The following is a 230,686-nucleotide window of genomic DNA, read 5'->3' on the forward strand; positions in this document are numbered from 1 at the left end:
GTCGGCGGTGAATTACCCTGCAGAGTTGATCGGTTTCCTAATCCTTCCCGGTTTCCTGATGGTGTACTTGGGCGTCACCACTCCCGGCGGCGCGCTGTCCCTGATGGGAGAGCTTGGATGCTTCGCTTTGCTCGCCGCGTTGCTGGTGTTGGCATCCGCCGCAGTAGGTTTCTTCGCCCCCTATCACCTGGAGAGCGCGGTGCAATTTGCAGCCAAGGCAATCGCTGCCGCGCTGTCCGTAGCGACAGTCCTGCTGGTTCGCAAAGGGCTATCTATATAACTATTTATAATCACTTGCATTTTTATCTTACTCGTCGTTTTTATTTGGGGAGCGTTACCTTCCCCTGAATCCAACCGCGGGTGAATATTTTCATCTGATGTGACTTTGCCTGATATCCAATAAAGCGAAAAACGGGATTGTTTTTGTGCGGCGCAACATGTTGCCCGCAGGTATCTACCGGAAGCCTTGCACACACAATGAAAGTCGTAAAACCTTTGCGTCTGAGCACGCTTCATCGCCCCTACCGTTGGCAGGGGGAAAATTATCTGGGCGTTTCCGTTTTGGCGTTAGCCGACATGGGGGCGTCCCCACGTCTGCGCCCCGAGCCTGAACTATGGCAACTCGCCAGCGAAGAGCTGACCTTGAGCGGCGGCGTGCTCGATCTCGCCTTTCCTAAAGCCTGTGCAGAATTTCTTGCCACCGGCTACGCCTATACCCATCATCAAGCTGATAAAACCGCTTGTGCGGTTAAAATCCAGTTGGATACGCTGGAGAAAACGCTGGTGGTCTTCGGCGATCGTCACTGGATCAATGATCGCCCCTCATCCCCACTCCCCTTTGATGAAATGCGTCTGGATTGGAGCCGCGCTTTCGGCGGCCCGCAATGGGTTGAAAACCCGCACGGCCTTGGCGCTAACCCAGAAACACTTCCACGGGGTTCTCGCTGTCCCCTCCCCAATATCGAACCGCTGCACAATCGACTGAGCTCGCCGCGCCAGACTGCGCTCCCCGTCAGCTTTGACGCGTTGGACATCAATTGGCCACGCCGTTTCAGCCGCATCGGCAAAAAATACGACGCCAACTGGCTGCAAAATGAGTTCCCAGGGCTGGCCAGCGATACTGATTGGCGCCTGTTTAATATGGCGGATCACGATCAGCAATGGCCGCAGCGTGATGCACTTCCGAGCGGCGCCACCTATCGTATTTGGAACATGCATCCGCAGATCCCCTGCCAACAAGGACAGCTACCAACGTGGATAGCCCGCTGCTTTATCAATCGGCTGCGACACGGCGAACCCGAGATCGAAGAAATCGCCATGCGGCACACGACAGTCTGGTTCTTTCCGCATCGCCAACAGATGTTGTTGATTTATCACGGCAGCGTACGTATTGACGAAGACGACGCCGCTGACGTTCTGCACCTTATGCCGGCGTTAGAACTGTCCGGTGCCGCTCGCTCAGCCAATCATTATCGCAAGGTATTGCGCCAACGCAGCGATACCGAGAAAGGCGGTTTATTCGCCTTTCGCGAAAAAGAGCTGGTGCCTGAATCGGCCATCGGCCCCTGGTTGGATACGAAGCAAACGACAGAAGAAAGCCCGGCGGTGCGCAACCTCACTCGTTATCAGCAACACCTGCAACAACACTATCGCGATCGCCGACTCTCGGAAGGTCAGGACATCGATGAAGCACTTCCCCCGACGGAACGCCCCGCATTGGATGAGTTGCCCGACTATGTCGAGCGTCTTGAACAGGAGGCTGAGCAAAGACAACAGGCTCTGTATGACGAACTGCGGGCCCAGGGGGTTGATCCGCAAAGCGTCGTCGAGGCGCCGCCGTCAAGCAGCGGGCATGAAAATTTCCAGCAGATGCGGGATATGCTCTACCAACATAGCGATCCCGCCGATCGTCGCCGCCTGGAAGAACAGGAACAAGCGCTGTATCAGGCCTACCTGATGACCGCACAATCACAAGGCCCTGCGCTGCGGCTGAGTGGCGACTTAGCGACGATCATACGTAACCGCGCGATGGCCACCCAACGCGGCGATAAAAACTTTAGCGGTATCGATCTGACCGGCGCCGATCTTTCCGGTTTGGATCTCACCGGTGCAGACTTCAGCCGTTGTCTGCTGGAAAACGCCAATTTCAGCGGTTGCCGTCTCGACCATGCTAATTTTGAACAAGCGATGTTGGCGCGTGCAGACTTCACCGGCGCCCGCCTGCAAGGGGCTAACCTGAATCACGCCTCCCTGGCGTTGGCTCACTGTGAGAACGCTGACTTTTCTCATGCAACCCTGGTGGAAACCAATATTCAGGAAACGCTGTTCAAAAACTGCAATTTCACGGGAAGCAGACTGGAGCAGTTGGCGGGATACCGCACTTTTATGACGCAATGCAATTTCTCCCAGGCCACGCTCTGCGTCATCACGATGATGGCTTTGACATTGAGCCAGCTGAAATTTCATCAAGCCAAGCTGGAGAAAGTGACGTTCATTCGCTGCCAACTCGAAGGGTTCGACTTCAGTCATGCTCGGCTTGATACCTGTTCGTTGGTCGAAACCCGTGCGGAAGGCTGCTCATTTCAGGGGGCCAGACTGCAAACATGCTCTTTTGTCGCACAGAGCGCGATGCCCAGAGCGAACTTCAGCGAAGCGACGCTCAAGCAATGCAATTTGCGTCAGTTACCGCTGCATCAGGCCTGTTTTCGTCTTGCACGGATTGATAACAGCGACTTCTCCGAGGCCCAGCTCACTGCCGCCAACCTGCAGAAAGCGAACGGCAATGGCAGCTTGTTCATCCGCTGCGACTTCAGCAACGCCGATCTGACTAACGCCAGTTTTGTCAGTGCAGTGATGCAAAAAAGCCTGTTCAGCGGCGCCGATTTACGCGGCGCTAATTTGTTCCGCGCCGACCTGTCGCAATCGCGGATTGACGGCTCAACAAAAATTGATGGTGCTTATACCCGACAAACAAAAACGCTGCCTCGCACCGTTCAGGAGAAATTATGACGCTTGAAGCAGAAAGCGTTCGGCAGCAAATAGAGCGCGGTGAACCTCTGCAGGAATGTGACATCAGCCATTTGGATCTGCGCGGTTGGGACCTGTCCGGCGTAATTTTTTCACGAGTCAATCTGCAAGGTATAGATTTCAGCGGATGCAATCTGCAGGAGACCACCTTCAGTGAATGCTGTCTGGATCGGTGCTGTTTCGCCCGGCAAACCTTGCATCAGACCACCTTCAATCAGTGCGCCCTGGCGGGGGCCGACTTCACAGAGTGCCGGCTGGAACAAAGCATTTTCAATGAATGTCGGCTTAACGATGCCAGTTTCAAGCAGGCCGTGCTCGACCAAACGCAATTTATGCGCTGCCCACTCGAATGCGGTGATTTTGGCGCGTCAATCCAGGATCGCGTGACCTTTTACGAAACGGCATTACAGCAGGTTAACCTGGCTCAAAGTCAGTTGTCACTTGTCACCTTCTTTCGTCTTGACCTTCGTAGTACTGATTTAAAAGGCTGTTCGTTCGACCGCGTCACGTTTTTCGAATGCGACCACCGGGGCAAAAGTTACGCCGGGCAGCGCCTGATCGCCTGCCAGTTTACCGATAACCAATTGGACGACGTCGACTTCAGCCAGGCGACGCTGCGCCAAAGCAACTTCAAGGGCGCTTCGCTGCGGCGCGCCAACCTGACGGGCGTGCAGGCGCAGCAGTCGCTGTGGCTGGAGGCCAACCTGACTCAGGCGCAGTGCCGCAGCGGGCAGTTCGATCAGGCGATTTTCAGCGAAGCGACGCTGGACGCCGCCAACTTCAACCAGGCGCGTCTGTATCAGGGCGTGTTCCAGCACAGCCGCGCGGCGCGCTGTGATTTCAGCGACAGCGACCTGACCTACGCCGATTTTTGTTATGCCGACATCGGCGCCGCCGATTTCCGGCGTGCGCGCTTCATGCGCACCCGCATGCACCGCGCCCACCAGCAGCAAACGCGCTGGGGCGACCGCAGCGGCATTCTCGAGCGCGACGAAGAGCTGTACGCCGCCGAAATCTGGAGCGCACAGCGCCAAAGCCGCATTTGAACGTATTGACCACTTCACGAGGGGATCACCATGAGCGTTGTCAACACTACTCGCGCCGTCAACATCGCGCCGCCCCAACAGGCCGCCGGCCAGGTCGTCAACCTGTTGCCGGACGGCAGCCTGGTGGTGGAATGTGAAGGCCGCGGCTGGCATTGCCGCCGTGCGGCCAGCTGCCTGCTGACGCCGGCCCTCGGCGATAGCGTGCTGGTCGCCGGTTGCGGCCACCAGCTGTGGGCGATCGCCGTCCTCGAGCGCGCGGAACCGCAAAACGCGGCGCGGCTGAGCGTCGAAGGCGATCTGCACATTGAAACGCTGCACGGCTCGCTGTCGCTGCACGGCGCGCAGGCGCTGAACCTGAGCGGCGACGCCATGACCCTGCAAGCGAACAGCGGCGACTGCCACGTCGACAAGATGAAATACAGCGGCGAAGAGCTCTCGGCTTTCGTCAGCATCAGCCGCCTGGTCGGCAAACGCTGCGAGTCACTGTGGCATTCGGTCAGCCAGATCAGCCACTCGCTGTTTCGCAAAGTGCGCCAGACCGAGCACGTGCGCGCCGGGCAGCTGGATTATCAGGCGGAAGATTACGCCCGCATTCATGCTCGCAACACGCTGATTACCTCGAAAGACATCACCAAGCTGGATTCGGAACAGATCCACGTCGGATAACCTTGCGGAGGCCTTTTATGTTTGCCAACAGCCAAATGATCGGCGTGGACCTGGCGTTTCCCGACGTCTGTCTGACGCCAAGCCCGGCGCCGGTGCCCATTCCCTACCCGGATATCGCCCTGGCGCCGACCGCCATCCCGAACGCGTTCAACATTCTGTTCGTCGGCACCCCGGCGCACAACATGGCGACGGTGACGCCACTGACCAACGGCGACAACCCCGGCGTGGCCACCGGCGTCGCTTCCGGCACGGTGATGGGGCCGTCCCGCCACCTGACCGGCGCCTTTACCGTGCTGCTCAAAGGCACCCCGGCCACCCGGCTGACCAGTCTCAGCCTGCAGAACTCCACCAACGCGCTCGGCATGCGCATCGTGCCGAGCCAATTAAAAGTGTTGCTGCTTGCGCCCTGATGACGGCGCTTTATTACACAGCCATTCAATCAAGAAAAAGAGGACATTGTGAAAACACGGATTACCCTGACGTTGTTGACCGCCCTGACGCTTGCCGGTTGCTCCACCCCACCGCCACCGCCGCCGGCGCTCAATAACGACGCCATCGTCAGCAGTGAAGTCAACGGCGTCACGCTAAAGCACCGCGCCGCGGTGAGCGCGCCGAAACAGTTCAAACCGATCGGTGAGGAGTACCGCAGCCTGTACGCCGCCAGCATCATGAGCAGCCCGAATTATACCGGCACCGCCGTCGGCAGCCTGGACAATGCCGCCGCGTTCTACGCGCTGGGCGAAGTGGAAAACAACTGGCTGGCGATCTCCGCCATCCGTGGCGGCGATCTGGTGGGGTATATCCAGGCCAACGCCGGCGTGCCGGAAGCGCGCTACAAAGCGACGCTGCGCAAAGATCTGCCGCGCCGCGCGCGCGCCGCCAAGCAGGACTGCGTTAAAGTCGGCGGCGACAGCAAGGCGTGCAAAAACGCCGGCTCAGCCACCTGGATCCTCCAGTAGTCAGCACGCCTGCGGGCGACGAGATTCCCATGACGACGACCCCTATCGCTTCCCGCTGGTGCGGGATGCTGTTTCTGCTGCTGGGCGCGCTGGCGCTCGGCGGCTGCATGTCTTCCGCGAAAAGCGTGCCGGCGCGTTACAGCCTGGTCTTCGACGCTGACCGCCAGGTCAACGCCGCCGCCGGCGCGCAACCGGCGCCGATCAAAATTCGCGTGCTGCTGCTGCGCTCGGATGCGGAATTCATGGAAGCCGACTTTTTCAGTCTGCAAAACGACGCCAAAAGCGTGCTCGGCAACAGCCTGCTGGACAGCGATCAGTTCTTCCTGACGCCGGGCCAGACCGGCAAAAAGCTCGGTGGGCAAAGCACATTGGACGCACGTTACATCGGCGTGATCGCCGAATATCAAAATCTGGACGGCAAGACCTGGCGCATTTCACTGCCGCTGCCGGAACCCACCGAAACCAATTTCTACAAGGTATGGCAATTCTCGCCGGATGAGCTGGAAGCGCATATCGTCGCGGGCGTGAGTGGCCTGCGCCCCGTAAAAAAGGTCGACTGACCTACCGCTGCGCTGAAGCGAAGTAACTATAGGTGTGATGATGAAAGATGCTCATAAGGTTGTCTGGACTGAGGGGATGTTTTTGCGCCCTCACCATTTCCAGCAGGCGGAAAACTATCTCGAAGGCTATATGCGCAACTGGGGCCAGGCCCACAGCGGCTGTTTCTGGGGATTTCTCACCCTGGATCTGGACCAAACGCTGCTGCGCCAGGGCAAGATCGCGCTCAACGCCGCCAGCGGCATCATGCCCGACGGCACGCCGTTTCGCTTCTCCGGCGCCCAGCAGGCGCCCGCGCCGCTGGCCATCGCCGACAACAAGACCGGTGAAAACGTGGTGCTGGCTCTGCCGACCTATCGCGCGGGGCGTGAAGACGTGATCTTTCAGGAAAGCCCGGAAGCGCTGGCGCGCTATCTGGCTTACGAGACCGAAGTCGACGATCTCAACGCCGTCTCGGTGGGCAGCGCGGCCTTGCAATTCGGTCGCCTGCGCCTGCGGCTGATGCTGGAGAGCGAGCTGAACGCCGAATGGACGGCGCTCGGCGTCACCCGCGTGCTGGAAAAGCGCGGCGACAACAGCCTGCGTCTCGATACGGCGCAAATCCCGCCGATGCTGAACTGCCAGGGCAACCCGGTACTGAAGACCTTCATCAACGATCTGCAGGGTCTGCTGCAACAGCGCAGCCAGCAGATGAGTCAACGCCTGCTGCAACCGGGCCGCGGCGGCAGTTCCGAAATGGTCGATTTCATGCTGCTGCAGCTGATCAACCGCCATCTCGGTCAGGTGAGCCATGCCTACCACCTCGACCATCTGCACCCGGAGCGCCTGTTCGCCGATTGGCTGCAGTTCGCCACCGAACTCGCCAGCTTCTCGGCGCAGCGCACCCCGGAAGGCCGCCTGCCGGTGTATGACCACGACAATCTGGCGCTGTGCTTCGGCAAGCTGATGCTGTTGCTGCGTCAGGGCCTGTCGGTGGTGCTGGAGGACAACGCCATTCAGCTGACGCTGGTCGAGCGCTCCCACGGTCTGAACGTCGCCACCGTGCAAGACGCCAAAATGATGCGCGACTTCGGCTTCGTGCTGGCGGTGCGCGCCGACGTGGCCGCCGAGGTGTTGCTGACCCACTTCCCGGCGCAGATGAAGATCGCCCCGGTCACGCGCATCCGCGATCTGGTGCAGCTGCAGCTGCCGGGCATCGGTCTGCGCACCATGCCCGTCGCGCCGCGCCAGATCCCTTATCACGCCGGCTACACCTATTTCGAGCTGGAAAAAGGCGGCGACCTTTGGAAACAGATGGAAAAATCCAGCGCCTTCGCCCTGCACCTGGCCGGCGAATTTCCGGGGCTGGACATGGAATTTTGGGCGATTCGCAGCCATACGGACCGGTAACCTATGACTCAGGAAAATAGCATGGCGCCGGCGGCCAACCCGCTGGTGGACGCCGCCAACCCGCTGCTGAACGCCATTTCGCAGATCCGCCAATCGGCCACGCACGCCAACCCGGCGCAGCTGCGCCAACAGCTGATCGACGAAATGCGCCGCTTCGAGATCCGCGGCCAACGCGCCAACCTGCCGTACGAAGTGATCATCGGCGCGCGTTATTGTCTGTGCACCGCGCTGGATGAAGCGGCGGCGCTGACCCCGTGGGGCAGCAACAGCGTGTGGTCCGGCAGCGGGCTGCTGGTGACCTTCCATAACGAAACCTGGGGCGGCGAGAAGTTCTTCCAGCTGCTGGCCAAGCTGTCGCAGAGCCCGCGCGAGCACATCAATCTGCTGGAGCTGATCAATTATTGCCTGCTGCTGGGCTTTGAAGGCCGCTACCGGGTGATGGAAAACGGCCGCTCGCAGTTGGAAACCATGAAGCAGCGCCTGCTGCAGCTGATTCGGTCGGTGCGCGGCGGCTACGCCCCGCCCCTGTCGCCTCATGCGTTGGATCTGCCGGTACAACAGAAACTGTGGCGTCCGCTGGTGCCGCTGTGGGCCTGCGTGGCGCTGACCGGCTTCCTGGCTTCGCTGCTGTTTATCGCCCTCAACTGGCGGCTGGGCGACAACACCAGCCCGGTGCTGGCAGCGATTTACCAAACCAACCTGCCGCAGGTGGCGATCGGTAATCCGGCGCCGGCCGCGCCGCCGACGCTGAGCCTGAAAAGTTTCCTGCGCAAGGAGATCGCCGAAGGATTGGTGGTGGTGCGCGACGAAGCGCAGCAAAGCGTGGTGATCCTCAAAGGCGACGGGCTGTTCGACTCCGCCGCCACCACGGTGCGCGCCAACTATATTCCGGTCATCGACCGCATCGCCGCCGCCATGAACGGCGTCAGCGGCAAAATCCTGGTCACCGGCTACAGCGACAACGTGCCGATCCGCAGCGCCCGCTTCGCCTCCAACTGGGAGCTGTCGCTGGCGCGCGCCGAAGCGGTCAGCGCCCGCTTGCAAAAACACCTCGCCAACCCGCAGCGGGTCAAGGCCGAGGGCCGCGGCGAGAGCAACCCCGTCGCGCCGAACGATAACAAAGTGAACCGCGCGTTGAACCGCCGGGTAGAAATTACGCTGTTGGTCGCCCCGGAAAACACCCAGGCGGAAATCAACGGCTTGCCGCAAGGAACCGGAAAGTAATGCTCAGTACGTTATTCTCCATCATCACCAGCCGCCTGCTGTGGGGCTTTGTCGGCATCACCGCGCTGGCGTTCATCATCTGGACGATCGGCCCGCTGGTCGCCATCGGTGACTATCGCCCGCTGGAGCCGGAACTCAACCGCCAGATCGCCATCGGCACTATCTACCTGATTTGGTTCCTGTGCCGCCTGATCCCGCGCCTCTACAGCGCCTGGTTCAACAGCCGTCTGCTGAGCAATCTGCGCGCCGCCGAAGCGGTGCCGGCGGAAGACGGCAAGCCCGCGATCAAACCAGACGATCCGCTGGCCCAGCGTTTCGACGAAGCTGCGCAGCTGTTGAAAAAGGCGCGCTTCGCCCCGGGCCAGGGCGACGGCAAACATCGCTGGATGACCCGCTTCAGCCGCCAATATCTGTATCAGCTGCCGTGGTATGTGATCATCGGCGCGCCCGGCGCCGGTAAAACCACCGCGCTGGTCAACTCCGGCCTGCATTTTCCGCTGGCGGATCGCTTCGGCAAGTCCGCGCTGCGCGGCGTGGGCGGCACCCGCAACTGCGACTGGTGGTTTACCAACGACGCGGTGCTGCTCGACACCGCCGGCCGCTACACCACCCAGGAAAGCCAGCGCGAAGAAGACGCCGGCGAATGGCAAAGCTTCGTCGCGCTGCTGAAAAAATATCGCACCCGCCAGCCGATCAACGGCGTGATGGTCACCATCAGCGTCGCCGATCTGCTGAGCGACAGCGCGGAAGCGCGCGCCGCGCAGGCCAGCGCGCTGCGAAAACGCCTGATAGAACTGCACGAACAGCTGGGCATTCACTTCCCGGTCTATGTGCTGGTGACCAAAACCGACCTGCTCAACGGCTTTATGGCCTATTTCGGCAACTTCGACAAAGCGCAGCGCGACCAGATCTGGGGATTCACCTTCCCTTACGAGCGCTCGCGGCAGCCGGACTTCAACCTGAACGCCGCCTTCGAACAACAATACGCCCTGCTGCAACAACGGCTGGATGCGGCGCTGCCGGATACGCTGCTGATGGAGCACGACGCGCGCCAACGCGCCGAAAGCTACCTGTTCCCGCAGGAGTTCGCCGCGCTGCGCCCGCTGCTCGGCCAATATCTGGAACAGGTGTTCGCCACCTCCAGTTTTGAAACCCGCTTTACCCCGCGCGGCATCTACTTCACCAGCGGCACTCAGGAAGGTCTGCCGTTTGACCGAGTGATGGGCGAACTGAACCGCTACCTGCAGCTGCCGCCGGCCAACTCAGGGGCGCAGGTCAACGCGGCCTGGGACAGCGTGGGCCAGGAAACGCCGATCCCGGCAGCCAAAGGCCAGAGCTTCTTCCTGAAAGAGACGCTGGAATCGGTGGTCTTCCAGGAGTCCGGGCTGGCGGGCAGCAACCGCTGGTGGGAATACCGCAACCGCGCCCTGCACTGGGCGGGGTACATCGCGCTGGCGGTGATCCTGGCGGTGCTGGCGATGTTGTGGTTCACCAGCTACGGCAACAACAAGGCCTATCTGGCGGAAGTGGCCGCCAAGGTGCCCGGCGTCGAGCGCCAGGGGCAAAGCCTGACCCAGTTGGGCAACGGCGATATGTTCTCGCTGCTGCCGTTCCTCAACAGCCTGCTGCATCTGCCGGACAGCCAGAACTTTTCGCTGGACGATCCGCCGTTCACCTATCGCATGGGATTGTTCCGCGGCGATCAGGTCGGCGACGCCGGCAATGCCCTGTACCAAAAAGCGCTGAAAGAACTGCTGCTGCCGCAGGTGGCGCAACAGATCGCCGCCACGCTGCGCAACGATAACCACGGCGACGCGGACTTCAGCTATGAAGCGCTGAAGGCCTACCAGATGCTGTATCTGCCGAAGCAGTACGACGGCAAATTCCTGCGCGCCTGGGTGATGCTCAACCTGCAGCGCAACCTGCCGCAGGGCAGCACCCAAAAACAGCTGCAGCAGATCGAATGGCACCTGAGCCAACTGCTGGATACGCAGATCCAGGCCTCGCCTTACGCCAAAGACGAGCCGTTGGTGGCGCAGGCGCAGGCCGCGCTCAATCGGGCGCCGCTGTCGCAACGCGTCTACGGCCGCCTTAAGCGTCTGCTGCTGAAACAGACCGACATCAAGCCGGTCAGCCTGGTCGATTTGGCCGGTCCGCAGACCGAACTGGCGTTCAGCCGCAAAAGCGGCAAACCGGTGACCGACGGCGTGCCGGGCCTGTTCACCTCACAGGGGTATTGGAAAGCGTTCAACGACAACATCGATCCGGTGACCGATACCCTGCGCAAGGAAGACGTCTGGGTGTTGAACAGCCAGACGCCGGAGCAGAAAAGCGCCGATCTGACCAAGACCATCCGTCAGCTGTACATGCAGGACTTTATCAGCGCCTGGGATGAGCTGCTGGGCGATATCCAACTGGCCAACATCGGCAACCTGACCCAGCGCATCAGCAGCGCGCGCCTGCTGTCCGGCAATCCGTCGCCGATGCGCAATCTGCTGGTTAACGTCAGCAAAAACGTCACCCTGCGCGACGAGAAAAGCGACGCCGATTCCCGCTCGCTGCTGGCCAAAACCGAAGACAAGCTGAATCAAAACGCCAACCGCACGCTGGAGGCGCTGTTCACCAACCGGCCGGCCAACGCCGACGGCGACGTGTCTGCCCAACCGGAACAGCTGGTGATGGCGCACTTCGCGCCGCTGCTTGAGCTGGCGCAAAGCCAGGGCGAAGGCAATAAGGCGATCCCTTTCGACAGCGTGCTGAAACAGGTCGATGAGCTGTACAGCTACCTGACGGCGGTGCAAGGCGCGGCCAACAGCGGCATGTCGGCGCCGCCGAGCGACATCATCCCGCGCCTGCAGGCCGAATCCGGCCGCTTGCCGGTGCCGTTCAAACAGATGCTGCTGTCGCTGGCGATCGGCGCCAGCAGCGACACCCAGCGCAAAGAGATGGAGAACGTGAAAAAGCGCATCAGCTTCGAGGTCGGCAGCTTCTGCCGCCAGGCGATCGCCGGGCGTTATCCGTTGGTGGCCCGGGCGCGCCAGGAAGTGACGCCGGACGATTTGGCGCGCATGTTCGCGCCGAACAGCGGGCTGATGGACAGCTTCTTCCGCGACAACCTGCAGGGCAAGGTCGATACCACCCGCGCCAACTGGCGTTTCACGCCCGGCGTGGACGGCAAGACGCTGCCCGGCGGCGAAGGCATCCTGCGGTCGTTCCAGCAGGCGCAGCGCATCCGCGACGCCTTTTTCGCCAACGGCACGGCGACGCCCTCTTACCGCGTGACCGTGCGGCCGGTGCGGATGGATAACGACATCCTCAACCTGACGCTGGATATCGACGGGCAGCTGTTCAAATACAGCCACGGCCCGCAGGTGCCGCTGGTGGTCAGCTGGCCGGGCACCCGCAATACCAACCAGGTGCATCTGCAGCTGGCGCTGGCCAACGGCACCACCGCCAGTCTGGTGACCAGCGGGCCGTGGGCGCTGAACCGCCTGGTGGATATGGCGCAGTCTTCGGGCACCGGCGGCCTCGGCCGTCAGGCGACGTTCAATCTCGACGGCCACCGCGTCACGCTGGAGTTCACGCCCAACAGCATTCGCAATCCGTTCCAACTGCCGGCCTTCTCGTGCCCGTAGCCCCGAAAGGACATGACCATGAGCACTGATTCAAGCGCCCCGACGAGCATCGGCTGGTACGGCAAACTTCCTTCCGCCGGTGACTTCCTGCAACGCCGTTTGCCTGACCCGGTGGTCAACAACTGGGCCCACTGGTTCCATAACGGGCTGGTGAATTTGCAGCGCGATGCGCAGGGGCCAAACGATCACCCGTTCAGCAACGCGCCGGTGTGGAACTTCGTGATCCCCGCCACGCTCGGCAGCCAGTACGTGCAGATGGGCTGCCTGTTGCCGGCGCGCGACCGCGTCGGGCGGCGTTACCCCATCTGCGCGCTGCGCTTGTTCAGCCAACAGGATTGGCGCCCGCAACAGCTGAACATGGCGGCGAGCTGGTACCAACAGCTCGGCCATACCCTGCTGAACGGCGTGCGCAACGGCTTCTCCGCCGAACAGATCGACCGCACGCTGCAGGCGATCCCGGCGTTGCCCAGCCCGCCGGCGGAAGCGGACTCCGAGATCTTGTCGATTATCGGTTTCCAGCATCCGGACGTACCGGGCCTCGGCTGGCAGCAGGCCGCCGACTGTTTCGATCCGGCGCAGTACACCAGCTTTTGGTGGACCAATCAGGCCGACGGGCACCCGCTCTACACCCACGTGCACAGCGGCAACCTCACCGTGCAGCTGTTTTCATTGCTGTTCGAACCCAACGGCTGGGCGCGCCCAGGCCGCGGCGGCCAGTACCCGCAAATGTTTGATTAACATCGCTCGTTGAAGGAAATCTTATGGCTATCGACACCGATACCCTGCTGGCCCCGGTTGACGCGGACACGCCCTGCGGCGACAACCTGGAATACGACGCCGACTTTCTGGCCATGGCGCGCGCCGCCACCGGCAAAGCCGAACAGCAATTCGGCAGCACCATCATTCCGGAAGAGGCGCCGGATTGGGTGCAGGTCGAGCGTCTCGCAAGCTCGCTGCTGGCGCGCACCAAAGACCTGCGCGTCATGCTGTATCTCACCCGCGCCTGGACCCAGCTGCGCGGATTGCCGGGCTATGCCGACGGGCTGACGCTGATCCACCAGGCGATACTCCGCTACTGGGATGCCCTGCAGCCGCCGCTGGAGTTCGACGGTGAGGCCGACCCGCTGTTTCGCATCAACGCGCTGGCCGACCTTGGCGACAAGGCCGCGCTGGCCGCCAGCGTGCGCGCCGCACCGCTGCTGAAAAGCGCCGCCGGTGAAATCTCGCTGCGCGATGCCGGCGCCCTGCTCGACGGCAGCAAGCAAGAGTGCCCCAACTTTCCCGGCGGCCGCGCACGGCTGCAGGATGAGCTGGCGCAACAGGATCGCCCCGAAGGCGCGCTGGTGATGCATATCGCCAACACCCTGGCCGCCATTCGCAGCGAAGTCACCCGCCATCTGGGTGAAAGCGCGCTGCCGGAAATGAGCGCGCTGACCAAGGTCTTTTCGCTGGTGGCGCTTGCTGGCCAGAGCGAGGCCCCGACCGCCACCGAAGCGGACACCACACAGGAAACCGCCGCTGAGCAGCCACCGGCCGCCGTGCAGAGCACCTCTGCCTCACTCAACTGGCGCAGCGCGCAGATCCAGTCGCGCGATGACGCCCAGCTGATGCTGGACAAGGTGAAAAACTATTTTCGTCTTCATGAGCCAAGCCACCCGGCGCCGCTGATGATCGATCGGGTACAGCGACTGATTACGCTGGACTTTATGCAAATCGTCCGCGATTTGGCGCCCGATGGGCTTAACCAACTGGAGACCATTCTCGGTCGCCCCGACAACGAGGAGAACAGCTAGCCGCCGACTTTTGTTCTCTTGACGACACCCGATACCGTCTGCCCCTGCGCAGACCCGAATCAGAACCTGACTCTCCCAGCCGGACGAGGCGCGTTCCCAATCGCCATTAGATGGAGTAAATCATGTCAAACTCGAAATCCCGCAGCGGGCAGAAATTCATCGCCCGCAACCGCGCGCCGCGCGTACAGATTGAATACGATGTCGAAATTTATGGCGCAGAGCGCAAAATCCAGCTGCCGTTCGTGATGGGCGTGATGGCGGATCTGGTGGGGAAAGCGGTCGATCCGCAAGCCAGCGTTGAGGAGCGCAAGTTCATGGAAATCGACGTCGACAACTTCGACGAGCGCATGAAATCGCTGAAGCCGCGCGTCGCTTATCAGGTTGACAATACCCTGACCGGCGAAGGCAAGCTGAACATCGATCTGACCTTCGAAAGCATGGAAGACTTCTCCCCCGCCGCTATCGCCCGCAAGGTCGACGCACTGGACAATCTGCTGGACGCCCGCACCCAGCTTTCCAACCTGCTGTCCTACATGGACGGTAAAAACGGCGCCGAGGAGCTGATCTCCAAGATCCTGCAAAACCCGGCGCTGCTGAAATCCCTGACCGACGCGCCGAAGCCGGCGGTTAACGATGACAACAACGAGCGTGAGGATTAATCGATGAGCAACTCGCCTCAGCAACAAAATGCGTTGCAAACCACCGAGACTTTTTCCAGCGATGAGTTCAGCGCGCTGTTGAACAAAGAGTTCCGGCCGAAGACCGATCAGGCCAAAGACGCGGTCGAGAACGCGGTGAAAACTCTGGCGCAGCAGGCGCTGGAAAATACCGTCACCGTTTCTTCCGACGCCTACCGCACCATCCAGGCGCTGATCGCGGAAATCGACGAAAAGCTGTCGCAGCAGATCAACCAGATCATTCACCACGACGATTTCCAGAAGCTGGAAGGCGCGTGGCACGGCCTGCACTACCTGGTCAACAACTCTGAAACCGACGAGATGCTGAAGATCCGTTTCATGAGCATTTCCAAGCAGGAGCTGGGCCGCACGCTGAAGCGTTATAAAGGCGTGGGCTGGGATCAGAGCCCGATCTTCAAGAAAATCTACGAAGAAGAGTATGGCCAGTTCGGCGGCGAGCCCTTCGGCTGCCTGGTGGGCGACTACTACTTCGATCACAGCCCGCAGGACGTGGAGCTGCTGGGTGAAATGGCCAAGATCGGCGCCGCCTCACACTGCCCGTTCATCGCCGGCACCGCGCCAAGCGTGATGCAAATGGAGTCCTGGCAGGAGCTCTCCAACCCGCGCGATCTGACCAAGATTTTCCAGAACACCGAATACGCCGCCTGGCGCAGCCTGCGCGAATCGGAAGACGCGCGCTACCTGGGCCTGGTGATGCCGCGCTTCCTGGCGCGCCTGCCGTATGGCATCCGCACCAATCCGGTGGACGAGTTTGACTTCGAAGAAGATACCGACGGCGCGACCCACGGCAACTACACCTGGACCAACGCCGCCTACGCCATGGCCGCCAACATCAACCGTTCGTTCAAAGAGTTCGGTTGGTGCACCGCCATTCGCGGGGTGGAATCCGGCGGCGCGGTGGAGAACCTGCCGTGCCATACCTTCCCGAGCGACGACGGCGGCGTGGACATGAAGTGCCCGACCGAGATCGCCATCAGCGATCGTCGCGAAGCCGAGCTGGCCAAAAACGGCTTTATGCCGCTGGTGCACCGCAAAAACTCCGACTTCGCCGCCTTTATCGGCGCGCAGTCGCTGCAGAAGCCGGCGGAATACTACGACGCCGACGCCTCCGCCAACGCCCAGCTTTCCGCGCGCCTGCCATACCTGTTCGCCTGCTGCCGCTTCGCGCACTATCTGAAGTGCATCGTGCGCGACAAAATTGGCTCCTTCCGCGAGCGCGACGATATGGAGCGCTGGCTGAATGACTGGATCATGAACTACGTGGACGGCGATCCGGCCAACTCATCGCAGGAAACCAAGTCGCGCAAACCGCTGGCCGCGGCGGAAGTGCAGGTGGAAGAGATCGAAGACAACCCGGGCTACTACAGCGCCAAGTTCTTCCTGCGCCCGCACTACCAGCTGGAAGGCCTGACCGTCTCCCTGCGCCTGGTGTCGAAGCTGCCTTCGCTGAAGCAAAACGACGCGTCCTGATGGGCTGGAGTCAGGCCGCGATCGCGCGGCCTGGCTGATGTATCAACCTCATCGTCAGCCTATCGCAGAAAACCCGGATCGCATGTGGAACCAAGATAACGCGAAATAATTAAGCATTGAGCCATTATCATTTTAATAATGGCTCGGTAACCCGTACCGATAGTTTTCGGTATTTAAGAAGGTGCATGGCACAAGGATATAAATTGGTAATGCATTACCACACTTGCAATTCCTGCTGCTATTACCTGAGTTTTTCAACGTAACGTTAATACTACTGTTAACCCTTAATAAAGAGTGAAGAAACTATGGCTATTGATATGTTCCTGAAAGTTGAAGGTGCCAGCGGCGAATCCAAAGATTCGAATCACAAAGGCTGGACCGACATTACTTCTTTCTCCTGGGGCGCTTCTCAACCGGGCAATATGGGCGTTGGCGGCGGCGGTGGCGCCGGTAAAGTGTGCTTCAACGATCTGCACGTCAACGCGCTGATCGACAAGTCAACCCCGGCCTTGCTGAAACACTGCTCAAGCGGCAAACACCTGACCAAGATTGAGCTGTCGGTTTGCAAGGCGGGCGGCACCCAGGTTGAATACGCAAAAATCACCCTGGAAGACGTGCTGGTTACCGCCGTGCAGTACACCGGTGCAGGCGGCGAAGACACCGTGGGCGTCACCTACTCCTTCCAGGCGGCGAAAGTGAAACAGCAGTACTGGGAGCAGAGCGACAAAGGCGGCAAAGGCGCCGAAAGCAGCGCAGGTTGGAACATCAAGGAAAACCGCGAAGCTTAATCTGCATGCCCCCCCGGTTACGGCCGGGGGGATTAATATAGGGAAATAACAATGAATAATAATCGCCCCATTTTTTCAGCCGCATGGGCTGCAAGCACTAAAATATATAACGCGCAATATTCAGCTCAAAATGTTGCCAAGATTATCGGCGGGCGTGTCGCCATGAATATTGCGCCCAATGGAAAGTGGGAAAACACCTGCGCTGTGCGTATGAGCTACATCTTGAATAAATCTGGCTTCCCCATTCCTTATGTAAAAGATCAGACCGTATCAGGCGCCGATCGTCAATGGTATTTTTTTAGAGTTAAAGATCTTATCGCTTATCTGACAAAGATCTGGGGCAAACCCGACCTTCGAGTCAAATTCCCTCCTCCAGGTGGTGGTGAATTAGCCGGAAAGAAAGGGATCATACTGTTTGAAATTGCAGGTTGGAGCGATGCTGGAGGACATGCTACGCTTTGGAATGGGAACGGCGATTGTTATGATCATTGTTATTTCAATGAACCAGAAGCTCGCTATACAACAAATTACGCTAACTTTTGGGTATTGAGATGAAAAAAATCCTTATCTCTTTTCTTTGTATATATGCTACTTGTGCTATAGCACAGAAAAACCAAGAAGAACCCATTGAAAAGTGGCCACCGCAAGCGGCGTACCGAAACTATTTGCAAAACTACAAGGATATTGCTCTGACCTATTGCATTTCCGTCGCTTATAAGACATCACCAGAGGCTAGCAAAGATGCAATTGCCTCATCGAATGGAATCGATGCTTGGTCATACTATGCAATTCGTGATGAAGAATCCCCTATCATCAAGCTGACAAAGCAGTATTTGCAAAAGAATTACAATGCTAAGGATGGGAAAAGTCGCTTAGACTTAATGAAGTGCATGGATATGTACCATAGTGAAGAGCTTGATAAACTTGCGAAAGATTATGTACAGCGCCCTAATGATAATTGGGTGAAAGACAATCCGGACAGAGTAAATGAAAATTCTCCTCGGAAATAATCAGTGAAAAAAATCTCACTGACTGTGGCCATCGCCGCAACGTTGAACGTCAATGCAGCGACAGAAATTGACTATTCCCCTGCCGAGTACCTCAAAAACTACGCGCTCAGCGTTTGCATCGCCGAGGGGTACTCAGCAAAAGAAGTCAAAAACGATGCCGCCGCCGCCGCTCGGGGTTACATGGAGTTCGGCGATTATTCTCTGGAGGCGCATACCGCCGTCAGGGCGCTGGCAAAAGAATTTCTGGCAAAGCCCTATGACAGTATGTCAGGGGAGCCGATGACGATGGCAAAGTGCATCGATCTTGTACATAGCCAAGCGTTGCAAGCCATCATCAAGAAGTACCAAGGGAAAGACGACAACTGATAATAAATACGCATCCTTACATATAATAAATGTTAGTTTAGAAAAATAGGAAAGGAATCCTGATGCAATACAAAACAAAAGCAGATCTGGATAGATCTGTCGATGAACTCAAAAAACTATCAAGAACGTTTTCACGACAGTATCTATACACCAACGAATCAAGAGCTAATTTCTCACTGGAAATAGACAAACTTATTCAGTTTGCACAAAGGGATATCAGTATACACTGCACATCCTACTCTGGGGCAATCAGTATAATTGAAGAGGAAATCAACAACCTCAAACAACAAGAATTCAACATTAATACAGGTAAAGCCAAGCTCTTTGTCGCAATAAAAAAAGAAAAAAGAGAAAGATTTTCAAACCTGGTGATGAAACAAGTTGGTTTTGTCAGCGGCGGCTCTCAGATATTTGCCGGAATCGGAACCTGTGCACTTTCTGCAGGCATCGCCTGCGGGGGCGTTGGCGTACCGTTAATGGCTCAAGGAGCAAATAATGTTTACGAAAGTGGCTATTATTTACTTTTCAGAAAAGATAAGGTTGGCAGTATAAGAGAGGCATACCACTACGCGGCTAACTATCTAGGTTATAATAAAAATGAAGCTGACATCGTTTATAGTTCCGTTGACATATCACTATCCGGGTACGGTATATTTAGCAAGTCATTAAGACCTGACTCTTGGCGGTTGTTTAAACACATAAATAGCGATTATATTATTGGATGGAAAAAGCTTGGCACGGTTCCATTAGGCGCAGAGGTTTTTTCCAATGCCATAACTGGCTATGGAATTTACAAATTAATCGATGAGGAAACAAAACAGTGATCGATGACGTCACGCTTTCCACCTACTCTTACTCATTTGTGTTTTTATACTTTTTCCTGTCAGTCTTAGTATTTGTCGGGCTTTATCACCTAAAACAAAAAACCAACAATAGAAAATCCTATTCCCTTTTTGTGATAGCTACCACAGTAAATTTATTTGCAAGCATCATCCAAGGTTTAGTATTTAACTATGGTTCTGAGATACTGGATCCAATTCTCAATATAAAATTTCAAGACTATGATGAGGTGTGGTACGCCAGTATTATATTCGCCCTTACTTACCTGTCTCAATTACCAACTAACCTCTATTACAAAAGAAAGACTAAGAATAATGCGAATAATAGCAAAGACATCACCTGACATATACAGCCTCACGTTATTACATTGAAGTTTTCGACCATATAATGCGTTAGCCAAAGAATTTAGTCACTCACATTCAAAGCTCTCTCTTAGGAAAGAAATCAAGTCAAACTCATCCAGTTATCGAGTTTCACTGTCTGGCCATAAGATCTAATCAGCAGGAATGCCTTATGCGATTTTCCATTGTAAAAAATAAAAGCGGCCAGGTTCCGCCGCAGAGCAGTTGCGATTTTCTGCCGCCGGGCGGCACCATCGGCCGCAGCGTGGACAACAACCTGGTGCTGCCGGACGAAGAGCGCGCCATTTCCCGTCTGCAGGCGATCGTGCACATTTCCTCTGACGGCGAATGCCGCATCACCAATCGCGGCAACGTCACCCGCGTGCTGCTGAACGATATTCCGCTGGAGCGTGGCCGCCAGGTTGAACTGCAGGATGGCGACGTGCTCGGCATCGACGATTACCAGATTGAAGTCAGCGCGCTGCAACAGCACGCCGCGCCGCAGGCTCAACCGGTGGCCAAGGCCGTTGCCGCTGCTGCGGCCCCTGCAGCCGCCGCCAAAGAAAAATCCGCCGCGCCGATCCCCAACGAAATCTGGGACAGCCTGGTGGAAGAATTTACGCCGAATGCGCCGGCCGCCGTCACCCCGCCGCCGGTAGCCAATCCAGACAGCCATCCGCTGCTGGACACCCCCACTCGCGAGCTGAATCCGGCCGATCCGCTGGCGCAGCTGGCGGGCGATGTCGATCTGCGCCAATTGCAACAACAGCAAACCGATCCGGCCGCCTTGTTCAACACCGACTCCACTTTTGAGCGTGAGCATATCCTGGCCGACACCACCCCCAGCGCGCTGCTGGCGGAGCAGGCTGCGCCACCGCGCCCGGCTCCCCCCGTCCAGAATGCGCAGCAACCGGAACAAGAGCTGGATCCGCTGGCGCTGTTCGGCGGTTCATCCGCGCCCGCTTCGCCAGAGACGTTAAACAGCAACGACCCGCTGGGGCTGTTGATGGGCGGCGCCGTGCCGCTGGCTCAGCCGGAGGAACCGGCACAACCGCCGTCCCCACCACCGGCGCCGATCGCCGCACCACCGCAAGCGCCGCGCCCACAGCCGACGCCGACGCCCGTGCAGAGGCCCGAGCCGCAACCCCAACCCGCGCCACAGTTCAGCCAGCAGGAACCGCCTGCGCAACCTCCGCGCCCGCGCCAGGGCAACCGCTTGGGCATCGATCCGGTCGCCTACCAGTCCGCCCAGCGGCAGCACGCCGCCGCGCCGAATGGCGACACCTTGGAGGGGCCGCTGCTGACGGCGCTGTTGCAAGGCATCGGTCTCGACGATCTGCAGCCGCAGCCGCATTTCGACGAACAACAGATCCGCCAGGCCGGCCGCCTGCTGAGCCTGTTCTCGCAAGGCACCGTCGCCCTGCTCTCATCCCGCTCGATCCTCAAGCGCGGCGTGAAGGCCGAGATGACCATGATCCTCGACGAGGCCAACAACCCGTTCAAACTGCTGCCTTCGGGGAAAACGGTGCTGATGCAGATGTTCGGCAGCCAGATGCCGGGCTTTATGCCGCCGGAACAGGCGGTGCGCGATGCGCTGATCGACCTGCAGGCACACCAGCTGGGGATGATCGCCGGCATTCGCGCCATCATCGCCGCCATGCTGCAGTCCTTCAACCCGGAGCGCCTCGAAGAGGAAGCGCGCAAGGAAGGCGTGGCGCCGCGTCTGTCGCTGCCCGCCAACCGCAAGGCCGCGCTGTGGGACTACTTTGTGAAGAACTATCAGCAAACCTCCGGCGAGATCGAGGACGATTTCCACACCCTGTTCGGCGAAGCCTTCCTGCACGCCTATGACGTTGAAGTGAATCAATACAAAGACTCACAGACCAAACCGGACGCGTAATGAATATCACCATAGCCTCTACCTCCAATCAGGGCGGCCGCGCCTCCAACCAGGATCAGACCGGCGAGGTGCTCGGCAACCGCGCCGCCTGCTTCGTGGTGTGCGACGGCATCGCCGGTTTTCCGGGCGGCGATATCGCCGCCAAACTGGCGCGCGACACCATTTTGCAAAACTTCGACGGCGAAAAGCACCTGAACGCCCAGAGCATTCGTCAGCACATTACGCGCGCCAATGCCGCCATCCACCAGCAGCAGCGGCAGTCGGACGAATACAGCAAGATGGGCACCACGCTGGTCAGTCTGTTTATCGATCGCGATTACCAGCTGGCCTACTGGGCGCACGCCGGCGACAGCCGCCTGTACCTGTTCCGCCGCGGCTACCTGCATGCCGTCACCACCGACCACAGCCTGATCCAACAGATGCAGGACGCCGGTTATCAGACCAACGGCATCAACAGCAACCTGCTGTATTTCGCGCTGGGGCTCAACGAAGAGCGCGACGCCACCTACAGCGATGTGCTGCAGCTGGAAGACGGCGACGTTTTCCTGCTGTGCACCGACGGCTTCTGGCACAGCTTCAGCCAGGCCGAACTGGAACAGTCGCTGCACATGGTCAACTCCCCCAGCGAGTGGATCGCCCTGATGCAGCAGGCATGGAAGAAAAACAATAACAGCGATAACTACAGCGCTATCGCCGTCTGGATTGGCTCACCGCAGGAAACCACCCTGCTGCATTCGCTGGCGGATGCGGAACGGTTTCTCATCCGCGACTGAGTCGGCGCACATTCACAGCAAGGTTCACTATGAAATACTGGATGCCGGGGCTCGTCGCCCTGATGGCGGTACCGACCGCGCAGGCGATGAACTATCGCCTGGTTTACTCCCCCAGCCAGAAGCTGGAAGTGTTTATCGATGACGTCAAGAACAGCAATCCGGAAAGCTGGTGCGGCAAAAGCATCCCGCTGCGCATCGTCTCAGCGCAAGGCAAAGATCCGGCCGTGTTGAACGACTTTCTGCCCCGCGTCGGCAATCTGCTGGAAAAGCAGTGCCCAAAAGCCGGTCATCTGCCCTGGACGCTGACCGACAAGCGCGGTGAGAAGCTGGCGACCGGCGAAGCCGCCAAAGCGCGCGGCTGGAAACCGGTGGTCAAACAAGAGACCGCCGAGCAGCCGCAAACCCCGCCGCCGCCGACCATTCCTGCGGCGGTGGCCGTCACCTCTGCGCAGGCGGACACCGCGCCGCCACAGCGTTTTAGCCTGCCGCAGGGCTGCCACTTCCGCACCTTCTGGGGTGACGAAGCCACCGGCGGCGCGCTGTTCATTCCCGCCGGCGACGCGCTGCGCTGCGGCGAGGACGGCTGGCTGCAAGGCAGCGGCGCGGTCACGCTGCAACACGGCGGGCAAACCCTCTCGCCGACGCTGTGGTTCCTGCAAGGTTACCCGCTGGCGAAGATCAACGGCGGCGATCGCGCGCTGACCGTCGTCAGCGCCAACGCCCAACGGCTCATTTTGGGCGGCAACCCGCAGGCGCCGGGCAGCTTCCTGCTGCTGACCTTCGAACCGCAGTTGCATGCCTGGGCGTTCAACGGTGAAGCGATCGTTGAAATGCCGCGTGTCGACGCCGCCGACGAGACCAAGATCACACAGCGCGTGCAGCAGGCGCAAACCGCCTGGCAGCCGCTGCTGAGCGCCTCCGCCCCGCTGACCTTCAAGCTGGTGGAACAGTTGGCCGCAGACCGGGTCGATCCCGCCAGCGGCAGCTACCTGTCGGTTAACGGCGCCACTCACTGATTATAAGGAAAGCCTGTGAAATCATTAGCAAGCATGCTGCAAGGCCAGTCGATCGCCGCGGCCATCACCGCCGTCGAGAACGATATCAAGGCAAAACCGGCGGATGCCGACCTGCGCGCCGCGCTGGTGCAACTGCTGTGTCTGAGCGGCAACTGGACGCGCGCCAACGCGCAGTTGAAATCCTGGCAGGCGCTGAAACCGATCGCCCAACCAACCACCTTGCTGCTGATGCAGTCGGTCAACGCCGAGCTGCAACGCCAGGCGGTATTCGCCGGCACGGCCGAGCCGACGCTGCTGCGGCAGGCGCATCCCTGGCTGAAACTGATGGTGCAGGCGCTGCATCAGGATGCGCAAGGGGCGGCCGAGCAGGCCCAGACGCTGCGCGATGAGGCGCTGGAGGCCGCCCCGGCCGGCGCCGGGCGGTTAATGTTGGCCGAAGGCGACCAAGAGCGGCAGCTGAGTTTCGACTGGCTGACCGACGGTGACGGCCGCCTCGGGCCGGTGTGCGAGCTGGCGCTCAACGGCGTTTACTACTGGGTGCCGTTTGCCGACATCGCCGCGATCCAGTTCCAGGCGCCACAGAGCGCCATCGATCTGGTGTGGAGCCATGCGCTGGTGCGCCTGACCGACGGCCGCGAACAGGTATGCCAACTGCCCGCCCGTTACCCGCTGCCCGAAGGCAGCGACGACGCGCTGCTGCTCGGCAAACGCACCGAATGGCAACCGCTCGGCGACGGCGCCCACTATGCGGGGCTGGGCCTGAAGACCTGGCTCAGCGAAAGCGACGAATTCCCGCTGCACAGCCTGCGGCAGTTGAGCTTCGACGCGAGCGCCTGACCATGAACGACAAGCGCCCACCCCACTATGACGGCGGCGATCTGCGCCGCCAGGGCTATCGCTCTCGTCAGGACAGCGAACGCCTGACTTCACGCGACAAAATGCAGCCGGTGCTGCTCGACATGCTGACCGACGACGAACCGCAGAAAAAGCAGGAGGCGCAGGTGCGCAACCTGGTGTCGCACAGCGAGCTGCGCCGCCGGGTATTGCGCGATTTGCAGTGGCTGTTCAACTGCGTCAACAGCGAATCCAATCTGGATCTCGGCGATTTTCCGCAGGTGCGGCGTTCCACCCTGAATTACGGCATCGCCTCGCTGGCGGGCAAGCGCATGTCGGACATCGAATGGCTGGACATTCAGCGCGCGCTGACCGATTCCATCCTCCATTTCGAGCCGCGCATTCTGCCCGACGGGTTGCAGGTGCGCTGCATTTCGGACACCGGCTCGCTGGAGCTGCACAACGTGCTGTCGATCGAAATCAAGGGCCGCCTGTGGTGCGTGCCCTATCCGCTGGAGTTTCTGTTCCGTACCGACGTGGATCTGGAAAACGGCCACTTCGATCTGAAAGACATAGGGTAAGGCGATGGACAGTAAACTGTTAGATTATTACAACCGCGAGCTGGCCTATCTGCGTGAGATGGGCGCCGAGTTCGCCGAACAGTACCCGAAGGTCGCGGGCCGTCTCGGCATGCGCGGCATCGACGTGGCGGACCCTTATATCGAGCGTCTGATGGAGGGCTTCGCCTTCCTCACCTCGCGCGTGCAGCTGAAAATGGACGCCGAGTTCCCGCGCTTTTCTCAGCGCTTGCTGGAGATCATCTACCCCAACTACCTGTCGCCGACGCCGTCGATGGCGATCGCCGAGCTGCAGCCGGACAGCAGTAAAGGCGATATCAGCAACGGCTTCGTGGTGCCGCGCGGCACCATGATGGACAGCCAGACGCTGAAGAAAAGCGGCATCACCTGCAGTTACACCACGGCGCATGACGTCACGCTGCAGCCGGTGCGCATCGCCGGCGTCGAGCTGGGCGGCATTCCGGCCGATATTCCGCTGGCCTCGCTGGGGCTGCAGCACAGCGGCTGCGTCAGCGCGCTGCGCATTCGGCTCGAGTGCTACGAAAGCGTGACGCTCAACAACCTGCAGCTGGACCAATTGATGTTTTACCTGGCCGGGCCGGACATGCAGGCGCAACAGCTGCTGGAGTTGCTGATGCAGCACAGCGTCGGGCTTGTCTGCCAAACGGTGGAGGCTCAGCCGCAGCGGCGGGCGCTGGCGTTGGATGGGCTGCGACAGGAAGGCTTCGCCGCCGATCAGGCGCTGCTGCCCAACGATCTGCGCAACTTCGAAGGCTACCGGCTGCTGCAAGAATATTTCGCCTTCCCGGCGCGCTTCCAGTTCTTCAGCGTCAACGGCCTGCGCCCGCTGTTGCAAAGCGTGCGCGAAGGGAGAAAGGCGCTGCGCCAGTTCGAAATCGTGGTGCTGCTCGATAGGCACGACGCCGCGCTGGAACGGGTGGTCGACGTTGCCCATTTGGCGCTGCACTGCACGCCGGTGATCAACCTGTTTCCGAAAGTGGCCGAACGCATCGCGATCAACGAAAAGAACCACGAATACCATCTGGTGGTCGACAATATCCGGCCGCTGGATTACGAAGTGTTTTCGGTGCAGCGGCTCGGCGGCAGCGCCAGCGAAAAACGCTACGAGCAAGAGTTTCGGCCGTTTTACAGCACCCTGAGCGCGGACGATGGCAACTATGGCGCCTACTTTTCGCTGCGGCGCGAACAGCGCACCCTGTCGGAACACGCCCGCCGCTACGGCACCCGCACCGGCTATGCCGGTTCGGAAGTGTTCGTATCGCTGGTGGACGAACGGCAGTCGCCGTGGCACAGCGATCTGAAATACCTCACCGCCGACGTGCTGTGCACCAGCCGCGACCTGCCGTTGATGCTGTTGCAGCAGGATCAGGGCAATTTCGTGATGCCCGATTCAATCCCGATCAAGCAGGTCTCGCTGCGCAAAGGCCCTACGCCGCCGCGTCCGGCGCTGGCCGAAGGGATGATCACCTGGCGGTTGATCAGTCAGCTGCAGCTGAATTACCTCAGCATGATGGACGGCGATCCGGAACAGGGCGCCGCCAGCCTGCGCCAGCTGCTGGGGCTGTACGGCAACCTGAGCGAGCCGGCGATCGCTAAACAGATCCAGGGCGTGCGCCACTGCAACCTGCGGCCGGTCTATCGGCGAGTGCCTGAACCCGGCCCCATCGTGTTCGCGCGCGGCATCGCCATCGATCTGACGGTCGATGAGCAGGCGTTCTCCGGCAACAGTCCTTACCTGCTCGGCAGCGTGCTGGAGCGCCTGTTCTCGCGCCTGGTGGCGATGAACACCTTCACCGAGATGACGCTCTCCAGCCAGCAGCGCGGCGAGATCGCCCACTGGCAGGCGCGCATGGGCAAAAGGACGCTGATATGAGCGCGGAGATGATCGCCACCGAACTGGCGCCGCCGCAGATCAACGCGCTGTATCGCCTGCCGGACGACTTCTGGCCGCGGCTGCGCAGCGCGCCTTACAAGCACGATCTGTTTCAACTGCTGCGGCGCATCGACGCCCAGGGCGGCCAGCCTTACCTGCTGGGGCGCGCGCCGCTGCCGCGCCACGAGATGCTGCGCCTGGGCCAGGAACCTTCGCTGTCGTTCGCGCCCTCCACGCTGGCGCAGGTGACGCCGCGCGCCAACAGCCCGCTGCACGACGTATCGATCTTCAGCTTCGGCCTGTTCGGCCCCAACGGACCGCTGCCGCTGCACCTGACCGAATACGTGCGCGAACGGGTGTACCACCACCAGGACACCACCCTGCTGGCGTTCACCAATCTGTTCCATCACCGGCTGACGCTGCTGTTTTACCGCGCCTGGGCCGACGCGCAGCCGACGGTATCGCTGGATCGCCCGGACAACCGGCGCTTCGACGAGTACCTGTCGAGCCTGATCGGCCTCGGCCAGCCGGCGCAGCAAGAGCGCGACAGCATCAACGCCCACGCTAAACATTTTATGGCCGGTCATCTGATTCGCCACAGCCGCGATCCGGAAGGCCTGAGCAAAATTTTGCAGCAGTATTTCAAGGTGCCGGTGCGCATCGTCGAAAACGTGCCGCACTGGCTGCGGGTGGAGCCGCGCGAGCAGGCGCGGCTCAAGGCCGGGCGCGGCGCGCCGCGGCTCGGCGAATCGGCCTTTCTCGGCATCGCGGTGCGGGATATCCAGCACAAGTTCCGCATCGAGCTGGGGCCGATGCCGCAGCAGGACTATGACCGCTTTCTGCCGGGCGCCGAGCTGTGCCGGCAACTGCGCGACTGGGTGCGCCAATACCTGGGCATCGAGTTCGTCTGGGAAGTGCGCCTGATCCTGGCGAAGGAACAGGCGCACGGCATCCAGCTCGGCGGCGCGCAGCGATTGGGCCTGAGCAGTTGGCTGGCCGACCATCGGCGACAGCGCGATCTCGACGATCTGATCTTCAGCCCTGAACCGCTGGAAAACCCGTTCTGACCCTATTTCGGCCGACGCCCTGCGGCGCCAGGCCACTCTGAGACCTGAGGAAAACCATGTCTGAAATCAGCCGCTCGGTATTATTCGGCAAACTGGATAGCCTGTTATTCACCTCTCTGGAAAGTGCGACGGCGTTTTGCAAGCTGCGCGGTAACCCCTACGTCGAATTGGCGCACTGGCTGCATCAGCTGATGCAATCGCCGGACGGCGATCTGCAGCAGATCGTTCGCCACTTCGCGCTGGACGAGGCGCAACTGGCGCGCGACATCGTCGAGGCGCTCGATCGCCTGCCGCGCGGCGCCAGCGCCATTTCCGATCTGTCCGAGCACATCGACAGCGCGGTAGAACGCGCCTGGGTCTATGGCTCATTGAAGTTCGGCGCAGCGCGCATCCGTGGCGGCCACCTGCTGCTCGGCATTCTGAAAACCTACAGCCTGCGCCACCTGCTGAAGGCCATTTCCCCGCAGTTCGAGCGCATCAACGCCGATCTGCTGATGGAACAGTTCGCCGCCATTGCCGCTCACTCGGCGGAAAACGCCCAGGACGCGGCGGCGCAAAGCGGCGCCGAGCCCCTGCCCGGCGCGTCGCGCAGCGGTGAAAGCGTGCTGGCGCAGTATGCCCAGGATCTGACCGCCAGAGCGCGCAACGGCGAGATCGACCCGGTGGCCGGCCGCGATGAAGAGATCCGACAAATCGTCGATATTCTGATGCGCCGTCGCCAGAACAACCCGCTGCTGACCGGCGAGGCCGGCGTCGGCAAAACCGCCGTGGTGGAAGGCCTGGCGCTGCGCATCGTGGCCGGCGACGTGCCGCCGCAGCTGCGCGACGTGAAGCTGTGCCTGCTGGACATCGGCATGCTGCAGGCCGGTGCCGGCGTCAAGGGCGAGTTTGAAAAACGGCTGCAGGCGGTGATCGACGAAGTGCAATCCAGCCCGACGCCGATCATCCTGTTTATCGACGAAATTCACACCCTGATCGGCGCCGGCGGCGCCCAGGGCACCGGCGACGCCGCCAACCTGCTGAAACCGGCATTGGCGCGCGGCCAACTGCGCACCATCGGCGCCACCACCTGGTCGGAATACAAGAAATACATCGAGAAGGATCCCGCGCTCACCCGCCGTTTCCAGGTGGTGCAGGTGCACGAACCGAGCGAAGACAAAGCGCTGCTGATGCTGCGCAGCACCGTCAGCCCGCTGGAGCAACACCACCGCGTGCTGCTGCTGGATGAAGCGGTGGACGCCGCGGTGCGGCTGTCCCATCGCTATATTCCGGCCCGCCAGTTGCCGGACAAGGCAGTGGCGCTGCTGGATACCGCCTGCGCGCGCGTGGCGGTCAGCCAACATGCCGAGCCCGCCCAGGTCGAAGACTGCCGCCACCGCATCGATGCGCTGCAGATAGAGTTGGATATCGCCCGCCGCGAGGCCAAGGTCGGCATCGGCGATCCCCTGCGCCCGCAGGAGATTGAAGCCCAATTGACCGCGCTGCGCCAGGAACTCGAACAGTTGACCGAGCGTTGGCAGCAGGAGCTGGCGCTGATCCAGCAGATCATCACGCTGCGCGCCCAACTGCACGCCCAAGAAGAGGCGAGCACCGACGAAGAGACGCAAACGCGCCCTGATGCCGACGCGCTGCGCGCCCAATTGGGCGAACTGCAGCAGCAGCTGAGCGCGCTGCAGGGCGAAGCGCCGCTGATCTTCGCCGCCGTCGACGCCAACATCGTGGCGGCGGTGGTGGCCGACTGGACCGGCATCCCGCTGGGCCGCATGGTGAAAAACGAGATTGAAGCGGTGCTGCAGCTCTCCGACACCCTGAATCAGCGCGTCATCGGCCAACGCCATGCGCTGGATCTGATCGCCCGCCGGGTGCGCACCTCACGAGCGCGGCTGGACGATCCGAACAAACCGGTCGGGGTATTCCTGCTGGCCGGGCCCTCCGGCGTCGGCAAAACCGAAACCGCGCTGGCGCTGGCGGAAACCCTGTACGGCGGCGAGCAGAACGTCATCACCATCAACATGAGCGAATTCCAGGAGTCGCACACCGTTTCGACGCTGAAAGGCGCGCCGCCCGGCTATGTCGGCTACGGCGAGGGCGGCGTGTTGACCGAGGCGGTTCGCCGCCGTCCTTACAGCGTGGTGCTGTTGGACGAGATCGAAAAGGCGCACCCGGACGTACATGAAATCTTCTTCCAGGTGTTCGACAAGGGCTGGATGGAGGACGGCGAAGGCCGTCATATCGATTTCCGCAACACCATCATCATCCTGACCTCCAACGTCGGCACCGATCTGATCGCCGGGTTGTGCAGCGATCCGGAGCTGCTGCCGGAGCCGGAGGCGCTGAGCGGCGCGCTGCGCCAACCGCTGCTGTCGGTGTTCCCGGCCGCCTTGCTCGGCCGCCTGCTGGTGGTGCCGTATTACCCGCTGACCGACGCCACGCTGGGCAACATCGTGCGCCTGCAATTGGGCCGCATTCAGCGTCGCCTGGCGGAGAATCACGACATCGTCTGCACCTTCGACGACGCGGTCATCGAGCAGATCGTCAGCCGCTGCACCGAGGTGGAGTCCGGCGGCCGCATGGTCGACGCCATCCTGACCAACACCCTGCTGCCGCAGATCAGCCACACCCTGCTGACCGGCAGCGCCAACGACCAGCGCTATCGCCAGCTGCATATCGCGCTGCAGAACAACGAATTCATTTGTCAATTTCAGGCATAACGCCGCGGCCGCCGAGAGGGCGGCCCTTTGAACACAGAGAGTCATCACTATGTCGGGAACCGGGATAACCAAACCGAATTCGAACAGCCTGCCGAGCGGCTATCGATTCAATGAATTCGAGATCCAGGAAGCGATCGGCGAAGGCGGCTTCGGCATCGTCTACCGCGCCTACGATCACCAACTGGAACGCACCATCGCCATCAAGGAGTACATGCCAACCTCGCTGGCGAAACGCAACGACGATCTCAGCATCGGGCTGCGCGGCGAACGCTTCGGCAAAACTTTCCAGGCCGGGCTGAACAGCTTTATCCAGGAGGCGCGTCTGCTGGCGCGCTTCTCGCATCCCGGTCTGCTGCACGTGTTGCGCTTCTGGGAGGAGAACGGCACCGCCTATATGGGCACCCAGTTTTACAGCGGCACCACGTTGAAAAACCTGCAGGCGCAGCAGCCGGAGAAAATCGACGAGGCGTGGATCCGTCGGCTGCTGCCGCCGCTGTTCAGCGCCATCAACACCATCCATCAGGAAGGCTATCTGCACCGCGACATTTCGCTGGATAACATCCAGATCCAGGAGAGCCAGCTGCCGGTGCTGCTGGACTTCGGGTCGGCACGCAAAGAGATCGGCAACCTGTCGGACGAAACGGAGATCATGCTCAAACCGGGCTTCGCGCCGATCGAGCAGTACACCGAGAACAGCGACGGCGAACAAGGGCCGTGGACCGATATCTACGCGCTCGGCGCCGTGCTGCACACGCTGATCGTCGGTTCGCCGCCGCCGGTCAGCGTGGTGCGCAGCATCGAAGACAGCTACCAGCCGCTGACCGAGCGCCGCCCCGCCGGCTACTCGCCGGAGCTGCTGCGCACCGTCGATCGCGCGCTGGCGCTGAAGCCGGAAGACCGCCCGCAGACCATCGACGAAATGGCCGAGCTGTTGCATCTGCCGATCGCCGATGAAAACGAAATCATCAGCACCCCGGCCGCCGCGCCGGAGAACTTGCTGGTCGCCGCCAACCCGGCCGCCGCTGCGGCTGCCGCCGGCGCCGTTACCGCGCGCGGCACCCAATTCTCGCGCCCGATGATGGCCGGCGCCGGCGTCGCCGCGCTGCTGGTGATCGGCGCGATCGCCTGGCTGAGCGGCGGCAAGGACGATGCCCAGGCCGTCGCTCAAAACAGCGAGACGTCACCGGCGCAGAAAACCCTGACGCAGCAGCCGAGCGCGCCGCAAACCGCGCAGCCTGCGGCGGCGGAACCTGAAAAAGCGGCGCCGCCGGCGCAACCGGTGGCGTTGGTGTACTTCAAACTGCAACCGGGTGAGCAGGTCAGCCTCGACGGCAAGCCGCAGCAGGTGACGCCGGGCGAAAACGGCTTCGCCAGCCTGAACCTGGCGCCGGGCCGCTATCAGCTGGAGATCCGTCACAACGATCGGCTCCGCCGCCAGCAGCTCAGCATCGACACCGCCGGCACCTGGCTGGTCAACCCGGCCACCGCCGGCTAATCCCGTTCTGAAACTCCGCCTCGGCGGGGTTTCCCCTATTTCATGAGACTGACGAGCAACTGTCCCCCTCATTGGCCGCGCGGCAAGGCCGCTGCAACGCCGGAGTATGCAGGGCATGACGTCAATCACAGAGGACGTTCTCATGTTGGATCGCATTATTGCGCACACGCCGCTGGGCCAGGAGCAACTGCTGTTTCGCTCGCTGGACGGTATCGAAGCGCTTTCCACTCCTTTCGACTTCTCTATTGAATTGCTGAGCACCGACGCGCGCCTCGATCGTAAAGCGCTGCTCGGCCAACCGCTGACGCTGGAAATTCCGACCCAGGGCTTTCTCAGCGCCCCGCGTTACCTGAACGGTAAGATCACCGCCATCGCCGTCAGCAGCGAAGAGATCGGCGGCACGCGCTACGCGGTGTACAACCTGCACGTGCAGCCGGATCTGTGGCCGATGACCAAAGACCGCAATTTCCGCATCTTCCAGGAACAGACGGTGCCGCAGATCGTCAAGACCCTGCTGGCGGAGCACAACGTGCAGCTGGAAGATCAGCTGACCGGCGACTATCGCCTGTGGGGCTACTGCGTGCAGTACAACGAAAGCAGCTTCAACTTCATCAGCCGCCTGATGGAGCTGGAGGGCATCTATTACTATTTCAAACACGAAATGGGCAAACACACGCTGGTGCTCGGGGACGCCCCCCACCATCACCAGCCCTATCCCGGCTATGAGATGATCCCCTACCACCTGACGCCGTCGGGCGGCAGCACCAGCGAGGAAGGCATCAGCCAGTGGACGTTGTCCGATCGCGTCACGCCGGGCATCTACAGCCTGGACGACTACGATTTCCGCAAACCGAACGCCTGGCTGTTCCAGGCGCGGCAAAACCCGGTCTCGCCGACGCCGGGGCAAATCGACGTTTACGACTGGCCGGGCCGCTATACCGAGCATCAGCAGGGGGAGTTCTACGCCCGCGTGCGCCAGGAAGCCTGGCAGGCCGAGCATCAACAGATCCGAGGCACCGCCACCGCCATGGGCATCGCCCCCGGCAGTACCTTCACGCTGTATAACGCCCCGCATGCCGACGACAATCGCGAATATCTGACGCTGCAGGCCAGCTACCATCTGAAAGAGAATCGCTACGCCAGCGGCGACGATCAGAGCAGCGAACACCGTATCGACTTCATCGTCCTGCCGGCGGACGTGCCCTGGCACCCGCCGCAGCAGGCCACCTGGCCGAAAACCCACGGACCGCAGACCGCCCGGGTGGTCGGCCCGGCCGGCGAATCGATTTGGACCGACAAATACGGCCGTATCAAGGTGAAGTTCCACTGGGATCGCTTCGGGCCGAAAGACGACGGCAGCTCCTGCTGGGTGCGCGTCTCCAGCGCCTGGGCCGGCCAAGGCTACGGCGGCGTGCAGATCCCGCGCGTGAACGACGAAGTGGTGGTGGACTTTATCAACGGCGATCCGGATCGGCCGATCGTCACCGGGCGCGTCTATAACGAAGCCAGCATGCCGCCGTGGGCGCTGCCGGCCGCCGCCACCCAGATGGGCTTTATGAGCCGCACCAAGGACGGCACCGCCGACAACGCCAACGCCCTGCGTTTCGAAGACAAGGCCGGCGCCGAACAGGTGTGGATCCAGGCGGAGCGCAACATGGACACCCAGGTGAAAAACGATGAAAGCCACACCATCGCTAACGACCACACGCATCTGGTGGGCGGTAACCAGATCAAACGGGTGGTGCTTAATCAGGCGACCGGCGTCAAAGGTGAATCCTCCGCGCTGACCGGCAAAACGCGCAGCGACGCCGTGGTCAATGCCTTTACCCTCGGCTCCGGCGAATCGCTGCGGCTCGAGTGCGGCGAAAGCGTGATCGAACTGCTGGCGGACGGCCAAATCAACATCACCGGCACCAGTTTCAATATCACGGTAAAAGAGGATGGCGCGATCAACACCGGCGGCCAGCTGGATCTCAACCAGCCTGGCGGCGCCGCGCGCACCGCCGCACCGGGCGGTGGCCATCAGGCGGCAATCCAGAGCGCCGTCGATCAGCTGTTCCCGAACGAGGAGGCGAGTGGTACGCCGGGAAAGCCGGTTAACGCCGCCCCTCGGGCGGCGGCAGCGGCGCCCCTCGGGCGGCGGCAGCGGCGCCAGCATCTATCACGCAAAATGCTCAATCGACAACAAAACCCGGCAGAATTGATAATCGGGTTGTTGAATCGGTCATGGCCTCTGAAGGGAGTGCTGGAGAACAAGGTGGGCGCCGTGAGTTATACGGATTCAGAAAAGGAAATGGCAATGCTTATGACAAAATCCTTGCTGCTCGTAACCAATACGGCCAAGGCAGCGCTGAAGAGTTTGAGGAAGTATCCAAAGCAATGAGCGCATCAGCGAAGTCTGCAGGTGCACTGAACTTTTCTGATCCAGGAAAACAAGGGGCAATAACTTCATTGGCACATATGCGTGGCTCATCTGGCGCACAAGCGATCCTGAACTCCATGGAGTCCGGACGAATAGTTAAGGCTGATACCTTAACGTCGGAGGCAATAGCCAAAATTGAAAGTATGTCGGCGGAAAGCTTTCAGGATAATTTACTTAAAGCTCGGGTAGAATACGATAGAGCAATATATGGAGATACCATCACGACGCAGGGTGGTAAACAGTACAACTGGTGGGCACGTTATGGTAATGGCCTTCAAAAGCGGTATGCCCGGGAAGCAGAAGAATTTTTAAAATTATCAAACGAGTGATTTATGTTCAAAAAAATCTTATTACCTACATTGTTTGCTGCTTCTTTGCTTTGCTCCATTGAATCCACATCAGCGATAGACCTGTTACAATATAACAAAACCAACACAGTAAGCGGGCTGGTCAACGATAAAGCGGTCACTGACAATCTTAAAAGCATACTGGGTCAAGACTATGAAAAGTACATCAACAACTTTGATGTGTTCGGTGAACCTCATTCAACCCCAGGTGGTGGGTTATTTGTTGAAGGGTGGCTAAAAGATCTTTATCTGGAAAATGCCTCTGCTCTGGTCATCAATCCCGATGGGAAAATTTATGCCGCCTGGGTTGTACCTGATTCTGATATCATAAATTACAAATCATCTGATAAAGATTCCCCTATTAATAATGATATTCTGCATTGGGCTGCACGCTTCAAAGACATGCATTTTTCCTCAGACAGCAAAAGAAATAAGGTGAGGACTGAGGAAGAATACTTTGACACACAGTCATTCTCTATCAAGCTCATGACTGTTTGCATCAGTAAAGGAAACTGTAATGATGCTACTTATTATGGAGAGCGTAAAAAAGATGGTGCTGCTGTAACTTTGCAGGGAAAAGTGACACGTGCTGATTGCAATACAGCCCCATGCCCAATAATCAGTTATGAGTTTAAAAATGCATCGACGACCTACATGCTCAGTAAAATTGATAACACACTGACAGTTATAAAGAATGGTAAGATATTAATGAATCAAAAAGGAACTTGGGGGAAATAGCCACCACAACCGCCACCGAGTGATTCCAAGGCACTTGATTCCAAGGCGCTAAAGTGAGACTTGGCCTATCTACCTACACCGTATAGATATCAAACGGCCTATACCTCAGTGCGAGTGACACTCCCTCCTCTTGTCACCGCTCCTAAACCGAACAGGAATGACAATCACAGGCTGAATCTGTACCGCCCATCGATTCAGCCTTCTTTATCATTTCCCCTTCACCACTTCTTCACCGTCTGGTAAATCTCGAGGTCGAAATAGCCGTCGGCCTCGCAGTCGTTGAGATAGTGTTCATAGCTCACCCCCTCAACCGGCTGGTAGCCGCTGGCCGGCAGCAGCTTCTGGTAGAACTCGCCCCACACCCGCTCGAAGTCGCCATCGCTGATGCGCACGTGGTAGACCGCGTACTGCCCGGCGGGCAGCGTCTGCACGGTCATACCCGCGCTGCCCGTCGGCAGCGCGAAATCGTCCGCCACGCTCATCACCACGTCGGCGCGCAGCTTTTCCGGCGCCACTTCCGCCGGATCGTCCCAGTACAACACCAGCCATTTGCCGAACGGCACGTCGTGACGCTGCCGCCATGCCAGCAGTTGCTGCGAACCCTGCGGGATGGTCTGCGGATACGGCCCCACCACTCTTACCCCCACCACCTTCTCCGCCGCTTTATCGATAATCCTCACGCTCATCGCCCTTATCCTCTCTCTTTATCTCAGGCGCCGATTTCGGTACGCACGTCCAGCAGTTCGGGGAAAAAGGTCAGGTCCAACGCCTTTTTCAGGAAGCTGACGCCGCTGGAACCGCCGGTGCCCGACTTAAAGCCGATGATCCGCTCCACCGTTTTCATATGGCGGAAACGCCACAGATGGAAACTCTCTTCGATATCCACCAGCTTCTCCGCCATTTCATACGCTTCCCAATAGGTCTGCGGGTTGTCGTAGATCACTTTGAACGCCGGCAGCAGATCCGGGTTGCGCTGATAGGGCTGCGTCCAGTCGCGCTTGAGGCACTCCTGCGGGATCGGCAAACCGTGGCGCGCCAGGTACAGCAAGTATTCGTCGTACAGGCTCGGCGCTTCGAGGATCGCCTTCAGCGCCGCGTGTTTTTCCGCATCGCTGCTGAACACCGCCAGCATGGCGGCGTTCTTGTTGCCGAGCAGAAACTCGATCGACCGGTATTGATGCGACTGGAAGCCCGAGGAACTGCCCAACACATCGCGAAACTCAACGTATTCCGACGGCGTCAGCGTTTCCAGCACCGCCCACTGTTCGAACAGCAGCCGCTGGATCTGTTTGACGCGCGCGAGAATTTTAAAACAGTGGCTGAGTTTGTCCTGCTGCACCAGCCGCAGCGCCGCCTGCAGCTCATGCAGCATCAGCTTCATCCACAGTTCGGAGGTTTGGTGCTGTATCACGAACAGCATTTCATCATGATGCGGCGGATTGGAGAGCGGGTGCTGGCAGTCCAGCAGTTGGTCCAGGCACAGGTAGTCGCCATAGCTCATGCGTTTGGAAAAATCGGTGACAATCGCGCTTTCTAATTCCCGTTTGTTCATCTGTGATCTCCGTTGCGCCCAGCGCCCCATCGGCCTGGAACGTGCCGCAAAGAGAAAACAATAGTACAGAACCCGCCGCCCCGAAGGGCGATAAACGAGAGATGCTTCGCAGATCTCACTCATCCGCGTCACCCCATGGCCGCCGCCCTTTGCTGTTTAGTAAACAACCAGCCCTGCGCCTGACGACTCTCACAAATGCGCGATCCCGTGCGGGTTTCGCCCCGGTTGCGGCTTGCCTGCGCCCGCCTTCCCTTATAGATTGCAGGCTAACGGCAGGCAGCAAGGGATCGGCAAATGGCAAATATTCGTGATGTCGCGCGGTTGGCCGGCGTGTCCATCAGCAGCGTGTCGAACCTGCTGAATAATCGCAGCCACCAGATGAGTGCACAGACCCGTCAGCGCATCGAACAGGCGATGGACACCCTGGGCTATCGTCCGGCGCGCACCGCAGTGAACCTCGCGCCACAGGCGAAGATCATCGGCCTGCTGCTGCCGTCGATCGTTAACCCGAGTTTTTCGGCGCTGGCGCACGCCGTCGACAGCGCGGCGCGCGCTCACCGCTACCGCGTCTTGCTCGGCAACGCCTACCGGCAGGAACAGGAGGAAGCCGCGTTTATCGACGATATGTTTCTGCATGGCGTGCGCGGCATCATCGTGGCGGCGAGCGACATCCGCCAGACCCATTTTGTCCGGGCGGCCGAGCGGGGCATGAAGATCGTCAGCTATGACAGCCCGTTCGCCGAGCCGATGGCCGCCGACAGCCGGTTGTTCGACAGCGTGTCGATGGACAATCTCGCCGCCGGGCGTCTGGCCGCGCAGCACCTGCTCGAACGCGGCTGCCGACATATCGTGTTCGCCACCGAAGCGGCGCTGACCGTGGGGCGCAGCCACAAGATCGACGGTTTTCTGAGTGCGCTGGGGCACAACTTGAGCGAACGCCAACGGGTGATCGAAGGCAAAGCCACCAGCGCCTACGGCGACACGGAGATGTTCGAATTGGGGCTGACGCTGGCATCCCGCATCCTCGCGCTGACGCCGCGCCCGGACGGCATCGTGGCGATTAACGATGCGCTGGGCATCGGGCTGATGGTGGGGCTGCGCGCCGCCGGCGTCCAGGTGCCAGCAGAGATTTCGGTGGTCGGCATCGACAATATCGCGCTTGCCGGCCTGGCCGAACCGGGGTTGACGTCGATCGGCCCGCCGCTGGCCGAGATGGCGCAGCTGATGGTCGAACGCCTGATCGGCCGCATCAACAATGATTCACAACCGCCCGGCGAGTTTCTCTTCCCGCCGACGGTCATCAGCCGGCGTTCCGTCAAAACCGCCGGTTAATACGGTAAAAACGGCTTACCCAGGCGATGCGCAGATAGCATCGTCCGGCTCGCCGCAGCCAAAATCAGAAAAAACAGCGTCGTCGCAATAAATAAACGGCGCGACGCTTTATGCACGCAACGTCGTTATTCAGCACGCCGCTCATGACTTTGGGCTGGGCCGCTATTATTCCGATTAACCACATGGGAAAAACCATGATGAAAAAAACAATGCCAAAGGATATTGAACGCAGCGCCATCAGGAAATTGACGCTGCATATTGTCCCCCTCATGATCTTGTTGTATTTCCTGGCCTTTCTCGACCGCAACAATATGGCCTACGCCGCCAAAGCGTTGGAAGATAATCTGGGATTGACCGCCTCGGCTTTCGGCTTCGCTTCCGGAATTTTCTTTATCGGCTATTTCCTGTTTGAAATACCCAGCAACGCCGGCACCATTAAATTCGGCCCGCGCATCTGGTTCGCCAGAATATTAATTTCCTGGGGCATCTTCGCGACCCTGCTCGGTTTTGTGCGCACGCCGCTGGAGCTGTATATTTGCCGTTTTATGCTGGGCGTGTGCGAGGCCGGTTTCTTTCCCTCGGTGGTGTATTACTTCACGGTCTTCTTCCCGGAAAAATACCGCACCAAAATTCTCGGCATGTTCATCATCGTCCAGCCGCTGTCCAACGCGGTCGGCTCGCCGATTTCCGGCTTTATTCTCAATATTCAGCATGACTGGTTCGGCTTCGCCCCCTGGCAGCTGCTGTTCATCCTCGAAGGGCTGCCGCCGATCGTCATCGGCCTGCTGATCCCCTTCCTGATCAAGAATTCGCCCAAGGACGTCGGTTATCTGAACGTGGAGGAAAAAGCCTGGCTGATGAGCAACGCCGGCCGCTCCAAATCCGGCTCAAAAATCACGCTGGGCGACTTCCTCAAGGGCATTAAAAACAGAAAGTACCTGCTCTACGCGCTGCTCAACTTCGGCATGGTATGCGGCATTTACGGCTTCGGCACCTGGCTGCCGTCGATCATCAGCGCCATTTCCGGCAGCGATATCTTTCGCGTCAGCCTGCTGGCGCTCATTCCCTACGGCCTGGCCGCGCTGCTGGTGTATCCGTGGAGCCTGTGGGCCAGCAAAACCAAAAAGCTCGGCGTGTTCGCCGGCCTCAGCATGGTGCTTGCCGCCATCGGCCTGATGGGCGCGGTGACGTTTTTTAAATACGACCCGTTCGTCGCGCTGTCGTTCCTGTGCATTGCCGCCATCGGCATCTACACCGCCGTGCCGCCGTTCTTATCCATGCCCGCCAATATCTCCACCGGCGCGGCCGCGGCCGCCGGGCTGGCGGTAGTGAGCTGCATCGGCAATATCGGCGGTTTCGTCGCCCCCTATGCGGTGGGCGTGCTGAACGATCTGACCGGCAGCAGCGCGCCGGGGCTGTTTTTCCTGGCCTCGTGCCTGCTGGCGACCGGTTTGATCTGCATTTTCTACTGCGCCAAACAGCGTGAAGGCGTCATCAATTCTTAACGAACCAATAAGGAGTCAATCATGGGCGATCTTGCGGGCAAAAAGGTCTTTATCACCGGGGCGGAACAGGGCATCGGCCGCGCCACCGCAGAGCGGCTGATCAAGGCCGGGTGCGACATCTATTTTCACTACCACAGCGACGAAAGCGGCCCCAAGGCGCTGGTGGCGCTGGCCCATTCACTCGGACAAAAGGCCGCCTACGGCTACGCCGATCTCATCGACACCGACGAAACGCTGCGCTGCGTCTCGGCCGGCGCCGAGTTTCTCGGCGGCATCGATATTCTGATCAATAACGTCGGCGGCATCGTCGGGCGCAAATGGCTGGGCGAGATCGATCGCGCCTTCTGGCAAACCGTGATCGACGTAAACATGACCACCATGCTGAACGTGACCCAGAGCGCGCTGCCGCACCTGAAGGCGGCGCCGAACGGCGCCAGCATCATCAACCTGGCCTCGCTGGCAGGCCGCGCCGGCGGGCACGCCGGCTCGCTGGTCTATTCCGCCACCAAGGGCGCGGTGCTCACCTGGACGCGCTCGCTGGCGGCGGAGCTGGGCGAGCACGGCATCCGGGTGAACGCGGTGGCGCCCGGCCTGATCCTCGGCACCCGCTTTCATAATCGCCATACCACCCAGGCATCGGCGGAGGAAACCGTTCGCGCCATCCCGCTGGGCCGCGCAGGCACGCCGGACGACGTGGCCCGCGCCATCGCTTTCCTGGCGGCGGAATACGACGGCTTCATCTCCGGCGCCACTCTCGACATCAACGGCGGCATCTTCCGCATGTAGTTCAGCTGCGGGCGGCACGGCCGCCCCCTATTCAGGAATCGCTTTATGATCAAATCCGCCATCACTCACCCGCCGCTGCTCGCCGCGCTGGCGCAATGCGGGCATAAAACCCAGGTGCTGATCGCCGACGGCAATTACGCCTGCGTGACGCTCGCGCCGAAAGACGCCACCGTGGTCTATCTGAACCTGGCGCCCGGCACGCTCGCCGCCCCGCCAATCCTGGAAAAACTGCTGGCCTGCATCAACGTGGAAAGCGCGGCGCTGATGGCCTGCCCGCCGGACTTCACCAACACTATCGAAGCCGAATACCGGCAACTGCTGCCAGAACATTGCCCGATCGAGCACCTGCCGCGCGAGGCGTTTTACGCCGCGGTCAAATCGGATCGGACGCTGCTGGTGATCGCCTCCGGCGAACGGCGCCGCTTCGCCAATCTGCTGCTGACGGTGGCGCCGGTGGTGTGAAAGAGGTAGGGGGTGTGAGGGATAAAATGAGGGGGCCAGCCCCCTCATGCCGTTACAGGTCAGCGACCCACTTCTCCAGTTCCCCCGCACGTTCCGCATCGATATAGCTGGTGGCCCAGCCAAACAGGTAAGCGAAGGCGAAAATGCCCACCGTCGACGACACCAGCGTCGGCGCGAAAAACGCGGCGATAGCGGAGAGCGTATACCCTGCGCCGATCGACAACCCGAGCGCTTCGAGCTGGTTGCGGAACGCTTTCCAGTTGCCGGTTGAGAAACCTTCAATCGCGGCGTTTACCAGATCCGCGCCCTTGATCGCCCAGTCCACCCCGGTGAAGACCTTGCCCAATACCCGCGCATTGCGGGCATACTGTTCCGCATCGATCATTTTCAGCCAGGCGACAATCGCCGCTTTGTCCTGCGCCTTGAGCTTTTTGTTCAAGCCCTTCGTCAATTGCTCGTAGGTTTTCTCCGCATCTTGCACGTTGCGGATATATTTTCCTTGAATTCCCGCCTCCAAATCCTTGGCGAGTTTGGCGTATTTCGCGCCGATCTTTTCCGCGATATCTTTATTGATACCTGCGGCCAGGCTGACGCCATCCTTGATGGCTTTTAATTCCGCATTTTGATATTCGACGAATTCCTTAACGATCGTTTTTACCGAGCCGGGTGATTTTACCGGCTTGCCGTTGGCATATTTCACCTCCATGGCATTCAGGTTATCCCCTCTCACCACGGCGATAAACGCGGGCCGGTTCTTATTGGCCTTATAGTAGAGGCTGTAGGTCGCCACTCCGTCTTGCTTTTCCACCTTCAAATGATGAAAACCGTAGTAACTCCCGGTGGTGCGGGTCGTCGAGAATTCGCCGGTTTTGCCGTTGCCATGCCAGCCGCTGACGGGCCGATCGCGATGCGAGTCTGTCACGAAACTGCCTAACGAAGAGGCGCCGATCTGCCCGGCATTCAGGCCATTGTTGCCGCCTTTGCCAGGGGGTGAGGATTTGCGCGCATGGCCGGTTTCGATATCCCCGATCGCCACTGTCACCCCCTTGGCGTTGACCCCCATCACCAGCCCCCCCAGGCCAATGTGCTTCGCCTGCTCGGCCGTCAAACCGGTGGCGGAAAGGCTCAGCGTGCCGGATGAGCTGACGCTTTCAATATGCAATTTCGCATCCGGGTTAATTCTGCGCGCCGCCTTAATCACCGCCTCCAGCTTCATGCGCAGCGCCGGATCGTTTTGGATCGCCGCTATCTGTTGCTGTTCCGGGCTGTTGCCAACGCCGGCGCCGCCGCGATCGCGATCGCCGGAATGGCCTTTATCGCCGCCCCCCGGCTCAGGGCCCGTACCGCGTTCAGAACTCCAGTTAGTCCCATCTCCTTTACCACCATAATTAAATCCAGGCATATGCTTTCATCCTTATTCCGTTTTATTTTTAAGATGCCGATATTCTCGTTTAACGCGGATTGACACGCGCATTATCCCTATCGGCAAACCGTTTTTAGCTGCCCGTCATTTATAAAAAACCGCAGAAATAAGGACAACGGATGGCGGCTGTCTGGTCGGTGAAACAAATAGGATCGCGTCTGCATAACCTGAATATATCGCCGCGGGTCACGCCTGGATGGCTGCGACCTGTTCAGAAGTCATTGGCACACGCCATGAATTGCAATTACAATCATCGCAATTGCAACTTAAAGGGAATGCTCCGCATGTCGCTTCAACGTATAACAATGCCTGCCGCCTCCGCCAGGACCAGAACCCTGGCCGAAGCTTGTATCCGCAAGATGGCCTCCGTCAGCCAGAACGCCGGCGCGGCGCTTCCCTCTTCCACCGCCTGGACGGCGGAAGCCTTGAGCGAACTAAACGCCAGTGGCAACATCTGGCTCATCGACGGCAGAAGGCGCGCCGAACCGCCGAGCTCCCGCTACGCCACCGCCTGGCCGCTCTGGTTTGGCCATCAATCAGAACGTTATGAGAAACCGTTGTTTTACGTCGTCAACACCCCTTCGGTGGACATGCTCCGCGGGCTTGAGCCGGAAACCAATCGCAAGGGGATTTTCATCAGCGATGCGGATACCGGCAGTACCGACTTGCCGAAAGGCGTGCAGGCCTGGTTCCCGCTCCAGCTCACCGCCATGCCGGACTGGCTGCCTTTCGATCCGGCCAATGCCCGGGAAACCGGCGCGATACTCCATCACGCCCTGCACGCGCTCTATCTGGAGGGAACGAGAAAGATGGTGTATCTCGCGACCAACGCAGACAATGACGCCCCCGCTTCCGGTGAGCCGTTTGTCGCAGAGCAGGCGTTCAAGGGGATGTATCGTGTCGCGACGGCGGCGGACTCGCCGTTGCAGGTTCGCCTGTGCGGCGCAGGCAGAGCGCTCGCCCGCGTTCAGCAGGCGGCTGAGGTGTTGAAAAATTGGGGCATCGCGGCCGAAATCTGGAGCTGCCCCAGCTACACGCGGTTGGCGCAGGATGCCGAACTCGCCGACATGCAGCGCCAGGACAGCGGCGGCGAATGCCATCTGAAAACGTGTCTGGGCGCCGGGAATGCCCCCGTCGTCGCCGTCACCGACTATTCGCATCTGCTCGCCAATCAGCTCAAGCGGTTCATTCCCGCACGCTTTGCCGCGGTGGGTTCGGATTCTCGCACCCGGGGCGAAATTCACTATCCACAGGCGGAATGGATTGCGCTATGCGCCCTCAAACTGCTGGCCGACGAGCAGAAAATTCCCTCGACGCTGATCGCCGATGCGCTGCGCGTTCTGCACATCACGCCCGATGCCTGATCACGCTCTGGCCAGCTGCATCGCGTTGTCCAACGCGTCGGAGAAGCGTGCGATCTCTTCTTCGCTGAACTGATTGAGAAAGTGGGTTTTGACCACCGCGCGGTAGATCTCCCACATTTTTTTCCGCAGGGCCTTGCCTTCCTCGGTGATGGTGGCGAAGGAGGCCCGACGGTCGTCATCCGAACGAAAACGCGTGACCAGCCGCTCTTTTTCCAGGCGATCCATCAGGCGGGTCAGGTTATAACGCTCAATCACCAACACGTCCGCCAGTTCATGCATGCGGCGCGTGCCGTTTTCCCCGCTTTCCAATCCCCATAACACGTCATACCAGGCGTACGCCGGCAGCCCCGCCTCCGACAATTGCGTTTCAATCTTTTTGATGATTGCCCGGTGCGCGCGCACGAAGGAGAACCACAGGTCGGGTTGTTTATCTGTCATGTCAGTTTTCTCGTCAAAAGCGGTGAGTTGCAATTGCAATTGTAAAGGGATAGAGTGGCTTTCGCCATTATTGCATTTGCAACTCTTGCATATGCAATTCAATAAATTCCTGTATCGCTCAGCGCCTTATCAGGTAAGTACATTTGGAGCTTTTATGAACCAACCCGCGGTAAAAGCAGATCTTGACCCACAAGAGACGGCTGAATGGCTTGAGGCATTTGAAGGCGTCGCCGACATCGACGGCCGTGAACGCGCGCATTTTTTGTTGGAAAGAATGGCCGAAGCCGATCAGCGAAAACACGGCGATTTCTTCAGCATGGTCACCACGCCGTACGTGAATACGATCCCGGTCTATAAGCAGCCGACGTATCCCGGCGATCTGGCCGCGGAAGCGCGCATCAATGCGTTTATTCGCTGGAACGCCATGGCGATGGTGCTGCGCGCCGGCAAACATTCCAACGTCGGCGGACACATCGCCACCTACCAGTCGGCCGCGGTGCTTTACGACGTGGGATTCACGCACTTTTTCCGCGGACGCACCGATGAGTTTGCCGGTGACATGGTGTATATCCAGGGTCACTCCGCCCCCGGCATTTACGGCCGCGCCTATCTCGAAGGCCGCATCGACGAGGAGCAGCTCGACAACTTTCGCCGCGAATCCGTGCGCCGCGGCCTTTCTTCCTATCCGCACCCCAGGCTGATGCCGGATTTCTGGCAATATCCCACCGTTTCGATGGGGCTGGGGCCGCTGACCGCCGCCTATCAGGCACGCTATATGCGCTATCTGGAATACCGCGGGTTGAAACCGCATCAGGGGAGAAAGGTGTGGGCGTTTCTCGGCGACGGCGAGATGGATCAACCGGAATCGCTGGCGGCAATTGCGCTGGGCGGGCGAGAAAAGCTCGATAACCTGATCTTCGTCGTGAACTGCAATCTGCAGCGGCTGGATGGTCCCGTGCGCGGCAACGGCAAGATCATTCAGGAACTGGAAGGCACCTTCAAAGCCGCCGGCTGGCAGGTGATCAAGGTGATCTGGGGCAGTGGCTGGGACAAACTCCTGCAAAAAGATCGCTCCGGGCTGCTGATGCAGCGCATGATGGAGTGCGTCGACGGCGATTACCAGACCTTCAAGTCGCAAAGCGGCGCCTATGTGCGGGAGCATTTCTTCGGCAAGTACCCGGAGTTGCTCGCGCTGGTCGCCGATCTGAGCGACGATGAGATCTGGGCGCTGCACCGCGGCGGCCACGATCCGCAAAAGGTGTACGCCGCCTACCATCAGGCGATGCATACCCCGGGCAGGCCGACGGTGGTATTGGCCAAAACGGTCAAAGGGTTCGGCATGGGAGAAGCCGGTGAAGGGCAGAACATCAACCATCAGCTGAAAAAAATGAGCCAGGATGCGGTGAAAGCCTTCCGCGATCGTTTGGGGTTGACGCTCCCCGATGCGCAGCTGGAAGCGATCCCTTATCTGAAGCCCGAGCCCGACAGCGCGGCGGCGAAGTACATCACCGCGACGCGCACCGCGCTGGGCGGCTACATCCCCGCCCGCTTCGGCCAATCCACCCCGCTGGCGATACCGGCGTTATCGCGCTTCGACAGTCTCCTTAAGGGCAGCGGCGAGCGCAACATGTCAACCACCATGGCCTTCGTCAATATCCTCGGCGCGCTGCTCAAAGACCCCAACATCGGCAAACTGATCGTGCCCATCGTGCCGGACGAGTCGCGCACGTTCGGCATGGAAGGCCTGTTCCGCCAGATTGGCATCCATTCCTGGCTCGGCCAGCTGTATACCCCGCAAGATGCCGGGCAGCTCAGCTACTATAAAGAGGCCAAAGACGGCCAGATTTTGCAGGAAGGCATCAACGAATCCGGCGCGATATCGACCTGGATCGCCGCCGGCACCGCCTACAGCAACCACGATGTCGCGACGATCCCGTTCTATATCTTCTACTCCATGTTCGGGCTGCAGCGGGTGGGCGATCTCGCCTGGGCGGCGGCCGACGCGCGCACCAAGGGTTTCCTGCTCGGCGCCACCTCCGGCAGAACCACCCTGATGGGCGAAGGCTTGCAGCATGACGACGGCCACAGCCACGTGCTGTCTTCCGTGATCCCCAGCTGCGTCTCCTACGATCCGACCTATGCCTATGAACTCGCAGTGATCGTTCAGAGCGGCATGCGCAGGATGTTCGTTGAGCAAGAGGATATTTACTACTACATCACCTTGCTCAATGAGGGATACCCGCAGCCGCCGATGCCGGCGGGCGTAGAGGACGGGATTATCCAGGGGGCGTATTTGCTCAAACAGAGCGCAGCGACAACCCAAGAGAGCCCGCGCGCTCAGCTGGTCGCCAGCGGCGCCATCATGCGCGAGGCGCTGGCGGCGGCGGAGCTGTTGGCCGTGGACTTTGGCGTCGCCAGCGATATCTGGAGCGCCACCAGCCTGAGCGAGCTGCGCCGCAACGGCATGGCGGCCGAACGCTGGAACCTGCTGCATCCGGAAGATCCGCCGAAAGTCCCTTATATCCAAAGCCTGCTGGCGGCGCATCCCGGCCCGGTGGTGGTAGCGACGGACTATATGAAGATCGTCGGCGATCAGATCAAACCGTTCTTGCCCGACCGCACCTTTATCGCCTTGGGCACCGACGGTTTTGGCCGCTCGGACACCCGCGAGGCGCTGCGTGAGTTCTTCGAGGTCAACCGCCATTTCATCGCGCTCGCCGCCCTGAAGCTGCTGGCTGACGAAGGCCGTATCGCCCGCAGCGAGGTCAACCGCGCCATGGCGCTGTACGGCATCGCCCCCGATAAGCCGGATCCGGCTGCGGTGAAGTAACACTCAGCCTACCCACGCCGCCGGTTGTCACCCGCGGCGTTTTTCTTCCTTCGATTCGGCAGCGCGCGGCGCCCGCTCCCCCAGCCGCACCAGCGGGATATCCGCCAGCCGGGTGGTGTAAGCCGGCGACAGCATGTCGCGCTTCATTTGCCACGGTTTGACGATCCCCTGCCCGGCGAACCATACGCGCCCGCGCCCTTCCTGATTCAAGCGATCGAGGGTCGCCATCAGGCGCTCGCTGTTGCGGCGCGGCGGGCAGTCGTCGAACAGGTCGATCTGTGCCATGGCGGCGGCGCTGAAATCCCCCAGCATCACGCCGCCCTTCAGATAACGCCGCCCCTCCTGCCAAATGCTCTCCAGCGCGCGCACCGCCATGGCGATGATGTCGCGGCTGTCGTTGCTCGGCGTTTGCAGCCGGGCGGTGCCCATATTGCTGTAATAGCCTTCGCCCGCCGAATGCGGGCTGGTTTTGATAAACACCGACACGTTGCGGCAATAGCGCTTTTCCTGTCGCAGCTTTTCGGCGGCGCGTTCGGCATAGCTGCAGATCGCCTCGCGCATGTGCGGGTAGTGCGTCAACCGCTGGCCGAACGAGCGGGAACAGATGATCTGCTCTTTCGCCGCCGCCTCATCTTCCCATTGCAGGCATGACTCGCCGCGCAGCTCACGTATCGTGCGCTCCAGCACCACGCTGAAGGTTTTACGCGCCAGTCGGGTATCGCAGTCCGCCAGCTGCAGCGCGGTGTGAATGCCCATCGCCTGCAGCTGGCGCGTCAGGCGGCGGCCCACGCCCCACACTTCTTCCACCGGAAGCAACGCCAGCAGTTTGCGCTGGCGCGCCGGATCGGATAAATCCACCACGCCGCCGGTGCCGCGCCATTTCTTGGCCGCGAAGTTGGCCAGCTTGGCCAGCGTTTTGCTCGGCGCAATGCCAACCCCGACCGTCAAATGCAGCTCGCGCCGGATGCGATCGCGCACCCGCTGGCCGAACGGTTCCAGCGCCTCGCAGCGCGCCACGCCGTCCAGCCGCAGAAAGGCTTCGTCCAGTGAATAGATCTCCACCGCCGGCGCCATCTCCTCCAGCGTGTCCATCACCCGGCGGGACATATCGGCGTACAGCGCGTAGTTGGAGGAGAACACCGCGACGTTGCGACGGCGCATCTCCTCTTTGATCTTGAAATAAGGCGCGCCCATCGGCACGCCCAGCGCCTTCGCCTCGGCGCTGCGGGCGATCACGCAGCCGTCGTTGTTGGACAACACAATCACCGGCAGCCCCCGCAGGTCGGGCCGGAAAATGGTCTCGCAGGAAGCGTAGAAGCTGTTGACGTCTACCAGGGCGAACATGGCTACTGACCCGTCATCGCCAGAGGACAGGCCGGCGTTATCGTCAGTGGGTTGTTATTCATAGCGGCACCAAATTACTGTTCATACATACAGTATTTGTATTTTTCTGGCGACGATCAAGCAGAAACAACCCCATCGCTGCTATCCGTTTGATGTACTTTGGCTTTTAACTCAGCCTCCGTTTACCCGGGGCCGAATTTTGCATTAACGGCGTACTTCTCGCAGATCGAAACGAATCGGAATGGTCACGCTGAATTCCAGCTGCCCCGCTGCGATCTCATTGCCGGGCGCGGGCAGTGGAGAAGCGCGCTGCGGTAGCTGAAGCGCCTCCCGATCCAGCGAAGCAACGCCGCTCGATCGCAATAGCTTCACACCCAGCACGTTTCCCTGCCGATCCAGCGTCACGGCAACCTGAACCACACCTTGGCGCTGTTGGCGTACCGCCAGGGCAGGATAGCGTTTGAAACGGCTCAAATGCGCCAACAGCAGGCCGCTCCAGACCGAGGCATCCTGACTCGGTTGCGATGCGACGCTGGTTTGCGGCGCGGCAACACGCTTTCCGTCCATAGACGGAGGCGCGCTGGTGCTTGATGCTCTTGAGCTTGCAGACGCGATTTTTTCCTGTTCCTCTTGCCTTGGGCTCGGCGGTTCCGTCTTCGGTTTGATGGGGTCGTTCCGTTGCCCTTTGGCCTTGCTCTGCCGCTCCGTTGCACGCGGCGCATGAATCAGCGGAGGCATCGCCGCCTCCGGTTCCCGATTTTCCTGCCGTTGCGCCACCGCCTGCACCTGGCGCACGCCGGTTGGCATCGGCTCCGTGTTGGGTGTCGATTCAGCCTGCTCGGCGACCATCATCAACACCATCGGTTGCGCCGCAGGCAGCAACGGTGGCATCAGGTGATAACCGAGCCCAAACAACAACGCACCATGCAGACCCAACGCCAACACATTGGCGGTAGCCCAGCGCCATCGCCCGCCTGTAGGGGGTAAAGAGAAATCGCCAGATAATACGTTGTGATTGAACATAGGGAACGGTACTCAGGTTAAGCGTAAAACAGACCAACGTACGCAGCGGTCAACGGCAGTCGGGGTATGTCAGAAAGGTCGTTTAGGCACGCGGCACCGGGCAGGTAACGAGAAAGAACAGGTCAATAGAAAAGGAAATTCCCTAATGGCAGAGTAAAAAACTTTAGGATACGGTGATGAAGTATTTTGACAGCATATTTACCCTAACCGGCAACGCGCCGGGCAGTGCCGCGATGACGCGCTCGGGGTCAGCCAGCGGGAACGCACCGGAGAGCCGCAGGCCGGCGACCTCCGGCCGGCAGCGAATAACGCCCTGACGATAACGCCCCAGCTCCATCAGGAAGTCGTCCAGCCGCATGTTGTCGGCCAGCAGCATGCCTTGCCGCCAACCGGGCTCTTGCGTCACGCGATACGGTTCGCCAATGCCTTGCCGGCTTAATCTGCCGCCCTGACCGGCGTTGAGCACCGCGTTCCGATGCGCTGGCGACAGGATCGTGACCCGGCCAAGATAAACGGCGATATCACTGTAAGTTTCCCACAGGCGAATGCTGAAGCGAGCAGCCTGCACCATGATCTCGCCCTGCGGCAACCTCACCGTCAACGCACCGCTTTCCGGCGGCAGATTCACCATCATTTCGCCTTCCAGCAATGTGGCCTGCTGACGGCTGACGTTGACCGCCGTTTGCGTGTTCAGCATCAACTGTGCGCCATCCGCCAACGCGACGGTTTGCTGCTCCCCCACCGCCGTACGGTAATCCGCCAGCCAGGGGCGCCATGGCAGCGCGCCCGAACCGACACCAACCGTCCCCACCACGCCGATGGCCGCCAGGCTTCTCAACAACCGGCGACGTTGCGGGTTCGGCAACTGCGACAGACTACGCTGCGCCGCCGCCCCGTTAAGCAGATAAAAACGGGATGAAAACGCGGCGATATGCCGCCAGGCGCGTTCATTTTCCGATTTCGCCTGATACCAACGTCGCCAGTTTTCCCTATCCGCGTCGCTTGCCTCTTCCGACATCAGCTGCGTTAACCACGCGGCGGCCTCTCGCGCGCTCTGCCGATCGATATCCGATTTCACCATGGGTTCCGCACCTGCCGTTACGCCGCCAATGCAAAGAAACAGTGCAAATTAGCGCGCTGCAGATATTGTTTCACCGAGCTGGTCGACACCCGTAAACGTTCAGCGATGTCGCAATAACGCATGCCCTGCAGGTGCGCCAACAGGAAAGCCTCGCGGACGTGCGCCGGCAATCCGTCCAACGCCTGATCCAACTGTTCGAGCATTTCGAGGGTTTGTTGACGAACTTCCGGCGAGGGCGCCTCGATCGCCGGCAACTCGCTCAAGGCCTGCAGATAGCTCTCTTCGATTGTTTTACGCCGGTAATAATTCGCCACCAGCCGGCGCGCCACGGTCGCCAGGAAGGGGCGTGGTTGCCGAATGGCAAGCAACTGCGGGCTCAGTAAAATACTGATGAACGTATCCTGCGCCAGGTCTTCGGCGTGATGCGCACACCCAACCTTCTGTCTCAGCCAATGGCATAACCAACTGTGATGCTCAAGATAAAGCTGTTGAGCAAACCCGTTGGCTGCCGCGGCCTCTTTCCTCGCCATTCGGTGACACCAATTGATAATGAGATTGAAAATGATAATTATTATTATTTTAAAATTGTAACTTCTGTGTCAAGCGATTGCTGATGATTTATAAACGGCGAAAAAGTAGGGAAATACGGGGGAGAAAACGTGAAAAGGGGCCTAAATGGCCCCCGCAGACAGGATCGTCAAAAACGCTGACTGACGCTGAACTTGATGTTGCGCCCTACGCCGGACACCGATTCGCCCAGGTAAGGGTAATAATCGCGGTTGAACAGGTTGTCCACCGCCACGCGGGCTTCGAAGCCCTGCAAGCCGCTGGGCTGCCACGAGGCGAACAGGCCGTGCAATGCATAACCCGACGTTTTCGGCAGGGCCCAGACAACGGCTATTGGATCGCCGTCGGCCGGTGAACGATCCTGTTTACGCACGAAATCGCCGGTCCAGCCGAAGGCCATGTCCCACCGCGGCACTTTCATGCCCAGCATCGCGTGTGCCGTAACGGGTGGAATTTCGGCAATCCAGGTTTCGTTGCCCCACGGATCGCGCGGTGAAGCGTCGCGTTTGCCGCGAATCGAGGAGAACGACAGGCTCCCGAACAGGCTTTCGCTGTCATAAAACGATTCGAGCTCCACGCCCTCAATGGTATAGCCCGGCAAGTTGCGATAGTTCGACAACGGTTGCCCACATTGGCCCCCGTGCCGTGCGGCGTCGCACACTACGCCGCGACGATAGAAAATCTCGTCCTTGCCGCGATTGCGGAACAGCGTAGTACGGATCTGCAGGCTGTCCCGCGCCATCAACACATCGTTGAAGTCCAGCACCGCGCCGAGACGAACGCCCGTCATGCGTTCCACCTGCAGGCCGCGGCTGGTACCGGGCACGCTGGAAGCGGCGTATTGCACTTCGTACTGTTCGTCGATCACCGGGGCGCGCCAGGTGCGGCTGACGTCGGCAAACAGGGACAGATTCGACGTCGCTTTCCACATCACGCCCAAATGCGGCGACCAACCGGTATAGGTCACGCTGCTGTAATCATGACCCACGAGCGGATCGCTGTCGTTATAGCGCGGCGCCCGGTTCGGTTGCCCGGTATTGGTCACATGATCGTAACGCACGCCCGGCGTCACGGTCAGGCTGCCGAAGCTGACCGCATCCTGAAGATAAACGCTGCGGGTTTCCTGTTCGCCCGCCGGCATATAATACGGCTGGAAATAGCCGTAGTTGTAACTGGCGTTTTTTACCTGCGAGGGGTAATACATCAGAGTATCGCGCTGATGTTTATGCCAACGCGCGCCGATCAACAGCCTGTGCTCCAGCGGCCCGCTGGCGAAACGGCTTTCATTGCTAACGTCAAATTGCCGATCGGTATAATTCACCCAGCTTTCATTGCCTAGCGTACCGAGATAGCTGAACTTTGAAGCGGAATCCGGCCGCTTGTCATGCTGCTCTGTCTTCGAATAGGCATAAGACAGCGTCAGATTCAGCAACGGCTGCGCTTCCGGCGCCAGATTCCATTTCACCGAGTAATTGGTGTCTGTCTGGTCGCGATACACCAGAATGCGACGCCACGCTTCTTCCCGGCCATATTTATCGATATCTGCCTGGCTGGGCGCGGCGATATCGTCCCGCTTGGCGGCAAAAGGCTGCCAGCCATCGGAGTCCGAACGCATCGCCGACAGCGTCAGGGTTTGCGCCTCGCTCAGATAAATATTGGTTTTTAACAGGTAGGAAGCCTGATCGTTGGCGGAATAGGCAAAGCGCGTGCCGTCCGGTCGCTTCAGATTGCCGCCGTCACGCTTGCTCATGTAGAGCAAACCGTCGGCGGATCCTTCCGGCGTACGGCCGTACAACGCGCCGCTGTAAATGCCCTGGCGATCGTTGGTGTGGTAGCTGTACTTCAGCAAGCCGCCAAAATCTTCGCCCGGCAACAGCATGTCCCCGGCATCTTTGGTCTCCAGCATAATGGTCCCGCCAAAGCCGCCATTGCCGTTCAACAGATTGTGCGGCCCCTTATCGACCTCAACCTTTTTCAGCAGTTCGGGTTCGATAAATACCGAGCCCTGCCGATATTTCTCAAATCCCTTCGGCGCGCCGTCCAGCACGACCTTCACATCTTCCATATCCCCCATGCCCCAGATATTCAGGCTTTGGCCGCCCGGGCGCGGCGAGCCCGCCATCCCTACGCCGGGCAAGCGATCAAGCAAACTGGCGATATTGTCTGCCTGCACGCGTTCGATGTCTTCTTTATCCAACACCGAACGGCCGGCGGCGACGCTGTCAGACAAACCGCCGACCACCGACAGTTCCGGTATCGTCAACGGCTGAACCGGCCCGGCGTCAACCAACCGATACCCCTGTGCGGTTTGCTGAGCGCGCAATCCGCTGCCCGCCAACAGCTTATTGAACGCGTCGGTGAGGCGATAATGTCCCTGCAGGCCCGCGGTGTTTTTTCCACGCGTCTGTTCGGGCGTGAAAATGACTATCACGCCGGCCTTCGCGGCCGCCGTCCGCAAGGCGGGCGCCAGGTCGCCAGCGGGAATAGCGAAGGAAAAGAGAGCGGACTGCTCGACCGCCGCCGGTGGCACCGACGTACCGGGCGCCGCCATCGCGGAGGTGAGCATGCCCGATAATGCGCACCCTACCCCGATAGCGACCCGCTTCCCGGCGGTACGTTTGGCTGATGTGAACGTACGCCCTGCGCCGTTCTTGTTTTTTATGGCCATGAAGGATTCCCCTGAGTGTAATGAACTGGAAACTCAGTAGAGAGGTCACGCCAATAAAAAGATCGGGCAGAAAAAAGTGAAAAAAAATGCCGAAGTCACCGCGCCGCGTAGACGATAAAGGTCACCACGCCGAAGATCTCCAGCTGCGCTTCGTCGTCGAACACGATCGGCGCGTAGGCGGGATTCATCGGCAACAGCCGCACGTCGGGGTGGCGCTGCAGCTTTTTGACGGTGAATTCACCGTCCACCGCAGCGATCACGATATTGCCATGCTCCGGCGTCAGGGCGCTGTCGACAATCAGCAGATCGCCGTCCCGAATATTGCCGTCGATCATCGATTCGCCGCTGGCGCGCACGAAATAGGTGGCGTTGGGGTGCCGCACCAGCAGCTTGCCGATGTCCAGCCGGCCTTCGACATAGTCCTGCGCCGGGGAAGGAAAGCCGCAGGCCACGCGATCGGCAAACAGCGGTAACGTTAGGGGTTCACCTGGTGAAAAAGAATACAACCTTGAATTGCTCAGCATAATCATAACCAAACTGTATATTTATACAGTTAAGCATAAACAAAACGCGAACGCGTGCAACCCCCAATCCCCTGCGGATCGCGCTTTCCCGCGTAATATAATAATTTTCTGAGCGATTTTTCCTGCAGCTTTTGGCGTTCTTCACGTGTGTTTGCACACATGATATCCACCAAAACTGTAGATAATGCGGCACTCAGACCGTTGGCGTATCGATGGGCAGGATGAGTGAGGGATTGTCATTGCGAACGGCGCCGACGGCGGGCGATACCGGTTGCCAGACGAAATCCTCTGCCTGCAGGCTGTACACGTCAGCCTGCATTTGACCAGAGGGCGGGACTAAGCGGGTGTCGAGCCAGTCGCGCGCGGCCGTCGGTCTCTGCTGCGTACAGCGCCGCAAAGAACAGCGGCAGGCCTTGCCTCAGCAAGAGCCCACGGGAGGAACGGCGGACGGCCTTACAAAATGACGCCAATAAAATTGCGACTGGCAATGGCATCAATGGGACGGCCAGAGACGAAAGTCAGTACGTTATGCCAGGAGCTTGGGATAACCCGACAAACGCTGTACCGCCACATTTCCCCTGATGGTCCACTGCGAGCTGACGGTATAAAGCTGCTCAACCGGGGATAATTTTAGCGGACGGAAAAATCTGGGGTTCCGGCGTAGAATCCCGAATAAGGAATAATCCTTAATTCATTTCAGGATTATTAATTCCATCTAAAACCTCTCGGCAATATTCTTTTTTATAGGCTTCATCATTACTTAATGACTTAACCAAAAAATCAGCATTTTTCCAACCATTATCCCAATGCGTATCGAATCCTGACTGTTCATACTTTAATGTTCTAGTTAATGAGTCTTTTATTTGTTTTTTATATTTATCAATTTTCTCATTGGTTGCCCCACAAACATCATGTGCAACACGAGCATTTGAGCCAGAAAAACCTATTGCTGAAATTGCCATCGCTTCATTTGATTTGTCGAAATCATTCGCATATGCCACAGCATTAGATAAAGCGAATATGACAAGAGCAGGTATGATTTTTTTGTATGAAATCATCTTTCACCTCTAACTCATTGATTGTTCATGGGGTCAGTTGGGATGTCGAAAATTATTGTACATTAAGGCTGCTTTTTAATCAGTCTCAACTTCTTTATAGAAGGCCTGAATGCGACAAACTTGGGAAGTACTGTAGCCTGTCGCGTCTGCTGTTTCTCGGATGCTCAGTTTCTTAATCTGTCGGTAGTACAGGACTTTCTGATGTCGTTCCTGATCTGCCTGCTTTCCCCGGTATCTACCCAACGTATGCGCCCGTTCAATTCCCGGCTTTTGCCGTTGGCGGCGACTTGATCGTTCCGTCCGCGCGCCACAGCAGCAGGCAGGGGGCGCGCAGGTTCGGCCAGCACAATCAGCATCCGTCGCTACAGCGGCGACGGCCGGCGGACGTTAACCGTTGCCACGATGTCACTCCTCTCTCTTATAGATGAGGACATGCAGGCGCAGCCGGTCGGCATCAACACGTTCATCCATTATTGTGCCCGGATAGCCCTGCAGCGCCAGACCGTACCAGAAACTCAGAATGACAGAAGCCTTACCCAACTCTAGGGTGTAACCCATCCCGCCCTGGTTCAGATTGCATTTTTTAATCGCATCTTCTGCTTCCCGGATCAGCTGCGCATAGCTGAGTGAAAAATTCAGTGCCTGATCCATCCTGCTCGCTCCATCTCACCGCTGGCGCGCACGAATAAGTGGCATTAGGATGCCGCACCAGCAGTTTGCCGATATCCAGCCGGCTCTCGACATAGTCCTGCGCCGGGGAGGGAAAACCGCAGGCCACGCGATCGGCAAACAGCGGTAACGTCAGGGGCTCGCCTGGTGAAAAAGCATACAACCTTAAAGTACTCAGCATAATCATAACCAAACTGTATATTTATACAGTAAAGAATAAACAAAACGCGAACGCGTGCAACCCCCTCCCCCCCGACGGATCGCGCTTTGCCGCGTAATATAATAATTTTCTGAGCGATTTTTTTTTACGCCTGCTAACGGTTTCACGCTGCCTTGCACACACGTTATCCACTAAAACTGTGGATAACCTGCAGGGCGTGATTCCCTACGCGAGCGGGATCAGAATCCTGTATAATGTCCACACCTGCTCAATAAGCATTCATCCCCGTCGGCGCCTCGTCACCGACGGTCACGAGAACGTTATGAACAAGCACCTGCTCCTCGCAGAAACCGACGACATCGAACAGGCCTGCCTGTCTCGCCATGCGGTCTGGCAGCGCACCGATCTGGCTCAGGCGCAGCAGGATTGGCTGGCGGAAGAAGTGCCGGTCGCCCTGGTGTACAACGGCATTTCCCACGTGGTGATGATGGCGACGCCAAAAGATCTGGCGGCCTTCGCCATCGGTTTTTCGCTGTCCGAAGGTATCATCACCTCCCCCGACGATATCTACGACATCCGTCAACAACCGGCCTGTAACGGCATTGAAGTGCATGTAGAGCTCTCGAGCCGCCGCTTTATGCAGCTGAAAGAGAAGCGCCGCAGCCTGGCCGGCCGCACCGGCTGCGGCGTCTGCGGGGTCGAGCAGCTGCAGGAGGTTGCTCAGCCCATCGCACCGCTGCCCTTCACCCAACGTTTCGATTTGGCCCAGCTCGACCGGGCGTTGGCTCAACTGCAGGAAGTGCAAACGGTGGGAAAACTGACCGGCAGCACCCATGCGGCGGCCTGGATCCAGCCGGACGGCGCGCTCAGCGGCGGATGTGAAGACGTCGGCCGCCATGTGGCGCTCGACAAACTGCTGGGTTACCGCAGCCAACAGGCCTGGTCGCAAGGGGCGGCGCTGGTCTCGAGCCGCGCCAGCTATGAAATGGTGCAAAAGTCCGCCATGTGCGGCGTCGAGATCCTGTTCGCCGTCTCCGCCGCCACCCGTCTGGCGGTGGAAGTGGCCGAGCGCAGCAACCTGACGCTGGTGGGCTTCAGCAAACCGGGGCGCGCCACCGTCTATACGCACCCGCAACGGCTCTGGCAATCGACAACGGCGGCATAGCGCCGCCGGATAAGAATCGACTATTCTCAATAGCAGGACACCAGGAAGCACCCACGTTATGATAATTCGCCCGCACCAGAACTGGTTTTTTCGCCTGTTCGCCTGGCACGGTTCCGTGCTGTCAAAAATTACCTTTCGCCTGTCGCTGAACGTGCTGATGTCGATAGTGGCGGTGATCAGCTACCAATGGTACGAACAGCTCGGCGTGCATTTGACCATCGCGCCGTTCAGCCTGTTGGGCATCGCCATCGCCATTTTTCTCGGCTTTCGCAATAACGCCGGCTACAGCCGCTTTGTCGAAGCGCGCAACCTGTGGGGCTCGCTGCTGATTACCGAACGCACCCTGCTGCGCCAGATCAAAAGCCTGCTGCCGGACGAACCGGCGGTGCAGCAAAAGGTCGCCAAGCTGCTGATCGCCTTTAGCTGGAGCCTGAAGCATCAGCTGCGCGGCACCGACCCCACCGCCGATCTGTACCACAATCTCACCGGCAACGAGCTGGCCGAGGTGATCGCCAGCCCGATGCCGACCAACCGCATCCTGCTGATGCTGGGCCAGGAAATCGGCAAATTGCGCCATCAGGGCCTACTGAGCGACATCACCTTCGGGCTGATCGACGATAAGCTGAGCGAACTGTCTCATACCCTCGGCGGCTGCGAACGGCTCGCCAGCACCCCGGTGCCATTCGCCTATACCCTGATCCTGCAGCGCACCGTTTACCTGTTCTGCAGCCTGTTGCCTTTTGCCCTGGTGACCGATCTGCATTACATGACACCGTTTGTTTCGGTGTTCATTTCCTATACCTTCTTATCCTGGGACTCACTGGCCGAAGAGCTGGAGGATCCGTTCGGCGTGTCGGCCAACCATCTGCCGTTAAACGCCATTTGCAACACCATCGAGCGCAACCTGCTGGAAATGAACGACCAAAGCCCGCTGCCACCGCCGATGAAACCCGACGAGCACTTTAATTTGATCTGATCTATTTCACCCGAACACACTGGAGCCGAATGCAATGAATGCAAATAACACCCCGCCGCAAGCCGTATTCACGCCGGTCACGCGCCATGCCATTTTCATCGTCGCCACCCTGTCGCCCGTTCCTGCCCATCTGGCGGCGGTGCGCGCCTGGTGCGGCGATATCGCCGCCGTGGTGCGTTCGGTCGGCAAACGCGCGCCGGCGGGCAATCTCACCTGCGTCTGCGGCTTCGGCTCCGAGGCCTGGGATACGCTGTTCGGCGCGCCGCGCCCTCGCCAGCTGCATCCGTTCAGCCCGATCGGTAGCGGGGAGCGCGTTGCGGTCGCCACGCCTGGCGACATCCTGCTGCACATCCGCGCCGATGAAATGGATCTGTGTTTTGAACTGGCCTCTCAGTTGACCGCCAAGCTCGGCGACGCCGTGACGGTGATCGAGGAGGTGCACGGCTTCCGTTATTTCGATCAGCGCGCCATGATCGGCTTCGTCGACGGTACGGAGAACCCGGAGGGGCACGAAGCCTTCGACTACACGGTGATCGGCGACGAAGACGCGGCGTTCAGCGGCGGCAGTTATGTGCTGGTGCAGAAATACCTGCACGATATGCAGGGCTGGAATTCGCTCAGCGTGGAAACGCAGGAGAAGATCATCGGCCGCCATAAACAGTCCAACATCGAGCTGGATGAAGCGGTCAAACCGTCGTCGTCGCACAGTTCGTTGACCACCATCACCGACGAGCAAGGCAACGAGGTGAAAATTCTGCGCGACAACATGCCGTTCGGCCGCCCCGGCCTGCGCGAGTTCGGCACCTACTTTATCGGCTATGCGCGCTCCCCGCAGCCGATCGAGCAGATGCTGGAAAACATGTTTATCGGCCGCCCGGCCGGCAACTACGATCGGCTGCTCGATTTTAGCCACGCGGTGACCGGCACCCTGTTCTTCGTGCCTTCCGCCCCGCTGCTGGAAGCGCTGGCCGATCGCAGCGGCGCCGAACTGCACTGATTGGATGAAATGCGGGGCCGCAGCGATTAGCCGTTGGTTATCCTGTGGCCCTGCGCATCAATCACCGGCTCCCCGTCCTCTTTGCTGAAGGCGCCGCGCTGCGGATCCGGCAGAATCTCCAACACCACCTCCGACGGACGGCACAAACGCGTGCCGAGCGGGGTCACCACAATGGGGCGGTTGATCAGGATCGGCTGTTGCAGCATGAAATCGATCAGTTGATCATCGCGCCAGCCGGCTTCGTCCAGCTTCAGCTCGGCGTAAGGCTCGATGTTTTTGCGCAGCAACGCGCGCGGCGTCATGCCCATTTCGTCCAGCAACGCAATCAATCGTTCGCGGCTTGGCGGCGTTTCCAGATACAAAACCACCTCTGGCTCAACGCCGCTGTTGCGGATCAACGCCAACGTATTGCGCGACGTGCCGCAGGCCGGGTTATGGTAAATCTTGATGTCGCTCATGACGGTTTCTCCGGTCAGGGCAAAACGGACAAACGCAATGCCAGCGCGGCCAGGGTGACAAACAAAATCGGTAACGTCATCACCAGCCCCACGCGGAAATAATAGCCCCAGGTAATGACGATGTTCTTTTGTGCCAACACATGCAGCCACAGTAACGTCGCCAGGCTGCCAATCGGGGTAATTTTGGGGCCGAGATCGCTGCCGATAACGTTAGCGTAAATCATCGCCTGTTTGATGACGCCTTCCGCACTGCTGCCGTCGATAGACAACGCCCCCACCAATACCGTCGGCATGTTATTCATGATGGAAGAGAGAAATGCGCTCAGGAAACCGGTGCCAAACGTCGCCGCCCACAGCCCCTGCCGTGCCAACGCGTCCAGCACACCGGAAAGCCAATCGGTCAAACCGGCGTTGCGCAACCCGTAGATCACCAGATACATGCCCAGTGAGAAAATGACGATCTGCCAGGGCGCCCCGCGCAACACTTTACCGGTATCGATCGCTCGCCCGCGTTTCGCCACCGCCAGCAAAACCAGGGCGCCGCAAGCGGCGACCAAACTGACGGGCACGCCGAGCGGCTCCAGGGCGAAAAAACCCATCAACAACAGCGCCAATACGGCCCAGCCGGTCCGAAACGTCGTGCGATCGCGAATCGCTTCCCGTGGCACCGGTAAACGCGTCAATGCGTAGCGCTGCGGAATATCCTTGCGGAAGAACAGATGCAACATCACCAGCGTCGCCGCGACGGCGGCAAGGTTGACCGGCACCATCACCGCCGCATACTCCGTAAAACCCAGCCGGAAGAAATCCGCTGAAACGATATTTACCAGGTTGGACACCACCAGCGGCAGGCTGGCAGTATCGGCGATAAAGCCCGCCGCCATGACGAAAGCCAGCACGGCAGCAGGACGAAAACCGAGCGCCGACAGCATGGCGATCACGATCGGCGTCAGAATCAACGCGGCGCCGTCGTTCGCGAACAACGCTGCCACTACAGCCCCTAGCAGCAACATGTAGGTAAACAGCCATCGACCTTTGCCGTTGCCCCAACGTGCGACATGCAAGGCGGTCCAGGTGAAGAAGCCGCTTTCATCCAGCAGCAGGCTAATGATGATGACGGCGATGAAGGTCGCGGTCGCATTCCAGACTATCTGCCACACCACGGGAATATCACCGACGTGCACCACGCCGCTCACTAATGCCAATCCCGCCCCGATCGACGCACTCCAACCGATGCCCAGCCCTTTCGGTTGCCAAATCACCAAAATCAACGTCAGAATAAAGATTGTCCCCGCCACTATCATCGCCGCCTCGCTGCTTCTTCAAGTTTACATATATGTTTTTTCGGATATGTTAAGGCAAATTTTTTATCGTTACGGGCAACCTTTCGCCGCGCGTTGCGCCAATTCCATCATCTGTTCTGATCGGCACTGATAAGCCTGCTCAATAATAGCCGCCGCCCAGGCCGGCATATGCGGCGACAGGCGATAATGTATCCACTTGCCATCGCGCCGATCGAGCAACAGCCCGCTTTCACGCAGCATCGCCAGATGTCTTGATATTTTTGGCTGCGGCAGCGCCAGTGCGCCCGACAGCTCGCACACGCACAGCTCGCCGGCGTGGCGCAGCACCAGCACCAGCGTCAGACGCGTCTCATCCGACAAGTTTTTAAACAGCTTCAGCGGCGTCAATGACGTCATGTCGCACTCCCGTTAACCTTTATCTGCTCCACAAATCGCTCGTGAAAATATCACCTTCATATTCGAAAAAGCAAATATAAAACGCAAGGCGTTATCCCCAGCCCAACAACTTATACTTATCTTACGCTGTTTTTATGGGAAGGAGGTGCCATGCCGCTCACATTCAAACCGTCGGAAAGACTCTCCATCGGCACCGAAATAGAGCTGCAACTGGTCGATGACGAGCATTACGATCTTACGGATCGGGCTGACCGGGTGGTCAGCGCGGTCGGCGACCGCCGACGCGTCAAACATGAGCTCACCAAGTCGATGGTGGAACTGAACAGCTCGGTGCACCACGATCTCGATGCGCTGCACGCCGAGCTGCGCGCCCTGACCGATACCGTCCAGCGCAGCGCACGGCGCCAGGGCTGTGACGTCTGCGGCGGCGGCCGCCACCTGAGCAACGACTGGCGCAAGCAGGTCATCAGCGACAACGCGCGCTACAGGCAGCTGGCCAGCCGCTTTGGCTATCTCTCCAAGCTGGCCTGCGTATTCGGCCAACACATCCACCTCGGCGTCAACGACGGAGACGAGGCGATGTACCTGTGCCATGCGCTGACGCCCTATTTTCCGCAGCTGATCGCGCTCAGCGCTTCGTCACCGCTGTACCAGGGCGTCGATACGCGCTTTGCCAGCTCCCGTTTCAGCGCACAGAATTCTTTCCCCAATTACGGCTGCCTGGAACACATCTACAGCTGGCACGAATTCAACGCCTACTATGACCGGCTGCATGCCGCCGGCGTCATCGACAGCGTCAAGGATATTTACTGGGATGCGCGGCCGAAACCGGAGCTGGGCACGGTAGAGATCCGCATCTGCGATACGCCGCTGCGCCTCGCGCACGCCACGCTGCTGGTCGGCTACTGCCGTCTGCTGGCCGATTTTCTGTTGCAACACCGCACGCCGATCGCGCCGGAGTACGATGCCTTCACCAACTACAACAAGATCAACGCCTATCGCAGCGGTTTCGCCGCCGAATACGTCGATCCCGCCACGCTGCGCCGCTGCAGCCTGACCGCACATATCCTGCACACCCTCGACTCGCTGAGCGTCTTCGCCGAGCGGCAGGAGGATCGGGCCGTGCTGCAGGCGGTCGAGCGCCATGTGCGCCGGGGCATCAGCGATTCGGAGCATATCCGCCAGATGTTGCACAACGGCCTGCCGCAAACCCAGGTCATCAAACGCCTGTGCGATGAGCTGTTGCAACCGGCAAGTTAAGTTTCGGCTATCGATTCCATACGCCAAAGCGGCTGTTCATTATGTGCTCTTTCGCTACAATCGTGAGCACTGACATTCACCGTATCGAGGACACTATGTACAATTTCTCCCGCTATCAGGCAAAAGAACTGGCGCTGGCTTACATGAGCGGCAAAAAGCACGATCTGTCGCCGCAGGAGTTTTTGCAGCAGCTGAAAAGCAGCGAAAGATCGTTTGAGCACCTGCTGAAACACGGCAGTGAAATGCCGCGTGACGTGCTGGTCAAAAGCTTCTGAACGGCCGGTCGCCGGCCTCTTTCCGTCTACGCCGCCGGTGGCGGGCCTGACAGGTCCGCGCATTCCCGGCCGTCTCTCTCCCTTTCTCTTCGCCCCCGACGTTTCGCCTCCACCGACCAACACCCGGAAAATTCGCCTTTAGAGACGAATTGTTGACATATTCGTATTCAGGTGCGAATTTATAGTCATCCCCCATCCACAACGGATCACGCCATGCCGACGCCAATCAGCGTAATCAGCGGCGATCTGGTCGATTCTCGCCGGTCAGACACCGTCAACTACCTCAACGGGCTGCACAGCCTGCTCGATCGGCTGCAGCGCGACGGGCGGCTGCGACAGGTGGAAATCTTTCGCGGCGATGCCTTCCAGGCGCAGGCCGCGCCGGAGGACGGGCTGTTGCTGGCGGTGTATGTTCGCACTGCGCTGCGGGCGATGGGCGCCGCGCACTGGGATGCGCGCATCGCCGTCGGGCTGGGTAGCCAACGGCCCGACGCCGCCGGTTACGGCAGCGCCTTTATCAACTCCGGCAGCGCGCTGGACGCCATGACGAAAAATTGCCGCCTGGCTCTGAAAACCGACAACGATCGGACAAACGCCATTGTCAGCGATCTGCTGCCGATGTTAGATCATGTCATTGGCCGCTTGTCGCAGACCGAAGCGCGCATCGTCCAGGCGAGAATGTTCGCCGACAGCGGCGCGGCCGTAGCCGAGCAGCTGCAAAAAGCCGCTTCCACGGTCTCCGCCACGCTCAAACGCGCGGCCTATGAGGAGATCATGCGGTTTATTCACGCCATTAACAGGATCGTCTGACTATGGATCTGACCTATGCGCCTTTACTGGCCTGGCTGTTGATCGTCCATCTGCTGGCGGATTTTCCACTGCAGCCGCTGAGTTGGGTGGAAGATAAAATCCAACATCGCGCGCGTTCGCGTTTTCTGCTGTTGCACGCGTTGCTGCATGGGGTGCTGGCCGCCTGGGTGGTGGCCGGTTTCGGCCTGCTGCACGGCGGACTGTCTTCACTGCAGGTGCTGGTCAGCCTGCTGGTTATCGCCGTCAGCCACTACCTGATCGATTTGCTGAAAGTCACCGCCATGATCCGCCTGAGCCCGGCCCGCAGCTTTCTGCTCGATCAGGGATTGCATCTGGCGATGATCGCCTTGCTGTGGCTGGGGCTGACGCCGAATGCCGGTGAACTGCTCGCGGCGTTGGGACGGCAACTGGGGAGTTGGCAAACCGGCCTGGTGCTGGTGGCCTACAGCCTGATTTATCTGCCGATGAGCCTGCTGATTGGGCAACTGCTGGCGCGCTGGACGCCGCAAATGCCGCCTTCGGCCAAGGCCGACAACGATTCGCTGCTGCGCGCGGGCAAACAGATTGGCTATCTGGAAAGAACGCTGATCCTGACCTTTGTGCTGCTGGGGCAAATTCCGGCGATCGGTTTTTTGCTGGCGGCCAAATCTATCTTCCGTTTCGGCGATCTGCGCCAAAGTGACGATAAGATGCGTACCGAGTATGTGCTGCTCGGCACGCTGTTTTCCTTCACGCTGACCATCATGCTCGGCCTGCTGGTCAACAAACTGCTGTAGCGGTGCGGGGGCGAAGAATTTCGCCCCCGAAGTGAACGCCGAGGCGGCTTAGAGCCACTCGCCGAAGCGGCGGATATAGAAACGCTTCATCAACTGTGCGACCACGCAGTAGCTGACCAGCGTAGCGGCCAACCACGGGAAGTATTCCCACGGCAGCGGCTGCAGGCCAACCAGGGCGCCGAGCGGCGAGAACGGAATGTAGATGCCGAGCGCCATCACCAACCCGGTGGTCAGCAAGACCGGCAGCGCCGCCGTGCTCTGAATGAACGGGATTTTCTGGGTGCGCAGCATATGCACCACCAGCGTTTGCGACAGCAGCCCCTCAATGAACCAGCCGGACTGGAACAGCGCCTGGTGTTCCACGCTGTTGGCGGCGAACACGTACCACATCAGCGCATACGTCGTGATATCGAAGATTGACGAGGTCGGCCCAATCCACAGCATAAAGCGCCCGATGTTTTTGGAGTCCCACTTGCGCGGTTTGCGCAGAAACTCTTTGTCCATCTTGTCCCACGGCAGCGACAGCTGAGAAATGTCGTACATCAGGTTCTGAATCAACAGGTGGATTGCCAGCATCGGCAGGAACGGGATGAAGGCGCTGGCCACCAGCACCGAGAACACGTTGCCGAAGTTGGAGCTGGCGGTCATGTTCAGGTACTTGATGATATTGCCGAAGGTCTCGCGCCCTTTGATTACCCCCTCTTCCAGCACCATCAGGTTCTTTTCCAACAGGATGATGTCCGCCGACTCCTTGGCGATATCGGTACCGGTGTCGACCGAGATGCCGACGTCGGCGTCGCGCAGCGCCGGCGCATCGTTGATGCCGTCGCCGAGGAAGCCGACGGTATGGCCGTTGGCCTGCAGTATTTTCAGCACCCGCGATTTTTGCAACGGCGTCAGCTTGGTGAAGACCGTGCGCTGCTCCACTTCGCGCGCCAGTTCTTCGTCATCCATCTGTTCAATTCGCAGCCCGGAGAGCGGCTCGCCCGGCTCCAGCCCGACGTCGCGGCAAATCTTGCAGGTGATCACCGGGTTGTCGCCGGTCAGCACCTTCACCGTCACGCCATTTTCCTGCAGCGCGGCGATCGCCTGCTGAGCGCTCTCCTTCGGCGGATCGAGGAAGGTCAGCAGCCCTTGCACCACCATATCGCGTTCGTCGGCCACGCTCAGCGCTTCGGCCGGGCGCTGCGCATCCAGCTCGCGCGTCGCCAGCACCAGCACGCGGAAACCGTCTTCGTTATATTCGCGGGCCAGCGCCTGCAACGCCGCACGGCGCGCGTCGTCCAGCACCAGCGTCTGATCGCCTTCGCGCACGTGGGTGGCGATCTCCAGCATCTCCTCCACCGCGCCCTTACAGATCAGCTGCTGGCGGCCATTCTCATCCGCCACCACGATCGACAAACGGCGGCGCACGAAATCGAACGGCAGCTCATCCACCTTGCTGAAACGCCCCAGGGCTTCAATCCCCGGTTTGCCGCGGCCAAAGCGGATCACCGCCTGATCCATCAGGTTCTTCATGCCGCTCTGATGGAAGCTGTTCAACCAGGCCAGGTGCAGCACCTCGTTATCTCTGGCGCCGTTGACGTCGATGTGGTGCTCGAGAATGATGCGGTCCTGGGTCAGCGTGCCAGTCTTGTCGGTGCAAAGCACGTCCATGGCGCCAAAGTTCTGAATGGCGTTCAAACGCTTCACCACCACCTTGCGACGCGACATGGCGATCGCCCCTTTCGCCAGGTTGGAGCTGACGATCATCGGCAGCATTTCCGGCGTCAGGCCGACCGCCACCGCCAGCGCGAACAGCGCCGCTTCGCTCCAGTCGCCTTTGGTGAAGCCGTTGATCAGCAACACCACCGGCACCATCACCAGCATGAAGCGAATCAACAGCCAGCTGACGCTGTTCACCCCGCGATCGAACGCAGTCTGCGCCCGTGTCCCGACGATCGACTTGGCCAACGAGCCGAAGTAGGTGCGCCCGCCGGTCGCCACCACCACCGCCGTAGCGGTACCGCTGGCGACGTTGGTGCCCATCAGACAGATGTTGGAGAGCTCAAGCAGCGCGTTCTCGCTGGACACTTCCCCTTCGCTCGACTTCTGCGCCACGTTGCCCATCGCATCGTATTTCTCGATAGGGATCGCCTCGCCGGTCAAAATCGCCTGGCTGATGAACAGATCGCGCGAGGCGATAAGACGCACGTCGGCCGGCACCATGTCACCGGCGGAGAGCTGGATGATATCCCCCGGCACCAGTTCGCGGATCGGCACTTCCAGCGTCAGCGGATGCGCGCTGTAGCTGCTGCGGCGCAGCACCGTGGCGGTAGTGCGCACCATCGATTTCAGCGCTTCCGCCGCTTTGTTGGTGCGGTATTCCTGCCAGAAACGCAGCAGCCCGCTCAGCGTGACCATGGTCAGGATGATAATGACGCCGGTGAGTTCAGTTTCTTCACCGCTCTGGAGCGGCAGCCAATAATCGGTAAAGAAACTGATCGCAGCCAGCACCATCAGCACGAAGATAAACGGGTTGTTGAAGGCCTTGATCAGCTGGATCAGGGCATGCGGCGCCTTGTCATGGGCGACCTGGTTGGCGCCGAACTGCTCCAGCCGCTCATCGGCGTCGTCCTGGGTCAAGCCGTTGCGGTTGCACTTCAGGTTCGCCAGCGTTTGAGCGATGCTGTTGGTGGCCTCTTGCGCAATGGCGTAGGTCACCGCGTCTTTATCACGGCGACGCGTTCTTTCATTAATCTGAGTCATAACGCTATTCTCTTATTTTAGTTCTGCGCACAGCGAAGCCCCGCCCGATAAACAGGTGACTATGCGCAGCTTGGAATTTTTTATTAGCGTGACTAAATGGCGGAATTACCCTGTCAGCCACGCTGGGATCATTTTCCTTCCGGGGTCATCGTCCATAACGCCTCCTTAATGTTCAGCGTTATTCAAGGCGTGCATGAATAAACCTGAACATATAATCAAGTTAATCAATATTTATATCATTAATCAGACCGGTAATTCGGACGCGACGCGCCAGCGAACGGCGCTCACGCTTTTTTCCAGACTGACGCGGCAGACAATACCTTCGATTTCTTTTTGCGCGGCCGGCGTAGCGGTAATTTCCGCGCACACTTCCAACTGCCCCGGGCTCGAAATATCGGCGCTGCGCAAGGATTGCAGCCGCAAGGCGACGCCGTTCAGCGCCTGCAGGATCAGGGTACGCACCAGAATTTCGTCCTGCTCGCCGCAGGTCACCTGAATGCGATAGCACAGTTCCAGATCGGTCGCCTGCTGATGCGGCTGCAGATTGATGCGCTGCGCGGCTTCGCGCAGCAGGATATTGGCGCACAGGATCACCAGCGTAGCGACCACCGCATCCCAATGCTGGCCCAGGCCGCACAGTACGCCGATCCCCGCCGAACACCACAGCGTGGCGGCGGTATTGAGGCCGCGAATATTAAGCCCTTCACGCATGATCACGCCGGCGCCGAGGAAGCCGATACCGGATACGATCTGCGCCGCCACGCGGCCGGCGCTGGCCGGATCGGTGGACATGGAGCTGAGAATAAAGACCGCCGCGCCGGTCGCCACCAGCGCATTGGTGCGCAGGCCGGCCATGCGTTGGCGCCACTGGCGTTCGGCGCCAATGACCGCGCCCAGGCACATCGCCAGCAATAAATTCAAAACGAAAGGAGTCATAGCCATGACTGTCCCCTTAATTAACCGCAGGAGATAAAATCATGTGCTGTTTAGCACACGCGAAATCGCGCTGAAAATAAATCAGCGAATCAGCGTGCTGTGCCTGGAGGGAAAAGGCTGTGGCTGCAGAATACCATAATAACGTCCAACTCAATTCACCTGAAACCGTCAGGCATCAGGAAACGTTTCTTATTCGGGTATGCACAGCTCAGAAATAACTGGAGAGGGGTGCTGCCCGCCGATAACGGCAAGCAACAAATCAGAAGAGAATTGGTCAGCTTGCCTTATTTGTTTTATTACAACTACAACTGTCCAATTGGGTTTCTCCACTGAAATTTTGGCTGAGTATAGTGACGTCGGGTAATGAAGTAAAGGCTAATTTATTAAACGAAAAATAAACTGGAATACGGCGTTTATATTTCGATGTCACAAATAGAAGATGGCGACATTGGGCGACAGTGCGCTTATCGGTAAACTGCCCTCTTTCATCTTCCAAGGACGCCCCTGATGAAACAACGGTTTTCCCCGCTCGCGCTGGCGCTGCTCATCAGTTTTCCCGCCGATGCCTTACTGCTGCAGCAAGGCGACGTGCAATTTGAACTCGACCCTGCCACGCTGCATATCGCCGCAGGCCCGGTGCCGATCAATCTGGCGCAGCCTGCGCAGCAGGTAACGGATCTTACCGCAACGCCACGACGCGCCAGCTGGCGATGGCCGCAACGCGCAATCAACGTCAGCGCCCGTCTGGAAGGCGGCGATCTGCGCCTGAGCTTCAGCAGCGATCGGCCGCAAACCCTGAACTGGTATCATATGCCGCAGGGGGAAACGCTGCTGTTGCCGATCGGCGAAGGCAGCCGCATCCCGCTGGACAACGCGGTCTGGCGTCATTACCTGACGACGGAAATGACGCCGCTGGATACCAACTGGGATCTGAAACTGCCGCTGTGGAGCCTGCAACACCAGGGTAAGGTCTACAGCTGGCTGATGTTGACGCCGTTCAGTAACCAGATAGCCTTCGCCACCGCGCAGGAAAAGCTGGCGATGCGCGCCAGCCACCAATTCAATCGCTTCAATCAACAACAGGCATTCGAGGTGCTGCTGCACGTCGGCGACGCCCCGCTGTCCGGCGCCCGCCGTTACCGCGACTATCTGCAACAAAACGGCCGGTTCAGCAGCCTGCGCGAGAAGATCAAGCAGGCGCCCGAAGGCGAAAAGCTGATCGGCGCTACCCATATCTATCTGTGGGGCGACCAATTGCTGGCGACGGAAGATGTCAAGGATTGGCCGGGATTACTGCACTACTTCGCCTCTCCCGCCGCCGAAGCGCTGCGGCAGAAGATGGACGCCGAGAGCAGAAGCTTGCTGCTGCGGCTGGCGGGAAAAACGCCGGAGGGCTGGCAACAGCAGCCCCTGATCGACGGCATCAGCCGGGCGTTGACGGCGCAGTTCGCGCTTGGCGCGACGCCGGATGACGCCAACTTTCTGCAGGCGCAACAGCGCCAGGCCGCCGCAGTGCGGGCGCTGGCGCAACGGGAGCTGGGACGCTGGTTAACCCCTGCGGACGGTTGGGGGCAAGGGTTGGCCAAACCGGTGATCGACGCGCTGCGCCAGGCCGGTTTGCCGCGCCTGTGGTTGGGCACCGATAACTGGACCGCCGCCTTCCTGCACCCGCAAGCGGTAGCCGCCGCCAAAGCGGCCGGTTATCTGATCGCCAGCTACGACTCCTACGATACCGCCATCGCGCGCGGCGTCAACGACAGCTGGCTCACCGCGCAGTTGCCGACGACGCTGCGGGAATCCTGCGCCATCGTGCGCGCAGACGGCAGCAGGAAACCCGGCTTCGGTAAACAGGGTTATTACCTCAATCCAGGCTGTGTCCTGCCCTATTCTCAACAGCGCATGCGCGAACTGGTGCAATTGGCCGGGTTGAACAGCCTGTTTCTCGATGTGGACGGCACCGGCATGGTGTCCGACGACTATCAGCCCGACCACCCAACCGGCGCGGCGCAGATGGCCGAAGCCCGCAACGCCCGGCTCGCCTGGTTCAGCGCCACCCTTAAGTTACCGCTGGGCTCAGAGGATGGTAACGCAGTGACCGCGCGCAGCCTGATGTTCGCCCACGGCATGGAAACCTGGGGATTCGGCTGGGGAGATAAACAGATGAATCAGGATAAATCCTCGCCCTATTATCTCGGCGCTTGGTGGCCCAACGCCCAACCGGCGTTTTTCTTCCGCCCCGCCAAAGTGAAACAGCCCTACCGTACCGTCGAATTCGATCCGCGTTACCGCCTGCCGCTGTACCAGGCCGTTTTCCACGATGCTATCGTCAGCAGCCACCACTGGAATTACGACAATCTGAAATTCAGCGACGTTCAGACCACCCGCAGCCTGCTCAGCCAGCTGTACAACACCGCGCCGATGTTCCACCTGAGCCGCACCACTCTGGCGGCGCGCTTACCGGCGATAAAACGCGCCGATGCCGCCTTCCGGCCGCTGCATCAGGCCTTGTGGGATAAAGCGTTAACCGACTTCCGCTGGCTCGATCGGGACGGCTGGGTGCAACAGACGACGTTCAGCGACGGATCGACCCTGACCGCCAATTTCAGCGCGCAACCTTTCGGCGGCGTGGCGCCCCACAGCGTACGCGCCAAACTGGCCGACGGCCGCACTCTCGACGTCGCACCTTAGCAAGGCCGCCGACAGTGGGCTACGCTAGGCTATATTTCCGTTTACCCACAAGGAGCGGCCGATGACTCCCCTGATCCACACTCTGCTCGACGAGATTTGGCAAAGCCTCGGGCAATGCCCTGCCCCCGCCGATCGCCTCACCGTAAGCGGCACCGGCGCATTGCCTTCGGCTTTTCCCGTGACCGAATTGGCCACCGCCGCCTGGAGCGCTGCAGGTTTAGCCTGCGCCGAGCTGCTGCGGCGCGAGGGCGCCGCCGCGCAGCAGGTTTGGGTCGATCAACGCCTGGCCTCGCTTTGGTTCGGCTGGACGCTACGCCCGCTGGGTTGGACGCTGCCCGCCGCCTGGGACGCTCTGGCCGGCGACTACGCCACGGCGGACGGCTGGATACGCCTGCATACCAATGCGCCACACCATCGGCGAGCGGTGGAACAGGTGCTGGGCCCGGCATCGAAGAAAGGCGCGCTGGCGGAACGTGTGCTGGCCTGGAAAAAAAGCGAGCTGGAGGAAGCAGTGATCGCGGCCGGCGGCTGCGCAGCCCAAATGCGTTCGGCGGCCGCGTGGCGACAACATATTCAGGGTAAAAGCGTGGCGCTCGAACCGCTGATCCACACCGCATTGCAGCCGGAAGCGCCATCGCCCGGCTGGACGCTGCCCGTCGCCCGGCCGCTGCACGGCGTGCGGGTGCTGGACCTGACGCGCATTCTCGCCGGGCCGATCGCCACGCGTTTTCTCGCCGGCTTGGGCGCCGACGTGCTGCGTATCGACCCTTACGGGTGGGATGAGCCCGGGGTCGAACACGAAGTGATGTTGGGCAAGCGCAGCGCGCGCCTCAATCTGACCAATGCGCGCGATCGCCATACGTTTGAGCACCTGCTGAGAAACGCCGACGTGATCGTGCACGGCTACCGCGCCGGCGCGCTGGAGAAACTGGGCTATGGCGCGGAGGAAAGGCACGCGCTGGCGCCGGGCCTGATCGACGTCTGCCTGAATGCCTACGGCTGGAGCGGGCCGTGGCGCACCCGGCGCGGTTTCGACAGTCTGGTGCAGATGAGCTGCGGGCTGGCGGAGGCGGGCATGGTTTGGCGCAGCGCCAGTTTGCCTGTGCCGCTGCCGGTACAGGCGCTGGATCACGCCACCGGCTATTTGATGGCGGCGGCGGTGCTGACCGGTATGACGCAGCGCCTGTACCGCGGCACCGGCTATCGCGCGCGCTTGTCGCTGGCGCGGACGGCGCAGCTGCTGCTGGCGCATCCCTACCCGACGCATTATCGGCCGGAACCGCTGACACCGGCCGGAAGCGCCGACGAGAACCCTGAAACGGAACTGACTTACTGGGGGGCCGCGCAACGCCTGCGCGCGCCGTTGAGTCTGCAGGGCACGGCGCTGCAATGGGCGCTGCCGGCGACCACGCTCAGCACCTCGCAACCGGAATGGCTACGCCGCTAAATCGCCGCCAACTGCTGCTGAAGCCACTGCAGCAAGCGGGTGACCGCCGGCGTCAACCCGGCGGTCTGCGGCCATGCCAGATAAACGTCATCATCGCTCAGGCGACAGGGCGCGGCCAAGGCCACCAGCCTCCCCGCGTCGAGGGCATCCTGCACCAGCAGCTTTTTCGCCAACGCGATGCCAAACCCTTGCTCCGCCGCGCGAATCAATAATCCGGCATCGTTGAACAACGCCTGTTGCCGCCCGCATAACGGGCGCCCCTGCGCGTTGAACCAGTCGCGCCAGGGACTGACGTCGTGTTCGAGCAACGGAATATCGCCACCGTTCTCGAAAGCCGCCCCCCATTCTCGCGCCATATCCGGCGAAGCGACAGGCAACACGTCCCCCGAGGCGATGCGCTGCGCCTGCAGCCCCGCCCATTGACCGCTGCCGATGCGGATCGCCGCATCGAACCCCCGCTGCGACAGATCCTGCAGCGCCAGCGACGCATCGATATCCAGCGCAATATCGGCACAGGCCTCATGAAAAGCCGACAGACGCGGCAGCAGCCAGTAATGGGCAAAAGACGGCAACACGCTGATGCGCAGCGTCTGGCTTGCCGCCGCTCGCCGGGCGCGGGCGACGCCCTGCTGCAGCGCCTGGAGCGCCGGCTCTACCGCCGCCAGCAACTCTCGCCCGGCGGCATTCAGGCGCACGCCGCGCCCGCGCCGTTCAAACAGCGGATAGCCGACCGCCTGCTCCAGCAGCTGAATTTGCTGGCTGACCGCGCCGTGCGTCAAATGCACCTGTTGCGCCGCAGCGCGCAAATTTTCCAACCTGGCGGCGATCGCAAAGGTCGGCAAGACATGCAAGGGAATGCGTTCACTCATCATTGGTTAACCAGGCTATCCAAAAAGGTTATTTTTCATCGATTTTGACCGGCAGGCAAATGTTCTATGTTTACCCCATCATCCCTGACGCTTTCGGAGCCGCCATGCACCCACGTTTACAACAGGACCTCGCACAGTTTCCGCAGATCCTCGATCGCACCCGCCAACTGGCGGAAGATTTCCTGGCTGGGCTGCAGCAACGCTCGGTCTGCCCACCGCTCGAGCATCAGCAGCTGCAACCGGGCGACGATCGGCTCGACGAAAACGGCGAAGGCGCCCTGGCGGCGCTGGAGCGCTTTTGGCAACGTTATCAGGCCGGCATTTCCGCCAGCGCCGGCCCGCGTTATTTCGGCTTCGTCACCGGCGGCGGCACCCCGGCGGCGGTCGCAGCGGACTGGCTGGTTAGCGTGACAGACCAAAATAGCCTGCTCAGCCATGATACCATCGCAGCCACGATCGAGCTGGCGGCCGTGACGCAATTGAAATCCCTGCTGGGCCTGCCGGAAACGTTCAGCGGCAGCCTGGTCAGCGGCGCGACCATGGCCAATTTCACCGGGCTGGCCATTGGTCGGCAGTGGCTGGGGCAACAGCGCGGCGTGGATATCGCCCAACAAGGCCTGGCGGCGTTGGGCCCGATCCGGGTTCTGGGAGCCAATCCGCATTCCAGCAGCGTGAAGGCGCTCAGCATGCTCGGTATCGGCCGCGAGGCATTGACGATCGTCGCCAGCCTGCCGGAGTCTGAAGCCATGGATATGGCGGCGCTGGAGCGGCAGCTGGCCGCTAGCGCAGGCCAGCCAACGTTGGTACTGGCCAGTGCCGGCACGGTCAATACCGTCGCTTTCGACGATCTGCCGCAACTGCTGGCGCTGCGAGAGCGTTATCCATTTTGGCTGCATGTCGATGCGGCATTCGGCGGCGTGGCGGCCTGCTCGCCGCTCTACGCCCCAAGGCTCGAGGGCTGGCAGCATGCCGATTCCATCACCGTCGATGCGCACAAATGGCTGAACGTGCCTTATGACAGCGCGATCCAATTTACCCGCCATCTGGATCTGCAGATGCAGGTATTTCAGAACCATTCGGCCTACCTGGAAGCACCGACGCTGCGACCAGACAACTATCTGCATCTGACGCCGGAAAATTCGCGCCGCTTCCGCGCCCTGCCGCTTTGGCTGACGCTGAAAGCCTATGGCCGCAGCGGCATACGAGATATCGTCGAGCGCAATGTCGAACTGGCGCAGGCGCTGGGAGCGGCGTTAGCGGCCGAGGACGGTTTTCATCTGTTGGCGCCCGTGAATATGAACGTGGTGTGCTTTGCCCTCAGTCATCCACAGGGCGACAGCGAAGCGGCGCGCGATCGCTTTCTCGAACGCCTTAGCCGGCATGGGGTGGCGCGTTGCACCCCTACGCGTTATAACGGCCAGCCGGGGATCCGCGCCGCGCTGGTCAACTGGATGACGGAGGAACAGGACATTCGCCTGACGCTGGACTCGCTGCGCCATTGCCTGGCGGAGACGGCCTAAACGCCTGGCGCGTCACCCGGGCTGGAAGGCCTGCAAACGCCGTTCTTGCCGCCCGTCGTCGCCGATGTTATCCGGTGACAGCCAGGCGGCAAACGCCGAGCGCAGCGCCGGCCATTCTCCATCGATGATCGACAGCCAGTCGGTGTCGCGCGTGCGTCCTTTGACGACGACCGCCTGACGGAACGTGCCCTCATAGCGAAAACCAAAACGCTCGGCGGCCTGACGCGAAGGCAGATTGAGGCTATCGCATTTCCATTCGCAGCGCCGGTAACCCAGATCGTCAAACAAATGGCGCAGCATCAGGAAAATGGCCTCGCTGCCGAGCGCACTGCGCTTCATCAGCGGGGACCAGTTGATGGTGCCCAGTTCAGCCGCACCGTTGGCGGGATCGATGCGCAAAAAAGCGCAGGTTCCTACCGCGCGCCCGTTCGCCTGATCGATCACCACCATCGTGCGCCTGTCGGCGCTGGACGCCAGGGCCTGCAGGTAATGCTGAAAATCCTCGCGTGTCTGCGGCCGCGCCCAAAACAGATAGGTCCAGTCGCGGTCGTCCTCGGCGGTTTGATAAGCCTGATAAAGCTCGTCGCCCCAGCGTTCGAGGTTCAGCGGTTCCAGGCGGCAAAACCGCCCTGACAGTAACGCTTGCCCGGGCATGCCTGCCGGCTGCCAATGAGGGAGGGCATCGCCTATCGGCTGCCCATATTGATTTTGTCTCACCGCGACATCCTGTTTTTGAAAGGTGCAAGAGCAAATTAAAACCGGCGCGGGTCAGAAACAACTCCGACCTGCCGCCGCCCCTGCCGACCGGCTGGCAAGACGATAGTTTAGAAAAATCACTCAATCACCGATAAACATTCACACAAATGATTTCATATGAAATAAATATCCACATAACCTATTGTAAAATGGTGATTTATGGCAACAATTAAGCTACACATTCCAGCAATAATGTTAACTTTTGTTTGTTGTTATGATAAAAACAGAAGCGCTTATCATTAGCGAAAGGTGCCAAGACAATCATAACGCAATGATTTTTATGATTAAAAATAGAAGAGCCTAGAAGCGAGTGCTTTTTGAGCACTTAAAAAGCACGCTAAAAGACTTCAAAAAAAAGACACATGAATTTTTTTTAAGACTTTTCCTAGCAAACTAAAATTTTGTTTCGTGACATGATGAACAGATTATCAGCAGACAATGCCGGCAGGCGCGGGCGCCAAGCGCGAATCAGGCCCATCATGCCGACGCCGGGCGAGTAGCGGATCGCTCTGACTTAAGCCAAACTTATAGATTCATGCGATTAATAAGTTTAGTATGAAAATATCATTGAGTGCCGTCGTGTTTATTGATAGAACACTCGCTACACTGAATTATTGTTCCATTTTGCCTTTCGGCTTTTTAGGCTTTTTCTCATATTACCGCAGTAAAACGGATTTAAGTGGGGGTGCGATATGCCAACGATTATCATGGATTCATGTAGCTATACCAGATTGGGGTTAACCGACTATCTGACTTCGCATGGCGTGAAGAAGCGCCATATTAATGCCATCGAGGACATTGACAGCCTGCATGAAAAATGCAGTAAGTTGAATCCTAGCCTGGTGTTTATTAACGAGGACTGCTTCATCCATGAAGCAAACGCCACGGAGCGAATAAAACGGGTGATTTCACTGCACCCGGATACGTTATTCTTCATCTTCATGGCTATTACCAATGTACATTTCGACGATTATTTATATGTTCGCAAGAACGTCATCATATCGTCAAAATCCATCAAACCAGAGACTATGAATCAGCTACTTAGTCATTATCTCGAGAAAAAATCCCTACGGGTGGAGAAATCTTCTCTGGATCAAACGCCGGTGACGCTGAGCCAAACTGAATCGAACATGTTACGCATGTGGATGTCCGGGCAAGGCACCATCCAGATATCAGACCAGATGCAAATAAAGGCCAAAACGGTCTCTTCCCACAAGGGAAACATCAAGCGGAAAATAAAAACGCACAACAAGCAGATCATTTACCACGTTGTCCGTTTGACCGACACATTGACTAGTGGAATATTCGTCAATAGCCGCTGAACCGTAGAGAACGCCCCCACTTTGTTTACCCATCGTTAATTTCCGGTGATAACGTAATCCGGTTCTCAAACGCTGGGATAACCAAAAGAATACCTGCTGCGTTATCCCCCGCTGGCGCAACGGGTATTTTTATGTCGTCGATAAAAAAATTCTTACCGTATTGAAATAATCTCAAAATAGACAGTTTCGTTAGCAAATTAATGAGATTGTTCGAAGTTACTGCCCGGGCGCGCCGCAAGGCTCCACAAAAGTGCCGTCACGGCTGTCGATTTCATTAAAAAACCACACGCCCGCCGGGTAGTCCTCAAGAGACACCAGATACATGGTACCTTCGTTGAAGACCTCTACGGCCAGAATGACGCCTTCGCGCCGTGGGCCACCATCTGTTTTTACCGTCACTCGATCGTTAACCTGCATACCCTTCCCCATTCTTTGCGATTGGCATCAGTGTATTACAAAACCCCGGGTGAAGGACACCGCCCCAGCCCTGCCGGTCTCTGCTATCAGCGTAGCAGCCGCCTGGATTTTCACTTTCTTAACGGTTTGACCGCAGAATCTTAAGCCGTCCTCGCGTAACCTGTCTTCAGGCGTTTCCCCCCCAGAGAAGCGCTTGCAAATGAAGAAGTAACAAGGAACTTTTGCCCGCAGACTTGCGGGCTTTTTTTTATGCGCCGTCAAATTGCAGGCATAAAAAAACCCGCCTCGGCGGGTTTTATTCAATCAGCGGTAGACGCCAATTAGATAGCGGTAACGTTAGCCGCAGATGGACCTTTCGCACCGTTCTCGATAGAGAACTGTACGTTCTGGCCTTCAGCCAGGGTCTTGAAGCCTTGATCCTGGATAGCAGAGAAGTGTACGAATACGTCTTTGCTGCCGTCTGCTGGGGTGATGAAACCAAAACCTTTAGCTTCGTTGAACCACTTCACTTGACCTTTGATCATGTTGGACATGTCTAATTTCCTTCAATAATAATGTTAGCCGCCATGGGCGAGATAGCCGGTCATCAGTTACTTATGGAGGCACTGGAAAGGAAATTCGTCAGAGAAGGGCTATCCGGGATAACGCTTTAAATTTGAACTACTTTACTCAAAATGTCGTGCATAAATAGGTCTGTACCACAGGCCGACATCATTAACTCACGAGCGAGCGGCAATAGCAACCTTTTTCGCCGTGCAGGGGCGTTAATCTCGGCTAAACGCACAGGATTTGACCCCGTCTGCCTACGGGATCGCCAGCTGAATCCCCATTACGCCGCAGTCAAATGATAGTAATTCTCGTTTTACTGTTTTATAGTTGCCCGGCGTAATCATCCAGGGAGACCCACCATGCCGAGATGGCTCACATTACCGGCCGCCAGCGCCGCCGCCCTGCTGGCCTTTGCCGCTTACAGCGCCCCGCTTGGCGCGCTGGAGCTGAATTATCAAGCCCCCGATCCCAGCGTCGCCCCCGCGCCCAAGCCGCCGGCGTCGCCTGGGCCCGCGCCCAAGGCCGAGAAACCGCCGATCACCTGGGCAGAGGCGCGAGATAAAAACGGTTTTCGCGTCGACATCGAGTGCGATCATCCGGGCTGCAGCAAGCCGCGCACCAAACCTTATCCCGCGTATGACGGCCCGGTGAAGAAAACCGATCGCCGCCGCCAATCCGATCCTTATTCCACCAACCAGGATCCCGATTACAACATTCAGTTAGGCTATGAGTGGTAATGACGCTTTCGGAGAATACCTATACCTCACGCAATCACGGCCGCTTAGAATGGCGTCAGTTCACCACTCCTCCTGGTGTTGAACATGACAAGCTGTGTTGCAAATCTTTATGCGCCTCCCTATAGGCGCTTTTTTTTTGCCCTTCTCGCATCTCGCCTTTCCGATTACAGATTGGTCTCATTGCCCTGCAAAGTGATGAATGTCACAAATACGCCTCCTTGCCATTCTTATTCGGAGGTGATGTTCATGGCCACAGGATCTCTTGCCCTCCTGGCCGTCTTGGCCGGCATTGCGGGCTATGCGCTCTATAAACACTTCAAATCTCAGAAGAAAAGCGCATTCGTTCGCCCGCACGATCGGTAACCGACAACGCATTTTCACCGCAAAGGCGCGGCACGCCGCACGCCGCGCCTGCGGTTACCGTCATCCTTTCATCACAAAACTGTCACAATATGGCCATATGATGATTAGCGATTATCCGTTCTGGCTTAACACCAAGGATTTCGCCCATGACCATAATTAAAGCTGCAAACCACCAGGAAGCAGAAAAGCTCATCCGCGCCGGCACAGCCAAGAAAATCGAACTGGCTTACGACATCGGCAGCGACGATTTCTTCCAGCTTGCCAGCCTGTGGTGCGATAAAGGCGCCAAGATCTCCAAAGGAAAAGAACACTTTATCGTTTCATTGAAAGGGTTCCGCATCCCCCCTAACGATTGATGCCCAGCCGCCCATCGCGGCGGCGTCTCCTCCTCTTCCTCGCAAAACCGCTCTATTCGACCACGCGTACCTCATTCGATTTCGCTAAGCTAACAGCAGACTTTATTGTGGACGCGCCACCTGATAACCGCGTCCGCCACGATGAGGAGAGTAACCATGTCAACGAATGCACCGCTGCCCGACACGATGAAAGCGATTGAGATCAGCCAACCCGGCGCCCCCGAGGTTCTGGTCGTCGCCGAACGTCCGGTGCCGGTTCCGCAAGCGGGCCAACTTCTGGTGAAAATCGCCGCCGCCGGCGTTAACCGCCCCGACGTGCTGCAACGTCAGGGGAACTATGCGCCACCGCCCGGCGCCTCGGATATTCCCGGCCTCGAAATTGCCGGCGAAGTGGTGGCCATCGGTGAAGGCGTGACCCGCTTCGCGATCGGCGATCGGGTTTGCGCCCTCATCGCCGGCGGTGGCTACGCGCAATACTGCGCCGTGCATGAAAGTAATGCGCTGCCGGTTCCGGCGGGCCTGAGCCTGACCGAGGCCGCCGCGCTGCCGGAAACCTTCTTTACCGTCTGGGTCAACGTGTTCCAGCGCGGTCACCTCAAAGCCGGCGAGACCGTGTTGATCCACGGCGGCACCTCGGGTATCGGCACGGTCGCCACCATGCTGGCGAAAGCCTTCTGCGCCCAGGTGATCACCACCGTCGGTTCAGAAGAGAAGCGTCAGGCGAGCCTGGCGCTGGGCGCCGACGTGGCGATTAATTACCGCAAAGAAGACTTTGTCGCCCGCACCAAAGACGCCACTAACGGCAAAGGCGCCGACGTGATCGTCGATCTGATCGCCGGCGACTATGTGGCCAAGAACTATCAGGCCGCAGCGATGGAAGGCCGTATCGTGCAAATCGGCACGCAAAACGGCGTGGTAAAAGAGCTCAACCTGATGCCGCTGCTCTTGAAACGCTTGACCCATACCGGTTCGACGCTGCGTTCGCGCAGCGTCGCGGACAAAGCGCAGATTGCCGCCGAGCTGCACGAGAAAGTTTGGCCGCTGCTGGAGCGCGGCGTGCTGAAACCGCAAATCTTTAAAACCTTCCCGCTTGAAGAGGCGGCCGCTGCGCATGCGCTGATGGAATCCAGCGAGCACATCGGCAAAATCATGCTGACGTTCTGAGACCTTTCCCCGCAGCGGGGCTGCGGGGACATTTATGCCGCATTCAGGGAATGATGCGGCGACGACGGAATGCATCGAACAGCGAGAAAAACATGGCTTCGGTTTCGACAAACTGATGGAAACCGAAACGCCGCGCCTTGCTGCCGTCCGCGAACATGTCGTAGTCCCAGGAAAAGACGAAATCGGCGAAACGCCAGCCGGCCACCGCCCGGTAATCGGGCTCGGTCAAGGAGTGCCGTTGCGCCAGCTCACGCCACAGCGGCGCTTTGTCCACCATCATGTTTTCCAGCGTCATCGGCAACGGCGGCGCACATTCCAGCCCGAAGTACGCGGCGATTTTCGGCCACATTTCGCTCCAGCGAAACAGATCGCCGTTGTTGATGTTAAACGCCTGATTGGCTGCCGCAGGTTCGGTCGCCGCCCAGAGCGTGGCGCGCGCCAGCAGTCCGGCGTCGGTCATTTCCAACAGGCTGTGGTAAGCGCCCGGCTTCCCGGGAAAGCGCAGCGGCAGCCCGAGCGCTTTACTGATCGAGGCGTAAACCGCGATGCTTAACGCCAGATTCATCGGGTTGCCGAGCGAGAAGCCCCCCACGACGCTCGGGCGAATGGCGCTCCAACGCCAGCGCTTGCCTGTTTGGCGCTGCTCCAGATACTGCTGCTGCGCCGCGTTAAACTCCGGCGGCATATGCCCGGTATCGCTTTCACGCGCCGGCGTTTTAAACGGCCCCAAATGCGCGCCATAAACTTTATAGCCCTGCATCAGGCTGATATGTTCCAACGCCGGCGCAATCGGCTCCAGCCCTTCGACAACGTGTTGCAACATTTGCAGGTTCGGCGCCACCAGCCCCGCCCAATCCGGAGCATCTTGATAGGCGGCATAGAAAACGTGGCTAATCGCGCTCAGCGGCCGCAGCGCGTCCCGCGTCGCCGCCGCATCCAGCAGGTCAACCTGCAGGTGGCGCACCCCAGGCGCCGATTCGCCGCCCCGGCGCGAGACGCCCACCACTTGCCAACCTTGGTCAATCAGCTCCTCAATCAATCGGCGCCCAATCACGCCATTGGCGCCGATCACCAGCGCCTGTCGCTTTGCGTTCATTTTGTCACCCCTCGGATTATCGATACCCTGAGTGTTATTGATTAGCGATGCTTGCGGTAGATGAGGGTTTCCACTAACACTAATAAGAAATATCTATAGGCAAAATCGACATGGATAAGCTGAACGCAATGAAAACCTTTATGCGGGTGGCGGAGCTGGGCAGCCTGTCTGCCGCCGCGCGCGATCTGCGTTTGACGCAGCCGGCGGTCAGTCAGCAAATCGCCGGTCTGGAACAGCAGTTGGGGGCGCAGCTGCTGTTTCGCAGCACGCGGGCGGTCACCCTGACGGAGGCCGGCAATGATTACTATCAGCGTCTCAAACCGATTATGGCGGCGGTCGACGAAGCGGAAGAGGCGTTGCACGGCCAGCACCACCAGCTGCAGGGCAATTTGCGCCTGCATGCGCCGACCGGATTCGGGCAACGGCATATCACCCCTTTGGCCATCGCGTTCCAAAAGCGTCATCCGGATCTCACCATCGAGCTGCTGCTGGACGATCGCCGCGCCGACGTCATCGGCGAAGGCATCGACGTGGCGCTGCGCTTCGGCGAATTGCATGCGCCCGGCATGGTGGCGAAACGGTTGGGTGAGCTGCAACGCCTGCTGGTCGCGTCGCCGGCCTATCTGGCCAGGCATGGCGCCCCTCGTTCGCCGGCGGATCTGGTGAAACATGCGCACATTCGCTACAGCGGCCTAAACGACGGCGATACGCTCACCCTGCTCGGCCCCCACGGCGCCGAGATGGTCGCGCTGCGGCCCACGTTTCGCGCCAACAATACCTTATCGCTGCTGGCGGCCATCGAGGCCGGGGCCGGCATCGGTGGCGCTCAGCGGCCGCTGATCGGCGAACAGCTGGCGACGGGGGCGCTGGTTCCCGTCTTGCCGGAATACCGCTACCCGCCCATGGCGCTGCATGCGGTCTATCCCGCTTTACGTTTTATTCCGCAGAAAGTGCGCGCCTGGGTGGCGCATTTGCAACAGGCGTTGACGGCGATCGAGGGAATTAGCGGAGTGAATGCCCCCGGCCAGACGCCGGGAGCATAATCATTATTTGAACAGTTTGCCGACCATGTCGCCCAGTTCATTGCTGTCTTGCTGCACTTCACCGTTTGGCGAAGCGGCATCCGCTACCGTCGGCAAGAACTGTGCAATGGTGCTGGACGCCTGGGCCGGATCGACGCCCAGCTTTTCAGCCAGTTGATTGATCGCATCGCTGCCCAACGCCTGCTGCACATGATCGCCGGTAATCGGCTGGTTTTCGCCGTTACCGAGCCAGGAACCGACGATATCGCCGAACTGCCCCTGGCGGAACTTGTCTAAAATGGCCTGCAGGCCGCCTTGTTGCTCGACCCACTGCATAATGGCGATGTAGTCGATGCCTTTGCCGTTGGCGCCGCCGCCCAGAATGTTACCCAATACGCTATCGAACAGACCCATGATATTCCCCTTTCAGCCGCTGCGGCCCGTGCCGCACAGCCGGATTGATTTCACGAAAAAGGGCCGCCGCGGCGACCCTGTTGAGCAACGGCTGCTTAGCCTTTGATCTTCCTGTAGACAAAAAGCACCACCAGGGCACCGATGACCGCCACCACGAAGCTGCCCAGGTTAAAACCGTCAACGCGTCCCATACCGAAGAAGGTGCTGATATAGCCGCCGACGACGGCGCCCACGATCCCCAGTATAACGGTAACAATAAAGCCGCCGCCGTCTTTGCCCGGCATAATCCATTTAGCCAGGATACCGGCGATTAAACCAAAAATGATCCAGGAAATGATGCCCATTTTTACTCTCCCTATTGCCTTTTGCCTAACAGAAATCCTATTACCAGGCCCACGACGGCGCCGGCGCCTACCCCTGCCCAAGGGTTATCCTTGATGCAGGCACATGATTGCTCGAGCGCTGCCTTTACGCCGCTGCGCACTTCGCAGGCGGTGGTTTTAACGTAGTCGCTCGGTTGCTCAACACCGCTTAGATCGTCATTTTCATATGACATGTCAAATCCTTACAGACCCGCCCTCTGAGAACTTCGTCACCTGTTTCACGTCCGGCACCGCCCGTTCCGCGATCTTGCTCTGGACACTCTGCCCACAGCCGTTCAAGACGGGGCGTACGGCGACAAACGCACAACATCACACTATGACTATAGTAAAAAATCAGCGGTTTACCCATTTCCGTCCGTCTGAATTTCACCGCGTCAAAAGCGATCGCATTTCATCCCATTGTCATCTGGACAGGCTAAACTTTAAACACAGCCTCCTGGAGGAAACGCCGATGTTCAATGCCCCTTTTGTCCTGATTCTCGCGCTGCTGTATGCGCTGGCGGCCGTTTGGGACGGTTCCGCCGCGTTGCTGTTTCTCTAAGGTTACATAGTGGTTGTCACTTTTGCGATGCGCTGAATTGTGTCCTTATTTTTCAATGTCGCCAGCCGGTTGAAATAGCGGTGAATATCCGCCCTTCCCTCGGTAAAAATCTCATTTCGTTCCGTTTCCCGTCTGCGCTTAAATAAAGCGTAAAAAAAAGCATGAATGGAAAACCCGGTCTCACAAAAAATGCTCTATCATTTCGCACATAACAATTTGGGTTAAGGTCCCATTGCGAAATTAAAGGAAGAACAGAAAAAATGATTTCAAACCAACGCTTTGAGCGCGAATTCTTGCGCCCTCGTTATTGGTTGCTGTGGATAGGGCTGGGAATACTCTATCTATTGGTATTATTGCCCTACCCGCTCATTTATCGGCTTGGACACGGCCTTGGCAGAATCGCCATGCCCCTGATGAAACGCCGGGTAAAAATAGCGCGCCGTAATTTAGAACTCTGTTTCCCTGAGATGCCCGCCGCCGAAAGAGAGGCGCTGATTGTCAAAAATTTTGAGTCCGTCGGCATGGGCCTGTTCGAAGTCGGCATGGCCTGGTTCTGGCCTGACTGGCGCATCGCCCGTTGGTTTAAGGTGAGCGGCATGGAAAACATGCAGCTGGCGCGTCAGGACGGGAAAGGCGTGCTGCTGATCGGCCTGCATTTCCTCACTCTGGAGCTGGGCGCGCGCATCTTCGGCATGCAAAACCCCGGCATCGGCGTACACCGCCCGCACAATAACAAGCTGATGGAATGGGTGCAGACCTGGGGCCGGCTGCGCTCGAATAAATTCATGATCGATCGTAAAGATATCAAAGGCATGATCCGCAACCTGAAGCAGGGTGAAATCCTGTGGTACGCGCCGGACCACGATTACGGCCCGCAAAGCAGCGTGTTCGCGCCGTTCTTCGCCGTGGAAAACGCCGCCACGACGACCGGCACCTATATCCTGGCGCGTATGGGGCGGCCGTCGATCGTGCCATTCGTGCCGCGCCGTCTGCCGAATGCGCGCGGCTACGAGCTGATCGTGCAGCCGCCGCTGACGGACTTCCCGCTGGACGATGAAACGCGCGCGGCGGCCATGATGAACCGCGTGGTGGAAGAACAGGTGCTGCTGGCGCCCGATCAATACATGTGGTTGCACCGCCGCTTTAAAACCCGCCCACCCGGCGAACCTTCGCTGTATTAACCGCCTTCGTGCCTTCGCCCGCCCTGCCGGCGGCGAAGGCGCTCACCTAGCACGAGCATTCTACGTCAGGGGGACTACACTAATAAGTCACCGACGGCAATTATTGCCGCCAGCAATCATTTCTTCCCGCCCGAGGGCCGGTCGTTGCCTGTCGGGCCACAACCGAGGTCAATGTCATGCTGGTACAACCCTATTTGTTCTTCAGCGGTAACTGTGAGCAAGCGATTAACTTCTATGTACAGCAGTTGAATGCCAAAATTGAAATGGTCATGCGTTTTAAAGACATGCCCGAAGAAGCCCGCCAAGGCGGGCCGCAGGATGTCAATCCTGAAGCGATCATGCATGCGCGTCTGCTGATTGGCGACGGCGTGCTGATGGCCTCCGACGGCTGTCCGCAGGATGACAGCGGCGGCGCTTCCCACAAAGGCTTCTCGCTGTCGCTGAACCCCAGCGACGCGGAACAAGGACGCAAACTGTTCGATAATCTGGCGCAGGGCGGCCAGGTGACGATGCCTTATCAAGCCACCTTCTGGGCCAAAGGCTTCGGCATGCTGACCGATAAATTCGGCGTCAACTGGATGATCAACGTCGAATAACCCCGCATGGCGCCGCTAGCTGTAGCGGTGCCAGTCATACGCCGCTTTGGCGAACAGCGCGAACAACACCGTCAACAGCGCCAGCCCCAACCGCCAGTAAGGCGACCGTCGTCGCCGCCAGGCGAAGAACATCATCACCGCCAGCGCCCCCAGCGTGAGGGGGTAATACACCGCCAGCGTCAGTAAAGCGATAATGATGTAATCCGACATGGCTCTTTTACTCCTTCGCGTTCACACCGCCGCAAATGCGGGGTGCGAGGCGCCTTTCTCCCTATCGCCACGTTAAGGGCTAGAGGTCTGGCGCATTTATGCATAAAATATAAGATTGCTCTTAACTCAAATTGAATAGTAATCAAACAACAAGGGTGACATGACTCAGCAGCAACCCATACAGGATGCCGTGCCGCCGCGCAGCGTTAAAAGCTCCCCATTATTATTTCAGGCCGGCGTGTTTGTCATCATCGTTGCCGCCACGCTGATCCTCTTTAACAGCTGGCAAATCTGGAACGCGCACCAGCGCGATCTGCGCAGCGCCGAGCATGAATCCGCCAACCTCGCCCGTTCGCTGGCGCAACATGCCGACGATACCTTCATGCAGGTAGACGGCAATCTGCTCGATCTGACCGAACGTCTCCAGAACGACGGACTGGGGCCCTCGCAATTGACCCGGCTGCAACGGGTGATGCAAACCCAGGTCGGCAACCTGCCGCAGCTGCACGGGATGTTTATCTACGATGCGAGCGGCCGCTGGCTGGCGACCTCCTCGGGCAAATTCATCAAGAACGCCAACAACGCCGATCGCGATTACTTCAAATATCACCAAAACCGCGATGGCGGCGGTCTGTACATCGGCGAGGTGATCCGCAGCCGCACCACCGGCGATCTGATCATCCCCGTTTCGCGGCGCTTCAACAACCCGGACGGCAGCTTTGGCGGCGTGGTACTGGCGACGCTGTACGTCGATTATTTTCGCCAGTTTTACGACAGTTTCGCCCTCAACACCGACGCCTCGCTAAATCTGCTGCTGGCGGACGGCACCATCCTCTACCGCCGCCCTTACTCGGCGGCCTCGATCGGTAAAAATATCGCCAAGGGCGTGTTGTTCAGCGAAATATTGCCGCATTCGGAATTCGGCAACGCCACCATCACCTCGCTGTACGACAAAGTGGAGCGCATCTACGGCTATTCGCGGGTCAACCGCTTTCCGCTGGTGATCGCCGCCGGGCTGTCGAAACGCGACGCGCTGGCGGACTGGCGCACCGACGCCGGCCTGTTCGCCGCCGGCGGCCTCTCTCTGCTGATGATCCTGCTGGCGATGGGCGCGGTGCTGCTGCGGCAAATCAAGCACAGCATGCAAACCGAAGCCGAGCTGATGCGCACCCGCGATCAGCTGACCAGCATCAACCAGATGCTGGAAGAACTGGCGCTGCTGGACAGCCTGACCGGCCTGGCCAACCGCCGCCAGTTTGACATTGCGCTGAAGAACGAGCTGGCGCGCGCCTCGCGCAACTACCGCAGCGTGGCGCTGCTGATGCTGGATATCGACTACTTCAAGCAGTACAACGACAGCTACGGCCACGTCGCCGGCGACCAGTGCCTGCAGCAGATCGGCCAGACGCTGAAAGGGTTGGCGTGCCGCAGCAACGATATTCTGGCGCGCTACGGCGGTGAAGAGATGGGGATTATCCTGCCGGATACCGACGTGCAGGGCGCGCTGATTTTCGCCGAACGCGTCATCCAGGCGGTGCGCGATCTGAAGATCCCGCATCAGGGTAACCCGCACGGCATCGTCACCATCAGCATCGGCATCTGCGCCAAAGTGCCGCATATGTATAACGATACGCCGATCAGCTTTATCAATGAGGCGGACAGCGCGCTGTATCAGGCCAAGAAAAAAGGCAAAAACTGCATTTACGGCGCTTAATCACTCATCGGGCCACCAAAATTGGGCGGCCCGATTTATTCCCACGACAAAAATGAAATAATTTCCCGCCGAAGCATTATTTCCCCAATTTGCCCCGCTCTCGGAATGAAATAACGCCAATAAATAAGCAGCATATTTATTTTCATTACAATTCAATAAGATAAAAAATGCGCTATTCCGCGGACAATTCGTGCCATTTTTGATTATTCGTGCCTACGCCGAGCCTCGTTTAGCCTCCGTTTACTTTTCATTGGCATTGCCGGTGATACCCTTAGCAGGACTATTCTATATATCAGAAAGCCATCGCACGCTTCGGCGCACTGCGCCCTGCTGATACATCCATAATAGAACCCATAAATTTCACGTTGCATTTGGGCGACCGACGCAAAGACTTTTGGCGTCGCTCCAGCCAGCCACGGCGCAAGCCAGTGCAGCCAACCACGCGGCAACCTGAAAGGCGGGAATAAAGCGATATAGATTTGCGAGGAGATCTCATGCCTACTGGCGATATTATGCGTGAACAGGCCGTCCTGACGCTGCCGTTGCGACAATGGGCGGCAGCGGAAGCATCCAGCGCGGTCAGCGAACTGGAACAGGGCAAGGTGCTGTTTCTGCCCGAACTGGCCTTCACCCTGTCTGAGCAGGAAATGCCGCTGCTGGATCCGGCGCTGGTCGATCCGAAGCGCAAAAACATCAGCTATCAACCGCTGTCCGGCAAGCTGACCGGCGTCGCCGTCGCAGAGCGCCGGCAGCAGGTTCAGCAACTGCTGGAACGTTATTACCAATCTTGCCGCCAGCTGATCGCCGGGCTGTTGCCCGAGTATCAGGAGGCGCTGCACCATCCGACCGGCAGCCTGCGTTTGCATCCGGTTTCGGCCTGGCGCGCAAGCAGCTCCTGGCGCAAAGACGACAGCCGGCTGCACGTCGACGCTTTCCCGTCGCGCCCGAACTACGGCGAACGCATTCTGCGCATTTTCACCAACATCAATCCGCACGGTGAACATCGCCAATGGCGCGTCGGCGAACCGTTCCCTGAGCTGGCGCAACGCTTTATGCCGCGTCTGGCGCGCTACTCCGCCTTCAGCAGCTGGCTGCAGCACCGGGTACGCATCACCAAAACCCGCCGCAGCCATTATGACCACCTGATGCTGCAGTTGCATGACGCCATGAAGGCCGACGGCGATTATCAACAACAGGGGCCGCAGCTGGCGCTGGCGTTTCCGCCGGGCAGCAGCTGGATTTGCTTCTCGGATCAAACGCCGCACGCCGCGATGGGCGGCCAGTTTATGCTGGAACAGACCTTCTTGCTGCCGGTGAACAAGATGCAGGATCCGCAGCGCTCGCCGCTGAAAGTGCTGGAACAGCTGCGCGGTCAGCCGCTGCTCTGAATAGATTGCCGCCGCCGGCAGCTCCGGCGGCGGCAAGCGCGCATCACGCCTCGAAGTCCCCCTGTTGGCGCGCCACCAACGTCAGGATGCTGTACAGCGCCACCGGTTGCTGTTCCTGATTCAATACTTGCACATCCCACACCACCACGCCGTGCGGCCGATCTTCGGCGGTTTTCTGCGGCTTGCGGATCTTCTTCTTGCAGGTCAACCGCACCTGAATGGTGTCGCCGATCTTCACCGGTTCGATAAAGCGCAGATTCTCCATGCCGTAGTTGGCGATCACCGGCCCGACGGCGGCATCGACAAACAGCCCGGCCGCGGCGGACACCACAAAGTAACCGTGCGCCACCCGCTCGCCGAACAGCGAATCGGCGGCGCCGATCTTGTCCATATGCGCGTAGAAATGATCGCCGCTCAGGCAGGCGAAGTTGACGATATCCGCTTCGGTCACGGTGCGGCGCGCGGTCAACAGGCTGTCGCCCAGCTGCAGCTGCTCGAAGTATTTCCGGAACGGATGTACCGGGTGCTCGGCGACCGGCGCGCCGCGCACCCATTCACCGCCGATGGCCGCCAGCATTGCCGGGCTGCCCTGGATCGCCGTGCGCTGCATATAGTGCTTCACCGCGCGCAGTCCACCCAGCTCTTCCCCGCCGCCGGCGCGCCCCGGGCCGCCGTGCACCAACATCGGCAGCGGCGACCCGTGGCCGGTGGACTCCGCCGCCGCCTGTTCATCCAAAATTAACATGCGGCCATGGGCGCACGCCGCCGCGCGAATGAAGCGCTTGGCCAATGCCGGATCGGCGGTCACCAGCGAGCCCGCCAGGCTGCCCTGCCCCAGCAACGCCAGCGCGATCGCCTGCTCGGTATCCGCATACGGCATCAGCGTCGCCACCGGGCCGAAGGCCTCAGTGCCGTGCACCGCCTGATGGGTGAACGGATCGGCGCAATACAGCAGGGTCGGCGGATAAAACGCCCCGCCGCGCGCGCCGTCGCCCAGGATTTCCAGCTTATCCAGCGCCGCGCCGCACAGCGGCTCGCAGCCGTTGCGCAGCAGAAACTCCACCTTGCTTTGCACATCATCACGCTGCTCGTGGCTGACCAACGCCCCCATGCGCACCTGCTCCAGCTGCGGGTCGCCCACCGTCACCCCAGCCAGGCGCTGCAACAAGGCCTGACGCACCGCAACCACCTGCGCCGCCGGCACGATGATGCGGCGGATCGCCGTGCATTTCTGCCCCGCCTTGGCGGTCATTTCACGGCACACCTCTTTGATAAACAGCGCAAACTCCGGCATCTCCGGCGTTACGTCTTCCGCCAGCACGCAGCAGTTGAGCGAATCCGCCTCCATGGTGAAGGCGATCGACTTCTCCAACAGCCGCGGGTGCGCGCGCAGCCGCTGCCCGGTCTGCGCCGAACCGGTGAACGTCACCGCATCCTGATAATCCAGGTGCGCAAACATGTCGCCGACGCCACCGCATACCAACTGCAGCGCCCCTTCCGGCACCAGCCCGCTGTCGACGATCAGCCTGACCATCGCCTGCGTCAGCTGCGCGGTGGCGGTGGCCGGCTTGATGATGGCCGGCATGCCCGCCAGCCAGGTCGGCGCCAGTTTTTCCAGCATGCCCCAGCAAGGGAAGTTGAAGGCGTTGATATGCAGCGCCACGCCGGGGCGCGAGGTCAATACGTGGCGGGCGGCGAACTGCGCCTGCTTCGACAGCGGGATCAGCTCATCTTCCGGCCACAGCGTATCGTCCGGCAGATCGCGGCCGGCCATGCCGGCATAGGCGAACAGCGTGGCGATGCCGCCTTCGATATCGACCCAGCCGTCGCTGCGCGTCGCCCCGGTTTGATAGGAAATCTGATACAGCGCCTCTTTATGCGCCAGCAAGTGTTTCGCCACCGCTTTCAGCATCTGGGCGCGCTGCTGGAACGTCATGTGCGCCAGCGCCGGGCCGCCGTGGCTGCGGGCATAGCTCAAGCTGGCCGCTAACGGCAGGCCGTCGGAGCAAACCTGGTACAGCGCTTCGCCGGTTACGGCGTGACGGATCTCGCGCGCCTCTCCCTGCCCGTACACCCAGGCGCCAGAAAGATAACTGTGTAACTGCTGCATGTGCCCTCCGGAATTCATAAATTTTCACAATACAGCTTAATTACGTATCACATAAATGCCAGTTTACGCCAAACTCAATTTTAACAAAAAGAGAACAAGAAGCGCGTTCAAGCCGCTTTCCCTGTCGTTAACACAGCGTTATTGATTTTATTTATCAAATTAAATCAATAATATAAACAATTCACTTGTGAGTGCGCTCGCAAAACCACATGAATCTCGTTTGATCTTTTTGTTATCAGTTTGTAGCCTTATGGTTAGTTAAAGTGATTCACATTTTTATATTCAATGTGAAAAATACGAATCACCAAGAGGCGAACATGACAACTGAAGCACAGTATCAGCAGCATTTCGACGCCAAGATCGCGACGGATATCGCTATCGAAGCCAAAGACTGGATGCCGGACGCTTACCGTCAGAACCTGATTCGGCAGATCGGCCAACACGCCCATTCGGAAGTCATCGGCATGCTGCCGGAAGCCAACTGGTTGACGCGCGCCCCCACGCTGCGCCGCAAAGCGGTGCTGCTGGCCAAAGTGCAGGATGAGGCCGGCCACGGCCTGTACCTCTACAGCGCCGCCGAAACCCTCGGCTGTTCGCGCCAGGACATCTACCAAAAGATGCTCGACGGCAAAATGAAGTACTCCTCGATCTTCAATTACCCCACGCTCAACTGGGCGGATATCGGCGTGATCGGCTGGCTGGTCGACGGCGCCGCCATCGTCAACCAGGTGGCGCTGTGCCGCGCGTCCTACGGCCCCTATGCGCGGGCGATGGTGAAGATCTGCAAAGAGGAGAGCTTCCACCAGCGCCAGGGCTACGAGGCGGTGATGGCGATGGCCAACGGCAGCGACACGCAGCGCGCCATGTTGCAGGACGCCATCGATCGTTTCTGGTGGCCGGTGCTGATGATGTTCGGCCCGAGCGACGCCGACTCCCCTCACAGCGCCCAGAGCATGGCGTGGAAAATCAAACGCCACAGCAACGATGAGCTGCGGCAAAAGTTCGTCGACAACACCGTGCCGCAGCTTGAGGCGCTGGGCATGACGGCGCCGGACCCGAGTCTTACCTGGGACGAGGCCGCCGGCCACTATCGCTTCGGCGAGATCGACTGGAGCGAACTGCATGAAGTGATCAAAGGACGCGGCCAATGCAACCACGAACGCCTGCAGGCCAAACGCCGCGCCTGGGAAGACGGCGCCTGGGTACGCGACGGCGCCATGGCCCACGCCGCGAAAAACGCCGCTTCCGCCGCATAGCCAACATAAGGAACCGAGATCATGAGCCACGTTGAATGGCCGCTGTATGAAGTGTTTATCCGCAGCAAACAAGGGTTGGCGCATCGCCACGTCGGCAGCCTGCACGCCGCAGACGACCAAATGGCGCTGGAAAACGCCCGCGACGCCTACACGCGCCGTAATGAAGGCTGCTCGATTTGGGTGGTGCAATCCCGCCATCTGATCGCCTCGCAGCCGGAAGATCGCGGCGCCTTCTTCGATCCTTCCGAAGACAAGATCTACCGTCATCCGACGTTTTACACCATTCCCGACGGCATCAAGAACATGTAGAGGCGACCATGACGGTTAACGATCCGCGCATCAGCTATTTGCTTCGCCAGGGCGACACGCCTCTGATCCTCGCCCAGCGCCTGTGCGCCTGGTGCGGCCACGCGCCCGAGCTGGAGATCGATCTGGCGTTGGCCAACATCGGGCTCGATCTGCTCGGCCAGGCGCGCCACTTCCTGGGCTACGCCGCCGAACTGGCCGGGCCGCCCTGCAGCGAAGACAGCCTGGCCTTCGGGCGCGACGAACGCCAGTTTCATAACCTGCTGCTGGCGGAACAGCCGAACGGCGGTTTCAACGACACGTTGGTGCGCCAGTTCCTGCTCGACGTCTACCACGTGCAGCTGCACCAGGCGTTGAGCCGCAGCGGCGATGCGCAGATCGCCGCCATCGCTGCCAAGTCGTTGAAGGAGGCCGATTACCACCTGCGCTTCAGCCGCGGCTGGATGATCCGCCTCGGCGACGGCAACGACGTCAGCCACCGCAAGATCCAGCAGTCGCTGGATAACCTGTGGCGCTTCACCGCTGAGCTGTTCCACGCCGACGCGCTGGAGCTTGAGCTGGCGGAACAGGGCATCGCCGTCGATCCGCGCGAGCTGCAGGCTCCCTGGCAAGCGCAGGTGGAAGAGACACTGCGTCAGGCGACATTGACGCTGCCCGCCGAGCAGGCGTTCCGGCACGGCGGCAAACAAGGCCGACACAGTGAACACCTCGGCCCGCTGCTGGCGGAGATGCAGTTCCTGCAACGCGCCTATCCAAACGGCCAATGGTAGGAGGCCGCGATGAACGTCACTCGTTTGCAACCCGCCGAAATCCCGCAGATTTGGCACTGTCTGCAACAGATCAGCGATCCCGAGCTGCCGGTGCTGTCGATCACCGATTTGGGCATGGTGCGCGACGTGGCGCGCGACGGCAACGGCTGGCGCGTGACCTTCACCCCCACCTACTCCGGCTGCCCGGCCACCGAATTTTTGCTCAACGCCATTGAGCAGCGGCTGACGGCCGCCGGCTTCAGCCCGGTGCAGGTGGACATTCGCCTCAGCCCGGCCTGGACCACCGACTGGATGAACGCCGACGCCCGCGAACGGCTGCGGCAATACGGCGTAGCGCCGCCGCAGGGCCACACCTGCGATCGGCCGCACGCCCACGGTCCGGTAGCCTGCCCGCGCTGCGGCAGCACCCACAGCGAGAAGATCAGCGAGTTCGGCTCCACCGCCTGTAAAGCGCTGTACCGCTGCTGCGACTGCCGGGAACCGTTCGATTATTTCAAATGCATATAGGAGCGCTGACACCATGACGGTCTTTCATCGCCTGAACGTCGCCGCCATCGAGCGCGAAACGCCGGACGCCGTAGCCATCACCCTGCGGGTGCCCGAAGAGCTGCAAAACCAATACCGCTACACCCCCGGCCAGCACCTGACGCTCAAGGCGCGGGTCAACGGCGAAGAGCTGCGGCGTTGCTATTCCATCTGCAGTTCACCGCAGGAAGGCCTGCTGCAGATCGGCGTAAAAGCGATTGATCAGGGCCGTTTCTCCGGCTTCGTCAACCGCATGCTGAAAGTCGGCGATGCGCTGGAAGTGATGGTGCCGCAGGGGCGCTTCGGCTATCAGCCGCAGGCGGAGCGCCGCGGCAATTACCTGGCGATCGCCGCCGGCTCCGGCATCACGCCGATGCTGTCGATCATCAAAGCGACGCTGCAGCTCGAACCGGGCAGCAGTTTTACCCTGATCTACGGCAACCGCAACAGCCGTTCGATGATGTTCAAAGAAGCGCTGTCGGATCTGAAAAACCGCTACCCGCAGCGTTTTCAGCCGCTGTACCTGTTCAGCCAGGAGAGCCTCGACAGCCCGCTGCTCAGCGGCCGCATCGATCGTGAACGCCTGACGGCGATCGGCGGCGCGCTGCTGGATTTCCGCGACTATGACCACGCCTTCATCTGCGGGCCGGAATCGATGATGGACGACGCGCAGACCGTGCTGGAACAGGCCGGCGTTCCGGCCAACCACATCCACAGCGAACGTTTCAACACCAGCGGCCTGGTCGCCCGCCCGCGCCACAGCGGCGATCGCAACGCCGCCAGGGTGACAATCCTGCTCGACGGCCGCCGGTTGGATATCGAGCTCGGCGAACAGGACGACAGCATTCTCGACGCTGCGCTGCGCCAGGGCGCCGACCTGCCCTACGCCTGCAAAGGCGGCGTATGCGCCACCTGCAAATGCCGTCTGAAGGCCGGCCAGGTCGAGATGGGCGTCAACTACAGCCTGGAGCCGGATCAGTTGGCGGCGGGCTATGTATTGAGCTGCCAGTCGTGGCCGAAAGGCGACGGCGTGGTATTGGACTTCGACGTCTAGGAGCCGCGATGGATACCCCCTTTATTTTGCGCCAGCAGCAGCACCGCGTGGTCACGCTGACGCTGCACCGCCCGGAGGCGCGCAACGCCCTGAGCACCCCTTGCCTGGAGCAGCTGGTGTTTCTGCTGGAGCAGGCCGATGCCGACAGCGGCGTGGGCGCCGTGGTGATCGCCGGCGCGGCGCGTTTCTTCGCCGCCGGGGCCGATCTGCATGAGCTGCAACGGCAGGATCTGCCGGCCGCGCTGGCGGATCGCCGTCCGCAGCTGTGGCAGCGACTGGCGCAGTTCAGCAAGCCGCTGCTGGCGGCGGTGAACGGCTATGCCCTGGGCGCCGGCTGCGAGTTGGCGCTGGCCTGCGACATCGTTATCGGCGGCGAAAGCGCCCGCTTCGGCCTGCCGGAGATCACCCTCGGCCTGATGCCGGGGGCCGGAGGCACCCAGCGCCTGATCCGCTGCGTCGGCAAGTCGCGCGCCAGCCAGATGGTGCTGACCGGCGAAGCCATCGACGCCCGCACCGCGCTGCAGGCTGGCCTTATCAGCGAAGTGTGCGTCGATGCCCTGACGCTGGAGCGCACGCAGCAGATTGCCGATCGCATCAGCCGTCAGGCGCCACTGGCGCTGCGCGCCGCCAAGCAGGCGCTGAAACAGTCCGAGGAAACCGGCCTTAGCCAGGGGCTGGCGATGGAGCGTCAGCAGTTCGTCACCCTGGCCGCCACCGACGATCGCCGCGAAGGCATCGCCGCCTTTTTCGAAAAACGTACGCCAAACTATCAGGGGCGCTGATTTATGGATAACGCATTGATTCTCAGTCATCTCGACGCCGGCGTGTTGACGCTGACCCTCAACCGGCCGGATCGGCTCAACAGCTTTAACGACGAGATGCATCGCCAACTGAGCGAAGCGCTGACGCAAGCCGAACGCGACGACAACGTGCGCTGCCTGCTGATCGCCGGCGCCGGCCGCGGTTTCTGTGCCGGGCAGGATCTCAACGATCGCAACGTCAGCGCCGATCAACAGGCGCCGGACCTCGGCCTGTCGGTCGAACGTTTCTACAACCCCCTGATCCGTCGCCTGACCGCCCTGCCCAAACCGGTGGTGTGCGCGGTCAACGGCGTGGCGGCCGGCGCCGGCGCCGCGCTGGCTCTGGCGTGCGACATCGTCATCGCCGCCGACAACGCCGGCTTTATTCAGTCGTTCTGCCGCCTGGGGCTGGTGCCGGATTCCGGCGGCAGCTGGTTCCTGCCGCGGCTGGCCGGCCACGCCCGCGCGATGGGCATGGCCATGCTGGGCGACAAAATCAGCGCCCAACAGGCGCTGGAGTGGGGCATGATCTGGCAGGTGGTGCCGGCGGATGAATTGGCCGACCGCACGCAAACGCTGGCGCGCCATCTGGCCACCCAGCCGACTTACGGTCTGGGGCTAATCAAGAAAGCCATCTACAGTTCGGCCACCAACAGCCTCGATCAACAGCTCGATCTGGAACGCGATCTGCAGCGATTGGGCGGCCGCAGCGACGACTATCGCGAAGGCGTCAGCGCATTCTTCGCCAAACGCACGCCAAATTTCAGCGGGAAATAGCCATGAACGCGCCCCTTCTTAATGGCCAGGTGGCGGTGATCGGCGCCGGCACCATGGGCATCGGCATCGCCCAGGTGGCCGCCGCCGCCGGCCACCCGGTACGGCTGTTCGATATCGCGCCCGCCGCCGCCCAGCGCGCGATCGACGAACTCGCTCGCCGCCTGCGGCAGCGGGTCGACGGCGGCAAGGCCGACGCAAACGCCACCGAGGCGCTGCTGGCGCGCCTCGAACGCGCCGACTCGCTCGAGCAACTGGCCGACTGCGCGCTGGTGATTGAAGCGGTGGCGGAAAATCTGGCGATCAAGCAGAGCCTGTTCCGCGATCTGGAAGCGGTCTGCTCGCCCACGGCGCTGTTCGCCAGCAATACCTCCTCGCTGTCAATCACCGCCATCGCCGGCGCCTTGCAACACCCGGCGCGCATGGCCGGGCTGCACTTCTTCAACCCGGCGCCGCTGATGAAGCTGGTGGAGATCGTCAGCGGTCTGGAAACCGGGGCCGAGACCCTCGCCGCGCTGCAGGCCCTGGCGCAGCGCTGGGGTAAGCAGAGCGTCGTGTGCCGCTCGACGCCGGGATTCATCGTCAACCGCGTGGCGCGGCCATTCTACGCCGAAACCCTGCGCGCGCTGGAGGAACGGGTGGCCGACGCCGCCACCCTGGATGCAGTCATGCGCGACGCCGGCGGCTTCGCCATGGGCCCGCTGCAGTTGACCGATCTGATCGGCCAGGACGTCAATTACGCCGTGACCGACTCGGTGTATCAGGCCTTCTACCAGGATCCGCGCTTCACCCCCTCACTGGTGCAGCAGGAGCTGGTGGCCGCCGGACATCTCGGCCGCAAATCCGGCCACGGCTTCTACCGCTACGACGCGCAACGCCCCGTCGCAGAGATGATCGCCTTTGCGCCGCCGGCGCAGGCCGCGCCGCCGCAACGCGTCACGCTGCACGGCGACTGGTCTTCGCTGGCCGATTTGGCGCAGCTGTTGATCGAAAATGCGGGGGCGATCAAACAACCTGGCCAGACCAGCCCGTACCTCACGATCGACGACGTTACACTGATGTTAACCAATGGTAAAACCGCCGGCCAACTGGCCGACGAACGTGGAACGCCCGTGGTGCTGTTCGATCTCTGTGCCGACTATGCGCATGCCTCCGCCATCGCCATCAGCTGCGCGGCGCAAAACGGCGCGCAACACAATGCCAACGCGATTCGCCTGCTGCAGTCCCTCGGCAAGCAGGTCATTCAACTGCCGGATTATCCCGGCCTGCTGACGATGCGCACTCTGGCCATGCTGGCCAACGAAGCGCTCGACGTGGTGAACAAAGGCGTCGCCGGCGCCGAGGATACCGATCTGGCGATGCTGCGCGGTGTCAACTATCCGCGCGGCCCGCTGGCCTGGGGCGCCGCACTCGGCTGGCGCCACATCCTGACGACGCTGGAAAACCTGCAACGCTATTACGGCGAAGCGCGCTATCGCCCGATGCCGCTGCTGCGCCGCTACGCTTCCCCCGCCTCTTTCTCAGGAGCCGAACAATGAACGCCAATACGCCGCGCGCGCTGGCTCAGCGCTGCGCCGAACAGATGTTCCAGCAAGATACCTGCGCTCAGGCGATGGGGATGCACATCGATGCCGTCGACGTAGGGTACGCGCAGGTCAGCATGACCGTCGGCCCGCAGATGCTCAATGGCCACCAGACTTGCCATGGCGGCCAGCTGTTCAGCCTGGCGGATACCGCCTTCGCCTACGCCTGTAACAGCCAGGGGCTGGCGGCGGTGGCTTCCGGCTGCAGCATCGACTTCGTCCGCCCGGCGCTGGCCGGCGATCGCCTCACCGCCAGCGCGCAGATGCGCCATCAGGGCAAAGCCACCGGGCTGTATGACGTCGAAATCGTCAATCAACAGGGCAAAACCGTCGCCTGGTTTCGCGGCCGCGCGCACCGCCTCGGCCACAGCATTTTAGGAGATCGGGCATGAATCAGGCATTTATCTGCGACGGCGTGCGCACCCCGATCGGCCGCTATGGCGGCGCGCTGGCCCAGGTGAGGGCCGACGATCTCGCCGCCCTGCCGCTGCGCGTGCTGCTGGAGCGCCATCCCCAGGTGGACTGGGCACAGCTGGACGACGTGATCCTCGGCTGCGCCAACCAGGCCGGGGAAGACAACCGCAACCTGGCGCGCATGGCGCTGCTGCTGGCCGGGCTACCGGTCGGCGTTTCCGGCACCACGGTGAACCGCCTGTGCGGTTCGGGCCTGGACGCGCTGGCGATGGCGGCGCGCAGCATCAAAGCCGGCGACGCCGGGCTGATGCTGGCCGGCGGCGCGGAATCGATGACCCGAGCGCCGCTGGTGATGGGCAAGGCCGACAGCGCCTTCAGCCGCCAGGCGCAGCTGTACGACACCACCCTCGGCTGGCGCTTCGTCAACCCGCGCATGCAGGCCGAGTTCGGCACCGATTCGATGCCGGAGACCGCCGAAAACGTCGCGGCGCAGTTCAACATCAGCCGCGCCGATCAGGACGCCTTTGCGCTGCGCAGCCAGCAGCGCGCCGCCCGGGCGCAGGCGCTGGGATACCTGGCGCAGGAGATAGCGCCGGTCAGCCTCACCGGTAAAAAAGGCGCAGTCACCCTGTTCAGCCAGGATGAACACCCGCGCGCCGACACCACCTTCGATCAGCTGCAGGCGCTGAAAACCCCGTTCCGTCAGCCCGGCAGCGTCACCGCCGGCAACGCCTCGGGGCTGAACGACGGCGCGGCGGCGCTGATCGTCGCCTCCGAAGCGATGGCGGCACGCCAGGGCCTGACGCCGCGCGCGCGCATCCTTGCCACCGCCACCTGCGGCGTGGAGCCGCGGCTGATGGGCATCGGCCCGCTGCCGGCCACCCGCAAGGTGCTGGAGATCGCCGGGCTGAGCCTGGCGCAGATGGACGTCATCGAACTGAACGAAGCGTTCGCCGCCCAGGCGTTGGCGGTGATGCGCCAGCTTGGCCTGCCGGACGATGCCCCGCAGGTCAACCCCAACGGCGGCGCGATCGCTCTGGGGCACCCGCTGGGCATGAGCGGCGCGCGCCTGGCGCTGGCCGCCCTGTTTGAACTGGAACGGCGAGCCGGCCGCTACGCTCTGTGCACCATGTGCATCGGCGTGGGCCAAGGCATCGCCATGATCATTGAGCGTGTCTGACCCCTGAGGCTAACCATGACAATAAATCCACAGCCCCTCGAAACGATCGAATTCGCCTCGCGCGATGAGATTGAAGCGTTGCAGTTGGCGCGTTTGAAGTGGACGCTGCACCACGCCTACGACAATGTGCCGATGTACAAGCGCAAGTTCGATCAGGCGGGCGTACACCCCGACGATTTTAAGCAGCTGAGCGATCTGGCGCGCTTCCCCTACACCACCAAGCAGGATCTGCGCGACAACTACCCGTTCGACACCTTCGCGGTGCCGATGGAACAGGTGGTGCGCATCCACGCCTCCTCGGGCACCACCGGCCGCCCGACGGTGGTGGGCTACACCCAGCGCGACATCGATAACTGGGCCGATATCGTCGCCCGCTGCCTGCGCGCCGGCGGCGCCACCGCCAAAGACAAGGTGCACGTCGCCTACGGTTACGGCCTGTTTACCGGCGGCCTCGGGGCGCACTACGGCGCGGAGCGGCTCGGCGCCACGGTGATCCCGATGTCCGGCGGGCAGACGGAACGCCAGGCGCAGCTGATCCTCGATTTCAAACCCGACATCATCATGGTGACGCCGTCCTATTGCCTGACGCTGATCGATGAACTGGAACGCAAAATGGGCGGCGACGCGCGCGGCTGCTCGCTACGGCTCGGCGTGTTCGGCGCCGAACCCTGGACCGAAGCCCTGCGCCACGAAATCGAAACCCGCATGGGCATCAAGGCGCTGGATATTTACGGCCTGTCGGAGGTGATGGGGCCGGGCGTGGCGATGGAATGTCTGGAAAGCGGCGGCGGCCCCACCATTTGGGAAGACCACTTCCTGCCGGAGATCATCTGCCCGGAGACCGGTATCGCCCTGCCGGACGGCGAGCACGGCGAACTGGTGTTCACCACCCTGACCAAAGAGGCGCTGCCGGTGATCCGCTACCGCACCCGCGATCTCACCCGGCTGCTGCCGGGCGACGCGCGCCAGATGCGCCGCATGGGCAAAATCACCGGCCGCTCCGACGACATGCTGATCATCCGCGGCGTCAACGTCTTCCCGTCGCAGGTGGAAGAACAGATCATGCAGTTCGAGCAGCTGTCGCCGCACTATCAACTGCAGGTCAGCCGCAGCGGGCATCTGGACACGCTGGCGGTGCGCGTCGAGCTGAAAGAATCGGCGCTCAGCCTCAGCCATCAGCAGCGTTGCGATATCTGCCACCAGCTGCGCCACCACATCAAATCGATCGTGGGCGTCAGCACCGACGTCAGCATCGCCAACTGCGGCGATATTCCGCGCTCGGAAGGCAAGGCGCAGCGCGTGGTCGATCTGCGGCCGCGCTGAGGCGCACGGCGTCACGGATGACGCCGCCCCAAATTATGGTAATGTTGTGGCTCATCGAAGGCTAACCCATGGAAAAATATGGAACATAAACTGGATGAGTTCATTCGCCATGCCGTCGACGCCCAGCCGATCAGCGGCACGTCGCTGATCATTTCGCTGTACGGCGACGCGCTCAGCCACCGCGGCGGCGAAGTGTGGCTCGGCAGCCTGAGCGCGCTGCTGGAGGCCTTCGGTTTCGGCGATCGCTTCGTGCGCACCTCGGTGTTCCGCCTGCAGAAAGAGGGGTGGCTGGCGGTGGAGAAAATCGGCCGCCGCAGCTTCTACCGCGTGACCGAGCAGGGAATGCGCCAGTTCCGCCACGCCGAATCGAAGATCTATCTGCGCGAGCAGCCCGCCTGGGACGGCAAATGGGAGCTGTTGCTGCTGGAATGCGCCGAAAAAAACGCGCGCGCGCGGCTGAAAAAAGAGCTGGGCTGGCTCGGGTTCGGGCAGATCGCCAACAACCTGATGGCCGCCCCCACCCATGCGCAAACCGACGTGACGGCGCTGCTCGGCGAATTGAACGCCAGCGAGCAGGTGATCTACTTCCGCGCCGATTACCCCTACAACCGCTCCGAGCAAACGCTGCAGAAACTGGTGGCCGACTGCTGGTCATTGAGCGAGGTGGCGGCCGGTTATCATGAGTTTATCGTCTCTTTCCGGCCGCTGATGGCGCTGCTGCGCGAAGTCGACCCGGCGGCGCTGACGCCGCTGCGCTGTTTCCAGATTAAGCTATTATTGATTCACTTCTTCCGTCGCGTGGTGTTGAAAGATCCGCTGCTGCCGGACGCGCTGTTGCCCGCCCAGTGGGAGGGCCAGATCGCCCGCAATCTGTGCATCAATCTCTATCAGCAGGTCGATCGCGCCGCGACGGACTACGTCAGCGCGCTGGCGGAGACCACCATCGGCGCCCTGCCCGCGCCGGCCGCCGGCTACTATCGGCGCTTCGGCGGCCTGCCGCGCGACCCTACATGTTAAGGAACTCACGCTATGCCTGTGTATCAGATTGACGGCCTGACGCCGGTCGTTGACCCCAGCAGTTACGTGCACCCGACGGCGGTGCTGATCGGCGACGTGATCGTCGGCAAACACGTGTATATCGGCCCGAACGCCAGCCTGCGCGGCGATTTTGGCCGCCTGGTGATCTGCGACGGCGCCAACATTCAGGACAACTGCGTGATGCACGGCTTCCCGCAGCAGGACACGGTGGTGGAAGAAGACGGCCATATCGGCCACGGCGCCATCCTGCACGGCTGCCGCATTCGCCGCAACGCGATGGTGGGCATGAACGCGGTGGTGATGGACGGTGCGGAGATCGGCGAGAACACCATCGTCGGCGCGATGGCGTTCGTCAAAGCCGCGGCGGTGATCGAAGCCAACAAGCTGGTGGTCGGCAGCCCGGCGCGCGTGCTGCGCGATCTGACCGAACAGGAGCTGGCCTGGAAGATCGCCGGCACCCGCGAGTATCAGGATTTGGTGCAGCGCTGCAAATCCTCGCTGCACGAAGTGGCGCCGCTGACCGAAATCGAGCCGGGCCGCCGTCGCCTGAGCTTCGGCGACCACCTGATCCCGAAAAGCCAGCTTTAGTCTCAGGGGCTGAGATGCGCCTCAGCCCCTCCCCTTATTACTCCACTTCCGGCGCCTTGAGTGGCGACGGCGCAACCGCGCGGCGGCTCTGGAAGTGATAAGCCGCCACCAGCAGCAAGGTGAACGGAATACCGAACCACAGCGTCATGCGGAAGAATTCGGTAAACGCCGTCGAGATCATCAACGCTGCCATCAGCCCGGCGCCGAGCAAGGTGGTATAGGGAAAGCCCCACATGCGAAATTTCAGGTGGGTCTGCCGATGCCGGCGGCGGAAGAACAGGTGGGTGACGAAAATCATCAGCCAGGTAAAGCAGGCGCCATACACCGAGATAGACATCATGGCGGCGAACGAGGTTTCCGGCGCCACCAGGCTCAGCACGATAGACACCACGATACCGATGCACGACATCGCCAGCGCATTGACCGGAATACCGCGCCGGCTGACGCGCCCCAACGCCGCCGGCGCCTGCCCGGCGCGCGACAGCGAGAACATCATGCGAGTGGTGATATACAGCTGGCTGTTCATTGCCGACAGCGCCGCTACCAGCACGATAAAGTTGAAAATACCGGCGGCGGCGGGCAGATGGATCACGTTCATCGCCATCAGGAACGGGCTTTCGCCGGTGCCGGACTGGCGCCAGGGCACGATGGCCAGCATCAGGGCGATCGACAGCATGTAGAAGATGAACAGCCGCACGATGGTGCCCTTGAACGCCGCCTTCACCGCAATCACCGGATTCTTCGCCTCGCCGGCGGCCACCGCGATCATTTCAATGCTCAGGTAGCTGAAGATGGACACGATCACCGCGAACCACATGCCCTTGACGCCAAACGGCATAAAGCCGCCGGCGGTCAGGTTGCGCAGGCCGTAGGCCGGGTTGCCCGAGAACGCCAGAATGCCGATGCCGATCAGAATAAACGCCACGATCGCCGTCACTTTGACGGTGGACAGCGCGTATTCCACCTGGCCGAACGATTTCACGCCGATCACGTTAACAACGATCACCGCCGCCGAGAACAGCAGCACCCACGGCCAGGTCGGCGTCGCCGGGAACCAGAACTGCATGTACATGCCGATGGCGGTGACTTCGGTGCCCACCGCCAGCACCACGCAAGACCAGTAAGAGTAACGCACCAGAAAACCGAACAGCGGGCCGAGATAGAATTCGGCGTAGTCGCCGAACGAGCCGGGCGTCGGGTGTTCGGAGGTCATTTCCGCCAGGCTACCCATCAGCAGCAGCGCAATGACGCCACCGATCAGGTAGCTCAGCAATACCGACGGCCCCGCCATCTGAATGGCGTAGGCGCTGCCGAGAAACAGCCCGGTGCCGATGGCGCCGCCGATCGCCAGCATCGACATCTGCCCGGCGGTAAGATGCTTGTTCAACCCGCCCTGGCGGCGGGCGATATGCTCAAAATCATTCATCTGTGGCATGGCTGTGCTCCCGGGCGGAGTTAGGCGGTGCGGGTGACGTCGAGGATCGCGGCGGTCACGTAGTCAATGTTGCCGGGGTTAAGCCCTGGCAGGCACATGCGGCCGGGCGAGACCAGATAGATGGCATAGCGCTGCCGCAGGGTCTGCAGCTGCGCTTCGTTCAGGCCGGTATAGCTGAACATGCCGCGCTGATCGCGTATGCGCCGGTGATCCAGCGAAGAGCCGCCCTGCGCCAGCCCGGCGGCCAGCTGTTCACGCATTTGCTTGATGCGCGAGCGCATTTCCGCCAGCTCATTGCGCCAAAGCTCGCCAAGTTCGGCGTCGCCGAGCAGGGTTTCCACGATCTGGCTGCCGTGCGTCGGCGGGCAGGAGTAGCTGCGGCGGATCAGCGTTTTTAACGCCCCTTTGACGTTGGCGGCATTTTCCGCGTCGGCGCAGCGCACCGACAGCGCGCCCAGACGCTGGCCGTACAGCGCGACGTTTTTGGAAAACGAATTGCAGACCAAAAACGGCAGATCGGTTTTCAGCGCTTCGCGCAATGCAAAGCAGTCTTCCTCCAGCCCGTCGCCGAAGCCCTGATAGGCGATGTCGAACAGCGGCAGCAGGCTGCGTCGTTGCAGCACGGCGAGCGTGGCGCACCACTGCTCCGCCGTCAGATCGGTGCCGGTTGGGTTGTGGCAACAAGGGTGCAGCAAGACCACGCTGCCCGGCGGCAGGCTGTCCAGCGCGTCGAGCATGGCGGCGAAACGCAGGCCGCCCGCCGCTTCATCAAAGTAGGGATAGGTATTCACCCGCAGCCCGGCGCCTTCGAAAATCGCCCAATGATTGGCCCAGGTAGGATCGGACACCCAGATTTCACCGCGCGCCAGAAAGTGGCGCAAAAAATCCGCCGCCAGCTTCAACGCGCCGGAGCCGCCGACGGTCTGCACCGTGGCGATCTCGGCCGCCTGTTGCTCACCGAACAGCAGCGCCTGCACCTGGCGGGCGAACTGCGGCGAACCTTCGATCGGCGGATAACCGTGCGGGCGGCGCAGCGCCAGCAACCGCTGCTCGGCCGCCTCAACCGCCTGCATCAGCGGAATATTTCCCTGCCGATCGTAATACAGCCCAATGCCTAAATTCACTTTTTTCGGATTGGGATCCTGCAAATAGGCTTCCATCAGCGACATAATAGGATCGGCGGCGGAAGGTGCAATCTGTTTAAACATGACGCATCCTTAACTCGTTATTGAATTAATATGAAGACAGGCTTAAGGAGAAATTAAATCAGGCGATGGCGCTGACGGTAATTTCTATTTTCATTCCGGGCACCACCAATTTCTCGACGATAACCGTGGAGCGATTGGGATAAGGATAATTAAAGTATTTCCGGTAAATATCATCGAGCCATTTAACGTCGTTAACGTCGGTAAGATACACGATCACCTGCAGCACCTTATCGCTGTGGCTGCCCGCCGCCTTCAGCGTCTGCGCCAGGTTATCGAAGGTCAGCGCAATCTGTCGCTCCGGCGCGCCGGTGTCGATGCTGCCGTCCGCCCGCACCGGGCCGTGGGCGGTAAACAGCATGCCGCCGCCCCGGGTGGCCCAGGAAAAAGGCTGGCCGATATCCGGCAGCCCGGTCTCTACAATCTCGCGCATGTCAGTGGTTCCCGTGGTGGTCAAGTTTGCGAAGCAGCGCGCCGTCGGCGGCGAACAACGCATCCAGGATGGTGAAATGGTTGGCGCCTGGCACCGCGACCAGTTCAGCCGGCAGCCCGCGTTGGCGCAGCGCCGCATGATAGTGTTGCGACTGACCTCTCAGTTCCGGCAGCTCCAATGCGCCGTAATACAGCGTAAGCGGCTTGCCGCGCGTCGGCAGGCGGCGCGCCGGGCTGAGCGTTTCAATTTGCCGCGTGGTCAACTGCAGCGCCCGATTGACATAGCTTTGTTGCAGCGGCGCCAGCTCGAACAGGCCGCTGATGGGAAAGACGGCATCCACCAACGCATGCTGCTGCCAGAGCGCCGCCAGCTGCCCGCCGGCGGAATGGCCGCACAGATAAACCGGATGGGCGTAGTGCGGCGGCAGGCGGCGCTGAATGGCATCCAGCGCCATTCCGATCTGTCGGCATATTTCGTCGAGATCCACCGCCGGCGCGAGCGCATATTCCACCAACACCACGTCAAAACCCAACGCCAGCGGCCCGGCGGCGATAAAGGCGAAATCCGCCTTATCGCAAAATTGCCAATAGCCGCCGTGAATAAAAATTAACGTCCCCTGATGCTGCCTTGCAGAATAGAGCCAATCAAATGTTTCGCGTTCGTCGTTGCCATAAGCAATATTATTTTCATGGCGCGTCTGTTTATAAACAGCCGCGCTGCGGGTTTGAAATGAAGTCAAAATAGCCGCTTCATTATCCACCGTGGCGCCGTTGTCATAACTCCCCGCAAGTGGTTTCATATATTAAACTTCGTTTATTATTTAAGATGTGAATTAACTATTAGCACCGACAAAATTATTGTCAAGACGGGCGCATCAGCAATGCGCGCCCGGTAAAATAAAACCTGATGAATAATGAAAAAGTTTAACCCATGAAACTTTTTGCGTTTATTTCCCCCGCCCGTCCGGCTGAATTTGCGGCAAGGCGCTGAGCCGTTCAAATGCATAATCCCAAAAGGCGCGCACCTTCAGCGGCATGTGCTGCGCCTGCTGCGCCACCAGCTGTACCGGCATCGGCAACGGTTCATGATCCGTCAACAGCCGCACCAGCGTGCCGGCGGCCAAATCGTCCGCCACCTGATACGAGAGCAACCGGGCGACGCCCTTGCCGGCGCGCACCGCCAGCAGTTGCGCTTCCACGTCGTTGAGCAACAGCCGGGGCGTCAATCGCACGCGCTCGCCGTTTTCCTGCGGGCCGAAGCGCCATTCGCGCAGCGACGGCCGCTGGGTGCCGACGATGGTGGCGTGCTCCGCCAGCTGCGCCGGCGATCGCGGTTCACCGCAGCGCGCCAGGTAATCCGGGCTGGCGACCGTCACCCGGCTGACCTGCCCCAGGCGCCGCGCCACGCGGGAAGAGTCCTGCAGATGACCGATGCGCACCGCGATATCCAACCCTTCGTCAATCAGATCGAGATTGCGATCGTTCAATACCATTTCGATCTGCATCTGCGGGTAATCATCGAGAAAAGCCATCACCACCGGCGCCACGTACCGGCGGCCGAACTGCACCGGCGAGGTAACGCGCAGCAAGCCGCTCAGCTGCGCTTCGGCGGTATCCTGCACCACCGCCTGATAATCCTGCAGCAGCCGTTGCGCGCGCTCCAACAGCCGCGCACCCGCCTCGGTGGGCGCCAGCCGCCGGGTCGTGCGCTCCACCAATCGGGTGCCGAAACGCTGTTCCAGCGCGGCGATGGCCCGGGTGATCGCCGGCGCCGAACGCCGCAGTTTGCGCCCGGCCGCCGCCAAGCTGCCTTGCTGCACCACCGCCACGAAAATCGCCAACTCGTCTAACCGATCCATAGATTCTTCCGAAAAGTGAAATTATCAATTTCCACATTGCCGGATTTCGCTCGTTCAACGCAAGAGTATGCTGACAAAAAGCACTGAGGAGAAACGCCATGTCCACCATCACACTCTACGGCACCCCGCTTTCCGGCCACGTTCATCGCGTGGCGTTGCTGCTGCGCATGCTGGCGCTGCCCTATGCATGGGTCGAAGCCTCGGCGGACGTACGGCAGAGCGCAGCCTTCCGCCGGCTCAACCCGTTCGGCCAGATCCCGGTCTTGCAGGATGGCGATCTGACGCTGGCCGACAGCAACGCCATTCTGGTCTATCTGGTGAAGCGCTATGCGCCGGACAGCCACTGGCTGCCGGAACAGCCGGCCGCGGCGGCGCGAGTGCAGGCCTGGCTTTCCAAAGCCGCCGGTGAAGTCCGCTACGGCCCGGCGGCCTGCCGACTGATCGCCCAATTCGCCGTGCCGGAGGACTATCAGGCGGCGCGGGCGGTCAGCGATCGTTTCCTGCCGCAGATGGAACAGCACCTGAGCGAGCGGGACTACCTGGCCACCGAACACCCCACCATCGCCGATCTGGCCTGCCACAGCTACGTGGCAGTCGCGGCCGAAGGCGGCATTTCGCTGTCGCCTTACCCTGCGATACGTCGCTGGGCGGTGCGCATCGCTGCACTGCCCGGCTTCTTTGCCATGCCGGCCCTGCCGGAACCGGCGGGGAGCTGACGCCATGATCCCGCAACTGTTCCATCCCGATGAGCTGCGCGCGCAGACGCTGGCCGGGTTTGGCGGCGTAGGCGGCGGCATCTACCCCGCGATGCCGGATCAGCACCGCGCGTTTTTCGCCGCGCTGCCCTACCTGTTTGTCGCCACGCTGGATGAACAAGGCTGGCCCATCGCCACCCTGTTCACCGGCCCGCCCGGATTTTTACGCACGCCGGACGACACGCATTTACGCATCAGCGCGTCGCGCCGCAGCGACGATCCCGCCCAGGCGCTGTTGCTGCCCGGCAAGCCGGTCGGCGCGCTGGGGCTGGATTTCAGCAACCGGCGGCGCAACCGCGCCAACGGCGCCATCGGCCGCACCGACAAAAACCGGGTGGAAATCCTCGTTCAGCAAAGCTTCGGCAACTGCCCGCAGTACATTCAGCGCCGCGAACTCTACCCGGTGGACAGCCGGCCGCAGCCGGTTGAGCATTTGGCCGTGCTGGATGCGGCGGCGCAGGCGCTGATCCGCGCCGCGGACACCTGCTTCGTCGCCAGCTGCGCGCACCTGGCACTGCCGCAGGGCGGCGTGGATATTTCCCATCGCGGCGGCCGCCCCGGCTTTATCCATCTGGAAGGCGACACGCTGTGGATGCCGGACTTTCGCGGCAACCGCTACATGAACACGTTGGGCAATCTGCTCGCCGAACCGCGGGCGGCGCTGCTGTTCATCGATTTCGATCGCGGCGACGTGCTGCATCTGCAGGGGGAAACGCAAATCCTCTGGCAGGCGGAAGGGGATCCCGGCGTCGAAGGGGCGGAACGCTATTGGCGATTTGACGTGCGCCGCGCCTGGCGTTTTGCGGCGGCGCTGCCGTGGCGAGGGCGCAATCTGGAGTATTCGCCGGCGACGCTGGCGACCGGGGTGTGGCGCCGCTGAGCTGAAATGAAAAGCCCCGCGGCGGCGGGGCTGGATCGGAAATTACAGGCTGTGTTCGGCCGCCGATGCGGCCTGATAAAGCTGACGAAAATAATTCAACCGCGCAAAGAACAGGCGGCTTTGCTGCTCCGACATATTGCCGGCCACCTGCCCGACGTCAATCTGCCGCCCTTGCCATTCCATCAGGGCGATGCTCGACGCCAAAAAATCCATTTCGCTGCCGTAGGCCGCGAGATGTCTGTCTACTGATTTCATCATTCGCACACTCCTTTTAATCACATCGAAAAGGGTCATATGCCTGCTCTTTCAGTATCGACCCGACGGCGGATATTTTTTGTACAGAAGATGCGCAGTGAGAAAACGGCCATCTTGTCGTCGCGTTGGCAAACGGCGGCGGCAAAGTTTGCTAGGGTAAAGGGGAGCCGTATGGAATAGACCACTCCGTTGAACTCAGCAAAGGAAGAGACTCATGAGCATCAGTATCCGCGCCACCCTCAAGGATCCCACGCTGTTCCGCGAGGCCAATTACATCGACGGGCAATGGTTGCCGGCCCAGGAAGGCCGCACGATCGCCATTCATAACCCTGCCAACGGCGAGCGGATCGGCCACGTGCCGGCCTTCGGCGCCGAAGAAACCGCTCGCGCCATCGCCGCCGCCAAAAAAGCGCTGCCCGCCTGGCGCGCGCTGACCGCCAAAGAGCGCGCCGGCAAGCTGCGGCGGCTGTTTGAGCTGATGATGGAAAATCAGGAAGATCTGGCGCGCATCATGACGGCGGAACAGGGCAAACCGCTGGCCGAAAGCCGCGGTGAAATCGCCTATGCCGCCTCCTTTATCGAATGGTTCGCCGAGGAAGGCAAGCGGGTGTATGGCGACACCATTCCACAGCCGCAGGCCGGTCGCCGCATCATCGTGCAAAAAGAGCCGATCGGCGTGTTCGCCGCCATCACCCCGTGGAACTTCCCGGCGGCGATGATCACCCGTAAAGCCGGCCCCGGCTGGGCCGCCGGCTGCACCGGGGTGATCCGCCCCGCCAGTCAGACGCCGTTCTCGGCGCTGGCGATCGCCGTGCTGGCGGAGCGCGCCGGGTTGCCCGCCGGGGTGTGCAACGTGATAACAGGCCCCAGCAAAGGCATCGGCGGCGAACTCACCGCCAACCCGGATGTGCGTAAACTCTCCTTCACCGGCAGCACCGAAGTGGGGGCACAGCTGCTGGCCCAGTGTGCGCCCACCATCAAGAAAACCAGCATGGAGCTGGGCGGCAACGCGCCGTTTATCGTGTTTGACGACGCCGATCTGGACGCCGCCGTGGCCGGCGCGGTCGCTTCGAAATACCGCAACGCCGGCCAGACCTGCGTCTGCACCAACCGTTTTCTGGTGCAAGACGGCGTATACGATGCCTTCGCCGCCAAACTGAAAGCCGCCGTCGCCAAGCTGAAAGTCGGCAACGGCCTGGATGACGGCGTCACCATCGGCCCGTTGATTAACCCGGACGCGGTGGAGAAAGTGCGCGAGCACATCGCCGACGCCGTCGAGCACGGCGCCTCGGTGCTGCTGGGCGGCAAGCCTGACGCGCTGGGCGGCAATTTCTTCAGCCCGACCATCCTGACCGACGTGCCGCGCACGGCGAAAATCTTCCGCGAGGAGACGTTCGGCCCGGTGGCGCCCCTGATCCGCTTCAGCCAGGAAGCCGACGCCGTCGAACTGGCTAACGACACGCCGTTCGGCCTGGCCGCTTACTTCTACAGCCGCGACATCGGCCGGGTGATGCGCGTGGCCGAAGCGCTGGAGTACGGCATTGTCGGCATCAACGAAGGGCTGATCTCCACCGAAGTGGCGCCGTTCGGCGGCATGAAACACTCCGGTTTGGGCCGTGAAGGCTCAAAATACGGCATCGAAGACTATCTCGAAATCAAATACCTGTGCCTCGGCGGTTTGGATGCCTGATGTGAGGGGCACCCGCGCCTGCGGGGGCCCTGTCTGGCGGTTTTGGGCAGCCTTTGCTACCTTTAGGCCTCTTTTCAGCGGTTAAAAGGAATTGCCTCTATGCAGCCCTTCACGGTACACCTGCCCGGTTTTTACGTCGCCGGCCAGACAATCAGAACCACCAATCAGGACGAAACCCAGCCCGAGACGGCTAAAATCCCGGCGCTGTGGTCAGACTTTTTCGCCACCTCGCCCGCCATGCCGGTTTACGGGGTCTACTCCAACTACGCCTCCGATGCCAGCGGGCCGTTTGATGTCACCGCCGGCAGTGAGGCACAGAGCGGTTTGCACATCCAACCTGGCCGCTATCTGGTGTTCCAGGCCCGAGGCACCATGCCGGCGGCGGTCATCGAAGGCTGGCAAGCCATCTGGGGCTACTTCGAGCAACACCCGGAAATCGAACGTCGCTTCCTGACCGACTTCGAAGCCTATACCGGCCCCGACGCGGTCGATATCCATATCGGCTGCCGCTAACGCGACAGTGAGGTCAACAATGATGACGCTCTCCCCCGCCATTCCGATTTTGCGTATCTTTTCAGTCGACAAGGCCAAAGAGTTTTATCTGGATTTTCTCGGTTTCACGCTGGCGTGGGAGCACCGTTTCAGCGAAGACCTGCCGCTGTACATGCAGGTGACCCGTGCCGGATTGACGCTGCACCTGAGCGAACACTACGGCGACAGCACGCCCGGTGCCGCCATTTTCATCCCGGTGCACGATATCGACGCGTTGCACCGGGAGCTCACGGCCAAAAACTACCGCTATGCCCGGCCGGGGTTGGAGGTTGTCGACTGGGGCAAAGAGCTGAACCTGACCGATCCGTTCGGCAACCGCCTGCGGTTTTGCGAACAGAGCCCCTCGGCCTGATCGGCGTTATGGCCGATATTCCGCCTCGCTGACCGGCTCAAGCCAGGTCACCGGGCTGCCGTCCACCGCTTCGGCGATGGCGATATGGGTCATGGCGGTGTCCGGTGTCGCACCGTGCCAGTGTTTGACGCCTGCCGGGATCCAGACGATATCGCCGGGATGCATCTCCTGCGTCTTCTCGCCCCACATCTGGATCCACCCGCGCCCCTGAGTGACGATCAGCATCTGGCCGAGCGGATGCGTATGCCATGCCGTGCGGGCGCCGGGTTCGAAGGTGACGGTCGCGCCGCCCACCCTGGCCGGCGCGTCACCGGCGAAGGGGGCATCGATGCGTACCTGCCCGGTAAAGTAATCCGCCGAACCGCGCTGTGATGGGATAGAACCGCTGCGTTGTATTTTCATCTGTCGTGTCCTCCACGTCGGCTTTCCAACCTACGCTGATAGTTATGAGTCAGTGATGCCAAGATAGCGCCGTGTTTTTCCGGTGACTAGCGGGTAAAATGCGCAAGGAGCTATGAGCTCAATTCATAAATCTACGCGCGACAGCGCCCCAACCTTGCTCTCCGGTGCCGGTATGTTGAAAGAAAACTTTAACGATCTGATCGCTTTCCTGATGGTCGCCAGGGAACGCAGCTTCACCAAAGCGGCGGCGCAGCTTGGCGTTTCCCAATCGGCACTCAGCCACGCTATTCGCGGCCTGGAAGAACGCCTGGCGCTGCGTTTGCTCACGCGCACCACTCGCAGCGTCGCCCCCACCGAGGCCGGTGAGCGGCTGCTCAACAGCATTGGCCCGCGCTTGGCGGAGATTGAAAGCGAGCTGAACGCGCTGGGTGAAATGCGCGATCGGCCCGCCGGCAACATCCGCATCACCGCCGGCGAACACGCGGTGGATGCGTTACTGTGGCCGGTGCTGCGCACTTTTCTCGTCGATTACCCGGATATCAACGTGGAAATCACCGTCGACAATAGCCTGACCGACATCGTCGCCGGGCGATTCGACGCCGGAATCCGCCTGGGGGAACAGGTGGCGAAGGACATGGTCGCGGTGCGCATCGGGCCGGACATGCGCATGGTGCCCGTCGCCTCCCCTGACTATTTCGCCCGTTACGGCCTCCCCGCTACGCCGCAAGCGCTGCAAAACCATCGCTGCATCAACATGCGCCTGCCCACCCTCGGCGGGCTGTACGCCTGGGAATTTGCCCGCGATGGCCGGGAGATTAAAGTGCGGGTGGAGGGGCAGCTGACCTTCAACAGCCTGCGCCAGCGAATCGACGCCGCGCAGCTCGGCCTCGGCATCGCCTTTGTGCCGGAAGATACCGTCGCCGAGCCGCTGGCCGACGGTCGGTTGCTGATGGCGCTGGACGACTGGTGCCCGCCGTTTCCCGGTTATTACCTCTATTATCCAAGCCGCAGGCAACACACTACCGCCTTTGCGCTGCTGATTGAGGCGCTGCGACGCGGGGCTTAACGCCCGACGTTCTTCTGCAGATGCGCCGGGTAACGATCGCCGATCACGTCGATAGCGGAGAGCGCACGCTCGATCTCGCCCAGCTCGTCCGCCGCCAACACCACCGACGCCGCCGCAAGGTTTTCTTCCAGCCGGTGACGCTTGGTGGTTCCCGGGATCGGCACGATCCACGGCTGCTGGGCCAGCAGCCAGGCCAGGGCGATCTGCGCCGGCGTCACGCCTTTGCGCTGCGCTATCTGCCCCAGCACGCTCACCAGCGCCTGATTGGCCCGGCGCGCTTCGGCGCTGAAGCGCGGCACCACGTTGCGAAAATCGCCGCTGTCAAAGGTGGTGTCCTCGGTAATGGCGCCGGTGAGAAAGCCCTTGCCGAGCGGGCTGAACGGCACCAGACCGATGCCCAGCTCTGCCAGCGTCGGCAAGATTTCATGCTCCGGCTCGCGCCACCACAGCGAATATTCGCTTTGCAGCGCCGTGACCGGCTGCACCGCGTGAGCTCGCCGAATGGTTTGCGCACCGGCTTCCGACAGGCCGAAATACTTCACTTTCCCTTCGCGAATCAGTTGCTGCACCGTACCGGCCACCTCCTCGATAGGCACCTCAGGATCGACACGGTGCTGATACAGCAAATCGATCGTCTCTATCCGCAGGCGCTTCAACGAACCTTCCACCGCCTGGCGAATATGCTCCGGGCGGCTGTTCAACACCTGCTGCCCCGCCGGCTGCGGCAGATCGAAACCGAACTTGGTGGCGATGACGACCCGATCGCGCACCGGCGCCAGCGCTTCGCCCAACAATTCCTCGTTCGTGAACGGACCATAAATCTCGGCGGTATCGAAGAACGTCACGCCCTCATCAACCGCGGCACGGATCAGATCGGCCGCCTGCCGTTTGTCGGTGGCCGGGCCGTAGCCAAAGCTCAGTCCCATACAGCCCAACCCCAACGCCGAGACTTCCAGCCCTTCGCGCCCCAACTTGCGTGTTTGCATCTTCACTCCCCCACTGATTGATACCGGCCCCGCCTGACGCGGAGCCGTTCCGGTGTGATGACTGTAAAACGCGACTGCCGCCATGACTATGGGGCGAAATACGCTTGAGCTTATGAGCCAGGCTCATGAATCAGATCCCTTCGTTGAGCGCTTGCCCGATCTCCGCCTCACACAGCAAGATGTTATGGTGATGGCAAGCCAACGGGATGACCTGCAGCCGCTCGCAGACGGCGCCAAGCCCATTATCGTCCACCGCCAGCAGCGGCGCCGTTATCGCCTCCGGCAACTGCGGATTACCCTCCGTCGCCTTGAACAACGTCACCTTCGTGGTTTGCAGCCTGCGGCTCAGCCTTCCCTCAGACAGCCGCCGCTCCGCCTGCCCGGCGGCCATGGCGCGTGTCGCCGCCTCGCCCTCGATGCCCAGCGCAGGCAGCAGTTGCTCCAGCGGCAGCTCCGCCGTGGTCTGCCGGTAGAAGCTGTCCAGCAGATACAGCTGCACGTTACGGCAGCCGCGCGCCTCCAGGCGAGCGGCGATCTCCAGCGCGATGATGCCCCCCAGCGACCACCCGAGAATGCGCACCGGCCCGGCGTCTTGCAGCAGGCCGACGGCAATCATGTCGTTCAGATATCGTTCGGCCAGCTCGCCGAGCGAGTCGATGGTCGGTTGATGGTAAAGATTGTAGTTATCGACGCCATAGCAATTGAGTCGCCCTTGCAACGGCTGAGCGAAAGCATGAAACGCCTCCGCGCCCACCAGCGCCGGGTGGATCATCCACACCGCGGGCACGCCGTCTGTCCGGCGGTTAAGCGGCATGACCAAACGGCGCTCGCTTGCGGCCAGCAGATTTTTCAGGGTGCGGCTTTGCAACAGCTGCACCACCGGCACCGGCGCGGCCATCAGCGCCCCCATGCCGACGCACAGGGAGATCGCCTTGATCGAAGTGCCGCCCAGCAGGAAGAAATCGTCCGTCATGCCGACCTGCTCGCACTGCAGCGCCTCCTGCCACAATGCGCACAACTGCTGCTCCAGCGCGTTCGCGGGAGCGACATAGGCCTGCGGCTCATTCGCCGTCGGCGCCGGCAACGCCTTGCGATCCAGCTTGCCGCTGGAGTTGTACGGCAACGCTTCCAGCCGCACCAGCGCCGCAGGCAGCATGTATAGCGGCAATTGCCCGCTCATAAAGGCCAGCAGCGCCGGCTCCTCCAGCGGCGCCTCACTGACGTAATACAGCGCCAGACGCTGCCGATGCGCCTCTGACAGCACCACGGCGCAGCAGGATTTGATCGCGCCGAACGCCAGCGCACATTGCTCGACCTCCCCCAGCTCGACGCGGTAGCCATTGATTTTCACCTGAAAATCCATACGGCCGAGGAACTCCAGATTGCCGTCCGGCAAATAGCGCCCGGCATCGCCGGTGCGATAAAGCCGCTCCCCCAGTTCCGGATGGTAGATGAATTTTTCCTCGGTCAGCGACGGATTGCGGTAATAGCCGCGCGCCACGCCGGCCCCACCGATGTACTGCTCCCCCGGTAAGCAGGGCGGCAACACGCGCAGATGGCGATCCAGCACATAGAAACGCTGATGGGCCATCGCCCGGCCATAAGGCACGCTGGGCGCCAGGATCGGCGTTTCCGGAATGTCGTACAAAATCGACCAAATGGAGCTTTCGGTCGCGCCCCCGGCGCTGACTACCCGGCACCCTGGCCGCCATTGGCGAATGCGCGCCGGCAGTGAACGCGAGATCACCTCACCCACCAGCACCACGTTGCGCAGATGCGGCCACTGCGCCTGCGACGCGGCGGACTCCAGCTGCTCCACCAGCAGCGTCATCACCGAAGGCGCGGAATTCCAGAAGGTCACCCCCTGAGTCATCAACAACCGATGCCACGCCTCCGGCTGATAGCGTTCGGTTTCGGACGGCATCACGATGGCGCCGCCCACCGACAGCAGGCCGAAAATATCGAACACCGAAATGTCGAAGCTCAGCGCGCTGAGCGCCAACCCGCGATCGTCCGCGCCGAGTTCCAGCTGGTGCAAGGTATCGATGATGCTGTTCACCGCGCCGCGATGTTCTATCGCCACCCCTTTCGGCGTACCGGTAGAACCGGAGGTGAAGATCACATAGGCCAGCGCGGAAGGCGCCGGCAAGACCGGCTCACCCGGCGCCGCCGGCGGTAACGCGTTGACCGCACCTTGCGGATCGATCGTCAACAGTCTGGCGTTACCGTGGGCCGCCCACGCCCGGCTGCTGAGGATAATCCGGGTCTGCGACTGCGCGACGATATCCAGGCGGCGGCGTTCCGGCCAGGCGCCGTCCAGCGGCAAATAGGCCTTGCCGGCCATCAGGATCGCCAGCACCGCAATGATTTGCGCCCGTCCTTTGTCCACCATCACCGCGATGGTGTCGGCGCGCATATCCGCATGCTCGCGCAGCTGCAACGACAGCGCCAACGCACGCCGATACAGCTCACCGTAGTTCAGCTCACCCCATTCATCGACGATCGCCACCCGCTGCGGATCGCGCTCGGCCTGACGGATAAAATCATGATGGATGGCGCGTTCGAAATCGTAGGCCGGCGGACAGGATTGACGCAAGGCGCGCTGCCGCGCCGTTTCACTCGCCGATACCAGCGCCAACTGACTGACGCGCTGCTCCCCGTGATTGACGATCTGCGTGAGGATCGTCAGATAATACTCACCCAACAGCGCCAGCGTGGCCGGTGCAAACAGGGCGGTGGCATAGTTGAAGATCGCCCTGCCGCCTTGCGGCGCCGACTGTATGCTCAGCGTCAAATCGAATTTGGCCGCCTGATAGTGTGTCAACAGATCCTGCGGCGCCAGCCAGGCCGGCGCTTCACCCGCCTCTTCCAGCGCGAACAGCGTCTGAAACAGCGGATGGCGCGACAGATCGCGCGGCACCTGCAGCAGCTCAATCAACTGATCCAACGGTAAATTCTGATGCCGCTGCGCCTGTAGCACGCCATCAAAGACCCGATGCACATAATCGTTCAGCGACGCCGCATCGTCTATTTGCGAGCGCAACGGCAGCGTATTGACGAAGAATCCGATCGCCGAGCGGGTCTCCGCCACCGGCCGGTTAGCGACCGGCGTGCCGACCAGAATGTCTTGCTGGCCGCTGAAGTAACCGAGCAGCAGATTAAAGGCCGCAAGATACAGCGCAAACGGCGTGACGCCTTGCCGCCGGGCGAACTGCGCCGCCTGCATCGTCAGGGCGTCCGGCAGCGCGATGACGTGATTGGCGCCGCGATGATCGAAGCGCGCCGGCCGCACGAAATCGAGCGGCATCTCCAGCGCCTGCCACCCATCCAGCGCTTGTCGCCAATACGCTTTCGCCTCATCCGCCAGCGCGGAGTCCAGCCAGCGCCGCTGCCAGACGGCATAGTCGCCATATTGCAACGGTAACGCCGCCAGCTCAGCCTCCCGCCCTTGCCGCTGCGCCTGATACAGCGCATCCAACTCCTGCAGCAGCACCGGCTGCGACCAGCCGTCAAACGCCAGGTGGTGCACCAGGATCAGGCTGTAAGTCACCCGCCCGCCATCAGGCTGCGCCACCTGGTAAACGCTCGCTCTGATCGGCAACTCCGCCTCCAGGGCAAACGGCCGATCGATATCCTGCCGCAGTCTGTCCGGCCAGCGCGCCGCCTCCAGCGCCACGCGCTCCAGCGAAAGCGTTTGTTCACAGGCCCGGGCGACGGCAATTTGGGACGGCTTCTGGGCAATCAGGCTGTGCAACACCTGATGCCGGGCGACGACCGCCTGCAGACTGCGCTCGTAAGCCGTCAGACAGACCTCCTCGCCGAGACGGAACAGCATCGGCACATGATAAAGATTGCCGCCGCCGTTCAGGTTCTCGATAAACCACAGCTGCAGCTGTGAGGCGGAGAGCGGATACTCGCGTTGCCGCAGCGGCGGGATCGACATCGGCGCGGCGCTCTCCCCCTGCCGCAGCAACGCACGGCACAATGAACGGATCGTCGGGAACCGGCCCAGCTCGCTCAACGTCACCTCGCTCCCCAACCGCTGACCGATCTGGTAACAGGCCTGGATCGCCAGAAGGGAATTGCCGCCCAGTGAGAAGAAATTGTCCTCCACGCCGATATCCTGCCGCTGCAACAGATCGCGCCACACCGCCAGGCAAGCGTTCTCCCGCTCGTTCTGCGCCGCGACGAACTCGCGCGCCGTCCTTTTCGGCGGCGGCAACGCCTGTCGGGCTATCTTGCCGTTTTCGGTCAGCGGCAGCTGTGCCAGCTGCATCAGCGCCTGCGGCACCATGTAAGGAGGCAGTTGGCTGCTCAAATGCTGCGCCAAATCCTGCGGGGCGATCGCCTCATCGGCAACGAAGTAAGCGGCCAGACAGGGCTGAGGGTCGGTGACGAGCACGCAACAACAGGCGATCACCCCCGGATAGGCAAGCGCGGCATGCTCTATTTCACCCAGCTCGATGCGGTAGCCGTTCAGCTTGACCTGCTGATCGAAACGCCCCAGGAACTCCACATTGCCGTCCTCGAGCCACCGGCCCGCGTCGCCGGTGCGATACACCCGCTCCTGCAGCTCCTCATGCCAGAAGAAACTCTCGGCGGTGCGTTGCGGATCGCCGTAATACCCGCGCGCCAACCCTTCACCGGCCAGATAGATCTCCCCGCGCACGCCCGGCGCCGCGGGCCGTCGTCCGGCATCCAGAATGTAGCAACGCTGGTGCGGCAACGGTTTACCGTAAGGGATGCTGACCGAGCGAATTTTCTCGCCTCGCGACACCTCATACAGCATGGTGAAGATCGCCGCCTCCGTAGCGCCGCCGGCGCTGCAGAAGCGGACGTGCGGCGCCCAGGCCAGGCAGCGTTCCGGCAGCGAGGTGGCGATCCAGTCGCCCCCCACCATCACAGCCCGCAGCGCCGGCGCAGGCCCGGCCGCCAGCCCCGCGCCGTTTACATAGTCCAGCAACAGCTCCATCAGGGCCGGTGCGCTCAACCATTGCGTCACTCGATGCGTCATCATCAGCTGATACCAGGCTTGCGGATTGACCCGATCTCGCTCGGCCGGCATCACAACCGCGCCGCCCGCGCTCAACGGGCTGAAAATATCGAAGATCGCCAGATCGAAGCTCAACGCGCTAAGCGCCAGGCTGCGATCCCGCTCGTTGAACCCGAAATACCGCCGAACGCCTTCCAGCATGTTCACCGCGCTGCGATGTTCGATCGCCACGCCCTTGGGCGTGCCGGTCGAGCCCGAAGTGAAAATGATATAGGCCAGGCTGTCAGGACCGGCCTCCACCGCCGGCAGGCGCCTCTCCGGCAGCGGCAACTGCGCCGCCAGCCCGTCGGCATTCAGTTCGACCAGGTTGATCTCGTCGCAGGCCCAGGGCGCATCGCTGAGCAACGTATTGATGCCGGCCTGCGCCATCACCTTCAGCCGCCGCTGCGGCGGCCATGTCGCCTCCATCGGCAAAAACGCCTTGCCGCACATCAGCGCCGCCAACAGGGCGATCGGCTGCCGGCGCCCCTTGTCGGCGACGACGGCGATGGCGTCGCCGGTCATCTTGCCCTGCACACGCAGTTGAGTGGCCAGCGTTAACGCCGCCTCATGCAGTTCGCCGTACGTCATTTCCCCCTGCGCGTCGATCACCGCGACGGCCTGCGGATTGCGCTGCGCATGCCGCACGAAATCCTGTTGCAGGCAACGTTCAAACGCATAGCTAAAGGCCGGCGCCGCAGGCAGCGCCGGGCTCTGCGGCTGCAGACGAATATTTTCCAGCGGCCAGTCATCGTGGCGCGCCATCTGTTGCAATAGGGCGAGATAGTAGCCGGCCAACCGATCCATCGACGCTTTGCTGAACAGCGCCGACGCGAAGTTGAAGCGCGCGCGCATCTGCTCCCCCTGCGGCGTCAGCGTGAGCGTCAGATCGAACTTGGCAGTGCGCTCATCTGCGCTCAGATCGACCACCGACAGCCAGTCCGGACGCGTCGGTGCGCCGCTCTCGCCCTCCAGCGCGAACATGACCTGGAACAGCGGATGCCGCGAAAAGTCGCGCGGCAGCGCCAGAGCGTCCACCAGCGCCTCCAGCGACAGCGTCTGATGCTGCTGCGCCCGCAGCGTCGTGGCCGCAACCTCTCGCACAAACTCGGCGACGCCCTGACGGGGGTCGATCTGCCGGCGTAAAGGCAGCGTATTGACAAAGAACCCGATCAGATTCCCCAGCTCAGGGCGATTGCGGTTCGCCAGCGGCGTACCCACCATGACATCGTTCTGACCGCTGTAGCGGGCAAGCAACAGCATGAACCCCGCCAGCATCACGGCATGCAGCGTCACGCCCTCTCGGCGCGCCAACGCCTCCAGCGCCTTCACCAGCGCCGCCGGCAGCGGCACTTCGCTGTTGTCGCCGCGTACGTCGAAGACCGCCGGCCGCAAAAAATCCACCGGCAGCGAGAGCGGCTGCCAGCCCGCCAGCTCTCGTTGCCAAAAGGCCAATTCGTCGGCCCGGCGCTGCACATTTTCCGGCGCGTGTTGCCAGCAGGCATAGTCGAGGTATTGCAGCGCCGGCTCTGTCGCTTTACGCCACGTTCCCCGATAGCGCGCGTCCAGCTCCTGCAGCAGCACCTCAAGCGACCAACCGTCAAAGACGATGTGATGGAACACCAACAGACAAACGGCCGTTTCCCCGCCCGCCGCATCGCGGTAACGATAGCGCGTGGCGCGCAGCGGCAGATCGCGCGTCAAATCCATCGGCCGGCTGCAGGCCTGCGCCAGCGCCATGTCAAACTCAGCGCTGCTCACCGTCAGCAAAGGCACCGGCAGCACGGCGTCGCTGACCCACTGGCTGGCTTCGCCCCGCTCATTCTGGCGAATCAGGCTACGCAGGATCTGGTGGCGCTCGACGATCGCCTGCAGACAGTCCGCAAAACGTTGGTCATCGATGTCCAGCGCCAGCCGCAGCAGCACCGGCGACAGATAGTGCGTGGCGTCCGCCGACAGTTGCTGAACAAACCACAATCGCGACTGCTGAAGCGACAGCGGCCCCTCCCGCAGCTCGCCGGGGAGGATGGGCGGCTCATCCGACGGCGCCTGCCGTTGAGCGGCGATATGCTCGCTCAGCGCGGCCACCGTCGGATGCTGATTCAACGTCAGCACCGAGATCTTCGCCCCCGGCAATTTATTCACTTCGTGACACAGCCTGATGGCCATAATGGAGTTGCCGCCGAGGCGGAAGAAGTTGTCGTCCATGCCGACATGGCCGCCCAGCAGCCGATTGAACAGTGTAGAAAGCTGAGTCTCCAGCGGCGTGCCCGGTTGGCGAAACGCCGTTTGCCGCTCGACCGGCAGCGGTTCCGGCAATGCCCGGTAATCGACCTTGCGGCTCACCGTCAGCGGCAGCGCCGACAGCGCCGACAGCGCCGACGGCAACATATAATGCGGCAGCTGCGCCGCCAGGCGTTGCAAGATGTCGCCGGCCTGCGGCGTCGCGCCGGGCTTCGGCACATACCAGGCCGCCAGTTGGTCCGTCGTGCCGGGGCGCAGGGTCACCACCGCCTCGGCCACCTCGGGCAGCGCGCGCAGCTGCATTTCGATCTCGCCCAACTCGATGCGATAGCCGTTGATCTTGATCTGCTGGTCGTGTCGCCCAAGATAGTCCAGGCTGCCGTCGGCCAAGCGCCGTACCCGGTCGCCGGTGCGATACAGGCGCCGGTAAGGCTCACGCAGTTCAAAAGGATTGGCGACGAATGCGGCTTCCGTCAGCGCCGGCAGGTTCAGGTATCCGCGCGCCAGGCCGGCGCCGGCCAGACACAGCTCGCCCTCCGCCCCCAGCGGCATTAGATTGTCATGCTCGTCAACCACATAACAACGCATATTGGCGATGGCGTGGCCGATATTGCGCGCGCCGTTGCGGCGATAAATATTCAGACTGGCGCTGACCGAAGCCTCGGTCGGGCCGTACAGATTGGCAACCTGCATGCCGCAGGCCAGGTAATGGTCGAGCGCCTCCTGCGCGGTCGCCTCGCCGCCGGTCGCGAGATAGCGCACCGAAGCCGGCAGGTCAGGCAAAGTGCCAAGCAGCGCCGGCGGCAGGAAACAGGCTTCGATGCCCCAGGCCGCCATTTGGCCGCACAACAGCGCCGGATCGCGCCGCTGCGCCTCGCCCGCGATGAACAGCCGGTGGCCGTTGCTCAGGGCCATGAACACTTCAAACACGTGCGCGTCAAAGGCCAGCGACGCGAACTGCAGGCAGTTGAGCGCGCCCGATTCATTGCGCAGCAAACGCTGCGTATGGCCCCTTACCATGTTGGCCGCGCCCCGGTGTTCACACAGCGTGCCTTTCGGCCGCCCGGTGGTGCCGGAGGTGTAAATCACATAGGCCAATTGCCGGGCTTCGACATGCGGCAGGCTCGCGGCATCCACATCGGCAAGCGGTTCATCCGCCGCCAGGCAAACGCCGTCCGGCGCCAGTCGCTGCGCCGCCCCTTGCAATGCGCTTTCCGTCAGGACGATGGGGCTGTTCACCTCTTGCAGAATATATTCCAGGCGCTGCGCCGGCGCCGCGGGATCCAGCGGCACATAGGCGCCGCCCGCCTTCATGATGGCCAGCATCGCCACCACCGCTTCCGCGCTGCGCTGCAGATACAGCGGGATCAGCGTCTCTGGCGGCATGGCGGCGCCGCGCAACCGGCGATATTCTTCCCTCAGCCGTATTGCCAGGCGATCGCTGCGCTGCGCCAGTTGGCGGTAGCTGAGCGAACCGTTGGCATCGGTTACGGCGATGCGTTCCGGATGACGGCGCGCCTGGCGGGCCACGCCGTCGAGCAGTGTCGCCCCTGGATCGGCCGTGTCCGGCTCGCTCTCCCAGGCGTCGCGGCAGCGTAAAACCTGCTGCGCCGTGAGCTGCGGCCACGCGGCTATCGGCGCGTCCGGTTCGGCTAGCGCACGCTGCAATAGCCCGAGATACTGATCCGCCATCTCCGCCATTTGCGTGGCGTCGAACAGATCGGGCCGATAACGCAGGCGAAACTCAAAGGCCTGCTCGGTCGGCTGATACTCCAGCAGCAGTTCCGAACCGGCCAGATCGACGTTGTAACGGTGATTGACGCCGATGCGGCAACCGTCAAGCGCCAGCGGCGCATCTTTCAGGTAAGCCTGAGTGAAATTGACGTTCAGCTCGCGCACCGGGCTGAGGTTCAGCATGTCATAAACCGGCAATTGGCTGTGCCGCAGCTTGCCCGTCGCCTTGAGCGCTTTGCTGTAGGCCAGCGTCGCGCGGTACAGCTGGTTGAACGTGGCTTGCGGGGCGAGCGTTAAGGGAAACACCGCGGTGTTGACCTGGGCGCCGAAGAACAGCGGCTCGCCGCCGTCCGGCGCGACGGGATAACCGATATGCACCGTGTCCTGCGCGGATTGCCGGGCGATCAGCAACGCCCACAGCGTTTTGAATATCAGGAATGGGTTGGCATACCTGACGCCGGACTTCAGCGCCTGCCACTCGGCGAACGGCAACGTAAAGCGCACTTCGCCGGCGCCGGGGGCTTCGGGGGCTTCACCGGGGAGATAAGGCAACGCTACGCGCGGGGCGCATTCGGCCAACCGGTCGCCCCAGAATGACGCGGAAGCGAAGTCCTGCTTCAACGCCGCGATATCCGCCTCATAGCGCCGGTACAATCGACAAATGTCCGTTTCATCCGCCTGCGGCGGCGCCACGGCAGCCCCGCGATTGTAATAGGCGGAAACGGCGTTGTAGAACTCCTGGCCGGACAGGCCGTCGATCAGGATGTGATGAACGACAATGATCAAATTATAGCGCTGCGGCGCCAGCTTAATCAGGTAGAAGCGGCACAGCGGCCCCTCCCGGAGATCGAACGGCGTATTGATTAATTTGCCGACATCGCAATCGGCATCAAGCGTTTCCAACGCAATTTTCTTCTCCGTCTTTACCCAGCGTAATTGCGGCGAGCTGTCGTCGAGGACATGGTGAAACAGAATATAGTCCCGGCACACGCCCTCGACCGCCGCGCGCAGTCGATCGACGTCCAGCGCCCCCTCAATGGTCTGATCCAGCACCAGGTTGTACTCGCAGGAGTGTGGATTGAGGACGTATTCATTCCAAAACGTGTGGGTATAGGGTGAAGCGATGATCGCGCCCATGAATCAATTCCCTTTTAATATATTCAAATAATATATGAATAGATATTTATGCATGGCATAAATACCGTGATGGTTATGCGATTGAGCTGTTAGGCGAAAACTTAAAAAACATAAGAGCGAATATTATTTTATTTTTATAAAAAATAAAGCCACAAAAAAATAAATAAACTAAAACCATTAAAAACAATGACATAAAAAATAATTTACCATTTAAAAATGACTCCTTGTTTTACATTCATAAATAAAATAACTATTGTAAATAAATTAAAATCAAGGATGGGAATATATTTAATATAAATAAATCTAATTTAAAGGCATCGCAGAAAAATCGATGAAAAAGAGAATCTTCTTAAATGAAAACACGCATCTTTCAGTTGCGCTATTCCAAAGCGTACGGTGTCGGAATATCCTATACTCGTTGCAGGATGCAGTTTCCCTCCCATTGAATGCCAGTACAGGGAGTCACAAATGGCTATTTTCGCCCACTTGCGGGCAATTTTTTCAGCATTATTGGCAGAATTATCTGATGAATAAAAAACGTCCCGTCTTGACCCCGGCAACCCTGTTATTGCTGCAGCCGGTCTGCATCGGTTCGGCCCTGGCGGCGGATCAGAAAGACAGCGATACGATGGTGGTAATGGCGCAACCCATCGGATTGACCGAGCTGGGATCGCCGGTGTCCGTCAGCGTGATCGACGGCCAGGACCTGCGCAACGCCGCACCGCAGATTAACCTGTCGGAAAACCTTGGCAGCGTGCCGGGTCTGCAGCTTCAAAACCGACAAAACTATGCGCAGGACCTGCAGCTGTCGATACGCGGATTCGGCAGCCGTTCGATGTTCGGCGTGCGCGGGGTGCGCATGTACGTCGACGGCATCCCCGCCACCATGCCTGACGGCCAGGGACAAACCTCCAACATCGACATCAACTCCGTCGAGCGCATCGAGGTGCTGCGCGGCCCCTATTCCGCGCTGTACGGCAACGCTTCGGGCGGGGTGATCAACGTTGACACCCAGACCGGCGCCCAGCCGCCAACGCTGGAGGCCGGCAGCTATTTCGGCAGCGACAACACCTGGCGCTACGGGGTGAAAGCGACCGGCGCCACCGGCGACGGCACCCAGGCCGGCGACGTCAACTACGCTATCTCCGGCACCCGCTTCACCACTCAGGGCTATCGCGATCACAGCGCCGCGCGGAAAAACCTCGGCAACGGCAAGCTCGGCGTGCGGTTGGACGACGTCAGTACCCTGACGCTGATGTTCAACAGCGTCTCCATTGACGCCGGCGATCCGGGCGGCCTGACCGAAGCGGAATGGAAGGAAAACCCGCGCCAGGCGCCGCGCGCGGATCAATACAACACCCGCAAGTCGCTCGATCAGACTCAGGCCGGCGTGCGCTATCAGCGCCAGATGAGCGAGCGCGACGAACTGACGCTGACCGCCTACCACGGCGAGCGCCACACCACGCAGTACCAATCCATTCCACGCGGGCCGCAGCTCAACCCTACCCACGCCGGCGGGGTGATCGTGCTGGAAAGAAAATATCAGGGCATTGACACTCGCTGGAAGCATGAGGATACTCTCGCCTCGTTACCGGTAACACTGATCGGCGGTCTGGATTATGAAACCATGACCGAACGCCGGCAGGGGTTTGAAAACTTTATTCTGCGAGACGGCACAGTGGACTACGGCGAGAAAGGCGACCAGCGGCGCAACGAGAAAAACCGCATCTGGAACCTGGATCCTTACCTGCAAACCTCCTGGCAACTGACGCCGCACTGGACGCTGGACGCCGGCCTGCGCTACAGCACGGTCAGCTTCGACTCGACCGACTACTACATCACGCCGCGTAACGGCGACGACAGCGGCAGCAAACGCTACCACCAGTGGCTGCCGATGGGCTCGCTCAACTATAAAATCAATCCGGCGTGGAACGTTTATCTCTCAGCCGGCCGCGGCTTTGAAACCCCGACCATCAACGAACTCTCCTATCGCCCCGACGGCCAGGCCGGCCTGAACATCGGCCTGCAGCCGTCCACCAGCGACACCGTCGAACTGGGCAGCAAACTGCGCCTCGGCAACGGCCTGGTGAGCGCCGCCCTGTTCCAGACCGATACCGACAACGAGCTGGTGGTGGCGGAAAGCAGCGGTGGGCGCACCAGCTACGCCAACGCCGGCAAAACCCGGCGGCGCGGCCTGGAACTGGCGCTGGATCAAGAGTTCGCGCTGGACTGGCGCCTGCATATGGCCTGGACGCTGCTGGACGCCACCTACCGCAGCGAGATGTGCGGCAAAGCCGTTTGTACCCCGGCCCAAACCATTCCCGCCGGCAATCGCCTGCCGGGCATCGCCCGCAACATGGGCTACGCCTCGCTGGCCTATGCCCCGCCGGAAGGCTGGCACGCCGGCGCGGAGCTGCGCTACATGAGCGACATTCAGGCCAATGACGCCAACAGCGCGCAGGCTCCCTCTTACACCGTGGCCGGCGTAAACGCCGGTTATCGCTTTACCTGGAACCGCTGGGCGCTGGACGTGTTCAGCCGGGTGGACAATGTTTTCGATCGCCGATACGTCGGTTCGGTGATCGTCAACGAAGGCAACGGCCGCTACTTCGAGCCGGCGCCGGGGCGCAACTGGGGTGGCGGCGCCACCTTGTCTTATCGCTTTGAATAAGGCAAAGCACCTTAAGGTTAAAAAACGGGATGGGTTTTACGTCACCCTAGCGGCTTCTCGCTGAAATAATAGGGAGAAACCGCGTGTTTTTTCCGATTTGGCTTAATCTCTAAATCGGGGACTTTCATTTTTGGTAAGGGTATTGCTATGCAAAATAAAGCGTCACTATCGCCGCTTATCGTCATAACGGCGCTGTTTGCCGCGCTGAGCGGGCTTTATCTGCTCGGCGGCGGCATCTGGCTGGCCAAGTTGGGCGGTTCGCTGTATTACATCATCGCCGGGCTGGTGCTGCTGGCGACTTCCTGGCTGCTGTTCCGCCGCCGCGCCACCGCGCTGCTGCTGTACGCGGTATTCCTGCTGGGCACCACGATTTGGGCCCTGTGGGAAGTGGGCCCGGACTTCTGGGCGCTGACGCCGCGCCTGGACGTCACCTTCTTCTTCGGCCTGTGGCTGGTGTTGCCGTTTATCTACCGCAAGCTGGTGGCCAACGGCAAATTCGCCTACGGCGCGCTGAGCGCGGCGCTGGCGATCACCGTCATCGCGCTGGCCTATGCCGTGTTCAACGATCCGCAAGAGATTAACGGCACCCTTGACGCCGCCCAGGTACAACCGAAAGACGCCACCGGCGCCGACTGGCCGGCCTATGGCCGCACCCAGGAAGGCACCCGTTACTCGCCGCTGAGCCAGATCAACGACAAAAACGTTGGCCAGCTGCAAGAGGTTTGGCGTTTCCAGACCGGCGATCTGAAGACCGCCAACGATCCGGGTGAGATCACCAACGAAGTCACGCCGATCAAGATCCGCGATACCCTTTACATGTGTACGCCGCACCAGAAGCTGTTCGCGCTGGATGCCGCCACCGGTAAAGAAAAATGGAAGTTTGATCCGCAGCTGAAATACAACCCAACCTTCCAGCACATCACCTGTCGCGGCGTGTCTTACCACGAAACCGCCGCAGCCGCAGGCGCCGCCGGCGACGCCGCTCCGGCGATGTGCGCACGCCGCATCATTCTGCCGGTCAACGACGGCCGTCTGTTCGCACTGGACGCCGAAACCGGCAAACCCTGCCCGGACTTCGCCAACAACGGTGAGCTGAACCTGCAGAGCAATATGCCGTATGCGACGCCGGGCCACTACGAGCCGACCTCGCCGCCGGTGATCACCGATAAAGTGATCGTCGTCGCCGGTGCCGTGACCGACAACTACTCCAACCGCGAGCCTTCCGGCGTGATCCGCGGCTTCGACGTCAACAGCGGCAAGCTGCTGTGGGCCTTCGATCCGGGCGCGAAAGATCCGAACGCCATCCCGGCGGACGAGCACCACTTCGTGCCGAACTCGCCGAACTCCTGGGCGCCTGCCGCCTATGACGCCAAGCTGGATATCGTTTACCTGCCGATGGGCGTTTCCACTCCGGACATCTGGGGCGGCGATCGCACCCCGGAAATGGAACGCTACGCCAGCGGCCTGTTGGCGCTGAACGCCTCCACCGGCAAACTGGCCTGGTTCTATCAGACGGTCCACCATGACCTGTGGGATATGGACGTGCCGGCGCAGCCGACCCTGGCGGACATTACCGACAAGAGCGGTAAAAAAGTGCCGGTCATCTATGTGCCGACCAAAACCGGCAACATCTTCGTGCTGAACCGTACCAACGGCGAACTGGTGGTGCCGGCGCCGGAGAAACCGGTACCGCAAGGCCCGGCCAAGGGCGATCGCCTGTCACCGACCCAGCCGTTCTCCGAGTTGACCTTCCGTCCTGAGAAGAAACTGACCGGCGCCGACATGTGGGGCGCGACCATCTATGATCAGCTGGTCTGCCGCGTGATGTTCCACAGCCTGCGTTATGAAGGCACCTTCACCCCGCCTTCCGAGCAAGGCACGCTGGTGTTCCCGGGTAACCTGGGCATGTTCGAATGGGGCGGCCTGGCCGTCGATACCGATCGCGAAATCGCCATCGCCAACCCGATCGCGCTGCCGTTCGTCTCCAAACTGATCCCGCGCGGCCCAGGCAACCCGATTGAGCCGCCGGAAGGCGACAAAGGCGGCAGCGGCACCGAGTCCGGCGTACAGCCGCAGTATGGCGTGCCGTTCGGCGTCACCCTGAACCCGTTCCTGTCGCCGTTCGGCCTGCCGTGCAAACAGCCGGCCTGGGGTTACATTTCCGCCGTGGATCTGAAAACCAACGACATCGTGTGGAAAAAACGCATCGGCACCGTGCGCGACAGCTCACCGTTGCCGCTGCCGTTCAAAATGGGCATGCCGATGCTGGGCGGCCCGGTGACCACCGCCGGTAACGTGTTCTTCATCGGCGCCACCGCGGACAACTACCTGCGCGCCTTCAGCGTGACCAACGGTGAAAAACTGTGGGAAGCGCGCTTGCCGGCCGGCGGCCAGGCGACGCCGATGACCTATGAGGTCAACGGCAAGCAGTACGTGCTGATCTACGCCGGCGGCCACGGCTCCTTCGGCACCAAGCTGGGCGACTACGTGGTCGCTTACGCCCTGCCCGATCAGAAGTAACCACCGCCGTTAGTACCCCGCAAAGCACGCCGCAAGGCGTGCTTTTTCTTTTCCCGCCCCGCCGGCTGCCCCCTCGCAATACCCTTAATTTTTTCACCTCCATTATTGATAATGGTTATCATTCGCAATATTATACCTCTGCGGCCCCGGCAGCGGCTGCGATCCTCTCCAGCTTAATGGGCAATACAACGATCGGCCGCCTTCGGGCGGCCCTATTCGGAGGCGCATGGTCGACCATACTCGGAAGCATCGAAAGAAGATTTTGCAAGCGGCGGTGAAAACGCGACGCGCCGGCCTGACGTTCGCGCCGGCGTCGCCAGCCACGTCGCCCTTTATCGGCCAGCACCGCCAGACGCAAGCCGTACTGATACACCTGATCGGCCATGATGACGCCCAGGAGGAACATGAATGAACCTGCAGCCCTTTACCGCCATGCTGATGTTCGCCTATGTGCTGCTGATGGTGCCGCTGCTCTACGTCATCGACAGCCGCCTGAGCGCCAGCAAACTGGTGCGCAAAGCCACGCAAAATCTCATCATCATCGCCTTGACGCTGTTGTTCTTCAGCGCGATGACGCTGCTGTATTGACCTTGCCGCGGCTGTCGGCGGCGGATCGTCACCCGGCGTCCGAGCGCCTGACCCGCGGATATTTCCACAGCCAGCGCCCGCTGACCATGCGCCAGTAGAATAAGGCGCCGCGCACCGCCCAATCGAGGAACATCCCCAACCAGACGCCCACCACGCCCATGCCCAGTTCGATGCCCAACGCGTAGCCGGCCACCACGCGGCACCCCCACATGCCGAGCATCGTCACCCACATGGCGAAGCGGGCGTCGCGCGCGCCTTTCAACCCGGCGGGCAAGACCCAGGAAGCGGCCCAGATCGGCATAAAGGCGGCGTTGAGCCAGATCAGGGTTTTCACCACCGTTTTCACATCATCCTGCGAGGTATAAAACGCGGCGAACACCCCGGCCAGCGGCGCGGTGCCCCAGGCGATGGCGGTCAGCCCAAGGGTCGACAGCCAGAAAATATGGCGCAGCTGCCGCTCCGCCTGGCCGATCTCGCCTTTGCCGAGCCGCCGGCCGACGATAATGGTCGAAGCCGATCCCAACGCGTTGCCCGGCAGGTTGATCAACGAAGCGATGGAGAAAGCGATAAAGTTGCCGGCGATCACGTTGGTGCCCATGCCGGCGACAAACATCTGCGTCAACAGCTTGCCGCCGTTAAACAGTACCGACTCGACGCTGGCGGGAATGCCGATCCCCAACACTTCCCACAGGATGCTCATCTTGAGTGGCGTGAAATAGCTTTTCAACGTGATGTGCAGCGCCGGATTAAAGCCGATCGCCAGCACGTAGAGGATGGCGATGGCGCCGATATAGCGGGAAATCGTCAGCCCCAGCCCGGCGCCGACGAACCCCAGGCCATGCCAGCCCAGCATGCCGTAAATCAGGATGCTGCTGATGATGATATTGAGGATATTCATGCCGCCATTGATAAGCAGCGGGATCTTGGTGTTGCCCGCGCCGCGCAGGGCGCCGCTGCCGATCAACGCAATCGCCGCCGCCGGGTAGCTCCACACCGTGGTTTGCAGGTAAGAGAGCGCCAGCGCTTTCACCTCCGGCGAGGCCGCGCCGGCGATCACATCAATGATAGGCTCGCCCGCCAGGTGGATGCCCGCCGCCAACAGCAGCGCCACGCCGGTCATCAGCACCAGCGACTGACGCGCCGCCGCCCGCGCCCGCCGGCGATCGCGCTTGCCGAGGCTGAAGGCCACCACCACGGTGGTGCCGAGATCCACCGCGGCAAAAAAGGCGATGATCACCATGTTGAAACTGTCCGCCAGCCCTACCCCGGCCATCGCCTCTTTACCGAGCCAGCTCACCAGAAAGGTGCTCAGCACCCCCATCAGCAGGACACAGGCGTTCTCCAGAAAGATGGGCACCGCCAGTGGCGTGATCTCGCGCCAGAACAGCACGCGGTAGCTTTTCCGTTTGGCGTACCAGCGCGTATTTTCCACGCGCTGACGCAGTGCGGCATACAGGTTCAAGATGGGCTCGATGGGTAAAAGTGAAACATCATTTCAAATGATGATCGATAAATCGTTATCCTGCAAAGAATTTTGGGGCGCCCATAACGCGCGCCCGAAAGGCATGCCGGCGCGCTACTCCATGTAATCTTCCTGATCGGCCTGCGCCGCCGCGATAAAGCGGGCGGTGCTGCGGCTGAGCGCAGCGCATTTTTCCGTCAGCAGCTGATTGTCCTGTTGCAGGGTCAGGTAACGCGCCTGGGTAAGCGCCGGCAACTGCCGATACCCTGCCGCCTGCGTGTCCCAGCCGCGGCGCTGCGCCGCGCGCATTGCGGTGCGCTGCAGCTTCACGTCGTCCGGTATCTCGCTGCGCCCGCAGTCCACGCGCAGGAAGTGTCCGCCGGCCAGCATCGAAGCGATGTGATCCAGCTGCGCCTGCAGCGGCGGCGCCGGTTTATGCGCCGTCTGCTGACAACCGGCGAGCAGCAGTAATGCCACCGCGCCGCAAAGAGACGTGCGAAACAGAGTCAACATGGGGGCTCCGGGAAAACCTGTGGGTGATGAGATGATCTTAGGTGAGCGGACGTCGGGCGGCAAGGCGAGCAGCACGCGCGGCCCGCTTAGCGTCGGCCGCTGCTGACCTTGGTGGCGCGGGCGGGGTTGCCGGCGACGAATTCCAGCGTGGGGGAATAGTAAAACGGCAGCCAGGCGTTATAGCCGCTCTCCCACTCCCATTTGACCGGGCAAGGCCACAGCATGTCTTCATGCAGGATGTAATAGATCCACCGCCCGGGCGGGCGGCGCGGTTTGCGCGTTTTCATAGCGGGTTCGACGGCCTGATGGAATGCGATAGGGTCAACTGCTGCATTTTACCGCGATTTTCGCCGTGGGGACAGCCTGCATTGCCGGCTTCGCCCCGGCGCCGGCAAGCGCCCTTTATTCACCGCCGCCTGCCGGCGCGCCGCTCTCGGCCCCCAGCACCACTACCCTGTCGGCCGAGTCGATGGTCGACTTTCTGTGGGCGACGATCACGCGCGTAATATTCAGCGAAGATATCGCCCGGTTGATCGCCGACTCATTCTCAACGTCCAGATGGCTGGTCGCTTCATCCATAAACAGCACGCTCGGGCGGCGATAGAGGGCGCGCGCGATAAACAGACGTTGCTTTTGCCCGCCGGAGATGCCGTTGCCCAACTCGCCGATCAGGGTTTCGTAGCCCATCGGCATCTGCATGATTTCATCGTGGATATTGCTGTGTATCGCGCAGGCCATGATCAGCTCTTTATTGGCATTGACCTCAAACCCGCTGATGTTTTCCGCAATGGACCCGGAGAACAGCCGGTCGTCCTGCAGCACGCAGGCGATCGCGTTACGGTAGTTATTCACCCCGACTTTATGGATATCCATCGCGTCGGCCAAAACCTGGCCGGAAGTGGGGCTGAGCAAACCGCACATCACCTTCAGCAAGGTGGTCTTGCCCGCGCCGGAGGCGCCCACGACGGCCACGCTTTCGCCGGCCGCAATGCGCATGTTCAGGTCTTTGAAGATCGGCCGCGACAGCGCGTCATATTGATACGTAAGATTTTTTACCTCAATGGCAATCCCCGTGCCCGAGGGGAAAACCTGTCGCGGCGCGGACTCCGTCTCCGCATCGGTAAAGACGATGTCGGATATCCTCTCATTGTGCAGCGACAGCATGCGCAAGCCGATCGCCAGGTCGATCAGGCTCGAGGCCCGCTGAGAGAACTGGCCGCGATAGGCATTGAACGCCATGAACATGCCGAGCGTCATGGAATTGTCGATGACCATCATGGCGCCAAGCCACAGGATCGCCACCTGATCGAGCGTCGTGATAAAGGTATTGATCCCGCCGAACATCATATTGAATCGGGTGATTTTGATATTGGTATTGGCGGCGTCGACGTTCAGATTGAGCCAATAGCTGGAGCGCGTTTCCTTGATGCCCAGCGCCTTGACGGTCGAGATGCCGTACAGCGTCTCCATGAAATGCGAGTTGGCCTTGGCCGCTTTGACGATCTGCTCCTCCGAGAATTGACGGTAGGTTCTGTAAGTCATCATCCTGATGAGGATGTAGATCAGAGTGAAGCCCGCCACGACCCAGACCAGCCAGCCGCCGTAGACCATCATCATCGCGAACAGCCCGACCGTCATGATGCCGTCGATGATCCCGCTGACGATATTATTGGTAAAGGTGGTTCTGATCGCATCCAGCGAGGAAAAGCGCGATTGGATGTCCCCCAGGTGCCGTTTTTCGAAAAAATCCAGCGGCAGCTTCATCAGGTGTTCAAACAGCGTCGTCTTCCACTGAATATCGGTCAGCGTCCCGAGCACGATGGAGATCCAGGCCCTGGCGATACTGACCACCGCGCGGAACAAGGTGAAGAAGATCAGCCCCAAACAGATGACCGTCAGCAGGCTGTAGTCATGCGCCTGAATGACATGGTCGGTCACCAGTTGCGTTCCCACCGGCAGCAGCAGGTTGACCGATTCGATGACTATCGATAACGCAAAGATCTTGAGCAGCGTCCCCGGCAGGCCCTCGATGTTTTTCATCAAATCCAGCAGGCGCAAACGGGTCTTGAGGGTCTCTTTTTGAAAGGCCCTGTCGGGCCACAGCTCCAACGCGATGCCGGTAAAATGATTCGACATCTCCTGCAGCCCGATCACTCTGCGCCCGAAGGCCGGATCGTGAATGACAAAACCGGCGCGCTGCACCTTAACCAACACCACGAAGTGATTCATATTCCAGTGCAGTATGCAGGGCGTTTTCAGCTGATTGATTTCGTCGATGTCCAAGGACAAGGCGCGCGTCTTCAGCTGGATTTGCGACGCGATTTGAGAGATCGTCCCCAGGGTCGCGCCCTGGGTGGAAATGCCGAATCGCTGCCGCAGGCTCAGCATATCCACATTAAACCCGTAATAGGAGGCGATCATGGCGAGGCACGCCAGGCCGCATTCCGATGACTCCGACTGCAAGATGCTCGGCACCCGCTTGCGCAGTGAGAATGTTAACTTCTCGTTGATCCGTTCAAAGAGATTATTGTCCTTCATCGACTCGCCCCACGACGCTGTTTTTTATGTCATACAAAGGCGCGATCGCCCACTGATAAAGCGGTTTCTTATCCAGGAAGACGATGACCCTGGCCTGCAGCCCGCTGCTGATTTCGAGATATTTGCCTTTATCGCTGAATTGCGTGTCGCTGATGGACGCCAGCACTTTGTAGTAGGCGTTCCTTTCCCGTTTATTTCCGCTGCTGTATTCCGACATTTCCTGCGGGGAGGCGGGGACCGACGAGATGGATTCTATTTTTCCCGGAAACTGACCGAATTTATCCGACGGGAAGGCTTCATAGCGAATGTTGATGCCATCGCCGATTTTCACGTAGGGCAAACTGTTATTCGGCAGCCATAAAACCAGATAATATTTGATGTTATCAATCGGTTTGATTTGCGCCAGACTGCTGCCGCTCTCGACCACCTGCCCGGCGGTCACGCTCAGCGACTCAATTTTCCCCTTGAGCGGCGCTTTGATAATGACCTGGCCGCCGGCATTGGACTCCGCCAGCTGGCGTTGTAAATCACTGCGTTGCGATTCGCTTTGCGATATCTGATTGTCGTAATCGGCGGCGCGAATCAGCAAATCGCTGCGCAACTGCGACAGTTGAATATTTTGCTGGATCTTTTGGCTGTAGAGCGCCTGATACGAGCTTTGCTGTTGCTGAAAGAGCGAGCGCTGATAATTTAACTGATCTTTGGTGATCAGGCCTTTCGTCAAATAGTGTTCGTAATTTTTCAGGCTATCCCGCATTTTATCCATCCCCTCTTTGGCGCTGAGGTTCAGTTTCTCGGTTTCTTTATAGGCGTTTTCATAGCTATTGATCTGTTTGCGCAAATTATCCAGCATGGCGGTTTTATTTTTATTCAGCTTGCTGATTATCGAATCCAGATTGCTAATCTGTTTGCTTATTTCGCTGGCCGCGATATGGCTGACATTGCCGGACGTGGTGCTTCTCGAGACATCAATCACATACAGCGGCTCGTCCTTTTCCACGACGTCACCGGCTTTATGGAATGCCTGGCTCACGTAACCGTATTGGGAGGAAAACACATTGGTGGAATGCGGGATGCTGATCACCTCGCCTTCAACATCGACCCGGCGCGTGTACTCGCAAAAATAGAGTGCGCCCGCCAGGATCAGAATAAAAGTGAAACAGGTGGCGGCAATCACATGGCTCGACGCGCCGGAAATTAACAGCGCCCTGCCGGTCCATCTTTGACGTTGATAATTGACCGCCTCCTGGCGGAAAATATTCCTGCTCTTATTATCACTCATAGGAAGAACCTGCGCTTGCCTGACCGGGAGACAGCCGCAGCGAGAACGCTGCGGCTTTGGACCGCGTATGGATTTAGCTGATGGTGCCGTTAATCAGCCCATCGAGGCCTTTTTTGGAGTATTCCAGCGTGGTGTCCCAGCCAATAACGGCTGCGGCCACGCCGCTGGCTACGCCGCCCAGGATGCCGCCGGCGACCATGCCGACGCCCTGGCCAATCGAGCCGACGCCCAGCAGGCCGCCGCCGTCGCCGCCGTGCTTACCGCCGATGACGGCGCCCGCCATACTGCCCACGGAGGCGCCCAGAGCGATGGATGAAACGGCTTCCGCGGCATTGGAGACGGCGCTGCCAATCAGCCCCGACAGTCCATTGCTCATATCCCAGGAATAAGCGCCTGACACTTCATTCATTTCGATAACAGACAGTTCTTTCATTGGTTAATCTCCATATTTAAACGGACAAACACTGCCATACATGCGTGTTGTCATTGCATTGGCATCGGCCTGCAGCGCCTGATGCCACCAATAATGTCGCGCGAACAGACGACATTATATTTTTAATAGGGGTCTCTTTAATTCTGCGTAATGGTGAATGTCATCACCGCGTCGGCCTGTCCGGGGCTAATGGCTCCCGTTTGCTTATAGCGCGCCATCAAGGGGATCCTGATCTCTTTTTCAGCCGCGGTGTGGTAATTGATCGGTCTGGAAAACGTTAATGGATTACGGTTCTCATCCAACACTTCCACGGCGACGCCCTTCGCCGCATCGGCGCCGTCGGCGATATCAATCATTCCCACGCCTGGCGAATTTCCGGCCGCCTCGAACGTGACCTGAACCGGAATATTGTCCTCCTGACATTGCAGAACCACGGAAAAATTGCGTTCGGAAGACGCCGCCGTGCTGCCGACGCCGTTAAACTCGCTGCGTTTAGGGCTGCCCAGATTTACCGTTTGATTTTTATAGTTCAAATCAACCAGGCAACTTTTCTGAATGACCTTCATGCCGGAAATACTGATATCCAAAATGGAGGTCGAATCCAGATAATATCTGGCGATAATTTTCCCGCCCATATCGCCGCCGGTTTTGATCGGGCCGGTTTTAATAAACGTCAGCCGAACATCGTTTCGATTGATCCACGGCGTCAGCAAGTTGGGCGAAATCGCCGTGTTGACGGGCACGTTCTTATTGCTCTGCCATAAGTCTGAAATCGTCACCCCCACGCCCTCGATGCCCGTTTCAAATACGCCGGGCAGCGCGCTCGGCGTCAGCGGCGACATGGAGCGATAGGCGACCGAACCGGAACAAAGAAAAGAAAACGTCGTGCCGTTAATGCTGTTCTCGGTTCGAACAGCCAACTGCTCGCCGACTTCAATGCGCGGATCCACGGCCAGCGTCAGCAACCCCATACGGGCGGTTTTCGCGTTGGTGGTACAGGTGCCGGCATAAACCGCCGTCGTGAGCGTCGCCAGCCACACCAGGGCGCCGTAACCGAATATCCTGAGAAAAACGTTCATTTTCACTCTCACTTAAAAGTCATGATGGAAATAGAGCGAGATCTATTGGCAAACGCCGTTTAGGGTTTGGAGACCCGCTGACGGCGGCTCCGCCGGCAACTGGTAACGGATGCGGCATTGGTTCTCGCCATTCCTGCCCCACTGCGCGATGAGCAGGCCCTTTTCCGCCATGCCGCTCAGATAGACCACGCCGTCGCCGCCGACCAGGAACGGCTGAGTCGCCCCCTCGGCAAGACGCAGGCTGGCGCCCAGCGGCAGAGGTGCCCCCTGCGAGTCCGTCACCTTCATCAAAATCCGTCTGCCGACGTTGGCTTTGAAATTCGCCCGGCTCACCGCGCCGCGAGTCGGCGTGACCGACTGGTTCGTCAACTCGAGATCGACATCATCCGGCAAGCTGTCGACATCGAGGCGAATCGAATTGTTGCGATAAGGCGTGGCGTAAGGAACGATCGCGTAGCCGCGCCAGTCGGTTTTCACCCCGACCTGATTGCCGACCGCCACATCGCTCGCGCCGGCCGCCTGTACCAGGGCGACGGTTTCGCCGAACGGTTGACCGAAGGTCACACCGTCTTCATGGGCGATCACCCCGCCCTTCACCCCGTAGTTGACGCGCTGTTGACTGCGATCGTAGGCATAGCCCGCCGTGAGTTCGCCGTACGTCGCGCGCCAGTCGGCGTTGGCGTTGCCGCTGTTGCCCTGGCCCTGGCTGCCATACCCTTCCTGTACGCTCCAGCTGAGGTTGCCGCCGGCCAGCGCCGTGCCGTTGAGGCCCGCCGTATGGCTGGTATTGCCTTTTTTGCTGGTGTTGAGGTTGTAGGTGGCGTAGGTGTTGCTCAGCCATTTCTCTAATGGCACGCTGATGTTGAAAGCGAAGATCTGATCGCGATCGTAAATGCGCCCGCGGTTCGAATCGCCGTAAGTAGCCTGTGAATTCCGGCTGTAGCTGTAGTTAAAACCGTAGCTGATGCCATTCCAGCTATTGTTGTAACCCGCGCTCAGCGACTGCATATTGCGCTCGGATCCCCAATAGTCTTCGGAGACCGCGCTGAGTGAAAGCGACCCCGCCCCTTCCCATAAATTCTGGTTCAGCGTGATTTCGCCGCGATTCTTGCGGCGGTCTATCGGGGCGTAACGGTTGCCGCTGCGATAGGTGTCCAGCACTTCCTGCAGCCCATAGTAGCCGCTGGTCGAATAGCGGTAGCCGGCGATGGCGAAGTTCGTCCCCGTCTCGACGATATTTTTGCTGTACCGCACGCGCCATGACTGACCATCGCTTTTCGGTTGATGCTCCTGCTTTGCCCACGCCTGGGTGACGTCGGCCGACAGGGCGCCGAACTCGCCCAGGTTCTTGCCCAGACCCAATGCCAGCGATTGATACGGCCCGGCGAATTGGCCGCCGCCATACAGGGTGAAACCGGCGGGCAAGCCATAAATCAGGCTGGCCTGCGAGAAGATCTTTTTATCTACGCTGTGATCGTAAGTGCGGTATTGCCCCGAGGTCAGCGCATATTTCAGCCGCCCTTCGCGTTGCAGCACCGGCAGGCTGGCGAAGGGAACGGTCAGGTGCTGTTCGCTGCCGTCCGCCTCCTTGATAGTCACCTCCAAATCGCCGCTGCCGCCGGTCGGGTACATGTCCGAAATTTCAAACGCGCCCGGCGCAACGTAACTCTGGTAGATGACATAGCCGTTTTGACGAATGACCACTTGCGCATTGCTGCGCGCGATGCCGCGCACCACCGGCGCATAACCGCGCAGGCTTTCCGGCAACATGTCGTCATCGGAAGCCAACTGCGCGCCGCGAAACGACACGCTGTCAAACACATCGGACGGGCTGCTGCTTTCGCCGAGCGTCAGCAAGCTTTTCAGGCGGATGATATTGCGCTGGGCGTAGGTATAGACGGAGTCCCAACGATCCTCCGACGCTCGCCCGCCGCCGGCGCTGTTGTAGCTCCAGGTGGTGTAGTTCCGCACTCGCCAGGCGCCCAGGTTGAAGCCCGGCCGCAGGTTAAGGTAATAACTGCTTGCGCTCTGGGTGAATCGATCGCGCCCCTTGCTGTTGCTGCCGGTGAAGCCATAGTTCAGCAGCATCGCCGGCAGGCCTTCATCCCATTGTTCCGGCGGAACGTATCCGCGCACCTTATTTTCCAACGCCGCCTGGGGGATACTCAGCATCAGGCGTTGGCGGTTAAATTGAAATTGCGCCGAGGCCTGCGGGATCGCGGCCAAATTCGCGCAGCGATCGGCACCGGCCAAACCGGGAAACAGCTCAACTTTCACCCCAAGCCGTTTCAGATCTTCCCGCGTCAGACAAGGCTGCAGATCGGCCTTCTCGTCGCTGCCGGCCCGCAGAGCGAACGACACCTCGCGCGTTTCCAGCAGCATGTCGTTCACCCAAATATCGACCCGATACGTGCCGGGAACCTGCTGGCCATTTTCAAAAATCGACAGATCGACGTGCTGCTGACCTGAGCGCCCGGTTTCCAGCAACGCCGGATTAAAATAGTCACGAGAGAAGGCGGGATTAGCCATGTTGCCGCATACCGCCGTTGTTGCCGTGAATAAGGCTATGCGTTTCAGCCAAGCATCCCGCTTCGCTAATATACGCTTTTGAGTTATCATTCATTAGCTCCATTATTGAAATGTTTTATCCCTCTGTCTGCCTTCCCTTACAGATTAAATACCTGACTGATGTTCTTTCCCTGTGCCGCCATAATCATTAATTAATTTCCAGCTTACCGACGTTGCGCCCGCCACGGGCAATGCAAACATTTCGCTGCTCATCGGCGCGATATACGCCACCTCTTTCATTTCCCGCCCCCCGATGCGGACATAATGAAAGTTCATATAATAAGGCGTTGGGTTGGTGAGTTTTAATTCTGAACCGACACGCTGCCATTTCAGCTGCTGCGTCACTTCTTCGGGCACCTGGCGGAGCAGCGGCGCCGGCCGATAAATCAATTTAATGCGGGTCTTGACCGCTATTTGCAGCGTATTCGATTTACCCGCCTGGGTTGTTGAAGGAATGGATTTAATATTCATCCAATACAAGCTTTCTTTATCTTTCGGTAAGTCATCGCCCACTTTCACGATGCGCAGCATATTTTCCTGGTTGCCGTCCAGCCGAAATAAAGGCGGCGTAACGATAAACGCGATTTTATCCACCCCGCTTTGTTGATTCTCCAGCCAGGACTGAATCAAATACGGTTCTTTATCCGGATTCTCCACGCTGATTGACGCTTCTTTTTTTTCGCCGTTGAATATCACCCGCGTCCCGCCAATCACCACGCCGGCGTGAACCGTAGACGCAAACAATAAAATAATGAAAGCCGCTAAGGCGCCGTAGCGATTAAAACGCATAATATTATCTCCGAGGCAATACAGCCCGCTGTGAACCAGCGGGCAAGAAAATATTATCAGTTATAATTCAGCGTAAAGGTGGCGACGCTATTAGCTTTACCGGCGGTAACATCTGCCTGCGTGGAAATATAGCGGGCGGTAAAATCGAGGTTATTTTTCACGCCGCTGCCGGAAGCCAACGGATAAGCCGTCGACGCCGTGTAAAGCGGCAGAACACTGTTAGAAATATCAGACAGTTGGATACCGACGCCGGTAGCGACATCCGTTTCCTGGGTCAGCTGCAATACGTTGCTGTCGCCGTTATCGGCCGCGCCGTCGAACTTAACGGTGGCGCTTTTTACCGTATCCGGACAATCGGTGACTTCCAGCGTGAATTTTGTCGCGCTGGACGTTGATCCCTTGCCACCCGCAAATGCCGTTCGGGCCACATCACCCAAAACAACATTTAATGGATTACTCAAGTCATTCGTGACCTTGCACGCAGCATCGACAATATTCCCGGTAAAATTAACCTGACCATCTGCTGCCAGAGCAGGTAAAGCGCTTGAACACGCTGCCGCGACAAATGCCAACATAATCACTTTTTTTTCCATCATGGGTACTTCTCCTTTTGATTAGACAGACTTCAAAATATCCCCGCCACGGAGAACCCGGACAGGGAGAATAGGAGCTCCGCTCCTTTCACAGTTAATTATGCTTAGCTTTCCCCCTTTAGCAATACATAAAATCAATGTAAAGATGAGAAAAGATAATTACCCCAAATAGAATTAGCATCATTCTTAATTTTATTTTGAAAAAACCGCCAAATCGGCGTTTCTTGATTCAATCATCTGGCCGCCAGGGAATTTATTCTCGCGCTATTCGAAGGCGCTTTCGCCAGATCCTCCTCATTTCCCCCTCAGCCGGAAAATCGGGCGACATCGCCGTAAAATGAAAGCCGGGCGATAAAACTCGCCCTGAAATAAATGACAGTTATATTACGAAAGGCATCACGACGCGGCGGCAGCGAGAGGAGCAGAATAATAGGAAAAGCATGGCGATAACGGTTTATCGAACAGGAGGGAGAATAAAGCATTCGCCGTTATTGAAACCGGCGCGGTCATGTGACAACGAGAAAATGGCGTTACGCAGAAATATTCTGTCTGACGCCGTTCACTTTTTCGAAAACAAGGCAACAATGCGCTCTGTCGCGCAGAATAACGCATTGCCGCCTTATTGTTTTTCGGCGCCGCTAATTAATCGTCATGGCGATAATCTTCCCCCAGCCCTCTGCCGGGTAGGGTTTCACACGCCAGACCATCGCCCGCGGGAACGGCGGACGGATAGTTATCGTCAGGCGTGATAAAGACCGGCGTGGTCGCGATAAACCCATCGTTGAACACCGCCTCGATAAAGGTGGCCTCCCAGCCTTGCGCCGGGGCGGCCAGACGAAACTCGCCGCGATCGGCCTCCGCTGTAGCCAACGGCTCCGGGGTAAAGCGTACGCCGCACGAATAACGAAAATCTCGGGCCGTGCGGTTGTGCGCGCTCCAACGCCGCACGGTGGCCGGCGGTTCGGAAAAACGCAGCGTGCGCACCGCAGCATCCGCGGCGCTGCCTTGCACCTCGATCGTCGGCAACGCGATATCGCGCTGGCGGCGCTTGATCATCGCCAGTATGGCGCGTTCGGCGGCCGGCCGGCTTGCCGCGCGATCCCCGTCGGCAATCGCGCGCAGCGAAGCCTCACCCGGTGAGGCGCTGAAATAGAATCGCGTGCTGTCCGGCGGATAACGTTCGTCGCCGCTGGCGATGATGACATATTTCGCCGCCGCTGGCCGCTCTCCCGCCGTCGGCGGCGGATAAGCGGTGGGATCCGCTATTTGCATCAGTTTGTCGAACGCCGGCGTCTCTATGCGCCGATCGATGCCGAGTTGGTAATAAGGATGAAACGCCAACGGCCAACGGCCGCCATACGTACGATAGGTATGCTTCAAGACCTGCCGCGCCGCGACCCCATCCGGGAACATGGCGACGACGGCATCGATGCGCTCATCCGACAATGACGCCAGCCACGCCGCGGTTGCGCCGCTCGCCGCGCCCGCCACGATGAATTTATCTATCCCCCATCGGCTCAATTCGCGCTGCGCCAGCGTCATGGTTTGCGACAAGGCCGCCGTCATGGGGATCGCCAGCGGCATCATCAAGTATTCATCCGCATCGTCCAGGAACAATCGCCAGCCTCGGGCCTGGCTGTCCTCCCCCGCACGACGCCGCCCCTCATTTTGATATTCCAGGTACGGATAAGGCAGCCGGTTGACGACAATCACGATGGTGTGACTTTCCGCCGCCAAGGCCGCCGGCGTAGCGACGGAAAACGCCGCATTTTGCTTGCCTGGCCCGCTCGCCCCTGCGGCGGCGCAAGCGCAGTCATCGCTCATCAGCACCAACGCTTTACGGGCAAGCGCCCCGTTGGGGATATAAATATCCACATCGTGCCACCATTGCGTCGGCCGGATGGCGTCTTGCGGCGACCAGGATTGCGACATCAACCGATAATGGCGTATCGACACGTCATGGCCGTTATCCACGCCCTTTAACGAATATGACAGAGGCAATATGGCCAACTGATTGTTATAACAAGGAATAACGGTGTGCAAGGCGGGATGTTCGTCCGCAAAGCAGCGGTCTTCCTCTGCCGCCATGGCCTGCCGGCCGCCGATTAAGGCCAGGCAAATCAGCGCGATGTATCCGATGCGTTTCAGCATTTTTTCCTCCCCCTTTGTCCGTGGCAAATCCCTTGTACGCCGCCTGGCGGCAGGAAACCTTCCGCGCGCCTAGAGCACCTGATGAAAGCGTATCGGATAGCCAAAGCTGTCCTTTTCGAACGCCACGTCTCTGTCGTTCTCGCCCAGCAATAGGCTGTAAACGCCGTTTTCCTCATAACGGCTCATGGCGATATACAGCACCACCTCCCGATGGTCAGCGATCGTAAACTGTTTGCGTCTGGCGTTGATTTCCAAGGTAAACGCCACCACAGGATTGTTGTTCAGAAATACCGAAGTCTGCTGCATGGAGACGATCCTGCCCTGCGCTTTCTCGGTCACCTGAAAGGGCGTGGCGTCATTGGGGGCGCGTATATCCACCTTCTTTTGGATATAGATAAAGTTAAACACCGCCAACGCCACCGCCACGAACAGATTGATGACCATGATCAAGATGATTTTATTCGCCATGAACTCTCCCTTTGCCGTTCTTCCGGCTCCCGACATGAACGAGGTAAAAGTGCCCTTGCGGGCACTTTTCATTAAGGGCCGGGCTTATGACGATTTACGGCCAAACAGCTGCGAGAAGGCGCTAATCCCGGCATCGATGACGGCGCCAATGCCCTCACCGAGTTTGGCGCCGGCGCCCGCCGCATCCGCGTGGATCCCGAATAGACCGGTACCGGCATCTACGATGGCGCCAATGCCATTGCCCAGGATTTTGCCGGCATCGGAAGCGATGCCTGCGCCGGAAACCGCCATGACTTCTGCTTCAGTCAGTTCTTTCATACTGTCTCCTTTGTATTTATCGACATGTTTAGTAATGAAAAAATGAAACCCTCACTGTTTGTTCACCTCCTTGTTATCTGCCCACGAAAGACCCTGTTGCCAATGCGTTCACCCGCGCGGCGGTGACAATGTCAGAACAGGCCGAACTCACGGCAGAGATAATCGGCGACGCCATTGCGGCTGTTGGGCAGCGCAATCGGGTTAAACGGCAGCGCGCGCTTCAATTCGCCCATGGCATTGCCCATCACCACCCCCGTTCCGGCCCAGCGCAGCATGTCCAAATCGTTCATCGCATCGCCGAAAGAGAGGCAATCGCGCATCGCTATCTGTTTGGCGCTCAGATAGTCGGCCACGCTTCTGGCCTTGGAAATATGCTTATCCATGATGTCTATCGTTTCCGCAGAGGACTTACAGATGGACAGCGTTTTTCCGAAAGCCTGACTGACCTCGTCGTAAAACCGCTCGATCAGCGCCGCTTCACCCTGCAGCAGCACTTTCAGGATCGGTTGCCGTTTCATCGCCTCCGGCTCGACATAGCGGCAAGCGACGCCCGAGGTCTTGATATAGTCGGCAAAATGCGGATTCTCTTCGGCCATCATCCATCCTTCCTGGGTGAACAACGTCACGTGGAGCGGACAGGCGAAGAGGTAATCCATCAACATCATTTGGCTGTCGCGAGGCAGGAAATAGCGTTTATCCGCCACCGGCCGCCCCTCGATATTGACCATCGCGCCATTGCAGGAGACGATCGCCGGCGAGAACCCCAAGCCATCCACAATCCCGCGCGCATCCGCATCGCAACGGCCTGTCGCGATGACGATTTCCAGCCCGCGGGCATGCAGGATATTGAGCGTTTCCACCGTCAGATCAGACAGATTCCCGGCAGGATCCAGCAAGGTTCCGTCAAGATCGCTCACGATCGCCCGGTATTTTATTTTGCCGTCGATAGCAAGCCACATATCATGCCTCCTCCGCCTGGATAATCCCGTCTTCGGCGCGGATTTCGCTGTCGGGCGGAAGGTGGGCGATCGCGAGCGCAATGGCCTGAAAACGGCGTCCTACCGCAACGATGGTCTCCTGAGCTATCTCGTGAGAATCATAAAACAGTGAAATGGCGAGCCGTTCCGCTTCGGGGAACAAGCACAGCACCGTCTGGTGGTTGCTGCCGCTGACGATATCCGTCACCCGGAACGTAAACGGCAAGCGCGGATCCTTCTGCGGTTGCGGCATGTTTTCAAACACAAACAGGCTGCCGAACGGCGAAGTGGGCACCCATTGTTCGTCGTAGCGGTTCAGTTCGGAAAAGGCGTACTTCTGCCTCAGCGTCTGGGAATCCGCGATATCGGCCAGCAACGCATAAATGGGCCGGCGGCGAATCGCCTGCAGGCGCAGCACCGGGCTGGCGACACACAGGCCAAACAGCGTCTGCACCTGCTCAATGTCCGCCGGGCGCTCGCTCATGGTCGTGCCGATCGCGATATCGTCACAGGCCAGCGCTTCGGCCAGCGCCAGCATCCAGGCCAGCTGCGTCAGTTGATTGACCGTGATCCCCTGGCGCCGGCAAAACGCGGTGAGGCTTGCCACCTGTTCCGCGGTGAATTCCGCGCCATATTGCCGCATGCGTCGCCCCTGCGGCGCGGCATCCGGCGAAGCGCTCAACGGCAAACGTTGGTTGACCGGCGCTCCGCGCAAATAGTCCGCCCAGAACGCCTGCGCTTCGGGATCGTCGCCGTGCGCGCGCACATAAGCGGCGAACGGCTCAAATCGGTTAATTTCCAGCGTCGGCGCGCCCCCTTCCAGCAAGGTGAGGTAGTCGTTGAACCAGTGTTCGAACAGAACGCCGAGGGACCAACCGTCGAACAAGATATGGTTAAAGGTCTGCACCAAATAGTGCTCATCGGCGTTCAACTTGATCAGGCGCCAGCGGATCAACGGCGGCGCATCCAGCTCAAACGAGGTTTCTCGTTCCCGGGCCAACAGCGCTTCCATCCTTTCTTCCAGCGAGGACGGCGGCGCATCGGTCCAATCCTCGATCGCGATCGGCGCCTGCAGCGTCTCGCAGATGAAGACGTTGGGCCGCCCACGGCGGGTTTGATCGCCAAACCCGGCGCGCAGCATTTCAAATCGCTGCAGCGCCAGCGACCAGGCCTGGTTCAACACCTCCGGCTGCAGCGGGCCGGCCACCTCATAAACGGCCTGATCGATCTGATACTCGCGGTTAAGCCGGTTGAAATACATCAGTTCCCGCTGCGTGACCGTAGCCTCGAAAACGGCGGCGATGCGATGACGTTGCTGCCAGTGGTCCAACTCGGCGAGGCTGACGTCGGCATGGGGGAAGTCCCCCGGGCTGGCGAGGCGAACGCCCTGGCTCGCCTCGTGGCAACAGTGTTCGACCAGCGCCGACACGCTCGCCCTATAGTGCGAACCGATCCGGGCCAGCGTCGCCTGCGGCAATAAGCCCGACATCACGATGCTCAGCCGGTCGCCGTGCACGTAGAGCACCAGATCCAGCACATTGTCGCTCGCCGGCAGCGCGCCGTTTTCCAGATCCGCCGTTTGGTCGATCAAGGCCCACAAGGCGTCGTCAGTCTGTTCGTTAAAGACGCCGAGATAGTTGAATGAAATGGCCGGCAAGCGGTGGCGCCGCAGACAGGCTATCGCTTCGTCGTCCGACGCTGAACCGTATTTCAGCGCCGAATAGCCGATGCCGTGATCCGGCATCTTTCTTAATGTGTCCTTGATGGCGCGCAGCGTGTGTTTTGGGCTCTGATGCGCGGTGATGCGCAAAGGCAGTAAGGCGGTGAACCAGCCGACGGTGTCGTCGAGCTGGATCTTATCGTCATTGATATCGCGGCCATGGTGTTCGAGCGTCAGGTAACTGTCCGCACGGCCATGCCAGGCCTGCAGCACCGGCGCCAGCGCCGCCAGCAACACCTCGCGGGTCGAGGTGCGGTAGGCCTGATGACAGGTGTCCATCAACAGCGTCGTCAACGCCGCGTCGCACTCTAAGCGGCAAAACGCCGGACTCTGCGCCCCCTCGCTGAGCGTGGCGTAATCGGGTTGCCCGGCGATCATCGCCAACCAGTAAGCGCATTGGTCATGCCGGCTCGCCGCGTAGTGCCTTAACGTCTCGCCCCACTGCCGGTAGCTGGTGCCTTTCGCCGACAGCGATTCCCCCTGATGCAATCGTCGCATGTCTCTGACAATGATGCGCCAGGACACCACGTCGATGATCAGATGATGGAATGCGCAGAACATCAACGCGTAGCCGGGCGCGCTGCTGTCGAAAATGTAGACGAAGCGGCACAGCGGCCCTTCTACCGGATCAAACCCCGATTGCCATTGATGCAGAAGTTCGGCACGGCTTTGGCGACAAAGCGCCAGGTCATAGTATCCCCATGAAGGGCCGCCGTCGGCCACCGACAGATAGCGCTGCGCGACCAGCGCGCCGGCATCGTCGGCGCTAAACCGCGCGCGCAGCATGTCATGGCGCGACGCCAGCCCGTTGACCAGATCGGCCACGCGCTCGGCGGACATCGGCGGCACCCGCACCAAAAAAGTCTGGTTGAAGAAAGCGCGATGTTGCGGCGGCTGCTCGTTGTACCAGCGCTGAATCGGCAGCAATTCGAATTCGCCCTGCAGCTCGCCCTGTTCATTGAGCGGCGCAATCGCGTCCCGTTGCTGCAAGATGCGCTTGGCCAGCGCCCGCGCATTCCGGGTTTCGAACACCGCACGCGAGTTGCTGTGATAGCCCGACTTGCTCAATTCGCTGGTGAACACGATGCTTTGGATCGAATCGCCGCCCAGACGAAAGAAGTCGTCATCCACCCCAACCCGTTCAACGCCGAGGATCTCCGCCCACAGGGCGCAAATCAACGCCTCCAGCGCATTCTGCGGCGCGGCATATCGCTCGCTTTGCGCGAATTGCGGAGCGGGCAGCGCCGTGCGATCCAGCTTGCCGTTCACCGTCAGCGGTATCTCGTCGAGCGCGACATAGCTGGACGGCACCATGTAATCCGGCAGGATCCGCTCCAGCCGGGCGCGCAAATCGGCAGGATCCAGCGGCTCGCCCCGCGCCATCAGCACATAAGCGGCAAGGCGCTTGCTATCGCGATGGACGACATCCACCACGACGCATTTCTCGACGCCCTCCAGCGCATTGATCGTATTTTCTATTTCGCTGAGTTCAATTCTGAAACCGCGGATTTTTACCTGGCAATCGTTTCTGCCGAGATACTCCAGATTGCCGTCGCGCAACTCTCGCACCCGATCGCCGCTTTTATACAAGCGTCGCCCGTTCAGCGTAATGAAACGCTCTTGCGTCTGCTGCGGCTGGTTGAGATAACCGCGCGCCAGCGCGTCTCCGCCGATATACAGCTCGCCGGCCAGCCCTGGCGGCAACGGCTGCAGCCAGCGATCCAGCACATGAAGTTCGCGCCCCGGTATGGCTCGCCCAATCGGGATGCTGCTGCGGGTTTCGTCCGCCGCGATGGCGTACATCGTGGTGAACGTGGTGCATTCCGTCGGGCCATAGCCATTGATGACCTGCTGCGGGCGGTTGGCTTGCCGCACCAGGCGCTGCATCAGCGTGGCGGTCAGCGCTTCCCCGCCCACCAGCAGACAGCGCAGCCCGGCGAACAGGTCGGGGTGACTGAGGTAAAGATGATCGAACAGGCTGCGCGTCGCCCACAGAATCGATACCTGCTGCCGACGCAGCAAGGCCTCCAACTGCGGCACATCGCCGGCGATATCCTCCGTATCGCGCACGACGACCAATTTGGCGCCGTTGAGCAATGCGCCCCACACCTCGAACGTCGCCGCGTCGAACGCCGGGCTCGAGAGGAAGAGCAACACGTCATCGGGCGTGACAGCGATGCCGGATGCGGTCGCCAACCCGCACATCGCGTGTTGCTCGAGCATCACGCCTTTCGGGATCCCCGTCGATCCCGAGGTATAGATCACCGCGCCGAGCCGGTCGGCGCCGGTGACGGCCGGCAGATTCTGCCGCTCGTGCGGCAGGCGGTTCAGATCGCCCAGCGTGAGGACGGACACGGCGTGCGGCATCATCGCCGCCAGCGCCTCGGCGGCCGACTGCAGGCTTTCCCCGGCGATGAGCACCGGCGCGCGCGTTTCTTCGAGAATATGCCGAATGCGCGCCTGAGGATAATTGCAGGAGAGCGGCACATAGGCCGCACCGGTTTTCAGCACCGCCAGCAGCGCCACCACCATTTCCAGGCTTTTCTCGCTGTACAGCGCAATCAGCGTGTCCGCCTGAGGGGCGACCCCGGTCAGCGCTTGGTAGCGGAGCGTAATTTCGCGCGCCAGGCTATTCGCCATGCCGTTCAGCTCACGGTAGCTGACATGCAGCCCCTCAAACTCCAGCGCAATCTTATCCGGATAACGCAGCGCGATCGCCTCAAACCGGGCGCTGAGGGTTTCTCTCGGCAACGCAGGGACCGCGTCGTCATCTGGCGGCATGTCGGCGGCGGGATAAAAGGCGAGGTGGCGTAAAGGCGCGTCAGGCGCGCGCATCGCCGCTTGCATCAAACGCATGAAATGTTCCGCGCAGTCGCGCATGTCATCTTCGTCAAACATGTCCTGACGAAAACGCAGCCGGAACTGCAAGGCATCGCTGTCGGCCCGATCCTCATATTCCAGGGAAAGCGACGCGCTGGCCATATCGTGGTTGGCTTCAAACAACGGCGAAGTGGCGCAATCGGCCAGCGCCAATGCCGCATCGCGCAGGTTGGTTTGGGCAAAGGAAATCGGCATCGCGCGGATCCCCAGCGCCTGCACCACCTGTTGCGTGGGCAGTTGGTTAAACCGTTGGCGCGAGTGCGGCGCCGCGGCGGTAATAAACGCCAGCGCGCGTTGATAAACGGCGGCGAAGCCTTCGCCGTCACGCAGCGCGAGGGGCATCACGCTGGTGTTGACATGCCCGCCAAGCGCAAATCTTTGCCCCTTTTTTATCGACACCGGATAGCTGATATAGACCGTTTCCTGATTGCCGCTGCGCGCCATCAAGATGCCCCACAGCACCAGCAACGCCAGAAAGTCATTCATTCGCCGTATTCCCGCGCCCTGTTTCAGCGCTTTCCATTGCGCTTTGGGCACCTGGAAACGCAGCTCGGCCGCCTCATCGTTTCGCACGGCGCCGCTTTTCTCAAAGGGCACGTCTATCGCGCCCAAATTTGCCGCTTCGGCCCGCCAGTGCGCCAGCGCTCCATCGGCGGCCAGTTGTTCCACCTCGCGCTGCAGCAGCCGGTTGATGGCGGCAATCTCGGTCGCCTCGAGGCGGGTCGATAGCCGCTGTTGACCATAGTACTGGCTCACCAATGAGAAAAACTCGTCGGAAGACGCGCCGTCGATCACCAGATGATGGCCCACCAGCGCCAGGGTATAGCGCCCCGGCCCCTCGGCGAAAAGCGCCCAACGATAAAGCGGCCCGCGGTAAATGTCGAAGGGCTGGCGAATCACTTGGGTCAGCAGCGTGCGGTCCGTGTAATGCTGCAAAGGATGGATTGCGTCATTGCGACGCCAATACAGTTCGCCATTCCGTTCATGAATATGGCTGTTCAGCAGGACATGATCTTGCACCAGCGCATTCAGCGCAGCTTGTAATCTGATGGGATCCAGCGCGCCCTCAATACGCTGCAGCACCAATACGTTGTAATTACAGCCCTCTGGATGGCGGTCATATTCATCGATAAAAACTTTTGAATAGGGTGATACAGGAATCTCTTCCATGACAAACACTCCATTTAGAATACACGTGCCCTGCTTAACGGCGATCCATGCGGCATACCCAAACCTCTTTCGGCATCAGCTCGCTTATCTTTTCTGAGTAATAACCGATCAGCATGTTGATGCGCTTTTCTGCAATGACCTCCGCCGCCTGAGCGCAAATCGACTTGTAAAAACCAATAGGGATCATCACTTTGCAACGGCTATGCAGGTGCCGACAAACGCCGATGGCCCAGGAAAAACACTCCCTGGAGGGATTGGAAATATCCAAAAGTTCGGCACACTCACTGGAACAGCCAATCACAGCGTAGAGATTGCCTTTATTAATATAATGAATTTTATGATACAGAGGATGTTTTTCAATATATTCAAATGCGCGATGATCTTTTTCTCGCCCCAGATTATTGATAAAGCTGGCCTGCCGCGCTTGGTCGCCCTCGGTAAAACGAAAGGCCATAAACTTATCAGGCTTTAAGGTTAATTCGACGAAGGGATAGATTTGCGTATTGGTCGTTAAATACTTTCTAAAAATCTTTTCATAAACCCTGATCTTCCTGTCATCGGAAAAGCAGATATCCGCCGCCACATCCGAACGCCTGGCCTGCAGGAAAAAATCTTTCAAGACGGTGGAGGATTTGACCTGACGGTGGATCCCAAGATCGCCAAGCATATTGACACTAAAGGATAATTCATTGATTTTAAAAGGATAAAAACTTGATACAAACATCCCGAGATAACGTTCTTGATCCTTGTAAAATATGCCCGTTTTTTCCATCGGCGCCCCACAATGCGGATCGAGCAAATGCTTCCAGTGCAGGAAACGCTCCCCGCCCAAATCTCTGCCATAAAGCTCTTGCAATAATTTGAAATGATTATGAGAAACCGCTTCTCTCACAAAGACAGCCATGTTTTATCTCCCTATAAAACCGATTCCATGCCGGGCGGAAATCAATAAAAGATGACCGCTCAGCGCCGCTGATAATACGGCGCCGGACCGTTCGCTTCCTTTCCCTGATTAACAAGAGTCGCTGTGCATTTTTAACCAGCGCAAGAATTCAATATTATTATCGATGTTCAGTTTTCTCATGGCCGAACGTTTATGAATGCTCACCGTTTTCGGGCTGATGCCGAGCAACATCGCCGTTTGGTTTTGTGAATAGCCCAGATGGATTAAACGGCACACTTTCCCCTCGCTAAAGGTCAACTGGGTACGACAACGCGGGCAATAGCTTGAAACCAAACTATTTTTCTTGCGATAGCAGAACATGACCTTGTCCACGATCGCCGCCACGCTGTCTTTGCGCGTAATACTTCCGGCTTCCAAATTGCAATGAATTTTAGGGAATGTCTTTTTATGCTCCAATATTGAAAAATAGAGCGGAATAGAAGAAAAGTTGCCCTGCAAAAGCTGGGTATGACAAAAATTTATGGACACCCGCTTGTCCGGCGCCCTGAATATGATGTTGGCACGTTCTTCTCCCGTGATCTTGGCCTTAATGCCATTCGTGAGAAAACCTTCTTGCAAGGCAAGACTCAACCCCAGCTTGAAGAATTGATTTTTATCCACAATAGCGATATTGACGCGCTCCATTAACAAACCTCCCTTTTGACTACGCTTGCTCACTCTCCTTACTGCAATATCATTGCTGTGATTATTTTTTGTTTTAACGTGCTTTTTAATAAAAAAGCGTTATAGGCGAAGCAAAAAAGACCTTGCCTCGCAAAAGTGCATTTTATATATAGGGTTATATAAATCATCTGCCCTGGAGAGCATACAAAAGCAAGACGCGGTAAGCTGCCGCGCTTCGCAAGGGAAATTGTTATCGTAAGATATATTTATAAGGCATCATTGCCATCAGCATCACGGTGCTAAGATTTTTCTCTGATACGTTAATTTTACTCCAAGAGCGCAATATATCCAGATAAATATCGAAAAAACACATAATATAGAACATAACATTGCGCGACATTGATTGTTAAGAGAATCCGTTTATGCATTAGGAATTTACTTATGATAAAGGCAGGATAATGCTTTTTTCGCACGAGGCGGCGGGGTCATCGCAGACCCTATTAAACAGAGTATAACCATATTCATTTTATTGTAAAAAAATTGCATAAAAAAAAGCTACACTTTATGGCAGTAAGTGATTCCCGCCCTTTCATGTAGACGGCAACAAAAAAGAAGAAGGCGAACCCATCGGCCGCCCGCGCAAGAAATGCCTGGTAGGAGTAAAGATTTTTCAGGAGTGATGCGCAGCGTAGAAAGATAACGCGGCATCGTTGACGAGCGGGATGAATTATATTTTTTTGATTCTCATCAATTTTTTAGCCTCCAGGCAGGAAACCAACCCGAGGTGATCTTTTTTTAGCTGCTTGTCGCTCCCAAGAGGAAGAATGACTTTGAACGTTTGCAACTTACCGTGATTATTATAGATATCAAAGACTATCACCGGCGGGCCATAACCCAGGATCATGCAGTCTAAAAACCGCAGAACGGCGCAGCCCAAGCGGCTCCTGGCCTCCCGGATGATTTTATCCGCAAGCTCATCATACCGGAAAGGTCTTTCCGGCGTCGTCAATACCTTCATAAGGTCTCCCTTCTGGTATATATCATTCCGATTTAAAATAATAACCTCATAAAACCGCCACCGTTCAAGGCGAGTGAGATATAAAAACCCAGGCTTCGGCAATATATAATCTAACGATGCAAAATCAATCTAACAAAAAACACAATAGTATAAAAAAACAGCGCGAGTTTTATTGAAAAAATGACCTGATTTGCAATAATGAAATTGCCTGAAGTAAAGGGCTAACTGAAAAAGGAGTTTCAATCATGAAAGAACTATCCGCAGTAGAAATTGAACAAGTTAACGGTGCTGGTTTTTTTGGTGACGTAGGCACACTGATTGGCAGTGCGGTAGGTACAGGTATTGATACCATTTCCGCGATTGCCGGTGTTAACCCGGATGCCAAAACCGTTGTCGGCACCATCGGTAAAGGTATTGGTCTGGCCGTCGATGCGCTGATTTCCAGCGGATTGCAGATCATCTCTAAACTGTAATAACAACTCATAATCATCCCTTCCTATTTTTTAATTCGCTTCATTTTAAGCACCTTCGCGGGTGCTTTTTTTTACATCAAAGAATCAAAAAATAGATAAGGTCAGAAAAACCAATATCCAAAAAAACAAGCTGGGTATCACCATGATAAAAAAACCCATGCGTTTATTGGCGTTTTTGAGCATCCAGTCATAGATCATCGCAACACTCCTTGTGAATACCAGGAGGCATTTCCGCCTCCCGGTCTTTTATCCATCGAGTTTTTGATTACAGTTTCGGCACTTTGGAAAAGAAGTCCGCCATTTCGTGCGGGAACCCTTTCGCAATCGCCGGACGAAGATCGTCCATGGAAACATTAAAATCTTTCGGCTGCTCGCTCGTTTGCATTTTTTGGTGTGCGTTCACATTCGATTGCAGACCATTAAAAATGCCCTTCATATTGCCGAACATATCATCGCAAGATTTTGTCACATTACTCATGACCGACTTGGCCGCATCCGGCCCCGACATTTGAATATTGCTGACGCCTTGCATAAACGGTTGACTCAGCGACGATTGGGAATTGGTGCCCAAATTGCCGCCGGCCTTCATGGTTTCTAAAATTTTGGCTGGATCTAACATGTTTATCACCTCTTTACGGTTGTGTTTACATCGCTTTCGGGCACGAGAATCCTCGCAACGCCCGTGACCAAAGTGGGAAATCTTTCATCGTCGAGCGCAATTCCAGTTTGAGCACGCCCACCACCGACGACATCGACATCGTCAGCTCTCGCCTGTCGCTGGCGAGCGGCACGGGATTGCTGGCGTCGAACATCCGGAACAAGGCCCAGGGCCCGTCGAAACTGGCGACCTGGATCTGGCCGGTGCCGGTGCGGAAGGTGAGTCGAACATAGCTGCCGCCTTTCGGGCCCGGCCAATCGATACGGGTAGGCTGGCTGAAGCCATGGCTGTAGTTAATCACCTGCCCATCGATATCCAGGGTCGCCTCCGTAATGGTCGGCGTCAGGGACAACGGCCTGATGAACATGGAGAAGGACAGCTTGTCGCCGGCGGTGAAGAAGGTATCGCGGATCAGGCGGGCATTTTCAAACGCGCCCAGCGTGCTGGCATTGACGATCCCCTCTGAACCCGGTTTGGCATTCCATTTCTGCGCGTTGACGTCCACATAAGGGGCCAGGTTCTCATCGAAGAACTGCTGCATCGCGCCGCTTTGGCCAAACATGCGCGAGAAGTCCTCGATGCCGACCTCCGCTCTGGCGTTGCGCGAGAACGGATAACGCCCGCTGATGCTGCTCTTGCACAAGCCGGAGGCCAGCGACGAAGCGCCTTTGCTCAGGTTCTTTTGGCTCTGCTGAATAGTCTGGCTGTCCCCGACCTGCAACAGATCCATCATCACGCTGCGCACCGGTTCCGGCTGGCGCGCCGCATCCAACTGCAGACGCTTCAGCGTGCCTCCGGCGGGCACCACCTGGCCGCCGCGCAGCGAGGTGGACAAGGTGGTCAACTGGCTGTACAGCGCTTCGAAACTGCGGCTCAGCGGATCGTTGCTGGCGTTGGTGGTCTGCAACAGCTGATAGCCCAGACGCCGCAGCAGCTCGAAGCGATCTTCCACCGCGCGTTCCGGCGTGAGACGAAAACGCGCGCGCTCGCCGGAAATCTCGCCGAGGATGTCGCGCCGCTGCTGCTCGATGCGGTTGCGCTGGCGATCGAACCAGCTTGCCGCATCGCCCTGGTTGGTGCCGGTCATGCTGGTTTCGCGCGCGGCGAAGCGCACCAGATTGGCCAGCGGGGAAGAAGGGTCGGACAGTTGACGCGCCAGGATCGCCGCATCCTCAAGCCCGTTGACCGGCCGGGCGCGCACGTCGCGCATGAAAGCATCCCATTTGTCGGCATACTCGATGAGGTATAGCTTCCTCGCCTCGTCGGCCAGCTTCTGCGCCGAGGCCAGCGAGTTCACCGCGTTTTTCCCTTCCGCGCTGTCGCGCAGCACCCAGGACTCTTCTTCGATCATGTCCTTGGCGGCGTCATCGAGCTGCGCCAGGAAAACATCGCGATAGCTGGCGCGGGTATAGAACCCCGGCACGGCGGTATCGGTGACCGTCGCCTGGCTCTTGCGGCGCAGCATCAAGGAGACGTTCGGCCCGGCGGCGTCGGCTAACGAAATATCGTTGATCGCCGCCGGCAACGGTTTCTCTTCGATGCGGCGCACCACCCGCACCTGCATCGGAATGTTCATCGCTTTCACCCGCGCCAGGCGCAGCAGATCGCCGTTCATCTTCATGACCGGCGCGTCCGGCAAAGAGAACATCTCCCGCAGATGGTAAGCGAAGATGCCTTTGTTCATGTCGGTGTAACCCTGCGGCATAAAGGTTTCCCAGCGCGCCATGAACCAGTCGACCAAGGCTTCGGCGGAGCGGTGCGAAGGTTCGCCCATCATCAGGTACACTTTCAGGGTGCCGTAGACGTCCTTGTTGGACGCCGAGACATCATTCTTGAGTTCGTCCGCGATATAGTTTTCCACCGCCGGCCAGAAGATCTGCAGCAAATGGCGTTGGTAGGTTTTTTGCGCCGCGCTGTTGATCAGCTTGTGCTCGAAATAGGGATTCGGCACCGGCGACACTTCGCCGCCCAATTGCGCGTTCATGTACCCCAGCTGCTCATAGGCGGAAATGACATCGTCGCTGACGCGGTTAGTCACCGGAATTTCGCGCACGATGCGCTTTGTCTCATCGAAGCGCGCCGCAATGTAGGAGATGTAATCGCTCTCCCACAGGTAACGCATCGCCAGCAGGTTAAACGAGACCGCCAACAGAATGAGCACCAGCACATAGCGGCCCAGGGAGCTCATGCGGCTGCCGAGCGGCCTGGCGTGCGAAGACTGCTGCATCACCCCGCGTTCTTGCCGGGCGTAATCCAGCTCCGGATGGTAAATGCGCCCGGTCGGGCGAGCTTCATAGATATCCGCCGCTTCCGCGTTGTAGATCGCCCCCTGCGGCGGCAAGGCGATGGTGCTGCCCAGCCACACCTGCTGCAGATGGCAGGCGTAGCCCACCGGCGTTTGCGGGAAGATCTGCTCTAACAGGGAATACAGCGGGTTGCCCAGCGACCCCAGCGATTCGGTGAAGAACAGCAGCTGTTGGCGGTTTTGGCCGTCCGGCGCATCGTGCAACAGTTCGAGCACGTGATGGCTGACGCGCGCCACCATCTCCCGGTAGAGGGTTTCATACTGCTCGAAGGGGGTTTCTCCCTGTTCGGCGCGGTTCAGGCTGAAGCCCATGCCTTTTTGCAACAGATCGTCGCCCAGCATGGACAGGAAGGTCTCGCCGCCGACCAGTTGATCGAGGTGGCTGATGGTGAGATAGACCGGCAGCTCGCTGCGGAACCACGAGGCCATCTCCAGCAGGCGAACGCGCAGTGCGTCGGCGACCGACTTTCTCTCCGTCAGCGAGGCGTGCAGCAACCAACGCGCATCCAGACACAGCATGATGCCGTCGATGCCCGGATGGCGGCGATGGCGGCGGATCAGTTTGAACAGAGTGTCGCGCGCCCTGGCACCCTCTTCCCCCAGGCCGTTCAACTGCAGCCATTCGCCGGAGGTGTCGACATACACCGAATTCTCCGCCAGCCACCAGTTGCAATCCTGGGTCGGCCCGACGTCCACCGTCTGCTGCAGGCCATAGTGCTCGGCCAGCAAGAAGCGTTCGCCGCTTTCGCCGATCAGCGAGGTTTTGCCGCTGCCCGGCGGCCCGATGACCAGAAACCACGGCTTTTCGCTGACGTAACGGCGCGTCAGGCGGTATTTGAAGCGCTGCCAAGGGGTGCGCTGCTTCGCCGTGCCGACGTACTGCAAAGTGCGCAAAGCGTCGTAAAAGCGCGAGGTCACGCGATCTCGCTGGGCGGTCTTGCGTTTGGCCGGGGCCGGCGCTCGCGCGTGGCGGAACACCCAGGATAAGAACGTCGCCACGAACGGCCAGAGCGCCCAGCACAGGATCAGCGCGATGATGATGCCCCTGACCCAGACCGACAGCAGCGGCCGATAGGTGCCGATGGCGATCAACGGCCCAATCCACCACACCACCGCACACAGCAGCAAGGCAATCACCAATATGAATGATCTACGTATCATATAATTTCCTTATTATCTCTACGCCGGCGGATGTCTTAGTTATCCTCGGGGACCTCGGCGGCTACCCCTGCCTGATTTAACGTTGCAGACGGTGAAGCCATCTCCCTCTCGCCGATTTTCCAAAGGATGTCCACGCGGCGGTTGCGGCGGCGCCCTTCTTCCGTCGCGTTGTCGTCCAGCGGCTCCTGATCGCCCTTGCCGACCGATGTCACGGTGCGGTTGTATTTACTGTTGGCCAAGGATTCGCGCAGCTTGTCGGCGACCGTCTGCGCGCGAGCCTCGGACAGTTTCAGGTTGGAGTTGTTGGAGGTGTTGCGATACGGTTTGTTGTCGGTATGCCCGATGACCTCCAGATCGCCCGGCCACGGCGCCAGCGCTTCCCCCAAACGCTCAATGTTGCGTTTCTTTTTAAACTCTTCCGACAGCTTCGACTGCCCGGTGGCGAACGCGCCGTCGGAGGTGAAGATCAACAGCCAGCCGCGCGGATCGGCGCGCACCTCCAGCCACCCTTCGCTGAGGATTTGCGGCAGCGGCTGCGGCAGCGTCTCCATGATGTTGATTTTGCGCGGCTGCGGCGGCGTCCAGGCCAAAATGGCGTTGCGCAGCGCGCGGGACTGATCGTGCAGATACCAGGCGGCCGAGGCGTACGCCAGCAGCGCGATGGCCAGGCCGTAGCACAGCAGCTTCAGCGGCGTGATGCGGGTCGCCTTGCGCACCACGTTGCTCGGCTCGGCATCGGCCAGCGTCTGCGTCGGGTTCTGGCTGTACAGATAGCCGTCAAGACGGTTGCGCACGTCGGCCAACAGCACCGCGCCGCGTTCCATTACGTGGTATTGCCCTTCGAAGCCCAGCGACAGGATCAGATCGTAAAACGCCAGGATCTCCTTGTTGCGCGGCGAGGCGGCCAGATAGGCCTGCAGGTGCTCGAAGCACTTTTCCCCGCCCCAGGCGTCGCGATAAAACTCCACCAGCAGGCTGAGATTCAGTTCGCCGGATTCGAGCGTGCTCATGCAGCACTCATCCACGTAGGAGCACAGCAGATAGGCCAACTTGTCCACATCGCTCGGCGCGATGTGATCCGCCAGCAGCGTCTGCTGAAATTGTTGGATCTCGCGCACGATCTGCGCGCGCACCGCGCCCGGATTCAGCTGTTTCTGATCGCGCACCCGCTCCACCTGCAGCAGGACCGGGATAGCGGCGGCGATCAGCGGGTTGTCCCAATGGCCCATCATCACGCCGGGCTTGCTCAGCGCGGCGCGGCCGAACAGCCCGCTCGAGGTCGGCGCCGCCTCGGCCGGGCGCTCGCCCGGCGCGGGCTCGCTGCTTTCCGGCGCAACGCTTTCCGCTTCATAAGGCTTGGGTTCGGGGGGCGTCGCCACCCCGGCGCTTCCCGGCCGCAGCTTGGCGGCCAGCGCCCGCGCGCCGAAGGACAGCGCGGCGATCTCCGCCGTCGTTTTGCCCACCGAACCGGACGCGGGAAGGCGCGGTGTCGCGTTGTTGCGCGTTACCGCCATCGCCTCGCGTATTTTTCTCTCGAATTCGTTCATCCCACCCTCCCTTGCCTTAATCCCCAGACGTCAAAACGCAGGTCGGGGAAATCACCCACGATGCTGAGCGCCATCGCCGAGCCGGCCATCATTTCCTTATAAATCGGGTCGGCATGATCAACCTCGAAATAGATGCTGTTCGGGTAATACGGTATGTGCCGCGGCGGCGAAGCCATCGGCAGCAAGCGAGCGCCCGGTAATTGCAGATCGATCAGCTGAATGATTTTCTCGACCGGCCCCAGTTTGACCTGCGCGGGGAAATACGAGCGCAGATGCTCGATGGACAAACCGCAGCTGACGGCGAACACCAGTTTTTCCAGGCGCAGCTGCGAGTCGTTCGGGCACAGATAAATGCTGTCGCCGCGATCGATAAACGGCAACGCCACCGCCGGCGCTTCGATCACCAGCGACAGCGCGCGGCGAATCGAGGCGAACAGCTGGAAGTAGCAGTTGTGCGGTTCATCGTGCAGATACACCAAATCGGCCCGATCCCAGAGGCGTTCGCCGCCGGGAATGATGCTGAGCCGCCCCAGCAGGCTCAGCAACGTGTCGAACAGGGTTTCAGGATGTACCTGCGGGCTGGCCAGCAGTTGGCTGATGCGCAAATTGAACTCGCTCAAGGTTTGCAGCAGCAGCAGTTCCAGCAGCTCGGAAAGCCCGCCGATCGTCATATGCACGTCCGGGCGGAAAACCGACTCCAGACGCTGGCTGATCAGCCCAAGCAATTCGGTGGTGAAAGCGGGCAGCCAGCCGATGGCGCGGAAATCCAGCATCGGCGGCAAGGCGCGCTCATCCAGCAGCACCCGACGATCGCTGGTCAGCTCGCGCACGAAACCGACCGGCAGCACGCTTTCCGCGCTGCTGACCGCGTCCTCCAGGCTTAGCCGCGTCACCAGGCTGCCCAGTTGCATCGTGCACACGCGCGGGGTCCCTTCCAGGCTGACGCCGTGGTTGCGATCCGGCACCTCGGCGTCCATGGTGCGAAAACGGCTGCTTTTTCGCGCATCCTGGATAAGATCGATCTGGGCGTTGCCGGCGATATCCATCAGCACGGACAGGCACACCACTTTCCCCTGGCAGCCTTCTCCCAGCACCAGCGGCGGCGGCAGCGGAATATCCTCAGGCATGCTGAACGCCGTGCCGTCGGGGAAAACGCCCTTGGCTTTCTTCAGCGCAAACTTGCCCTGTTCCAATAGCCCGTTGTCGATCTCCAGCGTCAGGAACCCCCAGGTGAAGGTTTCGACGCTGCGCAAGCGCGCTTCAATCAAGTGCTCGAAAAAACGTTCCTGCTGCTGGAAATGCTGCGGTTCCATCAACATGCCTTCTACCCAGGCGACGCGTTGTTTAGGTAACATGTCATTCATCCATTTTGTCGTTAGTCACTATGCTGAGTGACGTCATCCCCACCATCACCTTCATTTGCGAATCAGCCTGCGCAGGGGACTTTTGCTCGGCGAGCGGCAGCACGCCGCTGATTTGCTGAAACTCCGCCCCGACGACGACCCATCGCTCTTGCCCCGCCGGCACCTCGAAGCGATAACGCAACGTCTCCCTCGGTTGCAAAATGCTCTGGTGCCGGCTCAGCGCCCCTTCCGACGGCGCCGTCTCGCGGCAAGGGGCGCCGTCGCCAATTCCCTCGGGCATCCACCCCGAGCGATTGGTTTCTATCACGCACACCTTGACCGGCTGCGCCTCCCCGGCGGCATTCGGGTTCACGTTGTCGTTGGCGGTCACCTCGACGTCGATAAACCGCAACCGACGCCCCGCATCCGCAGCCTCATCGTGAGAAAACCAGCTGCATCCGCCGAGCATCCCCACCGCCAACAGTCCCCCTGTCGCAATCCCCCGGAGCGTTTTCACCATGCTGAACTCCTATGCATTAACGAAACATTTGGTCTGGCTCGGCGCGACCTGAGTGCAGACCATGTTGTTGTTGTTCGTCGTGCTGGAATCACCTAGCCGCGTGACCGGCATGCCGCCGGAGAAATACTTACCCGATCCCTGCACCGGCTGCGCCTGGGCCGAATGCGTCCCCGAGGCAGCGCCGATCACTCCGCCCGAATCGGCGGTGGCCACACGAGTGGTGCCGAGGTTTTGTTCATTGCCGCCGGAAATGAAAATGTTAGGCACGTTCGGTATGCCGGTGTTGTTGGGCGAGGTGTTCGGGCCCGGCGCCGGTATCATCGGGTCGCAGCCGGCAAAGCCGATCCCGCCCATGTTGGTATTGGCTGCAGTCATGGTGGTTCACCCCATATGTATCTGGCCACCGTCGATCTTCAGCACCGCCGAAGACTTCAGGGAACCAATTTCACTGTTGATGACGAGGGATTGCCGCGCATCCTGAATGATGTGCTTGGCCAGCACCTCGTCGGTTTCCTCCACCCGCCGGCTCGCGTGCTTGCTGCGCACAAACAGGCGTTGAGAGATTTGGTGCAGCGTTTCGGCGACCCAACGGCTGCTGCGCGTCAGCAGCGTGAAGTGCGGGCTGCGCAGCGTCAGCCGCTTGCCGCCCTGCAGCTCGATCTCCGGCGCCACGATGCGCAAGTTGGCGCAGCGGCTGTCCAGCGTCATGACGGCGTTCGCCTGTTGCCGCGACAGGATCTCGGTGATGACCAACTTGTCGCCGTCGGCGATGACGCAAACGCGATCGCCCGCCAGCGGCTGAACCAGACAGCTGGTGGCGACCGCCAGACAATGGGCGCGCATGCCGTCGACATACAGACCGCCGTTGGCGTCGGCCGCCAGCGTCACCACCTTGCGCCCCCCTTGTTCGGGAAGCGGAGCGCTGCGCACCAACTGCAAAGGCGTCACCCTGGCGTTGGCATAGACCTTCTGATGCTCTCTTCTGGATTTATACATATCTGCTTACTCCTGTTGGCCGTTGATACGACGGTTGCCGCGGCCCCGGTTGTTGATGCGCATACCAGGCGTCGATCGCGCTCAAGAACGGATCGGCGGTAAGCGGCACGTTTTCGGCGCGATGACGCTGCGCGCCATGCAGGCGAGCGCTCTGTTGCTGAGCGGCGGTCAACGGCTGTTCGATCAGGTTCGCTTCCCGCAGTTCGGCCTGCTCAAGATTGGCTAACGCCAGATCGCACGCCCTGAATTCCGCTTGCGGCAAGATGGCGCGCCCCCAGTTGGCGCCGCCCATCGCACATTCGCTGAACCGGGCCTTCTGCCCCTGCGCCAGGAGCAGCGTCGCGCGCTCGAAATCGCAGCGCAGCGCCTGCGCTTCAGCGAAGATCGCCGAGGTCAGATCGCTGTCAGCGAACGAACACCCCTCCAGCTCGCTGCGGTGAAAACTGGCACCCTGCAGCTGTAGCTGAGCCAAAGTGCAGCCCGACAGGCGGCAGGTGAACCAGATGCGCGCCTGCCCCGCGATCGTCTGCCAGCTGCACTTCTCCAGCTGACAACTGCCCATCACCTGACGATCCAGGGTCGACGCCTGCCACAGGCACTGCGTGAGCTGGCAGGCGTACCAGTTGGCGTCCTGTATCACGTCCTGGTGAAACATCAGGTTGGTCAGGGTGCTGGACTGCACGGCCAGATGCCCCAGGCTGCTGCGTTCAATTTCCGCGCCGTTGACCTCGCACCGGATCAAACCGCAGTCATCCAGCAGACAATCGCCGACGTAACACCCCTGCAGCGTGGTGTCGTTGCACGCCAAATTGCACAGCAGCCCCTGTTGCAGCGTCAGGTTCTCAAACCGGCATTCGTTGAAGGACAGGCGCATCAGGCTGCCGCCGACCACGTTGACCTGCTGCAGGGTGCAGCCCTCAAAGCGCACCGCCCGCAAATCACAACCTTCAAACGTGACGCGTTCGAAATGACAGTCGATGAAAAAGCAGTCGCTCAGCGTCAACCCTTTCAGCTCGCGATCGTGAAACCGGCGTTTCTTGAAGATCCGCGGCATGGGCGGCGTCTGCGCCACCGCCTGGGCGACCTCCAGTTCGATCGCCTCTCGGTCAGGCAGCGCCTGTTGAATCACGCGGCTTTCAGTTTTCATGCGCATAGTCCCCATGAATGATTCTGCGCGGCACCCAACACGCGCGCTCCAGCAGACAACCGCTGAACCGCGTGCCGGCGTCCTGCCAGGTCATCGCCAGATGCGCCGCCGCCAGATTGCACTGGTCAAATTCCGCATCGCGCAGATCGGCGTTATAAAACAGGCCTTGCTGAGCGCTGCTGTTTTGCCAACGTGAGTGCGTCAACAGGCTGTCTTTAAACCGCACGCCGGCCAGATCGCAGCCGGCGATCGCGCAGGCCGTCAGATCGGCCTCGTCAAAGTTGCATTCAGTGAAAACGCTGTACAGCAGTTGGCACCTCTCCATGCGCGCCGCTTTCAATCCCACTTTGGTGAAACAGCTATCGCTGAACACGGCGTGGGAAAAGTTCGCCTGCATGCCCGCCGTCAGGCTCTCGACGCGGCAGCGTTCGAAGCGCACGCCGCGCCAGTTGCCGCCAAGGAACGAGTTTTTGGTGAGCGTCATCTCCAGCGCAACCGCCTCTTCGGCGAGACAGCGGTTAAACACACACGCGTCCAGCTCGCCTTGCAGAAACTGCGCGCGGATCAGCGTCGCGCCATTAAACATGCCGTTGCCGATGGCCGCGTGTTCAAAGCGGCTCGCGGTGAAATCGCCCCTCTCGAAAACGCAGTTATCCAGCTTCACGTGGTCGGCGCGCAGGCCTTGCCCCTGAGGCTCCGCCAGCGTCACCCGTTCGAAGACCGCCTCTTGCCACACGCTTTCCGCCAGCAACGGCTTTTGCAGCGTGCACGAGATCATGCGGATCTGGCGCAGCGCCGCCTGCGTCAAATTGACCGCATCAAAAACGCAGTTTTCGAAGGTGCAGCCGTCGAGGGAAGCCTGCGAGAAATCGCAGCGCTCAAAGCGGCACTGCAGAAAATGCCGGCCCGACAGCGCCTCGCAGCGCAAACCGGTGAAAGTCTTCCCTTCCACGGTCGCGCTATCGGGGAAAAACGCGTCATTGCCGTCTTCAGCGGGAAGATCCGGCAAATCGGGCAACGTCACGGAAGCGGGCACCGCCGCCGCTTGTTGCTGGTGCAAGGCGATCGCCTCGCGGATGCGTTGATAGAACACGGCGGAATCGCCCAGAGAGGTGGGCGACGGATCGTAACGCAAATCGCTGGGGTGATCCGACACCGCCTGGATGACGTTCAACCCCATCTCCGCCGGCATCAGATCCGGATCGAACAGAAACTCAAAGGGCGAGGCGTCATCGTCGCTGCGCTTGCGGAATACCTGTTGGAAATAGTCGAACGAGCGCGGCGCATCGCAGCGATCCAACGCCAGCATGACGGACTCGATGGACTCGTCCAGCAGATGCGTCAACGGCGCATTGCCGGTGAAGATAAGCAAAGCGATGCCGCTGTCGGGCAGGAACCACAGCGTTTTGCGCTGCAGCTCGATTTCCTCGAGGCTGTCGCTATCGTGACGGCGGATGAACGCCCGTCCGCGCACCGCCGGCAGCTCGCCGCGAATCGCCTCGCTTTGCGCGCCGACGCCCTGCAACTCGAAGGGCACCCGATCCGGCCACGCCGCTTCCGGCAACCACTGCGCCGGCGGCGCCATCTGGAAATAACGCCGATCGATATTGGCCGGCAGCCCGGGGAATGCCGTCTCGAGATAGGCTTTGCCGGCGATCTGGCCCGCCACCTTATCGATGTGCGCCTTGCGCAGCGCAAACTCGTGCGGCACCGGCGCCGGCGCCGCCAGCGGAGAGCGCTCCTGCGCGGTCCCCTCGGCGGACAGCGTCATCAGCAGCGGCCGCAGCCCGTCATTGCAGCCGCGGCCAAACGGGTTCTCCTTGTTGTCTTTGCCGCCCCAGGCGGAGGTGTGATCCAGCGGCACGCTGAGGAAGGGTTCCACCTCCATCGCGCCGCGCCGTCCCTCGCCCTCGACCCGCCAACGGCGCTTCAGCCCGCCGATGTCGGCGCTGACATTCAGCGTTTTCACCGGCTGACCGATGCCGGCATGGCCGGCGATCAGGTATTCGGCGAACGGCTTCGGCTCGGCAACATCCAATATCGGCAGGCTGAGCGGCACGCGCTTCCATGCCTCCCAGATTTCGGCTTCGTTCACGAAGTGCTCAGGCCGGGACAGGTAGCATCCGGCCACGACGCTGATGCCGAGCCGGCTGTCTGTCCCGATCTGGTAACTTCCTTTAATCGCCACCAATTGCTGTGGCCGTATGATTCTCATTGCCGCGCCTCGTTAGTTTTTGCTTTGCATCCCGACTTTTTTCAAATCGACGCCGGTCTCGGACAGTGACGCGCCGGTATAGCTGATCGACACCCCTGTCGTGCTGGTGCTGCTGCCGGTATTGCTGACGCTGCTGCCGGTATTGCTGACGCTGCTGCCGGTGCTGCTGACGCTGCTGCCGGTGGTGCCGACGCTGCTGCCGGTGGTGCTCACGCTGCTGCCGGTGGTACTGATGCTGCAGCCGGTGGTGCTGGTCGACGATCCGGTGGTGCTGATGCTGCAGCCGGTGGTGCTGGTCGACGAGCCGGTGGTACTGACACTGACGCCGGTAAAGCTGGTGCTGCTGCCGGTCTGGCTGGTGCTGACCGTGGTGTAGCTGTTGCTTTCGCCGGTCATGCTGTTGCTGATGCTGGTGAAGGAGTTGCTTTCGCCGGTCATCGAGTTTGATACGCCGGTGCAGCTGGTGCTCTGCCCGGTGAACGAGGTGCTCAGCCCGGTGAACGAAGTGCTGACGCCGGTAAATGACGTGCTCACGCCGGTGAACGAGGTGCTCACGCCGGTAAACGAGGTGCTCACGCCGGTGGCGGTGAGGCTGACGCCGGTCATCGACGCGCTGACGCCTTTAATCGAGGCGTCAAACCCGGTAATGCTGAAGACGTAATCCTTGTAAGAGACGTGGTTGGTGAACCAGTCGGTAAAGGTGCGGCGGATGATGTCGAACTTGTCCATTCCCACCTCGGTGGCCTGGTTGCGCTCCACCGTGGTTTGCAGATCGCGTTCGGCATGCAGCATGACGCGTTCGTTGTTGCGGTTGTCATCGAAGGTCAACTGACTGGCATGCTGCGGCTTGCCGAAGCGCAGCGAACGCGACACCATGCCCGAGTAGTTGATGTATTCAGGCAACTGATAAGGCGGCGGGTTGTCGCCGTTATACACAATCCCGGTCACCATCGGACGATCGAGATCGCCGTCGACATAGGTCACCAGCACTTCCTGACCGACGCGCGGCATGGCGATCACGCCCCAGCCTTTCCCGGCCCAGGCCTGCACCACGCGGATCCAGCAAGAGCTGTCTTCCTCGGTGGTTTTGTAGCGATCCCAGTGGAAATGCACGCGGATGCGCGCAAATTTGTCGGTATGCACTTCGGAGTTGGGCGCGCCGACCACGGTGGCGCTCTGGATGCCCGGCATCTGCGGCTTTGGCGTTTCGCGCAGCGGGCGGAACGGCACGTCGTCGTTCAACGCATTGAAACGGCAGGTGACGTTGCGGCCGTCGCTGCTGCTGTCCGGGCCATCTTGCACGAACACATAGTCGCAGCGAGTCAGCTTGAAGCGGCGGTTGCGGTTGGCGTCCGGGTGCAAAATCAAGGAGAAATCCTTGCCGGCCATCAGCCCGACGGCGTTGCTCTCGCCAAACAGCAGATGGCCGTCGCTTTGCATTTCTTCAAGGCGCAGCCGCGCCAGGTTTTCACCGCGTTCGGTATCCACATAACCCGCCGCGTAGTCATACCACTCCAACGGGGTATTCTGCAGGCCGAGGCGGCTCTCTTCCACCTTGGTTTGCAGGTTCTTGCGCGGGTTCTGGAAGTCAAAGTCGCGCAGCACGATTTCATTCGGGCGCACTTTGCGGGAGCGCTGGATGCGCTGGATCCCTTCGCGGATGGCGCGGTTTTCTTCGCTGTCCGGCATGAACGGCAACACGGCGTAACCGAAATCCAGATCGTCGAAATTCTGCCGGTCGGTGATCACCAGCGTGTGTTTATCCTCGGCGTGATCGAAGTAATACCAGATGCCTTCGTCTTCAAGCAGGCGGCTGATAAACGCGAAATCCGTTTCGGAAAACTGCACGCAATATTCACGCGTCGGATAGGTGCCTTGAATATCCAGACGGTAGTCGGCAAAACCGTAGCGCGAGAAGATTTGCTCGATGATGTCGAGCACGTTCAAATCCTGGAAAATGCGGCTGTTGCGGTTCTGCATCAAAAACCACAGCCAGGTGCTCAGCTCCAGCTTATAAACGAACTTATCCTGATGCTGCCCCGAATCGGAGGCGCCGATCACGTAAGCGTAAAACGGCCGCGCGCCGAAATCCGGCCTTTCTATTTGAATGCTGATCCCTTGACCCAGCAGAGATTCATAATCAACGTCCGCCTGTTCACATTCGAATTCGAGCGTATATTGCGAGTTGCTCGACAACCCTTCTTTGGTGGTGAAGCTGAGTGGAAACGCATTTAATTCGGCTAACACCGGGTTATCAATTTCGATTAAAGGCATAACAACCTCTCTGATCCGATATCGAACCCCGCCCCGCATTTGCGGGCCGGCGGCAAATTAAAAATCAGTCGAAATAAACACTTAAACTATCGTTCTCGACCATGAGTTGGATATTCTGCAGTTCCTGTCCCGTCCGTTTGCGCTGCAGCACTTCATTGCTGATGGGCGGCAAAATCGCCTGCTGCAGCAGCGACTCGACCGCTCTGCCGCGCGAAGGATGGGCGCTGATGCGTTTGGCTATCCAGCCTGGAATGTCGCCTTCCAGCACCAGCGACACGCCCACTTCTTTGTGCAAACGCTGTTGTAAACGCGAAATCTGTTTGGTGGCGATATGGGTTATCGCTTCGGTAGAAAGCGGCACGTAGGGAATGACGTTCATGCGCGCCAACAGCGCCGCCGGGAAGAAGCGCGCCAGCACGTCATGCAGCATCGGCCGCAGCGCTTCGGTTTTCAGATCCGGCGTTTCCGCCAGCGTCGCTTCTATTTCGCCGGCGCCGATATTGCTCGTCATTAAAATGAAACACTGGCGGAAGCTGATCATGCGGCCCTCACCGTCTTCCATCACGCCCTTGTCGAAGACTTGATAAAACGCCTCGTGGATATCGGGATGCGCCTTGTCGAATTCGTCGAGCAAGACGATGGAATAAGGTTTGCGGCGCACCGCCTCCGTCAACTTGCCGCCCTTGCCGTAGCCGACATAGCCCGGCGGCGCCCCTTTCAGGGTGGAAACGGTATGCGATTCCTGAAACTCGCTCATATTGAAGACGATCAGGTTATGCGCGCCGCCGTACATCGCCTCCGCCAGCGCAAACGCGGTCTCCGTTTTGCCGACGCCGCTCGGGCCGGACAGCATGAAAACGCCCAATGGCCGATCGTGCGCCTGAATGCCGGCGCGGGAGATGCGCACCGCCTGCGCGATTTCATCGATCGCCGTCTGCTGGCCGAATATCTGGCGGCTCAGCAGTTGGTTGAGATTGAGCGCATTGTCCAGATCGCTTTGCAGCATGCGGCCGGTGGGGATGCCGGTCCAATCCGACAACACCTCCGCCACGACGCGGTCGTCCACCCACGGATACACCAACGGCAGGCCGCCGTCTTGCAAGGCTCCCAGCTCGGAGGCCAACTGCGGCAAGCGCTCCGGCGACTGCCGCTCGGCGTCGAGCAAGGTGGTGACCGCCTGTTGCTCCTGCGCCTGCCGCTGACGCAGCGCATCCAGTTCACCTTCCATGTCGCTGAGGGTCTGCTGCAATTCAGTGATGCGGGTAAGCGCCAGATCGTCGAATTTGCTTTCCTCCTGCAGGCCGTTCATTTCGGTGCGCTTCACCGCCAACCCGGCCTCGAGCGACTCGATTTTTTCAGGCAGCGCATGCTGGCTCAGCGCCACCCGCGCGCAGGCGGTGTCCAGCAAGCTGATGGCTTTGTCCGGCAGTTGCCGCGACGGCAGATGGCGCAGCGACAAATGCACCGCCGCCTGCAGCGCCGACTCACGGATCTTGACGCTGTGGTGCTGCGCAAAATGCGGGGCGATGGCGCGCATCATGTTCACCGCATTCTCTTCGTCGGGTTCAGAAACCAACACGTACTGGAAACGGCGCGTCAGCGCGGCATCCGGCTCGATGAACTGTTTGTATTCCGACCAGGTCGTCGCCGCCACCATGCGCAGCGCCCCCCTGGCCAACATCGGTTTCAACAGGTTGACGGCGTCGCCGGTGCCGGCCTGCCCGCCGGCGCCCACCAGCGTATGCGCCTCGTCGCAAAACAGGATCACCGGCACCGCCGAATGCGCGATGGCGTCGATCAGCGCTTTCAGGCGCGATTCGAATTCGCCCCTCATGCTCGCCCCGGCCTGCATGCGCCCCAGATCCAAAGACAGCAGCCGAGCGCCCTGCAGCAGCGGCGGCACCTGCCCCTGGGCTATCTTGCAGGCCAGCGCTTCCGCCACCGCCGTTTTACCGACCCCGGCTTCGCCCACCAAAATCGGGTTGTTCTGCCGGCGCCGCAGCAAGATATCGATCACCTGGCGCAGCTCCGCTTCGCGGCCAATCACCGGGTCGATTTCACCGTCGCGCGCCTGGCGGGTCAGATCGGCGCACCATTTATCGAGAATATCGACCGTCTCGGACGCCTCAGGCGCATCGCCGTGGGCGCTGTAGACCTCTTCTTCCTCTTCCTCATGCTCGACGGACTCCGCCAGAATCGCCGGATAATCGTCGAACAGCTGCGGGATCGGCAGTTTTTTGAACTCGTCGCTCAGCCGGTACAGGCTGCGCTGCAACGTGGGATCCTGCAGAATGCCGACCAGGATATGAATGGTGCGCACCCCGCCGGACGGCGTTTCGGCGAGCTGGCTCATCAGCAGCCCTCTTTCCACCACCGTTTCCAGTTGCGTCGACAGATCCACCACCGCATTCGTCCGGTTAGGCAAGGTATGAAGAATGCGATCCAACGCATCGCTGATGCGCTGACTGTTGATGGCGTAGTGCGCCAGGATCATCGGCAAGTCGCCGCGTTCCTTGTCCACCAGGACTTTCAGCCAGTGTTCCAGCTCCACGTATTCGTGCCTGAAGGTTCGGCACAGCTTGGTCGCTTCGACGAACGACTGATAGGCAAAGTGGCCCAATCGCGAAAAAAGACGTTCTCGTTGATACACCTTAAATTTCCTTATATTAAGTTGTTGATTGATAAACCAGCTGCCTAAACGTCCCTGTCTTAGGTTTCAGCCAGCTGTCTTTACTCAGCGACTTGCCGCCCAGCTGCGCCGCCATGCCCGGCTCCGTGGCAATCAGCAGGCTGACATCCAGCATCAGCTGATGGCTCGTAAAGTCATGACAGATGCTCACCAACGCCTGCAGCCGCCGGCTGCCGCGCTGATACTGCTGATACTGCGGGGCCCCCAGCGGGCCGATCTGAATATGCGCGCCGTACTGGGCATCGAAAAAGCGGCTGCCGATGCGCGTGCTACCCAACTTGCCCAGCTTTTGGCTGTCGCTTTGCTTGCCGTCGTCGATCCACTTGGCGTAGCGCGGCGTAATCGTGATGGGAACGGCGAAATAGGCCGCCAACATCTTGTTGAGCTGCCGCAGCGAGCGGCGACCGGGCAGATAAGTGCCGGGGTACGCCTCGCGCAGGCGCTGGATATGCGGGTTCACCGTCAGCGCCGTATCGACGCCCACCGTCTGGCGCAAATGGCGCAAGAACGGGTTTTTATCATCGTCATGCTCATGGCCGATCATCGCCTTCAGCTGCGCCCAGGCCCGGTAGTGCAATACGGCGAAGCGCTGGCTGACGATGCCGACGAACTGCTGGAACGCCTGGTTGCGTCTGGCGATGACTTCGGTGCGCGCGTGCTCTGTCACATGGATCGGCAGCGGGCCGTAGGGGGCGAACATGCCGAAATGCCGCGCCTGAATCAGCACTTGCTTAGGGCGCTGCACGATAGAGGCGATTTCACGCGAAGCGAACGCCATATCCGCCGGCTGGGTAATGCAGAGCCTTTCGCGGCTGCGATCGTTGGAGACGCCGAGCCGCGGCGCATCCGGCTGCGCGCGTTCGATACGCCGCAGCAGCTCGAAAAAATCCTGTCGATTGGACAGCCCGCGGATTTCGGCCTGGCCCGCGCTTTCGCTTTGCGCCCCCGGCGTCGGCGCCGGCTCCAACGAGAGCGCCGTTTCACGCATCAACGACATATCAGCCATAGTAGAGCGCCCCCCAGTCGGCGTGGGTTTCCCCATCCAGCAACAGCTTCATGCTTAACGTTTGGTTCAGGTCGCCGTATTGGCTCAACGCGTGGTGCAATATTTTGCCGAACAGATAGGCGCCGTGGTCGGCATGATGGTTGGCGCTTAAGTTGACGGCGATCTCGGCTCCGCGGATCCAGGCCAGCGGCCCCGGCCCCTGATTGCGTTCGAAATGGTGCTCCACCCAGGCGTTTTTAATGCTGGCGATGCGCTTGCGCTGGCTGGAGTCATCCTGATGGCAGAACAACGACAGCCAGTCGCGCAACAGCGCCGAACAATCCTGAACGTCGGGGCGCGCATGGCGCAAAGGATTGGAGGCCAGCATCTGGATCGCCTGCCACGCCTGGCTGATGTTCGGCACCGCGACCGGGTTGCTCGGGTAGCGGACGATCTCCACCTGGTGGATCGGCATCGCCGTTTCCAGCTGGAAATGTGGCTGCTGAAGGTGCGCCGGCACCAGATGCCGTTCGCATACCAGCGCCTCGACGCTGAGCGACGTGATGTCGTCGATGTCGATGCCGCTTTTGCCCGGCGAGATGGCGATGAAAGTATCTTCGTTGGGCAGGTGCGGATTATTGTACTTGGAGGGCGACGGCTCCCGGCGACGGTGCAGCGTATAACCGGCCGGCTCCCGCTCGCAGTCGTACTGCACGTCGGCCTGCAGTGAAGAGAAAATCACCGGGTTGCCGTCGGGCAGCATGCCTTTCACTTGTTTTACGCTGTGTATCTCATACAGCGAGGTGTTCAAACGATCGACCACCAGCTGGTGCTCCGTGCGCTCATCCGTCAGCAGCACCGGCGAGCAATGGCGGCGATACAGGTTGATGACCGGGGTCGCGAAAAGATGAAAATCCCTGGCGTTGACGCGACCGATCAGAGTGAGTGGGCGTTGCTCCAGCGCGAACAAGATCTCGAACTCGTGAACGCGTTCACATTGGCGCAGAAAATCCTGCACGCCATGCAGCTCCAGGCTGAAGAAGCGGCTTGGCGCGGCGAAGTATTCGCGCATCAGCCGGTTGCCGGGCAGTTCCCCCACCACGGTGGGCAACAAGGCTTCTTCATCGCTGACGCCGCCCAGGCGCAAGCTGTCCGGCGGCAAGACTTTGACGATTGGCCGGTCGTCGCTTTTCGCCCAAAGCACGATGCGCAAGGTGCGATTAAGCAACGCGGCCAGCAGTTGATTGGCCCGCACCGTATCTTCCGCCAGCGTCAGGTGCAGCGGCTCGAGATCCAGCTCCGAGACGGGAAGCACGCCGTGCGTCGTCAGGCATATCCTGACGTAGGCCGAGCAATCCTGCATGTGTCTGGCGGCGCCGTCAGGCAAATGGTGCGGCGGCAAAATCTCGCATTCCGCCAGTGAAATCTCAACGGGCTGTACTTTAATATGCCGCGCCGTGGTGAACGTGGCGGGTTTGTTGTTCAGCGAGATATCGTTGAGGGTCATGCGGCTCCCGCGCGGCAGGTCAACCTGGCTGTGCCACTGGGGAAAAGAGAGATCGGGCTTAATCGCGACGGTGGCGATCGCGGGAACCGGCGTATACCACAGCGGCGCCAGGCGTGAGAGCATTTGCAGGGCAAATTCCGGCTGCTCATTGTTCAGCTTTTCCTGGATGCGGGTGCAAAGGAACGCGGAGCCCTCCAACAGACGCTCAACGAAAGGATCCAGCACGCCGTCGATATGCATGCCTAAATGCTGGGCGACCTGGGGATGAGAAGAGGCGAACTGACGACCGGCCTCGCGAAAATAACGCAGCTCATCATTATATAATTGGAGAAAGCGCTCACTGAACATAGTCACCCCTATTAATCAAATACGTGTACGGCGCCACAGGAATAATCAAGAGCGATGCGCAAATTAACCAGCATTTCGTCACCCGGTAATGAGCAGGTGCCATAAATATCGAATAAAATCGCCAGCACATACGATTGGCGTTCATTCACTACAGGCACCACACGAATCGTTTTCGGATCCAGACGCGGCTCAAACGAAGTAATGATTCTTTGTATATGTCTCGCCAGCGTTAACGGATCGGTATTAATCGGTATGCGTTGGCTCAGCGACGGCAGGCCATAATTCAATACCGAACTTTCGCTGTGCGCATAATCATGAAGTTTCAAATCAGCGCTGCGCGATGCGTCATTCAGTAAAAATTCGATATCACGCACCAAAACACGCCGCCAATTATCGGCGCTGGCGCTTTGATGTCTCACGCTGAGCTTATCGAATAGCATGGGCAATGACGCTTTCATTTAACACCTCGCGATAAGGCTTATGTCTGCCCGCAATCGCTGCGGGCAGACAGCCTGCAATTAGTGTTGTGACATCAATGATCAGATACGGGCATTAAGCTTGAGGTCATACCCCGTCTTAATTACCGCACCCATGGAGCCATCATTGTTTTGCTCTTTGTACTCAACTTCGATACGTGCGAAATTCAGCTTGATAACGTCGGTTGGCAGCACGGTATCGATTTCAGTACCGATGGTGGAATTCAGCGGCATATTACCCACGGTCTTGAATGAAGAAACCAGGCAGTTGCTGAAGGTCACGGCAATGAAGTCTTGCTGACCCTGGCCTGATTTACGGCAAACAAGTTTTGCCTGAGGAATATGCTCGCCGGTGGCGCACATCAGGAACAGTTTCGGCGAAGCCTTATTGCTCACCATGCGAAACTCAAAGTCTTTCATCTCGACTTTGCCTGAACCGCCGCCGCTCCCGAACCCCCAACGGCCGGCGTTTTCTTCCGCCCATTGCCAGGCTTGCAGCTGAATCCAGCCAGGGTAGGTTTGGTCGGGTGATTCACCATCAACACCCTCAATTTTCAAAAAATAGTCTACTAAAGCTTTCGTGCTCATTTTTTGTCTCCTTGACTGATAGGTCTACTTCGTTAATTGAAAAGTCTATTCAGATAAGTCGTTATATTGCCTACGCGATCATTGAAATAGCGACAATGAGAACCCATTAGCCATTAATAAATAGCAATAGCGTAAAAAACAGCGCCACTAAATTTCAATGAAATATCAATTCCCACCAACGCCATTTAATAATTAACGTCGGCAATATCCAAACCAATGACCAGCCGTAACTTATCTGCTCCCATCTTTTTTGGCTGACGGAAGTTTTGATACAAGTCGCAAGGACACGGTCATGCCTTCCAACTGGTAATGCGGGCGCAAATAGAAATGCGCGCGGTAATAACCCGGATCGTCTTCTACATCCTCAACGCGCACCTCGGCGGCGGCTAATGGACGACGCGCCTTGGTCGCCTCGGTCGATACGGAAGGATCGCCATCGACATAGTTCATCAGCCAGTCATTCAGCCACAGCTGCATATCGTCCCTGGACCGAAAAGAACCGATTTTGTCGCGCACGATGCATTTCAAATAGTGCGCGAATCGGCACGTGGCGAAAATATAAGGCAAGCGCGAAGACAGCTTGGCGTTGGCCGTCGCGTCGGGATCCTCGTATTTCGCCGGCGCGTGCATGGTGCAAGAACCGATAAAAGCGGCGAAATCGGAATGCTTGCGATAGACCAGGGGCAAGAACCCGGCGTCGGAAAGCTCTTGCTCGCGCCGATCGGAAATGGCCACTTCCGTCGGGCACGTCAGTTCATATCCGCCCTCATCGGAAGGAAACGCGTAGGCGGGCAGTTCTTCCACCGAGCCGCCGGATTCGATGCCGCGAATCTTCGAACACCAGCCGTACTCATGGAACGCGCGGTTGATGTTGACACCCATCGCATACGCCGAGTTGGCCCAGGAAAAATCATCATCCACATCCGGCCTGACAGACTCCTCGAAAGCGAACTCTTCGATCGGGTTGGTTTTCGCCCCATAAGGCAAACGCGACAGGAAACGCGGCATCGTCAACACCAGGTAACGCGAGTCGTTGCTTTCGCGCAGGCGGCGCCAGGACGCATATTCCGGCGTGGTGAAAATCTTGCCGATATCCCGCGGGTTGCCCAGTTCGTTCCACTTGCTCATCTGCAGCAGCGACGGCGACGCGGCGGAAATGAACGGACAGTGCGACGCCGCGGAAATTTTCGCCAACTCGGTCAGCAGCGTGACGCTCATCGGGCTGTGATCGAATTCAAAATCGCCGATGATGCAACCGAACGGCTCGCCGCCGAACTGACCATATTCCTGTTCGTAAATCTGTTTGAACACCGGGCTTTGATCCCAGGCGGAGCCCCGATAGCGGCGCAAATTGCGCGTCAGCTCATCCTGACTGATGTTCAACACCCGGATCTTGAGCGTTTCGCTGACGTTGGTGTTATCGACCAGATAACTCAAACCTTGCCAGGCGGACTCCAGCTTCTGGAACTCCTTGTGGTGCAAGATATTGTTCATCTGTTGCGAAAGCTGTTCGTCGATCTGGGCAATCAACGATTCAATGGTCAATACGACATCCTGGCTGACCTTGACCTTGCCTTTATTGGCATATTCGGACAGCGTGCCGATAGCCCGACGAACCGCTTCCGAAGCCTCGTTCGTTCTGGGCCGGAATGAACGCTTGAGCAAACCGTCAAGCTCATTTTCCGTTTCCTGCGTTTCAACTTCAGCGACTGCCGTAGCCTGCTGCTTAGCCGAATAGCGTCGTTGCCTCGCTCTCATTCCTCATCTCCTTTATTGCCGGAATCCTGCACATCCTGTTCCGCATCCGCGACCGTTTTACGCGCATCCGTCACCAAACGATGCAGAAAATCGGGTTTCTCCAGCAGATTCTTCACCACTTCTTCCGCGCTGGATTTACCATCCATATAGGTGATCAGCTCCGTGAGATGCTCCCGGGCTTCAAGCAGGCGTTGCATCTGCGGAACCCGTTTGGCGATGGCGCCAGGCGTGAAGTCATCCATCGATTCAAACTCCAATTCCACGTCCAGCAACGCATCGTCTTCGCTCAGGGTGTTCTCTACGTAAAATTGCAGACGAGGCTTGATGGCGCGCATGCGATCGTTGAAGTTGTCCTGATCAAAGGTCAGGAATTTCCGCTCTTCGATCGGCAGCAAAGGCTTTTTCCGATGCCCAGAGAGATCGGACATGACCCCCGTAACAAAGGGCAACTCCACTTTCTTTTGTGAACCGTAAAGCTCTACGTCATATTCAATTTGCACGCGCGGCGCGTTATTTTTACCGATAAATTTCTGAGAGCTTGAGTCCTTAGCCATTGGAAAACTCCTTTGTGATAAAAATTACTTCCCGGACAATTGATTTAACGAGGCCAGAGATTCCGGCAAAAGCTCCTCAACAATCGTCGCGAAGTCCATACCGATCATTTTTTGTGAACGTCGAATAAGAATGGGGGCCGGATGGCTGGGCTCATAGTTTTGGAAATAGTCCAAAACCTGATCCAACAGCAAGATGACATCCTGCCGGGAACGGATATATTTGCCGGGCATGGCGACAGGCGCGTCAGCATCCGGCGAGTCAATCTCCGCGTCATCCCGTTCAGCCGGCAATTCCTGCTGTTCCAGTGAAGCCAGCTGGCGGTTGAACTGTTTCAAATAGTCGCGCACCTGCCGGCAGTCCAAACGATAATCTTCGGCCTGCAGATTGGCGTAATTCTCGACGCGCTCCAGCGCATCGATTTCCAGCGCCAATTGCTCTTTCAGCGAAGGCAGATTTCTGCCGGCAAAATAACTGTCGGCTTGCCCCAGCACCTTTACCACCTCCGAAAAATGCAGGCTTTTGCCTTCCTGCTCGTCAAGCCGCATATTCAGCAGCTCGTCGGTGGTTAACGGCGTGTCGGGAAAAATCTTGCTGTTCTTGATTTCGTGCAGACAGGACGATGTGGCGAGCCACCCTAATGCAGCCGCATGAAAGCTGTCCGATGAGGGTTCCATATCCGCCTGAGGGAAAATGGTGGCGCCCTCCTCGGCATATTTGGCGTCAATATCCTTAATGCCCTGGTAGAAGGCCGAAAAACCGTCGATATGAAGATTGGCGCGCATAAACCACAGCACGACATGTAAATCGAAGCACTGTTCCAGCAACGCGGCAGACTGCTCGCGAATGGCGTGCCAATTGATATCACGCGCATTGTCTATGGCATTAAGCGGATCGGTTTGGCTGTCATATTCCGAAAGCGTGAATTCAATTTCACTGTATCGTGGATCAAATTCGACGCCATTCACTTCCGTTGAGATGACTTCATTCATGGCCTGATATCCTTTTCAATCAGCACTAGAAACATAAAGCCTAATAAAGCGGGCTTTTACGTTCGCCAGTCTTTCCCAGAGTCCTTTTAGCGTAAGTTAGTCGTCACCAAGCTCGCAAATTGTTTAGATGTATTAATATTAACAACAATAATAGATTAAAACTATCAATAGAATCGCAGTGATCGGTTTAAACTATTTTACATTTACATATTTATTTTTTCCTTTTAAAATCAATAAATTGCAAACAATAATTATGCAAGCTAAGAATAGGAAAAAAATCAAAAACTGCCCTAAAAACAACGTTTCATCCTTGGTAGGATAATTCCAGTAATACCACTGGATACAAATAATTTAATTAGCAAATGATAACCACAGTAAATAGTGAAATTTTTTCATAAAACCATGACAGCCAGTCGTTTCTTGCAAGCGGGTAGCACGCAATGATCAATAGAAAACGATGGCAGTGTGACTTTCATTTCCAGCACTCAGTACTTACACATGCGAAACCTGGTGTGAAAATAAACAATTTGGCGAGAGTTTTGATTATTAATTTTAAAGCTAAAGCACAGATTAACATTCCGCCGTGGTGCACCGAATACCTATTGGTACACAAACAGCCTGGTGGATAAAGTATCGTTCTTTTATAGTTAACTCAGGGTAATGATCAGAATAATTTAAGATTCAATTCCCCTTCATGTGTGTTCTCATACGTCTTACCGCGGCAAAAGCACCACTGCGGTAAAGGGTCTCGCAGACTAAAGTGGCATTAGAGATATCATTTACTATAACCGCGAAATAACCACGTAAGCGCTGCAATGACAGTAACCGTGTTAAGACCAGCGATCTGTTCCATATACAAGAAATGTTTCCCTAACTGATAAGACCACTAATTTGATACTAGCAAAGGCAAACCCAATATCAAGAAAAAATATTATTTTTTTAATAAAAAAATAACAAATCAATATACATAAAACAAACAATTCAATAACTTAAAACAGCGCTGAATCGATTACTTTTACGCCAGGAAAAATAGTTCATGGAAATTTACACCCACTCATAACCCCCTCAGTCAATCTCACTCATTCTCTTCGGCATTGAATTGTCATCAAAAAATAAGAAAATCTATAAAAATAAAACCCGCCACTGGGCGTGCGTCCCACAGGATCAACTTTCGCAAGGCAAAATAAGCAAGATAATTCCCAATAAAAAGGCCGTAAAAAAGCCTTAATGATTTAGCGGTTCAAAATAAAAATACAGGTAACTCTATTGGGTTATTAAAGCGAAAACGCGCACCTTTTCATTGCTGCAAAAAAACCTTATGAATCTTTACGTTGCCTGTCCTTTGACAATCATTGATGAAAACGCAAATCAGGTAGCCAACACATACAGAAAAGAGATGGGCTACGCGGCGGGCCAACCCTGCCGATGACTTTTCTCATCCCCGGTTCGGCCCGTGCGCACAGGTTATTCCGCCTAAAAATCAGGCCGCATCGCCGGCCTCGTCCGGCGATTTAACGCCAAGCCCGCCGTTTTCCTGATCCAGAACAGCTTTCGCATTCATCCGACTGATATATTGATTGAAAATCATTCCTATTCAGGAGAAAAAGCCATGGTTAAGTCACTCAATGCGGCATTCACTCGCTTTTTTGACCACCCGGACGCAGGCAAATTGGCGCTCAGGCTAACCTTCGGCGGGCTGATGCTGTTTCACGGCGTCGCGAAAGTTCAGCATGGCGTCGGCTGGATCGCCGATGCGTTACAACAACAAGGGCTGCCCGCCTTCATCGCCTATGGCGTATATATTGGGGAGATCCTGGCGCCGATGCTGATCGTTTTGGGGCTGTTCACCCGCCCCGCCGCAGGGGTTTACGCCCTCACGCTGGTGGTGGCGTTTTTGATGGTGGGCACCGGCAAGGTCTTCACCGTCACCGACGTCGGCGCCTGGGGCATTGAAAACGAACTGGTGTTCTTTATGGGTGGGGTCGCCATACTGCTGCTGGGCAGCGGGAAGTATGCCATCGCGCGCAATGAAGCTTATCGATAAACCGCGCTATCAATAAGGAGGTTTCTGGTCTGAGCCTCCTCTTTTCTGTAACGGCCATTAACGATCGGCCAGCCGGTAAACCGGTACCTTGCGCGTCGTGCCGGTCAGGGTGTCGAAAATCTCCGTTTCCGCCGTCACGATCGTCATGCCGGTTTTTCTTAGCCTGCGCACTTCGGCGGCGATGCGCTGTATGCCGAACCAGAACAGTCCGTCCAGCGCCGTGACGCGCAGCCCCTGCTCCAGCGCCAGCTTAAGCCGCTCACGCGGCGCCTTGAGCACCTTGGCGATTTCCCGGTAAGGCAGCGCGTCCACGCCCGACGCCGAGGTTCGGTGAATTCGGGTCGACAGACCGTATTGGAAGGCCTCGGGCACGTCGCTTAAATCGCTCTTCAGGCTGTAAACGCAGCCAAAGCGCTTGCCGTTGAACACCACATTTTTTTGACTGATCGACAGCTCATCGCGCAGGCCGGCAATCAGCTGCGGCGCCCGCACCAGCAATAAGCGAAACGGCAATTCGAAACTGGTCACATAGTCCACGTTGAGCAACGCAATGCGCAGGCGCTCTTCCGCGCCCGCCTGCGCCTGGCGACACTCGTTCAACACCTCGCTCCACTGGCGCGCAAGCCGCGGGGCTTCATCCAGCGGCGCGAAATGGTATTTCTCGATGTGGTAGTCGATTCTTTCGTTCATGTCCGTTGGCCCCCGCGTCAGTCATCATGCCCTCAGCAAATTACCTTACCCGCGGCCCACAATACAACACCGCATCGCGCCGCAAGACGCGGAAAAAATCGGGCGCATACGCCCCCTGCGCGCTCGCTCAAGGTGAGTCGTGCAACAGCAGCGATATCTCTTCGGCGGCCGAGCGCAACAAAGGCAGGTGGTGCTGATGCAAACGCTCTGCGGAAACCTGGCCGGCATGCACGCCGACGTTCAACGCCGCGGCGATGCGGCCGTCCGGCGTGGTGAGCGGCACCGCCAGTGAACGCAGGCCAATCTCCAGTTCCTGATCGTTGATGGCATATCCCTGCTGACGCACGCGCGCCAGCTCTTCCCGCAATGCGCTGACGCTCACCAGGGTATGGCTGGTGTAACGCAGTTGAGTCAATCGCGCCAAATAGTCGTTCAACGTCTCACTGGCGAGCCCGCTGAGCAGCACCCGCCCCATCGACGTCGTGCTGGCGGGTAAGCGACTGCCGACGTGCAAATCGATGGTCATGATCCGCGAAGTCGATGCGCGGGCGATATAAAGAATGTCATCGCCGTCCAATATGGCCATGGAACAGGACTCATTGAGCGTCTGGCTGAGTTGCCTCAACACCGGCTGCGCGGCGTTGGCCAACGGCGAAGCCCCCAGCCAGTTGTGACCCAGCGACAAGACGCGCGGGCGCAGCTCATAATTCTTGCCGTCTTCCGCGTACACAAAGCCCAGCTTACTCAGGGTGTAAAGGCAGCGGCGCACCGCCGCGCGCGGAATGCCGGTACGCTGGCTAATCTGCGACACCGACATCAGCCGCCGCTGCGGCGTAAAAGCCTGCAGGACCTCCAATCCTCGCGCCAAAGAGGCCATAAAGTCGGGATCCCCCTTCCAGGGATCGGTGCTGCTGCGCGTAATTTCCTGTTCTTTTTCCATTCTCGTTACCCCGCTGTCTGCCTGAAATATCGGTGTGCCGACGATCACAACCTGCGAATGCCCCTCAAAGAATAGCCGATAATCGCACACTTTTTCGATAATCGGTATTGTTTGCCTGAAAGGGACGATCTACTTTTCCCATTGACGATAAACACTCCCCCGGCGGGCGCCGAATGAAAGGAACAACAGATGATCGATAAAAGTGTGGCCACCCTGGAAGACGCCGTGTCCATCATTCCGGACGGCGCGAGCATCATGATTGGCGGCTTTGGCCCCGCGGGACAGCCGCTGGAACTGATCGATGCGCTGATTGAACACGGTGCCCGCGAGCTGACGGTAATCAGCAATAACGCCGGCAACGGCGACAGCGGCCTCGCGGCGCTGCTCAAGACCGGCTGTGTGCGAAAGATGATTTGTTCCTTCCCGCGCCAGGCCGATTCGTGGGTCTTTGACGACCTTTATCGCCGCGGCGCGATCGAACTGGAACTGGTGCCTCAGGGCAACCTTGCCGCCCGCATGCAGGCCGCCGGCAGCGGGTTGGGCGGCATTTTCACCCCAACCGCCTTTGGCACGCCGCTGGCGCAAGGCAAAGAAACGCGTGAAATCGACGGACGGCATTACGTATTTGAAACGCCCTTAAAGGCGGATTTTGCCTTGATAAAGGCCCATCGGGGTGACCGCTGGGGCAATCTGGTTTACCGCAAAGCAGCGCGTAATTTTGGCCCGGTGATGGCGATGGCCGCCGCCACGACGATAGCGCAGGTCGCTGAATTGGTGCCGCTTGGCGCACTGGATCCGGAAAACGTGATAACGCCGGGCATCTTCGTCCAGCGCCTGGTGGCGGTGGCGCACCCCGCGACCTTTTCCCTCTCTGCCTGAGGAGTCATAACATGCAAAAATTAACCCGTGACCAATTAGCCCAACGGGTAGCGCGCGATATTCCGGAAGGCGCCTACGTCAACCTCGGGATTGGGCTGCCGACCCGCATCGCTAACTACCTGCCCGCCGACAAAGAGGTGATTCTGCACAGCGAAAACGGCCTGCTCGGCATGGGGCCGTCACCCGCGCCGGGCGAAGAAGATCCGGAACTCATCAACGCCGGTAAAGAACTGGTGACCTTGCTGCCCGGCGGCAGTTATTTCCATCACGCCGACTCTTTTACCATGATGCGCGGCGGCCACCTCGATATCTGCGTGATGGGGGCATATCAGGTCTCGGCTGCCGGCGATCTGGCCAACTGGAGCACCGGCGCCGAAGACGCGATCCCGGCGGTGGGCGGCGCCATGGATCTGGCCATCGGCGCGCGCAAAGTCTATGTGATGATGGACTATCTGACCAAGACCGGCGAATGCAAGCTGGTGGAACAGTGCAGCTACCCGCTGACCGGATTGGCCTGCGTCAGCCGCATTTATTCGGATATGGCAATCATTGATATCACCCCGGACGGCCCACAGGTGCGGGAGCTGTGTCCGGGGCTCACCTTTGACGCGCTGCAAGCGTTAACCCCGATACGTTTACTGCAATCTGACTTGATCCCCGCTTGAGGAAATCGCCATGCAACAGGCTTTTATCTGCGATGCCGTTCGTACGCCATTCGGCCGTTACGGCGGCGCATTATCCGCGCTGCGCGCCGACGATTTGGCCGCTCTGCCCCTGAAGGCGCTGCTTGCCCGACTGCCGCAGTTGGATCCCCACGCCATTGATGACGTTATTCTGGGGTGCGCCAACCAGGCCGGTGAAGACAACCGCAACGTGGCGCGAATGGCGCTGCTGTTGGCCGGATTGCCCCACACCGTGCCGGGCACCACCCTCAATCGCCTGTGCGGTTCGGGATTGGACGCGGTAGGCATGGCGGCGCGCGCCATTAAATGCGGCGAAGCGGAGGTCATCATCGCGGGCGGCGTGGAAAGCATGTCGCGCGCGCCCTTTGTCACCGGCAAAGCGGACAGCGCCTTCAGCCGATCGCTGAAAATGGAAGATACGACGATGGGATGGCGCTTTATCAACCCGCAAATGCGCGCGCGGTTCGGTGTCGAAACCATGCCTGAAACCGCCGAAAATGTGGCTCGCGATTTCGCCGTCAGCCGCGCCGATCAAGACGCCTTTGCATTGCGCAGCCAACAGCGCACCGCCCGCGCTCAGGAGCTGGGCCTGTTTGATGAGGAACTGATCGCCGTCAGCATTCCGCAACGCAAAGGCGAGCCGCTCAGCCTGGTTCGCGACGAACATCCCCGCAGCACTTCTTTGGCCGCGCTGTCCGCCCTGAAAGGCGTCGTGCGCCCCGAGGGGAGCGTCACCGCCGGCAACGCCTCGGGCATCAACGACGGGGCCAGCGCCCTGCTCATTGCCAGCGAACGCGCGGCGGTGCAGTATGGACTCGCCCCGCTGGCGCGTGTGGTCGGCATGTCCGCCTGCGGCGTAGAGCCGCGCATCATGGGTTACGGGCCGGTTCCCGCGGTCCGCAAAGTGCTGGCGCAAACCGGTTTGAGCCTGGCGCAAATGGACGTCATCGAGTTGAATGAAGCCTTTGCCGCCCAGGCGCTGGCCGTGACGCGCGCCCTGGGACTGCCGGATGACGCGGAACGGGTCAACCCTAACGGCGGCGCTATCGCGCTGGGGCATCCCCTGGGGGCATCCGGCGGCAGGTTGGCCATGACCGCCGCTTATCAACTGCGGCGCACCGGCGGGCGTTTTGCCCTGTGCACCATGTGCGTCGGTGTCGGGCAAGGCGTCGCCTTGATTCTGGAACGGATATAACGAATGTCTCTCTATAGCGCAATGTTTATGGCTTCGCCATTAACGCCCTGCTTCAGCGACACGGCGCTGCTGCAGGGCATGCTTGATTTCGAAGCCGGCCTGGCGCAGGCCCTGGCGTCTGCAGGGATTATCGATGACGCGTCCGCGCGGATCATACGCAGCCACTGCCAGGCGGAAAAGCTCGACGCCGCCGCGCTGACGCAGTCCGCCGGATTGGCGGGCAATTTAGCCATTCCCCTCGTCAAACAATTGACGGCGTTGGTGGCGCAAACCTCACCGGAAGCGGCGCGTTTCGTTCACTGGGGGGCGACCAGTCAGGATGCGATTGACAGCGGGCTGGTGCTGCAACTGCGCAGCGCGCTCGATAAAACCGACGCGCTGCTCAATCAGCTGATTGCGGCGCTGACGGCGCAATGCCGGCGCCATAGCGCAACGTTAATGGTGGGCCGCACCTGGCTGCAACACGCTTTGCCAACGACGCTGGGGCTGAAGCTGGCCGGCACGCTGGACGCCTTGCTGCGCTATCGGGCTCGTCTGGCTGAAATGCGGCCACGCGTGCTCGCGTTGCAATTCGGCGGCGCGGCCGGCACGCTCGCCTCGCTCGGCGAACAGGGCGAACGCGTTGAGCGGGCGCTGGCGCAAGCGCTGGCCCTGCCGCGCAGCGCCACGCCGTGGCATACCCAACGCGATCGGTTGTTGGAGCTGGCGAGTTGGTATGCCGGCCTGACGGGCTCGCTCGGCAAGCTGGCGCGCGACATGTCTTTGTTGATGCAGACCGAAGTCGCTGAAATCAGCGAACCGTCGGCCCCCGGACGCGGCGGCTCCTCCACGATGCCGCATAAGCGCAATCCGGTACTTTGCGCCGCCATCCTCAGCGCGGCCAACCGTCTGCCTGCGTTGATGTCCGGATTGTATGCCGGCCTGGTGCAGGAGCACGAACGCGCGCTGGGCGGCTGGCAGGCCGAGTGGCAAAGCCTGCCGCAGCTCCTGGTGCTGAGCGGGGCGGCATTGGCGCAAAGCCTGGATCTCATTAACGGTCTGGAGGTGCATGAAGCGGCGATGAGGCGCAATCTGGCGCTGACGCAAGGGCTGATCATGGCTGAATCGGTTACCCTGGCCTTGGCCCCCACCCTCGGCCGTCAACAGGCGCACCATCATATAGAACGGTGCTGCCGGCAAGCCCTGGCCACCCAGCAACCCCTGTTAACCCTTCTGTGTGCCGATGCGGAAGTCTCTTCCCGACTCAGCCGGGAAACCCTGGAAACCTTGCTCGATCCGGCCAATGCCACCGGCAGCACGCAGCGTTTCATTCAACAAGTCCTGGCGATGGCCGAGAGGGAGCAATCATGTTGAATTATGTCCTTGAGGGGCCTGAAAACGCCCCGGTTATTCTGTTTGGCAACTCGCTGGGCACCTCATTATCAATGTGGCAGCCGCAGCGCGACGCGTTCATCGCCCACTATCGCATTCTGCGCTACGACGTTGCCGGCCACGGCGACTCTGCGCCCGATGAACAGCCCGGCTCGCTGGCGCGACTGGGCGAACAGGTGCTGTCCCTGCTGGACACTCTGGCGATTGATCGGGTGCATTTCTGCGGCATCTCCATGGGGGGGCTGACGGGGTTATGGCTGGCGCGCTTTCATGCCGATCGCTTGCTGACGCTGACGATCGCCAATAGCGCCGCGAAAATCGGGGTGACGGAGCATTGGCGAGAACGCGCCGCGCGGGTGCGCCAGTGCGGCATGTCCGCCGTCAGCGATGGCGCGGCAGCGCGCTGGTTCACCCCGGCATTTTGCCAATCCGCCCCCGTCAAGGTGCAAACCGTCGTGCAACAGCTCACCGCCTGCGATCCCGAGGGCTATGCCGCTTGCTGCGACGCGCTGGCGACCGCCGATTTACGCGCCGAGCTGGCAGGCATCCGCGTTCCGACGCTGGTTATCGCCGGACATGAGGATGCGGTAACGACCGTCGACGATGCAAAAGCCTTGGCGGCAGGCATTCCCGACGCGCAATGCGTCATCCTGCCCGCCGCCCATCTGTCCAGCATCGAAGCCTGGCGGGCATTTAACCGCGCGTTCCGGGCCTTTTTGGATGAGCAGCTCACGCAGCGGCAACGTTATCAGCAAGGCCTGACGGTGCGCAGAGCGGTGTTGGGCGATGAGCATGTCGATAATACCCTCGCGGCGCTGTCGCCGCTCAACGAGGAGTTTCAGCATTTCATCACTCGCTACGCCTGGGGGGAAATATGGACGCGTCCGGGCTTGTCGCGCCATACCCGCAGCCTGATCACCATCGCGATGCTGATCGCCTTGAATCGCGAAGCTGAGCTGAAAATGCATATCCGGGCCGCCTTCAATAACGGCGTCACGCGTGAAGAGATCAAAGAAGTTCTGATGCATGCGGCGCTTTACTGCGGCTTACCCGCCTCGAACGCCGCTTTTTATCTGGCGCAGTCCGTCTTTGCCGAACACGACGCCGGGCGGCGACCGGACGACTAGAAGACGCGGTTATACCGGCACATCCAGCACCCTTTGGCGCAGCGCAGCAATCAGGCGCTGCTGCTCAGGGGACGAGAGCGCCTCTTGCCGGGTAATGATGCCCAGCGGCTCGGCCATGCCCTGGGTAGGCAACGGCAGCGCACGCAGGTGATTGCTGAACAAGTCGTCACGCACCGCGCCGTAAGGCACCAGCCACACATAGCCATACTGTAGCGTCAGGCAGCGCGCCAGCGTGACCGACAACGTCTCGACGCACCCTTCCGGCACCGCCAGCCCGTGGCTGACAATGAGCGCCTCCGCATTCTGACGCGGCACCGTACCCCGCGGGGAGAGCACCAATGGCCAGCTCAACGCTTCCGCCAGCGAGACATCCGAATGCAACAGCGGATGATGAGGAGCAACCACCAGCCGCAGCGTTTCATGGTACAGCAGCTCGAAGTTGAGCCCCTCCATGCGGGAGGGGTCTGACATGCGCCCGATGCCTAACGTTAATTGCCCCGATCTCACCGCCATCATCAGCGCATCGTTGGCCAGCGTCGTAACCTGCATGCGCCAGCCGGGGGATTGCTGCTGCAACCCCACCACGACCGGCGCGACCAGACTCACCAGCGTGGTGGGCAGCGCGCCGATATGCAGCGGCGCCGGCAGCGCCTCGCTGTCCGAGGCAAGCGTGCGCCCCAACACATTCAGCGCATCCAAAACGCGGCTGGCATCCTGCAGGAAACGCGTTCCGGCGGCGGTCAGTTCCGCCCCCTGCCGATTGCGCGAAAAAAGGCGCTCGCCGGCCAGGCTTTCCAGTTCGTTGAGCGTTTTAGAGAGCGCGGGCTGCGTGATGCCCAATTGCTGTGCGGCGCGCACCAACGTCCCCTGTTGCGCGGTAGCGACAAAGGCGTGCAGATGACGAAGGCGGATGCGTTGGCTAAAGCGAGAAGTCATGTTCATGATTTATAGTATTAACTTGCCGCCGGCGCGGCAAGCTCATTGTCAGGGCGAACGGAGGATCAAATATCAAAAAAAACGGTTTCGTTCTCGCCCTGTAACCAGATGTCGAAATGGTACACCGTCTGATCCCCGCGCTGCCGCCTTTGCGCCAATAACGTGCTGCGCCGTTTTTCCCACTCGATGAGATTCAACACCGGATCTTCGGCATTGGCCGCCTGTTCGTCGGCAAAGTAGAGACGCGTGTTCAACCCGATGTTGATGCCGCGGGCCACTATCCACAGATTGAGATGGGGCGCCATCAACCGTCCGTCGCGCCCCGTCACGCGCCCCGGTTTAATCGTCTCGAATTGCCACAGGCCGCTGGTGAAATCCGAACAGGTTCGCCCCCAGCCGCGAAACGCCGGATCGTCGGGCTTATCCAACTGGCCGTCGGCGGGGTGCTGATATCGCCCGGCGGCATTGGCCTGCCAGACTTCGACCAGCGCGTCTCGAACCGGCGTGCCGGAGCCGTCATAGACATGCCCTTCCACCACGATGCGCTCCCCGCGCGTCTCCGGTTGCGTCAACACATGGGTAAAATTACGCTCGAAAATATCAAAGCCGGCGGCATGCGGCGCCAAACCGATGTGCACATAAGGCCCGGCGGTTTGCGAGGCCGTTTCAGACAAATACTTTTTCATCACGCGGCTCCCTGTGTACGGTTCTCAAACCACGTGGCTCGATGGCCCCGCAGCACCAGATCGAAGCGGTAAGCCAGGCTGTCCAGCGGCACGGCGGCGTGCATATCCAGCTCGGCAATCAGCGTGCGCATCGCATCGTCACTGCCTACCGACTGCAAGATGGGGCAGCGAACGAGCAACGGATCGCCTTCGAAATACATCTGCGTGATCAAGCGCTGCGCGAACGCCTCGCCGGAGAGCGAGAAGTGAATATGCGCCGGACGCCAGTCGCTGACCTGATTGCGCCAGGGATACGGGCCCGGCTTGATCGTACGAAAACAGTAATACCCGTTGTCGTCGGTCAGCATCCTGCCGCAGCCGCCAAAGTTGGGATCAATAGGCGCCAGATACTGATCTTTCTTGTGGCGATAGCGCCCTCCCGCATTGGCCTGCCATACCTCGACCAGGGCGTTGCGCACCGGCGCCCCGAAGGCATCCCGCACAAATCCATGCACGATGATCCGCTCGCCGATCGGTAAGCCGTCTTTGGCGTAATTCAGAATCAGATCGTGATCCAGCGGGCCGATATCCGTTGGCGTGAAGACGGGGGCGGTCAGTTCAGACAGCGAGTTTTGCAATGAAATTAATGCATTGCGCGGCGACCGCAGCACGCTGGTTTTATACAGCGGCGCCAGCGCCGGCGGGTGATGACTGTAATCGCGATGCACCAGTTCTCGCGCCATCCAATCACTTTTCATCCCGGTATCCTTATTATTTGAGGGTACATGTCGACAGAGTGTAGGAAGCGCAATATGTAAAAGTAAAGTGAGAAAACCGATCGCTTTATATAACAAAAAGTAATGGAATGTTCTGAATTGACGAAACATTTCATTTGGTCCATAACATGATTCAATTCCCGTCGGTGGTCCGCCTCGCTGCTGAATGGTCGCTTTCAGGTCATCCATGACCGCTTAACTGGAGGCAATGATGAAACGTTCTATCGCGACGGTCTCGGTATCGGGTTCGCTGCCGGAAAAACTGCGGGCTATCGCCGCCGCAGGCTTTGATGGCGTCGAAATTTTCGATAACGATCTGGTCTACTACCCCGGCTCACCGGCGGAAATCCGTGAGTTGTGCGCCGAACTGGGCCTGGAAATTTTACTGTTCCAACCGTTTCGGGACTTCGAAGGAGGCCCGCGCGAAACGCTGGCGCAGAACCTTTCCCGCGCGGCGCGCAAGTTCGAAGTCATGCAGCAACTGGGCTGTTCTCGCATGCTGCTCTGCAGCAATGTCTCGCCCGACAGCAGCGAAGACATGGCCACGCAAGTGAGCGATTTGCGCGCGTTGGCGGAGTTGGCCGCCGAGTATGATATTACTGTCGGTTATGAAGCGCTGGCCTGGGGACGTCACGTGAATATGTGGCGCGACGCCTGGGCGCGCGTGAAGGCCGTAGATCATCCGGCGTTGGGGATCATTCTCGATAGTTTTCATATCCTGTCGCGCGGCGATAACCTCGATGGCCTCGAGGACGTGCCGCCCGAAAAAATCGTGTTTGTCCAACTGGCGGACGCCCCGCTGTTGAAGATGGATGTGCTCGCCTGGAGTCGCCATTTCCGCTGCTTCCCCGGCCAGGGGGAGCTGAATCTGACCCAGTTCATGACCCAACTTTCCGCGCATGGCTATCGCGGCGCCTGGTCGCTGGAGATATTTAACGATGGTTTCCGCGCCTCGCCGGTGCTCCCCACGGCCCAGGACGGTTTCCGATCGTTGTTGTGGCTGGAGGAGCAAACCTATGACTGGTTGGCCAAACAGCCTCTGCTGCCCAACGCCATGGCCTCGCTCATGGAACGTTCCTTATTCCATTCGCAGCCGCATCCGCCCTTGCTGGCGCTGGAGTTTATCGAATTTGCCGTCTCGCACAACGACGGGCTGGCGATGGGCCAATGGCTGACGCAGCTGGGATTGGTTCACGCCGGCGAGCACCGCTCCAAAAGCGTCGCCCTCTATCGCAACGGCAAAGTGAATGTCATTCTGAATGCCCAGCCGGAAAGCCAAGCCAGCGGCTATTATCACCTGCACGGCATTTCCCTGTGCGCCGTGGCGTGGCGGGTGCGCGGCGTAGCGCGTTTACTGCAACGGGCGCAAGACTACGGGTACGCCATCTGGCAAGGCGAAACCGGCCCCAACGAGCGGCAAATCCCCGCGCTGTGCGCACCGGACGGCAGCCTGATTTATCTGGTGGAAGCGGACGAAGATCCCAAGAACGATATTTATCACGCCGATTTTCATCTGACGCATCGCAGCGCGCCGCCGCCCGCGCTGCAGAGCATCGATCACCTGGCGATTGCGCTGGCGGATGAATCGAGCGGCAACTGGATCATGTTCCTGCGCAGCGTGCCGGGTTTTGTGCAGGACAACGAGTGGGAATTGCCCGATCCGCTGGGTTTGGTTCGCAGCCGCGTCCTGCGCAGCCCCAACGACGCCATCCGGCTGCCGCTGAATATGTCGGTGAGCCGGGAAACGCAAATCGCCCAGGCGTTAACCGCCTATCAGGGCGCAGGCTTGCAGCACGTCGCCTTTGGCTGCGAGGATCTGTTCAGCATGGTGAAAGCGGCGCAGGCGCGCGGATTAAAAACGCTGCGTATTCCCGATAACTACTATCACGATCTCAGAGCGCGTTTCGATCTCGACCCCGCTTTCCTCTCACAGCTGCAAGCGGGCAATGTGCTCTACGATCGAGACGATCAGGGCGGAGAATTGCTGCATGTCTACACCGTTCCCTATGAAAAAGGCCGCTTCTTCTTCGAACTTCTGGAGCGCCGAGGCGGCTACCGCGGCTTTGGGGCCGCCAACGCCCCGGTTCGGCTCACCGCCATGCGTTAATCGCGCGGGCCATCAAGGCCCGCCTGTTCTTCCATCTTACTGAAAAGGTTAATGATCGCGCTCACACTCTCAGTGGCCTCCGGCGCCGCCATTCTCACGGCAATCCCTTTTCATAACATAAAGTTAACACTGCCTCGTCACTCACCGCCGGCTCAATTGTCCGATAAACGCACATTTTTTCGATTATCGCCGTTTAACGTCCGCCCAGGGGCTGCTTATAGTGATGGCACTCAACTACTGCACCGGGAGCACCTCCATGTCGGGAAACAACGCAATCAATGTTCGGGCGCTGATCGACGACCGCCCGTTAGGCAAATGGCAAAAGATGATCGTGCTGCTCGGCTTTTGCATCATTGCTCTGGATGGATTCGATATCGTTATCATGGGATTTATTGCGCCAGAGCTTAAGGCGGATTGGCAAATCACTAACCGCGAACTGGGGCTGGTGATCAGCGCGGCGCTGATTGGCCTGTCGCTGGGCGCGATGCTATCCGGGCCATTGTCAGACAGATTCGGCCGCAAAGTCGTCATCATCAACAGCGTGTTCTTTTTTGGCGTTTGGACGCTGGTGACGGCGTTTTCTCAAAATATGGAGCAGATGATGTTATTTCGCCTGCTCACCGGATTGGGGCTCGGCGCCGCCATGCCGAATGTCGGCACCCTGGTGGCGGAGTTCGCGCCCGCCCGACGCCGCGCTTTCTTGATTACCGTGGTTTTCTGCGGCTTCACCTTTGGCGCCGCCTTGGGCGGATTCGCCGCGTCCTGGCTGATGCCGCGCTTCGGCTGGCATGCCGTGCTGCTGCTCGGCGGGATCTTGCCCCTGCTGTTCGCGCCCGTGCTGATGGCGGCGTTACCCGAATCGGTGTGTTTCCTGGTGGCGAAACGGGCAGATCAGGGCGGCATTCAGCGCATTCTGGCGAAACTGGCGCCCGATCGCGATTTTCGACATTCTACCGTCGTTCTGCCCCCGCCGGGCCAGGTCTGCACCCATCCGGTTAAACTGGTGGTGAGCGCACGGTATCGCTTCGGCAGTTTAATGCTGTGGGGCGCGTATTTTAGCGCGCTGTTTCTGTACTACACCTTAGGCAGTTGGCTGCCGCTGCTGATTAAAGACAGCGGTTTCAACATCGCGCAAGCGGCGGTCATCACCGCGCTGTTTCAGGCGGGCGGGACATTAGGGTCGCTATTTTCCGGGTGGTTGATGGACAGATCCGAACCGCATCGCGCGTTGGCGTCGATTTATGGGTTGGGGGCGCTGTTCACTCTGCTGATGGGGATGGCGATGGGTTACCCCCTCCTGATGGGCGGCTGCGCGATGGCCATCGGGTTCTGCATCGGGGGCGCCAACACCGGCATGAACGCGTTGTCGGCCAGCTTTTACCCCACCGAAGCGCGGGCCACCGGCTCCAGCTGGATGCACGGCATCGGCCGTTTGGGCGCTATCTTAAGCGCGCTGGCCGGGGCTGAAATGCTGGCGCTCGGTTGGAGCTTCAGCACCATTTTCGCCGTCCTGGCGCTTCCCGCCCTGCTGACGGTGGCGATGATCGTCGCTAAACGGCGTCATCAGGCGCGTCAAGCGACAGAGCATCAATATGCCGCCTATCTGGATGCGCGTTCGAATGATGTTTGATTGCGTCGGGAAATAATCGAGAACAAAGGGGAAGGCGTGTCGGCCTGCAGGGCCGGGGCGCTTTAACTGTGATGGGGATCGTTGAAAGATTTTTTCGTAAGTGATTGAATAATGGCGGAGAGAGGGGGATTTGAACCCCCGGTAGAGTTGCCCCTACTCCAGTTTTCGAGACTGGTCCGTTCAGCCGCTCCGGCATCTCTCCTGACAACGCTTGCTATCATGCCCGCTTTTACGGCATTTTTACAGCATTAGCATACCGCTGAACGTTCAAGTGACGACTTTACGAGCAACCTGATGATTAAATGGCCGTGGAAAGCGACTCAACCTTCTCAACCCGAGGCGGATACCCAGGCACAGTGGCGGGACGCGCTGGCGATCCCGCTGCTCTCGCCGCTGAATGAGCAAGAGCGGCAGCGGCTGGTGGCCGTCGCCGGGCAGATTTTGCAGCAAAAGCGCATCGTGCCGCTGCAGGGGCTGCAGCTCACCTCGCAGATGCAGGCGCGCATCGCCCTGCTGTTCGCCTTGCCGGTGCTGGAGCTGGGCGCGGAGTGCCTCGACGGCTTCAACGAAATTCTGCTCTACCCCACCCCATTCGTGGTGGAAGACGAATGGCAGGACGAGATCGGCCTGGTGCACTCGGGGCCGGTGGTGCAGTCCGGCCAAAGCTGGGAACAGGGACCGATCGTGCTCAACTGGCAAGACGTGCAGGACTCTTTCGACCTTTCCGGTTTCAATCTGGTGATCCACGAAGCGGTACACAAGCTGGATATGCGCAACGGCGGCGTCGCCACCGGCGTGCCGCCGATCCCGCTGCGCGAGGTGGCCGCCTGGGAACATGATCTGCACGCCGCGATGGAAAGCCTGCAGGACGAGATCGACATGGTCGGCGAAGAGGCCGCCAGCATGGATGCCTACGCCGCCACCGATGCGGCCGAGTGCTTCGCCGTGCTGTCGGAGTACTTCTTCAGCGCCCCCGAGCTGCTGGCCGAACGCTTCCCGGCGCTGTATCAGCACTTTTGCCGCTTCTACCGCCAGGATCCGCTGGCGCGCCTGCTGCGCGCCCAGGCAGAAAACGACGCGCAATGGGCTGATTGACAGGCTTATTGCTCAGATACCGAGCAGTCGCACCGCCTGGGGCAATTTAGCGTTGACACACCTGGGGCAGCTGGATATGATGCGCCCCGTTCACACGATTCCTCTGTAGTTCAGTCGGTAGAACGGCGGACTGTTAATCCGTATGTCACTGGTTCGAGTCCAGTCAGAGGAGCCATATTTAGAAAAGCCCGCTTAAGGCAACTTAAGCGGGCTTTTTGCTGTTGGGCGTTTACAGCCCGCGCTTTTCCATCAGCAGCGCCAGATCGACCAACCGATTGGAGAAGCCCCACTCGTTGTCATACCAGGCAAGCACCTTCACCAGATTGCCGCCGATCACCAGCGTGGACAAGCCGTCGATGATCGACGAACGCGCATCGCCCCGGTAGTCGCTCGACACCAGCGGCTCATCGCTGTAGCCCAGGATCCCTTTCAGCGGGCCGGACGCCGCCGCCGCGCGGAACGCCGCGTTGATCTCCTCCGCCGTCGCCGGGCGTTTCAGCGTCACCGTCAGATCGACAATGGAAACCACCGGCACCGGCACCCGCAGTGAATAACCGGTCAGGCGGCCGTCCAGTTCGGGGATCACCTTGCCGAGCGCCTTGGCCGCACCGCTGGAGTAAGGCACGATAGACTCCGCCGCCGCCCGCGCGCCACGCAGATCTTTTTCCGGCTGATCGTGCAGCGCCTGGCTGTTGGTATAGGCGTGAGTGGTGTTCATCAGCCCGTATTCGATGCCGAACGCCTGATGCAGCACCTGTGCGGCGGGCGCCAGCCCGTTGGTGGTGCAGCTGCCGTTGCTGACCACCTTATGCAGCGCCGGATCGTAGAGGTGATCGTTAACCCCCATCACCAGCGTGATGTCATCGTTCTTGGCCGGCGCCGAGATAATCACCCGCTTGGCGCCGCCATGCGTGATGTGCACTTCCGCCTTGGCCTTGTCGGTAAAGAAGCCCGTCGCTTCGATCACCACGTCCACACCCACGCTGCTCCAGGGGATCTCGGCGGGATCGCGCTGCGAAAACACCTGAATCGGCCGGCCGTCCAGCAGCAGCTGGTTGTCGCCGGCTTCGACCCTGGCCGCCAGCGTGCCGGAAAGCGTGTCGTATTTCAGCAGGTGCGCCAGCGTCTTGCTGTCGGTCAGATCGTTGATCGCCACCACTTCAAAATCGCTGCGCCCCAGCGCCGCGCGCAGCACGTTGCGTCCGATCCTGCCGAATCCATTAATGCCTACTCTCACCATGATGCACTCCTCGTTTTGGGCTTTGCCTCAACTCTAGCCCTGCCCCAAAGCGGCGTAAATGACGTTTACCGATCAATTTACGCCAAATTGCGCGCATGAAAGCGTTCGCGGTATTCACTCGGGGTCAGCTGCAGTTTTCGCTCAAACACCCGCCGCAGGTTAAGGCCGTTGCCAAAGCCGGTGGCCAGGGCGATCTGTTCGATGCCTTGCGCACTCTGCTCCAGGCGCTGTCTGGCGGTATGCAACCGCCCTTCTTCGACGAATTTGGCGGGAGAAATGCCCGTCTCGCGGGTGAACACGCGGGTAAAGTTGCGCGGGCTCATCGCCACGCGTTCGGCCAACCGTTCAACGCTGAGATCGTCGGCGAGATTCTCCAGGATCCAGGACTGCAGGTCGCGGATCGGGCCCGGCGATTTGGCCTGGTTGAGCGGGTAGCGGCTGAACTGCGCCTGCCCGCCGGGGCGGCGCAGAAACATCACCAGATCCTGCGCCACTTCACGCGCCTGCACGAAGCCGTAGTCGTCCTCCACCAGCGCCAGCGTCAGGTCGAAGCCGGAGCTGACGCCGCCGGAGGTCCAAATCGGCCCGTCCTGCACGTAGATCGGGCCGTTTTCGACCTGCACCTGCGGGAAACGCGCCTGCAGCGTTTCCGCCAGTCGCCAGTGGGTGGTCGCCCGCCGTCCGTCCAGCAACCCGGCTTCGGCCAGCAACAGTGCGCCGCCGCAAACGGAGGCGATACGGCGCGTCTGCGGCGCCGCGCGGCGCAGCCAATCCGCCACCAGGGCGCCCTCTTCTTCGCTCGCCCCTTTGCCGGCGACGATCACGGTATCGCGCGGCAGGAACGGATCGAGATCCGCCAGGCGATGGTCGGCAAGCAGGCTCAGGCCTGACAGGCCGTGCACCACTCGGTGAGATTGCGTAGTGGCGACCGCGATCTGATACAGCGGCGTCTCGGCGGCACTCAGGCGATTAGCCTGCATCAGGATATCGGCGATGCCCGCCGCTTCGAACAGCATGCCCCCTTCAGGGACGATAATCAGGAATGTGTGCATGGCGATAATAGAGAGAACGGTCAAAACAGGTCAGGAAGCCACTGTATAAGAAAAGCGCCGCCGGTTCACCCTGCGGGCATAAAAAAGCCCGCCGATAACCCCGACGGGCCTGGAAGGAATAGTCATTTAAATCTGTGGCAGAGTCACCCCGCCGGCGCGCGCCAATTGCGCCAGCAGCGCCGTTTGAAACGCCTCGTCGTGTACCGCCGCGTGAGGCTCGAACCGCTGCTGATGATGCCAATAGCCGCCGGACGCCAGGGCCTGAGGTTCATCGCTGCTCACCAGCCATGCCTGCGTCACATGCCCCAGCGCCAGATCGTCGGGCGCGTCCGCGCCGCCCATTTTGGTCGGCACCCAGCCGGGATCGACCGCGCTGCTGATGACGTCGGGCCACAGGCGCGCCACGGCGGCGGCCAGCGTGGTGACGAACAGCTTGCTGTCCGAATAAGAACCGGCGGCGCCGCCAAGCCAATCTACGCCGTTCAGCTCCGCCACGCCGTCAAAGTGCATACTGCTGCTCAGGTAGACGATACGCTTGGGACGTTCGATCAGGGCCGTCAGCAGGTAGGGCGCTATGACGTTCACCGGCATCACCTGCGGCCCGGTAAACATACCGGCATTGTGGATCACCGCGTCCGGACGGCCGAGGCGATTGACCTGCTCGGCAAGCTGCCGAGTCTGCTGCACATCGGACAAATCGCCGATCGCCGCCTGTGCACCGCGATCCAGCAGATCGCGCACCGCGTCCAGACGGCCGGGTGCGCGCGCATGCAGAATCACCTGATGCCCTTCGTCCAACAGCGTTTGCGCGGCGGCGCGGCCCAGCCCGTCCACCGAACCGGTAATGAAAATGCGTGACATGCCATCCTCCGTTTAGCGCCAGCCGAGCGCCGGCGCGACATGGGTTAAAATCGATTCGATGACGTGCGCGTTGTATTCCACGCCCAGCTGATTAGGCACGGTCAGCAGCAACGTATCCGCTTCGGCGATGGCCTCGTCCTGCGCCAGCTGTTCGATCAGCGCGTCAGGTTCTGCGGCGTAACTGCGGCCAAAGATCGCCCGGGTTTGCGCATCGATATATCCCAGTTGGTCGCCTTCCTTACCACTGCCGCCGAAGTAGTTGCGATCCCGCTGATCCACCAGCGCGAAGATGCTGCGGCTGACGGAAACCCGCGGCTCGCGCGCATGGCCCGCCTCTTGCCAGGCCGCGCGATAGGCGCGGATCTGCTTGGCCTGCTGGATATGGAAGGGTTCGCCGGTTTCGTCGTTCTTGAGCGTCGAGCTTTGCAGGTTCATGCCCAGCTTCGCCGCCCAGACGGCGGTGGCGTTCGAACCGGCGCCCCACCAGATGCGGTCGCGCAGCCCGGCGGAAAACGGCTCCGGCCGCAGCAGCCCGGGCGGATTCGGGAACATCGGCTGCGGATTGGGTTCGGCGAACCCTTCGCCGCGCAGCGCTTCCAGGAACACTTCGGTATGGCGGCGGGCCATGTCCGCGTCGGTTTCGCCGTCGGCCGGGGCATAGCCGAAATAGCGCCAGCCGTCGATGACCTGCTCCGGCGAGCCACGGCTGATGCCAAGCTGCAGCCGCCCTCCGGCGATCAGATCCGCCGCGCCGGCGTCTTCCACCATGTACAGCGGATTTTCATAGCGCATGTCGATCACGCCGGTGCCGATCTCGATGCGTTGGGTTTTGGCGCCGATGGCGGCCAGCAGCGGGAACGGCGATCCCAACTGACGCGCGAAATGGTGCACGCGAAAATAGGCGCCGTCCGCGCCCAGATCTTCGGCGGCGACCGCCAGATCGATGGACTGCAGCAGCGCATCCGCCGCTGAACGGGTGCCGGACTGGGCGGAAGGCGTCCAGTGGCCAAACGAGAGAAAACCAATCTTTTTCATCGGGCATCATCCTCAAAGGCAAAACATGGGCCTACAGTGACAAAAATCGCGCGCTTTGCGCCAGCAAAATCGCCCCCGATCGCACTAAACGAACCGATTGCCGCCGCGCCGCCCGGCGATTGTAATCAAAAAACAAATGTCGTATAACAAGCAGCTCCGAGGGGTGTCCTGTTACGGGCTGAGATGGCGTAAGCCGAACCCTTTGAACCTGATCTGGGTCATGCCAGCGAAGGGACGGTTAGGCAACCGCGCGATCACCCGTTGCCTGTTCATACCTCAGCGTGCCCGGATCTCCACTGACTCAAGGAGGTCCCATGTCCATCACCACCCTGTTCGAAAGCGGTCTTTACGGCCGGCTGCGCCAACAGGCCGGCAGCCACTGGCAAAATTACGTCGAACACCCGTTTCTGCAGCAGTTGGCCGCCGGCACCTTGCCTGAACGCGCTTTTCGCCGTTACCTGACCCAAGACTACCTGTTCCTGTTGCACTTCGCCCGCGCCTACGCGCTGCTGGTCAGCAAGCTGCGCACCCTGCCGGAAATGCGCGCCGCCACCGCCTCGCTCAACGGCATCGTCGCCGAGCTGCCGCTGCACGTGGCCTACTGCGCCGAATGGGGGCTGAGCGAAGCGCAGATCGCCGCCCAGCCGGAGGCGGCGGAAACCATGAACTACACCCGCTACGTGCTGGACATCGGCCATGCCGGCGACGCCCTCGATCTGTTGGCCGGCCTGCTGCCCTGCGTGGCCGGCTATGCCGAAATCGGCCTGCGGCTGCTGCACGATCCCGCCACCCAAATGGAGGGCAATCCTTACGCCTCCTGGATCCGCAACTACGGCGACGAGGGCTATCTGGCCGGCGTGCGCGCCGCCATCGAACTGCTGGAAACCGTCGGCCACCAGCGCGGCGCACAAAGCCGCTTTACCGAGCTGGCGCAGATTTTCACCACCGCCACCCAGCTGGAAGCGGCATTTTGGCAAATGGGGCTGAACGCCTCATGACCTCCCCGCGCCTCCCGCCCGGCATCCAGGTGCGGGATCTCACTCTGCGCTTCGGTCAACAGACGATCTTTGAGCGGCTGAGCTTCGATATCGCCGGCGGCAGCTTCGTCTCCCTGCTCGGCGCCAGCGGCGCCGGCAAAACCAGCCTGCTGAAGATCATCGCCGGGCTGGCGCAGGCCAGCTCGGGTACGGTGAGCGACAGCGACGGCCTGCCGATCGCCGGGCGCATCGCCTACATGGGACAAAAAGACCTACTCTATCCGTGGCTGAGCGTCGAAGATAATGTCGCCCTCGGCTCGCGGCTGCGCGGCGAAGCGCCGGATCGGGCGTGGACGGCGCACCTGCTCGAGCGCGTAGGCCTGGCCGCGCATAGCCGCAGCCTGCCCGCCGCGCTGTCCGGCGGCATGCGCCAGCGCGCCGCCATCGCCCGCACGCTCTACGAACGCCAGCCAATCGTGCTGATGGACGAACCCTTTTCCGCGCTGGACGCCATTACCCGCGCCGAGATCCAGAGCCTGGCCGCCGAGCTGCTGGCGCAAAATACCGTGCTGCTTATCACTCACGATCCGATGGAGGCTTGCCGCCTGAGCCACCGGCTGCTGGTGCTGTCGCCCTGGCCGCTGGGCCTCGACGATACCCACCGCATCAGCGGGCAACCGCCGCGCGCGCCGGATGACGCCGACCTGCTGAAAAGCCAGGCCGAGCTGCTGCTGCAAATGGTGAGGGCAGCGCAATGAATATCGCCAAAGAGCGCGGCTTCACCCGCCTGCGGCGTGGGTTGACGGTCTTCATCGGCCTGCTGCTGCTGTGGTGGCTGGCGGCGCAAAGCGGCATTCCGGCCTTTCTGCTGCCCACGCCGGGCGCGGTGGCGCAGGCGCTGTGGGACGGACGCGGCTATCTCGCCTGGCACACGCTGGTCACGGCTTCGGAGATCGTCAGCGGGCTGGCGCTCGGCGTGTTGCTCGGCGCGGCGCTGGCGCTGTGCATGATCTTCTCGCCGCGCCTGCAGCGCTGGCTGATGCCGCTGGTGCTCACCAGCCAGGCGATACCGGTGTTCGCCCTGGCCCCATTGCTGGTGCTGTGGTTCGGCTTCGGCATGAGCGCCAAAGTGGCGATGGCGGTGCTGGTGATCTTCTTCCCGGTGGTGTCGGCCTTTTTCGACGGGCTGCGCCGGGTCAACAACGACTATCTCGATCTGGCGCGCACGATGCGCGCTTCGCGTTGGGCGCAGCTGCGGCACGTGCGGCTGATGGCGGCGCTGCCGGCCTTCGGCTCCGGCCTGCGCATGGCCGCCGCCGTCGCGCCGATCGGCGCCATTATCGGCGAATGGGTCGGCTCGGCCGAAGGGCTGGGCTACGTGATGCTGAACGCCAACGCGCGCATGCAGACCGACGTCTGCTTCGCCGCGCTGTTTATTTTGGTGCTGATGACCGTGCTGCTGTGGGCCGCGGTGGATGCGCTGCTGCGGCGCCTGATCGCCTGGGCGCCGGAAAACGACTGATGATTGCAACCATAACCAGGGATAAAGGAACGACCATGATCAAACAAACCGTTTGCGGGCTGCTGCTCGGCGCCGCCCTCACCGGCCAGGTCGGCGCGGCCGACAAGCTGACGCTGGTGCTCGACTGGTACATCAACCCCGATCACGCGCCGATTATGGTGGCCGAGCAGATCGGCGCCTTCAAGGCCGCAGGGCTGGACGTCAAGATCGTGCCGCCGTCCGATCCGGCGCTGCCGCCGCGGCTGGTGGCCGCCAAACAGGCCGACCTCGCCATCACCTATCAGCCGCAGCTGCATTTCTTCGCCGATCAGGGCCTGCCGCTGATGCGCGTCGGCACGCTGATCAATACGCCGCTGAATACGGTGATCGCGCTGGACAAAAACATCACGTCGCCGGCGGATCTCAAGGGCAAAACGGTGGGCTACTCGGTCAGCGGCATCGAACAGGCGACGCTGGCCACCATGGTCGAACACGAGCACCTCAAGCCGCAGGACATCAAGCTCATCAACGTCAACTTCCAGCTGACCAGCGCCCTGCTGGCGGGCCAGGTCGATGCGGTGATCGGCGGCTACCGCAATATCGAAGCGCTGGAGCTGAAGCTGCAGGGCAAAAAACCGGTGGTGTTCAACGTCGAAGACTACGGCGTGCCGGCCTACGACGAGCTGATCATCGTCGCCAACCGCGATGCGGTGAACGAGCCGAAAATCCGCAAATTCCTCGCCGCGCTGAAGCAAGGCAGCGACTACCTGCATGCACACCCGCAGGACACCTGGCTGGCGTTCGCCAAGGCGCACCCGGAGCTGAATACCGAGCTGAACAAACAGGCGTGGCAAGCCAGCCTGCCGCTGTTCGCGCGCGATCCGGCCAAGTTGGATCGGGCCCGCTATGAGGCTTACGAACAGTTCCTGTTCGACAACAAGCTGATCAAGAAAATCACTCCGGTAGACCAGTATGCGGTGGAGCTGAACTGATCACGCCGAGGCGGCCGGCGGCGCCACCGTCACTTCGCCCTGGCCGCTGCGCTGCAAGGCCGCCTTCACCAGCCCGTTGGCCTTGCAGCGTTCGATAAACGCGTTCACGTAGGCGGCGCCCTGCGCTTTTTGCCTCGGCACCGCCATCGCCTGGCGAATGGCGGTGAAATGCCCATCCAGCACCCGGTAGCCGGGATGGGCGGCCGCGGCGGCCAGCAGCGGTTGACGCACGCCGGCCGCCGCCTCCAGCCCACGTTCGAAAAACAGCGCGATCGCCTCGGCGGAAGTAGCCGCCCGCACCAGCTGCGCCTGCTGCAGCGTGCGCGACAAAAACAGATCGTACGCGGCGCCCTGGCCGACCGCGATGCGCACCTCCGGCCTGTCGAGCTGCGCCACCTCAAAGTAAGGCGCGTCGTTCGCCACCAGGTAAGTCCCCTCAATGATCACGTAGGGTTCGCTGAACGCAATTTGCGCCGCGCGCACCGGCTCGATGGCCATAAACGCCAGATTCCAGGCGCCGCTGTCCAGGTCGGCGAACACCTTGCCGGCCGCGTCATAGGTCACCAGCTCCAGCGCCACGTCCAGTTCGCGAGCCAGCGCGGCGGCCAGCTCCACCGAAGCGCCTTGCGGTTTACCGCCGGGCCCGGCCTGCGCCAGCACCGGATTGCCGAGATTGATCGCCGCGCGCAACACGCCTTGCGGGGCCAGATCGTCGAGTACCGCTGCGGAAATCGTCTGCATACTTCCTCCTGAATGGCTGATGGACGCGCCGTCGTGGCGCTCATTAAGCGTAGAGCGAAACCTCCGACCAGCAAGATTTCGCCACCGCGGCCGCCGCCGACGTGATTAACGTCACACTATTGTCATAAAAATGTACAATAGCCGCCGACCGTCGGCCGGAGCGGGACATCGCGCGTTGTTCCGCCGCCGACAATAGGCTATACCCTTCACTTTTCGCGCCGCGGCACGGTCGGCGGCGCAGACCAGGGCAGCAACGTTTTTTTTCCAATCAGACAAGGTTTGGCGGATGGTTCTCGCAGTCGTTTCGTTTGTTCTTTTTTTGGCGTCGATCTTGATTTATCGCACCCGGGCCGCCGCCAACCACTGGTGGTTCGCCATTCTGCTGACGCTGCTCGGCAGCTATCTGGTGCTGAACGTCATTCTGATCGCCAGCAACTACTTCACCGGCGACGGCATCACCGATGCGGTGATCTACACCGTCACCAGCAGCCTCAAAGGCGCGGGCATCAGCAAATACGTGCTGCCGTTCATCGGCCTGCTGGCGGCGCTGGGGCTTATCTTCGCGGTGCTGGCCCGCAGCCTGCTGCGCCGCAAGGCCAAAGGCAGCAGCGTGGCCTACAGCCTCGTCGCCGTGCTGCTGGCGCTGTTCTCGGTCGGCACCACCCCGGCGTTTCAGGACATCTCGCTGCTGGTCAAGAGCCAGATCGTCGGCGATACCGCCGATTTCACCACCTACTACAAGGCGCCGAAAAAGACCGTGCAGGGCAAGCGGCCGAACCTGGTGTACATCTATGCCGAGAGCCTGGAGCGCACCTACTTCGATACCGAGCTGTTTCCCGGCCTGGCCGACGAGCTGAACGCCCTGCGCGCAGACAGCATCGATTTCAGCAACACCCAGCAATTGCCGGGCACCGGTTACACCATCGCCGGCATGGTCGCCTCACAGTGCGGCATTCCGCTGTTCGCACCTTTCGACGGCAACGCCTCCAGCGCGGTCTCCACCTTCTACCCGGAGAACGTCTGCCTGGGCGACGTGCTGAAGGCCGCCGGCTACAGCAACTCTTTCTATCAGGGCGCCGAGCTGGCGTTCGCCGGTAAAGACACCTTCCTGAAATCCCACGGCTTCGACCACGTTTACGGTTTCAAAGAGCTGCGCGAACAGGTCGCCGATCCGAACTACAAAAACGACTGGGGTTGGTACGACGACAGCGTGCTGGACGTGGTGTACGGCAAGTTCGTCGAGCTGTCCAAACAGCGCCAGCCGTTCTCGCTGTTTACCCTGACCGTCGATACCCATCACCCGGACGGTTTTATCTCCGCCGGCTGCAGCAAGAAAAGCTACGCCTGGCAGAACAAGGAAAACCGCTCGCTGAGCGCGGTAGCCTGCAGCCAGCAACACATCGCCGCGCTGATCGACAAAATCAAACGCTCGCCCTATTTCAGCAACACCGTGATCGTGGTGTCCTCCGATCATCTGGCGATGAACAACACCGCCTACGACATCCTGACCAAACAGAAGCGCCGCAACCTGTTCTTTATCATCGACGGCACCCGGCCGCAGGCGGAGCAGCGCAACGAGAAACGCAGCACGCTGGATAACGGCGCCACGGTGCTGGACGTGATGGGCGGTGACAACTATATCGGCCTCGGCCGCAGCAGCCTGTCGGCGCCGTCGCTGTCTACGGTGTTCCTGAATATCGAAGAGAAAATCAACGGCTGGAAACCGGCGGTGATCAATCAGTGGGGCCTGCCGAACCGCATCAGCGACTACAGCGTGGACACGCGCCAGCGCAGCTTCAGCTTCTCCGGCGTCACCTACAAGGTGCCGTTCATTCTGCGGGTGGGCGACAACCGCATCGAACCGATGTTCAACGTCTACCTCTCCACCCCGCTGCGCAAGCAGCTGGCCGGGCTGGGGGCGGGGGAGAAATTCGTCTGGGTCGATAAATGCTACGAGATCGGCCGGGTCTGGGCGCCGCAGCTGGCGCTGAGCACCGACATCTGCGTGGCCTCCGGCACCCTGGCCTCGCCGCCGCAGATCGCGCAGGCCAGCGGCGAACGCTTCAACGGCAAGGTGAACTTTACCGGCCCGGCGGCGGACAGCGTCGCCGATTACCAAAACGCCGTCGCCCGCCTGCAGGTGGACGACGCGGCGATGAAGTACCGGGCGGACGCCATCGAGTTCATGCTGCCCGGCATGCCGGAACAGGTGAAAGCCATTACCGGCGTCTCCGCCGTCGAGGAGTGGGGCCGCTGGTCCGACGCCAACCTGGCGCCGGCGGTCGACATCGATTATGTCGATCCGCTGCCGAAAACCTTCGATCTGGTGCTGCGCGCCCGCGCCTACGGCAACAACGTCGGCGAACCGATTTCGGTGCGCGTCGGCGACGAAGAGCGCTTCGTGTCGCTCGGCGAGCAGGACAGCACCGTCACCCTGCGTTTCGACAACCCGCGTGGCGCGCAGAAGATCAGCATTACCCCGCCGGCACCGACCGAGCCGAAAGAGAGCGCCAGCGGCGGCTTCACGCCGAAGAAGCTGGGCATCGGCCTGGTATCGCTGAAGGTCGAAGCGGCCGCTCCCGCCTCCTGATCCCCCCGCCTTCACGGGCGCGGTAATTTCTTTGCCGTGCCCGTCATTTCGACCAAGCTTTTACGCCCTGCTTCGGCTAACCTGTGACGGTGAAACGCCGCCAATCCCGCCCCAGAGCCGGGACATCGAAGGAGAAAGTATGAGCTATGCCCCACCTCGCAGCGGCCTCAGCGCCGATCAGGCACTCGATCAACTGGAAGCCTTGTATGACGCCGCGGTAGACGCGCTGCGTCAGGCGGTCAGTGACTTTATCAGCCACGGCACCCTGCCGGACCCGCAGGCGCGCGCCGCCGGGCTGTTCGTGTATCCCGAGCTGCGCGTCAGCTGGGACGGGCAGCAGTCCGGCCCGAACAAAACCCGCGCCTTCGGCCGCTTTACCCATCCCGGCAGCTACAGCACCACCGTGACCCGGCCGCAGCTGTTCCGCCACTATCTGGCCGAACAGCTGGCGATGCTGGAACACGACTACGCCGCCCATATCGAAGTGGCGCCGTCGCAGCAGGAGATCCCGTTCCCTTATGTGATCGACGGCTCCAGCCTGGCGCTCGATCGCTCAATGAGCGCCGGTATCGCGCAGCATTTCCCCACCACCGAGCTGGCGCAGATCGGTGACGAGACCGCCGACGGCCTGTATCACACCACCGACAACCATTTCCCGCTGTCGCATTTCGATGCGCTGCGCGCGGATTTCTCGCTGGCGCGTCTGCGGCACTACACCGGCACCCCGGTGGAGCATTTCCAGCCGTTCGTGCTGTTCACCAACTACACCCGCTATGTGGACGAGTTCGTGCGCTGGGCCTGCGCGCAGATCGCCGATCCGGCCAGCCCGTACATCGCGCTCTCCAGCGCCGGCGGTACCTACATCACGCCGGAAACCAGCGCGCCCGAACAGGCGGTGTCCGATCTGGCGTGGAAAAACCACCAGATGCCGGCCTATCACCTGATCTCGCGCACCGGCCAAGGGATCACGCTGATCAACATCGGCGTCGGCCCGTCCAACGCCAAAACCATCTGCGATCACCTGGCGGTGCTGCGCCCGAGCGCCTGGCTGATGATCGGCCACTGCGGCGGCCTGCGCGAAAGCCAGAAGATCGGCGATTACGTGCTGGCCCACGCCTATCTGCGCGACGATCACGTGCTGGATGCGGTGCTGCCGCCGGATATCCCGATCCCGAGCATCGCCGAGGTGCAGCGCGCCCTGTACGACGCCACCAAGATGGTCAGCGGCAAGCCCGGTGAAGAGGTCAAACAGCGTTTGCGCACCGGCACCGTGGTCACCACCGACGATCGCAACTGGGAGCTGCGTTACTCCGCTTCGGCGCGCCGCTTCAACCTCAGCCGCGCGGTGGCGGTCGACATGGAGAGCGCCACCATCGCCGCTCAGGGTTACCGCTTCCGGGTGCCGTACGGCACGCTGCTGTGCGTCTCCGACAAACCGCTGCACGGTGAAATAAAACTGCCGGGCCAGGCCAACCGCTTCTATGAAGGGGCAATCTCCGAGCACCTGCAGATCGGCATCTGCGCCATCGATCTGTTGCGCGCCGAGGGCGATCGCCTGCACTCGCGCAAGCTGCGCACCTTCAACGAACCGCCGTTCCGATAACGGTGCTCAGGCCCGCTGCGGCGGGCCGTTTTTTCCTCAACGCACCAGCGCCAGCGCGCGCTTCTCCTGGCTGCGGCCGCCGGCGATCGACAGCAGCAGGTCTTTCACCAGCAGCGCCGGGGCGGACAGCGACTGTTGGCCCGACATGCACAGCGACAGCGGCACCGACATCGTCGGCGCATTGATGCGCGCCATCCAGGCCTTGGCCGGGCCGATCATCGCGCGCGCCACCGACTCCGGCAATACGGTCGCCCCCAACCCGCCGGCGATCGCGGCGCTCAGCGCGCCCGAGGATTCGATCTCCCCCACCACGTTGACAGCCAGCTTGCGCAGCGCCATCGCCTCCTCCAGTTGGTTGCGCACCGCATCACCCTCGCGCGGCAGGAACAGGTTCAGCCGCGCCACGTCCAGCAGCTCGACGCTGTTGCCGGGATGCGGCACCGCGCGCGTCGCCACCAGATAGAGATCCTCTCGCATCAGCGCTACGGTGTGCAGACCGGCGGGCATTTTGGCGCCGTAGACCATCGCCATGTCCAGCGTCTGGTTGGCCACCTGTCCGGCCAGCGCCGCGCCGCTGTTTTCATGCAGGCTGAGCAAAATGCCCGGCTGCTGATCGCGCAGGGTTTGCAGCAGCGGCAGCGCCAGCTGCGCTGCGGTGCTCCCCGACGCCAACCCGAGAGACACCTGGCCGCTCATCGCCTGCCCGGCGCTGTTGACCGCGCTCTGCGCCTGCTCGCACTGGCGCAAAATGGTTTGCGCGTGGGCATACAGAATGTTGCCGGCCTCGGTCGGCTGCACCCCGCGCTTGGTGCGGATCAGCAGCTGTTGCTTCAGCTCCCCCTCCAGCGTCGCCAACTGCTGGCTGAGCGCCGGCTGGGCGATATGCAACACCTCCGCCGCCTGGGTCAGGCTGCCGACATCGACGATTTTCACGAAGTACTTCAGACGTCTGAGATTCATAGTGCCTCCAGCGAGCCGCTAAATTGAGAATGCCGAAATCCGGTCATGCAACCGCAGCAAGATCCAGGCCAGAGTCGTCAAAAGGCCAAAAACGGCGGCAAATGGCCGATTATCGGGCGAGACGCGCCACAACGCAGGGCACGCGTTGCACCACCGGCAGGCAACGGCGCCGCCTCAGCGGGCAATCCGGCGGCGCTGCGCGTGAGATAAGCGATAAAAGCGAGAAAAAGCAGCAGGTTGGGCAATCTTACAGCAAACGCGCGCGCCGGGCGTTTTCGCGCTTTACAAGCCGCAACCGCCCCGCTATTATTCGCCCCGTTCACACGATTCCTCTGTAGTTCAGTCGGTAGAACGGCGGACTGTTAATCCGTATGTCACTGGTTCGAGTCCAGTCAGAGGAGCCATATTTAGAGAAGCCCGCTCAGGGAAACCCGAGCGGGCTTTTTGCCTTTCAGCCGCCGTCAAAAGCTGCGCTTCGCCACCAGATAGGCGCCCGCCACCAGCAACAAGGCGCCGAACAGCGCCGGCAGATTCTCGCGCAGCGCCGCCGGGCCGGCGCGGTAGACGTCCACCAACAGCCCCATGCACAGCTGGCTGGCGACCAGGATCGAGATGGTGGCCGCCGCGCCCAGTTTTTGGTAGCCCAGGATGCCGGCGAACACGAACAGCGATCCCAGCAGCCCTGGCAACAGCATCCACCATTTGGCGGCGCCGGTCACTTCCGCCACCGCGCCGAGGCCATTTTTGGCCAGCAGCAACCCCACCAGCAGCAGCAAACCGACGCTGGAGTTGATCACCAGCGTAATGAGGATGGTCGAGACGCTTTCGGTGATGCGCACCATCAGCAGATTCTGCACCACCAGCCCCATCCCCGCCGCGATCAGCAGTAACAGCATATTCATCGCCCTGTCTCCCGGGATCAGCGCGCGGGCGGCGTCGCCCGTTCGTCGAGCCTCAGCTGCAGGAACGTCAGATCCAGCCATTGGCCGAATTTAGCGCCCACCTGTTCCATGCGCCCCACGTCGCGGAAACCCAGCGCCAGATGCAGCTTAATCGAGGCCCGATTGCCGGATTCGATGCCGGCCACCATCACATGTTTGCCGATTTCCCGCGCCCGTGCGATCAGCGCCAGCAGCAGCGCCTTGCCAATCCCTGCGCCGCGATGCGCCTGATGGACATACACCGAATGTTCCACGGTGTGGCGATAACCGTCCCAGGCGCGCCAGTCGCCGAACGACGCATAGCCGATCGCTTCGTCCTCGGCGTTCACCGCCACCAGCACCGGGTAACCCGCCGCCTGCCGTTCGCCGATCCACGCCGCGCGGTTGGCCGCATCCACGGTTTGTTCATTCCAGATGGCGGTGCTGTTCAACACCGCGTCGTTATAGATAGCGGCAATCGCCGCGCTATCGTTGAACGTCGCATTTCGTATAATCATGGTTTACCCCGGCCAATTGTCCACTATAATACTACGATATGAATATTAAATTAGACAATCTAAATCAGCTGATCGGCGCACGCATTCGCATTGAACGCGAGGCGCGCCACTGGTCGCTGTCCGATCTGGCCGAACGGGCGGGCGTCTCACGGGCGATGGTTCATAAGATCGAACGCGGCGAGAGCAGCCCGACGGCGATGCTGTTGGGCAGACTGGCGGGCGCGTTCGGCCTCAGCATGTCCAAGCTGATCGCCCGAGCGGAAACGCAGGAAGGCCGGCTGCTGCGCCGGGAAGATCAACCTATCTGGGTCGATCCTGAGAGCGGTTACGTGCGGCGCCACGTGTCGCCCCGCACCGATTTGCCGCTCGATCTGGTGCGCATCGAACTGCCGGCCGGCGCGGCGATCCCGATGCCGGCTTCGGTGTACGCCTTCAAACGTCAGCTGATCTGGGTCTTATCCGGCGCACTGGTCTTTATCGAGGGTGACGCGCGCCATGAGATGGCCGAGGGAGACTGCCTTGAGCTCGGCCCGCCGGCGGACTGCCGATTTGAAAATCAGAGCGACCAACCGTGCGTGTATATGGTGGCGGTGCTGAGCGCCGCCTGACGTCCGTCTGTCCTAACCCTGCGCCGGGCGGTTATAGCCGGCGCGGAAAAACTTCTCCGCCAACCGGCTGTCGCCGCCGGAGAAGAACTCGCTCATCGGCTCGCTGCCAAGCCCATAGGCGCGGCTGAGCTGCCCGGCCTCGAACGCCGCCCGGTTCTCGTCGCCGCAGCGCTGCGCCAAATGGTGCGCATAGCCGAGCACGAAACCGCGCTTGTAGTCGGAGCAAAAGCGCGACAGCTCCGCCTCCGGTTTCAGGTTGTCCGCTTTTAATCCCGCCAACAGCCCTTTGCCAAAATGATCCCCCATCGGTTCCTCCTTATCACGCAATCGCTATATAACAAAATATACAGCGAATGGGCGAACGCGAACATACTCCCAAAGTTTTACTCGCCGCATAAAAAAGGCCCGCCAAGCGGGCCTCGGCGAGAAGGCGCGATCACAGCGTGAAATTCAGCCCTTCGCTGACGGTGTTGCCCAGCGGCAGGCGGCCCGACGGCGCTTCTTTCTCCTGCAGGAAATCCGGCAGGCGGGATTTGTCGCCCGGTTTGCCGATCGCCACCATGGCGTGCACCGCATAGTCGTCCGGCAGCTGCAGCGCCGCCTTAATCTTGTCGTGGTGAATGCCGCTCATGCAGTGGGTCAGCCAGCCTTTCAGGTGCGCCTGATGCGCCAGGTTGGCCCAGGCGGCACCGGTGTCGAACGCGTGGGTCGGGTTGTCCACCAGCCGCTCGCCGTTCAGGCTGGTGGTTTTGGAGACGATCACCACCAGCGCCGAAGCGTGTTGCGCCCAGCCGCGGTTGAAATCGATCAGGAACTCCAGGTAGTTCTCCCAGCTGTCGGAGCCGTGCTTGCTGTAGGCAAAGCGCCACGGCTGAATGTTGTAGGCCGAAGGCGACCAGCGCGCCGCTTCAAAGAAGCTCAGCAGCGTTTGATCGTCGATGGCGTCGTTGGTCATCGCGCGCGGCGACCAGCGCTCGATAAATTGCGCATCAATCGGGTAATCGGAGATTCTTGGCTGGCTCATGATAGGTTCTCGCAGTGAAGTAAAAACAAAAGTTCGCTGATATTCCCACAGCTTAGGACGGTAAAACTTTTATTTCGTGCCATTGTCCTGCGGCAATTCCTGCTGCAGCCAGGCCAGAAACGCCCTGACCGGCGGATGCCGCTCGCGCCCCGGCGCGCACAGCACGCTGTATGCGGCGCCCGGTACGCGCACCTCCGGCCGGTACGCCGCCAGCAGGCCGTTGTCCACCATCTCGGACACCATCACCGAGCTGGCGAGCACCCAGCCTTGCCCGGCCACCGCCGCCTGCAGGGCGTAATGCTCCTCGTGATAGCTGCGCATCGCCGCATGGCGCCACCACCAATCGACCCCGGCGGCCCGGCACCAGTCATGCCAGCCGCTGTCGTACAGCGCCGAATCCCCCCACTTGACGGTGATCAGCACCGGATTTTCCGGCTCGGCGGCGGCCAGCCCCGGCGCGGCGTAGACGCCAAAGCTTTCCTCCAGCCGCGCCGCCTGATGCAGCGCGGGATAGTGCGCGCGGCTGTAGCGCACCGCTACGTCCACGCTGGCGTCTTGCTGCAGATCGATCACCTCGGCGCAGGCCTCCAGGCGCACCAGATAGTGCGGATACGCCTGATAGAAGCGCCCCAAACGCGGCACCAGCCACAGCGCCGCGAACGAGTGCGTCACCGAAACGCACAGCGATCCTGCGCTGGGCTGCGGCCGCAGGCCTTCGAGCGTGGCGGCGACGTCCAGCAGCGCGCCGTGCACCCCGGCAAACAGCGTTTCCCCCTTCGGTGTCAGCCGCACGCCGCGCGGCACCCGCTCGAACAGCGCAAACCCCAACTGCTGCTCCAGCGCTTTGATCTGGTGTGATATCGCCGTCGGCGTCACCGCCAGTTCGGCCGCCGCCAGCTTGAAGCTGCGCAGGCGAGCGGCGGATTCGAAGGTGCGTAATGCGTTGACGGGCAGCGTAGCGAACATGGCGAAGCCTCTCCAGGTGAGTTGAATTCATCCTGGCAGAAAAGCCGTCATTTGTCGCCCGCCGGGGTTTGTTTCTAGAGTAAGGCTGAATTCATTTCACACAGAGGAATATGACATGAATGCAACTCATCAACCCAAGCGTTTGGCGGTGCTGGTCGGCAGCCCGCGCCGCGACGGCAACAGCGCCACGCTGGCACAGGCGATCATGGCGGGCGCCGCCGAAGCCGGCACCGTCGCCAGCCTGCATTTTCTCGACGATTACCTGAGCGGTTTTCTGAGCGATGAGCGCCACGCGCCGCCGCCGGCCGATCGCTACGCCGAGCTGTTCCTGGAGCACTTCCTGCCGGCCGACGGCGCGGTATTTTGCACGCCGATATACTGGTACGGCATGTCGGCGCAAACCAAGGCCTTTTTCGATCGCTCGTTCAGCTTCTATTCCAATGCCTACCCTCAGGCGGCGGACGTGCACCAACGCATGAGCGGCAAGCGCATCGGGCTGGCGGTGGCGTCGGAAGAGACCTACCCCGGCGCGGCGTTGGGCATCGTGCATCAGATCCAGGAGTTCAGCCGTTACACCCATTCCGCCTTCGTTGGGCTGGTGCACGGCGCCGGCAACCAACGCGGCGAGATCGCCCGCGATCCGCGCAACCCGCTGCGGGCCGCCCGCGAGTTGGGGCGCGAGTTCTTCACTCGCCCCTATTCGGATTATCAGATGGACAGCCCGCGCAGCACGCAGGTGTGGGCGGACTGACGCTTGAGCCTGCCGGCAAACCGCACTGTCACCCTCCGGCGGCGATCGCCGCCAGCAGATGACGCGCGACGCTTTCGGCGTGTTCCGCCACCTGCGGCAGCCCCATCAGTTCGCCGAAGCGGCCGCGCGCCGCCGGGCCGGCCACCAGCAGGCGCGGGTTGGCCAGGCCGTCGCCGCCGATCGCCTGGCTGTCGGCATTGACCCACAGCCCCAGCCCCAGCGGATCGGCGCGCAGCGCCCCCTGCTCCGCCAGTGAACGGAGCAAGGGGCTGGCGGCGATCAGGCCGGCATGGGCCGGGCCCGTGGTGATCAGCAGCCGCTGCGCCTGCAGCGCCCGCTCTGCGCCTTGGCGCGGCAGAATCGTCAACCTTACGCCCTGCGGCGTTCGCTCCGCCCGCCGCAAACGAGCGGCCAATACCTGCAGCGTGCCCGCCGCCTGTTGCTCCGCCAGCAGCGTGCTCACCTGCGGCGCAAGGCGATAGCGATGCACGTCCCAATAGGCGCGCAAATGCCGCAGAAAGCGCTGCTGTTCGGTCGGCGTCAACGCTTGCCACAGGCGCTGCCCCTGGGCACGCACCGCGTCCAACACCGCCTGCCACGGCACCCGTTGCCGAGCGGCGCGCGCCACCTCAAGGCGCACCTGCCGCACCCCATCGCGCAGTCCGGCGGACGGGGCAAACGACCATGTCGGGTACTCCCCTTCGGCATTGGGGCGCGGCAGCAGGCCGTGACGAGAGAAGGCGGTAATCGGCCCGCGATGCCCGCGGCGGTGCAACGCCGCCACCGTATCGGCCATCGTCAACCCAGTGCCGACGATCGCCAACGCCTCACCGGGTTCAACTTCGTCCAGCGCCTCCGCCGCCCAGGGATTGGCGATCAGACGCGCATCGCGCGCCAGCTCCGGGGCGATCTGCCGCGGCAGCGCGGGCGGCGGATGGCTGGTCGCCAACACCACATAGTCGCCCCACAGCCGTTCGCCGCCGGCGGTGATGACGGTCGCGCCCTGCGCCTGCGGCTGCAGGTGCAGCGCCCGATCGCGCAGGTGCCGCAAGCGGGCCCGGCCCGACTGCGCCGCCTGATGGAAACGTTCCTCGACATAGCGGCCGAAGGCGCCGCGCTGCGGATAGGCTTTACCGTCGCGCCACAACGCCTGTGGATCGGCCGCCAATCCGCCGCCCAGGCGATACCAGCGGTCAAAATCCCCCGCCGGCTCATCCGCCAGCTGCATCCGATCGGCCGGGACGTTGATGCGGTGGGTCGGTTCAGTGGTCGAGTAGGCCACGCCATAGCCCGGCGCCGCGCGCGGTTCGATCACCGTGACATCCACCGCTCCGCGCGCCAGCTGGATCGCCAGCGCCGCGCCGGTGAAACCGCCGCCGATAACGATAATATGGGCACGCTTCGCCATCAGCCCTCCCGCTGTACCGGGCCGGGACGACGATCGCCGCCGATGGTTTCGCCGAACGGGCCGGTATTGATCGTGCGGGCCGTCTGATGGGCCGGCTGCGCCAGCGGCAACAGCGGCATCACCAGTTCGGCGAAGCGGTGGGCCTCTTCCAGATGCGGATAGCCGGAAAGGATGAAATTGTCGATGCCCAGCGCCTGATACTCGCGTATGCGCGCCGCCACCTGCTGCGGATTGCCCACCAACGCGGTGCCGGCGCCGCCGCGCACCAGGCCGACGCCGGCCCACAGGTTGGGGCCGATGCGCAGACTCTCACGCGAGCCGCCATGCAGCTCGCTCATGCGGCGCTGGCCGGTGGAGTCCATGCGCGCAAAGATCTGCTGCGCCGCCGCGATGGTGTCGTCATCCAGATGCGCGATCAGGCGCTCAGCCGCCGCCCAGGCTTCGTCTTCGGTTTCGCGCACGATAACGTGCAGGCGAATGCCGTAGCTGAGTTTACGTCCCTGCCGCTCGGCGCGCTGGCGCACCGCCGCCAGCTTTTCCGCCACCTGAGCCAGCGGCTCGCCCCAGGTCAGGTAGGTGTCGATCTGCCCGGCGGCGATGTCGAGCGCAGCCGGCGAGGAGCCGCCGAAATAGAGCGGCGGGCCGTTTTCCTGCACCGGCGGGAACAGCAACTCGGCGCCTTCGACGCGAATATGCTTACCGCTGAAATCCACCTTCTCCCCTTGCAGCAGCCGTTGATACACCGTGAGAAATTCCTGTGTCACCTCGTAGCGTTCGGCATGGCTGAGGAAGATGCCATCCCCTTTGTTTTCCACCGGATCGCCGCCGGTCACCACGTTGATCAGCAGGCGCCCGTCCGACAACCGGTCCAGCGTCGCGGCCATGCGCGCCGCCAGGCTCGGCGGCTGCAGGCCGGGGCGCACCGCCACCAGATAGCGCAACCGACGGGTGATCGGCGCCAGCGCCGCCGCCACCAACCAGGAATCCTCGCAGCTTTTACCGGTTGGGATCAGCACGCCGTAATAGCCGAGGTTATCGGCGGCCAGCGCCACTTGCTGCAAGTAAGGCAGGTCTACCGGGCGCCCGCCCTGCGCCGTGCCCAGATAGCGGCCATCGCCGTGGGTCGGCAGAAACCAGAAAACGTTGATGCGTTCTTTCGCTGACTCAGTCATTTATGCTTTTCCTATATAACTATTCTCAATATTTATCGATAGAAAAATCTTGCTTGGTTATAAAACGAAAAGCAGGATGCATGCCACAGTGGCGGATTTTAAAAAGCAATGCATATCAATGTGTTGAAAAGACATCACCGCCCAAGCGCTGCTGCATTGGCAGCAGGCGGCGACGAAAAGCTGTTGCCAATGCAGCACCGTGCGCCTTTTGCCCTCTCGCGGCCGCTCATGGGCTGGGATAAGATTTTTTTCCCCCTTCGCCGTCAGCCAGGAGACGCCCATGTACGATCCCCAACCGTTCGCCGCCGACAAACCGGTGCTGATCGATCCGGCGTCGCTCGCTCTGCAAAGCGTGCTCGATCGGCTGGCCCCCACCGACGCCACCGTACTGATCGTCGGCGAAACCGGCACCGGCAAAGAGGTGGTGGCGCGCTATCTGCACCACCACAGCGCGCGCCGCCATCGCCCTTTTTTGGCGGTCAACTGCGGCGCGCTGACGGAAAGCCTGGCGGAAGCCGAATTGTTCGGCCATGAGAAAGGCGCCTTCACCGGCGCCGTCGGCACCCATCAGGGCTGGTTCGAAGCAGCGGAAGGCGGCACCCTGCTGCTGGACGAGATCGGCGAACTCAACCTGTCGCTGCAGGTCAAGCTGCTGCGCGTGTTGCAGGAACGGGAAATCACCCGCGTCGGTTCGCGCAAACCGCTGAAGATCGATGTGCGGGTCATCGCCGCCACCCACGTCGATCTGGCCGGCGCAATCCGCCAACGACGCTTCCGCGAAGATCTCTATTACCGGCTGAACGTCGCGGCGGTGACCTTACCCCCGTTGCGCCAGCGGCCGGAGGACATTCCGGCGCTGACCAGACACTTTCTTGCGCTGTACGCCCGCCGGCTGGGACGGCCGCCGCTGCAGTTGACGGTGGAGGCGCAGCAGGCGCTGCTGGACTACCCCTGGCCCGGCAACGTGCGCGAGCTGGAGAACACGCTGCATAATGCGGTCTTGCTGAGCCAGGAGGGGCCGATCGCCCCGCAGCAACTGCGGCTCACGCAACGCCTGACGGATCACGGCGGCGGCGGTGACGACGCCATCGATCGCTTCGTGCAGCAGCAGTTGCAAGGCGACGGTACCCAGCTCTACCAACGGGTGCTGGATGCGCTGGTGCGCAACGCCTTCGAACGCAGCGGCGGCAACCAGCTTCAGGCGGCGGCCTTGCTCGGCGTCAGCCGCAATACCCTGCGCACCCATTTGGCGCATCTTGGCCTGATCAAACCGCGCCGCCACAGCGCCCGCGCGCCCGCACATTCGCCGGCCATCAGCGCAGCGCCGCTGCCCGAACGCGAACTGCGCATCGGCTATCAAAAATTTGGCAACCTCGGCGTGCTCAAGGCGCGGCAAAGCCTGGAACAGCACTTCGCCGCACAGCGCATCAGCGTACTGTGGAGCGAGTTTCCCGCCGGGCCGCAGCTGCTGCACGCGCTCGACGGCGATGAGATAGACTTCGGCACCACCGGCGAAGTGCCGCCGATCTTCGCGCAGGCGCAGGGCAACGCGCTGGTGTATGTCGGGTTTGAGCCGCCGGCGCCGCAAAGCGTGGCGATGGTGGTGCCGCAAGACAGCCCGATACGCAGCGCCGCCGATCTGCGCGGCAAACGCATCGCGCTCAACAAAGGCTCCAACGTGCACTATTTATTGCTGCAGATGTTGGACGAACAGGGACTGATGTTGAACGATGTGCGCATCGTCTATGCGCCGCCGAAGTATCCGCTGTCGGCGACCGACCTGCAGGCGGTGGACGCCTGGATGATGTGGGATCCGCTGCTCAGCGACGCGCAGCGCAGCGGGGAACTGCGCGTGATCGCCGACGGCACCCAACGGGTGCTCAATCAGCAATTCTATCTGGCGCGCCGCGAGTTCGCCGAGCGCTCGGGCGATCTGTTGCAGCCACTGATGCAAGCATTGCAGCACACCGGCCGCTACATTGCCGCGCAGCCGAAAGAAGCCGCTCGTCACCTTTCCGACGAACTGGGGCTGGCGAGCGCCTCGCTGGAACTCGCGCTGTCGCGCCGCAGCCACGAGATCCGCGCCATGGATTTGCAGGTGATCCGCCAGCAGCAAAGCATCGCCGACCGCTTCTACGCCCTGGGGCTGTTGCCCAAAGCGATCGCCGTGCGCGAGGCGGTTTGGCCGCTGGGATCTTAGCCTGGCTTCGGGGGGCGCAGCATCGGCCGCCCTTTTTCCTCTGCGCACAAACTCATACCGCCGTCGGAGCCGGGCGGTAATGCCAATGCCGCAAAGACATTTTTAGGTAAAATATACCGCCGATGTCAGTGCTAGTATTAATTCGCTATCATTTTATGTGCACTTTCAATTAACGTTACCCTGTTATTTTCGCATTCGCCGGTCGTCACGACCGGCTTTTTTATTTCCCCGCCTCCCCTGCCAAAAATATCGTTTTTTGGTAAAAAAAAGCGCGCCAGGTAGGATTACATAGCAACTGCATGGCCTTATTTCCCGTGTAGGGCCGTGCATCTCAGAGAGATTGTCGATGTTTCATTGGCCGGCGTTAATCGCCGGCTTTTTTTATCTTCATTTCATGACGCCTGCGCGTCGCAGGCCCCACGACTTATTGCCAAAGAGAATGCGCGCATGCCGAGTCCATTGTTCCGTGAGATAACACTTTTCGGTAAAGACAAATCCTCAACGCGCGCTATTATTTAATTGTAGTGTTGTCATACCTATTGAATACCCCATGCTTACCGACCCTCGCGGTCGGTTTTTTTTCTTCTTCACCAACCGTTCCGTTGGCGGAAACAGGCTTATGGGGCGTTGACGGGAGGGCGCCATCAAAATATCGATGGCATAACCCAAGCTTTCCGTTGTGATCAGGCAACCTTCTGCCGCGCGCGATAAACAGAGCTCATTTTATCGGGATGAAATACCACATGCTGACGTTTTCCTTTTCACCTGGGCAGTGATCGTGAATTTTAAAGATTACGCTTTGCGTGATGAAGATATCCAGGGAAGCCAACACCCCCTCATAGAGTGATAGGATGAACTCGTTTTCGCTCATCTTTTTTTCATTGCGTCTGATCGCAATGTACTTTGCCGATGCGTTGTACAGGCTACAGGTTATTGGATTCTTTACGTTTACCTTCATCTGCCCCCGGCTGATTACCGGCGAAAGCAGTTGCACGATCCTTTTATTCTCGTAATACTCATGCAAATTCAAGTACACGATGCTGCTGGGGAAAGGCTCTTTATCGAAGCCAATAATCGGTTGATAATTGAGAAAAGGCCAATCGCGCAGGGTTCTGAATGTTCTTGGCGGGCAACCGAATTGATTTGAAAACGCACGGCTAAATGATTGCTGAGAACTAAATCCGGAGAGCAACGCGATTTCATAGATCTTCATATCGGTACATTTCAGCAATAACGTCGCGCGGCTTAGTCTGCGCTTTCTGATATAAGTCCCTATCTTCATCCCTTCATACAAATAGAACATCCGCTGTAAATGCCCGATGGAATACCCTGACTTAATGGATAGCGCCCTTATTGATACATGGCTTTGTGTATCAATGGCTTTTTCAATGATAGCGATTATCTCATCTAAAATATTGCGTCTGAACTTGTTAGAACAATCCATAGTAAAGCCTGTCATCTTGCTATTTTTATTATTGAATGCATCTCTCTTCTTGCGGAACCAAAAGCTGTCCGGCTTGCTTTCTTTCGAAGAATGGCATTCCCATATCCGTTTAAATATATCCACGCATCACGTTGCACAAAAATCATTTCCAGGGCGAAAGATGCCGATTCCCCTCTCGCACAAGATGAGATTCACAAAGAAGTCGTGTGGAAAAACGCTGATAAACCACGGACGCCAAGACAGAAAACGCTCAGCGTTTATTCTGCCTCAAAAAACGCAGGCCACAGCCAGAAGATAAATAGCAAACGCTATTTTTCGTGAAAATACCCCCCTCATACGCCTCCCTGAATGTCATTATCCTTGATACCCCCTTGGATTAACCATTATTTAATTGCGCAATCCCCTGTCTGGCCTATTTGCCGCTTAACCACCCACTCTTAAACATAGAATAGTTAATTATTTCGATTCGAAAAGATGTTACTGTCAATAAATTGACAGCCATATAGAGTTTTTATCTATCAATGAGCAAAAAATGTGCTCCCACCACCTTGACTCATTCATATAAATTTATAAAAATCAATAAATTAATATACTTAAAATGTATCCCTGCACTTTCTCCTTCTTCGCCATACGCTGCTATTTGGTAAATGACACTTTTAAGTACATTTTTTTTAATTTACCGCGTTAATATTGCAAGCGTTCTATACTCAGGATATTGCCTAAAAGATCGGATGAATTGGGGGCTTATCGCTGAATACCGATAACGCGTTATTTTACCCAACGCAACCATTAGGCAGATAACTAAAAGGGAGCTCCTGCATGTTTATAACCAAAGTCATTGAGGAGCTGCTCGCCTGGGTGGAAGAAAGTGGGTTCAATGAGAAGCTCACCGTTGAGATGCTGTCAGAAAAAAGCGGATATTCACGCGGGCATATCCAAAAAGCGTTTAAAGATGAAACAGGGATGACTTTCGGGAGCTATGTGAGGGGCAGAAAACTCATTCGCGCCGCATTTATGTTGAAAGCGACGAACCTCTCTATTTCCGATATCGTTAAAGCGCTGAACTTTCAGTCATATCAATCCTTTGAACGGGCGTTTCGCAAGCAATTCAGAACCTCGCCGATGCAGTATCGCAAAAGTAAATCGTGGGACGTGTCCTCCGCCATCCCATTGCTGTTTCTCGACGGCATTCCCGAGCATCGCTATGTGCACCTGCCAAAATTTTTCGACGATTCTGGGGATGGCGTTGATGCAGAGATAGATCACTTCCATCCTGCGGTTTCCGCGCTGCGATTGGCGGCAATTGATAACATGAAAAAAACGGACAGCGGCGTGATTAACTTTTTCAATTTTGGCGCGAGCATCAAGAAAGAGAATTACGTCAGCATCTATTTGAAGACCCTCTATATTTCTGAAGAAGACTGTCTTGGCAGCGTGCTTGCCTCTCTGGCCGACGCCCAGGGAAAAAAAGACATGCAACTTTATGCAGAGTTCTGTTTTGACGGCGCAAGCGATGAGGCGCAAAAATTCACGCAAAGCATCTACACCAAATCATTCCCGATAAATAAAGTTGGCATGATCGATCGCTTTCTCATTGAAATTATCACCCCCAAAGACGGCGATAGAATAGAGATGAAGACCTATATCCCCATTGTCTTCCCGATCAAACACAGAGAGAAAGAGGTAGCGCCAGGGCCAGAGCGGTAACCCTGTCACTATCGGCGTTGCTATTTATTAAAAAGGGTAATTATTTATATTAGACAATAAAGAGTTATGATGAATTCACACACAAAACCACTCATTACCCACTCGCTGCAAAGCGCCAACTTTAAGACTTATCTAATTGGAAAACACGTCAATATCGCCCTGAAGATCGCGCCAAGATGAGTTCTTATCGTCCCCACAAGGAATCACCGCTTATCCGTTAAGCGTTGACTTCGATATGACTTACATACCAAAACCTTAAATATCAACGTGTTACCCACATTTGCTTTTTGTGCGGCCGATTGGATAACTTATTGTTTTTATTATATTTGTGCTAAATACCCCGCCTGAGCGCAACCGGCATTTTTCGCTTTATCCCGCCCGCACGCTTGTAGACATCCCCAGGTAGTGACGATATTTTATTTCCACGAGACTTATTTTTACGGGTGCTATCAATATGCCTTAAACAAGAATAAAGCGCGTCAGGAAAATAGAATTATGAGTATTCAAGTATGGTCTAAAAACCTAAAAAAACACTATCCTAATGTTAATGTTGAAAAAGTCACCGTCGGCGAACGCGGGAAAGGTTATATTGTCTATGTCGATGGGGAAAGAATGGCATTGAATCATTTTTTTCGCCGCTTCTATCGACACCGGCTTGATAAAGAATGATGTTTCACCCTGAACTCAACGCAGGGTAAACCTCTACGCAACCTCGTGATTAAAAGCAATTCCGCATTCATCATCACTCTAAATAATTAGTCCAGAGAGGCTCTTTCATTCAATGCGCTTATCACTGCAATAAAATATCGGGTTGCCCAGCGCACCCAAAACCGTATCTCTGCGAGACGGTTACAACCCGGTATTAAATAAAAATGTTGATGGTTATTTTTATCGCGCGCGTTCTGTCATCGCCCAATAAAAACCCCTTATCTTGGTCTGGCGACTGATCCAAGCCGCAATGGCCACTGTTGAAATGGATATCAAAACGACAACTCAATGCCCCTAAAGCGTTAAAGAATAAAAAGTCTCAAGGCGGGACATGCCTTGCCTTTCGCGCCGGCATTTTCACGCGTTGGCAGCGATGGGATGGTGATCCAATGTGGATTTAAAAGTCAAAGGAAAACATATGATTAGAACATCGTTTGGTAAGAGAGCCGCAATAATCACGTTCTTTTGCTTGCTGGTTTTTTCTGGCGTCGCGTTAACCGTGGGGGGAATTTGGCTGATCGCCCTCGGCGGATCGTTCTACTATGCCATTACCGGGATAGGCTACATCGCCGCCGCAGTGCTGGTCCTCAAGCGCAGCAAATCGGCTTGTTACTTAACCGGCCTGCTGTTTTTGATGACGGTGCTGTGGGCGCTTTGGGAATCGGGGCTTAACTACTGGGCATTGTTCCCTCGCCTGCTGGTGCCCGCCGGCCTCTCTATTATCGCCGCGTTTTTACTTCCCTCGTACCTGCACGGCGCCAAGAGTCAAAAGCAGGCTTACATCGCCGGTTCGGCATTATCCGTGGCCTTTGTCGCTTTCTTTATCGGCGCCTTCTTTCCCCATGGCGAAATTACCCCTGCTGGCGACGTGACGTTTATCGAGAGCAAAAGCGACAATGCGCCTGCCGATTGGAGCGCCTATGGCCGCACGACGGAAGGAACGCGCTACGCGCCGTTCAATCAGGTGAACCGTTCAACCGTCAAAGATCTGAAACTCGCCTGGGTGTATCGCACCGGCGATTTCCGGCCGGGCGTGGACCAAAACACCCCGCTCGCGATTGATGATGTGGTGTATAGCTGCACGCCCAACGGTCTTATCACCGCTATCGATGCCGATACGGGTAAAGCGCGCTGGAAATTTGACTCGCATTCCACCTCCCCCGTTTGGCAACGCTGCCGCGGGCTTGGCTACTACAAAAATGAGGATGTTGTGCCAGGCGCTCTGTGCGAGAAAACGATCGTTCACACCACGATCGATGCCCGCCTCATTGCGCTGGATGCCAAAACGGGCCAGAAATGCCCTGCCTTCGGTCAAAACGGTGAGGTGAATCTCGGCCAGCATATGGGGGAAGTCAAACCGGGTTATTACTTCCAAACCTCGGCGCCGACCATCGCCAGAGGGAAGATTATCGTCGGCGGCTGGGTTATCGATAACGTAATGAAAGGCGAGCCTTCCGGCGTCATCAGGGCGTTCGACGCCAAAACCGGCGAGTTGGACTGGGCGTGGGACTTAGGCAATCCGGGCATCACCAAGGCTCCGCCGGCCGGAAGCACCTATACGCGCGGCACGCCGAATATGTGGACCACCGCCGCCTATGACGACAAATTAGGCTTGTTGTATGCGCCGCTTGGCAATGCAACGCCCGACTATTACGGCATGAATCGCCCGGAAAATTCGGATGAGTACAACTCTGCCCTGGTCGCCATTGATATTGAAACAGGCCGTGAGCGCTGGAAATTCCAAACCACGCATCACGACATTTGGGATTATGACCTCGCGTCCCAACCCGCGCTGGTAGACGGTTTTGATGAGCAACATCGCCCGGTGCCCGCCCTTTTGCTCGGCACCAAACGCGGGCAGATTTTCTACCTGAACCGGGAGACCGGCAAACCGCTGGCGCAGGTTGAAGAGAAAGCCGTGCCGACCCAAGGCGCCGCAGAGGAAGAGCGCCTCTCGCCAACCCAGCCGTTCTCCGTCGGCATGCCGACCATTGGCGCCGAACGCCTGACCGAAGAAAAAATGTGGGGCACCACCCTGTTTGACCAGATGGCCTGCCGCATCCTGTTCAAACAGATGAATTACCAGGGCGACATGACCCCGATCGGCACCCGCCCAACGCTCGAGCAGCCCGGCAATTTAGGCGGACTCAACTGGGGGAGCATGTCGATTGATCCTGTGAACCATATGGCTTACATGAACGATGTGCGCATCCCGAATGTATTTTGGTTAGTGGCGCGCGACAGCTATGAACGCGTCGCGAAGCAGTACCCGCAAAAAGTGATCGATGGCCACGGGCCTTCCCCCATGATCGGCACGCCATACGGCATGATCACGTTGATGTGGATGTCGCCGCTCGAAGTGCCTTGCAACCAACCCCCTTACGGCACGATCACCGCCGTCGATTACAAAAATAAAAAGATCGCCTGGCAGATACCGGCCGGCACCGCCGAAAAAATGGGGCCGCTGGGCATCAGATCGCACCTGCCGATGCCGGTTGGCATGCCCACCTACGCGGGCACCATGACGACCGCCGGCGGCCTGGTCTTCTTCGCCGGCTTCCAGGACTATTATCTGCGCGCCTACAACAGCAGCACCGGCAAAGAAGTCTGGAAATATGCGCTGCCGGTCGGCGCGAGCGCGACGCCGATGAGCTACGTTTCGCCTAAAACCGGCAAGCAATACATTGTTATTGTGGTCGGCGGCGCCGCGCATTCGTCAGAAACCGGCGATTACGTGATGGCGTTTGCGCTGCCTTAACCCTTTGCCCTTTTGCCTGCGCCATCACACAGGCAAGCGGGGCGAAGACCGGCCTTGCTCAACTGCGCTTTCTTTATCGACAGCGGCCGCCGTGGCCGCTGTTCAGCCTTGGCCGACGAGCCGCCTGAGGGGCGGCATGCAGAAAACCGTTTGATAACGGCGAGAAAAATTAAATCCACAAAAGGTTCACGATGGAAACATTCTTCACCATATTGATCTTATTGCTCACCGTCTCGTTGTCCGGCGTCGTGACGCGCATATTGCCCTTCCAGATCCCGCTTCCGCTGATGCAAATCATCGTTGGCGCCGTGTTGGCCTGGCCGCAGTTTGGGTTGCATATCGACTTCAATCCCGAGCTTTTCTTGATGCTGTTTATTCCCCCGTTGCTGTTCGCCGACGGTTGGAAAACGCCGGCGCAAGAGTTCATCCATTACGGCAGAGAAATCCTTTGTCTGGCCCTGGTGCTGGTGATCATCACGGTCGTCGGGGTGGGTTATCTGATTCACTTCCTGCTCCCGTCAATCCCCCTCGCCGCCGCGTTTGCCCTGGCCGCCGTTCTGTCGCCAACGGACGCCGTGGCGCTGTCCGGCATCGTCGGTAAAGGACGCATGCCCAAACCTGTGATGAGCGTAATTGAAGGGGAGGCGCTGATGAACGACGCCTCCGGGTTGGTTTCCCTCAACTTCTCCATCGCTGTCGCGCTCGGCGCGATGGCGTTTACCCTGGAGAGCGCCTTTCTGACCTTTCTTCAGGTATCGATTGGCGGGGTGCTGTGCGGCATCATTATTGTCTTTCTCTATAATCAAATGGTTAAGTTCATCCATAAATGGATGTATAACGATTCCGCCACCCAGATTATTTTCTCGCTGTTACTGCCCTTTTCCTGCTACCTGATTGCGGAAAGAATCGGCGTATCCGGCATCCTGGCCGCCGTCAGCGCCGGCATGATGATTGGCCAATCCAAAGTGAATCGCAGCATGCCGCTGGTGCGTTTACGCACCAATAATATTTGGGAAATGCTCGAGTTCGTGTTTAACGGCATGGTGTTTATTCTGCTTGGGCTGCAGCTGCCGGGCATCTTGAACTTCACAGTGGCGCAAACCGGTATCGATCATTCCATCAGCCTGGAGACGCTGCTGGCTTACGTGGTGATCATCTATTTTAGTTTGATCGCCGTGCGTTTGATTTGGCTGTGGCTGATGAAGGTCGGCAGCGCGACCCTGATGCGCAAAGATCCGCTGTTATTTTCGAAATTCAGCACGCGCGATCTGTTCGTCGCCGCCTTTGCCGGGGTGCGAGGGGCGGTGACCCTGGCGGGCGTGCTGTCAATTCCGCTGTTTCTATTGGATGGCTCGCCATTCCCGGGGCGGTATCAGCTGGTGTTTATCGCCTCGGGAGTCATCTTGCTCTCGATCGTCGTCGGCATCGTCACGCTGCCCTTCCTGTTGCGCGGCAATCTGCCGCCGGAAGAAGATCAGGAAGAGGCTTTCTCCGTTTCAGAAGCCTTGGCGAGCGCGGCGACCAAGGCCGTCAACGAAACCAAGGAAAAGCTGCTCGTCGCCCCGCCGGACGACGCCACGCCGGAACTGATTGAAGAAACGACGCGGCGGATGCTGGACGTGCTGCAACGTAAAATTCTGACCAAAGAAGACGTTAAGAATATCGTGGCGCTGAAGCGGCTGGAAAAGCAGCTGTACTTAGCCTCGTTGCACGCGGAAAGAGAAGAGCTGTACCGGCTGCGCCGCATGAAGAAAATCAGCCATGAGAAACAGAGAAAGCTGCTGCATCGCATTGATATTACTGAGGTGCTGATCGCTGAAGACAGCGTTTAAACGAGGAGATGAAGGCGGTTCGCCCCCCGCCTTCGGCGCGCGGTTGCCGGCCCAACGCCGCAATCGCGCGCCGCAATCGAACGGGAGCTCACGCCACGCCCGCCGTTCGGCTATCTGTGGTACCACGCCTTGAAATACTTCAAAAAGCTGTAGGACACCGCGTAAACGCCGGTCACGGCCCCGACCCGGCCCGCTTTCCAGGCGCCGCTGAAAATGTACCACTTGAAAAATGCGCCGATGGCGCTAATCACCCCTCGGAGAATCGATGGCCTTATCGCCTTGTATTTCACCACGCGCGCCGTATAGCTGTTCAGCTTGGCAAACACTTCCTCGATTGAGAAAAAAGTGTCGTGTTTAACGTGCCCGGCCAGTATCAAGGTGGATGCGCCCCCTTCCGCCGCATCATCTACCGGCGCATCATTGAACTTCACCACCTGGCGATGAAAAAAGCGAACGGGGAAATCCGGTGACGAGACGGGATAAAGCGTTCTGACCGCCTGTCCCAGCACAAACCAATCGCGACGAATGCGATAGGCGTTATTTTTGTCGGGGCCTGGGGTGCGCTTGAAAAGCCGCATCGCGTCGACCGCTTCATCATCCATGATCTCATCGCTGTCCAGGCACAAAACCCAGTCATATCGCGCGCGGGATATGGCGTAATTCATTTGCCGGCCATGGGTTTCAAACGGGTGATAAAGAGGCTTGATATTGAAGTCGTCGCAAATGGCCAAGGTGCCGTCAGTACTGCCCGAATCCACCACGATGATTTCATCGGCGAACGCCGCCACAGGTTGCAACACGTCACGCAGCAGGCGCGATGAATTAAACGTCAATAAACACACGGAAATCCGGTTACAAAAATCCATTTTACAATCCACGACACTGAGAAAATGCAGTCCATGCCAAAAACGGCGGGCGCGCCGTGCAAAAACGCACGCCCAAAGCGCTTCTCCTGCCCCGAGCGCCTCTTCAATTAAGTATTTAGAATATTGGCTGCCCTGTCATGCCCTGGATGATGGCATCTGACTATTTCATCAATTTCAATAAAATCAACGAGTAACCCAAATTTAGCTCGGGCGTTCACCGCACCGGCTCACGCGCCGGCGGGCGCCGAACGCGAGAGCGGCGCTTGGCGGCGCTTTGGTTTTGTTATAACGTATCAAAAAAAGCAAAGGGAAGACGACGATGAAAATCCAGCTGTCGCTGCTGTTTCTCAGCCTGTTGGCCGGCAAGGCTGCGGCGTTTCAGTCAAAAGTGCCCGAGCCGCGCACCGAACAGGCGCGTGCGGCGGAACAGAACATCGAAAATCTGTTTTACGGCTTTCACGCTATGGATGCCCAGCCGGTGAATATCGGCCGCTGTGAGGCGGTGCCGGTGGCGGGATGCCAGTGCGCCTTCTGCACCCAGCTGCGGCAGGCCGGGCGCTGACGCTTTTATCCCAGCGCATACTGCACGATCAGCTGCCCTTTCTTCATCTTTACGCCGGTAATCGCGATCGCGCCCACCTCGCCCAGCGTGGCGACATGCGTGCCGCCGCAGCCGTAGGCGGGCAGATCGCCGAAACCGATCTGGCGCATCCCGTCCACCGCCTGTTGGCGTCGCGGCAAATCGGCGGCGATCAGGCGCGCCAGCTCCGCGTGTAAAAACGCCGCCTCCAGCGTCTGTACGTCCGGCTCCGGCGTGAACGTGATGCGCCCTTCTCCCGGCCAATGATGCGCTTTCACCGGCCGCCAACCGCGGGTTTCCCCCAGCCAGCCGATCAGATGGCCGCCGGAGTGCCAGCGGGCGTGCAGCCGGCGTTGCGCTTCGTCGACCTGCATATTGACCGGCCCGATCGGCAGCGGCGCCGCGGTATAGTGCAACACCCTATCCCCCTGCTGCTGCACCCGCAGCACGGCGACGCCGTTCAACGCTCCCACGTCGGCCGGCTGCCCGCCGCCCTGCGGGTGAAACAGCGTGGCGTCCAGCTCCACGGCGTAAGCGCCCGCCTCAGCCGGCTCACAGCTCAATACCTGCGCCTGGCCCTGTAAATCGTCGCTGTAGTAATAACGTCGCTCGGTCATCATTTTTCTCCTCGGTTCGAAGAGCCATTATATTCATGTCATAATCGGAGCATAATCCGTCGCCATCACAATGGACCTTTGCGTCATGAGCACAAATCTTTCTTACGCGCTGTTGGCCGAAATGGCCGTTTTCGTCCAGGTCGTGGAGAGCGGCAGCTTTTCCGCCGCCGCCCGCAAACTGGGCGCTTCACCTTCCGCCGTCAGCCGCAGCGTGGCGAAGCTCGAACAGGCGCTGGCGCTGCAGCTGCTGCATCGCACCACCCGTAAACTGCGGCTGAGTGAAAGCGGCGAAGAGGCGTTTGCGCACTGCCGCACCCTGCTGGCGGCGGCCGACGCGGTGATGGCGATCGGCGGGCGCGGCGCCGCAGAGCCCGAAGGGCTGGTCAGCGTCAGCGTGCCCAAGGCGGTAGGCCGTTTCGTGCTGCATCCGCACATGCCGGCGTTCCTGCGCCGCTACCCGAAGGTGGACGTGAGGCTGCGGCTGGAAGATCGTTATATGGATCTGATCGACGACCGCGTCGATCTGGCGCTACGCATTACCGATCGCCCGTCGCCGGGCTTGATCGGCCGTCAGCTGATGCGAATAGACCACCTGCTGTGCGCCACGCCGCACTATCTGGCGCAGCACGGCGCGCCGCAGCACCCGCACGATCTGGCGGCGCACAGCTGCATCTATCTGGGAGAAACGCCGAGCGACGCGCAATGGAAGTTCCGCCGCAGCGGCAAAACGGTGACGGTCAACGTGCGCGGCCGCTACGCCGCCAACCACACCGGCGTGCGGCTGGACGCGGTGAAACAGCATATCGGCATCGGCAGCCTACCGTACTTTACCGCCCGCCAGGCGCTCGACGAGGGCGAGATCGTGCAGGTACTGCCGGAATGGGATTTCCTCAGCAGCTATCACGGCGGCCTGTGGTTGCTTTACGCGCCCAACCAGTATCTGCCGCCCAAACTGCGGGTGTTTATCGACTATCTCGTCGCCTGCCTGGCGCAGGAGCCGCAGCTAAAGCGCCTTGCGTAGCGTGATGTTGATGCGGTGCGGCCCCACCAGCGAGTGGTAGCCTTCCTTGACCGGCAGGATGCCGTGGAAACAGAGCCGCGACGGGCCGCCCCACACCACCACGTCGCCGTGCGCCAGCGGGATGCGCCGTGCCCGATCGCTGCGCTGCAGGCCGCCGAACTGAAACACCGCCGGCAACCCGAGCGACACCGAGACGATCGGCGCGCCGAAGTCGTGCTCGTCTTTATCCTGATGCAGCGACAGCTTGCTGCCCGGATCGTAACGGTTCATCAAACAGGAATCCGGTACAAAGGGGCCAAAGCCCGCCTGCTGCGCGGCTTCGTCCGCCAACGCCATCAGAATAGGCGGAATGGCCGGCCAGCGCTTGCCGCTGCGCGCGTCGCGTTCCGAGTAACGGTAGCCGCGGCTGTCGCTGGTCCAGCCGTTGCCGCACCAGCTCATCGCCACCGACATCACATGCCCGCCGGGGGTGGTCAAATGCTGCCACGGCACCTGCGCCACCACGCCCTGCACCGCCGCCAGCAGTGCCGGCCCGTGATCGCGCACAAAGCCGTGCATCACCACCGCGCCGGGGGCGATCTCTTCACGCCACGGCGGCGGCAGCGCGTCTTCAAAAAGATCGATTGTCATCGCCAAAACCTGTATGAATACACAGTATTCATTGTAACCCGCCGCCGCCGATTGTCCAGCGCCCGGCTGCGCCATTGTCGTTGGCGGCAAATTTCTCTACAGTAGCCGCCATAAAATCAATCACTCACCAGGAATGCGTGTGATTAAGGGCATCACTCTTTCGGTCGTCGCCTCCATCTTGTTCGGCGCGATGTATTACTTCACCTCTACCCTCACCCCGCTGAACGGCGAACAGGTCTACGGCTGGCGCACGCTGCTGACGCTGCCGTTCCTGACGCTGTTCATGGCGCTGTCCGGCGATTGGCGCAAGGTGAGCGACACGCTGGTCGGGATAGGCCAACGGCCGCCGCGTCTGCTGGGCCTGCTGCTCACCTCGGCGCTGCTGGGAGTGCAGCTGTGGCTGTTCCTGTGGGCGCCGCTGCACGGCAAGGCGCTCGACGTGTCGCTCGGCTATTTTCTGCTGCCGCTGACCATGGTGCTGGCGG

The 230,686-nt window shown here is 59.9% G+C and carries 200 protein-coding genes, 3 tRNA genes, 3 pseudogenes and 1 riboswitch (2 of these 207 running past the window's edge); of the genes and pseudogenes, 107 read left to right on the forward strand and 99 right to left on the reverse strand.

The features are described 5' to 3' along the window. The 31 genes from ACSBQS_RS11005 to ACSBQS_RS11155 form a co-directional block, all read left to right on the forward strand. Window positions 1–280 carry the 3' portion of a hypothetical protein gene (locus tag ACSBQS_RS11005; protein WP_033650855.1) on the forward strand. It extends 206 nt beyond the left edge of the window, so 280 of the gene's 486 nt are visible here — the last part of the coding sequence; its start codon lies off the left edge, out of view; it ends in the stop codon at window positions 278–280. Between the two features lie 197 nt (window positions 281–477). After that, on the forward strand, window positions 478–3,009 hold the full coding sequence (locus ACSBQS_RS11010) for a DUF2169 family type VI secretion system accessory protein (protein ID WP_197666055.1): 2,532 nt from the start codon (window positions 478–480) through the stop codon (window positions 3,007–3,009). After that, window positions 3,006–4,073, forward strand: a complete 1,068-nt coding sequence (locus tag ACSBQS_RS11015) for a pentapeptide repeat-containing protein (protein ID WP_033650853.1) — start codon at window positions 3,006–3,008, stop codon at window positions 4,071–4,073. The genes ACSBQS_RS11010 and ACSBQS_RS11015 overlap by 4 nt, the downstream gene beginning before the upstream one ends. A gap of 30 nt (window positions 4,074–4,103) precedes the next feature. Continuing rightward, window positions 4,104–4,739, forward strand: a complete 636-nt coding sequence (locus tag ACSBQS_RS11020; protein ID WP_033650852.1) for a DUF3540 domain-containing protein — start codon at window positions 4,104–4,106, stop codon at window positions 4,737–4,739. A 17-nt stretch (window positions 4,740–4,756) separates the two neighbouring features. After that, complete coding sequence (locus ACSBQS_RS11025; RefSeq protein ID WP_033643549.1) at window positions 4,757–5,149, forward strand: DUF4150 domain-containing protein; 393 nt, start codon at window positions 4,757–4,759, stop codon at window positions 5,147–5,149. 48 nt (window positions 5,150–5,197) lie between these two features. After that, on the forward strand, window positions 5,198–5,698 hold the full coding sequence (gene tagV, locus ACSBQS_RS11030) for a type VI secretion system accessory protein TagV (protein WP_033643550.1): 501 nt from the start codon (window positions 5,198–5,200) through the stop codon (window positions 5,696–5,698). Window positions 5,699–5,727: 29 nt separating this feature from the next. Beyond that, complete coding sequence (tssJ, locus tag ACSBQS_RS11035) at window positions 5,728–6,258, forward strand: type VI secretion system lipoprotein TssJ (RefSeq protein ID WP_033643551.1); 531 nt, start codon at window positions 5,728–5,730, stop codon at window positions 6,256–6,258. A 40-nt stretch (window positions 6,259–6,298) separates the two neighbouring features. After that, window positions 6,299–7,645: a type VI secretion system baseplate subunit TssK gene (gene tssK, locus ACSBQS_RS11040; RefSeq protein WP_033644304.1), complete on the forward strand. Its 1,347-nt coding sequence runs from the start codon at window positions 6,299–6,301 to the stop codon at window positions 7,643–7,645. 21 nt (window positions 7,646–7,666) lie between these two features. Next, window positions 7,667–8,869, forward strand: a complete 1,203-nt coding sequence (locus tag ACSBQS_RS11045) for a DotU family type VI secretion system protein (RefSeq protein ID WP_049272050.1) — start codon at window positions 7,667–7,669, stop codon at window positions 8,867–8,869. Beyond that, window positions 8,869–12,504 (forward strand): type VI secretion system membrane subunit TssM, encoded by a 3,636-nt coding sequence (gene tssM / locus ACSBQS_RS11050; RefSeq protein WP_434990502.1) that lies wholly within the window; start codon window positions 8,869–8,871, stop codon window positions 12,502–12,504. The genes ACSBQS_RS11045 and tssM (ACSBQS_RS11050) overlap by 1 nt, the downstream gene beginning before the upstream one ends. 18 nt (window positions 12,505–12,522) lie before the next feature. Next, entirely contained in the window at window positions 12,523–13,242 is a 720-nt protein-coding gene (gene tagF, locus ACSBQS_RS11055) for a type VI secretion system-associated protein TagF (RefSeq protein WP_033643553.1), read from the forward strand. Between the two features lie 23 nt (window positions 13,243–13,265). Next, a complete protein-coding gene (tssA, locus tag ACSBQS_RS11060; RefSeq protein WP_197666054.1) occupies window positions 13,266–14,297 on the forward strand; it encodes a type VI secretion system protein TssA in 1,032 nt (343 codons plus the stop codon). Between the two features lie 122 nt (window positions 14,298–14,419). Continuing rightward, entirely contained in the window at window positions 14,420–14,956 is a 537-nt protein-coding gene (tssB, locus tag ACSBQS_RS11065) for a type VI secretion system contractile sheath small subunit (protein WP_015378282.1), read from the forward strand. A 3-nt stretch (window positions 14,957–14,959) separates the two neighbouring features. After that, window positions 14,960–16,465 carry a type VI secretion system contractile sheath large subunit gene (gene tssC, locus ACSBQS_RS11070; protein ID WP_197666053.1) on the forward strand — a complete coding sequence of 502 codons (1,506 nt, stop codon included), beginning with the start codon at window positions 14,960–14,962 and terminating at the stop codon, window positions 16,463–16,465. A 305-nt stretch (window positions 16,466–16,770) separates the two neighbouring features. Next, on the forward strand, window positions 16,771–17,253 hold the full coding sequence (locus ACSBQS_RS11075; protein ID WP_004934962.1) for an Hcp family type VI secretion system effector: 483 nt from the start codon (window positions 16,771–16,773) through the stop codon (window positions 17,251–17,253). 51 nt (window positions 17,254–17,304) lie between these two features. Beyond that, on the forward strand, window positions 17,305–17,808 hold the full coding sequence (locus tag ACSBQS_RS11080; protein ID WP_071525932.1) for a type VI secretion system amidase effector protein Tae4: 504 nt from the start codon (window positions 17,305–17,307) through the stop codon (window positions 17,806–17,808). After that, window positions 17,805–18,263 (forward strand): T6SS amidase immunity protein Tai4 family protein, encoded by a 459-nt coding sequence (locus tag ACSBQS_RS11085; protein WP_434990506.1) that lies wholly within the window; start codon window positions 17,805–17,807, stop codon window positions 18,261–18,263. The genes ACSBQS_RS11080 and ACSBQS_RS11085 overlap by 4 nt, the downstream gene beginning before the upstream one ends. 12 nt (window positions 18,264–18,275) lie before the next feature. Continuing rightward, window positions 18,276–18,629, forward strand: a complete 354-nt coding sequence (locus ACSBQS_RS11090; RefSeq protein ID WP_050594451.1) for a T6SS amidase immunity protein Tai4 family protein — start codon at window positions 18,276–18,278, stop codon at window positions 18,627–18,629. Between the two features lie 62 nt (window positions 18,630–18,691). Next, window positions 18,692–19,453: a DUF4225 domain-containing protein gene (locus tag ACSBQS_RS11095; protein ID WP_187048159.1), complete on the forward strand. Its 762-nt coding sequence runs from the start codon at window positions 18,692–18,694 to the stop codon at window positions 19,451–19,453. Between the two features lie 529 nt (window positions 19,454–19,982). After that, window positions 19,983–21,710 carry a type VI secretion system-associated FHA domain protein TagH gene (gene tagH, locus ACSBQS_RS11100; protein ID WP_342163403.1) on the forward strand — a complete coding sequence of 576 codons (1,728 nt, stop codon included), beginning with the start codon at window positions 19,983–19,985 and terminating at the stop codon, window positions 21,708–21,710. After that, window positions 21,710–22,483, forward strand: a complete 774-nt coding sequence (locus tag ACSBQS_RS11105) for a PP2C family protein-serine/threonine phosphatase (RefSeq protein ID WP_033643559.1) — start codon at window positions 21,710–21,712, stop codon at window positions 22,481–22,483. Before tagH ends, ACSBQS_RS11105 begins: the two co-directional genes overlap by 1 nt. Before the next feature lie 29 nt (window positions 22,484–22,512). Then, complete coding sequence (locus tag ACSBQS_RS11110; RefSeq protein ID WP_047025438.1) at window positions 22,513–23,499, forward strand: hypothetical protein; 987 nt, start codon at window positions 22,513–22,515, stop codon at window positions 23,497–23,499. A gap of 15 nt (window positions 23,500–23,514) precedes the next feature. Beyond that, window positions 23,515–24,336, forward strand: coding sequence for a type VI secretion system accessory protein TagJ (locus tag ACSBQS_RS11115; RefSeq protein ID WP_047025437.1), 822 nt, complete (start codon window positions 23,515–23,517; stop codon window positions 24,334–24,336). Between the two features lie 2 nt (window positions 24,337–24,338). Beyond that, window positions 24,339–24,914, forward strand: a complete 576-nt coding sequence (locus ACSBQS_RS11120; RefSeq protein WP_033643562.1) for a type VI secretion system baseplate subunit TssE — start codon at window positions 24,339–24,341, stop codon at window positions 24,912–24,914. 4 nt (window positions 24,915–24,918) lie between these two features. Continuing rightward, entirely contained in the window at window positions 24,919–26,805 is a 1,887-nt protein-coding gene (gene tssF, locus ACSBQS_RS11125) for a type VI secretion system baseplate subunit TssF (RefSeq protein ID WP_434990511.1), read from the forward strand. Continuing rightward, window positions 26,802–27,872 (forward strand): type VI secretion system baseplate subunit TssG, encoded by a 1,071-nt coding sequence (tssG, locus tag ACSBQS_RS11130; RefSeq protein WP_047025436.1) that lies wholly within the window; start codon window positions 26,802–26,804, stop codon window positions 27,870–27,872. Before tssF (ACSBQS_RS11125) ends, tssG (ACSBQS_RS11130) begins: the two co-directional genes overlap by 4 nt. Window positions 27,873–27,928: 56 nt before the next feature. Further along, window positions 27,929–30,583, forward strand: coding sequence for a type VI secretion system ATPase TssH (gene tssH / locus ACSBQS_RS11135; protein WP_346404382.1), 2,655 nt, complete (start codon window positions 27,929–27,931; stop codon window positions 30,581–30,583). 49 nt (window positions 30,584–30,632) lie between these two features. Then, on the forward strand, window positions 30,633–32,078 hold the full coding sequence (locus ACSBQS_RS11140) for a serine/threonine protein kinase (RefSeq protein ID WP_047025435.1): 1,446 nt from the start codon (window positions 30,633–30,635) through the stop codon (window positions 32,076–32,078). Window positions 32,079–32,220: 142 nt separating this feature from the next. Beyond that, complete coding sequence (locus ACSBQS_RS11145; protein ID WP_434990514.1) at window positions 32,221–34,461, forward strand: type VI secretion system Vgr family protein; 2,241 nt, start codon at window positions 32,221–32,223, stop codon at window positions 34,459–34,461. Continuing rightward, on the forward strand, window positions 34,458–34,829 hold the full coding sequence (locus ACSBQS_RS11150; protein ID WP_434990516.1) for a hypothetical protein: 372 nt from the start codon (window positions 34,458–34,460) through the stop codon (window positions 34,827–34,829). Before ACSBQS_RS11145 ends, ACSBQS_RS11150 begins: the two co-directional genes overlap by 4 nt. A 3-nt stretch (window positions 34,830–34,832) precedes the next feature. After that, a complete protein-coding gene (locus ACSBQS_RS11155; protein WP_033643567.1) occupies window positions 34,833–35,585 on the forward strand; it encodes a hypothetical protein in 753 nt (250 codons plus the stop codon). A gap of 218 nt (window positions 35,586–35,803) precedes the next feature. Here ACSBQS_RS11155 and sbmC read toward each other — a convergent pair whose 3' ends face one another. Further along, a complete protein-coding gene (sbmC, locus tag ACSBQS_RS11160; protein WP_047574702.1) occupies window positions 35,804–36,271 on the reverse strand; it encodes a DNA gyrase inhibitor SbmC in 468 nt (155 codons plus the stop codon). Between the two features lie 23 nt (window positions 36,272–36,294). Continuing rightward, window positions 36,295–37,137 (reverse strand): tryptophan 2,3-dioxygenase, encoded by an 843-nt coding sequence (kynA, locus tag ACSBQS_RS11165; protein ID WP_033643569.1) that lies wholly within the window; start codon window positions 37,135–37,137, stop codon window positions 36,295–36,297. Between the two features lie 294 nt (window positions 37,138–37,431). Here kynA and ACSBQS_RS11170 point away from each other — a divergent pair, with 294 nt between their 5' ends. The 4 genes from ACSBQS_RS11170 to ACSBQS_RS11185 all read left to right on the forward strand — a co-directional run bounded on the left by ACSBQS_RS11170 (window position 37,432) and on the right by ACSBQS_RS11185 (window position 41,222). Beyond that, the gene (locus ACSBQS_RS11170) at window positions 37,432–38,469 is read left to right on the forward strand and encodes a LacI family DNA-binding transcriptional regulator (RefSeq protein ID WP_033643570.1); all 1,038 of its coding nucleotides are present in this window, start codon (window positions 37,432–37,434) and stop codon (window positions 38,467–38,469) included. Between the two features lie 269 nt (window positions 38,470–38,738). Further along, window positions 38,739–39,974 carry an MFS transporter gene (locus ACSBQS_RS11175; RefSeq protein ID WP_232092545.1) on the forward strand — a complete coding sequence of 412 codons (1,236 nt, stop codon included), beginning with the start codon at window positions 38,739–38,741 and terminating at the stop codon, window positions 39,972–39,974. Window positions 39,975–39,995: 21 nt separating this feature from the next. Further along, window positions 39,996–40,760 (forward strand): SDR family NAD(P)-dependent oxidoreductase, encoded by a 765-nt coding sequence (locus ACSBQS_RS11180; RefSeq protein WP_042784898.1) that lies wholly within the window; start codon window positions 39,996–39,998, stop codon window positions 40,758–40,760. A gap of 45 nt (window positions 40,761–40,805) precedes the next feature. Further along, window positions 40,806–41,222 carry an RbsD/FucU domain-containing protein gene (locus ACSBQS_RS11185; protein ID WP_434990520.1) on the forward strand — a complete coding sequence of 139 codons (417 nt, stop codon included), beginning with the start codon at window positions 40,806–40,808 and terminating at the stop codon, window positions 41,220–41,222. 52 nt (window positions 41,223–41,274) lie between these two features. Here the strand turns inward: ACSBQS_RS11185 and ACSBQS_RS11190 are convergent, their stop codons facing one another. Next, window positions 41,275–42,624, reverse strand: coding sequence for a colicin-like pore-forming protein (locus tag ACSBQS_RS11190; RefSeq protein ID WP_197666044.1), 1,350 nt, complete (start codon window positions 42,622–42,624; stop codon window positions 41,275–41,277). Between the two features lie 305 nt (window positions 42,625–42,929). Between ACSBQS_RS11190 and ACSBQS_RS11195 the strand changes: the two genes are divergently transcribed. Next, a complete protein-coding gene (locus tag ACSBQS_RS11195; RefSeq protein ID WP_042784900.1) occupies window positions 42,930–44,009 on the forward strand; it encodes a transketolase-like TK C-terminal-containing protein in 1,080 nt (359 codons plus the stop codon). On the opposite strand, the gene ACSBQS_RS11200 is transcribed toward ACSBQS_RS11195, so the two are convergent. Beyond that, window positions 44,010–44,447: a MarR family winged helix-turn-helix transcriptional regulator gene (locus ACSBQS_RS11200; protein WP_033643576.1), complete on the reverse strand. Its 438-nt coding sequence runs from the start codon at window positions 44,445–44,447 to the stop codon at window positions 44,010–44,012. Window positions 44,448–44,601: 154 nt separating this feature from the next. Between ACSBQS_RS11200 and aceE the strand changes: the two genes are divergently transcribed. Continuing rightward, on the forward strand, window positions 44,602–47,277 hold the full coding sequence (gene aceE / locus ACSBQS_RS11205) for a pyruvate dehydrogenase (acetyl-transferring), homodimeric type (protein ID WP_342207660.1): 2,676 nt from the start codon (window positions 44,602–44,604) through the stop codon (window positions 47,275–47,277). 27 nt (window positions 47,278–47,304) lie between these two features. On the opposite strand, the gene umuC is transcribed toward aceE, so the two are convergent. From umuC to ACSBQS_RS11260, 11 genes and pseudogenes are all read right to left on the reverse strand, one after another. Beyond that, window positions 47,305–48,621: a translesion error-prone DNA polymerase V subunit UmuC gene (gene umuC / locus ACSBQS_RS11210; RefSeq protein WP_434990525.1), complete on the reverse strand. Its 1,317-nt coding sequence runs from the start codon at window positions 48,619–48,621 to the stop codon at window positions 47,305–47,307. A 204-nt stretch (window positions 48,622–48,825) separates the two neighbouring features. Continuing rightward, window positions 48,826–49,644, reverse strand: a complete 819-nt coding sequence (locus ACSBQS_RS11215; RefSeq protein WP_232092527.1) for an energy transducer TonB — start codon at window positions 49,642–49,644, stop codon at window positions 48,826–48,828. A gap of 163 nt (window positions 49,645–49,807) precedes the next feature. Next, window positions 49,808–50,725: a FecR domain-containing protein gene (locus tag ACSBQS_RS11220; RefSeq protein WP_434990526.1), complete on the reverse strand. Its 918-nt coding sequence runs from the start codon at window positions 50,723–50,725 to the stop codon at window positions 49,808–49,810. Window positions 50,726–50,742: 17 nt separating this feature from the next. Then, window positions 50,743–51,255, reverse strand: a complete 513-nt coding sequence (locus ACSBQS_RS11225; protein ID WP_025303329.1) for a sigma-70 family RNA polymerase sigma factor — start codon at window positions 51,253–51,255, stop codon at window positions 50,743–50,745. A gap of 167 nt (window positions 51,256–51,422) precedes the next feature. Then, the gene (locus tag ACSBQS_RS11230) at window positions 51,423–53,960 is read right to left on the reverse strand and encodes a TonB-dependent hemoglobin/transferrin/lactoferrin family receptor (RefSeq protein WP_434990530.1); all 2,538 of its coding nucleotides are present in this window, start codon (window positions 53,958–53,960) and stop codon (window positions 51,423–51,425) included. A gap of 95 nt (window positions 53,961–54,055) precedes the next feature. Further along, entirely contained in the window at window positions 54,056–54,490 is a 435-nt protein-coding gene (gene umuD, locus ACSBQS_RS11235) for a translesion error-prone DNA polymerase V autoproteolytic subunit (RefSeq protein WP_197666040.1), read from the reverse strand. Between the two features lie 187 nt (window positions 54,491–54,677). Further along, window positions 54,678–54,857: pseudogene (locus ACSBQS_RS11240) on the reverse strand (SOS response-associated peptidase family protein); the annotation flags it as partial. 313 nt (window positions 54,858–55,170) lie between these two features. Continuing rightward, window positions 55,171–55,542 (reverse strand): hypothetical protein, encoded by a 372-nt coding sequence (locus ACSBQS_RS11245; RefSeq protein ID WP_126502249.1) that lies wholly within the window; start codon window positions 55,540–55,542, stop codon window positions 55,171–55,173. Window positions 55,543–55,617: 75 nt separating this feature from the next. Continuing rightward, window positions 55,618–55,830, reverse strand: a pseudogene (locus ACSBQS_RS11250) (resolvase); the annotation flags it as partial. A 117-nt stretch (window positions 55,831–55,947) separates the two neighbouring features. Further along, on the reverse strand, window positions 55,948–56,193 hold the full coding sequence (locus ACSBQS_RS11255) for a hypothetical protein (RefSeq protein WP_016927225.1): 246 nt from the start codon (window positions 56,191–56,193) through the stop codon (window positions 55,948–55,950). A gap of 34 nt (window positions 56,194–56,227) precedes the next feature. After that, window positions 56,228–56,398 (reverse strand): annotated as a pseudogene (locus ACSBQS_RS11260) (DNA polymerase V); the annotation flags it as partial. A gap of 295 nt (window positions 56,399–56,693) precedes the next feature. Here ACSBQS_RS11260 and fdhD point away from each other — a divergent pair. Genes fdhD through ACSBQS_RS11275 form a run of 3 tightly spaced genes read left to right on the forward strand, consistent with a single transcriptional unit; the run spans window position 56,694 to window position 59,509 of the window. Further along, on the forward strand, window positions 56,694–57,536 hold the full coding sequence (gene fdhD / locus ACSBQS_RS11265) for a formate dehydrogenase accessory sulfurtransferase FdhD (RefSeq protein ID WP_434990533.1): 843 nt from the start codon (window positions 56,694–56,696) through the stop codon (window positions 57,534–57,536). Window positions 57,537–57,594: 58 nt separating this feature from the next. Continuing rightward, window positions 57,595–58,512: a bestrophin family protein gene (locus tag ACSBQS_RS11270; RefSeq protein WP_197749495.1), complete on the forward strand. Its 918-nt coding sequence runs from the start codon at window positions 57,595–57,597 to the stop codon at window positions 58,510–58,512. Window positions 58,513–58,546: 34 nt separating this feature from the next. Beyond that, window positions 58,547–59,509: a Dyp-type peroxidase gene (locus ACSBQS_RS11275; protein ID WP_033643584.1), complete on the forward strand. Its 963-nt coding sequence runs from the start codon at window positions 58,547–58,549 to the stop codon at window positions 59,507–59,509. 26 nt (window positions 59,510–59,535) lie between these two features. Here the strand turns inward: ACSBQS_RS11275 and arsC are convergent, their stop codons facing one another. From arsC to ACSBQS_RS11290, 3 genes are all read right to left on the reverse strand, one after another. Next, window positions 59,536–59,967, reverse strand: a complete 432-nt coding sequence (arsC, locus tag ACSBQS_RS11280) for an arsenate reductase (glutaredoxin) (RefSeq protein WP_033650828.1) — start codon at window positions 59,965–59,967, stop codon at window positions 59,536–59,538. A gap of 14 nt (window positions 59,968–59,981) precedes the next feature. Next, window positions 59,982–61,271 (reverse strand): arsenic transporter, encoded by a 1,290-nt coding sequence (locus ACSBQS_RS11285; protein WP_042784908.1) that lies wholly within the window; start codon window positions 61,269–61,271, stop codon window positions 59,982–59,984. 69 nt (window positions 61,272–61,340) lie between these two features. Beyond that, window positions 61,341–61,667 carry a metalloregulator ArsR/SmtB family transcription factor gene (locus ACSBQS_RS11290; protein ID WP_033650826.1) on the reverse strand — a complete coding sequence of 109 codons (327 nt, stop codon included), beginning with the start codon at window positions 61,665–61,667 and terminating at the stop codon, window positions 61,341–61,343. 150 nt (window positions 61,668–61,817) lie between these two features. Here ACSBQS_RS11290 and ACSBQS_RS11295 point away from each other — a divergent pair, with 150 nt between their 5' ends. The 4 genes from ACSBQS_RS11295 (at window position 61,818) to ACSBQS_RS11310 (ending at window position 64,788) form a co-directional block, all read left to right on the forward strand. Next, on the forward strand, window positions 61,818–62,927 hold the full coding sequence (locus ACSBQS_RS11295) for a YbdK family carboxylate-amine ligase (RefSeq protein ID WP_197666038.1): 1,110 nt from the start codon (window positions 61,818–61,820) through the stop codon (window positions 62,925–62,927). A gap of 95 nt (window positions 62,928–63,022) precedes the next feature. Continuing rightward, complete coding sequence (locus ACSBQS_RS11300; protein ID WP_004935085.1) at window positions 63,023–63,202, forward strand: hypothetical protein; 180 nt, start codon at window positions 63,023–63,025, stop codon at window positions 63,200–63,202. Between the two features lie 213 nt (window positions 63,203–63,415). Continuing rightward, complete coding sequence (locus ACSBQS_RS11305; RefSeq protein ID WP_047025424.1) at window positions 63,416–64,012, forward strand: hypothetical protein; 597 nt, start codon at window positions 63,416–63,418, stop codon at window positions 64,010–64,012. A gap of 2 nt (window positions 64,013–64,014) precedes the next feature. Beyond that, entirely contained in the window at window positions 64,015–64,788 is a 774-nt protein-coding gene (locus tag ACSBQS_RS11310) for a DUF3307 domain-containing protein (RefSeq protein WP_434990540.1), read from the forward strand. 48 nt (window positions 64,789–64,836) lie between these two features. On the opposite strand, the gene mgtA is transcribed toward ACSBQS_RS11310, so the two are convergent. Together mgtA and ACSBQS_RS11320 are read right to left on the reverse strand one after the other, a co-directional pair. Beyond that, window positions 64,837–67,536: a magnesium-translocating P-type ATPase gene (mgtA, locus tag ACSBQS_RS11315; protein ID WP_434990542.1), complete on the reverse strand. Its 2,700-nt coding sequence runs from the start codon at window positions 67,534–67,536 to the stop codon at window positions 64,837–64,839. Between the two features lie 243 nt (window positions 67,537–67,779). Next, window positions 67,780–68,478 (reverse strand): MgtC family protein, encoded by a 699-nt coding sequence (locus ACSBQS_RS11320; RefSeq protein ID WP_025303346.1) that lies wholly within the window; start codon window positions 68,476–68,478, stop codon window positions 67,780–67,782. A 501-nt stretch (window positions 68,479–68,979) separates the two neighbouring features. On the opposite strand from ACSBQS_RS11320, the gene ACSBQS_RS11325 reads away from it, so the two are divergent. Both ACSBQS_RS11325 and ACSBQS_RS11330 read left to right on the forward strand, forming a co-directional pair. Then, complete coding sequence (locus ACSBQS_RS11325; protein ID WP_434990547.1) at window positions 68,980–71,160, forward strand: glycoside hydrolase; 2,181 nt, start codon at window positions 68,980–68,982, stop codon at window positions 71,158–71,160. Window positions 71,161–71,221: 61 nt separating this feature from the next. Beyond that, window positions 71,222–72,607, forward strand: coding sequence for a CoA transferase (locus tag ACSBQS_RS11330; RefSeq protein WP_197666036.1), 1,386 nt, complete (start codon window positions 71,222–71,224; stop codon window positions 72,605–72,607). Here the strand turns inward: ACSBQS_RS11330 and ACSBQS_RS11335 are convergent. After that, on the reverse strand, window positions 72,604–73,479 hold the full coding sequence (locus tag ACSBQS_RS11335) for a LysR substrate-binding domain-containing protein (protein WP_033650819.1): 876 nt from the start codon (window positions 73,477–73,479) through the stop codon (window positions 72,604–72,606). The two genes, ACSBQS_RS11330 and ACSBQS_RS11335, sit on opposite strands and share 4 nt — an antisense overlap. Before the next feature lie 101 nt (window positions 73,480–73,580). Here ACSBQS_RS11335 and ACSBQS_RS11340 point away from each other — a divergent pair, with 101 nt between their 5' ends. Next, the gene (locus tag ACSBQS_RS11340) at window positions 73,581–74,996 is read left to right on the forward strand and encodes a pyridoxal phosphate-dependent decarboxylase family protein (protein WP_147838094.1); all 1,416 of its coding nucleotides are present in this window, start codon (window positions 73,581–73,583) and stop codon (window positions 74,994–74,996) included. A 12-nt stretch (window positions 74,997–75,008) separates the two neighbouring features. Here ACSBQS_RS11340 and ACSBQS_RS11345 read toward each other — a convergent pair whose 3' ends face one another. Further along, window positions 75,009–75,650 (reverse strand): GNAT family N-acetyltransferase, encoded by a 642-nt coding sequence (locus tag ACSBQS_RS11345; protein WP_033643593.1) that lies wholly within the window; start codon window positions 75,648–75,650, stop codon window positions 75,009–75,011. A 794-nt stretch (window positions 75,651–76,444) separates the two neighbouring features. On the opposite strand from ACSBQS_RS11345, the gene rcsA reads away from it, so the two are divergent. Then, window positions 76,445–77,074 carry a transcriptional regulator RcsA gene (gene rcsA / locus ACSBQS_RS11350; RefSeq protein ID WP_019453510.1) on the forward strand — a complete coding sequence of 210 codons (630 nt, stop codon included), beginning with the start codon at window positions 76,445–76,447 and terminating at the stop codon, window positions 77,072–77,074. A 216-nt stretch (window positions 77,075–77,290) separates the two neighbouring features. Here rcsA and dsrB read toward each other — a convergent pair whose 3' ends face one another. Further along, on the reverse strand, window positions 77,291–77,491 hold the full coding sequence (gene dsrB, locus ACSBQS_RS11355) for a protein DsrB (RefSeq protein ID WP_033643594.1): 201 nt from the start codon (window positions 77,489–77,491) through the stop codon (window positions 77,291–77,293). A 320-nt stretch (window positions 77,492–77,811) separates the two neighbouring features. Further along, the gene (gene cspE, locus ACSBQS_RS11360; RefSeq protein ID WP_004935122.1) at window positions 77,812–78,024 is read right to left on the reverse strand and encodes a transcription antiterminator/RNA stability regulator CspE; all 213 of its coding nucleotides are present in this window, start codon (window positions 78,022–78,024) and stop codon (window positions 77,812–77,814) included. 375 nt (window positions 78,025–78,399) lie between these two features. Between cspE and ACSBQS_RS11365 the strand changes: the two genes are divergently transcribed. The 3 genes from ACSBQS_RS11365 (at window position 78,400) to ACSBQS_RS11375 (ending at window position 80,660) form a co-directional block, all read left to right on the forward strand. After that, the gene (locus ACSBQS_RS11365; RefSeq protein WP_116286298.1) at window positions 78,400–78,777 is read left to right on the forward strand and encodes a hypothetical protein; all 378 of its coding nucleotides are present in this window, start codon (window positions 78,400–78,402) and stop codon (window positions 78,775–78,777) included. A 509-nt stretch (window positions 78,778–79,286) separates the two neighbouring features. Then, complete coding sequence (locus ACSBQS_RS11370; RefSeq protein ID WP_004935132.1) at window positions 79,287–79,496, forward strand: hypothetical protein; 210 nt, start codon at window positions 79,287–79,289, stop codon at window positions 79,494–79,496. 156 nt (window positions 79,497–79,652) lie between these two features. Next, window positions 79,653–80,660: an NAD(P)H-quinone oxidoreductase gene (locus ACSBQS_RS11375; RefSeq protein WP_197749489.1), complete on the forward strand. Its 1,008-nt coding sequence runs from the start codon at window positions 79,653–79,655 to the stop codon at window positions 80,658–80,660. Window positions 80,661–80,703: 43 nt separating this feature from the next. On the opposite strand, the gene ACSBQS_RS11380 is transcribed toward ACSBQS_RS11375, so the two are convergent. After that, a complete protein-coding gene (locus ACSBQS_RS11380) occupies window positions 80,704–81,756 on the reverse strand; it encodes an SDR family oxidoreductase (protein WP_197749488.1) in 1,053 nt (350 codons plus the stop codon). 110 nt (window positions 81,757–81,866) lie between these two features. On the opposite strand from ACSBQS_RS11380, the gene ACSBQS_RS11385 reads away from it, so the two are divergent. Continuing rightward, window positions 81,867–82,799: a LysR family transcriptional regulator gene (locus ACSBQS_RS11385; protein WP_033650815.1), complete on the forward strand. Its 933-nt coding sequence runs from the start codon at window positions 81,867–81,869 to the stop codon at window positions 82,797–82,799. 3 nt (window positions 82,800–82,802) lie between these two features. Here ACSBQS_RS11385 and ACSBQS_RS11390 read toward each other — a convergent pair whose 3' ends face one another. The 3 genes from ACSBQS_RS11390 to ACSBQS_RS11400 form a co-directional block, all read right to left on the reverse strand. Next, window positions 82,803–83,192: a YidB family protein gene (locus tag ACSBQS_RS11390; protein WP_019453502.1), complete on the reverse strand. Its 390-nt coding sequence runs from the start codon at window positions 83,190–83,192 to the stop codon at window positions 82,803–82,805. Between the two features lie 95 nt (window positions 83,193–83,287). Then, window positions 83,288–83,536, reverse strand: a complete 249-nt coding sequence (locus tag ACSBQS_RS11395) for a GlsB/YeaQ/YmgE family stress response membrane protein (protein WP_004935146.1) — start codon at window positions 83,534–83,536, stop codon at window positions 83,288–83,290. Window positions 83,537–83,547: 11 nt separating this feature from the next. After that, on the reverse strand, window positions 83,548–83,748 hold the full coding sequence (locus tag ACSBQS_RS11400; protein ID WP_033643599.1) for a glycine zipper domain-containing protein: 201 nt from the start codon (window positions 83,746–83,748) through the stop codon (window positions 83,548–83,550). Between the two features lie 628 nt (window positions 83,749–84,376). On the opposite strand from ACSBQS_RS11400, the gene ACSBQS_RS11405 reads away from it, so the two are divergent. Beyond that, entirely contained in the window at window positions 84,377–85,297 is a 921-nt protein-coding gene (locus ACSBQS_RS11405) for a Kdo(2)-lipid IV(A) acyltransferase (RefSeq protein ID WP_033650814.1), read from the forward strand. 176 nt (window positions 85,298–85,473) lie between these two features. Next, the gene (gene yjdN / locus ACSBQS_RS11410) at window positions 85,474–85,893 is read left to right on the forward strand and encodes a VOC family metalloprotein YjdN (protein WP_046687369.1); all 420 of its coding nucleotides are present in this window, start codon (window positions 85,474–85,476) and stop codon (window positions 85,891–85,893) included. Window positions 85,894–85,908: 15 nt separating this feature from the next. On the opposite strand, the gene ACSBQS_RS11415 is transcribed toward yjdN, so the two are convergent. Beyond that, a complete protein-coding gene (locus ACSBQS_RS11415; protein ID WP_033643602.1) occupies window positions 85,909–86,103 on the reverse strand; it encodes a hypothetical protein in 195 nt (64 codons plus the stop codon). 160 nt (window positions 86,104–86,263) lie between these two features. On the opposite strand from ACSBQS_RS11415, the gene ACSBQS_RS11420 reads away from it, so the two are divergent. Together ACSBQS_RS11420 and ACSBQS_RS11425 are read left to right on the forward strand one after the other, a co-directional pair. Continuing rightward, the gene (locus tag ACSBQS_RS11420) at window positions 86,264–87,817 is read left to right on the forward strand and encodes a sensor domain-containing diguanylate cyclase (RefSeq protein WP_033650812.1); all 1,554 of its coding nucleotides are present in this window, start codon (window positions 86,264–86,266) and stop codon (window positions 87,815–87,817) included. 494 nt (window positions 87,818–88,311) lie between these two features. Then, window positions 88,312–89,205: a Kdo hydroxylase family protein gene (locus tag ACSBQS_RS11425; protein WP_197666032.1), complete on the forward strand. Its 894-nt coding sequence runs from the start codon at window positions 88,312–88,314 to the stop codon at window positions 89,203–89,205. 43 nt (window positions 89,206–89,248) lie between these two features. On the opposite strand, the gene paaZ is transcribed toward ACSBQS_RS11425, so the two are convergent. Continuing rightward, window positions 89,249–91,315: a phenylacetic acid degradation bifunctional protein PaaZ gene (paaZ, locus tag ACSBQS_RS11430; protein WP_342163438.1), complete on the reverse strand. Its 2,067-nt coding sequence runs from the start codon at window positions 91,313–91,315 to the stop codon at window positions 89,249–89,251. A 317-nt stretch (window positions 91,316–91,632) separates the two neighbouring features. Here paaZ and paaA point away from each other — a divergent pair, with 317 nt between their 5' ends. From paaA to paaY, 13 genes are all read left to right on the forward strand, one after another. Next, a complete protein-coding gene (gene paaA / locus ACSBQS_RS11435; RefSeq protein WP_342163440.1) occupies window positions 91,633–92,571 on the forward strand; it encodes a 1,2-phenylacetyl-CoA epoxidase subunit PaaA in 939 nt (312 codons plus the stop codon). A 21-nt stretch (window positions 92,572–92,592) separates the two neighbouring features. Further along, entirely contained in the window at window positions 92,593–92,880 is a 288-nt protein-coding gene (gene paaB / locus ACSBQS_RS11440) for a 1,2-phenylacetyl-CoA epoxidase subunit PaaB (RefSeq protein WP_004935173.1), read from the forward strand. Window positions 92,881–92,888: 8 nt separating this feature from the next. Then, window positions 92,889–93,647 (forward strand): 1,2-phenylacetyl-CoA epoxidase subunit PaaC, encoded by a 759-nt coding sequence (gene paaC / locus ACSBQS_RS11445; RefSeq protein WP_342163442.1) that lies wholly within the window; start codon window positions 92,889–92,891, stop codon window positions 93,645–93,647. A gap of 9 nt (window positions 93,648–93,656) precedes the next feature. After that, complete coding sequence (paaD, locus tag ACSBQS_RS11450; RefSeq protein ID WP_015378350.1) at window positions 93,657–94,154, forward strand: 1,2-phenylacetyl-CoA epoxidase subunit PaaD; 498 nt, start codon at window positions 93,657–93,659, stop codon at window positions 94,152–94,154. Window positions 94,155–94,167: 13 nt separating this feature from the next. Next, window positions 94,168–95,226 (forward strand): 1,2-phenylacetyl-CoA epoxidase subunit PaaE, encoded by a 1,059-nt coding sequence (gene paaE, locus ACSBQS_RS11455; protein WP_033643610.1) that lies wholly within the window; start codon window positions 94,168–94,170, stop codon window positions 95,224–95,226. A gap of 8 nt (window positions 95,227–95,234) precedes the next feature. Then, window positions 95,235–96,008 carry a 2,3-dehydroadipyl-CoA hydratase PaaF gene (paaF, locus tag ACSBQS_RS11460; protein WP_197666029.1) on the forward strand — a complete coding sequence of 258 codons (774 nt, stop codon included), beginning with the start codon at window positions 95,235–95,237 and terminating at the stop codon, window positions 96,006–96,008. 3 nt (window positions 96,009–96,011) lie between these two features. Then, a complete protein-coding gene (paaG, locus tag ACSBQS_RS11465; protein ID WP_033643612.1) occupies window positions 96,012–96,803 on the forward strand; it encodes a 2-(1,2-epoxy-1,2-dihydrophenyl)acetyl-CoA isomerase PaaG in 792 nt (263 codons plus the stop codon). 2 nt (window positions 96,804–96,805) lie between these two features. Then, window positions 96,806–98,338, forward strand: coding sequence for a 3-hydroxyacyl-CoA dehydrogenase (locus ACSBQS_RS11470; protein WP_342163446.1), 1,533 nt, complete (start codon window positions 96,806–96,808; stop codon window positions 98,336–98,338). Continuing rightward, window positions 98,335–98,775, forward strand: a complete 441-nt coding sequence (paaI, locus tag ACSBQS_RS11475; protein WP_033650803.1) for a hydroxyphenylacetyl-CoA thioesterase PaaI — start codon at window positions 98,335–98,337, stop codon at window positions 98,773–98,775. Before ACSBQS_RS11470 ends, paaI begins: the two co-directional genes overlap by 4 nt. After that, the gene (gene pcaF, locus ACSBQS_RS11480) at window positions 98,772–99,977 is read left to right on the forward strand and encodes a 3-oxoadipyl-CoA thiolase (RefSeq protein WP_033650802.1); all 1,206 of its coding nucleotides are present in this window, start codon (window positions 98,772–98,774) and stop codon (window positions 99,975–99,977) included. The genes paaI and pcaF (ACSBQS_RS11480) overlap by 4 nt, the downstream gene beginning before the upstream one ends. Before the next feature lie 15 nt (window positions 99,978–99,992). After that, complete coding sequence (paaK, locus tag ACSBQS_RS11485; protein ID WP_434990559.1) at window positions 99,993–101,300, forward strand: phenylacetate--CoA ligase PaaK; 1,308 nt, start codon at window positions 99,993–99,995, stop codon at window positions 101,298–101,300. A 78-nt stretch (window positions 101,301–101,378) separates the two neighbouring features. Continuing rightward, complete coding sequence (paaX, locus tag ACSBQS_RS11490) at window positions 101,379–102,317, forward strand: phenylacetic acid degradation operon negative regulatory protein PaaX (protein WP_046687375.1); 939 nt, start codon at window positions 101,379–101,381, stop codon at window positions 102,315–102,317. Window positions 102,318–102,329: 12 nt separating this feature from the next. Then, window positions 102,330–102,926 (forward strand): phenylacetic acid degradation protein PaaY, encoded by a 597-nt coding sequence (gene paaY, locus ACSBQS_RS11495; protein ID WP_033643617.1) that lies wholly within the window; start codon window positions 102,330–102,332, stop codon window positions 102,924–102,926. A 37-nt stretch (window positions 102,927–102,963) separates the two neighbouring features. On the opposite strand, the gene ACSBQS_RS11500 is transcribed toward paaY, so the two are convergent. From ACSBQS_RS11500 to ACSBQS_RS11520, 5 genes are all read right to left on the reverse strand, one after another. Further along, window positions 102,964–104,361, reverse strand: coding sequence for an amino acid permease (locus tag ACSBQS_RS11500; protein ID WP_147838102.1), 1,398 nt, complete (start codon window positions 104,359–104,361; stop codon window positions 102,964–102,966). 20 nt (window positions 104,362–104,381) lie between these two features. After that, window positions 104,382–105,569 carry an aromatic amino acid transaminase gene (locus ACSBQS_RS11505; protein ID WP_197666026.1) on the reverse strand — a complete coding sequence of 396 codons (1,188 nt, stop codon included), beginning with the start codon at window positions 105,567–105,569 and terminating at the stop codon, window positions 104,382–104,384. Window positions 105,570–105,627: 58 nt separating this feature from the next. Then, window positions 105,628–105,999 (reverse strand): RidA family protein, encoded by a 372-nt coding sequence (locus ACSBQS_RS11510; RefSeq protein ID WP_033643621.1) that lies wholly within the window; start codon window positions 105,997–105,999, stop codon window positions 105,628–105,630. 1 nt (window position 106,000) lies between these two features. Beyond that, the gene (locus ACSBQS_RS11515) at window positions 106,001–106,798 is read right to left on the reverse strand and encodes an alpha/beta hydrolase (protein ID WP_342163454.1); all 798 of its coding nucleotides are present in this window, start codon (window positions 106,796–106,798) and stop codon (window positions 106,001–106,003) included. Window positions 106,799–106,945: 147 nt separating this feature from the next. After that, window positions 106,946–107,857 (reverse strand): LysR family transcriptional regulator, encoded by a 912-nt coding sequence (locus ACSBQS_RS11520; RefSeq protein ID WP_047025407.1) that lies wholly within the window; start codon window positions 107,855–107,857, stop codon window positions 106,946–106,948. Window positions 107,858–107,955: 98 nt separating this feature from the next. Here ACSBQS_RS11520 and ACSBQS_RS11525 point away from each other — a divergent pair, with 98 nt between their 5' ends. Continuing rightward, window positions 107,956–108,573, forward strand: coding sequence for a glutathione S-transferase family protein (locus ACSBQS_RS11525; RefSeq protein ID WP_342163457.1), 618 nt, complete (start codon window positions 107,956–107,958; stop codon window positions 108,571–108,573). A 4-nt stretch (window positions 108,574–108,577) separates the two neighbouring features. Then, window positions 108,578–109,492 carry a pyridoxamine 5'-phosphate oxidase family protein gene (locus ACSBQS_RS11530; RefSeq protein ID WP_213587909.1) on the forward strand — a complete coding sequence of 305 codons (915 nt, stop codon included), beginning with the start codon at window positions 108,578–108,580 and terminating at the stop codon, window positions 109,490–109,492. Between the two features lie 42 nt (window positions 109,493–109,534). Here the strand turns inward: ACSBQS_RS11530 and ACSBQS_RS11535 are convergent, their stop codons facing one another. Next, window positions 109,535–109,750, reverse strand: a complete 216-nt coding sequence (locus ACSBQS_RS11535; protein WP_434990563.1) for a glycogen synthesis protein — start codon at window positions 109,748–109,750, stop codon at window positions 109,535–109,537. Between the two features lie 211 nt (window positions 109,751–109,961). On the opposite strand from ACSBQS_RS11535, the gene gabD reads away from it, so the two are divergent. The 3 genes from gabD (at window position 109,962) to ACSBQS_RS11550 (ending at window position 112,341) form a co-directional block, all read left to right on the forward strand. Next, on the forward strand, window positions 109,962–111,437 hold the full coding sequence (gabD, locus tag ACSBQS_RS11540; protein WP_164106692.1) for an NADP-dependent succinate-semialdehyde dehydrogenase: 1,476 nt from the start codon (window positions 109,962–109,964) through the stop codon (window positions 111,435–111,437). Between the two features lie 99 nt (window positions 111,438–111,536). Next, window positions 111,537–111,950 carry a GyrI-like domain-containing protein gene (locus tag ACSBQS_RS11545; protein ID WP_164106690.1) on the forward strand — a complete coding sequence of 138 codons (414 nt, stop codon included), beginning with the start codon at window positions 111,537–111,539 and terminating at the stop codon, window positions 111,948–111,950. A gap of 22 nt (window positions 111,951–111,972) precedes the next feature. Beyond that, entirely contained in the window at window positions 111,973–112,341 is a 369-nt protein-coding gene (locus ACSBQS_RS11550) for a glyoxalase superfamily protein (RefSeq protein WP_164057887.1), read from the forward strand. Between the two features lie 6 nt (window positions 112,342–112,347). Here ACSBQS_RS11550 and ACSBQS_RS11555 read toward each other — a convergent pair whose 3' ends face one another. Next, window positions 112,348–112,743 carry a (R)-mandelonitrile lyase gene (locus tag ACSBQS_RS11555; RefSeq protein WP_342163463.1) on the reverse strand — a complete coding sequence of 132 codons (396 nt, stop codon included), beginning with the start codon at window positions 112,741–112,743 and terminating at the stop codon, window positions 112,348–112,350. Between the two features lie 172 nt (window positions 112,744–112,915). Here ACSBQS_RS11555 and ACSBQS_RS11560 point away from each other — a divergent pair, with 172 nt between their 5' ends. Then, window positions 112,916–113,809, forward strand: a complete 894-nt coding sequence (locus ACSBQS_RS11560; protein WP_342163609.1) for a LysR family transcriptional regulator — start codon at window positions 112,916–112,918, stop codon at window positions 113,807–113,809. Here ACSBQS_RS11560 and ACSBQS_RS11565 read toward each other — a convergent pair. Further along, window positions 113,806–114,795 carry an aldo/keto reductase gene (locus tag ACSBQS_RS11565; protein WP_342163465.1) on the reverse strand — a complete coding sequence of 330 codons (990 nt, stop codon included), beginning with the start codon at window positions 114,793–114,795 and terminating at the stop codon, window positions 113,806–113,808. The genes ACSBQS_RS11560 and ACSBQS_RS11565 overlap by 4 nt on opposite strands. A gap of 130 nt (window positions 114,796–114,925) precedes the next feature. Beyond that, window positions 114,926–124,942 (reverse strand): amino acid adenylation domain-containing protein, encoded by a 10,017-nt coding sequence (locus tag ACSBQS_RS11570; protein WP_434990566.1) that lies wholly within the window; start codon window positions 124,940–124,942, stop codon window positions 114,926–114,928. Between the two features lie 526 nt (window positions 124,943–125,468). Between ACSBQS_RS11570 and pqqU the strand changes: the two genes are divergently transcribed. From pqqU to ACSBQS_RS11590, 4 genes are all read left to right on the forward strand, one after another. Further along, entirely contained in the window at window positions 125,469–127,613 is a 2,145-nt protein-coding gene (gene pqqU / locus ACSBQS_RS11575) for a TonB-dependent receptor PqqU (protein WP_434990568.1), read from the forward strand. A 147-nt stretch (window positions 127,614–127,760) separates the two neighbouring features. Continuing rightward, window positions 127,761–130,133: a glucose/quinate/shikimate family membrane-bound PQQ-dependent dehydrogenase gene (locus ACSBQS_RS11580; protein WP_033650791.1), complete on the forward strand. Its 2,373-nt coding sequence runs from the start codon at window positions 127,761–127,763 to the stop codon at window positions 130,131–130,133. A gap of 226 nt (window positions 130,134–130,359) precedes the next feature. Further along, window positions 130,360–130,545 (forward strand): hypothetical protein, encoded by a 186-nt coding sequence (locus tag ACSBQS_RS11585; protein ID WP_033643635.1) that lies wholly within the window; start codon window positions 130,360–130,362, stop codon window positions 130,543–130,545. Beyond that, on the forward strand, window positions 130,542–130,721 hold the full coding sequence (locus ACSBQS_RS11590) for a hypothetical protein (RefSeq protein WP_015378373.1): 180 nt from the start codon (window positions 130,542–130,544) through the stop codon (window positions 130,719–130,721). Before ACSBQS_RS11585 ends, ACSBQS_RS11590 begins: the two co-directional genes overlap by 4 nt. Before the next feature lie 28 nt (window positions 130,722–130,749). Here ACSBQS_RS11590 and ACSBQS_RS11595 read toward each other — a convergent pair whose 3' ends face one another. From ACSBQS_RS11595 to ACSBQS_RS11680, 18 genes are all read right to left on the reverse strand, one after another. Next, complete coding sequence (locus ACSBQS_RS11595) at window positions 130,750–132,183, reverse strand: EmmdR/YeeO family multidrug/toxin efflux MATE transporter (protein ID WP_197666020.1); 1,434 nt, start codon at window positions 132,181–132,183, stop codon at window positions 130,750–130,752. 114 nt (window positions 132,184–132,297) lie between these two features. Beyond that, window positions 132,298–132,696, reverse strand: coding sequence for a type II secretion system pilot lipoprotein GspS (gene gspS, locus ACSBQS_RS11600; protein WP_033650789.1), 399 nt, complete (start codon window positions 132,694–132,696; stop codon window positions 132,298–132,300). Window positions 132,697–132,782: 86 nt separating this feature from the next. After that, entirely contained in the window at window positions 132,783–132,983 is a 201-nt protein-coding gene (locus tag ACSBQS_RS11605) for a hypothetical protein (protein WP_015378375.1), read from the reverse strand. A 115-nt stretch (window positions 132,984–133,098) separates the two neighbouring features. Then, a complete protein-coding gene (locus tag ACSBQS_RS11610; protein ID WP_004935271.1) occupies window positions 133,099–135,234 on the reverse strand; it encodes a peptidase domain-containing ABC transporter in 2,136 nt (711 codons plus the stop codon). Continuing rightward, window positions 135,221–136,516: an HlyD family secretion protein gene (locus tag ACSBQS_RS11615; RefSeq protein ID WP_004935276.1), complete on the reverse strand. Its 1,296-nt coding sequence runs from the start codon at window positions 136,514–136,516 to the stop codon at window positions 135,221–135,223. Before ACSBQS_RS11615 ends, ACSBQS_RS11610 begins: the two co-directional genes overlap by 14 nt. A 73-nt stretch (window positions 136,517–136,589) precedes the next feature. Then, a complete protein-coding gene (locus tag ACSBQS_RS11620; RefSeq protein WP_004935280.1) occupies window positions 136,590–136,949 on the reverse strand; it encodes a hypothetical protein in 360 nt (119 codons plus the stop codon). A 137-nt stretch (window positions 136,950–137,086) separates the two neighbouring features. Next, window positions 137,087–138,028, reverse strand: coding sequence for a fimbrial protein (locus ACSBQS_RS11625; protein ID WP_033643645.1), 942 nt, complete (start codon window positions 138,026–138,028; stop codon window positions 137,087–137,089). A gap of 42 nt (window positions 138,029–138,070) precedes the next feature. Further along, window positions 138,071–140,647 carry a fimbria/pilus outer membrane usher protein gene (locus tag ACSBQS_RS11630; protein WP_108681379.1) on the reverse strand — a complete coding sequence of 859 codons (2,577 nt, stop codon included), beginning with the start codon at window positions 140,645–140,647 and terminating at the stop codon, window positions 138,071–138,073. 54 nt (window positions 140,648–140,701) lie between these two features. Then, window positions 140,702–141,385 carry a fimbrial biogenesis chaperone gene (locus tag ACSBQS_RS11635; protein ID WP_033632666.1) on the reverse strand — a complete coding sequence of 228 codons (684 nt, stop codon included), beginning with the start codon at window positions 141,383–141,385 and terminating at the stop codon, window positions 140,702–140,704. Between the two features lie 56 nt (window positions 141,386–141,441). Beyond that, the gene (locus ACSBQS_RS11640; RefSeq protein WP_004935293.1) at window positions 141,442–141,981 is read right to left on the reverse strand and encodes a fimbrial protein; all 540 of its coding nucleotides are present in this window, start codon (window positions 141,979–141,981) and stop codon (window positions 141,442–141,444) included. Window positions 141,982–142,620: 639 nt separating this feature from the next. After that, window positions 142,621–144,129 carry a PhoPQ-activated protein PqaA family protein gene (locus ACSBQS_RS11645; RefSeq protein ID WP_042784952.1) on the reverse strand — a complete coding sequence of 503 codons (1,509 nt, stop codon included), beginning with the start codon at window positions 144,127–144,129 and terminating at the stop codon, window positions 142,621–142,623. A 69-nt stretch (window positions 144,130–144,198) separates the two neighbouring features. After that, window positions 144,199–144,597: a hypothetical protein gene (locus tag ACSBQS_RS11650; RefSeq protein ID WP_042784953.1), complete on the reverse strand. Its 399-nt coding sequence runs from the start codon at window positions 144,595–144,597 to the stop codon at window positions 144,199–144,201. Window positions 144,598–144,681: 84 nt separating this feature from the next. Then, a complete protein-coding gene (locus ACSBQS_RS11655; RefSeq protein ID WP_004935304.1) occupies window positions 144,682–144,915 on the reverse strand; it encodes a hypothetical protein in 234 nt (77 codons plus the stop codon). A 131-nt stretch (window positions 144,916–145,046) separates the two neighbouring features. Further along, complete coding sequence (locus tag ACSBQS_RS11660; protein WP_033643650.1) at window positions 145,047–145,874, reverse strand: Cof-type HAD-IIB family hydrolase; 828 nt, start codon at window positions 145,872–145,874, stop codon at window positions 145,047–145,049. Window position 145,875: 1 nt separating this feature from the next. Beyond that, window positions 145,876–151,662: an amino acid adenylation domain-containing protein gene (locus tag ACSBQS_RS11665; RefSeq protein ID WP_434990577.1), complete on the reverse strand. Its 5,787-nt coding sequence runs from the start codon at window positions 151,660–151,662 to the stop codon at window positions 145,876–145,878. 34 nt (window positions 151,663–151,696) lie between these two features. Continuing rightward, the gene (locus tag ACSBQS_RS11670; RefSeq protein ID WP_047025397.1) at window positions 151,697–152,566 is read right to left on the reverse strand and encodes a hypothetical protein; all 870 of its coding nucleotides are present in this window, start codon (window positions 152,564–152,566) and stop codon (window positions 151,697–151,699) included. 108 nt (window positions 152,567–152,674) lie between these two features. After that, window positions 152,675–153,250: a helix-turn-helix transcriptional regulator gene (locus ACSBQS_RS11675; RefSeq protein ID WP_004935315.1), complete on the reverse strand. Its 576-nt coding sequence runs from the start codon at window positions 153,248–153,250 to the stop codon at window positions 152,675–152,677. A gap of 706 nt (window positions 153,251–153,956) precedes the next feature. Continuing rightward, window positions 153,957–154,247: a hypothetical protein gene (locus ACSBQS_RS11680; protein WP_004935318.1), complete on the reverse strand. Its 291-nt coding sequence runs from the start codon at window positions 154,245–154,247 to the stop codon at window positions 153,957–153,959. Window positions 154,248–154,492: 245 nt separating this feature from the next. Here ACSBQS_RS11680 and ACSBQS_RS11685 point away from each other — a divergent pair, with 245 nt between their 5' ends. Next, the gene (locus ACSBQS_RS11685; RefSeq protein ID WP_004935320.1) at window positions 154,493–154,720 is read left to right on the forward strand and encodes a hypothetical protein; all 228 of its coding nucleotides are present in this window, start codon (window positions 154,493–154,495) and stop codon (window positions 154,718–154,720) included. A 265-nt stretch (window positions 154,721–154,985) separates the two neighbouring features. Here the strand turns inward: ACSBQS_RS11685 and ACSBQS_RS11690 are convergent, their stop codons facing one another. The 18 genes from ACSBQS_RS11690 to ACSBQS_RS11775 form a co-directional block, all read right to left on the reverse strand. Further along, on the reverse strand, window positions 154,986–155,339 hold the full coding sequence (locus ACSBQS_RS11690; RefSeq protein WP_033632662.1) for a DUF6277 family protein: 354 nt from the start codon (window positions 155,337–155,339) through the stop codon (window positions 154,986–154,988). 25 nt (window positions 155,340–155,364) lie between these two features. Continuing rightward, window positions 155,365–158,844: a type VI secretion system membrane subunit TssM gene (gene tssM / locus ACSBQS_RS11695; protein WP_033643653.1), complete on the reverse strand. Its 3,480-nt coding sequence runs from the start codon at window positions 158,842–158,844 to the stop codon at window positions 155,365–155,367. Between the two features lie 35 nt (window positions 158,845–158,879). Next, window positions 158,880–160,391, reverse strand: a complete 1,512-nt coding sequence (gene icmH, locus ACSBQS_RS11700; protein WP_033643654.1) for a type IVB secretion system protein IcmH/DotU — start codon at window positions 160,389–160,391, stop codon at window positions 158,880–158,882. Continuing rightward, window positions 160,388–161,746 (reverse strand): type VI secretion system baseplate subunit TssK, encoded by a 1,359-nt coding sequence (gene tssK / locus ACSBQS_RS11705; RefSeq protein WP_021505816.1) that lies wholly within the window; start codon window positions 161,744–161,746, stop codon window positions 160,388–160,390. The genes icmH and tssK (ACSBQS_RS11705) overlap by 4 nt, the downstream gene beginning before the upstream one ends. A gap of 1 nt (window position 161,747) precedes the next feature. Then, window positions 161,748–162,254, reverse strand: a complete 507-nt coding sequence (locus ACSBQS_RS11710) for a type VI secretion lipoprotein TssJ (RefSeq protein WP_033643655.1) — start codon at window positions 162,252–162,254, stop codon at window positions 161,748–161,750. A 9-nt stretch (window positions 162,255–162,263) separates the two neighbouring features. Beyond that, entirely contained in the window at window positions 162,264–162,629 is a 366-nt protein-coding gene (locus tag ACSBQS_RS11715; protein WP_033643656.1) for a PAAR-like domain-containing protein, read from the reverse strand. 6 nt (window positions 162,630–162,635) lie between these two features. Next, entirely contained in the window at window positions 162,636–163,250 is a 615-nt protein-coding gene (locus tag ACSBQS_RS11720; RefSeq protein ID WP_033643657.1) for a DUF3540 domain-containing protein, read from the reverse strand. Then, window positions 163,243–164,397 (reverse strand): pentapeptide repeat-containing protein, encoded by a 1,155-nt coding sequence (locus ACSBQS_RS11725; RefSeq protein ID WP_434990584.1) that lies wholly within the window; start codon window positions 164,395–164,397, stop codon window positions 163,243–163,245. Before ACSBQS_RS11725 ends, ACSBQS_RS11720 begins: the two co-directional genes overlap by 8 nt. Then, window positions 164,387–166,612 carry a DUF2169 family type VI secretion system accessory protein gene (locus tag ACSBQS_RS11730; protein ID WP_197666016.1) on the reverse strand — a complete coding sequence of 742 codons (2,226 nt, stop codon included), beginning with the start codon at window positions 166,610–166,612 and terminating at the stop codon, window positions 164,387–164,389. The genes ACSBQS_RS11725 and ACSBQS_RS11730 overlap by 11 nt, the downstream gene beginning before the upstream one ends. Window positions 166,613–166,624: 12 nt before the next feature. Continuing rightward, window positions 166,625–168,886, reverse strand: a complete 2,262-nt coding sequence (vgrG, locus tag ACSBQS_RS11735; protein WP_004935351.1) for a type VI secretion system tip protein VgrG — start codon at window positions 168,884–168,886, stop codon at window positions 166,625–166,627. A gap of 64 nt (window positions 168,887–168,950) precedes the next feature. Further along, window positions 168,951–171,536: a type VI secretion system ATPase TssH gene (tssH, locus tag ACSBQS_RS11740; RefSeq protein WP_033643660.1), complete on the reverse strand. Its 2,586-nt coding sequence runs from the start codon at window positions 171,534–171,536 to the stop codon at window positions 168,951–168,953. Between the two features lie 16 nt (window positions 171,537–171,552). Then, entirely contained in the window at window positions 171,553–172,581 is a 1,029-nt protein-coding gene (gene tssG, locus ACSBQS_RS11745; protein ID WP_197666014.1) for a type VI secretion system baseplate subunit TssG, read from the reverse strand. Continuing rightward, on the reverse strand, window positions 172,574–174,415 hold the full coding sequence (tssF, locus tag ACSBQS_RS11750; RefSeq protein ID WP_004935363.1) for a type VI secretion system baseplate subunit TssF: 1,842 nt from the start codon (window positions 174,413–174,415) through the stop codon (window positions 172,574–172,576). Before tssF (ACSBQS_RS11750) ends, tssG (ACSBQS_RS11745) begins: the two co-directional genes overlap by 8 nt. Before the next feature lie 11 nt (window positions 174,416–174,426). Beyond that, window positions 174,427–174,873: a type VI secretion system baseplate subunit TssE gene (locus ACSBQS_RS11755; protein ID WP_015378391.1), complete on the reverse strand. Its 447-nt coding sequence runs from the start codon at window positions 174,871–174,873 to the stop codon at window positions 174,427–174,429. Between the two features lie 81 nt (window positions 174,874–174,954). After that, window positions 174,955–175,479, reverse strand: a complete 525-nt coding sequence (locus ACSBQS_RS11760; protein WP_004935369.1) for an Hcp family type VI secretion system effector — start codon at window positions 175,477–175,479, stop codon at window positions 174,955–174,957. Window positions 175,480–175,710: 231 nt separating this feature from the next. Further along, window positions 175,711–177,237, reverse strand: coding sequence for a type VI secretion system contractile sheath large subunit (gene tssC, locus ACSBQS_RS11765; RefSeq protein ID WP_033643662.1), 1,527 nt, complete (start codon window positions 177,235–177,237; stop codon window positions 175,711–175,713). Then, window positions 177,234–177,791, reverse strand: coding sequence for a type VI secretion system contractile sheath small subunit (gene tssB, locus ACSBQS_RS11770; protein ID WP_033643663.1), 558 nt, complete (start codon window positions 177,789–177,791; stop codon window positions 177,234–177,236). Before tssB (ACSBQS_RS11770) ends, tssC (ACSBQS_RS11765) begins: the two co-directional genes overlap by 4 nt. A gap of 24 nt (window positions 177,792–177,815) precedes the next feature. Then, window positions 177,816–178,781 (reverse strand): ImpA family type VI secretion system protein, encoded by a 966-nt coding sequence (locus tag ACSBQS_RS11775; protein ID WP_434990590.1) that lies wholly within the window; start codon window positions 178,779–178,781, stop codon window positions 177,816–177,818. A gap of 1,609 nt (window positions 178,782–180,390) precedes the next feature. Between ACSBQS_RS11775 and ACSBQS_RS11780 the strand changes: the two genes are divergently transcribed. Beyond that, complete coding sequence (locus ACSBQS_RS11780) at window positions 180,391–180,825, forward strand: DoxX family protein (protein ID WP_342184600.1); 435 nt, start codon at window positions 180,391–180,393, stop codon at window positions 180,823–180,825. A gap of 57 nt (window positions 180,826–180,882) precedes the next feature. Here ACSBQS_RS11780 and ACSBQS_RS11785 read toward each other — a convergent pair whose 3' ends face one another. Both ACSBQS_RS11785 and ACSBQS_RS11790 read right to left on the reverse strand, forming a co-directional pair. Next, a complete protein-coding gene (locus ACSBQS_RS11785; RefSeq protein ID WP_434990594.1) occupies window positions 180,883–181,515 on the reverse strand; it encodes a helix-turn-helix domain-containing protein in 633 nt (210 codons plus the stop codon). Between the two features lie 127 nt (window positions 181,516–181,642). Then, complete coding sequence (locus ACSBQS_RS11790) at window positions 181,643–182,455, reverse strand: IclR family transcriptional regulator domain-containing protein (RefSeq protein WP_033643667.1); 813 nt, start codon at window positions 182,453–182,455, stop codon at window positions 181,643–181,645. Between the two features lie 189 nt (window positions 182,456–182,644). On the opposite strand from ACSBQS_RS11790, the gene ACSBQS_RS11795 reads away from it, so the two are divergent. From ACSBQS_RS11795 to pcaDC, 5 genes are read left to right on the forward strand one after another with little or no spacing between them, the layout of a single operon-like run. Further along, window positions 182,645–183,334: a 3-oxoacid CoA-transferase subunit A gene (locus tag ACSBQS_RS11795; RefSeq protein WP_033651809.1), complete on the forward strand. Its 690-nt coding sequence runs from the start codon at window positions 182,645–182,647 to the stop codon at window positions 183,332–183,334. A gap of 11 nt (window positions 183,335–183,345) precedes the next feature. Beyond that, a complete protein-coding gene (locus ACSBQS_RS11800) occupies window positions 183,346–183,999 on the forward strand; it encodes a 3-oxoacid CoA-transferase subunit B (protein ID WP_016927164.1) in 654 nt (217 codons plus the stop codon). Window positions 184,000–184,009: 10 nt separating this feature from the next. Continuing rightward, window positions 184,010–185,212 (forward strand): 3-oxoadipyl-CoA thiolase, encoded by a 1,203-nt coding sequence (gene pcaF / locus ACSBQS_RS11805; protein ID WP_099782187.1) that lies wholly within the window; start codon window positions 184,010–184,012, stop codon window positions 185,210–185,212. 3 nt (window positions 185,213–185,215) lie between these two features. Further along, window positions 185,216–186,565, forward strand: a complete 1,350-nt coding sequence (locus ACSBQS_RS11810) for a 3-carboxy-cis,cis-muconate cycloisomerase (protein WP_033643671.1) — start codon at window positions 185,216–185,218, stop codon at window positions 186,563–186,565. Continuing rightward, a complete protein-coding gene (gene pcaDC, locus ACSBQS_RS11815) occupies window positions 186,556–187,710 on the forward strand; it encodes a bifunctional 3-oxoadipate enol-lactonase/4-carboxymuconolactone decarboxylase PcaDC (protein ID WP_434990890.1) in 1,155 nt (384 codons plus the stop codon). Before ACSBQS_RS11810 ends, pcaDC begins: the two co-directional genes overlap by 10 nt. Window positions 187,711–187,719: 9 nt before the next feature. Here pcaDC and ACSBQS_RS11820 read toward each other — a convergent pair whose 3' ends face one another. Genes ACSBQS_RS11820 through pcaH form a run of 3 tightly spaced genes read right to left on the reverse strand, consistent with a single transcriptional unit; the run spans window position 187,720 to window position 190,069 of the window. Then, complete coding sequence (locus ACSBQS_RS11820; protein ID WP_028128141.1) at window positions 187,720–188,652, reverse strand: LysR substrate-binding domain-containing protein; 933 nt, start codon at window positions 188,650–188,652, stop codon at window positions 187,720–187,722. 59 nt (window positions 188,653–188,711) lie between these two features. After that, entirely contained in the window at window positions 188,712–189,332 is a 621-nt protein-coding gene (gene pcaG, locus ACSBQS_RS11825; protein ID WP_016927159.1) for a protocatechuate 3,4-dioxygenase subunit alpha, read from the reverse strand. Next, window positions 189,332–190,069, reverse strand: coding sequence for a protocatechuate 3,4-dioxygenase subunit beta (gene pcaH / locus ACSBQS_RS11830; RefSeq protein WP_016927158.1), 738 nt, complete (start codon window positions 190,067–190,069; stop codon window positions 189,332–189,334). The genes pcaG and pcaH overlap by 1 nt, the downstream gene beginning before the upstream one ends. 229 nt (window positions 190,070–190,298) lie before the next feature. Between pcaH and ACSBQS_RS11835 the strand changes: the two genes are divergently transcribed. Both ACSBQS_RS11835 and ACSBQS_RS11840 read left to right on the forward strand, forming a co-directional pair. After that, window positions 190,299–192,194: a bifunctional sugar phosphate isomerase/epimerase/4-hydroxyphenylpyruvate dioxygenase family protein gene (locus ACSBQS_RS11835; RefSeq protein WP_033651815.1), complete on the forward strand. Its 1,896-nt coding sequence runs from the start codon at window positions 190,299–190,301 to the stop codon at window positions 192,192–192,194. A gap of 256 nt (window positions 192,195–192,450) precedes the next feature. Then, window positions 192,451–193,824: an MFS transporter gene (locus tag ACSBQS_RS11840; protein ID WP_046687396.1), complete on the forward strand. Its 1,374-nt coding sequence runs from the start codon at window positions 192,451–192,453 to the stop codon at window positions 193,822–193,824. Between the two features lie 112 nt (window positions 193,825–193,936). Here the strand turns inward: ACSBQS_RS11840 and ACSBQS_RS11845 are convergent. Next, window positions 193,937–194,026 (reverse strand) — tRNA-Ser (locus tag ACSBQS_RS11845). A 92-nt stretch (window positions 194,027–194,118) separates the two neighbouring features. Between ACSBQS_RS11845 and mtfA the strand changes: the two genes are divergently transcribed. After that, entirely contained in the window at window positions 194,119–194,919 is an 801-nt protein-coding gene (gene mtfA, locus ACSBQS_RS11850; protein WP_033651816.1) for a DgsA anti-repressor MtfA, read from the forward strand. A gap of 99 nt (window positions 194,920–195,018) precedes the next feature. Continuing rightward, window positions 195,019–195,094: transfer RNA gene (locus tag ACSBQS_RS11855), tRNA-Asn, on the forward strand. A gap of 54 nt (window positions 195,095–195,148) precedes the next feature. Here ACSBQS_RS11855 and gap read toward each other — a convergent pair. From gap to ACSBQS_RS11875, 4 genes are all read right to left on the reverse strand, one after another. Further along, window positions 195,149–196,159: a type I glyceraldehyde-3-phosphate dehydrogenase gene (gene gap, locus ACSBQS_RS11860; RefSeq protein ID WP_033643676.1), complete on the reverse strand. Its 1,011-nt coding sequence runs from the start codon at window positions 196,157–196,159 to the stop codon at window positions 195,149–195,151. Window positions 196,160–196,236: 77 nt separating this feature from the next. Further along, the gene (locus tag ACSBQS_RS11865; RefSeq protein ID WP_033651909.1) at window positions 196,237–197,211 is read right to left on the reverse strand and encodes a GlxA family transcriptional regulator; all 975 of its coding nucleotides are present in this window, start codon (window positions 197,209–197,211) and stop codon (window positions 196,237–196,239) included. A gap of 126 nt (window positions 197,212–197,337) precedes the next feature. Then, on the reverse strand, window positions 197,338–198,072 hold the full coding sequence (locus tag ACSBQS_RS11870) for an SDR family NAD(P)-dependent oxidoreductase (protein WP_033651818.1): 735 nt from the start codon (window positions 198,070–198,072) through the stop codon (window positions 197,338–197,340). A 12-nt stretch (window positions 198,073–198,084) separates the two neighbouring features. Further along, entirely contained in the window at window positions 198,085–199,107 is a 1,023-nt protein-coding gene (locus ACSBQS_RS11875; protein ID WP_047025387.1) for an LLM class flavin-dependent oxidoreductase, read from the reverse strand. 149 nt (window positions 199,108–199,256) lie between these two features. Continuing rightward, a riboswitch (TPP riboswitch) is annotated at window positions 199,257–199,359 on the forward strand. A 62-nt stretch (window positions 199,360–199,421) separates the two neighbouring features. Between ACSBQS_RS11875 and ACSBQS_RS11880 the strand changes: the two genes are divergently transcribed. Genes ACSBQS_RS11880 through ACSBQS_RS11895 form a run of 4 tightly spaced genes read left to right on the forward strand, consistent with a single transcriptional unit; the run spans window position 199,422 to window position 202,577 of the window. Continuing rightward, window positions 199,422–200,105, forward strand: a complete 684-nt coding sequence (locus ACSBQS_RS11880; protein WP_033643679.1) for a TenA family protein — start codon at window positions 199,422–199,424, stop codon at window positions 200,103–200,105. Next, window positions 200,102–200,842, forward strand: a complete 741-nt coding sequence (locus ACSBQS_RS11885; protein ID WP_072627362.1) for an ABC transporter ATP-binding protein — start codon at window positions 200,102–200,104, stop codon at window positions 200,840–200,842. The genes ACSBQS_RS11880 and ACSBQS_RS11885 overlap by 4 nt, the downstream gene beginning before the upstream one ends. Continuing rightward, window positions 200,839–201,606 carry an ABC transporter permease gene (locus ACSBQS_RS11890; RefSeq protein ID WP_042784966.1) on the forward strand — a complete coding sequence of 256 codons (768 nt, stop codon included), beginning with the start codon at window positions 200,839–200,841 and terminating at the stop codon, window positions 201,604–201,606. The genes ACSBQS_RS11885 and ACSBQS_RS11890 overlap by 4 nt, the downstream gene beginning before the upstream one ends. A gap of 35 nt (window positions 201,607–201,641) precedes the next feature. Further along, entirely contained in the window at window positions 201,642–202,577 is a 936-nt protein-coding gene (locus tag ACSBQS_RS11895) for an ABC transporter substrate-binding protein (RefSeq protein ID WP_042784967.1), read from the forward strand. On the opposite strand, the gene ACSBQS_RS11900 is transcribed toward ACSBQS_RS11895, so the two are convergent. Continuing rightward, window positions 202,578–203,318 (reverse strand): transporter substrate-binding domain-containing protein, encoded by a 741-nt coding sequence (locus ACSBQS_RS11900; protein WP_046687403.1) that lies wholly within the window; start codon window positions 203,316–203,318, stop codon window positions 202,578–202,580. It lies immediately after the preceding gene. A 286-nt stretch (window positions 203,319–203,604) separates the two neighbouring features. Here ACSBQS_RS11900 and opgB point away from each other — a divergent pair, with 286 nt between their 5' ends. Beyond that, entirely contained in the window at window positions 203,605–205,908 is a 2,304-nt protein-coding gene (gene opgB, locus ACSBQS_RS11905) for a phosphatidylglycerol--membrane-oligosaccharide glycerophosphotransferase (protein ID WP_434990604.1), read from the forward strand. A gap of 139 nt (window positions 205,909–206,047) precedes the next feature. Beyond that, on the forward strand, window positions 206,048–207,511 hold the full coding sequence (locus ACSBQS_RS11910; RefSeq protein ID WP_434990606.1) for an AMP nucleosidase: 1,464 nt from the start codon (window positions 206,048–206,050) through the stop codon (window positions 207,509–207,511). A gap of 36 nt (window positions 207,512–207,547) precedes the next feature. Here the strand turns inward: ACSBQS_RS11910 and nac are convergent, their stop codons facing one another. Beyond that, window positions 207,548–208,471 carry a nitrogen assimilation transcriptional regulator NAC gene (gene nac / locus ACSBQS_RS11915; RefSeq protein ID WP_033643686.1) on the reverse strand — a complete coding sequence of 308 codons (924 nt, stop codon included), beginning with the start codon at window positions 208,469–208,471 and terminating at the stop codon, window positions 207,548–207,550. A gap of 328 nt (window positions 208,472–208,799) precedes the next feature. Between nac and ACSBQS_RS11920 the strand changes: the two genes are divergently transcribed. Next, a tRNA-Asn gene (locus ACSBQS_RS11920) sits at window positions 208,800–208,875 on the forward strand. 57 nt (window positions 208,876–208,932) lie between these two features. Here the strand turns inward: ACSBQS_RS11920 and ACSBQS_RS11925 are convergent. Further along, window positions 208,933–209,373: a DMT family transporter gene (locus ACSBQS_RS11925; RefSeq protein ID WP_033651828.1), complete on the reverse strand. Its 441-nt coding sequence runs from the start codon at window positions 209,371–209,373 to the stop codon at window positions 208,933–208,935. Window positions 209,374–209,390: 17 nt separating this feature from the next. Then, window positions 209,391–209,909, reverse strand: a complete 519-nt coding sequence (locus ACSBQS_RS11930) for a GNAT family N-acetyltransferase (protein ID WP_033651829.1) — start codon at window positions 209,907–209,909, stop codon at window positions 209,391–209,393. A gap of 38 nt (window positions 209,910–209,947) precedes the next feature. On the opposite strand from ACSBQS_RS11930, the gene ACSBQS_RS11935 reads away from it, so the two are divergent. Further along, window positions 209,948–210,517 carry a helix-turn-helix domain-containing protein gene (locus ACSBQS_RS11935; RefSeq protein ID WP_033651830.1) on the forward strand — a complete coding sequence of 190 codons (570 nt, stop codon included), beginning with the start codon at window positions 209,948–209,950 and terminating at the stop codon, window positions 210,515–210,517. A 12-nt stretch (window positions 210,518–210,529) separates the two neighbouring features. Here the strand turns inward: ACSBQS_RS11935 and ACSBQS_RS11940 are convergent, their stop codons facing one another. The 3 genes from ACSBQS_RS11940 to ACSBQS_RS11950 form a co-directional block, all read right to left on the reverse strand. Beyond that, on the reverse strand, window positions 210,530–210,823 hold the full coding sequence (locus tag ACSBQS_RS11940; RefSeq protein WP_033643690.1) for a DUF2623 family protein: 294 nt from the start codon (window positions 210,821–210,823) through the stop codon (window positions 210,530–210,532). A gap of 130 nt (window positions 210,824–210,953) precedes the next feature. Continuing rightward, window positions 210,954–211,541 carry a nitroreductase family protein gene (locus ACSBQS_RS11945; protein ID WP_033643691.1) on the reverse strand — a complete coding sequence of 196 codons (588 nt, stop codon included), beginning with the start codon at window positions 211,539–211,541 and terminating at the stop codon, window positions 210,954–210,956. 69 nt (window positions 211,542–211,610) lie between these two features. Continuing rightward, on the reverse strand, window positions 211,611–212,507 hold the full coding sequence (locus ACSBQS_RS11950) for a LysR substrate-binding domain-containing protein (protein WP_197666004.1): 897 nt from the start codon (window positions 212,505–212,507) through the stop codon (window positions 211,611–211,613). A gap of 115 nt (window positions 212,508–212,622) precedes the next feature. Here ACSBQS_RS11950 and ACSBQS_RS11955 point away from each other — a divergent pair, with 115 nt between their 5' ends. Continuing rightward, window positions 212,623–213,258 carry a flavodoxin family protein gene (locus ACSBQS_RS11955; RefSeq protein WP_164106648.1) on the forward strand — a complete coding sequence of 212 codons (636 nt, stop codon included), beginning with the start codon at window positions 212,623–212,625 and terminating at the stop codon, window positions 213,256–213,258. Between the two features lie 28 nt (window positions 213,259–213,286). Here the strand turns inward: ACSBQS_RS11955 and ACSBQS_RS11960 are convergent, their stop codons facing one another. The 3 genes from ACSBQS_RS11960 to ACSBQS_RS11970 are packed head-to-tail and all read right to left on the reverse strand — an operon-like array spanning window position 213,287 to window position 216,120. Further along, window positions 213,287–214,666 (reverse strand): FAD/NAD(P)-binding protein, encoded by a 1,380-nt coding sequence (locus tag ACSBQS_RS11960; RefSeq protein ID WP_197666003.1) that lies wholly within the window; start codon window positions 214,664–214,666, stop codon window positions 213,287–213,289. Continuing rightward, window positions 214,666–215,838, reverse strand: coding sequence for an FMNH2-dependent alkanesulfonate monooxygenase (ssuD, locus tag ACSBQS_RS11965; RefSeq protein WP_197666002.1), 1,173 nt, complete (start codon window positions 215,836–215,838; stop codon window positions 214,666–214,668). Before ssuD ends, ACSBQS_RS11960 begins: the two co-directional genes overlap by 1 nt. Before the next feature lie 57 nt (window positions 215,839–215,895). Next, the gene (locus tag ACSBQS_RS11970; protein WP_197666001.1) at window positions 215,896–216,120 is read right to left on the reverse strand and encodes a hypothetical protein; all 225 of its coding nucleotides are present in this window, start codon (window positions 216,118–216,120) and stop codon (window positions 215,896–215,898) included. Between ACSBQS_RS11970 and ACSBQS_RS11975 the strand changes: the two genes are divergently transcribed. Further along, entirely contained in the window at window positions 216,119–218,038 is a 1,920-nt protein-coding gene (locus ACSBQS_RS11975; protein WP_353440247.1) for a sigma-54-dependent Fis family transcriptional regulator, read from the forward strand. The two genes, ACSBQS_RS11970 and ACSBQS_RS11975, sit on opposite strands and share 2 nt — an antisense overlap. Window positions 218,039–218,756: 718 nt before the next feature. Here ACSBQS_RS11975 and ACSBQS_RS11980 read toward each other — a convergent pair. Next, entirely contained in the window at window positions 218,757–219,605 is an 849-nt protein-coding gene (locus ACSBQS_RS11980; protein WP_332107738.1) for a helix-turn-helix domain-containing protein, read from the reverse strand. Between the two features lie 696 nt (window positions 219,606–220,301). On the opposite strand from ACSBQS_RS11980, the gene ACSBQS_RS11985 reads away from it, so the two are divergent. The 4 genes from ACSBQS_RS11985 (at window position 220,302) to ACSBQS_RS12000 (ending at window position 226,487) form a co-directional block, all read left to right on the forward strand. Further along, complete coding sequence (locus ACSBQS_RS11985; protein ID WP_172756168.1) at window positions 220,302–221,189, forward strand: helix-turn-helix domain-containing protein; 888 nt, start codon at window positions 220,302–220,304, stop codon at window positions 221,187–221,189. Window positions 221,190–221,684: 495 nt separating this feature from the next. Continuing rightward, window positions 221,685–221,858: a hypothetical protein gene (locus ACSBQS_RS11990; protein WP_154219870.1), complete on the forward strand. Its 174-nt coding sequence runs from the start codon at window positions 221,685–221,687 to the stop codon at window positions 221,856–221,858. A gap of 457 nt (window positions 221,859–222,315) precedes the next feature. Next, window positions 222,316–224,655: a membrane-bound PQQ-dependent dehydrogenase, glucose/quinate/shikimate family gene (locus ACSBQS_RS11995; protein ID WP_353440249.1), complete on the forward strand. Its 2,340-nt coding sequence runs from the start codon at window positions 222,316–222,318 to the stop codon at window positions 224,653–224,655. 191 nt (window positions 224,656–224,846) lie between these two features. Next, window positions 224,847–226,487 (forward strand): Na+/H+ antiporter, encoded by a 1,641-nt coding sequence (locus ACSBQS_RS12000; protein WP_016927100.1) that lies wholly within the window; start codon window positions 224,847–224,849, stop codon window positions 226,485–226,487. Between the two features lie 110 nt (window positions 226,488–226,597). Here ACSBQS_RS12000 and ACSBQS_RS12005 read toward each other — a convergent pair whose 3' ends face one another. Further along, entirely contained in the window at window positions 226,598–227,353 is a 756-nt protein-coding gene (locus tag ACSBQS_RS12005; protein WP_116286325.1) for a glycosyltransferase family 2 protein, read from the reverse strand. Window positions 227,354–227,672: 319 nt separating this feature from the next. On the opposite strand from ACSBQS_RS12005, the gene ACSBQS_RS12010 reads away from it, so the two are divergent. Continuing rightward, on the forward strand, window positions 227,673–227,915 hold the full coding sequence (locus ACSBQS_RS12010) for a hypothetical protein (RefSeq protein WP_015378427.1): 243 nt from the start codon (window positions 227,673–227,675) through the stop codon (window positions 227,913–227,915). A 5-nt stretch (window positions 227,916–227,920) separates the two neighbouring features. On the opposite strand, the gene ACSBQS_RS12015 is transcribed toward ACSBQS_RS12010, so the two are convergent. Then, a complete protein-coding gene (locus tag ACSBQS_RS12015; RefSeq protein WP_187048928.1) occupies window positions 227,921–228,550 on the reverse strand; it encodes an alanyl-tRNA editing protein in 630 nt (209 codons plus the stop codon). Window positions 228,551–228,635: 85 nt separating this feature from the next. On the opposite strand from ACSBQS_RS12015, the gene ACSBQS_RS12020 reads away from it, so the two are divergent. Continuing rightward, window positions 228,636–229,571: a LysR family transcriptional regulator gene (locus ACSBQS_RS12020; RefSeq protein ID WP_434990616.1), complete on the forward strand. Its 936-nt coding sequence runs from the start codon at window positions 228,636–228,638 to the stop codon at window positions 229,569–229,571. On the opposite strand, the gene alkB is transcribed toward ACSBQS_RS12020, so the two are convergent. Beyond that, a complete protein-coding gene (alkB, locus tag ACSBQS_RS12025) occupies window positions 229,554–230,201 on the reverse strand; it encodes a DNA oxidative demethylase AlkB (protein ID WP_147838501.1) in 648 nt (215 codons plus the stop codon). The genes ACSBQS_RS12020 and alkB overlap by 18 nt on opposite strands. Before the next feature lie 139 nt (window positions 230,202–230,340). On the opposite strand from alkB, the gene rarD reads away from it, so the two are divergent. Beyond that, window positions 230,341–230,686, forward strand: the 5' portion of a protein-coding gene (gene rarD / locus ACSBQS_RS12030; RefSeq protein WP_033643705.1) for an EamA family transporter RarD. Its footprint extends 533 nt past the window's final position; only the first 346 of its 879 coding nucleotides appear in the window; the start codon lies at window positions 230,341–230,343; its stop codon lies off the right edge, out of view.

Origin of the sequence: Serratia sp. H402Y, from assembly GCF_051172415.1 — a bacterium.
GTDB classification, from domain to species: Bacteria; Pseudomonadota; Gammaproteobacteria; order Enterobacterales; family Enterobacteriaceae; genus Serratia; species Serratia ureilytica.

Bases quoted from the DNA above. Each gene is read 5' to 3' on its own strand.
- ACSBQS_RS11010 (WP_197666055.1), top strand. From the start codon at position 478: ATGAAAGTCGTAAAACCTTTGCGTCTGAGCACGCTTCATCGCCCCTAC.
- ACSBQS_RS11015 (WP_033650853.1), top strand. From the start codon at position 3,006: ATGACGCTTGAAGCAGAAAGCGTTCGGCAGCAAATAGAGCGCGGTGAA.
- ACSBQS_RS11020 (WP_033650852.1), top strand. From the start codon at position 4,104: ATGAGCGTTGTCAACACTACTCGCGCCGTCAACATCGCGCCGCCCCAA.
- ACSBQS_RS11025 (WP_033643549.1), top strand. From the start codon at position 4,757: ATGTTTGCCAACAGCCAAATGATCGGCGTGGACCTGGCGTTTCCCGAC.
- tssJ (WP_033643551.1), top strand. From the start codon at position 5,728: ATGACGACGACCCCTATCGCTTCCCGCTGGTGCGGGATGCTGTTTCTG.
- tssK (WP_033644304.1), top strand. From the start codon at position 6,299: ATGAAAGATGCTCATAAGGTTGTCTGGACTGAGGGGATGTTTTTGCGC.
- ACSBQS_RS11045 (WP_049272050.1), top strand. From the start codon at position 7,667: ATGGCGCCGGCGGCCAACCCGCTGGTGGACGCCGCCAACCCGCTGCTG.
- tssM (WP_434990502.1), top strand. From the start codon at position 8,869: ATGCTCAGTACGTTATTCTCCATCATCACCAGCCGCCTGCTGTGGGGC.
- tagF (WP_033643553.1), top strand. From the start codon at position 12,523: ATGAGCACTGATTCAAGCGCCCCGACGAGCATCGGCTGGTACGGCAAA.
- tssA (WP_197666054.1), top strand. From the start codon at position 13,266: ATGGCTATCGACACCGATACCCTGCTGGCCCCGGTTGACGCGGACACG.
- tssB (WP_015378282.1), top strand. From the start codon at position 14,420: ATGTCAAACTCGAAATCCCGCAGCGGGCAGAAATTCATCGCCCGCAAC.
- tssC (WP_197666053.1), top strand. From the start codon at position 14,960: ATGAGCAACTCGCCTCAGCAACAAAATGCGTTGCAAACCACCGAGACT.
- ACSBQS_RS11075 (WP_004934962.1), top strand. From the start codon at position 16,771: ATGGCTATTGATATGTTCCTGAAAGTTGAAGGTGCCAGCGGCGAATCC.
- ACSBQS_RS11080 (WP_071525932.1), top strand. From the start codon at position 17,305: ATGAATAATAATCGCCCCATTTTTTCAGCCGCATGGGCTGCAAGCACT.
- ACSBQS_RS11085 (WP_434990506.1), top strand. From the start codon at position 17,805: ATGAAAAAAATCCTTATCTCTTTTCTTTGTATATATGCTACTTGTGCT.
- ACSBQS_RS11095 (WP_187048159.1), top strand. From the start codon at position 18,692: ATGCAATACAAAACAAAAGCAGATCTGGATAGATCTGTCGATGAACTC.
- tagH (WP_342163403.1), top strand. From the start codon at position 19,983: ATGCGATTTTCCATTGTAAAAAATAAAAGCGGCCAGGTTCCGCCGCAG.
- ACSBQS_RS11105 (WP_033643559.1), top strand. From the start codon at position 21,710: ATGAATATCACCATAGCCTCTACCTCCAATCAGGGCGGCCGCGCCTCC.
- ACSBQS_RS11110 (WP_047025438.1), top strand. From the start codon at position 22,513: ATGAAATACTGGATGCCGGGGCTCGTCGCCCTGATGGCGGTACCGACC.
- ACSBQS_RS11120 (WP_033643562.1), top strand. From the start codon at position 24,339: ATGAACGACAAGCGCCCACCCCACTATGACGGCGGCGATCTGCGCCGC.
- tssF (WP_434990511.1), top strand. From the start codon at position 24,919: ATGGACAGTAAACTGTTAGATTATTACAACCGCGAGCTGGCCTATCTG.
- tssG (WP_047025436.1), top strand. From the start codon at position 26,802: ATGAGCGCGGAGATGATCGCCACCGAACTGGCGCCGCCGCAGATCAAC.
- tssH (WP_346404382.1), top strand. From the start codon at position 27,929: ATGTCTGAAATCAGCCGCTCGGTATTATTCGGCAAACTGGATAGCCTG.
- ACSBQS_RS11140 (WP_047025435.1), top strand. From the start codon at position 30,633: ATGTCGGGAACCGGGATAACCAAACCGAATTCGAACAGCCTGCCGAGC.
- ACSBQS_RS11145 (WP_434990514.1), top strand. From the start codon at position 32,221: ATGTTGGATCGCATTATTGCGCACACGCCGCTGGGCCAGGAGCAACTG.
- ACSBQS_RS11150 (WP_434990516.1), top strand. From the start codon at position 34,458: ATGAGCGCATCAGCGAAGTCTGCAGGTGCACTGAACTTTTCTGATCCA.
- ACSBQS_RS11155 (WP_033643567.1), top strand. From the start codon at position 34,833: ATGTTCAAAAAAATCTTATTACCTACATTGTTTGCTGCTTCTTTGCTT.
- sbmC (WP_047574702.1), bottom strand. From the start codon at position 36,271: ATGAGCGTGAGGATTATCGATAAAGCGGCGGAGAAGGTGGTGGGGGTA.
- kynA (WP_033643569.1), bottom strand. From the start codon at position 37,137: ATGAACAAACGGGAATTAGAAAGCGCGATTGTCACCGATTTTTCCAAA.
- ACSBQS_RS11170 (WP_033643570.1), top strand. From the start codon at position 37,432: ATGGCAAATATTCGTGATGTCGCGCGGTTGGCCGGCGTGTCCATCAGC.
- ACSBQS_RS11175 (WP_232092545.1), top strand. From the start codon at position 38,739: ATGATCTTGTTGTATTTCCTGGCCTTTCTCGACCGCAACAATATGGCC.
- ACSBQS_RS11180 (WP_042784898.1), top strand. From the start codon at position 39,996: ATGGGCGATCTTGCGGGCAAAAAGGTCTTTATCACCGGGGCGGAACAG.
- ACSBQS_RS11185 (WP_434990520.1), top strand. From the start codon at position 40,806: ATGATCAAATCCGCCATCACTCACCCGCCGCTGCTCGCCGCGCTGGCG.
- ACSBQS_RS11190 (WP_197666044.1), bottom strand. From the start codon at position 42,624: ATGCCTGGATTTAATTATGGTGGTAAAGGAGATGGGACTAACTGGAGT.
- ACSBQS_RS11195 (WP_042784900.1), top strand. From the start codon at position 42,930: ATGTCGCTTCAACGTATAACAATGCCTGCCGCCTCCGCCAGGACCAGA.
- ACSBQS_RS11200 (WP_033643576.1), bottom strand. From the start codon at position 44,447: ATGACAGATAAACAACCCGACCTGTGGTTCTCCTTCGTGCGCGCGCAC.
- aceE (WP_342207660.1), top strand. From the start codon at position 44,602: ATGAACCAACCCGCGGTAAAAGCAGATCTTGACCCACAAGAGACGGCT.
- umuC (WP_434990525.1), bottom strand. From the start codon at position 48,621: ATGTTCGCCCTGGTAGACGTCAACAGCTTCTACGCTTCCTGCGAGACC.
- ACSBQS_RS11215 (WP_232092527.1), bottom strand. From the start codon at position 49,644: ATGTTCAATCACAACGTATTATCTGGCGATTTCTCTTTACCCCCTACA.
- ACSBQS_RS11220 (WP_434990526.1), bottom strand. From the start codon at position 50,725: ATGGTGAAATCGGATATCGATCGGCAGAGCGCGCGAGAGGCCGCCGCG.
- ACSBQS_RS11225 (WP_025303329.1), bottom strand. From the start codon at position 51,255: ATGGCGAGGAAAGAGGCCGCGGCAGCCAACGGGTTTGCTCAACAGCTT.
- ACSBQS_RS11230 (WP_434990530.1), bottom strand. From the start codon at position 53,960: ATGGCCATAAAAAACAAGAACGGCGCAGGGCGTACGTTCACATCAGCC.
- umuD (WP_197666040.1), bottom strand. From the start codon at position 54,490: ATGATTATGCTGAGCAATTCAAGGTTGTATTCTTTTTCACCAGGTGAA.
- ACSBQS_RS11245 (WP_126502249.1), bottom strand. From the start codon at position 55,542: ATGATTTCATACAAAAAAATCATACCTGCTCTTGTCATATTCGCTTTA.
- ACSBQS_RS11255 (WP_016927225.1), bottom strand. From the start codon at position 56,193: ATGGATCAGGCACTGAATTTTTCACTCAGCTATGCGCAGCTGATCCGG.
- fdhD (WP_434990533.1), top strand. From the start codon at position 56,694: ATGAACAAGCACCTGCTCCTCGCAGAAACCGACGACATCGAACAGGCC.
- ACSBQS_RS11270 (WP_197749495.1), top strand. From the start codon at position 57,595: ATGATAATTCGCCCGCACCAGAACTGGTTTTTTCGCCTGTTCGCCTGG.
- ACSBQS_RS11275 (WP_033643584.1), top strand. From the start codon at position 58,547: ATGAATGCAAATAACACCCCGCCGCAAGCCGTATTCACGCCGGTCACG.
- arsC (WP_033650828.1), bottom strand. From the start codon at position 59,967: ATGAGCGACATCAAGATTTACCATAACCCGGCCTGCGGCACGTCGCGC.
- ACSBQS_RS11285 (WP_042784908.1), bottom strand. From the start codon at position 61,271: ATGATAGTGGCGGGGACAATCTTTATTCTGACGTTGATTTTGGTGATT.
- ACSBQS_RS11290 (WP_033650826.1), bottom strand. From the start codon at position 61,667: ATGACGTCATTGACGCCGCTGAAGCTGTTTAAAAACTTGTCGGATGAG.
- ACSBQS_RS11295 (WP_197666038.1), top strand. From the start codon at position 61,818: ATGCCGCTCACATTCAAACCGTCGGAAAGACTCTCCATCGGCACCGAA.
- ACSBQS_RS11300 (WP_004935085.1), top strand. From the start codon at position 63,023: ATGTACAATTTCTCCCGCTATCAGGCAAAAGAACTGGCGCTGGCTTAC.
- ACSBQS_RS11305 (WP_047025424.1), top strand. From the start codon at position 63,416: ATGCCGACGCCAATCAGCGTAATCAGCGGCGATCTGGTCGATTCTCGC.
- ACSBQS_RS11310 (WP_434990540.1), top strand. From the start codon at position 64,015: ATGGATCTGACCTATGCGCCTTTACTGGCCTGGCTGTTGATCGTCCAT.
- mgtA (WP_434990542.1), bottom strand. From the start codon at position 67,536: ATGACTCAGATTAATGAAAGAACGCGTCGCCGTGATAAAGACGCGGTG.
- ACSBQS_RS11320 (WP_025303346.1), bottom strand. From the start codon at position 68,478: ATGGCTATGACTCCTTTCGTTTTGAATTTATTGCTGGCGATGTGCCTG.
- ACSBQS_RS11325 (WP_434990547.1), top strand. From the start codon at position 68,980: ATGAAACAACGGTTTTCCCCGCTCGCGCTGGCGCTGCTCATCAGTTTT.
- ACSBQS_RS11330 (WP_197666036.1), top strand. From the start codon at position 71,222: ATGACTCCCCTGATCCACACTCTGCTCGACGAGATTTGGCAAAGCCTC.
- ACSBQS_RS11335 (WP_033650819.1), bottom strand. From the start codon at position 73,479: ATGATGAGTGAACGCATTCCCTTGCATGTCTTGCCGACCTTTGCGATC.
- ACSBQS_RS11340 (WP_147838094.1), top strand. From the start codon at position 73,581: ATGCACCCACGTTTACAACAGGACCTCGCACAGTTTCCGCAGATCCTC.
- ACSBQS_RS11345 (WP_033643593.1), bottom strand. From the start codon at position 75,650: ATGCCCGGGCAAGCGTTACTGTCAGGGCGGTTTTGCCGCCTGGAACCG.
- rcsA (WP_019453510.1), top strand. From the start codon at position 76,445: ATGCCAACGATTATCATGGATTCATGTAGCTATACCAGATTGGGGTTA.
- dsrB (WP_033643594.1), bottom strand. From the start codon at position 77,491: ATGCAGGTTAACGATCGAGTGACGGTAAAAACAGATGGTGGCCCACGG.
- cspE (WP_004935122.1), bottom strand. From the start codon at position 78,024: ATGTCCAACATGATCAAAGGTCAAGTGAAGTGGTTCAACGAAGCTAAA.
- ACSBQS_RS11365 (WP_116286298.1), top strand. From the start codon at position 78,400: ATGCCGAGATGGCTCACATTACCGGCCGCCAGCGCCGCCGCCCTGCTG.
- ACSBQS_RS11370 (WP_004935132.1), top strand. From the start codon at position 79,287: ATGACCATAATTAAAGCTGCAAACCACCAGGAAGCAGAAAAGCTCATC.
- ACSBQS_RS11375 (WP_197749489.1), top strand. From the start codon at position 79,653: ATGTCAACGAATGCACCGCTGCCCGACACGATGAAAGCGATTGAGATC.
- ACSBQS_RS11380 (WP_197749488.1), bottom strand. From the start codon at position 81,756: ATGAACGCAAAGCGACAGGCGCTGGTGATCGGCGCCAATGGCGTGATT.
- ACSBQS_RS11385 (WP_033650815.1), top strand. From the start codon at position 81,867: ATGGATAAGCTGAACGCAATGAAAACCTTTATGCGGGTGGCGGAGCTG.
- ACSBQS_RS11390 (WP_019453502.1), bottom strand. From the start codon at position 83,192: ATGGGTCTGTTCGATAGCGTATTGGGTAACATTCTGGGCGGCGGCGCC.
- ACSBQS_RS11395 (WP_004935146.1), bottom strand. From the start codon at position 83,536: ATGGGCATCATTTCCTGGATCATTTTTGGTTTAATCGCCGGTATCCTG.
- ACSBQS_RS11400 (WP_033643599.1), bottom strand. From the start codon at position 83,748: ATGTCATATGAAAATGACGATCTAAGCGGTGTTGAGCAACCGAGCGAC.
- ACSBQS_RS11405 (WP_033650814.1), top strand. From the start codon at position 84,377: ATGATTTCAAACCAACGCTTTGAGCGCGAATTCTTGCGCCCTCGTTAT.
- yjdN (WP_046687369.1), top strand. From the start codon at position 85,474: ATGCTGGTACAACCCTATTTGTTCTTCAGCGGTAACTGTGAGCAAGCG.
- ACSBQS_RS11415 (WP_033643602.1), bottom strand. From the start codon at position 86,103: ATGTCGGATTACATCATTATCGCTTTACTGACGCTGGCGGTGTATTAC.
- ACSBQS_RS11420 (WP_033650812.1), top strand. From the start codon at position 86,264: ATGACTCAGCAGCAACCCATACAGGATGCCGTGCCGCCGCGCAGCGTT.
- ACSBQS_RS11425 (WP_197666032.1), top strand. From the start codon at position 88,312: ATGCCTACTGGCGATATTATGCGTGAACAGGCCGTCCTGACGCTGCCG.
- paaZ (WP_342163438.1), bottom strand. From the start codon at position 91,315: ATGCAGCAGTTACACAGTTATCTTTCTGGCGCCTGGGTGTACGGGCAG.
- paaA (WP_342163440.1), top strand. From the start codon at position 91,633: ATGACAACTGAAGCACAGTATCAGCAGCATTTCGACGCCAAGATCGCG.
- paaB (WP_004935173.1), top strand. From the start codon at position 92,593: ATGAGCCACGTTGAATGGCCGCTGTATGAAGTGTTTATCCGCAGCAAA.
- paaC (WP_342163442.1), top strand. From the start codon at position 92,889: ATGACGGTTAACGATCCGCGCATCAGCTATTTGCTTCGCCAGGGCGAC.
- paaD (WP_015378350.1), top strand. From the start codon at position 93,657: ATGAACGTCACTCGTTTGCAACCCGCCGAAATCCCGCAGATTTGGCAC.
- paaE (WP_033643610.1), top strand. From the start codon at position 94,168: ATGACGGTCTTTCATCGCCTGAACGTCGCCGCCATCGAGCGCGAAACG.
- paaF (WP_197666029.1), top strand. From the start codon at position 95,235: ATGGATACCCCCTTTATTTTGCGCCAGCAGCAGCACCGCGTGGTCACG.
- paaG (WP_033643612.1), top strand. From the start codon at position 96,012: ATGGATAACGCATTGATTCTCAGTCATCTCGACGCCGGCGTGTTGACG.
- ACSBQS_RS11470 (WP_342163446.1), top strand. From the start codon at position 96,806: ATGAACGCGCCCCTTCTTAATGGCCAGGTGGCGGTGATCGGCGCCGGC.
- paaI (WP_033650803.1), top strand. From the start codon at position 98,335: ATGAACGCCAATACGCCGCGCGCGCTGGCTCAGCGCTGCGCCGAACAG.
- pcaF (WP_033650802.1), top strand. From the start codon at position 98,772: ATGAATCAGGCATTTATCTGCGACGGCGTGCGCACCCCGATCGGCCGC.
- paaK (WP_434990559.1), top strand. From the start codon at position 99,993: ATGACAATAAATCCACAGCCCCTCGAAACGATCGAATTCGCCTCGCGC.
- paaX (WP_046687375.1), top strand. From the start codon at position 101,379: ATGGAACATAAACTGGATGAGTTCATTCGCCATGCCGTCGACGCCCAG.
- paaY (WP_033643617.1), top strand. From the start codon at position 102,330: ATGCCTGTGTATCAGATTGACGGCCTGACGCCGGTCGTTGACCCCAGC.
- ACSBQS_RS11500 (WP_147838102.1), bottom strand. From the start codon at position 104,361: ATGCCACAGATGAATGATTTTGAGCATATCGCCCGCCGCCAGGGCGGG.
- ACSBQS_RS11505 (WP_197666026.1), bottom strand. From the start codon at position 105,569: ATGTTTAAACAGATTGCACCTTCCGCCGCCGATCCTATTATGTCGCTG.
- ACSBQS_RS11510 (WP_033643621.1), bottom strand. From the start codon at position 105,999: ATGCGCGAGATTGTAGAGACCGGGCTGCCGGATATCGGCCAGCCTTTT.
- ACSBQS_RS11515 (WP_342163454.1), bottom strand. From the start codon at position 106,798: ATGAAACCACTTGCGGGGAGTTATGACAACGGCGCCACGGTGGATAAT.
- ACSBQS_RS11520 (WP_047025407.1), bottom strand. From the start codon at position 107,857: ATGGATCGGTTAGACGAGTTGGCGATTTTCGTGGCGGTGGTGCAGCAA.
- ACSBQS_RS11525 (WP_342163457.1), top strand. From the start codon at position 107,956: ATGTCCACCATCACACTCTACGGCACCCCGCTTTCCGGCCACGTTCAT.
- ACSBQS_RS11530 (WP_213587909.1), top strand. From the start codon at position 108,578: ATGATCCCGCAACTGTTCCATCCCGATGAGCTGCGCGCGCAGACGCTG.
- ACSBQS_RS11535 (WP_434990563.1), bottom strand. From the start codon at position 109,750: ATGATGAAATCAGTAGACAGACATCTCGCGGCCTACGGCAGCGAAATG.
- gabD (WP_164106692.1), top strand. From the start codon at position 109,962: ATGAGCATCAGTATCCGCGCCACCCTCAAGGATCCCACGCTGTTCCGC.
- ACSBQS_RS11545 (WP_164106690.1), top strand. From the start codon at position 111,537: ATGCAGCCCTTCACGGTACACCTGCCCGGTTTTTACGTCGCCGGCCAG.
- ACSBQS_RS11550 (WP_164057887.1), top strand. From the start codon at position 111,973: ATGACGCTCTCCCCCGCCATTCCGATTTTGCGTATCTTTTCAGTCGAC.
- ACSBQS_RS11555 (WP_342163463.1), bottom strand. From the start codon at position 112,743: ATGAAAATACAACGCAGCGGTTCTATCCCATCACAGCGCGGTTCGGCG.
- ACSBQS_RS11560 (WP_342163609.1), top strand. From the start codon at position 112,916: ATGTTGAAAGAAAACTTTAACGATCTGATCGCTTTCCTGATGGTCGCC.
- ACSBQS_RS11565 (WP_342163465.1), bottom strand. From the start codon at position 114,795: ATGCAAACACGCAAGTTGGGGCGCGAAGGGCTGGAAGTCTCGGCGTTG.
- ACSBQS_RS11570 (WP_434990566.1), bottom strand. From the start codon at position 124,942: ATGGGCGCGATCATCGCTTCACCCTATACCCACACGTTTTGGAATGAA.
- pqqU (WP_434990568.1), top strand. From the start codon at position 125,469: ATGAATAAAAAACGTCCCGTCTTGACCCCGGCAACCCTGTTATTGCTG.
- ACSBQS_RS11580 (WP_033650791.1), top strand. From the start codon at position 127,761: ATGCAAAATAAAGCGTCACTATCGCCGCTTATCGTCATAACGGCGCTG.
- ACSBQS_RS11585 (WP_033643635.1), top strand. From the start codon at position 130,360: ATGGTCGACCATACTCGGAAGCATCGAAAGAAGATTTTGCAAGCGGCG.
- ACSBQS_RS11590 (WP_015378373.1), top strand. From the start codon at position 130,542: ATGAACCTGCAGCCCTTTACCGCCATGCTGATGTTCGCCTATGTGCTG.
- gspS (WP_033650789.1), bottom strand. From the start codon at position 132,696: ATGTTGACTCTGTTTCGCACGTCTCTTTGCGGCGCGGTGGCATTACTG.
- ACSBQS_RS11605 (WP_015378375.1), bottom strand. From the start codon at position 132,983: ATGAAAACGCGCAAACCGCGCCGCCCGCCCGGGCGGTGGATCTATTAC.
- ACSBQS_RS11610 (WP_004935271.1), bottom strand. From the start codon at position 135,234: ATGAAGGACAATAATCTCTTTGAACGGATCAACGAGAAGTTAACATTC.
- ACSBQS_RS11615 (WP_004935276.1), bottom strand. From the start codon at position 136,516: ATGAGTGATAATAAGAGCAGGAATATTTTCCGCCAGGAGGCGGTCAAT.
- ACSBQS_RS11620 (WP_004935280.1), bottom strand. From the start codon at position 136,949: ATGAAAGAACTGTCTGTTATCGAAATGAATGAAGTGTCAGGCGCTTAT.
- ACSBQS_RS11625 (WP_033643645.1), bottom strand. From the start codon at position 138,028: ATGAACGTTTTTCTCAGGATATTCGGTTACGGCGCCCTGGTGTGGCTG.
- ACSBQS_RS11630 (WP_108681379.1), bottom strand. From the start codon at position 140,647: ATGATAACTCAAAAGCGTATATTAGCGAAGCGGGATGCTTGGCTGAAA.
- ACSBQS_RS11635 (WP_033632666.1), bottom strand. From the start codon at position 141,385: ATGCGTTTTAATCGCTACGGCGCCTTAGCGGCTTTCATTATTTTATTG.
- ACSBQS_RS11640 (WP_004935293.1), bottom strand. From the start codon at position 141,981: ATGATGGAAAAAAAAGTGATTATGTTGGCATTTGTCGCGGCAGCGTGT.
- ACSBQS_RS11645 (WP_042784952.1), bottom strand. From the start codon at position 144,129: ATGCTGAAACGCATCGGATACATCGCGCTGATTTGCCTGGCCTTAATC.
- ACSBQS_RS11650 (WP_042784953.1), bottom strand. From the start codon at position 144,597: ATGGCGAATAAAATCATCTTGATCATGGTCATCAATCTGTTCGTGGCG.
- ACSBQS_RS11655 (WP_004935304.1), bottom strand. From the start codon at position 144,915: ATGAAAGAACTGACTGAAGCAGAAGTCATGGCGGTTTCCGGCGCAGGC.
- ACSBQS_RS11660 (WP_033643650.1), bottom strand. From the start codon at position 145,874: ATGTGGCTTGCTATCGACGGCAAAATAAAATACCGGGCGATCGTGAGC.
- ACSBQS_RS11665 (WP_434990577.1), bottom strand. From the start codon at position 151,662: ATGGAAGAGATTCCTGTATCACCCTATTCAAAAGTTTTTATCGATGAA.
- ACSBQS_RS11670 (WP_047025397.1), bottom strand. From the start codon at position 152,566: ATGGCTGTCTTTGTGAGAGAAGCGGTTTCTCATAATCATTTCAAATTA.
- ACSBQS_RS11675 (WP_004935315.1), bottom strand. From the start codon at position 153,250: ATGGAGCGCGTCAATATCGCTATTGTGGATAAAAATCAATTCTTCAAG.
- ACSBQS_RS11680 (WP_004935318.1), bottom strand. From the start codon at position 154,247: ATGAAGGTATTGACGACGCCGGAAAGACCTTTCCGGTATGATGAGCTT.
- ACSBQS_RS11685 (WP_004935320.1), top strand. From the start codon at position 154,493: ATGAAAGAACTATCCGCAGTAGAAATTGAACAAGTTAACGGTGCTGGT.
- ACSBQS_RS11690 (WP_033632662.1), bottom strand. From the start codon at position 155,339: ATGTTAGATCCAGCCAAAATTTTAGAAACCATGAAGGCCGGCGGCAAT.
- tssM (WP_033643653.1), bottom strand. From the start codon at position 158,844: ATGATACGTAGATCATTCATATTGGTGATTGCCTTGCTGCTGTGTGCG.
- icmH (WP_033643654.1), bottom strand. From the start codon at position 160,391: ATGAACGAATTCGAGAGAAAAATACGCGAGGCGATGGCGGTAACGCGC.
- tssK (WP_021505816.1), bottom strand. From the start codon at position 161,746: ATGTTACCTAAACAACGCGTCGCCTGGGTAGAAGGCATGTTGATGGAA.
- ACSBQS_RS11710 (WP_033643655.1), bottom strand. From the start codon at position 162,254: ATGGTGAAAACGCTCCGGGGGATTGCGACAGGGGGACTGTTGGCGGTG.
- ACSBQS_RS11715 (WP_033643656.1), bottom strand. From the start codon at position 162,629: ATGACTGCAGCCAATACCAACATGGGCGGGATCGGCTTTGCCGGCTGC.
- ACSBQS_RS11720 (WP_033643657.1), bottom strand. From the start codon at position 163,250: ATGTATAAATCCAGAAGAGAGCATCAGAAGGTCTATGCCAACGCCAGG.
- ACSBQS_RS11725 (WP_434990584.1), bottom strand. From the start codon at position 164,397: ATGAAAACTGAAAGCCGCGTGATTCAACAGGCGCTGCCTGACCGAGAG.
- ACSBQS_RS11730 (WP_197666016.1), bottom strand. From the start codon at position 166,612: ATGAGAATCATACGGCCACAGCAATTGGTGGCGATTAAAGGAAGTTAC.
- vgrG (WP_004935351.1), bottom strand. From the start codon at position 168,886: ATGCCTTTAATCGAAATTGATAACCCGGTGTTAGCCGAATTAAATGCG.
- tssG (WP_197666014.1), bottom strand. From the start codon at position 172,581: ATGGCTGATATGTCGTTGATGCGTGAAACGGCGCTCTCGTTGGAGCCG.
- tssF (WP_004935363.1), bottom strand. From the start codon at position 174,415: ATGTTCAGTGAGCGCTTTCTCCAATTATATAATGATGAGCTGCGTTAT.
- ACSBQS_RS11755 (WP_015378391.1), bottom strand. From the start codon at position 174,873: ATGAAAGCGTCATTGCCCATGCTATTCGATAAGCTCAGCGTGAGACAT.
- ACSBQS_RS11760 (WP_004935369.1), bottom strand. From the start codon at position 175,479: ATGAGCACGAAAGCTTTAGTAGACTATTTTTTGAAAATTGAGGGTGTT.
- tssC (WP_033643662.1), bottom strand. From the start codon at position 177,237: ATGAGAGCGAGGCAACGACGCTATTCGGCTAAGCAGCAGGCTACGGCA.
- tssB (WP_033643663.1), bottom strand. From the start codon at position 177,791: ATGGCTAAGGACTCAAGCTCTCAGAAATTTATCGGTAAAAATAACGCG.
- ACSBQS_RS11775 (WP_434990590.1), bottom strand. From the start codon at position 178,781: ATGAATGAAGTCATCTCAACGGAAGTGAATGGCGTCGAATTTGATCCA.
- ACSBQS_RS11780 (WP_342184600.1), top strand. From the start codon at position 180,391: ATGGTTAAGTCACTCAATGCGGCATTCACTCGCTTTTTTGACCACCCG.
- ACSBQS_RS11785 (WP_434990594.1), bottom strand. From the start codon at position 181,515: ATGAACGAAAGAATCGACTACCACATCGAGAAATACCATTTCGCGCCG.
- ACSBQS_RS11790 (WP_033643667.1), bottom strand. From the start codon at position 182,455: ATGGAAAAAGAACAGGAAATTACGCGCAGCAGCACCGATCCCTGGAAG.
- ACSBQS_RS11795 (WP_033651809.1), top strand. From the start codon at position 182,645: ATGATCGATAAAAGTGTGGCCACCCTGGAAGACGCCGTGTCCATCATT.
- ACSBQS_RS11800 (WP_016927164.1), top strand. From the start codon at position 183,346: ATGCAAAAATTAACCCGTGACCAATTAGCCCAACGGGTAGCGCGCGAT.
- pcaF (WP_099782187.1), top strand. From the start codon at position 184,010: ATGCAACAGGCTTTTATCTGCGATGCCGTTCGTACGCCATTCGGCCGT.
- ACSBQS_RS11810 (WP_033643671.1), top strand. From the start codon at position 185,216: ATGTCTCTCTATAGCGCAATGTTTATGGCTTCGCCATTAACGCCCTGC.
- ACSBQS_RS11820 (WP_028128141.1), bottom strand. From the start codon at position 188,652: ATGAACATGACTTCTCGCTTTAGCCAACGCATCCGCCTTCGTCATCTG.
- pcaG (WP_016927159.1), bottom strand. From the start codon at position 189,332: ATGAAAAAGTATTTGTCTGAAACGGCCTCGCAAACCGCCGGGCCTTAT.
- pcaH (WP_016927158.1), bottom strand. From the start codon at position 190,069: ATGAAAAGTGATTGGATGGCGCGAGAACTGGTGCATCGCGATTACAGT.
- ACSBQS_RS11835 (WP_033651815.1), top strand. From the start codon at position 190,299: ATGAAACGTTCTATCGCGACGGTCTCGGTATCGGGTTCGCTGCCGGAA.
- ACSBQS_RS11840 (WP_046687396.1), top strand. From the start codon at position 192,451: ATGTCGGGAAACAACGCAATCAATGTTCGGGCGCTGATCGACGACCGC.
- mtfA (WP_033651816.1), top strand. From the start codon at position 194,119: ATGATTAAATGGCCGTGGAAAGCGACTCAACCTTCTCAACCCGAGGCG.
- gap (WP_033643676.1), bottom strand. From the start codon at position 196,159: ATGGTGAGAGTAGGCATTAATGGATTCGGCAGGATCGGACGCAACGTG.
- ACSBQS_RS11865 (WP_033651909.1), bottom strand. From the start codon at position 197,211: ATGCACACATTCCTGATTATCGTCCCTGAAGGGGGCATGCTGTTCGAA.
- ACSBQS_RS11870 (WP_033651818.1), bottom strand. From the start codon at position 198,072: ATGTCACGCATTTTCATTACCGGTTCGGTGGACGGGCTGGGCCGCGCC.
- ACSBQS_RS11875 (WP_047025387.1), bottom strand. From the start codon at position 199,107: ATGAAAAAGATTGGTTTTCTCTCGTTTGGCCACTGGACGCCTTCCGCC.
- ACSBQS_RS11880 (WP_033643679.1), top strand. From the start codon at position 199,422: ATGTCCATCACCACCCTGTTCGAAAGCGGTCTTTACGGCCGGCTGCGC.
- ACSBQS_RS11885 (WP_072627362.1), top strand. From the start codon at position 200,102: ATGACCTCCCCGCGCCTCCCGCCCGGCATCCAGGTGCGGGATCTCACT.
- ACSBQS_RS11890 (WP_042784966.1), top strand. From the start codon at position 200,839: ATGAATATCGCCAAAGAGCGCGGCTTCACCCGCCTGCGGCGTGGGTTG.
- ACSBQS_RS11895 (WP_042784967.1), top strand. From the start codon at position 201,642: ATGATCAAACAAACCGTTTGCGGGCTGCTGCTCGGCGCCGCCCTCACC.
- ACSBQS_RS11900 (WP_046687403.1), bottom strand. From the start codon at position 203,318: ATGCAGACGATTTCCGCAGCGGTACTCGACGATCTGGCCCCGCAAGGC.
- opgB (WP_434990604.1), top strand. From the start codon at position 203,605: ATGGTTCTCGCAGTCGTTTCGTTTGTTCTTTTTTTGGCGTCGATCTTG.
- ACSBQS_RS11910 (WP_434990606.1), top strand. From the start codon at position 206,048: ATGAGCTATGCCCCACCTCGCAGCGGCCTCAGCGCCGATCAGGCACTC.
- nac (WP_033643686.1), bottom strand. From the start codon at position 208,471: ATGAATCTCAGACGTCTGAAGTACTTCGTGAAAATCGTCGATGTCGGC.
- ACSBQS_RS11925 (WP_033651828.1), bottom strand. From the start codon at position 209,373: ATGAATATGCTGTTACTGCTGATCGCGGCGGGGATGGGGCTGGTGGTG.
- ACSBQS_RS11930 (WP_033651829.1), bottom strand. From the start codon at position 209,909: ATGATTATACGAAATGCGACGTTCAACGATAGCGCGGCGATTGCCGCT.
- ACSBQS_RS11935 (WP_033651830.1), top strand. From the start codon at position 209,948: ATGAATATTAAATTAGACAATCTAAATCAGCTGATCGGCGCACGCATT.
- ACSBQS_RS11940 (WP_033643690.1), bottom strand. From the start codon at position 210,823: ATGGGGGATCATTTTGGCAAAGGGCTGTTGGCGGGATTAAAAGCGGAC.
- ACSBQS_RS11945 (WP_033643691.1), bottom strand. From the start codon at position 211,541: ATGAGCCAGCCAAGAATCTCCGATTACCCGATTGATGCGCAATTTATC.
- ACSBQS_RS11950 (WP_197666004.1), bottom strand. From the start codon at position 212,507: ATGTTCGCTACGCTGCCCGTCAACGCATTACGCACCTTCGAATCCGCC.
- ACSBQS_RS11955 (WP_164106648.1), top strand. From the start codon at position 212,623: ATGAATGCAACTCATCAACCCAAGCGTTTGGCGGTGCTGGTCGGCAGC.
- ACSBQS_RS11960 (WP_197666003.1), bottom strand. From the start codon at position 214,666: ATGGCGAAGCGTGCCCATATTATCGTTATCGGCGGCGGTTTCACCGGC.
- ssuD (WP_197666002.1), bottom strand. From the start codon at position 215,838: ATGACTGAGTCAGCGAAAGAACGCATCAACGTTTTCTGGTTTCTGCCG.
- ACSBQS_RS11975 (WP_353440247.1), top strand. From the start codon at position 216,119: ATGTACGATCCCCAACCGTTCGCCGCCGACAAACCGGTGCTGATCGAT.
- ACSBQS_RS11970 (WP_197666001.1), bottom strand. From the start codon at position 216,120: ATGGGCGTCTCCTGGCTGACGGCGAAGGGGGAAAAAAATCTTATCCCA.
- ACSBQS_RS11985 (WP_172756168.1), top strand. From the start codon at position 220,302: ATGTTTATAACCAAAGTCATTGAGGAGCTGCTCGCCTGGGTGGAAGAA.
- ACSBQS_RS11990 (WP_154219870.1), top strand. From the start codon at position 221,685: ATGAGTATTCAAGTATGGTCTAAAAACCTAAAAAAACACTATCCTAAT.
- ACSBQS_RS11995 (WP_353440249.1), top strand. From the start codon at position 222,316: ATGATTAGAACATCGTTTGGTAAGAGAGCCGCAATAATCACGTTCTTT.
- ACSBQS_RS12000 (WP_016927100.1), top strand. From the start codon at position 224,847: ATGGAAACATTCTTCACCATATTGATCTTATTGCTCACCGTCTCGTTG.
- ACSBQS_RS12005 (WP_116286325.1), bottom strand. From the start codon at position 227,353: ATGGATTTTTGTAACCGGATTTCCGTGTGTTTATTGACGTTTAATTCA.
- ACSBQS_RS12010 (WP_015378427.1), top strand. From the start codon at position 227,673: ATGAAAATCCAGCTGTCGCTGCTGTTTCTCAGCCTGTTGGCCGGCAAG.
- ACSBQS_RS12015 (WP_187048928.1), bottom strand. From the start codon at position 228,550: ATGACCGAGCGACGTTATTACTACAGCGACGATTTACAGGGCCAGGCG.
- ACSBQS_RS12020 (WP_434990616.1), top strand. From the start codon at position 228,636: ATGAGCACAAATCTTTCTTACGCGCTGTTGGCCGAAATGGCCGTTTTC.
- alkB (WP_147838501.1), bottom strand. From the start codon at position 230,201: ATGACAATCGATCTTTTTGAAGACGCGCTGCCGCCGCCGTGGCGTGAA.